At 38.3% G+C, this 230,686-nt stretch carries 204 protein-coding genes, 7 pseudogenes and 1 riboswitch (2 of these 212 only partly in view); of the genes and pseudogenes, 78 read left to right on the top strand and 133 right to left on the bottom strand.

What is annotated here, in order from left to right:
- The 4 genes from carB to ODZ84_RS22330 all read right to left on the bottom strand — a co-directional run.
- On the bottom strand, nt 1-3,071 hold the 5' portion of the coding sequence (gene carB, locus ODZ84_RS22345; protein ID WP_266174725.1) for a carbamoyl-phosphate synthase large subunit. It extends 109 nt beyond the left edge of the window; 3,071 of the gene's 3,180 nt are visible here — the first part of the coding sequence; the start codon lies at nt 3,069-3,071; its stop codon lies off the left edge, out of view.
- A gap of 141 nt (nt 3,072-3,212) precedes the next feature.
- Complete coding sequence (locus tag ODZ84_RS23530) at nt 3,213-3,362, bottom strand: four helix bundle protein (RefSeq protein WP_266174724.1); 150 nt, start codon at nt 3,360-3,362, stop codon at nt 3,213-3,215.
- A gap of 41 nt (nt 3,363-3,403) precedes the next feature.
- On the bottom strand, nt 3,404-4,489 hold the full coding sequence (locus ODZ84_RS22335; RefSeq protein ID WP_266174722.1) for a carbamoyl phosphate synthase small subunit: 1,086 nt from the start codon (nt 4,487-4,489) through the stop codon (nt 3,404-3,406).
- 98 nt (nt 4,490-4,587) lie between these two features.
- Nucleotides 4,588-5,478: an aspartate carbamoyltransferase catalytic subunit gene (locus ODZ84_RS22330; protein WP_266174721.1), complete on the bottom strand. Its 891-nt coding sequence runs from the start codon at nt 5,476-5,478 to the stop codon at nt 4,588-4,590.
- A 242-nt stretch (nt 5,479-5,720) separates the two neighbouring features.
- Here ODZ84_RS22330 and ODZ84_RS22325 point away from each other — a divergent pair, with 242 nt between their 5' ends.
- A complete protein-coding gene (locus ODZ84_RS22325; RefSeq protein ID WP_266174718.1) occupies nt 5,721-6,182 on the top strand; it encodes an Lrp/AsnC family transcriptional regulator in 462 nt (153 codons plus the stop codon).
- 156 nt (nt 6,183-6,338) lie between these two features.
- Here the strand turns inward: ODZ84_RS22325 and argH are convergent, their stop codons facing one another.
- The 8 genes and pseudogenes from argH to ODZ84_RS22285 form a co-directional block, all read right to left on the bottom strand.
- The gene (argH, locus tag ODZ84_RS22320; protein ID WP_266174716.1) at nt 6,339-7,643 is read right to left on the bottom strand and encodes an argininosuccinate lyase; all 1,305 of its coding nucleotides are present in this window, start codon (nt 7,641-7,643) and stop codon (nt 6,339-6,341) included.
- 288 nt (nt 7,644-7,931) lie between these two features.
- A complete protein-coding gene (locus ODZ84_RS22315; RefSeq protein WP_266174715.1) occupies nt 7,932-9,020 on the bottom strand; it encodes a M20 family metallo-hydrolase in 1,089 nt (362 codons plus the stop codon).
- Nucleotides 8,995-9,788: pseudogene (argB, locus tag ODZ84_RS23525) on the bottom strand (acetylglutamate kinase). Before argB ends, ODZ84_RS22315 begins: the two are co-directional and overlap by 26 nt.
- 97 nt (nt 9,789-9,885) lie before the next feature.
- Complete coding sequence (locus ODZ84_RS22305; RefSeq protein ID WP_266174714.1) at nt 9,886-10,860, bottom strand: N-acetylornithine carbamoyltransferase; 975 nt, start codon at nt 10,858-10,860, stop codon at nt 9,886-9,888.
- A 398-nt stretch (nt 10,861-11,258) separates the two neighbouring features.
- Nucleotides 11,259-12,398, bottom strand: coding sequence for an aspartate aminotransferase family protein (locus ODZ84_RS22300; RefSeq protein WP_266174713.1), 1,140 nt, complete (start codon nt 12,396-12,398; stop codon nt 11,259-11,261).
- Nucleotides 12,399-12,716: 318 nt separating this feature from the next.
- A complete protein-coding gene (argC, locus tag ODZ84_RS22295; protein WP_266174712.1) occupies nt 12,717-13,703 on the bottom strand; it encodes an N-acetyl-gamma-glutamyl-phosphate reductase in 987 nt (328 codons plus the stop codon).
- Between the two features lie 167 nt (nt 13,704-13,870).
- A complete protein-coding gene (gene argG / locus ODZ84_RS22290; RefSeq protein WP_266174711.1) occupies nt 13,871-15,064 on the bottom strand; it encodes an argininosuccinate synthase in 1,194 nt (397 codons plus the stop codon).
- The gene (locus ODZ84_RS22285; protein ID WP_266174710.1) at nt 15,036-15,635 is read right to left on the bottom strand and encodes a GNAT family N-acetyltransferase; all 600 of its coding nucleotides are present in this window, start codon (nt 15,633-15,635) and stop codon (nt 15,036-15,038) included. Before ODZ84_RS22285 ends, argG begins: the two co-directional genes overlap by 29 nt.
- Nucleotides 15,636-15,795: 160 nt before the next feature.
- Here ODZ84_RS22285 and ODZ84_RS22280 point away from each other — a divergent pair, with 160 nt between their 5' ends.
- From ODZ84_RS22280 to nhaA, 13 genes and pseudogenes are all read left to right on the top strand, one after another.
- The gene (locus ODZ84_RS22280) at nt 15,796-16,212 is read left to right on the top strand and encodes an IS1/IS1595 family N-terminal zinc-binding domain-containing protein (protein ID WP_266174707.1); all 417 of its coding nucleotides are present in this window, start codon (nt 15,796-15,798) and stop codon (nt 16,210-16,212) included.
- Nucleotides 16,213-16,466: 254 nt separating this feature from the next.
- Entirely contained in the window at nt 16,467-17,846 is a 1,380-nt protein-coding gene (locus ODZ84_RS22275; protein ID WP_266174706.1) for a porin, read from the top strand.
- Nucleotides 17,847-18,060: 214 nt separating this feature from the next.
- Nucleotides 18,061-19,641, top strand: a complete 1,581-nt coding sequence (locus tag ODZ84_RS22270; protein WP_266174705.1) for an MFS transporter — start codon at nt 18,061-18,063, stop codon at nt 19,639-19,641.
- Nucleotides 19,642-19,684: 43 nt separating this feature from the next.
- Complete coding sequence (locus ODZ84_RS22265; protein ID WP_266174703.1) at nt 19,685-19,912, top strand: DUF6814 family protein; 228 nt, start codon at nt 19,685-19,687, stop codon at nt 19,910-19,912.
- 59 nt (nt 19,913-19,971) lie between these two features.
- Complete coding sequence (locus tag ODZ84_RS22260; protein ID WP_266174701.1) at nt 19,972-20,166, top strand: hypothetical protein; 195 nt, start codon at nt 19,972-19,974, stop codon at nt 20,164-20,166.
- Nucleotides 20,159-22,867 carry an ATP-binding protein gene (locus ODZ84_RS22255; RefSeq protein ID WP_266174699.1) on the top strand — a complete coding sequence of 903 codons (2,709 nt, stop codon included), beginning with the start codon at nt 20,159-20,161 and terminating at the stop codon, nt 22,865-22,867. Before ODZ84_RS22260 ends, ODZ84_RS22255 begins: the two co-directional genes overlap by 8 nt.
- A gap of 168 nt (nt 22,868-23,035) precedes the next feature.
- Nucleotides 23,036-23,467, top strand: coding sequence for an IS200/IS605 family transposase (gene tnpA, locus ODZ84_RS22250; protein WP_266174698.1), 432 nt, complete (start codon nt 23,036-23,038; stop codon nt 23,465-23,467).
- 152 nt (nt 23,468-23,619) lie between these two features.
- Nucleotides 23,620-23,982: a response regulator transcription factor gene (locus tag ODZ84_RS22245; RefSeq protein WP_266174697.1), complete on the top strand. Its 363-nt coding sequence runs from the start codon at nt 23,620-23,622 to the stop codon at nt 23,980-23,982.
- A gap of 225 nt (nt 23,983-24,207) precedes the next feature.
- The gene (locus ODZ84_RS22240; RefSeq protein WP_266174696.1) at nt 24,208-26,094 is read left to right on the top strand and encodes an AMP-binding protein; all 1,887 of its coding nucleotides are present in this window, start codon (nt 24,208-24,210) and stop codon (nt 26,092-26,094) included.
- A gap of 57 nt (nt 26,095-26,151) precedes the next feature.
- Nucleotides 26,152-28,062 (top strand): annotated as a pseudogene (gene acs, locus ODZ84_RS22235) (acetate--CoA ligase); the annotation flags it as partial.
- 241 nt (nt 28,063-28,303) lie between these two features.
- Nucleotides 28,304-28,672 (top strand): hypothetical protein, encoded by a 369-nt coding sequence (locus tag ODZ84_RS22230; protein ID WP_266174694.1) that lies wholly within the window; start codon nt 28,304-28,306, stop codon nt 28,670-28,672.
- A 109-nt stretch (nt 28,673-28,781) separates the two neighbouring features.
- Nucleotides 28,782-30,992, top strand: coding sequence for a RelA/SpoT family protein (locus ODZ84_RS22225; RefSeq protein ID WP_266174693.1), 2,211 nt, complete (start codon nt 28,782-28,784; stop codon nt 30,990-30,992).
- A 74-nt stretch (nt 30,993-31,066) separates the two neighbouring features.
- A complete protein-coding gene (gene nhaA, locus ODZ84_RS22220) occupies nt 31,067-32,239 on the top strand; it encodes a Na+/H+ antiporter NhaA (RefSeq protein ID WP_266174692.1) in 1,173 nt (390 codons plus the stop codon).
- Here nhaA and ODZ84_RS22215 read toward each other — a convergent pair.
- Together ODZ84_RS22215 and ODZ84_RS22210 are read right to left on the bottom strand one after the other, a co-directional pair.
- Nucleotides 32,236-32,610, bottom strand: a complete 375-nt coding sequence (locus ODZ84_RS22215) for a hypothetical protein (protein WP_266174690.1) — start codon at nt 32,608-32,610, stop codon at nt 32,236-32,238. The genes nhaA and ODZ84_RS22215 overlap by 4 nt on opposite strands.
- Entirely contained in the window at nt 32,594-33,604 is a 1,011-nt protein-coding gene (locus tag ODZ84_RS22210; RefSeq protein ID WP_266174688.1) for a YihY/virulence factor BrkB family protein, read from the bottom strand. The genes ODZ84_RS22215 and ODZ84_RS22210 overlap by 17 nt, the downstream gene beginning before the upstream one ends.
- A 31-nt stretch (nt 33,605-33,635) precedes the next feature.
- Here ODZ84_RS22210 and ODZ84_RS22205 point away from each other — a divergent pair, with 31 nt between their 5' ends.
- Entirely contained in the window at nt 33,636-34,109 is a 474-nt protein-coding gene (locus tag ODZ84_RS22205) for a 23S rRNA (pseudouridine(1915)-N(3))-methyltransferase RlmH (protein ID WP_266174687.1), read from the top strand.
- A 59-nt stretch (nt 34,110-34,168) separates the two neighbouring features.
- Here ODZ84_RS22205 and ODZ84_RS22200 read toward each other — a convergent pair whose 3' ends face one another.
- From ODZ84_RS22200 to ODZ84_RS22185, 4 genes are all read right to left on the bottom strand, one after another.
- Entirely contained in the window at nt 34,169-34,624 is a 456-nt protein-coding gene (locus tag ODZ84_RS22200; RefSeq protein ID WP_266174686.1) for a tRNA (cytidine(34)-2'-O)-methyltransferase, read from the bottom strand.
- Nucleotides 34,625-34,802: 178 nt separating this feature from the next.
- Nucleotides 34,803-35,618: a tetratricopeptide repeat protein gene (locus ODZ84_RS22195; RefSeq protein ID WP_266174684.1), complete on the bottom strand. Its 816-nt coding sequence runs from the start codon at nt 35,616-35,618 to the stop codon at nt 34,803-34,805.
- Nucleotides 35,615-36,181 carry a phosphatase PAP2 family protein gene (locus ODZ84_RS22190; protein WP_266174682.1) on the bottom strand — a complete coding sequence of 189 codons (567 nt, stop codon included), beginning with the start codon at nt 36,179-36,181 and terminating at the stop codon, nt 35,615-35,617. Before ODZ84_RS22190 ends, ODZ84_RS22195 begins: the two co-directional genes overlap by 4 nt.
- Nucleotides 36,182-36,184: 3 nt before the next feature.
- A complete protein-coding gene (locus ODZ84_RS22185) occupies nt 36,185-36,520 on the bottom strand; it encodes a Sec-independent protein translocase subunit TatA/TatB (RefSeq protein ID WP_266174680.1) in 336 nt (111 codons plus the stop codon).
- A gap of 209 nt (nt 36,521-36,729) precedes the next feature.
- Between ODZ84_RS22185 and ODZ84_RS22180 the strand changes: the two genes are divergently transcribed.
- Nucleotides 36,730-37,674, top strand: coding sequence for a hypothetical protein (locus ODZ84_RS22180; protein WP_266174678.1), 945 nt, complete (start codon nt 36,730-36,732; stop codon nt 37,672-37,674).
- A gap of 65 nt (nt 37,675-37,739) precedes the next feature.
- Here ODZ84_RS22180 and ODZ84_RS22175 read toward each other — a convergent pair whose 3' ends face one another.
- Both ODZ84_RS22175 and secD read right to left on the bottom strand, forming a co-directional pair.
- Complete coding sequence (locus ODZ84_RS22175) at nt 37,740-38,963, bottom strand: TCR/Tet family MFS transporter (protein ID WP_266174676.1); 1,224 nt, start codon at nt 38,961-38,963, stop codon at nt 37,740-37,742.
- Nucleotides 38,964-39,140: 177 nt separating this feature from the next.
- Nucleotides 39,141-42,053 carry a protein translocase subunit SecD gene (secD, locus tag ODZ84_RS22170; protein WP_266174675.1) on the bottom strand — a complete coding sequence of 971 codons (2,913 nt, stop codon included), beginning with the start codon at nt 42,051-42,053 and terminating at the stop codon, nt 39,141-39,143.
- Between the two features lie 216 nt (nt 42,054-42,269).
- On the opposite strand from secD, the gene ODZ84_RS22165 reads away from it, so the two are divergent.
- Nucleotides 42,270-43,643 carry a PQQ-dependent sugar dehydrogenase gene (locus tag ODZ84_RS22165; RefSeq protein ID WP_266174673.1) on the top strand — a complete coding sequence of 458 codons (1,374 nt, stop codon included), beginning with the start codon at nt 42,270-42,272 and terminating at the stop codon, nt 43,641-43,643.
- 148 nt (nt 43,644-43,791) lie between these two features.
- Here ODZ84_RS22165 and hemN read toward each other — a convergent pair whose 3' ends face one another.
- The 4 genes from hemN to ODZ84_RS22145 all read right to left on the bottom strand — a co-directional run bounded on the left by hemN (nt 43,792) and on the right by ODZ84_RS22145 (nt 49,451).
- Nucleotides 43,792-45,150 (bottom strand): oxygen-independent coproporphyrinogen III oxidase, encoded by a 1,359-nt coding sequence (hemN, locus tag ODZ84_RS22160; protein ID WP_266174672.1) that lies wholly within the window; start codon nt 45,148-45,150, stop codon nt 43,792-43,794.
- Between the two features lie 108 nt (nt 45,151-45,258).
- Nucleotides 45,259-46,155: a sialate O-acetylesterase gene (locus tag ODZ84_RS22155; protein WP_266174670.1), complete on the bottom strand. Its 897-nt coding sequence runs from the start codon at nt 46,153-46,155 to the stop codon at nt 45,259-45,261.
- A gap of 656 nt (nt 46,156-46,811) precedes the next feature.
- The gene (locus tag ODZ84_RS22150; RefSeq protein ID WP_266174669.1) at nt 46,812-47,861 is read right to left on the bottom strand and encodes a WD40/YVTN/BNR-like repeat-containing protein; all 1,050 of its coding nucleotides are present in this window, start codon (nt 47,859-47,861) and stop codon (nt 46,812-46,814) included.
- 60 nt (nt 47,862-47,921) lie between these two features.
- Nucleotides 47,922-49,451 carry an APC family permease gene (locus ODZ84_RS22145; RefSeq protein WP_266174668.1) on the bottom strand — a complete coding sequence of 510 codons (1,530 nt, stop codon included), beginning with the start codon at nt 49,449-49,451 and terminating at the stop codon, nt 47,922-47,924.
- 165 nt (nt 49,452-49,616) lie between these two features.
- Between ODZ84_RS22145 and pnuC the strand changes: the two genes are divergently transcribed.
- The 5 genes from pnuC to ODZ84_RS22120 all read left to right on the top strand — a co-directional run bounded on the left by pnuC (nt 49,617) and on the right by ODZ84_RS22120 (nt 55,612).
- On the top strand, nt 49,617-50,294 hold the full coding sequence (pnuC, locus tag ODZ84_RS22140; protein ID WP_266174666.1) for a nicotinamide riboside transporter PnuC: 678 nt from the start codon (nt 49,617-49,619) through the stop codon (nt 50,292-50,294).
- The gene (locus ODZ84_RS22135; protein ID WP_266174664.1) at nt 50,291-50,944 is read left to right on the top strand and encodes a hypothetical protein; all 654 of its coding nucleotides are present in this window, start codon (nt 50,291-50,293) and stop codon (nt 50,942-50,944) included. The genes pnuC and ODZ84_RS22135 overlap by 4 nt, the downstream gene beginning before the upstream one ends.
- A 96-nt stretch (nt 50,945-51,040) precedes the next feature.
- On the top strand, nt 51,041-51,808 hold the full coding sequence (gene dapF / locus ODZ84_RS22130; RefSeq protein ID WP_266174663.1) for a diaminopimelate epimerase: 768 nt from the start codon (nt 51,041-51,043) through the stop codon (nt 51,806-51,808).
- Nucleotides 51,809-51,838: 30 nt separating this feature from the next.
- Nucleotides 51,839-52,864 (top strand): endolytic transglycosylase MltG, encoded by a 1,026-nt coding sequence (gene mltG, locus ODZ84_RS22125; RefSeq protein WP_266174661.1) that lies wholly within the window; start codon nt 51,839-51,841, stop codon nt 52,862-52,864.
- 171 nt (nt 52,865-53,035) lie between these two features.
- On the top strand, nt 53,036-55,612 hold the full coding sequence (locus ODZ84_RS22120) for a TonB-dependent receptor domain-containing protein (RefSeq protein WP_266174659.1): 2,577 nt from the start codon (nt 53,036-53,038) through the stop codon (nt 55,610-55,612).
- A 41-nt stretch (nt 55,613-55,653) separates the two neighbouring features.
- Here the strand turns inward: ODZ84_RS22120 and ODZ84_RS22115 are convergent, their stop codons facing one another.
- The 4 genes from ODZ84_RS22115 to ODZ84_RS22100 all read right to left on the bottom strand — a co-directional run bounded on the left by ODZ84_RS22115 (nt 55,654) and on the right by ODZ84_RS22100 (nt 59,013).
- Complete coding sequence (locus ODZ84_RS22115; RefSeq protein ID WP_266174657.1) at nt 55,654-56,106, bottom strand: adenylyltransferase/cytidyltransferase family protein; 453 nt, start codon at nt 56,104-56,106, stop codon at nt 55,654-55,656.
- Between the two features lie 105 nt (nt 56,107-56,211).
- The gene (gene galE / locus ODZ84_RS22110; protein ID WP_266174655.1) at nt 56,212-57,234 is read right to left on the bottom strand and encodes a UDP-glucose 4-epimerase GalE; all 1,023 of its coding nucleotides are present in this window, start codon (nt 57,232-57,234) and stop codon (nt 56,212-56,214) included.
- 27 nt (nt 57,235-57,261) lie between these two features.
- Nucleotides 57,262-57,504, bottom strand: a complete 243-nt coding sequence (locus ODZ84_RS22105; RefSeq protein ID WP_266174652.1) for a hypothetical protein — start codon at nt 57,502-57,504, stop codon at nt 57,262-57,264.
- 384 nt (nt 57,505-57,888) lie between these two features.
- Nucleotides 57,889-59,013 (bottom strand): DegT/DnrJ/EryC1/StrS family aminotransferase, encoded by a 1,125-nt coding sequence (locus ODZ84_RS22100; protein WP_266174650.1) that lies wholly within the window; start codon nt 59,011-59,013, stop codon nt 57,889-57,891.
- An 85-nt stretch (nt 59,014-59,098) separates the two neighbouring features.
- Here ODZ84_RS22100 and ODZ84_RS22095 point away from each other — a divergent pair, with 85 nt between their 5' ends.
- A complete protein-coding gene (locus ODZ84_RS22095) occupies nt 59,099-60,703 on the top strand; it encodes a S8/S53 family peptidase (protein ID WP_266174648.1) in 1,605 nt (534 codons plus the stop codon).
- Nucleotides 60,704-60,738: 35 nt separating this feature from the next.
- Here the strand turns inward: ODZ84_RS22095 and ODZ84_RS22090 are convergent, their stop codons facing one another.
- Both ODZ84_RS22090 and ODZ84_RS22085 read right to left on the bottom strand, forming a co-directional pair.
- Nucleotides 60,739-61,518, bottom strand: coding sequence for a hypothetical protein (locus ODZ84_RS22090; RefSeq protein ID WP_266174646.1), 780 nt, complete (start codon nt 61,516-61,518; stop codon nt 60,739-60,741).
- A 269-nt stretch (nt 61,519-61,787) separates the two neighbouring features.
- Nucleotides 61,788-64,321: pseudogene (locus tag ODZ84_RS22085) on the bottom strand (phosphoenolpyruvate carboxylase).
- Nucleotides 64,322-65,057: 736 nt separating this feature from the next.
- On the opposite strand from ODZ84_RS22085, the gene ODZ84_RS22080 reads away from it, so the two are divergent.
- The 6 genes from ODZ84_RS22080 to ODZ84_RS22055 all read left to right on the top strand — a co-directional run bounded on the left by ODZ84_RS22080 (nt 65,058) and on the right by ODZ84_RS22055 (nt 69,788).
- On the top strand, nt 65,058-65,723 hold the full coding sequence (locus tag ODZ84_RS22080; protein ID WP_266174645.1) for a hypothetical protein: 666 nt from the start codon (nt 65,058-65,060) through the stop codon (nt 65,721-65,723).
- A gap of 47 nt (nt 65,724-65,770) precedes the next feature.
- Nucleotides 65,771-66,175, top strand: coding sequence for a hypothetical protein (locus ODZ84_RS22075; RefSeq protein ID WP_266174644.1), 405 nt, complete (start codon nt 65,771-65,773; stop codon nt 66,173-66,175).
- 33 nt (nt 66,176-66,208) lie between these two features.
- Complete coding sequence (locus ODZ84_RS22070; RefSeq protein WP_266174643.1) at nt 66,209-66,784, top strand: hypothetical protein; 576 nt, start codon at nt 66,209-66,211, stop codon at nt 66,782-66,784.
- Between the two features lie 470 nt (nt 66,785-67,254).
- Complete coding sequence (locus tag ODZ84_RS22065; RefSeq protein ID WP_266174641.1) at nt 67,255-68,418, top strand: iron-containing alcohol dehydrogenase; 1,164 nt, start codon at nt 67,255-67,257, stop codon at nt 68,416-68,418.
- 199 nt (nt 68,419-68,617) lie between these two features.
- Nucleotides 68,618-69,079: a lipocalin family protein gene (locus ODZ84_RS22060; RefSeq protein WP_266174639.1), complete on the top strand. Its 462-nt coding sequence runs from the start codon at nt 68,618-68,620 to the stop codon at nt 69,077-69,079.
- 55 nt (nt 69,080-69,134) lie between these two features.
- The gene (locus ODZ84_RS22055; protein WP_266174637.1) at nt 69,135-69,788 is read left to right on the top strand and encodes a GDSL-type esterase/lipase family protein; all 654 of its coding nucleotides are present in this window, start codon (nt 69,135-69,137) and stop codon (nt 69,786-69,788) included.
- A 56-nt stretch (nt 69,789-69,844) separates the two neighbouring features.
- Here the strand turns inward: ODZ84_RS22055 and ODZ84_RS22050 are convergent, their stop codons facing one another.
- The 4 genes from ODZ84_RS22050 to ODZ84_RS22035 form a co-directional block, all read right to left on the bottom strand.
- Nucleotides 69,845-71,197, bottom strand: coding sequence for a DEAD/DEAH box helicase (locus ODZ84_RS22050; RefSeq protein ID WP_266174635.1), 1,353 nt, complete (start codon nt 71,195-71,197; stop codon nt 69,845-69,847).
- Nucleotides 71,198-72,210: 1,013 nt separating this feature from the next.
- Nucleotides 72,211-72,714 carry a hypothetical protein gene (locus ODZ84_RS22045; protein ID WP_266174634.1) on the bottom strand — a complete coding sequence of 168 codons (504 nt, stop codon included), beginning with the start codon at nt 72,712-72,714 and terminating at the stop codon, nt 72,211-72,213.
- 113 nt (nt 72,715-72,827) lie between these two features.
- Entirely contained in the window at nt 72,828-73,394 is a 567-nt protein-coding gene (locus tag ODZ84_RS22040) for a protein kinase family protein (protein ID WP_266174633.1), read from the bottom strand.
- The gene (locus tag ODZ84_RS22035) at nt 73,342-74,478 is read right to left on the bottom strand and encodes an ABC1 kinase family protein (protein WP_266174631.1); all 1,137 of its coding nucleotides are present in this window, start codon (nt 74,476-74,478) and stop codon (nt 73,342-73,344) included. Before ODZ84_RS22035 ends, ODZ84_RS22040 begins: the two co-directional genes overlap by 53 nt.
- 220 nt (nt 74,479-74,698) lie before the next feature.
- Between ODZ84_RS22035 and ODZ84_RS22030 the strand changes: the two genes are divergently transcribed.
- The gene (locus tag ODZ84_RS22030; RefSeq protein WP_266174630.1) at nt 74,699-74,854 is read left to right on the top strand and encodes a bacteriocin-like protein; all 156 of its coding nucleotides are present in this window, start codon (nt 74,699-74,701) and stop codon (nt 74,852-74,854) included.
- 44 nt (nt 74,855-74,898) lie between these two features.
- On the opposite strand, the gene ODZ84_RS22025 is transcribed toward ODZ84_RS22030, so the two are convergent.
- The 23 genes and pseudogenes from ODZ84_RS22025 to ODZ84_RS21915 form a co-directional block, all read right to left on the bottom strand.
- A complete protein-coding gene (locus ODZ84_RS22025) occupies nt 74,899-76,401 on the bottom strand; it encodes a carbon-nitrogen hydrolase family protein (protein ID WP_266174629.1) in 1,503 nt (500 codons plus the stop codon).
- A gap of 465 nt (nt 76,402-76,866) precedes the next feature.
- A complete protein-coding gene (gene guaA / locus ODZ84_RS22020) occupies nt 76,867-78,396 on the bottom strand; it encodes a glutamine-hydrolyzing GMP synthase (protein WP_266174628.1) in 1,530 nt (509 codons plus the stop codon).
- Nucleotides 78,397-78,550: 154 nt separating this feature from the next.
- A complete protein-coding gene (gene purD / locus ODZ84_RS22015; protein ID WP_266174627.1) occupies nt 78,551-79,789 on the bottom strand; it encodes a phosphoribosylamine--glycine ligase in 1,239 nt (412 codons plus the stop codon).
- 117 nt (nt 79,790-79,906) lie between these two features.
- A complete protein-coding gene (purH, locus tag ODZ84_RS22010) occupies nt 79,907-81,424 on the bottom strand; it encodes a bifunctional phosphoribosylaminoimidazolecarboxamide formyltransferase/IMP cyclohydrolase (protein WP_266174625.1) in 1,518 nt (505 codons plus the stop codon).
- A gap of 213 nt (nt 81,425-81,637) precedes the next feature.
- Entirely contained in the window at nt 81,638-82,201 is a 564-nt protein-coding gene (gene purN / locus ODZ84_RS22005) for a phosphoribosylglycinamide formyltransferase (protein WP_266174624.1), read from the bottom strand.
- A gap of 96 nt (nt 82,202-82,297) precedes the next feature.
- Nucleotides 82,298-83,290, bottom strand: coding sequence for a phosphoribosylformylglycinamidine cyclo-ligase (gene purM / locus ODZ84_RS22000; protein WP_266174622.1), 993 nt, complete (start codon nt 83,288-83,290; stop codon nt 82,298-82,300).
- Nucleotides 83,291-83,555: 265 nt separating this feature from the next.
- Nucleotides 83,556-84,107: an NADPH-dependent FMN reductase gene (locus ODZ84_RS21995; protein WP_266174618.1), complete on the bottom strand. Its 552-nt coding sequence runs from the start codon at nt 84,105-84,107 to the stop codon at nt 83,556-83,558.
- A 280-nt stretch (nt 84,108-84,387) separates the two neighbouring features.
- Nucleotides 84,388-85,117: pseudogene (locus ODZ84_RS21990) on the bottom strand (pirin family protein).
- Nucleotides 85,118-85,254: 137 nt separating this feature from the next.
- Nucleotides 85,255-85,722 carry a hypothetical protein gene (locus ODZ84_RS21985; RefSeq protein ID WP_266174616.1) on the bottom strand — a complete coding sequence of 156 codons (468 nt, stop codon included), beginning with the start codon at nt 85,720-85,722 and terminating at the stop codon, nt 85,255-85,257.
- A gap of 265 nt (nt 85,723-85,987) precedes the next feature.
- Nucleotides 85,988-87,340, bottom strand: a complete 1,353-nt coding sequence (locus ODZ84_RS21980; RefSeq protein WP_266174615.1) for an MFS transporter — start codon at nt 87,338-87,340, stop codon at nt 85,988-85,990.
- A gap of 67 nt (nt 87,341-87,407) precedes the next feature.
- The gene (locus ODZ84_RS21975; RefSeq protein WP_266174614.1) at nt 87,408-87,920 is read right to left on the bottom strand and encodes a nuclear transport factor 2 family protein; all 513 of its coding nucleotides are present in this window, start codon (nt 87,918-87,920) and stop codon (nt 87,408-87,410) included.
- A 118-nt stretch (nt 87,921-88,038) separates the two neighbouring features.
- Nucleotides 88,039-89,895 carry a glycoside hydrolase family 13 protein gene (locus ODZ84_RS21970; RefSeq protein ID WP_266174613.1) on the bottom strand — a complete coding sequence of 619 codons (1,857 nt, stop codon included), beginning with the start codon at nt 89,893-89,895 and terminating at the stop codon, nt 88,039-88,041.
- A gap of 123 nt (nt 89,896-90,018) precedes the next feature.
- Nucleotides 90,019-91,062, bottom strand: coding sequence for a succinylglutamate desuccinylase/aspartoacylase family protein (locus ODZ84_RS21965; protein ID WP_266174612.1), 1,044 nt, complete (start codon nt 91,060-91,062; stop codon nt 90,019-90,021).
- 40 nt (nt 91,063-91,102) lie between these two features.
- A pseudogene (locus tag ODZ84_RS21960) lies at nt 91,103-92,086 on the bottom strand (bile acid:sodium symporter family protein).
- Between the two features lie 95 nt (nt 92,087-92,181).
- Nucleotides 92,182-93,339: a pepsin/retropepsin-like aspartic protease family protein gene (locus ODZ84_RS21955; RefSeq protein WP_266174611.1), complete on the bottom strand. Its 1,158-nt coding sequence runs from the start codon at nt 93,337-93,339 to the stop codon at nt 92,182-92,184.
- A gap of 15 nt (nt 93,340-93,354) precedes the next feature.
- A complete protein-coding gene (locus ODZ84_RS21950; protein ID WP_266174610.1) occupies nt 93,355-94,230 on the bottom strand; it encodes a hypothetical protein in 876 nt (291 codons plus the stop codon).
- 5 nt (nt 94,231-94,235) lie between these two features.
- Nucleotides 94,236-95,066 carry a hypothetical protein gene (locus ODZ84_RS21945; RefSeq protein ID WP_266174607.1) on the bottom strand — a complete coding sequence of 277 codons (831 nt, stop codon included), beginning with the start codon at nt 95,064-95,066 and terminating at the stop codon, nt 94,236-94,238.
- Nucleotides 95,063-96,304, bottom strand: a complete 1,242-nt coding sequence (locus ODZ84_RS21940) for a radical SAM protein (protein ID WP_266174605.1) — start codon at nt 96,302-96,304, stop codon at nt 95,063-95,065. Before ODZ84_RS21940 ends, ODZ84_RS21945 begins: the two co-directional genes overlap by 4 nt.
- 69 nt (nt 96,305-96,373) lie before the next feature.
- Entirely contained in the window at nt 96,374-96,628 is a 255-nt protein-coding gene (locus ODZ84_RS21935; protein WP_266174603.1) for a hypothetical protein, read from the bottom strand.
- Nucleotides 96,629-96,716: 88 nt separating this feature from the next.
- The gene (locus ODZ84_RS21930; RefSeq protein WP_266174602.1) at nt 96,717-98,879 is read right to left on the bottom strand and encodes a glycoside hydrolase family 97 protein; all 2,163 of its coding nucleotides are present in this window, start codon (nt 98,877-98,879) and stop codon (nt 96,717-96,719) included.
- Between the two features lie 103 nt (nt 98,880-98,982).
- Entirely contained in the window at nt 98,983-100,059 is a 1,077-nt protein-coding gene (locus ODZ84_RS21925; RefSeq protein ID WP_266174600.1) for a SusF/SusE family outer membrane protein, read from the bottom strand.
- 20 nt (nt 100,060-100,079) lie between these two features.
- Complete coding sequence (locus ODZ84_RS21920; RefSeq protein WP_266174599.1) at nt 100,080-101,678, bottom strand: RagB/SusD family nutrient uptake outer membrane protein; 1,599 nt, start codon at nt 101,676-101,678, stop codon at nt 100,080-100,082.
- 6 nt (nt 101,679-101,684) lie between these two features.
- Nucleotides 101,685-104,432: a SusC/RagA family TonB-linked outer membrane protein gene (locus ODZ84_RS21915; RefSeq protein ID WP_266174596.1), complete on the bottom strand. Its 2,748-nt coding sequence runs from the start codon at nt 104,430-104,432 to the stop codon at nt 101,685-101,687.
- Between the two features lie 333 nt (nt 104,433-104,765).
- Between ODZ84_RS21915 and metG the strand changes: the two genes are divergently transcribed.
- Nucleotides 104,766-106,799 carry a methionine--tRNA ligase gene (gene metG, locus ODZ84_RS21910; RefSeq protein WP_266174595.1) on the top strand — a complete coding sequence of 678 codons (2,034 nt, stop codon included), beginning with the start codon at nt 104,766-104,768 and terminating at the stop codon, nt 106,797-106,799.
- A 192-nt stretch (nt 106,800-106,991) separates the two neighbouring features.
- Here the strand turns inward: metG and ODZ84_RS21905 are convergent, their stop codons facing one another.
- Complete coding sequence (locus tag ODZ84_RS21905) at nt 106,992-107,696, bottom strand: class I SAM-dependent methyltransferase (protein WP_266174593.1); 705 nt, start codon at nt 107,694-107,696, stop codon at nt 106,992-106,994.
- A gap of 283 nt (nt 107,697-107,979) precedes the next feature.
- On the opposite strand from ODZ84_RS21905, the gene ODZ84_RS21900 reads away from it, so the two are divergent.
- The gene (locus tag ODZ84_RS21900) at nt 107,980-109,122 is read left to right on the top strand and encodes a vWA domain-containing protein (RefSeq protein ID WP_266174592.1); all 1,143 of its coding nucleotides are present in this window, start codon (nt 107,980-107,982) and stop codon (nt 109,120-109,122) included.
- 159 nt (nt 109,123-109,281) lie between these two features.
- Nucleotides 109,282-110,736, top strand: a complete 1,455-nt coding sequence (locus ODZ84_RS21895; protein WP_266177428.1) for a sigma 54-interacting transcriptional regulator — start codon at nt 109,282-109,284, stop codon at nt 110,734-110,736.
- A 120-nt stretch (nt 110,737-110,856) separates the two neighbouring features.
- On the opposite strand, the gene ODZ84_RS21890 is transcribed toward ODZ84_RS21895, so the two are convergent.
- From ODZ84_RS21890 to ODZ84_RS21870, 5 genes are all read right to left on the bottom strand, one after another.
- Complete coding sequence (locus ODZ84_RS21890) at nt 110,857-113,070, bottom strand: TonB-dependent receptor (protein WP_266174591.1); 2,214 nt, start codon at nt 113,068-113,070, stop codon at nt 110,857-110,859.
- A 186-nt stretch (nt 113,071-113,256) separates the two neighbouring features.
- Entirely contained in the window at nt 113,257-114,849 is a 1,593-nt protein-coding gene (locus ODZ84_RS21885) for an efflux MFS transporter permease (RefSeq protein ID WP_266174589.1), read from the bottom strand.
- A gap of 118 nt (nt 114,850-114,967) precedes the next feature.
- Nucleotides 114,968-116,092: an HlyD family secretion protein gene (locus tag ODZ84_RS21880; protein ID WP_266174588.1), complete on the bottom strand. Its 1,125-nt coding sequence runs from the start codon at nt 116,090-116,092 to the stop codon at nt 114,968-114,970.
- A gap of 23 nt (nt 116,093-116,115) precedes the next feature.
- A complete protein-coding gene (locus tag ODZ84_RS21875) occupies nt 116,116-117,426 on the bottom strand; it encodes a TolC family protein (protein ID WP_266174587.1) in 1,311 nt (436 codons plus the stop codon).
- Between the two features lie 89 nt (nt 117,427-117,515).
- Nucleotides 117,516-118,361 carry a helix-turn-helix domain-containing protein gene (locus ODZ84_RS21870; RefSeq protein WP_266174585.1) on the bottom strand — a complete coding sequence of 282 codons (846 nt, stop codon included), beginning with the start codon at nt 118,359-118,361 and terminating at the stop codon, nt 117,516-117,518.
- 69 nt (nt 118,362-118,430) lie between these two features.
- Between ODZ84_RS21870 and ODZ84_RS21865 the strand changes: the two genes are divergently transcribed.
- Nucleotides 118,431-118,904: an Mpo1 family 2-hydroxy fatty acid dioxygenase gene (locus ODZ84_RS21865; protein WP_266174584.1), complete on the top strand. Its 474-nt coding sequence runs from the start codon at nt 118,431-118,433 to the stop codon at nt 118,902-118,904.
- Nucleotides 118,905-118,979: 75 nt separating this feature from the next.
- Here the strand turns inward: ODZ84_RS21865 and ODZ84_RS21860 are convergent, their stop codons facing one another.
- Nucleotides 118,980-120,047 (bottom strand): DUF2891 domain-containing protein, encoded by a 1,068-nt coding sequence (locus ODZ84_RS21860; RefSeq protein ID WP_266174582.1) that lies wholly within the window; start codon nt 120,045-120,047, stop codon nt 118,980-118,982.
- 158 nt (nt 120,048-120,205) lie between these two features.
- Between ODZ84_RS21860 and ODZ84_RS21855 the strand changes: the two genes are divergently transcribed.
- Nucleotides 120,206-121,063, top strand: a complete 858-nt coding sequence (locus ODZ84_RS21855) for a DUF4349 domain-containing protein (RefSeq protein ID WP_266174581.1) — start codon at nt 120,206-120,208, stop codon at nt 121,061-121,063.
- A 62-nt stretch (nt 121,064-121,125) separates the two neighbouring features.
- The gene (locus tag ODZ84_RS23520; protein WP_266174579.1) at nt 121,126-121,332 is read left to right on the top strand and encodes a GxxExxY protein; all 207 of its coding nucleotides are present in this window, start codon (nt 121,126-121,128) and stop codon (nt 121,330-121,332) included.
- On the opposite strand, the gene ODZ84_RS21845 is transcribed toward ODZ84_RS23520, so the two are convergent.
- Nucleotides 121,321-122,019, bottom strand: coding sequence for an SAM-dependent methyltransferase (locus tag ODZ84_RS21845; RefSeq protein ID WP_266174577.1), 699 nt, complete (start codon nt 122,017-122,019; stop codon nt 121,321-121,323). The two genes, ODZ84_RS23520 and ODZ84_RS21845, sit on opposite strands and share 12 nt — an antisense overlap.
- 206 nt (nt 122,020-122,225) lie before the next feature.
- Nucleotides 122,226-123,680, bottom strand: coding sequence for a chromosomal replication initiator protein DnaA (dnaA, locus tag ODZ84_RS21840; RefSeq protein WP_266174576.1), 1,455 nt, complete (start codon nt 123,678-123,680; stop codon nt 122,226-122,228).
- A 137-nt stretch (nt 123,681-123,817) separates the two neighbouring features.
- On the opposite strand from dnaA, the gene ODZ84_RS21835 reads away from it, so the two are divergent.
- From ODZ84_RS21835 to ODZ84_RS21815, 5 genes are all read left to right on the top strand, one after another.
- On the top strand, nt 123,818-124,228 hold the full coding sequence (locus ODZ84_RS21835; protein ID WP_266174575.1) for an acyl-CoA thioesterase: 411 nt from the start codon (nt 123,818-123,820) through the stop codon (nt 124,226-124,228).
- Nucleotides 124,229-124,349: 121 nt separating this feature from the next.
- Nucleotides 124,350-125,198 carry a prephenate dehydratase gene (pheA, locus tag ODZ84_RS21830; protein WP_266174573.1) on the top strand — a complete coding sequence of 283 codons (849 nt, stop codon included), beginning with the start codon at nt 124,350-124,352 and terminating at the stop codon, nt 125,196-125,198.
- A 421-nt stretch (nt 125,199-125,619) separates the two neighbouring features.
- Nucleotides 125,620-126,339, top strand: coding sequence for a hypothetical protein (locus tag ODZ84_RS21825; protein WP_266174570.1), 720 nt, complete (start codon nt 125,620-125,622; stop codon nt 126,337-126,339).
- 105 nt (nt 126,340-126,444) lie between these two features.
- Nucleotides 126,445-128,667: a DUF2339 domain-containing protein gene (locus tag ODZ84_RS21820; protein ID WP_266174569.1), complete on the top strand. Its 2,223-nt coding sequence runs from the start codon at nt 126,445-126,447 to the stop codon at nt 128,665-128,667.
- 118 nt (nt 128,668-128,785) lie between these two features.
- Nucleotides 128,786-129,223: a hypothetical protein gene (locus tag ODZ84_RS21815; protein WP_266174568.1), complete on the top strand. Its 438-nt coding sequence runs from the start codon at nt 128,786-128,788 to the stop codon at nt 129,221-129,223.
- Between the two features lie 45 nt (nt 129,224-129,268).
- Here the strand turns inward: ODZ84_RS21815 and ODZ84_RS21810 are convergent, their stop codons facing one another.
- Nucleotides 129,269-130,549: a replication-associated recombination protein A gene (locus ODZ84_RS21810; protein ID WP_266174566.1), complete on the bottom strand. Its 1,281-nt coding sequence runs from the start codon at nt 130,547-130,549 to the stop codon at nt 129,269-129,271.
- A gap of 123 nt (nt 130,550-130,672) precedes the next feature.
- Here ODZ84_RS21810 and yidD point away from each other — a divergent pair, with 123 nt between their 5' ends.
- Together yidD and lgt are read left to right on the top strand one after the other, a co-directional pair.
- The gene (yidD, locus tag ODZ84_RS21805) at nt 130,673-130,927 is read left to right on the top strand and encodes a membrane protein insertion efficiency factor YidD (protein WP_266174565.1); all 255 of its coding nucleotides are present in this window, start codon (nt 130,673-130,675) and stop codon (nt 130,925-130,927) included.
- A 415-nt stretch (nt 130,928-131,342) separates the two neighbouring features.
- Nucleotides 131,343-132,209 (top strand): prolipoprotein diacylglyceryl transferase, encoded by an 867-nt coding sequence (lgt, locus tag ODZ84_RS21800; protein WP_408612448.1) that lies wholly within the window; start codon nt 131,343-131,345, stop codon nt 132,207-132,209.
- 85 nt (nt 132,210-132,294) lie between these two features.
- Here lgt and ODZ84_RS21795 read toward each other — a convergent pair whose 3' ends face one another.
- Entirely contained in the window at nt 132,295-133,809 is a 1,515-nt protein-coding gene (locus ODZ84_RS21795) for an NAD(P)H-hydrate dehydratase (RefSeq protein ID WP_266174564.1), read from the bottom strand.
- Between the two features lie 142 nt (nt 133,810-133,951).
- On the opposite strand from ODZ84_RS21795, the gene mscL reads away from it, so the two are divergent.
- Entirely contained in the window at nt 133,952-134,332 is a 381-nt protein-coding gene (mscL, locus tag ODZ84_RS21790; protein WP_266174562.1) for a large conductance mechanosensitive channel protein MscL, read from the top strand.
- A 57-nt stretch (nt 134,333-134,389) separates the two neighbouring features.
- Here mscL and ODZ84_RS21785 read toward each other — a convergent pair whose 3' ends face one another.
- Nucleotides 134,390-135,349 (bottom strand): D-2-hydroxyacid dehydrogenase, encoded by a 960-nt coding sequence (locus ODZ84_RS21785; protein ID WP_266174561.1) that lies wholly within the window; start codon nt 135,347-135,349, stop codon nt 134,390-134,392.
- A gap of 97 nt (nt 135,350-135,446) precedes the next feature.
- Complete coding sequence (locus tag ODZ84_RS21780; RefSeq protein WP_266177426.1) at nt 135,447-135,854, bottom strand: LNS2 domain-containing protein; 408 nt, start codon at nt 135,852-135,854, stop codon at nt 135,447-135,449.
- 475 nt (nt 135,855-136,329) lie between these two features.
- Here ODZ84_RS21780 and idi point away from each other — a divergent pair, with 475 nt between their 5' ends.
- The 3 genes from idi to gcvT are packed head-to-tail and all read left to right on the top strand — an operon-like array spanning nt 136,330 to nt 138,398.
- Nucleotides 136,330-136,839: an isopentenyl-diphosphate Delta-isomerase gene (idi, locus tag ODZ84_RS21775; protein WP_266174559.1), complete on the top strand. Its 510-nt coding sequence runs from the start codon at nt 136,330-136,332 to the stop codon at nt 136,837-136,839.
- A gap of 4 nt (nt 136,840-136,843) precedes the next feature.
- The gene (locus ODZ84_RS21770) at nt 136,844-137,314 is read left to right on the top strand and encodes a hypothetical protein (RefSeq protein ID WP_266174558.1); all 471 of its coding nucleotides are present in this window, start codon (nt 136,844-136,846) and stop codon (nt 137,312-137,314) included.
- 7 nt (nt 137,315-137,321) lie between these two features.
- Nucleotides 137,322-138,398, top strand: a complete 1,077-nt coding sequence (gene gcvT / locus ODZ84_RS21765) for a glycine cleavage system aminomethyltransferase GcvT (RefSeq protein ID WP_266174557.1) — start codon at nt 137,322-137,324, stop codon at nt 138,396-138,398.
- A gap of 293 nt (nt 138,399-138,691) precedes the next feature.
- Here the strand turns inward: gcvT and ODZ84_RS21760 are convergent, their stop codons facing one another.
- Entirely contained in the window at nt 138,692-139,135 is a 444-nt protein-coding gene (locus ODZ84_RS21760; RefSeq protein WP_266174554.1) for a hypothetical protein, read from the bottom strand.
- A gap of 3 nt (nt 139,136-139,138) precedes the next feature.
- Entirely contained in the window at nt 139,139-139,492 is a 354-nt protein-coding gene (locus ODZ84_RS21755) for an arsenate reductase family protein (RefSeq protein ID WP_266174553.1), read from the bottom strand.
- A gap of 123 nt (nt 139,493-139,615) precedes the next feature.
- Between ODZ84_RS21755 and ODZ84_RS21750 the strand changes: the two genes are divergently transcribed.
- From ODZ84_RS21750 to ODZ84_RS21740, 3 genes are all read left to right on the top strand, one after another.
- Nucleotides 139,616-140,083, top strand: coding sequence for an acyl-CoA thioesterase (locus tag ODZ84_RS21750; RefSeq protein ID WP_266174552.1), 468 nt, complete (start codon nt 139,616-139,618; stop codon nt 140,081-140,083).
- A complete protein-coding gene (locus tag ODZ84_RS21745; RefSeq protein WP_266174551.1) occupies nt 140,083-140,946 on the top strand; it encodes a sugar phosphate isomerase/epimerase family protein in 864 nt (287 codons plus the stop codon). Before ODZ84_RS21750 ends, ODZ84_RS21745 begins: the two co-directional genes overlap by 1 nt.
- A gap of 17 nt (nt 140,947-140,963) precedes the next feature.
- Nucleotides 140,964-141,037: riboswitch (Fluoride riboswitch) on the top strand.
- Nucleotides 141,038-141,069: 32 nt separating this feature from the next.
- Nucleotides 141,070-142,374, top strand: a complete 1,305-nt coding sequence (locus ODZ84_RS21740) for a voltage-gated chloride channel family protein (RefSeq protein WP_266174550.1) — start codon at nt 141,070-141,072, stop codon at nt 142,372-142,374.
- 126 nt (nt 142,375-142,500) lie between these two features.
- On the opposite strand, the gene ODZ84_RS21735 is transcribed toward ODZ84_RS21740, so the two are convergent.
- The 11 genes from ODZ84_RS21735 to ODZ84_RS21685 form a co-directional block, all read right to left on the bottom strand.
- Nucleotides 142,501-142,689 carry a hypothetical protein gene (locus tag ODZ84_RS21735; RefSeq protein ID WP_266174549.1) on the bottom strand — a complete coding sequence of 63 codons (189 nt, stop codon included), beginning with the start codon at nt 142,687-142,689 and terminating at the stop codon, nt 142,501-142,503.
- Nucleotides 142,690-142,856: 167 nt separating this feature from the next.
- Nucleotides 142,857-144,104, bottom strand: coding sequence for an MFS transporter (locus ODZ84_RS21730; RefSeq protein ID WP_266174548.1), 1,248 nt, complete (start codon nt 144,102-144,104; stop codon nt 142,857-142,859).
- Between the two features lie 100 nt (nt 144,105-144,204).
- Nucleotides 144,205-144,354 (bottom strand): hypothetical protein, encoded by a 150-nt coding sequence (locus ODZ84_RS21725; protein ID WP_266174546.1) that lies wholly within the window; start codon nt 144,352-144,354, stop codon nt 144,205-144,207.
- Nucleotides 144,355-144,396: 42 nt separating this feature from the next.
- Nucleotides 144,397-145,023, bottom strand: coding sequence for a GLPGLI family protein (locus ODZ84_RS21720; RefSeq protein ID WP_266174545.1), 627 nt, complete (start codon nt 145,021-145,023; stop codon nt 144,397-144,399).
- A complete protein-coding gene (gwsS, locus tag ODZ84_RS21715) occupies nt 145,007-146,041 on the bottom strand; it encodes a grasp-with-spasm system SPASM domain peptide maturase (RefSeq protein WP_266174544.1) in 1,035 nt (344 codons plus the stop codon). Before gwsS (ODZ84_RS21715) ends, ODZ84_RS21720 begins: the two co-directional genes overlap by 17 nt.
- Before the next feature lie 179 nt (nt 146,042-146,220).
- Entirely contained in the window at nt 146,221-147,180 is a 960-nt protein-coding gene (locus ODZ84_RS21710; RefSeq protein ID WP_266174543.1) for an ATP-grasp domain-containing protein, read from the bottom strand.
- Nucleotides 147,181-147,185: 5 nt separating this feature from the next.
- Nucleotides 147,186-147,650, bottom strand: coding sequence for a hypothetical protein (locus tag ODZ84_RS21705; protein ID WP_266174542.1), 465 nt, complete (start codon nt 147,648-147,650; stop codon nt 147,186-147,188).
- A gap of 587 nt (nt 147,651-148,237) precedes the next feature.
- Complete coding sequence (gene gwsS / locus ODZ84_RS21700) at nt 148,238-149,260, bottom strand: grasp-with-spasm system SPASM domain peptide maturase (RefSeq protein ID WP_266174541.1); 1,023 nt, start codon at nt 149,258-149,260, stop codon at nt 148,238-148,240.
- Nucleotides 149,261-149,463: 203 nt separating this feature from the next.
- The gene (gene gwsG, locus ODZ84_RS21695) at nt 149,464-150,429 is read right to left on the bottom strand and encodes a grasp-with-spasm system ATP-grasp peptide maturase (protein ID WP_266174540.1); all 966 of its coding nucleotides are present in this window, start codon (nt 150,427-150,429) and stop codon (nt 149,464-149,466) included.
- 8 nt (nt 150,430-150,437) lie between these two features.
- A complete protein-coding gene (locus ODZ84_RS21690; protein WP_266174539.1) occupies nt 150,438-151,016 on the bottom strand; it encodes a DUF6624 domain-containing protein in 579 nt (192 codons plus the stop codon).
- A gap of 71 nt (nt 151,017-151,087) precedes the next feature.
- Entirely contained in the window at nt 151,088-151,285 is a 198-nt protein-coding gene (locus ODZ84_RS21685; protein WP_266174538.1) for a hypothetical protein, read from the bottom strand.
- A 141-nt stretch (nt 151,286-151,426) separates the two neighbouring features.
- Here ODZ84_RS21685 and ODZ84_RS21680 point away from each other — a divergent pair, with 141 nt between their 5' ends.
- Complete coding sequence (locus tag ODZ84_RS21680) at nt 151,427-151,789, top strand: helix-turn-helix transcriptional regulator (RefSeq protein WP_266174536.1); 363 nt, start codon at nt 151,427-151,429, stop codon at nt 151,787-151,789.
- Nucleotides 151,790-151,868: 79 nt separating this feature from the next.
- Here ODZ84_RS21680 and rny read toward each other — a convergent pair whose 3' ends face one another.
- From rny to ODZ84_RS21650, 6 genes are all read right to left on the bottom strand, one after another.
- The gene (rny, locus tag ODZ84_RS21675) at nt 151,869-153,437 is read right to left on the bottom strand and encodes a ribonuclease Y (RefSeq protein WP_266174535.1); all 1,569 of its coding nucleotides are present in this window, start codon (nt 153,435-153,437) and stop codon (nt 151,869-151,871) included.
- A 228-nt stretch (nt 153,438-153,665) separates the two neighbouring features.
- On the bottom strand, nt 153,666-153,953 hold the full coding sequence (locus tag ODZ84_RS21670; RefSeq protein ID WP_266174532.1) for a cell division protein ZapA: 288 nt from the start codon (nt 153,951-153,953) through the stop codon (nt 153,666-153,668).
- A complete protein-coding gene (locus tag ODZ84_RS21665; RefSeq protein WP_266177425.1) occupies nt 153,953-154,255 on the bottom strand; it encodes a hypothetical protein in 303 nt (100 codons plus the stop codon). Before ODZ84_RS21665 ends, ODZ84_RS21670 begins: the two co-directional genes overlap by 1 nt.
- Before the next feature lie 137 nt (nt 154,256-154,392).
- Nucleotides 154,393-155,175: a type IX secretion/gliding motility protein PorT/SprT gene (gene porT / locus ODZ84_RS21660; RefSeq protein WP_266174531.1), complete on the bottom strand. Its 783-nt coding sequence runs from the start codon at nt 155,173-155,175 to the stop codon at nt 154,393-154,395.
- Between the two features lie 3 nt (nt 155,176-155,178).
- Nucleotides 155,179-155,910, bottom strand: a complete 732-nt coding sequence (gene ubiE / locus ODZ84_RS21655) for a bifunctional demethylmenaquinone methyltransferase/2-methoxy-6-polyprenyl-1,4-benzoquinol methylase UbiE (RefSeq protein WP_266174530.1) — start codon at nt 155,908-155,910, stop codon at nt 155,179-155,181.
- 3 nt (nt 155,911-155,913) lie between these two features.
- The gene (locus tag ODZ84_RS21650; RefSeq protein WP_266174528.1) at nt 155,914-156,483 is read right to left on the bottom strand and encodes a hypothetical protein; all 570 of its coding nucleotides are present in this window, start codon (nt 156,481-156,483) and stop codon (nt 155,914-155,916) included.
- A gap of 102 nt (nt 156,484-156,585) precedes the next feature.
- Here ODZ84_RS21650 and ODZ84_RS21645 point away from each other — a divergent pair, with 102 nt between their 5' ends.
- Together ODZ84_RS21645 and ODZ84_RS21640 are read left to right on the top strand one after the other, a co-directional pair.
- Entirely contained in the window at nt 156,586-157,653 is a 1,068-nt protein-coding gene (locus tag ODZ84_RS21645) for a 3-oxoacyl-ACP synthase III family protein (RefSeq protein WP_266174527.1), read from the top strand.
- Nucleotides 157,654-157,718: 65 nt separating this feature from the next.
- Nucleotides 157,719-158,924 carry a metallophosphoesterase gene (locus tag ODZ84_RS21640; protein ID WP_266174526.1) on the top strand — a complete coding sequence of 402 codons (1,206 nt, stop codon included), beginning with the start codon at nt 157,719-157,721 and terminating at the stop codon, nt 158,922-158,924.
- A 22-nt stretch (nt 158,925-158,946) separates the two neighbouring features.
- Here ODZ84_RS21640 and ODZ84_RS21635 read toward each other — a convergent pair whose 3' ends face one another.
- The 3 genes from ODZ84_RS21635 to ODZ84_RS21625 form a co-directional block, all read right to left on the bottom strand.
- Complete coding sequence (locus ODZ84_RS21635) at nt 158,947-159,189, bottom strand: hypothetical protein (protein ID WP_266174525.1); 243 nt, start codon at nt 159,187-159,189, stop codon at nt 158,947-158,949.
- A 382-nt stretch (nt 159,190-159,571) separates the two neighbouring features.
- Nucleotides 159,572-160,324, bottom strand: a complete 753-nt coding sequence (locus ODZ84_RS21630; protein WP_266174524.1) for a polysaccharide deacetylase family protein — start codon at nt 160,322-160,324, stop codon at nt 159,572-159,574.
- Between the two features lie 84 nt (nt 160,325-160,408).
- Entirely contained in the window at nt 160,409-161,374 is a 966-nt protein-coding gene (locus tag ODZ84_RS21625; protein WP_266174523.1) for an NAD-dependent epimerase/dehydratase family protein, read from the bottom strand.
- Between the two features lie 89 nt (nt 161,375-161,463).
- On the opposite strand from ODZ84_RS21625, the gene ggt reads away from it, so the two are divergent.
- Together ggt and ODZ84_RS21615 are read left to right on the top strand one after the other, a co-directional pair.
- A complete protein-coding gene (ggt, locus tag ODZ84_RS21620) occupies nt 161,464-163,149 on the top strand; it encodes a gamma-glutamyltransferase (protein WP_266174520.1) in 1,686 nt (561 codons plus the stop codon).
- 134 nt (nt 163,150-163,283) lie between these two features.
- The gene (locus tag ODZ84_RS21615; RefSeq protein ID WP_266174518.1) at nt 163,284-164,564 is read left to right on the top strand and encodes a dicarboxylate/amino acid:cation symporter; all 1,281 of its coding nucleotides are present in this window, start codon (nt 163,284-163,286) and stop codon (nt 164,562-164,564) included.
- A gap of 181 nt (nt 164,565-164,745) precedes the next feature.
- Here the strand turns inward: ODZ84_RS21615 and ODZ84_RS21610 are convergent, their stop codons facing one another.
- The 6 genes and pseudogenes from ODZ84_RS21610 to gyrB all read right to left on the bottom strand — a co-directional run bounded on the left by ODZ84_RS21610 (nt 164,746) and on the right by gyrB (nt 173,396).
- Complete coding sequence (locus ODZ84_RS21610) at nt 164,746-165,597, bottom strand: diacylglycerol/lipid kinase family protein (protein ID WP_266174517.1); 852 nt, start codon at nt 165,595-165,597, stop codon at nt 164,746-164,748.
- Nucleotides 165,598-165,689: 92 nt separating this feature from the next.
- Nucleotides 165,690-166,508 carry a DUF3298 domain-containing protein gene (locus ODZ84_RS21605; protein WP_266174516.1) on the bottom strand — a complete coding sequence of 273 codons (819 nt, stop codon included), beginning with the start codon at nt 166,506-166,508 and terminating at the stop codon, nt 165,690-165,692.
- A 76-nt stretch (nt 166,509-166,584) separates the two neighbouring features.
- Nucleotides 166,585-167,412, bottom strand: coding sequence for an RsiV family protein (locus ODZ84_RS21600; protein WP_266174515.1), 828 nt, complete (start codon nt 167,410-167,412; stop codon nt 166,585-166,587).
- Between the two features lie 81 nt (nt 167,413-167,493).
- The gene (locus ODZ84_RS21595; RefSeq protein ID WP_266174513.1) at nt 167,494-169,425 is read right to left on the bottom strand and encodes a transglutaminase-like domain-containing protein; all 1,932 of its coding nucleotides are present in this window, start codon (nt 169,423-169,425) and stop codon (nt 167,494-167,496) included.
- 2 nt (nt 169,426-169,427) lie between these two features.
- Nucleotides 169,428-171,320: a DUF3857 domain-containing protein gene (locus tag ODZ84_RS21590; RefSeq protein ID WP_266174511.1), complete on the bottom strand. Its 1,893-nt coding sequence runs from the start codon at nt 171,318-171,320 to the stop codon at nt 169,428-169,430.
- A gap of 142 nt (nt 171,321-171,462) precedes the next feature.
- Nucleotides 171,463-173,396, bottom strand: a pseudogene (gyrB, locus tag ODZ84_RS23515) (DNA topoisomerase (ATP-hydrolyzing) subunit B).
- Nucleotides 173,397-173,895: 499 nt separating this feature from the next.
- Here gyrB and ODZ84_RS21580 point away from each other — a divergent pair.
- Both ODZ84_RS21580 and ODZ84_RS21575 read left to right on the top strand, forming a co-directional pair.
- Nucleotides 173,896-175,239, top strand: coding sequence for a cytochrome ubiquinol oxidase subunit I (locus tag ODZ84_RS21580; protein ID WP_266174510.1), 1,344 nt, complete (start codon nt 173,896-173,898; stop codon nt 175,237-175,239).
- The gene (locus tag ODZ84_RS21575; RefSeq protein ID WP_266174509.1) at nt 175,236-176,240 is read left to right on the top strand and encodes a cytochrome d ubiquinol oxidase subunit II; all 1,005 of its coding nucleotides are present in this window, start codon (nt 175,236-175,238) and stop codon (nt 176,238-176,240) included. The genes ODZ84_RS21580 and ODZ84_RS21575 overlap by 4 nt, the downstream gene beginning before the upstream one ends.
- A 213-nt stretch (nt 176,241-176,453) precedes the next feature.
- Here ODZ84_RS21575 and lysS read toward each other — a convergent pair whose 3' ends face one another.
- From lysS to ODZ84_RS21555, 4 genes are all read right to left on the bottom strand, one after another.
- Nucleotides 176,454-178,151, bottom strand: a complete 1,698-nt coding sequence (gene lysS / locus ODZ84_RS21570) for a lysine--tRNA ligase (RefSeq protein WP_266174507.1) — start codon at nt 178,149-178,151, stop codon at nt 176,454-176,456.
- A 98-nt stretch (nt 178,152-178,249) separates the two neighbouring features.
- Nucleotides 178,250-179,179: a 23S rRNA (adenine(1618)-N(6))-methyltransferase RlmF gene (gene rlmF, locus ODZ84_RS21565; protein WP_266174506.1), complete on the bottom strand. Its 930-nt coding sequence runs from the start codon at nt 179,177-179,179 to the stop codon at nt 178,250-178,252.
- 2 nt (nt 179,180-179,181) lie between these two features.
- The gene (locus ODZ84_RS21560; RefSeq protein WP_266174505.1) at nt 179,182-179,550 is read right to left on the bottom strand and encodes a c-type cytochrome; all 369 of its coding nucleotides are present in this window, start codon (nt 179,548-179,550) and stop codon (nt 179,182-179,184) included.
- Complete coding sequence (locus ODZ84_RS21555; protein ID WP_266174504.1) at nt 179,550-179,765, bottom strand: hypothetical protein; 216 nt, start codon at nt 179,763-179,765, stop codon at nt 179,550-179,552. Before ODZ84_RS21555 ends, ODZ84_RS21560 begins: the two co-directional genes overlap by 1 nt.
- Before the next feature lie 427 nt (nt 179,766-180,192).
- Between ODZ84_RS21555 and ODZ84_RS21550 the strand changes: the two genes are divergently transcribed.
- From ODZ84_RS21550 to ODZ84_RS21495, 12 genes are all read left to right on the top strand, one after another.
- A complete protein-coding gene (locus ODZ84_RS21550) occupies nt 180,193-181,617 on the top strand; it encodes an anthranilate synthase component I family protein (protein ID WP_266174502.1) in 1,425 nt (474 codons plus the stop codon).
- 12 nt (nt 181,618-181,629) lie between these two features.
- Nucleotides 181,630-182,223 carry an anthranilate synthase component II gene (locus ODZ84_RS21545; RefSeq protein ID WP_266174499.1) on the top strand — a complete coding sequence of 198 codons (594 nt, stop codon included), beginning with the start codon at nt 181,630-181,632 and terminating at the stop codon, nt 182,221-182,223.
- 38 nt (nt 182,224-182,261) lie between these two features.
- Complete coding sequence (gene trpD / locus ODZ84_RS21540; protein ID WP_266174498.1) at nt 182,262-183,248, top strand: anthranilate phosphoribosyltransferase; 987 nt, start codon at nt 182,262-182,264, stop codon at nt 183,246-183,248.
- 70 nt (nt 183,249-183,318) lie between these two features.
- Complete coding sequence (gene trpC / locus ODZ84_RS21535) at nt 183,319-184,107, top strand: indole-3-glycerol phosphate synthase TrpC (RefSeq protein ID WP_266174496.1); 789 nt, start codon at nt 183,319-183,321, stop codon at nt 184,105-184,107.
- Between the two features lie 10 nt (nt 184,108-184,117).
- On the top strand, nt 184,118-184,789 hold the full coding sequence (locus ODZ84_RS21530) for a phosphoribosylanthranilate isomerase (RefSeq protein ID WP_266174494.1): 672 nt from the start codon (nt 184,118-184,120) through the stop codon (nt 184,787-184,789).
- A gap of 61 nt (nt 184,790-184,850) precedes the next feature.
- Nucleotides 184,851-185,426, top strand: coding sequence for a hypothetical protein (locus ODZ84_RS21525; protein WP_266174493.1), 576 nt, complete (start codon nt 184,851-184,853; stop codon nt 185,424-185,426).
- 54 nt (nt 185,427-185,480) lie between these two features.
- Nucleotides 185,481-186,659, top strand: coding sequence for a tryptophan synthase subunit beta (gene trpB, locus ODZ84_RS21520; protein ID WP_266174492.1), 1,179 nt, complete (start codon nt 185,481-185,483; stop codon nt 186,657-186,659).
- 144 nt (nt 186,660-186,803) lie between these two features.
- Entirely contained in the window at nt 186,804-187,538 is a 735-nt protein-coding gene (gene trpA, locus ODZ84_RS21515; protein WP_266174491.1) for a tryptophan synthase subunit alpha, read from the top strand.
- A gap of 31 nt (nt 187,539-187,569) precedes the next feature.
- Nucleotides 187,570-188,298: a lipoyl(octanoyl) transferase LipB gene (lipB, locus tag ODZ84_RS21510; protein ID WP_266174490.1), complete on the top strand. Its 729-nt coding sequence runs from the start codon at nt 187,570-187,572 to the stop codon at nt 188,296-188,298.
- Nucleotides 188,299-188,565: 267 nt separating this feature from the next.
- Nucleotides 188,566-189,198, top strand: coding sequence for a nitroreductase family protein (locus tag ODZ84_RS21505; protein WP_266174489.1), 633 nt, complete (start codon nt 188,566-188,568; stop codon nt 189,196-189,198).
- 28 nt (nt 189,199-189,226) lie between these two features.
- The gene (locus ODZ84_RS21500) at nt 189,227-189,661 is read left to right on the top strand and encodes a MarR family winged helix-turn-helix transcriptional regulator (protein ID WP_266174488.1); all 435 of its coding nucleotides are present in this window, start codon (nt 189,227-189,229) and stop codon (nt 189,659-189,661) included.
- Entirely contained in the window at nt 189,662-190,084 is a 423-nt protein-coding gene (locus ODZ84_RS21495) for an organic hydroperoxide resistance protein (protein ID WP_266174487.1), read from the top strand.
- 109 nt (nt 190,085-190,193) lie between these two features.
- Here the strand turns inward: ODZ84_RS21495 and ODZ84_RS21490 are convergent, their stop codons facing one another.
- The 9 genes from ODZ84_RS21490 to ODZ84_RS21450 all read right to left on the bottom strand — a co-directional run bounded on the left by ODZ84_RS21490 (nt 190,194) and on the right by ODZ84_RS21450 (nt 199,967).
- On the bottom strand, nt 190,194-190,823 hold the full coding sequence (locus ODZ84_RS21490) for a peptide deformylase (protein ID WP_266174486.1): 630 nt from the start codon (nt 190,821-190,823) through the stop codon (nt 190,194-190,196).
- 344 nt (nt 190,824-191,167) lie between these two features.
- Complete coding sequence (locus tag ODZ84_RS21485; protein ID WP_266174485.1) at nt 191,168-192,040, bottom strand: ChaN family lipoprotein; 873 nt, start codon at nt 192,038-192,040, stop codon at nt 191,168-191,170.
- Between the two features lie 293 nt (nt 192,041-192,333).
- The gene (locus ODZ84_RS21480) at nt 192,334-193,362 is read right to left on the bottom strand and encodes a hemin-degrading factor (RefSeq protein ID WP_266174484.1); all 1,029 of its coding nucleotides are present in this window, start codon (nt 193,360-193,362) and stop codon (nt 192,334-192,336) included.
- Between the two features lie 4 nt (nt 193,363-193,366).
- On the bottom strand, nt 193,367-194,017 hold the full coding sequence (locus ODZ84_RS21475) for a class I SAM-dependent methyltransferase (RefSeq protein ID WP_266174483.1): 651 nt from the start codon (nt 194,015-194,017) through the stop codon (nt 193,367-193,369).
- Nucleotides 194,018-194,020: 3 nt separating this feature from the next.
- A complete protein-coding gene (locus ODZ84_RS21470) occupies nt 194,021-194,791 on the bottom strand; it encodes a heme ABC transporter ATP-binding protein (RefSeq protein WP_266174482.1) in 771 nt (256 codons plus the stop codon).
- A complete protein-coding gene (locus ODZ84_RS21465; protein WP_266174481.1) occupies nt 194,788-195,831 on the bottom strand; it encodes a FecCD family ABC transporter permease in 1,044 nt (347 codons plus the stop codon). Before ODZ84_RS21465 ends, ODZ84_RS21470 begins: the two co-directional genes overlap by 4 nt.
- Nucleotides 195,815-196,693, bottom strand: coding sequence for a heme/hemin ABC transporter substrate-binding protein (locus ODZ84_RS21460; RefSeq protein ID WP_266174480.1), 879 nt, complete (start codon nt 196,691-196,693; stop codon nt 195,815-195,817). The genes ODZ84_RS21465 and ODZ84_RS21460 overlap by 17 nt, the downstream gene beginning before the upstream one ends.
- Before the next feature lie 21 nt (nt 196,694-196,714).
- On the bottom strand, nt 196,715-197,824 hold the full coding sequence (locus ODZ84_RS21455; protein WP_266174479.1) for an HmuY family protein: 1,110 nt from the start codon (nt 197,822-197,824) through the stop codon (nt 196,715-196,717).
- Nucleotides 197,825-197,834: 10 nt separating this feature from the next.
- On the bottom strand, nt 197,835-199,967 hold the full coding sequence (locus ODZ84_RS21450; RefSeq protein ID WP_266174478.1) for a TonB-dependent receptor plug domain-containing protein: 2,133 nt from the start codon (nt 199,965-199,967) through the stop codon (nt 197,835-197,837).
- 94 nt (nt 199,968-200,061) lie between these two features.
- Between ODZ84_RS21450 and ODZ84_RS21445 the strand changes: the two genes are divergently transcribed.
- Both ODZ84_RS21445 and ODZ84_RS21440 read left to right on the top strand, forming a co-directional pair.
- Nucleotides 200,062-200,877, top strand: coding sequence for a T9SS-dependent choice-of-anchor J family protein (locus ODZ84_RS21445; protein WP_266174477.1), 816 nt, complete (start codon nt 200,062-200,064; stop codon nt 200,875-200,877).
- 202 nt (nt 200,878-201,079) lie between these two features.
- The gene (locus tag ODZ84_RS21440; RefSeq protein ID WP_266174476.1) at nt 201,080-202,363 is read left to right on the top strand and encodes a T9SS type A sorting domain-containing protein; all 1,284 of its coding nucleotides are present in this window, start codon (nt 201,080-201,082) and stop codon (nt 202,361-202,363) included.
- 178 nt (nt 202,364-202,541) lie between these two features.
- Here the strand turns inward: ODZ84_RS21440 and ODZ84_RS21435 are convergent, their stop codons facing one another.
- The 6 genes from ODZ84_RS21435 to ODZ84_RS21410 all read right to left on the bottom strand — a co-directional run bounded on the left by ODZ84_RS21435 (nt 202,542) and on the right by ODZ84_RS21410 (nt 207,244).
- Nucleotides 202,542-202,832 carry a putative quinol monooxygenase gene (locus ODZ84_RS21435; RefSeq protein WP_266174475.1) on the bottom strand — a complete coding sequence of 97 codons (291 nt, stop codon included), beginning with the start codon at nt 202,830-202,832 and terminating at the stop codon, nt 202,542-202,544.
- A gap of 87 nt (nt 202,833-202,919) precedes the next feature.
- Entirely contained in the window at nt 202,920-203,804 is an 885-nt protein-coding gene (locus ODZ84_RS21430) for a sulfite exporter TauE/SafE family protein (RefSeq protein WP_266174474.1), read from the bottom strand.
- Between the two features lies 1 nt (nt 203,805).
- Entirely contained in the window at nt 203,806-205,047 is a 1,242-nt protein-coding gene (locus tag ODZ84_RS21425; protein WP_266174473.1) for a sulfate adenylyltransferase subunit 1, read from the bottom strand.
- A gap of 77 nt (nt 205,048-205,124) precedes the next feature.
- Nucleotides 205,125-206,033 carry a sulfate adenylyltransferase subunit CysD gene (cysD, locus tag ODZ84_RS21420; protein WP_266174471.1) on the bottom strand — a complete coding sequence of 303 codons (909 nt, stop codon included), beginning with the start codon at nt 206,031-206,033 and terminating at the stop codon, nt 205,125-205,127.
- Nucleotides 206,034-206,054: 21 nt separating this feature from the next.
- Nucleotides 206,055-206,747, bottom strand: a complete 693-nt coding sequence (locus ODZ84_RS21415; protein ID WP_266174469.1) for a phosphoadenylyl-sulfate reductase — start codon at nt 206,745-206,747, stop codon at nt 206,055-206,057.
- Nucleotides 206,748-206,836: 89 nt separating this feature from the next.
- Nucleotides 206,837-207,244, bottom strand: a complete 408-nt coding sequence (locus ODZ84_RS21410; RefSeq protein WP_259112583.1) for an RrF2 family transcriptional regulator — start codon at nt 207,242-207,244, stop codon at nt 206,837-206,839.
- 142 nt (nt 207,245-207,386) lie between these two features.
- Between ODZ84_RS21410 and ODZ84_RS21405 the strand changes: the two genes are divergently transcribed.
- From ODZ84_RS21405 to ODZ84_RS21380, 6 genes are all read left to right on the top strand, one after another.
- Entirely contained in the window at nt 207,387-207,815 is a 429-nt protein-coding gene (locus tag ODZ84_RS21405; protein WP_266174468.1) for a DUF4268 domain-containing protein, read from the top strand.
- Between the two features lie 150 nt (nt 207,816-207,965).
- On the top strand, nt 207,966-208,787 hold the full coding sequence (locus tag ODZ84_RS21400; protein WP_266174466.1) for a DUF2314 domain-containing protein: 822 nt from the start codon (nt 207,966-207,968) through the stop codon (nt 208,785-208,787).
- A 256-nt stretch (nt 208,788-209,043) separates the two neighbouring features.
- Nucleotides 209,044-209,883 carry an SDR family NAD(P)-dependent oxidoreductase gene (locus ODZ84_RS21395; protein WP_266174464.1) on the top strand — a complete coding sequence of 280 codons (840 nt, stop codon included), beginning with the start codon at nt 209,044-209,046 and terminating at the stop codon, nt 209,881-209,883.
- A gap of 320 nt (nt 209,884-210,203) precedes the next feature.
- The gene (locus tag ODZ84_RS21390) at nt 210,204-211,118 is read left to right on the top strand and encodes a helix-turn-helix domain-containing protein (protein WP_266174463.1); all 915 of its coding nucleotides are present in this window, start codon (nt 210,204-210,206) and stop codon (nt 211,116-211,118) included.
- Between the two features lie 127 nt (nt 211,119-211,245).
- The gene (locus ODZ84_RS21385; RefSeq protein WP_266174460.1) at nt 211,246-211,482 is read left to right on the top strand and encodes a hypothetical protein; all 237 of its coding nucleotides are present in this window, start codon (nt 211,246-211,248) and stop codon (nt 211,480-211,482) included.
- A complete protein-coding gene (locus tag ODZ84_RS21380; RefSeq protein ID WP_266174458.1) occupies nt 211,473-211,790 on the top strand; it encodes a type II toxin-antitoxin system RelE/ParE family toxin in 318 nt (105 codons plus the stop codon). Before ODZ84_RS21385 ends, ODZ84_RS21380 begins: the two co-directional genes overlap by 10 nt.
- Before the next feature lie 33 nt (nt 211,791-211,823).
- On the opposite strand, the gene gldG is transcribed toward ODZ84_RS21380, so the two are convergent.
- The 4 genes and pseudogenes from gldG to kbl form a co-directional block, all read right to left on the bottom strand.
- Nucleotides 211,824-213,494 carry a gliding motility-associated ABC transporter substrate-binding protein GldG gene (gene gldG / locus ODZ84_RS21375; protein ID WP_266174456.1) on the bottom strand — a complete coding sequence of 557 codons (1,671 nt, stop codon included), beginning with the start codon at nt 213,492-213,494 and terminating at the stop codon, nt 211,824-211,826.
- A 3-nt stretch (nt 213,495-213,497) separates the two neighbouring features.
- On the bottom strand, nt 213,498-214,226 hold the full coding sequence (locus tag ODZ84_RS21370) for an ABC transporter permease subunit (RefSeq protein WP_266174455.1): 729 nt from the start codon (nt 214,224-214,226) through the stop codon (nt 213,498-213,500).
- A gap of 79 nt (nt 214,227-214,305) precedes the next feature.
- Complete coding sequence (locus tag ODZ84_RS21365; protein WP_266174453.1) at nt 214,306-214,857, bottom strand: CopD family protein; 552 nt, start codon at nt 214,855-214,857, stop codon at nt 214,306-214,308.
- 210 nt (nt 214,858-215,067) lie between these two features.
- Nucleotides 215,068-216,263: pseudogene (kbl, locus tag ODZ84_RS21360) on the bottom strand (glycine C-acetyltransferase).
- A 160-nt stretch (nt 216,264-216,423) separates the two neighbouring features.
- Here kbl and ODZ84_RS21355 point away from each other — a divergent pair.
- The gene (locus ODZ84_RS21355) at nt 216,424-217,293 is read left to right on the top strand and encodes a cupin-like domain-containing protein (protein ID WP_266174451.1); all 870 of its coding nucleotides are present in this window, start codon (nt 216,424-216,426) and stop codon (nt 217,291-217,293) included.
- A 132-nt stretch (nt 217,294-217,425) separates the two neighbouring features.
- Here the strand turns inward: ODZ84_RS21355 and ODZ84_RS21350 are convergent, their stop codons facing one another.
- From ODZ84_RS21350 to ODZ84_RS21295, 12 genes are all read right to left on the bottom strand, one after another.
- A complete protein-coding gene (locus ODZ84_RS21350) occupies nt 217,426-219,195 on the bottom strand; it encodes a M1 family metallopeptidase (RefSeq protein WP_266174450.1) in 1,770 nt (589 codons plus the stop codon).
- A complete protein-coding gene (locus ODZ84_RS21345; RefSeq protein WP_266174449.1) occupies nt 219,113-219,352 on the bottom strand; it encodes a hypothetical protein in 240 nt (79 codons plus the stop codon). Before ODZ84_RS21345 ends, ODZ84_RS21350 begins: the two co-directional genes overlap by 83 nt.
- An 80-nt stretch (nt 219,353-219,432) precedes the next feature.
- Nucleotides 219,433-220,905, bottom strand: a complete 1,473-nt coding sequence (gene dacB / locus ODZ84_RS21340) for a D-alanyl-D-alanine carboxypeptidase/D-alanyl-D-alanine endopeptidase (protein WP_266174448.1) — start codon at nt 220,903-220,905, stop codon at nt 219,433-219,435.
- Nucleotides 220,906-221,066: 161 nt separating this feature from the next.
- Nucleotides 221,067-223,514, bottom strand: a complete 2,448-nt coding sequence (gene priA / locus ODZ84_RS21335; protein WP_266174447.1) for a replication restart helicase PriA — start codon at nt 223,512-223,514, stop codon at nt 221,067-221,069.
- A 112-nt stretch (nt 223,515-223,626) separates the two neighbouring features.
- Nucleotides 223,627-226,116: a beta-mannosidase gene (locus tag ODZ84_RS21330; RefSeq protein WP_266174445.1), complete on the bottom strand. Its 2,490-nt coding sequence runs from the start codon at nt 226,114-226,116 to the stop codon at nt 223,627-223,629.
- Between the two features lie 34 nt (nt 226,117-226,150).
- The gene (locus ODZ84_RS23510; protein WP_323670689.1) at nt 226,151-226,360 is read right to left on the bottom strand and encodes a GxxExxY protein; all 210 of its coding nucleotides are present in this window, start codon (nt 226,358-226,360) and stop codon (nt 226,151-226,153) included.
- 320 nt (nt 226,361-226,680) lie between these two features.
- Nucleotides 226,681-227,343, bottom strand: coding sequence for a copper homeostasis protein CutC (locus ODZ84_RS21320; protein WP_266174443.1), 663 nt, complete (start codon nt 227,341-227,343; stop codon nt 226,681-226,683).
- Nucleotides 227,344-227,380: 37 nt separating this feature from the next.
- Nucleotides 227,381-227,572, bottom strand: coding sequence for a copper homeostasis protein CutC (locus ODZ84_RS21315; RefSeq protein ID WP_323136808.1), 192 nt, complete (start codon nt 227,570-227,572; stop codon nt 227,381-227,383).
- A gap of 37 nt (nt 227,573-227,609) precedes the next feature.
- On the bottom strand, nt 227,610-227,801 hold the full coding sequence (locus ODZ84_RS21310; RefSeq protein ID WP_323136807.1) for a copper homeostasis protein CutC: 192 nt from the start codon (nt 227,799-227,801) through the stop codon (nt 227,610-227,612).
- A gap of 37 nt (nt 227,802-227,838) precedes the next feature.
- A complete protein-coding gene (locus tag ODZ84_RS23725; RefSeq protein WP_323136806.1) occupies nt 227,839-228,030 on the bottom strand; it encodes a copper homeostasis protein CutC in 192 nt (63 codons plus the stop codon).
- Between the two features lie 126 nt (nt 228,031-228,156).
- On the bottom strand, nt 228,157-229,155 hold the full coding sequence (locus ODZ84_RS21300; RefSeq protein ID WP_266174441.1) for an isoaspartyl peptidase/L-asparaginase family protein: 999 nt from the start codon (nt 229,153-229,155) through the stop codon (nt 228,157-228,159).
- 29 nt (nt 229,156-229,184) lie between these two features.
- On the bottom strand, nt 229,185-230,686 hold the 3' portion of the coding sequence (locus ODZ84_RS21295) for a glycoside hydrolase family 20 protein (RefSeq protein WP_266174440.1). It continues 754 nt past the right edge of the window; 1,502 of the gene's 2,256 nt are visible here — the last part of the coding sequence; the start codon falls outside the window, past its right edge; its stop codon occupies nt 229,185-229,187.

Raw genomic sequence — 230,686 nt, 5'->3', positions numbered from 1 at the left:
ATCTGGAAGCCGTCTCTTTCCGCCTGTTTTCCTTTGGTCGTCGTATTCACAACATACTGAACCTTTCCTTTCTGAATCAGGTCGATCAGGTTGACACTCTCCTCTCCTATTTTGTATCCGATTTTACAAGGAATACCTTTTTCTTCGAAGAACTTTGCTGTTCCTTCCGTAGCCCAGATCCTGAAACCAACTTCATGGAATCTTGCCGCTAAGTCAGCCGCTTCCTGCTTGTGTTTATCCGCTACCGTGAATAAAATTGATCCGTGCATCGGAACTTTTCTTCCTGCGGCAACCAATCCTTTGTATAAAGCTTTTTCTAAAGTCGTGTCTTTCCCCATTACTTCTCCTGTAGACTTCATTTCAGGGCCTAGAGAGATGTCAACTTTCGTTAATTTTGAGAAAGAGAATACAGGAACTTTTACAAAAACACCTTCTTTGTTAGGTACTAATCCGTTTTTATAGCCCAGATCGGTCAGTTTTTTACCTAAAATGGCTTTCGTAGCCAGGTTCGCCATCGGAACTTCTGTGATTTTCGATAAGAAAGGAACGGTTCTTGACGAACGTGGATTTACCTCGATCACATATACGTTTCCTTCGAAAAGAACGTACTGAATATTCATCAGACCGATAACATTCAATCCCTTAGCCAGTCTTTGGGTATAATCTACCAACGTTTCGATTTCGCTTTGTGAGATATTCTGAGGAGGATATACTGCAATGGAGTCTCCGGAGTGAACTCCCGCTCTTTCGATGTGTTCCATAATTCCCGGAATGATCACGGTTTCACCATCACAGATGGCATCAACTTCGATCTCTTTTCCGACCATATATTTATCCACTAAAATCGGCTGATCAGGACTTGCCTCTACCGCGAACTCCATATAATGGGCCAATTCCGCTTCTGTATAAACAATTTCCATGGCTCTGCCTCCCAAAACGTAACTTGGACGGACTAAAACCGGATACCCAATTTCGTTGGCAATTACAATCGCTTCCTCTTTTGAGGTAGAAGTTTTTCCTAAAGGCTGAGGAATTCCCATTTCCTGAAGGGCTTTTTCAAATTTATCCCGGTTTTCAGCTCTGTCTAAATCTTCCAGCGTTGTTCCTAAAATCTGAACGCCGTGAGAAGCCAGTTTATCCGCTAAGTTAATCGCTGTCTGACCTCCGAACTGAACGACAACCCCTTTTGGTTTTTCGAGATCGATGATGTTCATTACATCTTCTTCCGTTAACGGCTCAAAGTATAATTTATCTGAAATCGAGAAGTCTGTAGACACCGTTTCAGGATTATTGTTGATGATAATCGCTTCATAACCCATTTCTTTGATGGCCCAAACCGAGTGAACGGTCGCATAATCAAACTCTACTCCCTGTCCAATTCTGATTGGCCCGGAACCTAAAACAATGATTTTTTCTTTATCAGAAGCAACACTTTCGTTTTCTTCTTCATAGGTTCCGTAGAAATAGGGTGTTTCAGATTCGAATTCAGCAGCGCAGGTATCTACCATTTTGTACACCGGCATCACTCCGTTTTCTTTTCTGAAATCGAAGATTTCGCGTTCTGTCACGTCCCAGAGAACGGCAATATTGACATCAGCAAAACCTAATTTTTTAGCTTCCAGTAAAGTTTCTTTGTTAAACTTATTTTCAGCAATCACTTTTTCAAAATCAATTAATTTTTTGATCTTCCAGATGAAAAATTTATCGATTTTACTCCATTCCACGATTTGCTCCCAATCGTAACCTCTTCTTAAAGCGTCACCAATGATGAACAGCCTTTCGTCATCACACACTCTGATCCTTCTTTCGATTTCTTCTGCCGTAAGAGCTGCAGCTTGCTTAGTTTTTAAACCGATATGTTTAATTCCGGTTTCCAAAGAACGGATTGCCTTCTGTAAAGATTCCTCGAAATTTCTTCCGATGGCCATTACTTCACCCGTTGCTTTCATTTGCGTTGATAATCTTCTGTCCGCCGTTTCGAATTTATCAAATGGGAATCTTGGGAATTTCGTTACCACATAATCCAAGGCCGGTTCGAAACAGGCATAAGTCTTTCCTGTAACCGGATTCATGATTTCATCAAGAGTTAATCCAACCGCAATTTTCGCAGCAATTTTCGCAATCGGATATCCTGTGGCTTTTGATGCTAAAGCTGATGAACGGGAAACTCTTGGGTTCACCTCAATAATATAATATTCGAATGAGTGAGGATCCAAGGCTAACTGTACGTTACATCCGCCTTCGATTCCTAATGCTCTGATGATTTTCAGTGACGCATTTCTCAGCAACTGATATTCTCTGTCAGAAAGCGTCTGAGAAGGGGCCACAACGATTGAATCTCCTGTGTGAACGCCAACCGGATCTATATTTTCCATGTTACAAACCACAATTGCGTTGTCGTTTGCATCACGCATTACCTCATATTCAATTTCTTTGAAACCTGCAATTGATTTTTCAATAAGACACTGGGTCACAGGGCTGTATTTTAACCCCAACTCGGAAATTTCTTTCAATTCTGTTTCATTGGAAGCGATTCCACCTCCTGTTCCACCCATGGTAAAGGCAGGACGAACAATGACAGGATATCCGATTTCATCAGCAAACCTTAGTGCCCCTTCTACCGTATTAACGATGTCTGATTCCGGAACTGGTTCGTTCAGTTCTCTCATCAGTTCACGGAACAAATCTCTGTCCTCAGCTCTGTTGATCGCTGAAAGCTTCGTTCCCAACACTTCAACTTTACATTCCTCAAGAATTCCCGATTTTTCAAGCTCTACCGCCATATTCAGACCCGTCTGTCCTCCAAGAGTAGGCAAAAGCGCATCCGGACGTTCTTTTCTGATGATATGACTTACAAACTGAAGTGAAATCGGCTCGATGTATACTTTGTCCGCGATTTCCACATCCGTCATAATCGTTGCAGGGTTTGAATTAATCAAAATTACCTTGTATCCCTCTTCTTTCAAAGACAGGCAAGCCTGCGTTCCCGCGTAATCAAATTCCGCCGCCTGACCAATGATGATAGGTCCCGAACCGATTACTAAAATTGTTTTTATGTCGTTTCTTTTCATTTTTTTCTTTTTATTGTTCCATGGATTTCATCCGTGGCTATTATTGTTGAACCATTTCATGGTTCTGTTTGTCTACCTCGCCACCAAGTGGCTGAATCCTAATAACCTTAGGTAAGACCTATGGATTGGATAATTAAATCATTACGACAACCTATGAAATGGGTTGAATATTATAATCTGAGAAATCAAACCAAATTTTTCATCTTTCGGTAAATCAGCACAAATGATATAAACTTCTTTTGCAAGTTCTATAGATTTCTGCCAAAAAATTAATTTCTCAAAATGATGCATGTAATAGTCTTTTATCTGATGTCTAATGTCTGAAATCTTTCTTATTGATTCTTCTTATTCTTAAAGTCCTCCATCATGTGGATAAAATCATCGAATAGATAGTTTGCATCTTCAGGGCCGGGACTTGCTTCCGGGTGATACTGAACAGAGAAACATGGGTGAATTTTGTGCTTCAGACCTTCATTGGTTCTGTCATTCAGCGCAATATGAGTTTCAATTAAATCTGTGTCTCTTAAACTTTCCTGATCTACGGCATACCCGTGATTCTGAGAAGTGATGGCTACTTTGTTTTTCTCCAGATCCAAAACAGGGTGATTTCCTCCGCGGTGCCCGAATTTCAGCTTGAATGTTTTGGCCCCGCAGGCCAAGCCGATCAGCTGATGTCCCAGACAGATTCCGAAGATGGGCACTTTTCCCAATAATCCGCGGATCATTTCCAAAGCCATTGGATTATCTTCCGGATCACCGGGACCGTTGGACAACATGATTCCATCCGGATTCATCAACAGGATTTCTTCTGCTGTCGTATCATTCGAAACCACGATGATATCACAGTTTCTCTGAGATAATTCTCTGATAATTCCTAACTTGGAACCGAAATCTACCAACACGACTTTGAACCCTCTTCCGGGATTTGCATACGGTGTTTTTGTGGAAACCTGTTCAACCTGATTGGTTGAAAACGTTGTAGATTTCAGTTCTGCAATGATCGTCTGATCCTCAGTATCCGCGTTTACAATTTTTCCCTTCACCACTCCCGAATTACGAAGAATTCTTGTCAGTCTTCTTGTATCGATTCCTGAGATTCCTGAAAGGTTTTTCTTTTTAAATAATTCATCTAAAGTAATCTGAGTACGGAAATTTGACGGCAGATCACAAAGTTCTTTGACGATAAGACCTTTGATAGCCGGCTCAATACTCTCATAATCATCTCTATTAATCCCATAGTTTCCGATAAGCGGATAGGTCATACAAACGATCTGCCCGCAATAAGACGGGTCAGAGATCAATTCCTGATACCCTGTCATTCCGGTATTGAAAACCACTTCTCCTGCAGTTTCCAACTCTGCTCCGAAACCTTCTCCATGAAACACTTCACCGGACTCCAGTATTAATTTTTTCTTCATTTTTTTATTTAGATTTTCTTTTTATTTTCTATTTATTTGTACAATGTATTCACGTATTTATGTATTCATGAATACTTTTACATTTTACGTTTTTACAATTACTTAAAAGTATACCCTTCTTTTTCCAGGGCTTCTTTCAGAATTGCCATTCTTGCGAAAACGCCATTCTGCATTTGCTTGAAGACTCTGGAGCGTTCGCATTCTACAAGGTCTGTATCAATCTCCACTCCCCTGTTGATGGGTGCCGGATGCATGATGATAGCCTCTTTTTTCATTGCTTTCTCCCTATCTTTTGTCAGTCCGTATTTTCTATGGTAATCTGAAGCTGAAAAACTGATCTGTGCATCGTGTCTTTCATGCTGAATCCGCAATAACATTAAAACATCAACATCTTTTATCATTTCATCTACTGAAAGGTAGGTTCCGTTGATCAGAGCACCTTCATCAAACCACTGTTCCGGTCCAGAGAAGTAGACTTTTGCGCCTAATCTTCTTAAAGCTTCCGCATTGGAATTGGCTACACGGCTGTGTTTTACATCTCCCACAATTCCCACTTTCAATCCTTCGAATTTCCCGAATTCCTGATAAATCGTCATCAGATCCAGCATACATTGGGAAGGATGGTTTCCGGTACCGTCTCCCCCGTTAATGACAGGAATCTTTATATTTTTTAATTCGTCAAAATACCGGTCTTTTTTATCTCTTATTACGACAAGGTTCACCCCCAAACTTTCAATGGTTTTTACGGTGTCATACAGACTTTCTCCTTTATTTACAGAACTGTGAGAGGCATCAAAAGGAACCACCTGTAATCCCAATTTTCTTTCAGCAATATCAAAACTTGTTTTTGTTCTCGTACTGTCTTCGAAAAAAAGGTTTGAGCAAAAAACATCTCCTTCAATTCTGGCAGTTTTTCCGTTTGCAAAAGCCAGTGCTTCTGTTACTATACTGTTGATTCTTTCGGTACTTAGTTCTGTAATCGTAAACATACTATTTTAAATTTTTTACAAAAAAAAGCGAAGAAAATATCTTCGCTTACTATAAATAAATATCGTAAAGGGCGTCTACGCCCGGTAATTCTAATGATATAAATACTGTGTTATTCATTAGGTGCAAAGATACAAAAATTTCACAAAACGCCAAAACCAAAATTTCAAATAAATTAAAAAACTTTATCTGTCCTTATTTTCATTTTTAAAATACTATTTTTGTTAAAACTCAACTTTATTGTATGGATTTAAAAGACAAAATGATTCTCAGTATTATTCAGGAAGACTCTACTTATTCGGTGAAAGAAATTTCAGAAAAGATCGGCCTTACCTTTACTCCGACCTATGAACGTATCAAACAACTGGAGAAACAGGGAATAATTGAGAAATATGTAGGGCTCTTAAACCGTGAAAAACTGGGTTTGAATATTGTCGTATACTGCAACGTCCGTTTGAAAGAACAATCTCAGAAAGTATTGGAAACTTTCGAAAAAAATATCGGAAAATATGATGAAGTTCAGGAAATCATCAGTCTTTCCGGTGAATATGACTATATGTTGAAGATCATTGCCAAAGACATCAACTCTTATAACGAATTTGCGGTAAACATCATATCAAATATTCCCAATATCGGGCAATATCACAGTTCTATCGTGCTTCATGAGGTTAAAAAATCTACTAAATTTAAAATTGATTTAGGTTAACTGTTACTGTAATCTAAATCTTTCGTTCATTAAATACACTTCGACAAGCTCAGCATGACTTCTCTGATACAACTGTTTTATGAGTGATTCATTTGTGGCGTTGCCATGCTGGGTGATGTCGGAGCACTATTAATTCTAAACAATTCCTGTTTAAAATCAACCCAATAATTTATTTTTCAGTTTATTAAACTGATATTCTATCTTATCCAGACAAAGATTTCCTATGCTTCCCTGATGGGTATGATTGAGGTTATCTACTTCAAAATGAAACTCATCATTTTCAATCTCCTGCCCTACTTTTACATAAGCATCACGGAATGAACTTCCGTTCTTTACTTCTTCATTGATTTTCTCTACGCTGAAAAGATATTGATACTTTTCATTCTCCAAAATCCCGTCTTTCACCTGAATATTCGGCAAAGTATAATTTAATATCTCCAGACACTCCTTCAATGAATCGATGGCCGGGAAAAGAATTTCTTTCGTCAGCTGCATATCGCGGTGATATCCTGACGGTAGATTATTCGTCAGCAAAATAAACTCATTCGGTAACGACTGAATTCTGTTGCACCGGGCACGAACCAATTCAAAAATATCAGGGTTTTTCTTATGAGGCATAATGCTGCTTCCTGTCGTAAACTCTTTGGGAAAGCTGATAAAATCAAAGTTCTGACTTAAATACAGGCAGACATCATAGGCAAATTTCCCCAATGTTCCCGCCAGTGTAGCCATCGCCATCGCCAGCATTTTCTCCGACTTTCCACGCGTCATCTGAGCATACACTGAATTATAATTCATCGACTGAAAGCCCAGTTTATATGTTGTACTCTCCCGGTCAATCGGGAAAGATGAACCGTACCCCGCCGCCGAACCCAGAGGATTCTTATTGATGATATTCTTCACCGAGAAAAGCATTTCAACATCATCCAGCAAAGCTTCGGCATAAGCTCCAAACCACAATCCGAAAGAGGATGGCATGGCGATCTGCAAATGGGTGTATCCCGGGAGCAAAACATCTTTATGCTGTTCTGCCAAATCGATTAATATCTGAAAAAATTCATCGGTCAAGGCTGTAATTTCACGGATTTCATCGACCAGATACAGTTTAATATCCAGTAAAACCTGATCATTTCTGGAACGGGCGGTATGGATTTTTTTTCCTGTATCACCTAATTTTTCAATCAGGATCGATTCAACCTGTGAATGAATATCTTCCGCACTTTTATCAATTGTAAAAGTTCCGTTTGCGATATCTTTAAGGATTTCTTCCAAAACAGATACCATCTGCTTTGATTCTTCACCTGAAATAATTCCTACTTCTGCCAACATGATACAGTGGGCTATCGAGCCTTTAACATCATATTCTGCTAAACGCTCATCAAAGTCAAGATCTTTACCTACCGTAAACTTATTAACTAATATATTGGTGGCATTATCGTCTTTTTGCCATATTTTTTTCATAAAATTCTTTTTTTGTTTAAAATTTTCTTTTGTCTTGAAATCAAAGATTCGACGTAGTCAAACAAAAGAAACAAAAGTTCAAGACTGGAAAATTCCGCTAAAAAATATTTTTATTCTCTAAAAATCCCAAAACCCGTGCGAATTGAACGTTGGTTCATCGATTCCAAATTTGTGTCGCACTCAAACAGTGGGATTTTCTTAACGTTCATAAAATATTTTTCTTAACGCTCCATTTTTCTAGGTCGATATTTTTACGCTTTATCAACTTCCATCATCCATCTCCCTACTTCAAGCCCATAAAACTTTCTCTAAAATCTTGATGTAAATCTCAATTCCTTCCGCAATTTCTTCGATGAAAACAAATTCATCCGCCGTGTGCGAGCGCCTGCTGTCTCCGGGACCGATTTTGACAGATGTACATGGAATAATGGCCTGATCGGATGATGTGGGAGAACCGTAAGTGGTCCTTCCAATTTCCAGACCTGCCTGCACAAACGGATGGTCTGTTTCAATTTTTGAAGAATTCAGCCTGAAAGACCTGGCCGTTAAAGTTGATTTCATCTGCGATTGGATGATTTCGAACACCTCTTTGTTTGAATATTCGTCCGTCACCCTAACATCTAAGGTAAAAGCACAGGATTCCGGAACGACATTGTGCTGAACTCCGGCATGAATTCCCGAAAGTGTAACTTTAACTTCACCTAAATAGTCTGAAACTTTTGGAAATTTGAAGTTTAAAATCTGCTGCAGATCTTCCATACATTTCACAATCGAGTTATCGTCATTAGGATGAGCGGCATGAGAAGGAGTTCCTTTCATTTCTCCATCGATAACCAAAAGTCCTTTCTCCGCGATCGCCAGATTCATCTGCGTCGGTTCTCCTACAATAGCGAGCTCCACATTGGGTAGCTGCGGAAATAAAGCTTCGATCCCATCAAACCCTGAAATCTCCTCCTCAGCGGTTAAAGCAATTACGATATTATATTTTAAATCTTCCTGAGCATAAAAATGTAAAAATACCTGAGCCATCGAAACCAGGGATGCACCGGCGTCGTTACTCCCCAATCCGAACAATTTTCCGTCTTTTTCGATTGGTAAAAACGGATCCAATGTATATGCTTTGTTCGGTTTTACGGTGTCATGATGTGTATTCAGCAAAATAGAAGGTTTGAAAACATCAAAGTTTTTATTGACCGCCCAGATGTTATTTTTAAAACGCTTGGTCGGAATCTGATGATTTCTGAAAAAATTTTCAATCTCAACAGATGTATTGAATTCATCTTTGCTGAATGACGGAATTTCAATCAGTTTCTTCAGCAATTCCACTGCATTCTCCACTAATTCTTCTTTACTATAAACAGATCTCAGTTCCTGCATGATGGTTTTCGATATGGTTTTTAAGTTCGGTTTCTTTTATTAAGAATACCTTATTTACATTATTTTTAATGGCTCCAAGAGCATTTTCAAGTTTAGGCAGAATTCCTTTATGCAGCCTTCCCTCATTTTTCAATGCTGAAAACTCCTCTTCAGAAATAGTCCTGATCACCGATTCAGGATTATCTACATCTTCCAGAACGCCTTCTTTATCAAAACAGTACAACAATTCAACATCATATTTCGACGACAGCGCCTGAGCAATAACCGAGGCAATCGTATCTGCATTGGTATTGAAAAGATTTCCTTTTTTGTCGTGGGTAATGGCTGAAAATACAGGAACCAGTTCAAGCTTAATTAATTTTGAAATCAGCTTCCTGTTCACACTTTTTTTCTCAATATCTCCTACAAATCCGAAATCGATCTCGGCGTGTTCTCTTTTTTGGCTTTAATTAAATTGGCATCGGCACCGGAAAAACCTATGGCTTTGCATTTTTTCTGCTGAAGCTTGGCTACAATATTTTTATTAATTCCTCCCGCGTATACCATGGCCACAATATCCAGGGTATCTTTATCTGTGATTCTTCTTCCGTTGATCATTTTCTGTTCAACGCCTAATTTATCAGCCAGTGTGGTTGCCAGCTTCCCCCCTCCGTGAACCAGAATTTTCTTTTCCTTAATTTCAGAAAACTGCTGCAGAAATTCGTTCAGTAATTCTTCATCATCAATTAATGCTCCGCCGATTTTTATGATGTATAATTTGTCTTTCATTATAAATCTCTTTTTAGAGGGCCTTGTCAAGCTTTAAAACCTTGACAAGGCTTGCGAGTGAAAACCTAACGGGTTTTAGAAACCCGTTAGGTTTGATTTATTTAGAATTCAATTCTTCCAGAATTTCAGAAAAAACCGCCTGAGCCGAAAAAATCCGGTTTTTCGCCTGTTGGTAAATGATTGAATTTTCACCGTCCATTACTTCATCACTCAATTCTACATTTCTACGAACAGGAAGACAGTGCATCACTTTTCCCTGATTCGTATTGGCTAACTTTTCATTCGTCAGCATCCAGTTTTCTTTCACTTCAGGCATTGATGCATACTCATCAAATGAAGACCAGTTTTTTACGTAAATAAAATCTGCATCCTTCAATGCTTCATCCTGATTATGAATCACTTTTACATCCTTCGTAAATTTTTTATCCAAATCATAGCCTTCAGGATTAGCAATGACCAGTTCAACATCCATTTCCTGCATCCATTCTGCAAAAGAATTTCCTACTGCATGAGCAATCGGTTTTATGTGGGGTGCCCAGGTAAGTACCACTTTAGGCTTGCGATTTACGCTGAGTTTGTTGAAGTGCCAGTTTTCGGTAATCGTGATGCAGTCGGCCAAACTTTGTAAAGGGTGACGTGTCGCAGATTCCAATGAAATAACCGGCACTTTCGCATGTTGTTCGAACTGACTTAAAATACTTTCGTTAACATCATCCTCCTTGTCTTTCATTCCTGCAAAACAACGCACCGCAATGATGTCACAATATTGATTGAGTACTTCAATAGCATCTTTAATATGCTCGACCGTATCACCGTTCATCACGGCTCCGTCTGCGAATTCCAGATTCCAGGCTTCCTGAGCGGCATTTAAAGTTAAAACATTTAATCCTAAATTCTGTGCCGCAATCTGGCTGCTTAAGCGGGTTCTCAAGCTTGAATTCAAAAATACAAGTCCGATTGTTTTTCCTTTTCCTTTCGCGGTTTCCGAAAGAGGATTTTCTTTAATTTGTAAAGTTTTTTGTATGATTTCCTGTAAGTTTTCGACATCACTTACAGAGGTGAATTTTTTCATTTTGAATTGATTTTGAACTAAAAAGTTTTAACACATTAGTACACTTTAGAAGTTTACATGAGCGAAAATATTTAGAACACATAAGTTAAAAATCAAAGATTTTCAAAATCTTAAGTGAACTTATTCAGCTTCATATTTCAACTCTATCAAACTAATATGTTTAAAATTTTTGTGGTTGATTAAAATTGAAAGATTTTCTAAACTGTCTTAAAGTACTATTTATTATTTATCCCATACTTCTGACACATTAGCAGACTTTAGAAGTTTTACATGAGCGAAAATATTTAGAACACATGAGTTGAAAATCAAAGATTTTCAAAATCTTAGGTGAACTTCTTCAACTTTATTTTTTGACTTAAGTAAACTAAAGTGTTTAAAATTTTTTGGTTAATTAAAATTTAAAGATTTTCTAAAACAGTTTTTAAAGCACCGATAAACAGATCGGTTTCCTCTTTTTTAATATTAAGTGCCGGAAGAATCCTTAACACGGTTTTATCATTGGAGTTTCCTGTGAAAATATGATGATTGTACAACAGGCTGTTCCTTACTTCCGAGCAGTCCCTGTCTAGTTCAATCCCTATCATCAGGCCTTTCCTCCGGATGGTTTTAATATGTGGAAAATCTTTAATTTCATTTTCAATATACTCGCCCATTTTCTGAGCATTTTCGATGAGATTCTCCTCTTTCATCACATCCAGTACAGCGATCGCTGCAACACAAGCTAAATGATTTCCTCCGAAAGTTGTTCCCAACAAACCGTTGCTTGCCTGAAATTTTGGGTGAATCAAAACGCCACCAATCGGGAAACCATTCCCCATTCCTTTTGCTGTCGTAATGATGTCGGCTTCAATTCCGAATTCCTGATGTGCAAAGAAATACCCACTTCTTCCGTATCCGGACTGAACCTCATCCAAAATCAGAACGGCATTGTATTTTTCACACAATTCTTTGATTTTTGTTAAAAACTCAACGGTCGGAATCATAATTCCTCCAACCCCCTGAATTCCTTCGATGATAACAGATGAAATTTCATTTCCCTGTTTTTCAAAAACGGTTTCAAGCTGTTCGGTATCATTCCACCCGGATTTAATGAATCTTGCATCATAGTTGACCGGAGCTACAATTTTCGGATTGTCGGTTACTGAAACTGCCGCAGAGGTTCTCCCGTGAAAAGAACCTGAAAAATAGAGAACTTTGCTTTTTCCGTTATGGAAAGATGCCAGTTTTAAAGCATTTTCATTCGCTTCAGCGCCTGAATTACATAGAAATAAATGATAATCTTCCAAACCTGAAAGCTTTCCTAACTTTTCAGCCAATTCAGTCTGCAATTCGTTCTGAACAGAGTTTGAATAGAAAGATATTTTATCTAACTGATTTTTTAACTGGGTCTGATAATGCGGATGGTTGTGCCCGATAGAAATTACCGCATGACCTCCGTAAAAATCTAGATATTTTTCTCCTTTATCGTCCCAGAGAAATGATCCCTGAGCTTTGATTGGATTTATGTTGAATAATGGATATACGTTGAATAAATTCATCTTAGTTGATTGTTTTTGGTTGATAGTTGCTGGATTTTACAACTTCATCTTTATTATTTTTCTTTTGTCTTGAAATCGAAGATTCGACGTAGTCAAACAAAAGAAACAAAAGTTCAAGACTGGAAACTGCGGCTAAAATTTTAAATAATTTCCTAAAATTTCTAAACTCAGGCGGAAAACAAAAGTTCATTTCTTAAAGAATCTTTTGACCCGCCACTCAAACATGAGAAGTTTTTTAACGGAAATTCTTCAAAATTTCTTAACGCCTCCGTTTCCTAAGTCGGTTTTGATTCGAGTTTTTAAAATTGAAAACTGACATTAAAAAGCTACAGGCTTTAAGTTCAATCCTACATTTTCTTCCCAACCCATGGCAATATTCATGTTCTGAACCGCCTGTCCGGAAGCTCCTTTTAACAAATTGTCAATCGCCGAGTGAATCACCGCAACATTTCCACTCTTTTCTATATGAATCACACAGCGATTGGTATTGACAACCTGTTTTAAATCAATTGCTTTTTCGCTTACCTTTACAAAAGGCTCCTCTGCATAAAAATCCTTAAACAATTGCTCTATATCTGAAAGTTCTACAACTGTTTTCACCGTGGAACTCGTAAAAATCCCTCTCGCAAAATCCCCTCTCCATGGAACAAAATTCAGATTAATTTCATTTGAATTAAAAGAAACCAGCTGCTGTAAAATCTCATCTACATGCTGATGAGTTAAAGTTTTATAGGCTGAAATATTATCATTCCTCCAGGTAAAATGCGTTGTCGCCTGTAATGACTGACCTGCTCCTGTAGAACCTGTAATTCCCGTTGTATATACCTCATTCAACGAACCTTTTTCAGCCAACGGAAGCAAAGCCAGTTGAATCGCCGTTGCAAAACATCCAGGATTCGCAATACTTTTCGCTCCTGAAAGTTGTTTTTTATTGATTTCAGGCAAACCGTAGATAAAATTTCTATTTTTAAAATTTCCTTCCAAACGAAAATCATTTCCTAGATCAATAACTAAAGTGTCATCCTTCACCTGGTTTTGACTCAGCCAGTTATAACTTTCTTTGTGAGGAAGACATAGAAATAAAATATCCACCTCCTGTGGCTGATCCGTCAGGACCATTTCACAAACCGTCGCTAAATCCGGGTACAAATCTGAAATTTTTGTCCCCGAATTTGAACGACTATATAAAAAACTCAATGATACATGGGGATGAAACGCCAGCAGACGAACCAGTTCGCTTCCGGTATAACCGTTGGCTCCGATAATTCCTGCTGTTTTTGTTTTTTTTTGATTAATCTCAATCATTTTATTTATCCATAGGTTGAACCCTTCTCTGATGGTTTGTTGATTTGTTTTCCATAGGTTTTACCTACGGTTATTGTTATTGAACCCTTCGGGTTCTAACCATTTGTTGATTTGTTTTCCATAGATTTTACCTACGGCTAATGTTATTGAACCCTTCGGGTTCTGTGTTAAAATCCCGAGTTGATTTGATGGTATATATTTAGGGAATTGCTTACAATTTTCGTATAGCCTTTTACATCTTCGCCGGTCCATGCTCTGTTTGCTTCGCCATAGCTTCCGAATTTATCGGACATCAGGTCGTGCTGAGATTCAATTCCGTTTAGAATAAACCGATATGGATAAAGGGTTACAAAAACTTTTCCGCTGACCGTCTTTTGGGAATCATCCAGGAAAGACTCTATATTTCTCATCACTGGATCTAAGAAAAGCGCTTCATGAAGCCAGTTTCCGTACCAGTCTGACAATTGGGACTTCATCATCTGCTGATATTTTGAAAGGGTGTGTTTTTCCAGTAAATGATGCGCTTTGATGATCACGGATGCCGCCGCTGCTTCAAATCCTACTCGTCCTTTAATTCCGACAATTGTATCCCCAACATGAATATCACGACCCACCCCATAAGCTGAAGCTAGTTCTTCAATTTTCTGAATGGCAGAAACCGGATGTTCAAAATTTTCACCGTTTACAGCAACAACTTCACCGTTTCTAAACTCAATTTCCATTTCTGAAGGCTGGGTTTCCTGAATTTGTGACGGAAAAGCTTCTTCCGGAAGATAATCTCTTGATGTCAATGTTTCTTTCCCACCTACTGAAGTTCCCCAAAGTCCCTTATTGACAGAATATTGGGCTTTATGGAATTCCATTTCGTAACCATGACTTTTCAAAAACTCGATTTCTTCTTCACGGGACAAGGCCATATCCCGAATCGGCGTAATGATTTCCACGTCCGGACACATCACCTGAAAAATCAAATCAAAACGAACCTGATCATTTCCGGCCCCCGTACTTCCGTGAGCAATGGCATCAGCCCCGATTTCAATAGCGAATTTTGCAATTTCCTGTGCCTGAATGGTACGTTCCGCGCTAACAGATAAAGGATAGGTATTATTTTTCAATACGTTTCCGAAGATCAGATATTTCACGCAAGAATTGTAGTAATCCTCCTGAGCATCCACGCACCTGTATTGTTTTACCCCGAGATTGAGGGCTTTTTTCTCCAGTTCTTTTTCCTCCTTCTTAGAAAAACCACCGGTATTTACAGTGACAGCATACACCTCATATCCAAGTGTCTCACTCAGGTATTTGGCACAGTACGAGGTATCTAAACCTCCGCTAAACGCTAAGATTACTTTCTTGCTCATTTTTATATTGATTTTCGGGTTGATTGTTTTCAACACCATTTACTTTATTTTCATCGGGAACGAAAAGCATTGCCGTACAAAGACAGTTTTTACGTTCTTTTTTCATTAGAATTTCATAATTAACACAGTTTTTACATCCACTCCAAAATTCTTCATCTTGTGTCAATTCAGAATAAATCACCGGTTTATATCCTAAGTCACTGTTGATTTTCATCACGGCGAGACCAGTTGTCAGTCCAAAAACTTTCGCAGCAGGATATTTATCTCTGGATAACCGGAAAACTTTATTTTTAATTAAAGTAGCCACTCCTCTGTTTCTGAAATTCGGGGAAACAATTAATCCGGAGTTGGCCACAAATTTACCATGGGACCAGGTCTCTATATAGCAGAACCCAACCCACGCTCCATTTTCAGTAGCCACTACAGCATTGCCTTCTGAAATTTTTTTACTTAAATATTCTATGGAACGCTTGGCGATCCCCGTCCCTCTCCGCTGTGCAGAATCATACATTTCCTGTTGTATTTCACTCACATACATCAGATGTACGGATGAGGAAATTTCTATTTCCATTTATTTATCTGAATTTTTTGACAAATTTAAAACATAATATCTTTAATAGCCAAATAAAAAAGATATTTTTTTTGTTTAGAAATAATATACAGGTAAAATTATCTTTACGTTAAATTAATATTTTGCTCAATTATTATATATTTGCTAAAAAGGTATAGTTATGGAAAATGGTTGCCCAAAATGCCAGAGCAATAAAATTGTAAAAAGCGGCATCGTGAATGAAAAACAACGCTTTCTCTGCAAAAGCTGTCATTATTATTTTACCGTAAAAAAATTAGGTAAACAAATTGACGATTATTATGTTACGAAAGCCCTTCAACTCTATCTTGAAGGCTTGAGTTTCCGTGAAATAGAGCGGATCATCGGCGTTTCGCATGTAACCGTAAGTTCATGGATTAAAAAATACAATATCACGAGACCTCCTCATTCAGAGTTCCATCCCGTATATAAAATCTTAAAACAAAATGAACTGACTGAATATATTTCGAAAGAAGAAAATCTTAAAAATTCCGGATTAATTATTACTCAGTTTGCTGATAAGTATATGCTGATAAAGTGGGAGCGATTTAAAAAATAGGCTTTGGGAGTTATGAATCATGAGTTATGAGTTATGAGTTATGAGTTTCAAATTAAAATGAAAGATTGTAAATAAATATAAACTATAACATTAGATATCAATATAAATTAAAAACTGCATGTTTCGATAACTTATAATTTCCCATTAAAAACTTATAACTATATTCTTACCAGTAATATATATTAAATTTTCATAAATAGATTATTAATTACAATTTGGCTTTCACAAAAAACAACGCCAAAAATTGATAATTTATGAAGAAATTAATCACTTTTATTGGATTAGCTTTAATCAGCAATTCTTTATATTCTCAGGGATCGCCGGATTATGGGAGCGGATTAAAAATAAATATTAACCAACAGGGCGATAAATACGTCAGATTTATCTTGTGGGACCAGTTTTGGTTAAGGAATACCCAGATGAATCCCGGAAGTATGGTGGGCGGAGAACCCACAGACAACTCCTGGAGTCTGGGGAACAGGCGATTGCGGGCTTTGGCTTACGCCCAGATTTCCAAAAGGTATATGATCTTACTGCATTTCGGAATTAATAATCAGACCTTCATCAACGGCGGCGCATCAGGAACAACAGGAACCGGAGGATATGGAAACGGAAAAAAACCGCAGATGTTTTTCCATGATGCCTGGAATGAGTACGCAGTGATCATGCCTGGCGAAGCAGGAAAATTAAGCTTATCTTTGGGGGCCGGGCTGCATTACTACATGGGGCTTTCCCGCATGACGATGGCTTCCACCTTAAATTTTCTTACCGTAGATTCTCCGATCTTTTCATGGCCGCTGATCGATAATTCCGACCAGTTTGCCAGACAGTTGGGCATGTTTGCGAAAGGAAAATATGGTAAGTTCGAATATCGTTTCAGCTTAAACAAACCATTTGCAACAGATTTGGTTCCACCCAATGTTACAGATCCTTCAAAAGCTGTAGCCGTTGACAATAACGGAAATCCTAATTTCTCAAAAGCAGGGTATGTCGAATATCAGTTTTTGGATGAAGAGTCAAATTTACTGCCTTTTAAAGTAGGTTCTTATTTGGGAACGAAAAAGGTTTTCAATGTTGGTGCAGGTTTTTACCATCAGAAAGACGGAACACGAACTTCTGTCAATTCCAATATCGAAAAACACGACATCACCCTTGTTGCAGTAGATGCTTTTGCGGATATCCCTCTGGGAAATGCTAAAAACAAAATGGCAGTTTCAGCATATGCAGGTTATTATAACTATCAGTTCGGTCCCAATTATATCAGAAATATCGGCATCATGAATATTGCTTCGACAGATCCTAATTTTATCGGTAATAAAGCTATAGCAGGACCAGGAAATTTACAACCTACCATCGGAACAGGTAATATTATCTACGCGCAGGCCGGGTTACTGTTGCCAAGCCAGGCTGAAAAACCAAAGATCAGAATTCAACCATTTGCTGCGTACACTCACAAAAACTTTGAGGCTTTTGACCGGTCTTCATCACAATTTGATGTCGGAGCCAATTGGCTGCTGGATGGCCATCATGCGAAAATTACGACCCAGTACTCTACAAGACCTATATATACAAGCCCCACGGAAAAGCCTTCATCAAAGGGAGAATTCATTGTGCAGTTCCAGATTTATCTATAAAAAAATGTTGAATTTTAAACAGTTAAGATCATGGATTTAATTAGGATAAATCACTAAAACATTAAAGATGTTTTTATGTGTCCAATCTAAATTATTGACTTATCAAAGTCTTAATCTTTTTCTAAGGAAACTATTCAAGTTCTCATGCTAAAATAATTAAATATTAATTATCAGAAAACTCAAGATCAATTTTAACAACATTAAATCAAGCAATATGAGCGAAAATCATCACGATGCCTATGAAAATATGACCGAAAAGCAGAAGAACCGCACCATCTGGAGCGTTATTACCGCATCATCACTCGGTACATTGATAGAATGGTATGACTTCTACATCTTCGGAAGCCTAGCCATTGTTTTAGCAACGAAATTTTTCCCTGCAGATAATCCAACTGCAGCATTTTTATCCACGCTTGCCACTTTTGCGGCAGGATTTGTCGTAAGACCTTTCGGAGCCTTATTTTTTGGAAGACTTGGAGATATTATCGGAAGAAAATACACTTTTTTAGTTACCTTATTAATCATGGGATTCTCGACATTTCTTATAGGATGTATCCCAAGCTATGAAACCATTGGATTTATGGCACCTGTCTTAGTTTTAATTTTAAGATTATTACAGGGGCTGGCACTTGGAGGAGAATATGGAGGAGCTGCGACTTATGTTGCGGAATATGCCCAGCCACACAGAAGAGGCTACTGGACCTCATGGATTCAGACCACCGCAACAGCCGGACTTTTCATTTCATTAATTGTAATCTTAGTAACGAAAACCTCTCTTTCTGCAGAAGAATTCGACGGCTGGGGATGGAGAGTTCCTTTCTGGATTTCCATTTTAATGGTAGGGGTTTCTTACGTCATCAGGAGAAACATGAAAGAATCCCCGCTTTTTGCAAAAGCCAAAAGCGAAGGAAAGACTTCTAAAAACCCTTTAAAAGAAAGCTTCGGGAATAAGTTTAATTTTAAGTTTGTCTTACTGGCCTTATTCGGAGCTGCCATGGGACAAGGGGTAATCTGGTATACCGGACAATTCTACGCCATGAGTTTCCTTCAAAAAGTAATGAACGTAGAATCTGCACAGGTGGATTCTTTAATGGCGACAGCTTTATTTTTAGGCACTCCTTTCTTCGTCTTCTTCGGATGGCTTTCTGACAAGATCGGTCGAAAAGCAGTGATGTTGACAGGAATGCTCGTTGCTATTTTAGCATACAGACCTATTTACGACGCCATGTTTAAAAGCGTAAATCTTGAAACCAAAACAATTGCTGCCAATGGAATTACAGAAAAAAGAATGGCAAAAATCCATAAAGATGTGTTATCTGACAGCCTCGTGACCTTCCATAAAGAAATACTGTACACAGACGGAACGCTGATCAAAAAAGACAGTGTGGTTCACTGGTCACCTACAGGACCTGTCATTAAAGACGGAAAAGCCGAAGAACCAAAAGTTTCCCAGACGGTAAAACTGGCTGACAATACTAAATGGTATCTGGTATTTCTCGTGTTCATCCAGGTGATTTTCGTAACGATGGTTTACGGTCCGATTGCAGCGTTCTTAGTGGAAATGTTCCCGGTGAGAATCCGCTATACATCGATGTCGCTGCCTTATCATATCGGAAACGGTGTATTTGGAGGTCTCCTTCCGGCAGTAGCCACTTATCTGGTAACAACCGCAAAAGAAGCAGGACACGCCACCTGGTATCTCGAGGGACTCTGGTACCCGATCGGAGTTGCCGCCGTCTGTTTACTGATCGGATTATTTTATCTTAAAAACAAGAACAATAATGTTCACGATTAAGCACAGAATCACTTAAAAATTTATTAATTTTAAAACTACGAAAATGAACGGACTAAAAAAAATATTAGGAATACTATGGATTGCCATCGCGCTGGTGGTAGGGTATTTCGGAATTACAGTATTGGGAATTCCAAAAATTTCTTCAGGTAAACAGGAAGATCTCGTATTCGGAATCATCATCCTGTTTGTCCTGATGCCGATTATTTCCGGCGGAATGGCCATTTTTGGCTATTATTCGCTGACAGGAGAATATTCTGACGACAATGTTTAATAAATTAGTTTAATGATAATTGGCGGATACTGACCTGTCCGTCAATTATTTTATATATCATGAAAAAAAGACACGAACAAAAGTTAATTATTTTAAGCATCGGGCTTGTGACAGCATTCAGTATACCTGTCTCTTTGTTGTTTAACAGTGAGCAGGAGGTTTTTGGTTATCCGATAATACTGATTTATATTTTCGCCATCTGGATGGTTTCTATCATTATTTCTTTTGTCATCGTAAAAAAATATAATGAGTAGCTTCGCATTATTTACCGTGGTCTTGTTTTACCTGGCGCTTTTGTTCTTAGTTGCTCATTTAGCGGAGAAGAAAAAGAGCAAGCTCTGGATCAACAATCCTTACATCTACGCTTTGTCTCTGGCAGTATACTGTACAGCCTGGACCTACTACGGAAGCATTGGTGTTGCAGCGACAAGCGGACTCAATTATCTTCCGATCTACATAGGTCCCATCATTATTATTCCGGCATGGATTTACATTAACACAAGAATTGTCCGCATCTCAAGAATCAATAAAATAAGCAGCCTCGCAGATTTTATTTCATTAAGATACGGAAACAGCAGAAGCTTCAGCGCCATCATTACCATTGTCTGTCTTTTGTCCATTGTCCCATACATAGGCTTACAGATCAAAGCCATCTCCGAAACCTTCCACCTGGTGACAAAAACTACAATATCAAATAATATTCTGACGGACAATGCAACTTTTGTCGTTATTCTGATTGCTTTATTTTCTTCATATTACGGAACAAAATATGTAGATGCTTCGGAGAAGCGTCTTGGAATTATTTCTGCCATTGCTCTGGAAAGTTTTCTGAAACTTTTTTTTATTATCATATTAGGGATTTTTGTCATTTATTTTGTGTTTGACGGATTTTCAGATATCTATCAAAAAGCAAGTCAATTCAAAGATTTTAAAGCTAAAAATACTTTTAACGGAATCGAAGGGGCACTAAACTGGATGGTTCTGTGCCTGATTTCAGGAACGGCCATCTGCATTCTTCCGAGACAGTTTCATACGGCGATTGTAGAAAACAGACAGGAAAAGCACATCAAAACGGCCATTTGGTTTTTTCCGCTTTATTTATTGATATTTACCCTATTTATCTTTCCAATTGCATGGGGCGGCAGATTGATTTTCGACGGACAGAAAGTTAATCCTGAGTTCTACTCTATTTTAATTCCCCAGCATTTCGACAATACACTGATTACGGTTTTTGTTTTTCTGGGAGGCTTAAGCTCCTGCATTTCAATGATTATTATTTCTGCCATTACATTATCGATCATGCTCTCCAATAACCTTATTATTCCCTATGGATTATTGGGAAAATTTAAGTCTGAAAATGAAATACAGAACACAAGGAGCATCACCAATATCAGAAAATTCAGCATTTTTGCCCTGATCATCATGGCGTTTGTTTTTTATAAATATTTTATTTTAAAAACTTCATTGGATTCTGTAGGCTTAATCTCATTTGTCGTGATCGGCCAGCTGGCGCCAGCTTTTTTCGGAGCTATTTTCTGGAGAAGAGGTACATACAAAGGTGCCGTAATAGGATTATTGGCAGGATTAACGATCTGCTACTTCGGGTTAATTATTCCACAATATTATTTCTCCTACAACCAGGAATTCAAAGGGGTTTTGAGAGATCTTTATCATGCTTTTGATTTCTTTAAAATTTCTTTTTTAGGGAGGATTCCACAGATTTTCTTTTGGTCGATTTTGGTGAATACTGCCCTTTTCAGTATTATTTCTGTGAGCGTAAAGGGAAATTACCGGGAAAGAAATTTTGCCGAATTGTATGTTGATATTGATAAATACATTCAAAACCACGAAAATGCTTTCATCTGGCGTGGAACAGCATACGTATCAGACATTAAAAACATCCTTGAACGGTTTTTAGGCAAAAATAAAACCGAACAGGCCCTCAGAATCTTCAATTTAAAATACAATATCGATTCTCAGACCGAAACCGCCGATTCAAGATTCATCAAATTTTCGGAAAATCTTTTGGCCGGAAGAATCGGCACGGCCTCGGCGAAGATTTTGATTGAAGGCGTTACCAAAGAAGATAAAATTTCATTAAAAGAAGTTTTAAATATTTTAGAAGAATCTAAAGAAAATATTACCCTCAATAAAAAACTGACCGAGCAGTCTGAAGAATTACAGAAACTGTCGGATGATTTACGGAAAGCCAATGAAAGTCTGATCATCAAGGATCATCAGAAAGACGATTTTCTTGATTCCGTAGCCCATGAACTGAGAACTCCGATTACAGCGATCCGTTCAGCCGGAGAGATTCTGGCAGAAGATGATGATATTCCTTTGGACATTAAAAAAGAATTTCTAAATAATATTATTACAGAATCAGACCGATTAAGCGAAATTATTAATGACATCCTATATCTGGACAAGCTTCAGCACGGTGAAATCGCTTTGCATATTCGGCGAAACAATATTATTGAAACCTATAAAAAGGCATTAAATCCACTTCTCCACCTTATTCAGCAGAAAAATATTCATTTAAGTGAAGTGAATCTTCTTAATAATTTTTTGTTTGACTATGATGAAGTCCGGATGATTCAGCTATTTCAGAATATATTAGGGAATGCTTTAAAATTTACCGATGAACAGGGTACGATTCAGACCAAGTTATCTGAAAAAGAGAATAACCTGGTCATTAAAATCTTTAACACCGGAAAGCACATCCCAGAAGAAGACCTGGAAATGATTTTTGATAAATTTTACCAGTCGAAAAATCAGAACATTATAAAACCAACCGGAAGCGGACTGGGATTGGCAATTTCAAAAAAAATAGTTCAGGCTCAGGGCGGAACGATAAAAGCAGAAAACAGCGGATTGGGCGTAACTTTTACAATCACCTTACCAGCAAAGAATGGTATTGATAACGAAGAACCCGATAGGGTTCAATTTGAATAGCCGCAGGTGAAACCTACGGAAATAAAAACAGAAGACAGAACCCGATAGGGTTTAATTTGAATAACCGCAGGTGAAAACCTACCGAAATAAAACACAAAACAGAACCCGATAGGGTTCAATCTTAATAACCGCAGGTGAAAACCTACGAAAATAAAACACAAATGAAAAATGGGAACATATCGGCAAATATTTTATCATATTGTTTTCGCAACAAAATATCGGAAACCTACAATTAATGAAAAAAATGAATCAGAGCTTTACAAATATATTTGGGGAATATTAAAGAATAAAAACTGTAAATTATACAGAATTAACGGAATGCCGGATCACATCCATATTCTATGTGACCTGCATCCAAGCATAACTCTCAGTAATTTGGTTAAAGATATCAAAGTAGCAACAAACCTGTGGATGAAAGAATCGGGACTGTTTACTGAATTTATTGGATGGCAGGAAGGTTACGGAGCTTTTACCTGCTCAGTAAGAGACAAGGAAAAAGTCATTAATTATATTAAAAATCAAAAAGAACATCATAGAAAAGAAACGTTTGAAAATGAATTTAAAAATATTTTAGCAGAACATGCCATTAAACCAGAATAATGTTTAATTAATAATATTCAACCCTACGGGTTGATTTAATACGAATCTTTCGTATGCCATAGGTTTCACTACGGCTATCAAAATTGAACCCTTCGGGTTCTTCAGTAAAAAAGAAAAAAAATAATGAAGTTGAATCTTAAAGAAAACAGACAATGAAAAAGATAATTATTGCAGATGATGAACATAAAATATTAATGTCTCTGGAATACAGTTTTAAAAAAAACGGATATGATGTGTACATTGCCAGGGACGGAACGGAGGTTCTGGAATTTTTAAAGACTATGGTTCCGGATGTGATTCTGCTGGATATTATGATGCCGAACCTGGATGGATACAGCACCTTGGATCTCATAAAACAGAACGGAAAACTGAAAGATACGAAGGTGATTTTCCTAAGTGCTAAAAATAATCCGAGAGATATTGAGAGAGGCCTGAAAATGGGAGCTGATGCGTACGTAACAAAGCCTTATTCGATAAAAAAACTGATGCAGCAGATTGAGGAAATGCTTGAATAGATGCTGAGATAATAGAGAAACGACAAAAGACTGCAGGCATCGTCATTGCGAACGGAGTGAAGCAATCTCAAATGATAATCTGCTTAAAACAGGTTTCTTCTTGTTGAAATGTCAGGATGTATAAAATAAGGTTATAAAAATATAGTTTGTGAGATTGCTTCGTCATTTCACTCCTCGTCATGGCAACGCCGTACAATGCAATGATGTAAGACAAAAAAAATTAATATGGATACAGATATTTTATTCAAACAGAGTATAGAAGATAAAGAGCATTTCTGGAAACAGCAGGCGCAGGAAATCGACTGGTTTCAGTTTCCTGCACAGATTCTTTCAGAAGATAATAATAATTACACCGAATGGTTTTCAGACGGCAAACTTAATATGTGTTATCTGTGTATCGATAAACATATCAATGACGGCTTCGGAGAGCAGGTTGCCATTATTTATGATTCTCCGGTTACCCATCAGAAGATAAAATATACTTTCAATGAAGCGAAAGAAGAAATTTCAAAACTGGCGGGAGGCTTGGTTTCATTGGGTTTAAAAAAGGGCGATACTGCTGTTATTTATATGCCGATGATTCCTCAGACTCTTTTTTCGATGTTAGCCTGTGCCAGAATCGGAGTGATTCACAATGTAGTTTTCGGTGGTTTTGCGCCTCATGAATTGGTGGTGAGAATTGATGACTGCAAGCCGAAAGCTCTTATTACAGCGACTGCCGGAGTGGAAATAGCCAAAAGAATTCCTTACCTGCCACTGGTGGAAAAAGCGATAGAGCTTACCCAGAATAAAGTGGAACATATCATTGTCTTCAACAGAAAATTAGCAGACAATCATCATGAAATGTTTGAGGGACTCATTGATTATGAAGAACTGATTCAACAATCAGAGCCTGCAGATTGTGTTTCTGTAGAATCCACGCACCCACTTTACTTATTATACACTTCTGGAACAACAGGAAAACCTAAAGGAATCACCCGTGACACGGGCGGCTACGCCACCGCTTTAAAATTTTCAATGAACTATATATACGGTGTTAAGCCGGAAGAAACCTATTGGGCTGCTTCCGATTTCGGCTGGGCAGTAGGACACAGCTTTTCAGTATATGGACCGCTAATTAACAGAAATACTACCGTAATTTTTGAAGGAAAACCCATTCTGACGCCTGATGCAGGAACATTTTGGAGAATCATTTCTGAATATAGAGTTTCGGTGATGTTTACCGCACCCACTGCGATCCGGGCTATTAAAAAAGAAGACCCCAACGGGGAGCTGGTAAAAAAATATGATTTAAGCCATTTTAAAAAACAGTTTTTAGCAGGGGAAAGATGTGATGTCGCGACTCTCGATTGGTTTGCAGAACATATTGGCGTTCCCGCGATCGATCATTGGTGGCAGACAGAATCGGGCTGGCCGATGTTGGGCTTAATGACCTTGAATGAAGATTATAAAATTAAAAGAGCATCAGCCGGAAAACCGGTTCCGGGCTATGATATTAAAATCTTCGATGAAAACGGCTACGAACTTGATGCTCATCAGGAGGGTTATCTGGTAATAAAACTTCCACTTCCACCGGGAGCTTTACTCGGGATCTGGAACGATGATAAACGTTTTCACGACAGTTATTTATCACAATACAACGGATATTATTTTTCCGGCGACGGAGCCATAAAAGATGAAGACGGCTATATTTTCATTACAGGACGGGTTGATGATGTCATTAATGTTGCCGGCCACCGGCTTTCAACCTCGGAAATGGAAGAAATTGTTTCATCACATCCCGATGTTGCAGAATGTGCCGTGGTGGGAATTAACGATGACCTTAAAGGACAGATTCCTTTCGCTTCAGTGGTTGTGAAGAACGGTTCTGCGATTTCAGAAAAAGATCTGGAGGAGGATATTATAAAAAGCGTCCGTGAAAAAATCGGTGCCGTAGCCTGTCTTAAAAATGTAATGATGGTAAAGCGCTTACCCAAAACACGTTCGGGAAAAATTTTAAGAAAATTAATCAGAACTATATTAGACGGAAAAGAATTTCAGATTCCGTCTACGATTGACGATGAGAAAATCGTTGAAGAGATCCAGCAAAAAATCGAGGAATATAGAGCTTAAACAAGAAATTAAGTATAAATTTAAAATAAATAAAATTCAAATTTTAAAAACGAACCGGATATGAGAAATTACCTGATAGAAGATTTACCGCATTATTTTGAAGAGTATAAAAAATCTATTAAAAATCCCAAGAAGTTCTGGGACAAAATAGCCGACCAGAATTTTGTCTGGTATCAGAGATGGAGCAAGGTGGTAAAGTATGATATGAATGAAGCAAAAATCACCTGGTTTAAAAACGCAAAATTAAATATCACCAAGAACTGTCTGGACAGGCATCTTTCTGTCCGTGGAGAAAAAACGGCAATCATCTGGGAGCCCAATGATCCCAAAGAAAAAGCACAGCATATTTCTTACAGTGAATTATACACCCGTGTCAACAAAACGGCCAATGTTTTAAAAGACATGGGAATCGAAAAAGGCGACAGGGTATGTATTTATCTTCCGATGATTCCGGAACTGGCAATTACGATGCTGGCGTGTGCCAAATTAGGGGCTGTGCATTCTGTTATTTTTGCAGGGTTTTCTGCTTCTGCCGTTGCCTCAAGAGTAAATGACTGCGGAGCTAAAATGGTGATCACCTCCGACGGAAGCTACAGGGGAAGCAAAGTTTTGGACCTGAAAAGTATCGTTGATGAAGCACTGGAAAAAACACCGAGCGTTGAAAAAGTACTGGTGGTCAAAAGAACGCACAATGAAATCAAAATGAAGGAAGGGAGAGATCACTGGATGGCTGAACTGTACGAAAAAGCCTCTCCTGATTTTGTTACCATTATTATGGATGCTGAAGACCCATTATTCATCCTTTATACATCCGGATCTACAGGAAAACCTAAAGGAATGCTTCATACTTCTGCAGGTTATATGGTCTATACAGCATATACCTTCAAAAATGTATTTAATTATAAAGAAAACGATATATACTGGTGTACTGCTGATATCGGCTGGATTACAGGACACTCTTATATTCTTTACGGACCTTTGCTGAATGGAGCAACGACTGTTATTTTTGAAGGAGTTCCTACCTATCCTGAGCCGGACAGATTCTGGGAAGTAATCGAAAAGCATAAAATCACGCAATTTTATACCGCACCTACGGCCATCCGTTCCTTAGCAAAGGAAAGCACGGAATGGGTTGACAGGCATGATCTGAGCTCATTAAAAGTGATCGGCTCTGTAGGGGAGCCTATTAATGAGGAAGCCTGGCATTGGTTCAATGATCATGTCGGAAAGAAAAAATGCCCGATCGTAGATACCTGGTGGCAAACCGAAACAGGAGGAATTATGATTTCACCGCTCCCCTTCGTAACCCCTACAAAACCAACGTATGCTACCCTGCCCTTGCCCGGAATTCAGCCTGTTTTAATGGATGATAAGCGTAATGAGATTTCAGGAAATCAGGTAACCGGAAATCTTTGTATCCGCTTTCCATGGCCGGGAATCGCAAGAACGATCTGGGGTGACCATCAACGGTATAAAGAAACCTATTTCTCAGCTTTTCCCGGAAAATACTTTACCGGTGACGGCGCTCTGAGAGATGAGGTAGGTTATTACAGAATCACGGGCCGCGTAGATGATGTAGTGATCGTTTCCGGGCACAATTTAGGAACGGCCCCGATTGAAGACAGTATAAACGAGCACCCTGCAGTAGCAGAATCTGCGATTGTAGGCTACCCGCATGATATTAAGGGAAATGCCTTATACGGATTTGTAATTTTAAAGGATACCGGAGCCGGCAGAAAGCAGGAAAATCTCGTTAAAGAGATCAATCAGCTGATTTCAGATCAAATCGGACCGATTGCCAAGCTGGATAAAATTCAGTTTGTTTCCGGGCTTCCGAAAACCCGGTCAGGAAAAATTATGCGCAGAATCCTGAGGAAAATCGCGGAAGGTGATTTCAGTAATTTCGGGGATATTTCTACTTTGCTGAATCCTGAAATCGTTGAGGAAATAAAAAATGAGAGAATTTAACTTCTATGAATACCAATATCAACGGGCTTTTAGCCCGTTTTTTTGGCATTGAATCAATTAAACTAAACGAGAATCAAAATTTCAAATTAATAAAATTTAAACACTCATTTAATAGACATATTCATAAATTTCAATAATATTTGATAGATAAAACATTATAACATTAATTTTATTGAAGCTTATTCAATCTATATAAAATTTAATGATTATCTTTAAGGTGTAAACCAAAAAATTATTTCTTATGTCAAATCTACTAGCCGGAATATTAGAAAATCACAGTGATTATAAACAACTGGAGACCGATCTGGAAAATTCGGGTTTCGGAAATTCAGATTATATTGTTTATCTTAATGACGGCAGTCATAACTCCCAATACATGGCGAGTGTAGCCGTTAAAGATCATGAACAGGCTGATGATGCCCGCAGAATTTTCAACCAGAACAATGCTTTAAAAACCTTTCTTTTTGAAAATATGAGCCTGGAGCAGACTTCCTACCAGACATTAAAAGATCTGATTCATGCAAGAAACAGAGCCGATATCCACACCAGCCCAGGAGTAAAAATAAAATCATCTCATAATGGGATGGATTCCGCAGAAGTGAAATTCTAAAAGATATAAAGCTGATAACCCGAAACCCGCAAATTTTTTTTGCGGGTTTTTACTGTTTGAAATGTCTGAAAATTTTCGTATTTTCGTTTAAATATAGGTATTTGCGCAGATGAGTTACGATTTGGAACAAGAGAATAAAGAAATTTTAGCAAGGTATAAAGATCTGATATCTAATACATACAGAACTTTGGATGAGGAAAATAATAAACTCATCCGAAAAGCTTTTGATATTGCGCTGGATGCACATAAAGATCAGAGAAGGAAAACGGGAGAACCCTATATCTATCACCCTATAGCCGTTGCTAAAATTGTCGCTACAGAAATCGGGTTGGGGGCTACATCCATTGCCTGCGCCCTGTTGCATGACGTTATTGAGGATTCTGATTACAGTTATGAAGATCTTAAAAAGATTTTCGGTGAAAAAATAGCTGATATCGTGAATGGATTAACCAAAATATCCATCATGAATCATCAGAATATCTCTGTACAATCTGAAAATTACAGAAAGCTTCTGCTTACGCTGTCTGAGGATTTCAGGGTAATCCTGATCAAGATTGCAGACCGTCTTCACAACATGCGTACTTTACAGAGCATGACCCCTGATAAACAGAAGAAAATCGCATCTGAAACGGTTTATATTTATGCTCCGATGGCTCACCGTCTGGGTTTATATAATATTAAATCGGAACTGGAAGATCTTTCGCTAAAATATAATAATCCTGAGGTTTACAATGAAATCACGGAAAAGCTGGAATTAGCCAAAGAAAACAGAGAACGGTATATCGAAGAATTTAAAAACGAGGTTTCGGAGCAGCTGAAAGATGAAGGATTGTCATTCACAATTAAAGGCCGCGCGAAAGCTATTTCTTCAATTTACAGGAAAATGCTGAAACAGGGGGTAACTTTTGAAGAGGTATTTGATAACTATGCGATCAGGATTATTTATAAATCTGATGCCAAAAATGAAAAATTCCTGGCGTGGAAAATTTATTCCATTGTCACCGATGTCTACCACAGCAACCCGTCAAGAATGCGTGACTGGATTACCCAACCCCGTTCCACAGGCTACGAAAGTCTGCATTTAACGGTTCTGGGTCCTGACAAAAAATGGATTGAGGTACAGATCCGTTCCGAAAGGATGGATGAGATCGCTGAAAAGGGTGTGGCCGCGCATTACAAATATAAAGAAGGATACAAACAAAGTTCTGATGACAGGAATTTTGAAAAATGGGTAACCGAGATCCGTGAGGTTCTGGAACAGCAGCAGAATCTTTCCACCTCTGAATTACTGGATAATATCAAACTTAATTTATATTCAAAGGAAGTTTTTGTATTTACTCCGAAGGGGGAAATTAAAATTCTGCCTACCAACGCCACTGCTCTGGATTTTGCATTTTCAGTTCACTCGGATCTGGGAATGAAATGTTTAGGTGCAAAAATTAATGGGAAATTAGTTCCGATTTCTTATGTTCTCCAAAACGGAGATCAGGTAGATATTTTATCTTCCCAAAACCAGAAACCTAAATCCGACTGGCTTGAATTTGTAGTCACTTCAAAGGCAAAATCCAAGATCAAAAGCTTCCTGAATTCACAAAAAAATCAGATCGTTGAAGAAGGAAAAGAGATTTTGCAGAGAAAACTGCGCCACGCTAAGATTAATTTCAATGACGAAGAGATCAATAAACTGCAAAAATTCTTCAACTTAAAATCTTCACAGGAGCTATTTCTCAAATTCCAGACGAACGAACTGGACGCGAGCAGCCTGAGAAAGTATATTGAAAGTAAAAACGTATTCAATAACCTGCTTTCCAGATTCAGAAAATCTCCCAGTAAAAATACACATTACGAAGAACCGAAAGAGCAGAATCTTGATATGATCATCTTCGGGAAAGATGAAGAAAAGCTGAACTACACCTATGCGAAATGCTGTACGGTCATCCCGGGAGATAAAATTTTTGGGTTTATTACCATTTCAGAAGGAATAAAAGTACACAGTGACAATTGCCCGAACGCCATCAATTTACGTGCTCAGTATGATTACAGGGTTATTCCTGCCAAATGGGTGAATGCCGAAAGCTTCAAAAACAGAGTGAAAATTGAAATTGAAGGACTGGACCGCATGGGAATGATCAATGATATCACAACTGTGATCAGCGGTGCGATGGGAATGGATATGAAAAGTATGTCTATTGAATCCAATAACGGTGTTTTCACAGGAAGCATCAACCTTGAAGTTAAAAATAAAAACCAACTCGAGCAGACGTTTAAAAAACTTAAGGATATCAATGGAGTTTCACGAGTGAGACGATTACAATCCTAGATCAGAATGATCCTTTCAGATTGTATGGCAACCAAGAAAACGTTTTTAGTTTAGACCCAACTTCAATTCTTAATATGAACTTATCTGTATATTTTAAAAAATTTTTCCAAAGCAGTCAGTCTTCCGGAATCATTCTCATTTTTTGTGTATTAGTCTCTCTATTGATTGCCAATTCCTCATTATCTGAGGGGTTCCAGCGATTTTTAAATCAGGAAACCGGTACTGATCTTTTTCATCTTACTTATCCTGTAAGCATATGGATTAACGATGGGCTTATGGCTGTATTTTTTCTTTTGGTAGGACTGGAGATTAAAAGAGAAATGGTGGAAGGCGAACTTTCATCATTCAGAAATGCTTCCCTTCCTATTTTTGCGGCGATCGGCGGAATGCTTGTTCCTGCAGTTATTTTTACCGTTTTTAATCATGGCACCGGGTATGAAAACGGCTGGGGAATTCCCATGGCCACTGATATAGCATTTTCCCTGGCGATCATTTCCATGCTTGGAAAAAAAGTTCCGAATTCTATTAAAATATTTCTTGCCGCATTGGCGATCGTGGACGACCTGGGTGCTATTCTGGTGATTGCCATATTTTATACCGAACAGATCCACTGGACGTATCTTTTTCTATCACTGGGCGTTACCGGTCTATTATTTATCCTGAATTTCTTAAAAGTTACTAAGATAATTTTCTATATCATTCCGGGACTATTTCTTTGGTACTTTCTGCATCACTCAGGCATCCATGCTACTATCGCAGGAGTTTTACTGGCATTCTCAATTCCTACGAACGCTTCTCATGTAGAAATTTCAACTTTAGAAAAACTGGAACATCAGCTTCATTTTCCTGTAAGCTTCCTCATCATGCCTCTTTTTGCCTTAACCAATACCAATATCACGTTCAACAGCTCAATGATCGATGGATTAACAAGCACTTTAGGTTTGGGCATTATCGGCGGTTTAGTTTTGGGAAAATTAATCGGGATCAATCTATTCTCATTTCTAGCCATAAAATTAAAAATCAGCACCTTACCGCAAAACAGTTCATGGTTTCAGATGTTAGGGGTCGGACTTCTGGCTGGAATTGGTTTTACCATGTCGATTTTTATAGCTTTATTATCCTTTAAAGGACAAATTGAAATCCAGGATGAAGCAAAATTTGCTATCCTGATCGCTTCTTTTTTAGCAGCAGTCTTTGGCTATATCCTATTAAATATGAGCTCTAAAAATAACATTGAAGAGGATTAGTTTTTCACGACGGTCCAGTTTCCTTTCAGGGAACCCATTTTCCATGTTCCGGATTTAGTTTCTAAACTTCCGTATAATATGAATCCGGAGGGTGAAGGGCTCATGGTGGAAAGTGCACCGCTTCCGCCACCCTGCATTGATGTATAAAAGGTTTCCTGAAATGTCATAGAAGTTCTTGTTCCTTCAATTCCTCCTTTTTCGCCAACATTTAATACCAATGTTCCGGTTTGGTCTCCGGTATAACTTCCTACCCATTTTCCTTTATAGGGAGTCACATAATTGTTTTCTGCCCTGTCCCGCTCAATTTCCTCACAGGAAATAAGTGAAATTACACTGATCAGCAAGGTGAAAAATTTAATCTTTTTTAGCATGGTCATTGGATTGTATGGTTATATTTTCTTTATGAATATTTTCTGAATATCCTTTCTGTTCGTTTTTCGCTTTCTTTTGAAGCTCATCAGTGAGCAGCTTATCAATTCTCAATTTTCTCAGTGCCATATTTAGCTCATTGCCAAAAAGAAGAAGATAAACGTTTACGTTTACCCATACCATGAGAAGGATCATACTCCCAATGGAACCGTACAGAACATTATATCTGGCAATATTTTTCACATATAAAGCGAAGAAATAAGTGGTTACAACAAACAGGACGGTGGTTAAAATGGCACCCGGAACAGCTTGTCTGAACCTTGCAATTTTCACAGTTCCCAACCAGTAAAACAGCGCTAACAATATGAAATAAAATAAGGGAAAAGAAACAAAACCGATGATTTTGGAAAGGTTCTCCGTAAGCCATGAAACATCATATACCGGAGTAAATGATTTTAGGACCACCTCAGAATAATAGACTCCGAAAAGGGTTAAAAAAACAATAAAAATAAATCCGATCGTTATAAAAAATGAAAGAATGAATTCTTTTACATCTGTCATTTTTTCATCTGTATTTTCGTTAAATCCATTAATTAATGAAAATGTTCCGTTGGTAGCAAAAACCAATGCCAGGACAACCGTAAAACTGCTGATTCCTTTCATATTGGGGATTATGCTTGATTCAATATATTCTCTTACATCTTGCTGCATATGGGCAGGAAATACATTTTGCATCAGCACATCAAAAATATAGAACTGAAGCTTATCATAATGCGGCATATAGGGCAAAACCGATAACAGGAAAAGAAGAAACGGAAATAAGCTGATGGTAAAACTCCAGGATATAGCTGCTGCCTTGCGTCCGATCTTATCTTTGAATATGCCTGAAATATAGATCTGAAACATCTGCCACAGTGAAATTCCTAATAAAGGAATATGGATATCATCAAGAAATTCTCGAATTTTTAAGATAAATCTAGGAACTTTTAGGGCCATAAAGTATATTTGCGCTCAGCAAATATAAGAAATGCAGATTAATTTACTTTGTATCGGTAAAACAGACGATAAAGAAATCACTTCGCTCATCAGCTATTATCTAAAGCGCCTTCCGAAACACTGGAATTTTGAAATCATTGAGATTGCGGATGTGAAAAATGCCAAAAACCTTTCTTCTGATCTTTTGAAAAAAGAAGAAGCCAAACTGTTTATGAATCATATCGATAAGAATGATCTGGTGATTATTTTAGATGAAAAGGGCAAACAGTTTACGAGCCGTGAATTTGCACAGAAAATAGACAGCTGGATGAATGTATCCGTAAAAAAAATTCATCTGCTGATTGGGGGCGCCTATGGATTTTCAGAAGAAATTTACAGCAGAACCAACGAGAAAATGTCATTATCGAAAATGACATTTACCCACCAGATGATCAGGTTATTTATCGTCGAACAGCTGTACCGGGCCGATCAGATTCTGCAGGGAAAGCCATATCATAATGATTAATAAAAGATTTTCAGACAGTTATCAGACTACATTTTTCTGCTAACTATTAACCCGGAATATCAATGTTTTAAACCGATCTGCCTTTTTGCTTCTCCAACCACGAAAGCCACGGAATTGGCAATATTAAAGCTCCGGATCAGTCCAGACATCGGAATGGTCAGATGATTTTCAAAACGGTCCAGAACCTCTTTACTCAGGCCAGCACTCTCTTTTCCGAAAACCAGCCAGTCTTCATCCTGAAATTCTGTTTCCAGGTATGATTTTTCAGCATGGGAGCTCATGAGAAAAACCCGGGATACATCCGGAACTGCCCGTACCCATTCATCAACATCAGCATACTCCGTAACCTCAAGATGAACCCAATAATCCAAGCCGGAACGTTTGAGGTTTTTGTCATTGATAACAAATCCGAAGGGATGAACCAGATGCAGCCGGCTCTCTGTACCTACGCACAATCTCCCGATATTTCCTGTGTTGTTGGGAATTTCCGGTTCTACAAGAACAATATTTAACATGATGACGTTTTAATGGCTGCAAAAATAGTTAAAACAAATCGGGATTTGGTTAAATTCGTTTCTTTGTAACAGCAAAAAACGGACTGAAGCCCGTTTCTGTTGATATTTTGATTTTTATTGATTAGTTTAGTTTCGGGGCGGCTCCGCCGCCCCGAAACTAAACTAATCTTTTCTGAGATTATTTTTTCACCTCACATTTCTCATAATATGTAAGAAGCAGAGGCTTTTCATATCCCAGACTCACTGCTTTATCCAGACTTGCACAGGCTTCCTTTGGTTTTGCCGTTTCAAACAGGATTAATGCTTTATTGACGTATGCCTGCGAAAATTTGGGATCTATTGAAATTGCCTTGTTGACATCAGCCAGGGCTTCCTTATTTTTCTTTAATTTAAAGTACACGTCTCCCCTTCCGCTGTACAGAAGAGATTCCGGTTTTTCGGAGATCAAAGTATTGTAATCTTTTAAAGCCCCTTCAAGGTCCCCGTTATTCTTTTTAAGATTGGCCAAACCCGTACGGGCATAGATATTATCCGGTGCGAAAGTAAGAATCTGATTCAGATCTTTAGCGGCGAGATCTTTTTTCCCCAGATTTTCATACACTTTGGCTCGTGTAAGGTACATATCTGCATTTTCAGGCTCTATCTGAAGGCCCTTATTAAGATAACCCAATGCTGCCTGTTTGTTGCCTTTTTGCCCGTGAATAGAACCTAAATTAGCGTATACTGCTGCTGACATAGGATTGGATTTCAAGGCAGACTCATAGGATTTGAATGCAGCGCTCGTCTTCCCCAGCCTTCGCTGAGCGGTTCCTAAATAATTATAATATTCGGACTGAATCTGCTGGATTTTTTCACTTTGTGCTAACTGTGAGTATTGCTCTTCTGCGCATTTATAATCAGCTTTTTTAAAACATTCTTCAGCCACTTTTTTATCCTGACTGTAATAATGCAATGATGTAAAAGCTAATGCTCCCAGTAATAAATGTTTTTTCATATGGTTATATTTTGTTTGTTGATCACTTTTTTTGCGAGTGCACCAAAAACAACACCCAACAAAGATCCAACAAACGCCCCCACCAAAATATCTATCGGGAAATGCACTCCTAAATATATACGGCTGTAAGCTACTACCCCAGCCCATACAAATATAGCATAAGGAAGCCAATAAATTTTCTTTTTCAGTAAAATACTTAAATAGGATGCTAAAAAAAAGGTATTGGACGCATGTGCCGAATAAAAACCGAATTGCCCTCCGCACTTTACAATCCTCATATGGTGCTCCAGAGCAGGATCATGACACGGTCTCAGCCTTGCGACTCCATATTTGAAAACACCGGCAAGCTGATCAGAAACCGTTACTCCCAGTGCAATGAATATCAAAATAAAAGCTAATGATCTCAGCTTATAGTTTTTATATAAAAAGTAACATAAAATGATATAAAGCGGAACCCAGATCCATGTACTGGAAATCAAGATCCAGAACTGATCGAAGGCTGTATCGCCCAGATTATTAAGATATAAAAATACCTTTTTATCTTCCTGAATGATTTCCTCCATGGATTATCTGCTGACAGGGCCCTCGTAAGTATCATCTTCGGAAGGCTTTAGTTTCGGAGGTTCATTTGTAGCTACAGGATCTTTGACAATATCTTTATCGATATCGTTCATAGGATTGAAGTCTTTAGCTGCATCCTTTACTTTCTCAATCTCACGCTTGATCTCAGAAACAGGATTATCCGTCTCTTTCATGATCTCAGTTTTTATATCTTCCACCGCACCACGCATTTTTCTTACACCTGACCCTAAATCACGCGCTATCTGAGGAAGTTTATCCGGACCAAATAATACAACGATTGCAACGGCAATGAGTGCCATCTCTCCAATACTTAATTCCATTTTGTAAAATTACAAAAGATTATACATATGTGAGACAGTTATATACTATTTTAAATAAATTTTAAGAAAGTGGTTAAGGTTTAAGGTTTAGGGTTTAGGGTTTAGGGTTTAACAAAATATTTAATATTAAGAAATATTAATTCACATACAGTAGATTTAAATAATTATTTTGATTACCTTTAATGCACCAACCATTTAAATATTTAATCATGAAAAAATTATTAACTCCTTTCAGGCTGCTGGCATTGGCTACGATTTTAGCATTAAGCAGCTGCCAGAGTGAAGATCCTGAAATTTCCGGACAGGAAATAACCGAAGTAAAAACATCAGTTAATGACTTGAGAAAAGAAATCACTCCTGCAAACCAGATCATTCCAGAGATGGTACAGACCCAGATTAACGATTCAAAAGCTAATCTTGAACAATATCTGGAGAACGATCTGCAGATTGAAGGGATTTCTGTTATCGGCAAATTATCAACCGCCAGAGGATTGGAAATAACCCAGGATTTAATTTCTCAAAAAAATTCTTTTATTGCCACAGGAAACATTCTTGATCCCGCGACTGTAAAAGTCGGGAGCATCATTAACCTGAATCCGGCAGAAGAACTAAGCGCTGCTCAAACCGAACTGAAAAATCTGGTCGGCAGAGAAATCACAATTGATACTCATGTCATGGAAATTTCATGGAACCATAAAGGCGAAAAATTTTCTACATTATGCTTTTATAATGATTCCGGAATTATCTGGGATAATGTTTTGGGAGGACTGGTGATGATCAGCCAAAGAGGAAATGTGGAAGAATCACCGGCAGCACAGGCAAAAGTATCGTCCAAATGGTATAAACAATGGTGGACAGCCAACTGGCTCTGGGGTTCTAAAAGAGGCGAAATAGGATACAAAATAACCATTTACTATTCAGGTTCTTCCGTTTCAAATGTAGACGTAAGCGACTGGGGAAGCATCAGCTTAGGCAAAGCAAAAAGTGAAAGTAAGGTCACTAAAAAAACTGGCGCTTACGGACAGTGCAGATATGCGCTCGGACTATGCACTCCTACAGGTTCTTTAAGCTTTAATTCAAATAATTTTTCGATATCCTTTTCAGGGTTGGGAAGCAATATCGTAAGCAACGGAACAAAATCATTATATCCTTAGTACTATATTCTTTCAACGAAACAGGGAGCCGAAATTCGGCTCCCTGTTTTTTTATGTTTATCTGATTACTTTTTTATGCTCTTTTTCTGAAATGCATAATAAGTAAAAACCACACTGACGGCCATTAATATAAATGCTAAAAAGAACGGCGCTCCTGAGAATTTAAACGGTGCTTCATCATGGGTAAAGAAATAGAATAAATTCGTCATCATGGGAGGTCCAATGATAGAAGTAGCACTCATCAGGCTCGTTAATGCACCCTGCAGCTCCCCCTGTTCGTTGGAAGGAACACTTTTCGTAATGACCGACTGAAGCGCAGGCCCGCAGATTCCTCCCAGGCAGTAAGGGATCAGGAATGCAAACATCATCCAGCCTTCCGTTGCAAAAGCAAAAAGCAACATTCCCAATGCATAGAGTGCCAATCCGTAATAAATACTTTTCTGCTCGCCCAGCTTGGGAGTGGTCCACCGGATCAGTCCGCCCTGAACCAGTCCTACCAATAATCCGACAACGCCTAAGGAAATTCCTACCATCCGCTCGTTCCAGTTGAATTTATACATGGTAAAGAAACTCCAGTTACTCTGGACAGCATGACCGGCTATATAAATCAGAATTAACGAAACAATAAGTCCTGAAATTTCAGGATGCTTTCCCAGAAATTTAAATGATCCTATCGGGTTAGCCCTTTTCCAGTTGAATTCTCTTCTCTTATCTTTATCTAAACTTTCAGGAAGAATGAAGTATCCGTAAAGGAAATTCACAAGACATAAGCCTGCTGCTGCATAAAACGGAACCCTGGCGCCATAATGTCCTAAAACACCTCCCAGAACAGGTCCGATAATAAACCCAAGCCCGAAAGCAGCTCCTATTAAACCGAAATTTTTGGCCCGGTCTTCATCAGTGGAAATATCCGCAATATAGGCACTTGCCGTGGTAACACTTGCTCCTGTAATTCCCGCAATCACCCTTCCCAGAAACAACCACAGAATCGTCGGTGCCAAAGCCAGTAAAATATAGTCTATCGCAAAGCCAAATAATGAAATCAGGATCACGGGCCGCCTGCCATATTTATCACTTAAGTTTCCCACCACCGGAGAAAAAATAAACTGCGTAAAGGCATAGGCAAAACCCAGCCATCCACCGTATTTGGCAGCCTCACTTATATCCGCATGGATCAGTTCCTCGATCAGTTTTGGAACTACCGGAATGATAATTCCCCACCCCGTAATGTCAATTAACAGCGTAATGAATATAAAACTCATGGCCGCTTTTTTCTTCGAGTTTTCCATAATGCTGCAAAAATAATGAAATCAGGAAAAATAATGATTCTAAATTGTATTAATTAGTTGTCGGATTTAGGTTAACAGTTGATAGAGGCTTTATAATAGTTAACATAACCGTCAACAACAGGTACGAAAAAAGCCTTTCGCAGTGAAAGGCTTTTTCTTATTTATTGTAGTGTATATTTACTTTGAAGCAAGTACTTCTTTTTCAGAAGTAGTTCTACCATGTACTTCACCCTCTTTTCCTGTTTTCAGGAAGTCGTAGGCAATAGCCGACGCGATGAAGATGGATGAGTACGTACCGAACGCGATACCAATTAACATCGCAAACATAAATCCTCTTAAGTTATCTCCACCGAAAATGAAGATCGCCAGAATTACAAGGATGGTTGTAAATGAAGTGTTGAATGTTCTCCCTAATGTACTGGAGATAGAATCATCAAACAATCCTGCTAATGTTAACGATTTTTTCTCTCTTAAATATTCTCTGATTCTGTCGAAGATAATTACCGTATCATTGATTGAATATCCTAATACCGTAAGGATGGCAGCCACAAAATCCTGGTTGATCTCCATATTGAATGGCATAAACTTATGAAGCAGTGAGTAGGCTCCCAGAATGATAACCGCATCGTGGAATAATGCTGCAACAGCACCCAGAGAGAATTGCCATTTTCTGAATCTTAAAAGGATGTATAAGAAGATACCTCCTAAAGCAGCCGCTACTGCGAGAATACCGTGTGTTTTAATATCATCTGCCACGGTAGGTCCTACCTTTTCAGAAGAAATAATTCCTGCGTGACCTTTGTCTGCAGATTTAAAGTCATTAAGAGTTACATTGGATGGTAAACTTGATTTTAAACCTTCATATAATTTCTGCTCTACCGTTTGGTCAGCTTTTAAAGATTCATCTTCGATAAGGTAATCGGTAGAGATTTTTAGCTGCTTGTCATTTCCGAACGTCTTAGCTTCTACAGAAGAATTTTTTCCGTCTTCAGTTTTGAAAACTTTGATCAGGTTCTGCTCAACATCTTCGGCATTCACATCTTTATCAAATCTCACCACATAATTTCTACCTCCTGTAAAGTCGATCCCGTATTTGAATCCGTGGATAGCAATTGAAGCGATACTGATTACTGTTAATACAGCGGAAACGATGTAGGCATATTTTCTTTTTCCGATGAAATCGATCCACGTATTTCTGAATAAGTTTTTCGTTGGCGGTGTCCACACAGAAAGGTGTTTCCCTTTGTTCAGTCTTGAGAAGATCATCACTCTTGAAAGTAATACTGAAGTAAAGAACGTCATTAAGATACCGATCCCTAATGTCAAAGCAAATCCTTTGATAGGACCCGTTCCGAATAAGAACAGTACACCAGCCGTTAATAACGTCGTTAAGTGACCATCAACAATCGCGCTTAATGCATGTTTGAAACCGTCTTTGTAAGCTTCTAAAATACTTTTTCCTGCAAATAATTCTTCCTTCGTCCTTTCGTAGATGATAACGTTCGTATCCACCGCCATGGCCATGGTAAGAACAATACCTGCGATACCAGGAAGCGTTAAAGTAAAGTCTCCGGAATCCATTATTCCGAAAATATAGAATAAGTTCACAATCATTGCGATTACAGCGTATACCCCCGCACCACCATAATAGAAAATGATATAAACAATAATAATCAGGAAGGCGATCGCAAATGAAATTACCCCTGCGTTAATAGACTCCTGACCCAATGATGGTCCTACTACCGTAGCCTGAACTACTTTCGCACCTGCAGGCAATTTTCCTGCTCCTAAAACGTCAACCAGTTCTTTAGCTTCTTCCTGAGAGAAGTTACCGGAGATCTGGGTTCTACCGTTTGGAATGGCGTTAACCACATTCGGCGCTGTATAAACTCTTCCGTCTAATGTTACAGCAACTGGTCTACCAACGTTTTTCTCCGTTAATGTTTTCCATTCTTTAGCCCCTTTAGAGTCCATCTGCATGTCTACGATTACTCTGCTCAGCTCATCATAGCTGATGTTAGCCGTTTCAACAGCACCGTCTACAGGAGCTTTTTGGTTGATGTTACCTCTGATGGCATACAATACCAGACTTTCAGTGTCTGTAGCTTCGGGCTTGTACCCCCACATAAACTGAGTATATTTAAGATTGGCAGGACGTAGAGCCTGTCCTACTTTGCTGTTTAAAATCTTATTAACCGCTGCGGTATCCGTTAATTTTACACTTCCCACAGCACTTTGACTCATTGATTTTCCACCCTGCATAAGATTCATAAAATTGATGTTTTTGGCAACACCCATAGAATCTCCTTTGGCAGCGATCATCGTAGTTAATGTCTGGAAATAAGGAGCAACTTCATTGATTTGCTGTACTTCCCAGAACTGAAGTTTTGCAGAAGTCTGAAGCATCTTCTTCACCTTGTCGATATCTTTCATACCCGGCATTTCAACAGAAATTCTTGCGGTTCCCGGTACCCTCTGAACGTTAGGCTGCACGGCACCCATTTTATCGATTCTGGTTCTGATGACCTCAAAAGCAGTACCTACGGAAAGATCGATTCTTCTTTTAATAATACTTTTTACCTGATCATCAGAAGTATTATACTTAATCTCAGAAAGATTGGTATTTCCGAATAATTCAGGATCAGCCAGCTTAAGGTTGGTTCCTTTTGCTTTGTTGATGGCATCAAACTGTTCGAAGAAATTATCGATGTAAGCTTTTGTAGAGTTCTTCTGAACTTCATCTGTTTTGTTTAAAGCTTCGATTAAGACAGGGTTCGTAGAATAGTTGGTTAAATCATTTACCAGATCTCTCTGGTTGATCTCCAATAGAACGTTGATCCCCCCTTTCAGGTCAAGACCAAGTTTCATTTCTTTGTCTTTAGCTTTAGAGTAATAAAGTTTCGTGAATCCCAGATTCAGAGTATCCTTAGACAGTCTTGCGATTTCTTTCTGATACTTTTCCGGATTGTCTCCTGCGACAGCAGTTGCCTCTTTTTCAATTTTGCTTGCGTACCACGTTGGCAATAGCTCATTTAAGCAAATCAGCCCAAGTACAATAGCGACAATTGTAATAAGTCCTTTTCCTTGCATTTTGTTATAACTACGTTAAATTAAGTCGGCAAATATAATCATTTTCTTGAGTTTTATGAATTTTTAACAACAGAAATCATTTATTTTCAGAGATTTTGACAATTTTACCTCTATTTAAGATTTAGCAATTTTCCGGACATATTTTCATAATTTTTCTAAATGTGAATTGGTATGAAATTTTCATTCATTAAACAACACCCTAATTCTCAAAATATTATGAAAAAACTACTTTTTACAGCAGGTATTTTTTCTTCCTTATTCCTTAATGCCCAGAGCATTGTTTTGGAAGAATTTGCCAGCGGCTTCACGGCTCCGGTCGAGATTACTAATGCCAACGACAGCCGGTTGTTTGTCGTCCAACAGAACGGAATTATTAAAATTGTTCAGCCTAACGGAACCGTTAATGCTGCCGATTTTCTGAACATCAGTTCTAAGGTTCTTTACGGAGGAGAACGCGGACTTTTAGGACTGGCATTTCACCCGCAATACTCGACCAACGGGTATTTTTTTGTGTATTACAATGACACAGACGGGAATATTACCATCGCCCGGTACACGGTAAGTGCCGGAAATCCCGATGTCGCAGATCCGGCCTCTGAAAAGATCTTACTGAACCAGGCTAAACCTTTTGATAACCATAACGGAGGAAGCATTCATTTTGCTCCTGACGGAAATCTTTGGGCGATCACCGGTGACGGCGGAAGTGGCGGGGATCCCAATAACAATGCTCAGAATAAAAATTCTCTGTTAGGGAAAATGCTTAGAATCGATGTGAACACGACCGGCCCTTACAACATTCCTGCAGGAAATCCTTTTGCAGGGAGCACAGTTGACGGCTCGGATGAGGTTTGGTCCTACGGTCTTAGAAACGGCTGGAAGTTCTCTTTTGACACGACGGATAATACTGTTCTTATTGCCGATGTAGGACAGGGACAGATCGAAGAAATCAACCGCATTCCTGTTTCGCAGGCTGCCGTGAATTACGGATGGCGCTGTTATGAAGGAAACAACACTTACAATACCGCAGGATGTGCAAATGCATCCACCATGACTTTTCCGGTTGCTGTTTATGATCATTCCGCAGGAAGATGCTCCATTACCGGAGGCTACGTATATCGCGGAACCCAATACCCTGCACTCCAGGGAAAATATTTTTTTACAGATTACTGCGTTCCACAGATCGGAATGCTGAACACTGATAATTCTATTACCTGGACTCCGTCTTTTTCAGGAAATAATTTTTCCACTTTCGGACAGGATTACCAGAAAGAGCTGTATATCGCAGCCATTAATAACGGAAAAATTTTTAAAATAAAGACCAACACGACGCTTTCAACACAGGAAGACGGTCTTTTCAGCCAGATCGTCGTTTATCCTAATCCTGCTTCAGAAAAAGTTTTCATAGAAGGATTAAGGGACAGGAATACCATGGCTGAGATCTTTACGTCTGAGGGAAGAAAAGTTCTTGATGCTACGAAAATAGACGTTGATAACAGCCTTAATATTACAGGAATTCCTGCCGGCGTTTATTACCTGAATTTAACATCCGGAGACCTGAGATCTTACAGTCAGAAACTGATTATCAAATAAAAATACTTTATTCATCATTATAGAAAAGAGGCCGTCTCACTATTCGTGAAAACGGCCTTTTTTATGAAATTTTCCTTTATCCTTATACGAGAAGGGTTTTCGTTTAAACAATTCTCAACCCACATCGTTTAGTTATGAAACACCTTTTTTATATGGTCATTGAGAAAATCCGGGTTTCTGGTTTATTTCTCATCATCCTGAGATCAAAAACCATGGCTACATTTCTTGTAAATGCCCGTCCTTTTTCAGTAATTTTTATCTGATGATCATGAATTTCCACCAGATCATCATTTTCCATTTCTTTTAGCATAGCGAATGCATGATCCAGTTCAGGGAACGAATTCTGCGCATCAAAGACCGTTTCCAGCTGACACATCAAATTCAGAATGTGTCTTCTCACAATCAGATCCTCTTCATTAAGAATGTGGCCTTTCACCACAGGAATAAAGCCTTCTTCCACCGTTTTCTGATATTCTTCCACCGTCTTCACATTCTGGGCAAATGCATACCACGAATCTGAAATCGCAGACATTCCCAAGCCTACCATCAGTTGAGTATTGCTAGAGGTATAACCCATAAAATTTCTGTGTAGTTTTTTCTGAATCAGCGACTGGTATAGATCATCATGTTCCAAGGAAAAATGATCCATTCCCACTTCAATATATCCTAATTCTTCAAGTAATTTTTTGCCATCTTCATACAAACGGCGTTTTTCTTCTCCGCTTGGCAGGTCATTTTCATCAAATCCTCTTTGCCCTACTCCTTTTACCCAGGGAACATGTGCATAAGAATAAAAGGCGAGCCTGTCGGGTTTTAACTCTAAGGTTTTACGAATGGTATGCTCCATTGCCTCCCAGGTCTGATGCGGAAGTCCGAAAACCAAATCATGGCTTATTCCTCTGTAACCGATCTCCTTTGCCCATTCTGTCACCCGCTGTACGTTTTCAAAAGGCTGAATCCTGTTGATTGCCTTCTGAACCTTAGGATCATAATCCTGAACACCGAAGCTCACTCTTCTGAAGCCCAGATCATACAGGGTCTGAAGATGTTCTACCGTGGTATTATTCGGATGTCCTTCAAAAGAAAATTCAGGATGCTCTGCAATTTCAACGGTGTCGAAAATTCCCTGCAGTAATGTTTTTAAATTGGCCGGAGAGAAAAAAGTAGGTGTACCTCCTCCTAAATGAAGTTCCTTTAACTTCGGCTTTTCGTTAAAAAGCCTGAGATAAAGATACCACTCTTTCAGAACACTTTCCAGATACGGTATTTCTACGCTGTGCTGCTTTGTAATCCGCTTATGACATGCACAGAATGTACATAAAGCTTCGCAGAAAGGTAAGTGAATATAAATAGAAATTCCTTCTTCTGCATTGCTCTCATTAAAAGACCTGATAACACTCTCTTTCCATTTTTCGGGTGAAAAAGTACTTTCATCCCAGTACGGAACAGTGGGATAAGAAGTGTAACGAGGTCCTGGAATATTATATTTATCGATTAAAGAATTCATTAAAATTTTAAATTTTCAAAGAAATTCTAAGGTGAATTTCACCATGCAAAATTAACTATAACTTATGAATTTTAAATCATGAATTATATTAGGCTTTATCTATCCTAATTATTTTATAATGAGTCTAAATACGGCTTCAGCAAAATTGCTTCCCAAATCGAGGTACCCGGCACTGTCATAATGCCACGGATCGTTCCCGTAATTATATTTTACCGTTGATCGGACAATAGCTGCCTTCCGGTCCTCCTTCACAAATTTTTCCTGGGCAAACTGCACCAGCTCTCCCATGGGCCATACTTTTCCCTTTTCATTTTTTCCGGAATCCGATATTTTCCCGATGACAACCGGCAGGTCATCCGCAAGCATCGCTGCTCTCATCTGGTTCATCAACGTTTTAAGGTGGCTGTAATAATGAGCGGCAATCTCTTCTGAAAGACCTGCATCGCTTTCTCCCTGCATCCAGAGTATTCCGGATGGGATGATTTCATCTTTCTTACCATTGCCGTCGATATCTGATTCCGCCAAAGCATTTTTTACTGTTTTTAAAAAGTGATCATACTGATTGATTCCGTTTTTGCCATTGAAGTCTGCATCCCAGCAGCCAAAACCGGCAGCAGCAAGACTGTCGATAGAAGTCCCTTCCCTTGCATATTTAATGAGTGCAATTTTATCATTCGGAAAGCGTTCTTTTATTCTTTTAGCAAAAGACAGCTCAGGTCCGAAACGATCGGAAAGCGTATTGATTATTCCATCCGTTCTGAATCCTGTTCCATGTCCGGGTTTCAACATTTCCCATTTTCCTGTTCCTCCATTTACGTCTCCGTCCGGGACAGAATTTCCCTGAAAAATATATACATCTTTAAAATTTTTCAAATTACCCGGCAGATCCTTATTATACCCGAAACCGTTCATATTGGATTGCCCGGCTAAAATAAAAACCCGAATTTTCTGAGAATAAAATAAAGACGGAATTAATATAATGAAGAATATTTTCAAATTTTTCATGCTGAGAATTTAGTGAAAATTAATTAAAAAAAAGACAATCAGCCAAAGACCGATAATGATAAAGCTGTTTAAACTTTTCTATTATCATAAAGTAGATCCGAAAGATTTCGAATCACTTAAGTTAATTAAAGTAATATACTTTGCGCAAAAGAAGTACACGTAAGTTTTTTGACAATCTTTGATTTTCACCTGATGTGAACTTAATTCTGCGGTATTTTTTTAAACTTTCTAAAGTGTACTTAAGTGTGGGACAGTAAGTACCACACACCGCTACCGCACGAATCCACACCGCTACCGCACGAATCCACACCGCTACCGCACGAATCCTTTCGTGTGGTTGTCTGTAGTAAACCACAAAGGAAATCCAAAGCTTTTTAAACACTTAATTCTGCGGTATTTTCTTCCCGAAATAGTCTTTTAGCGAAAGTTCCCGCCACTGGCAACCGGTTTTCGGCCGTTTATAGTGGACTGAATTATTTTACCAAGTCAAACTTCGTAGAAAATCCTCTTTTCCCTCTGCTTAGATGATAAAATCCATTTCTCTCTTTTATTTTTGCTAATGAGTTCCAGATTGCCAGTGTTTTACATTGCAATCTAAAATTGCTAATTTTCTCGGTACTCTTTTTTTCCTGAATAAGTTTAAACAACTTCGATATTTAAAACTTTAGTTTCAATACGGAAATCCTGTCTTTACCTGCCAACACAACCATATTGGCATCAATCCATCTGCAGACATAAAATCCTTTTTCATCGGAAATTTTCTTCCATGTTTTTCCGAAATCTGAGGAATAGCTGATATGCTGGTCGCCCACAGAGATGATTTCTTTGCCTTTAGAATCGGGTTTGATCTTAACACAGGTGGTGTATCCTGCATTTTGTCCTGAAGCCTGGATCTGCCAGGTCTTACCACCATCCGTCGTCGTTGCTATATTGTTTACATTGGCTTCCTGCTTCGTATAATCGCCCCCTACTGCAATTCCAAACTGATCTCTGTAAAAGTCTATTGAATATATGCCCTGGGAAGACGTCCCCTGAATGAAGGGTGTCGGATAAATATCTGACTCCAGCGAGGCAAAATCAATTTTAATAATTCTTGAAACCTTACCGCCTGTAGCGATCCAGGCCTGGGTTTTATACGTAGCAATATTGGTATTGCTCGCTGCAAAAGCAGCTTCTCCTTCGCTGAATTTTATAAATCTGTTTTTATCTGTATTCTTCACACTGGTCTCATTGAAATCATAAACCTGTTTCGTTTTGGGAAAGATCATAGACAGTTTCATATTCCTGTTTTTGTCCGGATCACTTAACGCTAAGGCCATGTCTTCGTTAGCAAAAATAAAGGCATCATAAAATGCTGTTTTTAAGGTATCAGAGTAAATAGGTAAAACTTTTAAGTCTTTTTTACTGATCTTAAAAAATTCGGCAGGGCTTTCGATGTTAATGGTATAGAAAAACTCTTTATCCTGCGCCAGTGTTCTGAACTGGAGTTTTTTTTCTGAAAGCACAAGCTGCTTCTGATCTTTATAGTCCTGCAGGTTAACAAATCCGAATTTTGAATCTGTTCCGCTGTACCATACTTTGTGATCATCGATCTCCAATGCTCTGATGTTAATTTTATCATTTAAGATCGTTTCAAAACTTTCAATCTGCTGGGAAAATAAGAATAAACCCAAAACTGAACATAAAAGAGAAAATATTTTTTTCATAGGAAACAAAAATAAAAAATCCACAGAGTTTTCTGTGGATTTTCGGGCTTATATTTTTAATTATAAATCTAAATCGGGTTTTTCCAAAGGCTCCTGTTCAGCTTTGAACGTTTCACCGAAACCTCCGTTCTGAAGTTTCGAATGTTTTTTACTGTACAGGAAATAAATAATGAAACCTAAAATCAGCCAAATAAAAGAATATAGTTTAGCTTCGCGACTCAGATTAAAGATCAGATATACATTAATCGCAATACCTAAACAGGCAATCAAAGGCAAAGCCGGCACTTTAAAGTTTCTCTGGAGATTCGGCTCTTTTACTCTCAATACCCAGACTGCAACACATACCATGGTAAATGCGAACAATGTTCCGAAACTGGTCATGTGGGCAAGATCGTTAATCGGAGTCAGAGAAGCTACAACTGCAATAACAACCGATAAAATCATAAGATTTTTAGTTGGAACTCCTGTTTTAGGGTTTACTTTTGAGAAAGTGGCAGGAATCAATCCGTCTTTAGACATTCCAAGGAAAATTCTTGACTGCCCCATAATCATAACCATTAATACCGAAATTAAACCTACTGTTGCAGCAATCGTGATAATATATCCTGCCCATTGCTGCCCTGCAATATCAAAAGCATAAGCTACGGGAGCCTTGATCGCATCTGGATATTTTCCAAGCGGGTTGAAATCTGTATAATGCATCATTCCCGTTAAAACAAGAGATACCAGAATATATAAAAGGGTACAGATGATAAGTGAAGTGATAATAGCAAAAGGCACATCTTTTTTAGGATTAATCGCTTCTCCCGCCTGTGTCGAAACAGCATCAAAACCTACATAAGCAAAGAAAATGGCAGATGCTCCTGCGACCACTCCCCCAAAACCGTAAGCCGAATGAGATACGCCGTTTTCCGTAATGATGGTAGGATCCGGAATAAAGGGAGTCCAGTTGGCCGGATTGATAAAGAAAGCTCCTGCAATAATAACAAAGATAATCGCTGAAACCTTAAGCATTACAATAAAATTATTGGCTTTTGCAGCTCCTTTTGTCCCTCTGATCAGGATAGAAATCACAAAGAATACGATCAGAAATGCGGGTAAATTCATAGAGAACCCTGAGTTTCCTGCTGCCAGATAGGTTTGCGGATCTGTGGTAAGATAAGCCGGTAAATGAAGGCCGAACATCTTGAGTAATTTACTGAAATAGCCCGACCAGGAAACGGCGACCGTCATCGATCCCATGGCGTATTCCAAAATCAGACCCCAACCGATGATCCATGCAAAGATTTCTCCTACCGTTCCATAAGCATAGGCATACGCAGATCCTTCCACAGGAAGAATAGAAGCAAATTCTGCATAACACAAAGCAGCAAATACACACGCAATCCCCGCAATGACAAATGATAAAGCCAATGCAGGTCCTGCATTATAATAAGCTCCCGTTCCTGTAAGTACGAATATTCCGCCTCCGATAATTGCTCCGATCCCGATAGCGGTAAGGCTCCATTTTCCTAAAACGCGTTTCAGCTGGCTTTTTTTAATATCCGCTTCATAGGCGCTCATTGGTTTTTTAACCCAAATTTTAGACATATTTCTTTTTTATTTTAAGATTTACGAAAATATAAAAATTTTATAACTCTGAATGTTTATTGACAAACTTTCGTTAATTAATTTAAATACAAATGGTTAAAACCCTGATTTACATATTATTTAAATCATTTTAAAATCTGCAGTTTTTTGCGTATTTTTGATCGCATGAATTTATACGATCTCTTCGTAAAACCCTACGAAAGCTACACTTCACTACAAATTCTCCTGGAAGCGTGCGGTACATTCTTCGGAATTATCAGCGTTTATTTTTCAATTAAAAAAAATATCTGGGTCTACCCTACCGGAATTATTTCTACCCTGATCTATGTGTATATTCTCTTTAATTTCGGATTGTTGGGAGATTGTATGATCAATATCTACTATACGGCAATGAGTATTTATGGCTGGGTTTTATGGTATAGAAACTCAAAAGATCATATTCATGTCGAAGTTTCGTGGGCAACAAAAAAGGAATGGACCTATGGGATTCTGCTATTTATTTTAAGCCTCATTATTGTTACGGGTATCTATTATTACAAACCTTACATCGACAATCAGTTTTCAATGACCGGAACCGATCTGGGTCTGTATCATCTTGATTGGGGGAACTGGCTCGACGTGGTGACCACTTCTATATTCTTAGTGGGGATGTGGTTTATGGCTAAACAGCGCATTGAGAACTGGGTTTTCTGGATTATCGGAGATTTTATATGCATTCCGATGATGATTTATAAGGGGCTGGGTATCACTTCGGTTCAATATTTGGTATTTACAGTAATGGCGATCTTAGGATACGCTACCTGGAAAAAAAGTATTAAAGAAAAAAGTATTAAAAAGTCATGAAAAATTTATTAAAAATAGCATTCAGTATCTTAACACTGGCAAGTGTAACTTCTTGTGCAGTGTATTCCGACGGCTCGGCAGGCGGATACGGAGATCCTTATTACGACAACGGATATTATTATGCACCCCAGGGATATTACGGTGGCGGCGGATATTATGGAAACGACGGATATTATTACAGGAATGATGTCAACTACTACTATGATAGCGGTGTCCCTTATTATTACCAAAACTATAATAATTCAAGAAGAAAAGTATATGTAGAGAGAAGATCCGGATCTGCTAACGGAACTTCAACACAGAGACCTAATAACGGTTTCAGAGGTGAACCTACAGGAAACGGATATAATAATAACAACAGGAATAACAACAACGGAAGTTTCCGGAATTCAAATTCGAATAACAGCAATTCACGGGGATTCAGAAATCAACAGCAGAACAACAGCCAGCGACAAAACAATAACAGCGGCTTCAGAACTACACAGCCACAAAGTACTGACCGACCTGCCAACAGCGGTTTTAGAAATAACACGCCCCCTCCGGCTAACAATAATAACAACAGCGGTTTCAGGGATAATTCAAGCAGCAGCCAGCAAAATAATACTCAACAGAATTCCAATTCTACGAGAAGTGGCGGCGGATTTAGATAAAACCATTATAAATAAGGAAACGAGCAGTAAACACTGTTCGTTTTTTTGTTTTAAATAAGTTAATTTTGCCTGTTATTTCAGTAAAAAAGAAAAATTATGGATTTTTATAAATATCAGGGTACCGGAAACGATTTTGTCATGATCGATAACCGCTCCGGAGAATGGGACGACTTATCCATTGCCCATATTCAGAAGTTGTGTGACCGCCGTTTTGGAATTGGCGCAGACGGACTTATTAAGATCAATGCGGCAGAAGGATTCGATTTTGAAGTCGATTATTACAATTCCGACGGTTCCAAAAGTTTCTGTGGAAACGGTGCACGCTGCTCGGTGGCATTTGCATTTTTCCTTGATATTTTTGAGGGTAAATGTAAATTTATTGCTATCGACGGAGCGCATGACGCCGAAATTCATAACGGAATTGTCAAGTTAAAAATGAGCGATGTTCCGGCTATTATTAAAGACGGCGAAGATACGGTGATGAATACCGGATCTCCCCATTATGTAAAATATGTGGAAGATATCTTAAACTATAAAGTTTTCGCTGAAGGAAGCAGCATCAGGAATTCTGAAAATTACAAAAAAGAAGGAATTAACGTCAACTTTGTAGAAAAAGTTTCAGAAGATGAAATTTTCGTAAGAACCTATGAACGGGGCGTTGAAGATGAAACCTACAGCTGCGGAACGGGAGTTACTGCTGCCGCTTTAACTTTTCTGCAAAATAACAATCTAATCTCTGTAAAAGTTAAAACTTTAGGAGGTGACCTTGAAGTCCATGCAGAAAAGAATGGGGATTCTTTTCAGAATATCTGGCTGGAAGGCCCTGCAAAGCAGGTTTTCAAAGGTAAGGTTGACTTACTGTAATCAATAACTTTTTAATTTACTTAATTAATAATGAAAAAAACAATTCTCATTATTGTTCTGTTGCTTATTGCGGTTGCAGGATTTTTTGGTTTGAGATTTTATAATACCTATTACGGAAGCAACGTAGAAAAAGACGGGTATGTGTTAATCCCTCATAAAGCCAGTTTTAAGCAGATCCTGGATTCTGCTGCAAAATATACAGATAATAAAGAATCTTTTGAAAAGGTAGCGAAAGAAAAAGATCTTGAAAAATATTTTAAGGCCGGGCGTTATTATTTTCAGAAAGGAATGGGTAATTCTAACCTCGTCAATATGATCAAGGCCGGAAATCAAACGGCAAACAGCTTCAGAATCGGCGATTTTGGAGATATTTATCAGATGATAGGAAAAGTGACAAAAAAAACTGAACTGGATTCTTTGAAATTCGTTAGTGATCTTAATGCGCTTGCCAACGAGAAAGGATTGAATAATGCGGAGGAATTAAAAAAATATTTTTTCATCGATACCTACAACTTTTTCTGGACGGTAACTCCTGAAGAGTTTTTTAAAAAATTTGAAAGTCAGTATGATGATTTCTGGAATGCCGAAAGAAAATCAGAAGAACAAAAATCCGGTTTAACGAGAGATCAGATTTATGCATTGGCATCCATCGTCTATAAAGAATCAGGTGGAAAAAAAGATGAGATGCGAACGATAGCAGGACTGTATCTGAACCGCTACAGAAAAGGAATGAAACTGCAGTCTGATCCTACGGTCATTTATGCGATCAATAAACAGACTAACTTTAAAGATCAGATCAAGAGAGTTCTCTATAAACATTTATCAACGCCGTCACCCTATAATACGTACGCCAATGCAGGAATTCCTCCGGGACCGATCTGTATTGTAGACAAAAACTCGGTAGATGCTGTTCTGAATGCTGAAAGCAATAACTATATTTTCATGTGTGCCGACCCTGCGAGATTCGGTTTTCACAAGTTTACAGCAAGTGCTGAAGAGCATGCAGTGAATGCCAAAGCGTATCAGGACTGGTTAAATTCGAAAAATATTAAGTAAAAAATAAATTTAACTTTATTTTAACAAAGCAACGATTAACATTTAGAAGAGTAATACGACCTATACATTTAGAATAATAAACTAATCATTATATTTCTTCAACTCATTATTTTAACATTTTCGAAATGTTAGAAGGAATATTTTCACGATTCTACACAATAAAATAACCTTATGAACCAGACGGAAATTATCAACATTTTCACAAAAAAAGCCTTGGGACTTACTTTCGTACTTTCAGCAGCAGCATTTGCTTTTGCTCAGGAAAAAGTAAATGTTTCAGGAACCGTTGTTAATGACAGCAGCCAGACAGTCCCTTATGCTTCTGTTACCTTTACCAACAAGGAGAACAAAGCACTAAGCGATGCTGCTCTTGCAGATGAAAAAGGGCAATACAAACTCGATTTAGTCCCGGGAATCTATGACGTTACGATCGAAGCGGTGGGCTACAAAAAAAGCTTAGTCAATAAACAGATTACAGCTCCCGGAAATATTGGGGTTTTAACGATAGAGCCTGATGAAACGGCTAATCTCACGGCTCCTAAAGATCAGAAGACCCAGGAAATTCAGGGCATTGTACTTACGGCAGCTTCCACGAAACCTTATAAGGTAGAGCTTGATAAAAGAACCTACGACCCTTCTCAGGATATTGTAAGCAAGGGTGGAAATCTTCAGGATGTTCTTTCCAATGTCCCTTCCGTTTCTGTAGATACAGACGGTACCGTTTCGATGAGAGGAAGCTCCAATGTAAGATTTTTGATTAACGGTAAGCCTTCTGCTCTTCTTGGGATTGATGACGGAGCCAATGCTTTACAGAGTATTCCTGCTGACCAGATCGAAAAAATTGAGGTAATTACCAATCCTTCTTCAAAATTTGAAGCTTCAGGTACTGCTGGTATTTTAAATATTATATTAAAGAAAACTAAAAAAACCGGTTTTAACGGAAGTGTAATCGGAACTTTGGGATATCTGCCTCAAACGAACCTGAATACCAATCTTAACTGGAGAAAAGGAAATTTCACCTGGTTTCTGAACGGCGGCGGCGGATACAGAGAGTCTAAAAACACCAGCAGAAATAATGATTATTTCAATAATGCTGTATTGGCTGACGATTTGGTACAGAGAGATACCAATTCGGAGTCTAAAAGTAAGAACAACAATTATAATGCATCTGCCGGTATTATCTACGATATAACAGATAAGACATCCGTAAATGCATCTGGTACGGTAAGAACATTCGAAAATGAAAATTTTGGTAACATTGATTACGGCTATACTCCTTTAACCAATCCTTTTTATACGTCTACAAGAAAAACAACCGGAAGAAATAATAACCTTGCCTTTCAGGGTGATTTCGGTTTAGATCATAAATTTGATGATAAGGGACAAAATTTATCATTATCATTAAGTTTACAGAGAAACAGATCATATAATGACACGGATATTGAAGATACTGGGTTTTCATTAAAGAATATTGTTAATCAATACACCTTAAATAAATCATTTATTGCAAAAGCTGATTATGAATTGCCTGTTGGAGAATACTCAAAATTAGAGGCAGGTTACCGTTTAGATATTAATAATAATACGTACAGTAATGATGTTTTAGAAGGTGAATTGGTTGAGAATCCTACATTATCTTATTTAGCACCCTACACTTATGATGCTCTTTACAAAGAAACTTTCAACGCTTTTTATCTTCAGTTTAAGAGTAAAATAGGAAAACTGAATTATCAGTTGGGCTTGCGTGATGAGATTTCTACCATTGATATTAATTATCAAAATCTTGTTCCCAATGAGCCGGCGCTTAACAAGACTAAAAATTATAACAATCTCTTCCCAAGTGTTTATTTAAGCTACGAAATAGCAAAAGATAACCAGTTTTTATTAAACTATACCCGAAGAATTGACCGGCCGAGATCTTTCTTTATGATCCCTAATCCTAACTACAATGACAATCAGAATATTTTTGATGGAAATATTGATCTGAATCCATCTTATGTAGATTCTTATGAATTAGGATACAGTATTTCCAAAAAGAAATTTACGATTAATCCTACATTATATTACAGACATCAGACTGATGATACAAAAATGTTGGTGTACAACATTTTGGCGACAGACATTGATGGAGATGTTCTTGAGCCCAAACGTATAGAGTCTCATACAAAACCCATTAACCTGGGTACAGATGATCGTTTCGGTTTAGATTTAAACTTCAGTTGGGATGCAACCAGCTGGATGAAATTCTTAGGAAACGTAGACGTATTTGGCTATAATACAAAGGGAAGTATTTTATATGATACTTTTGACCGGGATAATAATCCTATACAGGATGTTGCCAATTTTGAAGGTAAGGGATTCTCAACAAGAGCAAGACTTACCTCTACATTCAAGGTCGACAAAACTTTCAGCTTCCAGCTACAAGGATTTTACAGAGGAGGGCAAAAATCAGCATATCAGGATCGAAAAGATATGTATGCCATCAATTTCGGGGCATCAAAAACAATCTGGAAAGGGAATGGCACATTGGCTTTCAATGTTCAGGATATTTTCAACACCAGAGCAATGAGATCTACAACCTATACTGCCAACAGTATCAGGGATTCTTATATGCAGTGGCAACCGAGACAGTTTACTGTTTCTTTGACCTACAGATTCAAGCAGGGGGAGAAAATAGAACAGCCTAAAAGGAAAAAGGATATTAACTCCAATGCTACAGGAGGAGATGAGCAAGGCGGACCAATGTAAGCCCTTTTAAATAAAAAAATCCCGAAATTTTCGGGATTTTTTTATTTTACTTGTTGTGCTCTGGCAGCTTTTTCCAATTCGGCTTCGTAGATTCTTTTTCTTAGATCACTGGAAGAAAACCGATGATCTCTCTTGTTATAAAAGATATCAATTCCTTTTTCCTCACAGTATTTCTTTCCTGTAAAATCTCTGTCAAGATAATCATCACCGATAATTCTTACATCAATTACAAAAGACTTCAGGATATCCAGAAGATCTTCTTCCGTGTAATAAGGAATAATCTCATCTACCGCGTTTACAGCCTTAAGCTGGATGTATCTTTCTACGATAGTCTGAGTAGGTCTGTTCTTTGTAGGACGGTCATGAGAAGGATCGATCTGTAAACCTACGATAAGATAGTCACAAACGGTTTTAGCCTCTTCCAGCATTTTAATATGACCGGCATGAAGCAGGTCAAATGAAGAAAATGTAATGCCAATTCTTTCTGTTTTCATATACGTATTTTGTTAACTATCACCAAAATTCAAAAGTATAATTTCGGTGACGATGGATAAATATTTAGTTGTTTTTTTATAATTAACTCATTCTTTTCCGTTTTTTTAAGTATTTCTGGATTCCAGATACTTCTGCCATTCCCATACGGTTCTTAAGGCTTCCTCCAATGGAGTTCCAGCCTTCCAGCTAAGTTCTTTTTCAGCTTTGTCCACATGGGCGTAGGCAATGGTAATATCACCTTCTCTTCTTTTGCAGATCTGGTAAGGAACTTCTACATTATTTGCAATTTCAAATGCCTTTACCACTTCCAGCACAGATGATCCTTTTCCAGTTCCTAAATTATAGATATCTACAAGGGTTTCTTCGGACGGATCGTTGATCAGCTTCTGTAAGGCAGCTACGTGAGCTTTCGCCAGATCGACCACATAGATATAATCACGAACTGCTGTTCCGTCTTCTGTAGGGTAATCGTCACCCCATACGCTTAACTTTTCGCGAACACCGGCTGCCGTCTGCATTACGTAAGGTACTAAATTATTAGGAATTCCAATAGGTAATTCTCCTAATTTTGCTGATGGATGTGCCCCGATAGGATTGAAATACCTCAGCAAAGAAATTTTTCTATGGTAAGCCTTTGCGAAATCAGTTAAAATCTCTTCACCCATCTGTTTGGTCTTTCCGTAAACGCTTTCCGGCATTTTTAACGGTGTATTTTCATCAATAGGCATCTGGTCTGCCTGACCGTACACCGTACAGGAAGAACTGAAAATGAAATTGGAGATTTGCCTCTCTTTGAACTCCTGTAAAATATTGATTAGTGAAAATAAATTATTCTCATAATAATCTACGGGCTTCAGCTGACTCTCTCCCACTGCTTTCGAAGCTGCAAAGTTGATACAGCCCGTAATTTCATGGGCATCAAAAACCTGTGTCAGAAGTTCTTTTCTTTTTAAATCGAAAGGATAAAAAGCAGGTTTCTTCCCTGTAATTTCCTCAATGTTTTTTAAGATAAACCGTTCCGAATTGGAAAGATCATCTACAATAACAACGTCAAAATTGTTATTTAAAAGTTCAACAACGGTGTGTGAACCAATATATCCTAGACCTCCTGTTACAAGTATTGCCATTGTTTAATTTTTATGACTTTGTCAAAATTACCAATCTTTGACAAAGTTTAAGTTTATTTCTCTTTTGTGAGCTTCAATAAAATTCTCACGGTCACCGAATAAATCGGGAATCTTATTTTGCTGCACGTGGATTTCAGAACCGGAAACGACCGCAAGATAAGATGAAAATTTATAATTCTGAAAATTTTCCGGATTTTGATGAATATAAATAATCTGATTTTTAAGATATTCTTCAGAATCAATAAAAATTCTTTTGAAAGGTAATTCCAAAAGAGGTCCGCTTCACTGATATACTTTATTATAAGGACTGGGTATAACTGCTGATCAGTTTACCCATTGCTTTGCTAAAGAAGCATGCTCCGAATGCAGGCCTTTACCATTAAAAATATCAGACGTGCTTATTTCTCATTTTGTTTCAGCACAAAATGAAAATGATTACACATCAGACAGTAGGCATACACTTCAAAATATGGGATCAGGTACAATTTAGCTTTTTTAAGAAAATAATTGCAATTTTCATCGTTAAAAAAGATAAGGTCAGAATTAATCCCCTATTGAATATATGATAAAACCGATCTGCTTGTAAATGATTTTCTCTTATTTTCATTCATTGTGTGTTGAACTTTGTCAAAGATTTTCAACTTTGACAAAGTACTATTTCATAAATTCCAGCACGGCTTCTGTAATATACTTCAGCTGCTCATCATCCAGTTCGGTATGCATCGGTAGAGAAATTACCTGGTCCAAAAGCTTATCGGTATTAACGAAGTCTGCATCATTGCTTTCCTGATAGTATGCTTTTTGTTTTCTCAGTGCTACAGGATAGTAAATCATTGCCGGAATTTCCTTCTCAGTCAGGAATTTCTGCAGGTCATTACGTTTTCCGTTCAGAATTCTCAAAGTATACTGATGAAAGACATGGGTGGAATTTTCATCTCTTTTAGGCGTGAGAATATGCTCATTTCCGGCAAAAGCTTCATCGTAGAAGTCTGCTGCTTTTCTCCTTGAATCATTATACGCATCCAGATGAGGAAGTTTTTTTCTCAGTACAGCTGCCTGAACACTGTCCAGTCTGGAATTTACCCCTACCTCATCATGATAATACCTCTCGTACATTCCGTGGTTCACGATTCCTCTTAAACGGTGAGCCAAATCGTCATTATTGGTAAAAATAGCGCCTCCGTCTCCGTAGCAGCCCAGGTTTTTAGACGGAAAGAAAGACGTCGTTCCCACAGTAGACATGGTTCCTGATTTTTTTACAGTTCCGTCCGCAAAAGTATATTCGGCACCGATCGCCTGTGCATTATCTTCGATGACAAATAAATTATGTTCTTCAGCAATTTTAAGGATCTCTTCCATATTAGCACATTGTCCGAAAATATGGACAGGAATGATTGCTTTTGTTTTTGGAGTGATGGCTTTTTTAATTGCTTCAGCAGAGATCGTGAATGTATCGTAATCTACATCTACCAGAACAGATTTCAGTTTCAATAAATGAATCACTTCCACCGTTGCAGCGAAAGTAAAATCTGCGGTGATCACTTCATCCCCTTCCTGAAGGTCCAGAGCCATCAGAGCGATCTGTAAAGCATCTGTACCGTTGCCGCACGGGATTACATGTTTCACATCTAAATAAGATTCCAATTCATTCTGGAAAGACTTTACCTCGGGGCCATTGATAAAGGCTGCCGAATCCATTACATTTAAAACTGCATTATCGACGTCATTTTTTATTTTGTAATACTGACTTTGTAAGTCAACCATTTGAATTTTTTTCATAAACAAATATTTCTGTAAAAATAAGGAATTTAATATCCTTTTAAAAATTTTATTGATTTTGTTTTATCTTTATACAAAATTACGCATGAAAAAAACGATACTATTTTGTCTGATAGCTGGTTACTCTGTCGCTTCCGCACAGACACAGCTGGTTTTTGTGTTTTTTAAAGACAAGCCCAATAAAGCTGCTTTCTATGCCAATCCCCTTTCGGAACTGAGTCAGAAGTCCCTCAACAGGCGTATCGCTTTGGGAGTTTCACTGAATGATCAGGATGCCCCAATCGAACCTTCTTATATACAGAACATCCAGAATTTAGGATTTACAGTCACCGATTATTCGAAATGGCTGAATGGTGTTGCCGTAAATGCTACCCCTGCTCAAATCACGGTGCTGCAGTCTCAGACTTTTGTACAAAACGTTGAAAGTTTCGCCAGAAATACGGCTGTAGGAACAAAGGTTGCATCCGGCAAATGGAGTCCTGTTTCTGACACCAGCAGTAAAATTCTAACCACCTTTGACTACGGATCAGGCACGGAACAAATCGACCAGATTAATCTCCGTCCGCTTCATTTAGCCGGTTACACCGGAACCGGAGTTTCCGTGGCAGTAATTGATACGGGTTTTCCTACGGTGAATACCGGATCTGCCTTTTCCAGGCTTTGGACCAACGGTCAGGTTAAGGGAGGATATGATTTTGTAACCAAAACGACTGATATTTATAATTCTTCTTTAAATGCTCACGGCACTGTTGTTCTAGGGGCAATGGGCGGTTATATCCAGGATAATTTTGTCGGTTCGGCACCGGATGCCGATTTTTATCTTTACAGAAGCGAAAATGCTGCTGCAGAAATACCGGAGGAAGAAATCTACTGGATCGAGGCCGCAGAAGAGGCCGACCGGAAAGGTGTTGATCTTATTACCAGTTCACTGGGATACAATACATTTGACGATACACGATACAATTATACCTACGCTGACATGAACGGCACGACGTCCTTCATTGCAAGAGGTGCTGAGATAGCGGTTAATAAAGGAATCTTTGTTCTCGTAGCTGCCGGAAACTCCGGACAGCTGACGTGGCATTACATTACAACTCCAGCCGATAATGCCAAAGTATTCACCATTGGTTCCGTAGATGCCGCGGGAGCCTCTTCAGGATTTTCTTCCTACGGACCGAATGCGGCCGGCATTGTAAAACCGGATGCAAGTGCGAGAGGAAGCTTATCCACTACGGTCAATAACAATTCAACGTCCGTCGTGAGTGGGACTTCTATCGCTACTCCTATTGCTGCGGGAGGCGTTGCGTGCCTGATTCAGGCTTTTAATACAATGAACAGGGATCAGATGCGGGCCCGGCTTAGGCAGACTGCTTCTCTTTCACCTGGCCACACCGATCAGATGGGATTCGGAATTTTAAACTTCGGAAGTTTTTATAATAATGTTTTAAATACTTCTGATCTGGTTAAGAAAAAAGACATTGCTATTTTTCCTAATCCGGTTAAAAACATTCTCAATATCGCCTCTGAAAGTGAAGTTTTATCACTGGAAATTTATGATCATCTGGGGCGCCTCATTACAAAATCCAGCCATCAGAAATCCGTAAAAGTTGAAGATTTTGCCAAAGGAGTGTACTATCTGAAAATCCGGACAGATGCTGAGACTTACTACGAAAAGTTTATTAAAGAATAACAGATGGAGCTATTTGATTATTCAGATGGCTCTTTTTATTTATTAAAATGCATTAGAATCCACTCCAAACATTCCTCAGGGTCCATAATGCTCCAGGAGTGGGGATGCCTGAAGCCTTCAGGTCTTATGCCTCTGTCATTAACAATCTTCAAATCTGCCTGTTTGTGTCCCTTCAATCTTAACAGGTTTATCATTGCGGTGATGCTTATACTATTGGTATCATACAGATCTCTCCCTCTGTTATTCAACTGCCACATAATTCCGGGTTCTGTATAGATCAAGAGCGGAATATTCATTAAATATTTAGCATTTCCACCATCTTTCTCGCTGTACAAGAACATGGATTCTCTGATGTAGTTTTCTCTGTTTTTATCTGGAAGCCCTATAGCATCTGTCATCTCTTTGCTAAAATTCTTTGCCTCATTCACAGCTGCTTCAGAATAATTCCTTTCAATATCTCTCTTAAATTGACCATACATTTTTTCGTAATCAAGCGGAGGATCCAATGCGAAAACTGAACTTGGTATAAAATATCTGCTTCTATCCCTTACTGCTATTTCTGCATATTTTACCGCTAACATTCCACCATAAGAAAGTCCACCAATAGCTATTTTATCTTTAGAAATATGATGTTTCTCCACTACATCTTTCGCTATCCTATCAAGAAATCTCTGTTCAGTATCCATTTTGAAATCTCCCTCTTCAAATCCTGGAAACAGAACAATCAAATTTTCACCGTAAGCCAGCTCATCAAGATAAATCTGATTCATCACTCTTTCAGGAGTTTCGCCACCACCGGGTAAAATAATGATCATTCCCACCGGTTTGCCTTCCGGCAGAATTTTATAATAAAAATTTTTAGTGTCCGGGAAAGTTATTTTTTCTGGATCCTGGGAAAAAGCTTTAATGAATAGAAAAATCAAAAAAGGAATCACAAATTTGTTCATTGCTGATCGCTTATAGTTTATAAAAAAACTACCGCTATTCGGGTAGTTTCATTGGTAACGGTAAAGTATTATTTTTTATTTTATTTTTGAAGTCTATTTTAACATTTTACACAATTATCATATTAATGATGATCTGTTTAAGCTGAGTTCCTGCTGGCATTAATATTCCCGAAAAGAGAACGGGTTACCAGCTTTTCATATGCTTCTTTATTTCCTTCTCCTTTCTGAATTTTCATTAACGCATACTGCTGAATACTCAACAGTGGCAATACGATCCTCTCACGGATTTTTACGGATTTTCTTGATAGGGATCTTCTTCCTGAAGCATTTTAAAGCCTGTAAGTTCCAGCATGATATTTTTTGAAAGACTGAACTCATCAAAAAGTATATTCCAGAACGCTCCGAATTTCGGATTGTCTTTAATGTAATAGGTCAAAGGGAAATAAGACTTATTCATACTCATCATCGAATTTAAAACCAGGGTCTTAAAGAAATCCGAACCTCTGTATAGCTCTCTTACCTCATCAAACCTTCCCTGCTCTTTCATTTGCTGCATGGCAAAGCCGAAGCCGAAAAACCCGGGAACATTCTGTTTAAGCTGTGACCAGGATCCTACAAAAGGAATTGCCCTCAGGTCTTCAAATTTCAGCTCGTTTCCACCACCTCTTTTGGACGGGCGGCTGCCGATATTGGTTTTCCCATAATATTCCAGCGTGCTCATTTCCTGTAAATAGGGAACAAACATCGGATGTGCCTTAAGATCTGAATATTTCTGATAACTGAGATCTGCCAGTTCGATGATCAGGCTTCTTTCTTTTTCCGTTAAATCTTTCTTCGAATTTTTAAAGACATCATTCTCAATTCCCGCTGTTAAAAGCTGTTCGAAATTATATTTTGCCTGTTCCTTATTTCCGAAAATACTGGTGATCGTTTGCCCCTGTATGGTCAATTCAATTTTATTATTGGCGATTGTTTTCCCCTGGGAAGCATAAAAATCATGGGTTTTGCCGCCTCCTCTCGCGGGTGGACCGCCTCGTCCGTCAAAGAATACTACTTTGATTCCATTATCCTCGGAAAGCTTTGTTAAAAGTTCTTTGGCCTTATAAATTTCCCAGTTGGCCTTCAGGTATCCGCCGTCTTTCGTTCCGTCCGAGAAACCAAGCATAATGGTCTGCTGATTTCCTCTTTTTAACAGATGCTTTTTATAGACAGGATTCTGATACAGTTCGTTCATTACATTTTCTGCGTTGGCAAGACCTTCCATTGTTTCGAAAAGCGGAACGATATCCATATTGATTTCTCCATCCTGGTACCCGCAGATTTTGAAAAATGCATATACATTCATCACATCTTTTACAGCGTCAGAATTGGAAATGATATAACGGTTCATTCCTCTGTACCCGTTCAATTCCTGAATTTCCGAGATCTGAGAAACCGTCAGTAAAGTATCTTTTACAATGTCTTCAAAATCGTCAGCATTTACTTTTTCCGAAATCTGAATCAGCTGACTGAATTTTTCTTCGTAAGTAGCTTCTGTATTCCCGGACACTTTAGCAAAAACCTCATCGATCACCTGCTGGTGAATTCTGCTGTCCTGGCGTACATCCAATGTTGCAAAGTGAGTTCCGAAGATTTTCACGCGGTCTTTGAAATTCACCAGCAAATCAAGGAATAATGAGTTGTGCTGCTCTACCAGGATTTTTTCAGCTTTTTCCAATCTCCCGATGATCTCTTCTGAGGTAATTTTTTCACTTCTGAAGATGGCTGAGTACAGTTCATTACTCAGTTTTGTCAATACATCCGAAACGCCGCGGAAGCTTAATCTTCTCCGTACAGATTTAAGGTTGTTATAGTAGGCTTTTAAAATGGCGGAACGAAGTTCTTCAGATACTCTTTTTGTAATTTCTGCTGTTACAAAAGGATTCCCGTCACGGTCACCTCCCGGCCAGAATCCCAGCTGGATGAGATCTTCATGCAGATGAAAATGATCATTCTCAAATGTGGATTTTATCTTTGTAAAAAGTTCACCAATGGTATCATAATAAACATACCTCAGGTAATATATAATGCTTAAAGCCTCATCGATAGGCGTTGGTTTTTCTTTATTAACGAACGGCGTTTTTCCCAACTGCTGCAATAACATGTCGATGTTGGTGATAGAGTCTGTCGTAATGGCATTGCGGAGGTCGTGAAGGATTCTCTGTACCGAATTCGGATAAAACTGGGTCGGGTGGGCCGTAAAAACAATTTTCACTGAAAAATCCTTCAGTTTTTCACGAATTTTTTCCAGCTTGTGATCCTGTAATGAACGTTCGTACATATGGGTCACCGTCCCGTTGTCACTTTCGGAGTGAATATTGGGGAAAGCGGCATCTTCGATACTGTCGAAGAGAACAACCTGCCGTTCAATATATTGTATGATTTTAAAAAGCAGTTCAGTTTTCTGCTCTTCGGTCTGTAAATCGGTATGGCTTTTAAAAAATTCTTCAACGATTTCTTCAGGGGTTTTCCCGGCTTCGTAACCGATCCGGCTTTCTTCACAAAGAAACGGAAGCAGCATCCCGATGTTGGTCATTTTATCATACGGAAGGCTCATAAATAATGAATTGTAGATCTGGAACTTATTTTCCACGATCTGCCTGAATTTTTCTGCGCGTTGGTCGTGTATCATGTAACAAATGTAGGGGATTTTCGTTTTAATTGTATTTCAATAAATTTAAAATTTAAATTATCTTTACAAAATAATATAATTTTCATTTGATGTATCCAACAAAATCTTTTATTGTAATCATGATAATGTATACACTATTCAGTTGCCATCAAAAAAAAGATTCAGATACTCAAAAGAAAAATGTAAAACTAAAATCTACAGAATTTATTTATGACACCATACAATTAGCAGACATAAAAAAAAATAGAGGATAAGAATAACTCTATTCAATATACTAAACCTTATCGAATCAGTTTATCAGAAGACTATTTCCCGGGTATTGAACATTATAATTTCGATCAACCCTTAATATATCGGAGGGATACAGGGAATCTGAACACTCAAGCCTCTTACTTTTCACCAAAAAAGATAGTACTGTACGATTAATAGAATACAGTTGGAGTCAAAACAGAAAACAACAACTATTTATTGATAGCCTTTATCGTTTAAATAAAAACAGAATTTCAAAAATACTAGGAAGCGGGACAGAAATATTTGAAAAGAAAGACGGTTGGTGGCAAAGAATTGAAAGATGGGATAACGATTCTGTTCATGTTTATAGTTTTATTTTTGGGATTGATGAAGGGCAAAGAACCAGAGTGATCGTTAGATATAAAAATCTCTAATTTAGGTTTTTTAGTTTTGAATTCAATTAATGCGTTACTTTATAATGTATTTACAAAAATATTAATGACATATGAAATTTGGAATTATTTTTTATTCAACTATAGGAATGTTAACTCTAATAGCAGGCGTTTATTTACTACAATATTTTATTCTTCTTTCCATTATTTTTTTTATTGGAACATTCATCAACGGAGTTTTTATTTATAAGGAATATAATATTCATAAAAATAATATTGTTGAATATGATGAAAATACACTTCCTGATGAAGTTACTATCAAATATTCGCTTTCGGGCAGGATTATTGCTATTGCGACTTATAGTATCTTCGTGATTTTAGGAATATTTTTTCTTTCTTGTATTATTATGAAGTTCAATTTCATAACGATATTTATAGTTGCATTGCTAGCAGCATTTACGATTTATTTTATTGTAAAAATTATTCTGGAAATTAAGAAAACATCTAAAATAATTATTTCGATTGATAGAAAAGGTATTCAAATAAAAAATAATCCAATGTACTTTTGGAATGAAATTCAACTTGAAAAAATTATCGTAAAACGTTTAGTAAGTCGCGAATCTAAGCATGATTATAAGCCAGAAGTTAACTATCTATATTTCTTTCATGGAGACGAAAAAGTAGAGGTCAATATTGATGATTTTGATATTACGGATTATCAGCTTGCGCAGGTTTTGAAAATATTCAGAAAACGCTACAATACTTCAGATTTGTTATAATTTTATTCAATTCATTAATAATTACTCATCTACAAGAAATTGATCCCATGAAAAAAATATTCCTGTTCCTAGTAATCACTTTTCTTTTTACCGCTTGTGGTGACGATTGCTATAATGCACCTCAGACAATCGCGTTTAAATTTGTTGATTCTAATGACGTCAATCTGATTACGAACGGAGCACTTTCAACGTATTCCGTTCAAGATGAAAACCATGTTGGCATTCAGCTTACGAAAACATCGGAAGACATGGTAATTTTAGAAAATGTAGGGACTTATAACGGAATAAAAAATTACACCTTTTATTCTGCCATTAAGATTTTTAATTTCTCCATCCATTCATCAGAATTTAAAGGGGGTTGTGACGGTTATCAGATCAATAAATTAACATTCACCGGGGTGGGTATCGACGTAACAGACGAAAACGGATATTATAAAATCGTACTGCAATAAAATCATACTTTAGTACCTTTGCAAAAAAACAGAATGAAATTATTATTCCCGGTGATCCTGTTATTATCCGGTTGGGTTTCAGGACAGGGAACCGTCCCGTCCGATTTTAAAAGAATTCCTGAAATCCTGGACAATACAGAACTGCTCTATCCTTTTATCATCCCCGATAAAAAATACGGATACTGGTCTGTATTCCGCAACAATCCGGATCCTGACGAAGCTGTCATTTATGAAAGCCAGATGCCGCCCTATCTTACAATTAATGATCCTGCTCCGGAGAGAGGGTTTTTCCAGAAATGCCTGGGAGAGAACTGTTTTTCATACATTATAGCCTGTGAAAACGACAGGTCCAAATATTTTACTGATGAACAGCAATTGAGGAGTTTCATCGGATTCGTCGACAATCTGCCGGAAGCCATTTTAGTTGCGGCAACTTATGGCTTTCAGGTAGATACCGGTAATGCATTAGGAAGTTCTTATAAAATTGATGATCAATATATCTCGATATATGTTTTAAAACCGAGGAATGATGCCCGGAAAGAATCTTTTTTTGTAAAAATCAACAGAAAAACCGGTAAATGGGAAGTAAAAAGTAACGTAAATTACTAATTTTTGACTTCAAAGCTGTTTAAACTTTTTTATTAAACCCCAAAGGATCCAAAGATTTTAAACACTTAACTGAGAAAGCCAAATAAGTAGATTTTTCCTGGCTACCGCACGAATCCTTCCTCACTACCGCACGAATCTTTCGTGTGGTTTCAATAAGTACCGCACGAAAGATTCGTGCGGTAGCATGGGAACGGATTCGTGCGGTAGCATGGGAAAGGATTCGTGCGGTAGCTGTGTGATTCGTGCGGTAGCGAGGATTTGTCTACCTGAGCGGTAATAGAATATTTGAAAAAAAACAAATTGACTTATAAAAATATAGAAACTTTTAAGTAAACTCCAAAATTCCTAATTTTCTCATACATCCGATTTCAATAGTTTTAATAAAAATCTGTCATTTGAATTTTAAAACTTCTTTAACTTACATTTCGTTGTACAATGTGTAGATTTGAAGGACAAAAAATGTAAGAACAATGCTTAATTTTGAATTCAAAAATCCAACAAAAATACTTTTCGGGAAGGGTGAAATCGCTAAAATTTCAAAGGAGATCCCTCAGGATGCCAGAGTTCTGATGATCTACGGGGGCGGAAGCATCAAGAACAACGGCGTTTATGATCAGGTAAATCAGGCCCTGAAAGATCATGAGCTGCACGAATTCGGAGGTATTCCTGCCAATCCTGAATATGAAGTGCTGGTGGATGCTATACGGATAATCAAAGAGAAAAATATTACCTATCTGCTGGCGGTAGGTGGCGGTTCTGTGATTGACGGGACTAAATTTCTTTCGGCAGCGGCAAACTATGACGGTGAGCCATGGGAAATTCTGAAAAAACCGGTACGGACTTTTGAGGGTGAAGGCATGCCTTTCGGAAGTGTATTGACGTTGCCGGCAACTGGTTCTGAAATGAATTCGGGCTACGTTATTTCCAGGAGAGAGACCAACGAAAAGCTGTCGTCAGGAGGTCCCGGACTTTTTCCTCAGTTTTCAGTGCTGGATCCTGAGGTGGTAAGATCAATTCCGCCAAGACAAATTGTAAACGGACTTACCGATGCCTATACGCATGTTCTGGAACAGTATATGACCTCTCCTTCTTCAGCGGATCTGCAGGAAAGAATTGCTGAAAGCATTTTAATCAGCTTACAGGAAACAGCTCCCAAAGTATTGGCAGATGAATTCAACTATGATGCTGCAGGAAACTTCATGTGGTGCTGTACAATGGCCTTAAACGGATTAATCCAGAAAGGCGTGATAACAGACTGGGCGGTTCATGCCATGGGACATGAACTAACAGCCTATTACGGAATAGATCACGCTAGAACGTTAGCGGTTATTGCCCCATCTCATTACCGTTATAATTTTGAGGCTAAGAAAGAGAAATTAGCTCAGTATGCAGAGAGAGTCTGGGGAATTAAAGACGGAACGACTGAAAAAAAAGCCGAAGCCGGAATTCAGAAACTGGAAGCATTTTTCCACAGTTTAGATATTAAGACCAAACTTTCAGAATATACCGATGATTACAGAGGTACTGCAGAGAAGGTGGAAAGGGCTTTTACAGAAAGAAACTGGCTGGGTCTTGGAGAATATAAAAAGCTGACTCCGCAGGATGCATATAAAATCGTGGAAATGAGTTATTGATAGAGACGAAGACTGAGGGTGGTGACGGAGATTTATCTTTGAATGATAAAATTGTAGCCATTATTGGTAAACTTCCGACATCATCTTCTGACTTTCCTCTTTAATTATTTTTTCTACAAACATTCGTTTAAAAAACCTTGATTTCATTAGAGATATTTCAAATTTATTTATATTTTAGCATATTCTTAAATTTGTGAAAATGAAAAAACAATTACTTTTATTTGCCTTTTCCGCGCTAGCGCTAACTTCTTGTGAAGATGATGATATCCAGGGATATGAAATGGATATGATGAAGGGTGAATGGAAGACCGTAAAAAAAGAAGTGATTTCCGGGAAAGACGACAAAACTCTAGTTGGTACTGAAGTTATTACCGGGTGTGATACTAAAAACATAACCTTATTCAGAACAGATTATTTCGTATCCTATACCACGTATTCAGGGGTAGGATCCGATTGTCAGCTGGCTGGTACCGTAGAAGGTAAATATACGTACGATACCGAAAATAAAAATATGGAGATCAGATTTGACAATGCTCCACCTATGAAATATGAGGTCGTTATCCTTACCGCTACAGAATTAAGAATCAAGCAGCTGAATGATAATGTAGATCAGAATGGTGATCAGATCATTGATTTCACCTATACGACCTACAAAAGATAAAAACTGACTCTCGAATTTTTCGGGAGTTTTTTATACGTATTAAAATTATTGAACAATGAAGAAGATGTTATCAGCATTATTATTGCTGACCTTTGCCCTTTTCTTTTCACAGGAAAAAAAACCGATGTACTGGCAGGACATCCAGGATTTCAAAAAAGCAGATCAGGAAAATGCTCCTCCTAAAAATGCTATTCTTTTGGTTGGAAGCTCCTCTTTCACAAAGTGGAAAGATGTAGCTGATTATTTTCCGGATAAAAAAATCATCAACAGGGGCTTTGGAGGATCGCGTTTAACCGATCTTAATTATTACGCCAAAGACCTTCTCAACTATCAGCCTAAACAGATTATTGTCTACTGTGGTGAAAATGATTTTGCCGATAATGAACAGTTAAAAGCGGATGTTGTGGTAGACCGTTTTAAAACGTTCTATAAAAAGATCCGTCAGAAATTCCCGAAGATCCCGGTAGATTATATTTCCATAAAATATTCTCCGAGCCGCGAAAAGCTCTGGCCCCAAATGAGAGAAGCAAATGAGAAAATTGCTGCTTTTATGAAAAAAGAACGTAATGCAGGATATATTGATATTACCAAAGTGATGGAAGATGCGAATGGCAACGTACGAAAAGACCTTTTTGTAGAAGATATGCTCCACATGACTCCGGAAGGTTATAAACTCTGGACTTCTGTGATGAAACCTTATATGAAATAACGACAGACAGAAAGCTTATTATAAACAGAAACTCCCTCAAATTGAGGGAGTTTCGTTTATTTCTTTTTTTTAGACTTTGAAATCGCCTTCTGCTGGGCTCTGTTGGCGCCGAATTTTTTTGGTGCTTTTCTTTTTGAAGGTCCCCCCCAGTTTTCTTTTTTATTTTTGTCTTTCTTTTCATGGAAGGCTCCTCCACCGTCATTTAATTTTACCTGGGCAGGATTTTTCATGATGATGACCTCTTCTTCTGAAGCAATCTTTTTAGGATTAATCTTCACTCCTTCAGGGAAGTCAATATATCTTAATTCCTTATCCATCAGCAACTCGATATCAAGAGCTGAAATTTCTTCTTTTTTAGTTACAAAAGTTACTGCCTTACCATCTTTATCGGCTCTACCCGTTCTACCGATCCTGTGAATGTACTGTTCCGGAATATCCGGCGTTTCAAAATTGATAACATGGGTAATATCTGAAATATCCAGACCTCTCGCCATTACATCAGTCGTAATAAGACCCCGGATTTCTTCATTTTCAAAGCGTTTCATCGCCTTTAGCCTGTAATTCTGGGACTTATTGGAGTGAATAACATCAAACTGTTCCGGGAACAGCTCATCAATTTTCGTAAATAGAAGATCTGAATTCTTTTTGTTATTGGTGAAGATCAACACTTTTGACATATCGGCATCTGTTTTCAGCAAATGTTCCAACAGGTTAATTTTAGTATTGAAATTTTCTACTTTGTAGGCCGTCTGTTCAATTTTTTCAAGTGGTGTTCCGGATTTTGCCAGTGAAATTTCTACAGGACCGGCAAAATATTGCTCCAGCATTTCATCCACAGCTTCTGTCATCGTTGCAGAAAAAAGAATATTCTGTCTTTTTTCCCTCATCATTTCGAAAATATGGGTCAGCTGAGGTCTGAAACCCAGGTTCAGCATTTCATCAAACTCATCAATGATCAGTTTCTGAACTTCTTTCAGAGAAATGGCATTGTCGATTGCAAGATCCATTACCCTTCCGGGTGTTCCCACCAAAATATCACAACCATCATTAAACAGCAACTTCTGGGTATTAATATTCTTACCTCCATAGATCCCAATCACTCTTGCGGTAATATTTTCCGTCAATTTCTCAACAATCTCGGCTACCTGAACGACCAATTCTCTTGTAGGAACTAAAATAACAACTGTAGGATTACCGTTTTTATTGTATTTCCAGGTTTTAAGAACAGGCAGAAGATAGGCCAGTGTTTTTCCGGTACCGGTCTGCGCAATGCCCATTACATCTCTTCCCGAAAGTATCGGTTTGATGCTTTTCTCCTGAATCGGAGTAGGTTCAAATAAGTTCAGATCTGCTAAAACATCAAGAATTTTAACCGGAAGGTCAAAATCTGCAAAAGTGAGTTTTTCCATTTTGCAAAGATAGGCAATTAATTTTGTAGTATAGAAGCCTGACTTTAAAGCTGAAAAATAATCGCCCCAGGTTCATATTTCTGTGTCAGATATTCGGTGAAGACATTGATATTATAAAGCTGTTTAAACTTTTCTATTATGCCAAAGTAGATCCGAAAGATTTCTAAACACTTAAGTTAATTAGAGTAATATACTTTACGGAAAAGAGTATACGAAAGTCCTGTTGAAAATCTTTGATCTGATGTGAACTTAATTCTGCGGTATTTTTTTTAAACTTTCTAAAGTGTACTTAATTTGAGACAGTAAGTACCACACACCGCTACCGTACGAATCCCTTCGTGTGGTTGTCTGTAATAAACCACAAAGGAAATCCAAGAGATTTCTAAACACTTAAGTAGATTTAAGTAATAACTTTACGCAAAAGAAGCACACGTAAGTTTTTGAAAATCTTTGATTTTCTTTTAAGGCACACTTAATTTTGCGGTGTGTTTTAAACATGTTAAAATGTATTTAAATGTGGGAGAATAACCACACACCGCTACCGCACGAATCCCTTCGTGTGGTTGTCTGTAGTAAACCCTAAAGGAAATCCAAGAGATTTCTAAACACTTATTAAGTAGATTTAAGTAATAACTTTACGCAGAAGAAGCACACGTAAGTTTTTTGAAAATCTTTGATTTTCTTCTGAGGCACAATTAATTCTGCCGTATTTTCTTCCCCATAATACTCCTTTAACGAAAGTTTCGGCCACTGGCAACCGGTTTTCAGCCGTTTTATAATGATCTGAATTATTTTTACCAAATTAAACCTCGTAGAAAATCCTCTTTTCCCTCTGCTTAAATGGTGAAATCCATTTCTCTATTTTATTTTTGCTAATGAATTCCAGATCGTTAGTCTTTTACATTGTGTCTAAAAATGCTAATTTTCTCGGAACTATTTTTTCCTGAATAAGTTTAAACAACTTCTATGTATGGTTTTAAACTTTCACACTTCAGTTTTCAGCTACAATATCATCAGTTAACCTTCACACTTTTACTCACGATTTTTATATCATCATCTTTCCATACGCTGGAGGTAATAATTACAAACCCTTTCTTATTCGGATCTTTTCTGATCGGGAATTTTTCTTCTTCCCACTGTGAGCAATGGGTGGAAATAGGCGATACTAAAGGCTTCCAGCCATTTTTTGTAAAGGTATAGACATACAGCGGATGCCAGCAGCTTGTACACCAGTCGGGATAAAAGCCGAGGTCATCTTTTCCGTCGTTATTTAAATCGGATAGGTTATATAAAGTTCCGTCCCGGGATGGTGAAATGGTGAATGGCTTTATATTTTTATCACTGAAATAAATCACGGTTTCACATGCTCCGTCACAATCGTCGTTACAGTCTTTCAGTTTTGTATAGGCATATTCTTTTTTCCCGTCGCCGTTAAAGTCTCCTGATATTCCTTCCTGCTGTTGGGCAAAAATGATAACACTGTACAATGTGAGTAATGAAGAAATGAGTATTTTCATGGTATAGGTGTCATTTAATATTGTTTTTGATCTTTGTTGCTATTCCATACAATCTTTTAACAGCAAGCTGATTGTTCACAAATTCCCTTATTTCATGTGGGATACAGATAAAATTATTTTCTGGTAATTCTTAATAAAATAACGATGATCAACAGAACTGAAAAGATGAATCCCAGTACCGCAACCAGTGAAAGTTCTCCTATCCTCGGGCCCGACTCGGAAGCAAATACGATAGCTGTTGCAATGATATTGGCCCCTAAAATCATGGTTAGGATCAGATTGATGATGCTCGATTTTATGAGCCTGTTGGTCTTTTCAATATTTTTAATTTCGCTGGCAATGGTGAATTTATTGTCGTCGAGTTTTTGTAAAACGGAACGTAATTCTTTAGGGATTTCATCCACATTGTCTGTAAAATTCATCATTTTATCCATTCCCGTTTTTAAAATATTCTTAGGACTTATCTTTTTCGCGAATATTTTTTTGGTGTACGGATGTAGACTTTTAACGACATCCAGGTCAGGATTTATGGTGCGTCCTACTCCTTCTATCAAGCCGATTCCTTTAAACAGAAGATAAAAATAATCCGGCATATACAGTCGGTTATCCTTTAAAACATCTTTCATTTTATTGATGATGGCCTGGGGATTTATTTCTTTCAGAAGAGGTACTGTGGACAAAATTGAGAATATCTTCTACATCATTTTCAAATCTTCTTTCATCAGGAATCTGGTAGCTGATCGCCATTTTTTTGAGATACCTTACAATTTTATGAGGATTTTTGGCAACGAAACTTACAATCAGATCTTCAAGGATCTCCTTATCATTGGGCGGAATTTTTCCCACGGCTCCAAAATCAATGAACACAACCTTTCCGTCTCTTTTTACCAGGATATTTCCTGCATGAGGGTCTGCATGGAAGAAACCGTAGTCTAAAATCTGGGATACGAAAAGCCTTAAACCTTCTTCCGAAACCTTGACAGGATTAATATCGTGCGCTAATAAAGAAATTTTATCCGTCACTTTGATTCCGTCGATAAATTCCATACAGAGGATATTGTTGTTGGAAAAATCTTCGTAAATTTTTGGAACGTAGGTCTCTTTATTATTTTTAAAATTTCTTGCAAACTGGAGGATATTTTCCTTCTCATTGATCAATGAAACTTCTTCCAGCAGTGACTTTTCAAACGTTGAAATGGCTTGTTTCAGATTAAGTTTGTCACCAATTTCAGAATAGGACGAAATCAGTTTTTCAAGATCTTTGATTAAAAGCAGATCATCTTCAATAACGCTCTGAACATCGGCTTTCTTAATTTTCAGTATAACTTCTGTGCCGTCAATTAAAGCTGCTTTATAAACCTGCGCAATAGAGGCTGTGGCCAGGGGTTCTTTAGGAATTTCCAGAAAATGTTCTGCTACGGAAATATTAAATTCATTCTCCAGAATTTCTTCAACATTCATTTCTACCACCTCTACTTTATCCTGAAGTTTCTGTAATTCCTGAATAAGTTCTGCCGGCAGAAGATCTTCCCTGTTGCTAAAGGTCTGTCCAAGCTTGACAAAAGTAGGTCCCAGTTCTTCCAGCACCAGCCTGATTCTTTCGTATACCGTTCCTTTTGAAATAATTTCATCGGAATTTCCGGGAATATCAACCTGCTTGTTTCCGCTGTTCATTCTCGCGAGCATATCTTTAAAACCGTATTTGCTTAATACGGAAATTAATTTTGCGGATCTTTTCAGTTTTCTCTGTTGCTTGTCAAACATATCTTGAAATGTAGTTGCAATTTAATTCAAAAATTGTTCCTTTAAAAATGCAATCTGTTATTTTTATTGATCTGCTTTATCTTGTGATGGATGAATGGCAATCATTACCTGTTTTGCCTTTATAGATGGTAATATTTCAAGTTTAAATTTGTTTATTCAATTATTTTTTTAACTTTACAGGAATCAAAATAACAAAAACTAAACTTCAAAAATTATTAAAATGAAAAATTTAAAGAAAGTATCAAGACAACAAATGCAAAGCATCGCAGGAGGTATAATTATTACCAACTGTTCTAATCAATGTTGTCCGGACGACGGAAGACCAAGATGTCCGAGGTTGATTTGTCCGGCTGTGATCTGCCCGCAGTACAAATAGTCCGATGGAAAAAAGAAGACTGCATCTTAGGTGCAGTCTTCTTTTTATTTAAGATATGTCTCATAGAGGTCGTTTCTCCGGTCTTTCATGACCTGGACAGAGCCATGATAGTGAAGATCTTTGAGGAGATTTAAATCAACGTCTACAATTAAGGTCATTTCGGTATTCGGCGTCGCTTCTCCTTTTACGGCATTGGAAGGAAACGCAAAGTCGGAAGGGGTAAATACTGCTGCCTGGCCGAACTGAATATCCATATTATTCACTCCGGGTAAATTCCCGACGCAGCCCGCAATTGCTACATAACATTCATTTTCTATCGCTCTGGCCGCTGCACAGTGACGCACTCTGATGTAGGCATTCTGGGTATCGGTAAGATAAGGGACAAATAAAATTTTCATTCCCTGATCTGCCAGGATTCTCGGGAGTTCCGGAAATTCCACATCATAGCAGATCACAAGACCGATTTTTCCGCAATCCGTATCGAAAACTTTTATTTCACTTCCTCCTTTCATTCCGTAATACTTTCTTTCATTAGGCGTGATGTGAATTTTGCGGTATTCGTCTACGCGACCGTCACGATGAAGCAGGTAGCTCACGTTATACAGATCATTATTCTCAAAAACAGGCATGCTTCCGGAAATAATATTAACGTTGTAACTGATCGCCAATTCTGAAATCCTGTTTTTTATATCTTCCGTAAGCTTAGCCAATTCTATCATACTGTCTCTCTCGGAAAGCTTATTGAACGGTGCCAGCAAAGGAGTATTGAATAATTCCGGGAACAGCACAAAGTCCGATTTGTAGTCGCCCATTACGTTTACAAAAAACTCCACCTGCTCGTAAAAGGCATCAATGTCTTTAAAATGCCTCATCTGCCACTGCACCAGCCCCAGACGGATGATGCTGTCCTGCATGGTGTTTGGTTTTTTGCTGTAGTAGACATTATTCCATTGTAAAAGAACCGCATTTTCCTTTGAAGATTCATCCTCAGGCAGATATTTTTTAAGGACTCTTATCGGTAAAAAGTTATTGGAAAGCTGAAAAGACAAAACGGGATCGTAAATTTCCTTGTCGCGGACTTTGCGGATATAATCCCTCGCTGAAAGTTCATTACTATATTTATGATAATTCGGAATTCTTCCCCCTAGAACAATAGACTTAAGATTCAGCAATTCACATAATTCTTTTCTGGCATCATATAAGCGTCTTCCTAACCTCAGTTCGCGGAACTCAGGATCTACAAAGATCTCTATTCCGTACAGGACATCCCCTGTCGACAAATGGGTATTGAATGTATAATTTCCCGTAATATCGCTATAGGTATGCTCATCTCCGAATTCATTATAATTAACAATGATAGACAGCGCCACGGCCGCCAATTTTCCGTCTACTGTGATACAAATCTGTCCTTTCGGGAATATCCGGGTAAGTTTCTCGATACTTTTCCTGGACCATATCGATTCTGACATTTGTGGATAGGCACGCTTCATCGTTACGACCAATTCTTCATAATCCTGAACGGTCAGGGGCCTCGTTTCTATTTGCATTGATGTAATTTTACTTAAATTTAGGGAAAATTTCCGACATGCAATTACTTGTAAGAAGCATGAATGCATCATTTAATGAATTTTCATAATGAATATTACCTCTACTGTCGAAAGTGCCATAGACTTAAATATAAACTGGAAATATTGTGAGTGTCATGAAATCGCAGATATTTTATCAGACAGAAATCTGTCCAATTATTTTAACGCAAAGTTTTTATAACATACCGCTGTTTTTAAGAGGCAAAGGCAAATGAAATTTGCTTCGCGAAGATGGTATACAGCTTTCTCAATCATTTTGTTAATTCTTCCGCAATCCTTATTAAATCATCATCTGACAGAGAGTAGACTTGCGTCAAGAAGATTCCGATTTTAATAAAACTTTCTGTCTATCAAATCCTACATTTAAATTGATTTCAATAAAAAATCCCGCCAAAAGGCAGGATTTATAGGTAAATTCAGGTCAAACTATTCCCACTCGATGGTTGCAGGCGGTTTGCTTGAAATATCGTAAGCAACTCTGTTGATCCCGCGTACTTCATTGATGATTCTGCTGGAAACCGTATCCAGAAACTCGTAAGGAAGTCGGCTCCAGGTTGCGGTCATGAAGTCGATGGTGTTGGCAGAACGAACGACCGCAGTATATTCATATGTTCTTTCGTCGCCCATTACGCCTACTGATTTTACAGGAAGTAAAACGACGAATGCCTGGGATACTTTTTCGTAAAGATCATTTTTATATAATTCTTCGATGAAGATATCATCTGCTTCCTGCAAAATTCTCACTTTTTCAGCGTCAACTGCTCCCAAAATCCTGATTCCCAGACCTGGGCCCGGAAAAGGATGTCTGTGAACCAGATGATGTGGAATTCCCAGTTCTTCTCCTACTTTTCTAACTTCATCCTTAAATAATTCTCTTAAAGGTTCCAGTAATTCGAAATCCATTTCTTCGGGAAGTCCGCCGACATTATGGTGCGATTTAATGACCGCTGACGGTCCGTTTACGGACTGGCTTTCGATCACATCAGGATAAATGGTTCCCTGCGCTAAGAATTTAGCCCCTTCGATTTTATGGGATTCTTCATCAAAAACATGAATAAATTCGTTTCCGATGATTTTTCTTTTGGCTTCCGGATCATCAACACCGGCTAATTTGGATAAAAATCTTTCAGAAGCATCCACCAGCTTAATGTTCATATGGAAATGTTCTCCATAATTATCCATTACTTTTTTGTCTTCATCTTTTCTTAACAATCCCGTGTCAACAAAGATACAGGTCAGCTGATCACCGATCGCTTTATGGATCAGTACGGCAGCTACGGAAGAATCTACTCCACCAGAAAGTCCGAGGATCACTTTCTGATCTCCTACTTTTTCCCTGATTTCGGCAACTGTTTTTTCAATATAATTGGTCAGTTTCCAGTTTTTCTCAGCATCGCAGATTCCGAAAACAAAATTCTCCAGCATCTTTCCTCCTTCTTCTGTATGTGAAACTTCCGGGTGAAACTGTACGCAATAGATCTTTTTATCTTCATTTGAAATAGAAGCGATTACACCTGATTTTGCATTCAATTCAAAACCGGCGGGCAATTCTCCCACTTCATCAAAATGGCTCATCCAGACGATAGAATTGTCTGTAACCCCTTTCAGTAAAGAACTTTCTTTTACAATCTCCAGGTGAGCTTTTCCATACTCTCCTTTTACTCCTTTATGCACTTTTCCGCCTAAAAGATGTGCAGTCAGCTGCATTCCGTAGCAGATTCCCAAAACCGGAATCCCCTGCTCGTATAGTTCTTTTTCTACTAAGTGGGCATTTTCTGCATTGACAGAACTTGGTCCTCCGGAAAGGATAATTCCTCTCGGCTGTTTTTCTAAAATTGTTTCTAATGGTGTATTGAAAGGCAAGATTTCAGAGTATACTCCCATCTCACGGATTCTTCTTCCGATAAGCTGATTGTACTGTGATCCGAAATCTAATATGATAATACCGTTGTTCATTTTTGAATTAATTTGTTTTTAATGACGTCAGATTTAGATATGAGACATGAGACTTTTAGTCCGGAATCTATAATCTTATTATCTGAAATCTAAATTTCAACTTGCTTACAAAAAAAGACCTGGATTGCTCCAAATCTTTTTCCGTGATTTTATTTTAAAACTTTCCGATATCTTCTCTGTAGAAGCCATAATCGAAATGTACATGACTTGCATCTTCATACACTTTTTTGCGGGCATCTTCATAGGTGGCTCCCGTAGCTACGATGTTCAGCACTCTGCCACCGTTGGAAACTACTTTATCGCCTCTTCTGACAGCTCCGGCATGAAGCAGCTGGCTGTGTTTCACTTTATCTTCACCCGTGATTTCGAAACCGGTTTCGATGTTTCTTGGATAACCTCCCGAACACATTACCAGACAAACAGCTTTTTCGTCTTTAAATTTAAGCTCGATTTCTTTACCGTCCATACAATCATTGATGACATCTAAAAGATTGTTTTCCATCAAAGCCATTAATACCTGTGTTTCAGGGTCTCCGAACCTCATATTATATTCTAAAAGGTAGGTTCCGTTTTTGGTCACCATCAATCCAAAGAAAATGATTCCTTTAAAGCTGAATCCTTCTCCTTTAAGACCTGCCACGGTAGGCTGCAGGATATTTTTGTCGAAATCGGCGTAATGCTCTTCAGTAAATTCAGGACTCGGCGCTACAGATCCCATTCCTCCCGTATTCGGTCCTGTATCACCATTTCCGGCTTTTTTATAATCTTTAGCAGCGATACAAGGAAAAATCTTCTCACCGTTTGAGAAAGCAATAATGGAAGCTTCAAAGCCCTGTAAAAATTCTTCGATAACTAAACGGATTCCGGCATCTCCATAGATCCTTCTGATCATGAAATCATGGATCGTTGCTTCAGCTTCTTCTAAGGTATCACAAATAACAACACCTTTTCCGCCAGCTAAACCGCTTGCCTTGATTACCAATGGAAACTCCTGAGTCTGAACATAGTCTTTAGCTTCATTATAGGAGTCAAATACTACCGCTTTGGCTGTTTTGATACCATAGGTCTGCATAAATTTCTTAGAGAAAGCTTTACTTCCTTCCAGGCTGGCTACTTTTTGATTCGGACCAAAAACTTTCAGATCATGCTTTTTAAATTCGTCCTTTAAACCGGCAACTAGCGGTGCTTCCGGACCTACGATCGTTAAATCTATTTTTTCCTTGATTGCAAAATCTCTAAGTTCTTTAATCTCTGATAAATGAACATTTTTCCCTATTACATCGGTAGTCGCATTTCCGTTTGCAAAAAACATTTCAGAAACTCTGGAATCGCTGTGAAGCTTTGCAGCCAAAGCAGACTCTCTTCCACCTTCACCTATGATTAATATTCTCATACTTTATTTAATTATCTAGTCTATACTTTACAAATATATAATTTTGAATGCTATAAATACAATCTCAAAATATAATTTTAGCTAATTGCCAATAACCGATGCCCAATTGCTTTACCATTAATGTAAAAAATGTCTGATTGCCGTAAACATCATCGGTATTTTGTGCTCGTTGGCTGCTTCGATGCTGTCCTGGTCTTTTACACTGCCTCCCGGCTGGATAATCGCTGTGATTCCTTCCTGAGCGCAGAAATCTACGACATCACGGAAAGGGAAAAATGCGTCCGAAGCCAATACGAGGTCTCCTGTGAATTTTTCTTTAGCTCTTTCGATCGCCTGCTGAGTCGCCCAGATTCTGTTTACCTGTCCTCCTCCGATTCCGAAGGCCTGAATCCCGTTGGAAACAACAATCGCATTGGATTTCACATATTTTACCACTCTCTGAGAGAATAACAGTGCTTTTCTCTGCTCTTCTGTAGGCTGGGTTTCAGTTACTACTTTAATATCATCAGAGAAGATGCTGTCGTTATCCTGAACTAAAATTCCGCCGTCGATCTTTACCCATGTCTGTTTATCGGAAACAGGGTTGGCAATCTTTATAATTCTTAAATTTTTCTTTTTTCTTAAAACTTCAAGAGCTTCTTCGTCAAACTCAGGAGCCATTACAATTTCAAGGAATGTTTTATTTAATTCTTCCGCCGTTGCTGCATCGATTTTGTAGTTCATAGCAACAATTCCGCCAAAGATGGATACCGGATCACATTCGAATGTTTTCTGATAGGTTTCCAGGGCTGAGGTCCCGATCGCCACGCCACAAGGGGTAGAGTGTTTTACAGCACAACAGGCCATTTCTTCTTTGAATTCGGTAACCACCTTCCAGCAAAGATCCATATCGCGAAGGTTATTGAAAGACAGCTCTTTCCCTCCTAATTGCTCGAAATCTTTCATGGCTCCGTTTTCAAAAGTAGAAACGTAGTAAGCCGCTGTCTGGTGCGGGTTTTCCCCGTATCTAAGGTCAGAAACTTTTTTATAAGAAGCATTTAGATAAGTCGGGTAATCTTCTTCCAACAGCATTCTTGAGATCGCGCCGTCATAAGCAGAAGTAAGATTAAATACTTTTCCTGCCAGCTTTTTACGGGTTTCGATATAAGTATCCCCGTTCTGTTCCATTTCGATTTTCACGGTTGTATAATCTTCTACATCCGTAATTACGGTTACAGAATCAAAGTTTTTAGCTGCAGAGCGAAGCATAGATGGACCTCCGATGTCAATAAATTCTACCTTTTCGTGAAGAGAAATGTTTTTGTTCACATTTTCAAAGAAAGGATAAAGATTGACAATCACCATATCAATGAGACCGATTCCGTGTTCCTGCACGGTTTTCATGTGCTCTTCGTTGGAACGTACGGCCAATAATCCACCATGAACTTTCGGGTGTAATGTTTTCACTCTTCCATCCAACATTTCCGGAAAATCCGTAACCTCATCGATCTGAATTGGATTTAAACCAGCGTCTTTCAAATGCTTGAATGTTCCTCCTGTAGAAATCAATTCATAGTTTTGGGCTTCCAGAAACTGTGCGAATTCAATCAATCCGCTTTTGTCAGAAACACTGATTAAAACTCTCTTTTTACTCATTTTACTTTCAATTTTTTACTTTTTACAGCTATTTCAAACTGTGCCCGGGTCTTTCACCTCCGAACTTACTTTTATTTTACTTAGATTCTTGGCAATGTATCAATGTACTAATATAACAATGTAGCAATGTAACAATGTAGCAATGTATTAATGTAACAGTTTATAATATATTCTTATCGGTAAGCTGTCGTCATGTTCACTGGTTACATTTTATTAGTTTCCTAATACCTTATTTATAGCTTCCGGAAAAATTTCATATTCTATTTTATGAACTTTTTCAGCCAGCGTTTCCGCCGTATCATTTTCAGTGACTTCGAATGATTTCTGAAGGATGGCTTCTCCTTCGTCGATTCCTGAAGTTACAAAGTGTACGGTTGCGCCGCTTTCTTTTTCTTTAGCATCGATCACGGCATGATGCACATGATGCCCCCACATTCCTTTTCCTCCATATTTTGGAAGTAAGGCAGGATGAATATTGATTATTTTTCCGTTCCAGTTTTCACAAAACTCAGGTTTGAGAATAGATAAAAATCCTGCCAATACGATCAGATCTGTATTTTCCGGAATGATTTTACCCAGTTCGCTGCTGAAGTTTTTTCCTCTCGGGATCAGAACGTTTTCTATGTTATGATTTCTTGCTCTTTCCAGTCCGTAACATTCTCTGTCGGCTACTACCAAAGATATTTGTGCATCGGGGATTTCTCCGCTGTCAACGGTATCGATGATTCTCTGGAGATTGCTGCCTGAACCGGAAACGAGTATAACTAGGTTTTTCATAAATTAATGTAACAATGTATCAGTTTAACAATGTATCAATGTAATAATCTACCAATGCGTATAACTGGTAAACTGCTACATTGCCATATTGGTACATTAAAATGATAGATTTATTTTCTCGCTTCCTTCAGTGATTTCTCCTATTTCGTAGGCATCGTCCAGAAGGTGCAGTACTTTTTCTGCATGTTCCGGATCCACCACAATGATCATTCCGACGCCCATATTAAAGGTTCCGAACATCTCTTCACGCGCTACGCCACCTCTCTTTTCCAGCTCAAGCATAATGCTTGGAATCTGGATTTTTGAAGCATCGATGGTCGCACATAGCCCGTCACCGATAATTCTCGGAATGTTTTCGTACAGTCCTCCTCCTGTAATGTGCGCAATTCCGGAAACCTCTACTTCTTCAAGTACTTTATGAATATCTTTGTAATATAGTCTGGTAGGAACTAAGAGCGTCTCATACAATGGTTTTCCTTCAAATTCTTCGTTGAAATCCGGGAATACTTTTCTTACTAATGAGAATCCGTTGGAATGAAATCCTGAGCTTGGCAATGCTATAATTTTATTCCCTGCTTTAATTTTCGAGCCATCGATAATCTGATCTTTTTCAACGATTCCCACGCAGAATCCTGCAACGTCGTAATCTCCGGGCTGGTATATCCCCGGCATTTCTGCAGTTTCGCCCCCGATTAAAGCACAATTGTTATCTTTACAGGCCTTCACCATTCCCAGAACAATTTCTGCAGCAATTTCAGAATCCAGTTTCCCACAGGCCAGATAATCCAAAAAGAACAATGGTTTTGCCCCGTGACAAAGGATATCATTCGCACACATCGCGAAACAGTCTACTCCGATAGAATCATATTTTTTAGAGTCTAAAGCTACTTTCAGCTTTGTTCCCACTCCATCGGTTCCGGAAACCAAAACAGGATTCTTGTATCCTCCGATTTCATAGAAAGCTCCAAAACTTCCCAAATGATTCAATACATTGGAATTGTGAGTTTCCCCAACCGCTTTTTTAATCTTATCTACGGTTTTGTATCCTTCTTCTTTGTCTACTCCTGCGGATTTGTAAGTGTTGCTCATAGTATTAATGTAACAGTGTGTCAGTTTAACAGTCTAACAATAAATAAATCGCTTCCTGATAAAATGGGACGTTTTATTTCTATTTTTAATTCAAATTTTGAAAACAAAAAAGCCGACAATCTCAGTGGATTATCGGCCAGTATTTTATCTCAGAATTTCAGAGCCCACAATTTTCCCTTTCTTGGAAAAATATTCTTTATGGGAGGTCTGAATTTTCATCTTCTTTCTTTTTGCAAAGATATTAATTTTAAATTAATATTCAAATCTATTTTTCCAGGATCGATTCGATGGCTGAAATTTTCTGAACTTTTTCTTTCAGTTCATTATCCTTCTCTTCGTTGGAAATCTTCTGCTCCGATTTGTCAAAATTATCGTTAAAGAACGGAAGGCTAAAGGTATCAATGATATTTCCTCCGTGTAAAGGAAATCTTTTCTCTGCTGCCTCCAAAACACCCAGTCCTCCCCGCGCTCCCGGTGCTGTAGCCATCAATAGCATCGGTACTTCGTTCCAAACGGCTCTTGGCTTTATTCTTGAAGTCCAGTCGAACACGTTTTTAAATGCTGCGGAATAGGTTCCGTTGTGCTCAGAAAGGGCAACCAAAAGCACATCTGCGCTGTCGATTTTTGATGCAAAATCCTGGGCCTGCTGCGGGATTCCGCTTTCCACTTCCCTCTGGTGTTTGTAAATCGGCATTTCAAAATCATTCATATCAACGATTTCCACTTCTGCGTTCTCGAATAAGGTCGTGGCATAGGTTACGAGCTGTCTGTTGATGGATACATCAGAATTACTTCCTGCTACTGCTAAAATTTTCATTGTTGTATTATCTGTTTAAAGTAAAGTTATTTTGTATTGTTGATGCAAAGGTCGTGAAGATTTTTATATTTTTTATACCATAAACCGAAAATCCGACGTAGTTAAATGTTCCAAAAGATTTTAAACTTTAGTTATTTCAAGTTTAATCGGAGCTTCTAAAAAGCACACTTAGGACTTTTAAAAAATCTTTGATTTTATTTTTTGATGAACTTTTAATCTGGTTTCAGATTTATTATTATACGATTCAAGTAAATTTTCTGCCTTTTGTCTTTTAATATATTTATCTTAAATAGGCTGGTAATTCCATCGGAACTTCCATTAAAAGGACTTCGGTATCTTCAGCTGCTTCTATATTAAAACTCTGGGTATCCCAGATTCCCATTCCGTCTCTTTCACTTAAGATCCGGTCCCCGATTCTGGCACTTCCTTTTAATACAAAGGCATAAACTCCGTTTCCTTTTTTTATTGAGCATATAATTTTTGCCGTTTCCTTTGGTAAAGTTGGCTAAATTAAACCAGGCATCCTGATGAATCCAGACCCCGTCGTCATTTTTATCCGGGGATAAAATCTGTTGGAATCCATTGATCTTCTGGCCTTCTTTAATACTCTTCTGGTCATATCTCGGTTCTACATTTTCTTCTTTGGGAAAAACCCATATCTGTAAGAATTTTACGGCTTCATCTTTGTTTTTGTTGTATTCACTATGCATTACTCCCGTTCCTGCGCTCATTACCTGGATTTCTCCTTTTTTGATAACGGCAGTGGTTCCCATCGAATCTTTATGTTCGAGATCGCCTTCCAAAGGGATGGAGATAATTTCCATATTTTTGTGAGGGTGTGTTCCGAATCCCATTCCCTGGGAAACGGTATCGTCATTCAATACTCTTAAAACCCCGAAATGCGTTCTTTCCTGATTCTGATAGTTGGCAAAACTGAAGGTATGATAACTGTCTAACCAACCGTGATTGGCGTGACCTCTTGTATCGGCTTTATGATATACTGTTTTCATATTGATGATTTATGGTACAAATGTACGGACTGTGGTGGTGCCAAATGTTGATGTAAGGTAAGAAAGGACGGAACTTAAGTTTTGAATTAAAACGAACCAATTTTCATAACCGTGACTTTATTTTCTTTCGCAGGTTTTTATCGTACAAGAAGCCATACCGAAGCCGCAATACCGGCATACGCTACAACGGTAATGATATCAGCGATGGGTTGTGAGAAGCGTTTTTCAGCAATTTTCTCAGCATTGATCTGATTTTTATGGAATTTCAGAATTTTTTCAGGGTGATGAACCGGGTGTGCCACCAGGCTGTCACTCTCCCACTTGTCAACGATTACTTTATAAGTCTTTCCATCAACCTGTATTTTCACATTTTTATTAGGCGCAAGTTTCTCCTGAACATTGACAGGAACAGGAACGGGCTGTGAACCCGTATTTTGGGAATTACCATTTTCTGCTTTCACCGGATTATTAGCTACGACTGCATTCTTATTGGGTCCTGATGGATTGTTGACTGCTGTATCCACAGGTTTCGGTTTTTTAACCTGATAGGTATAGCAACTTACCATGGAAAATGATATGATGATAAGATAAAGATTCTTTCGCATGAGCCAAATTTAAGAATTAAACGGAAAATTCTGCATTTTCTTTTGAAAGATCGTGTTTTTTAAAATTCATTCCTGTTTAAGACCGCCCATATTTGTTTTTATTCTGATGTTTTCTCTTTGAATTATCTTCCCTGTATTCAACTGAACCCTGTTTTCGATATGTTTGTCTGTCTTGTTTAATAAGAGTTTATCATTTGTTTAAAATAAACATTGTAAGGTATAAAAAAAACGAACCGAAGTTCGTTTTATACTATTGAAATTTATTTTAAAAATGGACCTGCCGGATTTCTTCTTCAATTTCTTTTGGTGTTTCCTCATCTGATTTAATGAAAATCAACGTTAAAACCGCTCCTAAAAGCATGCAGACTCCACCGACCACAACGTAATCGATGGCCTGTTTTCCGAAAATCCCACTCACGATAGGCCCGCCGAAAATACCGTTGATGATTTGGGGAATAACAATAAAAAAGTTGAAAATTCCCATATACACACCCATTTTCTTTTGAGGAATGACTTCGATAAGCATGGCGTAAGGCATGGCTAAAATACTGGCCCAGGCGAATCCTAATCCGATCATTGAAATCCAGAGAAAGTTTATATCTTTAATAAAATACATAGAGATCAATCCTACACCGCCAAAGGCTAAGGCCAAAGCATGAGTCTGCTTTTTTCCGATCCATTTGGCAATCGGGGTCAATAAGAATGCAAAAGGAATGGCCCAGAGATTATACATACCGAATAAATTCCCGGTTAAATCCCCGGCATCATTGAATGCTTTTGAATGGGTATCGTCCGGTGAGAGCCCGAAATGATGAGTGGCCAGCGCACTTGTTGTAAACACCCACATCGTAAACAGGGCAAACCATGAGAAAAACTGTACTGCTCCCAGTCTTTTCATCTGGGAAGGGATATTTGAAAAATCTTTAAAAATATCCGTCAGTTTTGAAGGCTGTTCCACCACTTCTTTTCCGCCCTCAAATTCTGCGAACTCCTGAGGGGAATATTCTTTCGTAGTAAATATGGTGTAAAGTATCGTCAATAACAGGAAACCTGCCCCTACATAAAACGAGTAGATCACATTATCGGCTACAAAGCCTGGCTGAGCTTCGTTTGAAATCCCCAGTTTTGTTAACCAGTCCGGTAAATACGAACCGATCACTGCGCCAATTCCTATTAAAATCGTCTGCACGGAAAACCCGATGGTGCCCTGATGTTTTGGCAGCATATCTCCCACCAGTGCCCGGAACGGTTCCATAGCCACATTGATGGAGGCATCCATCATCGCCAGGAAAATGACGGCCAGTAATAATACATTCGCTGCCATCATCTGGGTTGCCGAAGCCGCATTCGGAAGCATCACCAGACCGATGGCGCATAGAACGGCCCCAATCAAAAAGTAAGGTTTCCGCCGTCCCAGCGGGCTCCAGGTATTGTCGCCCATGTGTCCGATGATGGGTTGAACAATCAACCCTGTAACCGGAGCGACCAGCCAAAACCATGATAACTCATGCACATCGGCCCCGAAATTGGCCAGAATTCTGCTTGCATTTCCATTCTGCAGACCGAATGCCATCTGAATTCCCAAAAACCCCATACTCATATTGATAATTTGAGCCATGGACAAATCGGGTTTCTTTTTCTTCCTGAGATATCCATTCCGTATCTCCTCCCTGTCATCTCTGCCATTATTTTTTCAGTTTTAGGATTAATGCCTCTTCAATCGGGGTCTTTTCCGCCACCACCTGATCTACCACCTCATTCGGAACCGTCATAGAAAGCACGTACTGCTTTACTTTCCAGGATCCGTTGATTTTTTCAACCACTCCTGAACCACGGCAGATTTTCATCTGCGTATCCAGCAATTCATCAAACCAGGCGAGTTTTCCGTCTTTGCTGAAATAAATATTTCTTTTTAAAGACGTAAAATTCCAGGTGCTCTTTTTGTCAAAATAAGGTTTTGCCCAGGCCATAAATGCTTTTTTATCCCAGACTTCGGTGGCATCCGTTCCGATAAATGTCGATTCATCAGCAAAATAATTGAAATACGTTGTATAGTCTGCTTTTGCTGCGGCAACATTAAAGCCATCCAGCATGGTGCCGATTTCCTTTTTGTCTATGTCAGATTTTGTCTGGGCCGTGACGGCTGTAAAACTCATGACCCATAAGATGAAGGTAAAGAATATTGTTGTTTTTTTCATATTGAAATTATTTTTTCAAATAAAACCTGACAGGTTTCAGAAACCTGTCAGGTTTGAGATTATTATTTTATTTTTTTTTGAAGTAAAGGTTCCAGGTAATTTAACTTGTTCTTTCCGATTACTTCAATTCAATAACCATTGATGTTTTCGCGGGGATGGTTAAGGTATTCTGCAATGAAAATTGTTGATCCGAAATGACGTCTGTTCCTTTTGAAAATCCCTTTAAAGATTCTGCAAAATGTTTTAGATCTAAAACCTGTTCTTTCTCATTATTATTCAGAACGACCATGACACTTTCTTTTTCATTGTATCTAAAATACACAAAAACATCATTCTGCGGAACGAAATTTTTAGTTTTCCCGGTGTGGATGACCTCTTTGCCTTTTCTCCAGGTCAGCAGTTTCTGTGTAAACTGATGAAAGTCCTTCTGCTCAGGAGTCTGGCCGGATGTCTGGAAGGCATTTTTACGGTCAGATTTCCAGCCGCCCGGAAAATCTCTGCGGATATCTGCATCTCCTCCTTTATTTTTGTCGCCACGCATCCCGATTTCTGAGCCATAGTAGATCTGCGGAATTCCCCTAACGGTTGAAATCAGGGTAAGTCCCAGCTTATAAGCTTTCGGATCACCGTTAAAAATCTCGTTCCATCTTTCGGTGTCGTGATTTTCGAAGAAAACCATCACATTATTGATGTCAGGATACAGAAAATCACTGGACAGACTGTTGTAAATACGGTTCATTCCGGTATCCCAGCCCTCTTTTTCTTTCAATGCCTTCGGCATATCCCCGTACAGCATAAAATCCATGACTGACGGCAGGTTGGAATTATAATTCGCTGCTTCTCCTGTTTTTGAATCCTTCTGCCATGCCGAAATGTGTCCGGCTGTATTTAACCAGGTTTCTCCGACAATATTGAATTTCGGGTATTCATCGGTAATTGCTTTGGCCCATTTTGCCATGGCTTCTTTATCGTTGTAAGGATAGGTATCGACCCGGAACCCTCCCAATTCGGCATATTCGATCCACCAGATGGCATTCTGGGTTAAATATTTTAAAACCAACGGATTTTTTTGATTGATATCAGGCATTGTGGTATCAAACCAGCCGTCCAACGCTACTTTCCGGTCAATTTCAGAAGCATTGGGATCAAACTGAGTGGTCGTTTTATAGTTTGACCGTTTAAAACCGTTTTCACCGTCATTAAACCGGTGAATCCAGTCTTTTGTCGGCAGATCTTTGATCATCCAGTGTGAAATTCCCCAGTGATTGGTGACATAATCCATCACCAGTTTCATATTTCTCCTGTTCAATTTTTGGGAAAGCTCCCTGTATTCTTCATTGGTTCCGTATCGGGCATCTATTTTGTATAAATCGGTCTGCGCATATCCGTGATAGGAATATACTTTTTCGTTATCTTCATTTACCGGGGTAAGCCATACTGCCGTTGCCCCTAAATCCTGAATATAATCAAGATGATTGATAATTCCGCGCAAATCTCCGCCATGTCGCCCATTGGGAAGGCTCCGGTTTGCTTTTTCCGTCAGTTCCGGGCTGGAATCGTTCTTTTCATCACCATTGGCAAAACGGTCCGGCATGATAAGATACATGACATCTTTTGAGGTATATGATTCTCGGTCGGCAGAATTCTGATTTCTCTGCTTTAATTCATAGGTATAAGAACCTGTATTTTTTCTGCCCTTTTTACTGTTGATTTTAAATTTCTGAACATTGATTTCATTGGTATCCACGGTGATAAAAACATAGTTCGGATTTTCCGTTTTCTGAATATCCTTCACCCGAACCCCGTCTGAAAGTTCTATTTCGCTGTTCGCAATATCTTTCCCGTAAACCATAATCTGGAGTTCGGGATTTTTCATTCCTTTCCACCAGAAAGCGGGTTCCACTTTGTCGATAGGTTTTTGCGCAAAAGCAACGACGGCGCCTGAAAGAGCGATGATGGTGTATATTTTTTTCATTTTTACTATTTTAACTTTTGTTTTAGTGCTAAGGTCACATGACATTTGCGGATTTAAGAGGGCATGGCGAATACAATTTGCTACACGAAGCTTATATACAGCTTGGCCAAATCAATTTCTAAACTATTTTTCCGAATATCCGATACAGAACAGGGTTTCGCCTTTATTTACGGGCGGAGTTCCTATTTTATATAAAATAATTCCGTTTGTACCTGAAATGATCTCCTGCTTCTTATTTCCGAATTCATCGGTAATGACGCCTAAAATCTGATTTTTCTTTACGGTATCTCCGCTTTTTAAATTACTGTAAAAGATTCCGGTTTCAGGAACACGAACGTAATCCTGCCGGTTTAAATAAACAGGCGTTTTTTTCTTATAGCGTTTTAATTTTCCTCCCTGGTAATTTCCGGAATATTCCAGCATATGGTAAACCGCAGTTTTAATGAGTTTCACATTTTCATTTTGTACGGTTCCCAGTTTTCCGGCTTCTATACTCAATGCTGTAATTCCCTGCTGAGTTGCCTGTTTAAAAGCATATTTTGCAGGCTCGGATGAGGTTAAATGATAAGGATACGAAACCAGATAACCGATTTGCGACTGTACCGACAGCTGATAAGCAAGATGAGTACTTTCAGGGGTATCTTTCCGGTCATAATAGCATACGAAAGGCAGCAGGTCTTCATTAGCGTCACCTCCGTGAATATCTAAAAAGATCGAGGAATTGGAAATAATTTCTTTGGTAAGAGCATCGGCAATCTGATCCGTGACCGTTCCGGCAGGTGATCCCGGAAAAGCAGTATTTAAATTTTTACGATCTACTGGATTTAGGAAAGGGGTTCTTTCCCGAAAAGCTTCCATATTGGCAATGGGTACGATGATTAAAGTTCCCTTTACATTTTCCGGTTTTATTTCTTTCAACAGTTCCTGAACCGCAATAACAGGTGGATATTCGTAACCATGAATTCCTGCTACGATGCTGAAGACTGGTCCTGCTTCTTTTCCTTTGATAATGGAAACCGGAAGGTGGGTCTGTTCAGAGTTATTTTTAAGATTTATAACCGTGTCTTTTCTGAATGGCCCGTTCTGTCCTATGATCTGGATGATATTTTGTGCATTGGAGCTTACGCTCATTATCATCATCAAAAATACCAGCACTGCTCTCTTCATTTTTTTCATGGAAATAAAGATAATTAAATATATTTTAAACTCAAGAAGCTCTATGTGCAATTTTATTGGCCAGCCAGCTTACATAAAATAACTGGAAACTGTGATATATCATGACCGGAAGCAGAAACAGCACCTTCCGGTCGTCGGGGATTCCTAATACCAGTAAGAAAAGACTGCCGTGAACCAGGGATTTTTTTGATCCGCAGAAAGTGAAGGTGATGATATCTTCGGTATTAAATTTCATTTTTCCGGCAAAAAACTGCAGGATATGTTAAACGGCAAAAAACAGGAAGACCACACTCAGCGCCAGGATTAAAAATACAATGGGAGGTACGGATACGAATATTTTTTCTATGAATGCTGTTGAAAAACTTTCATACACAATTAATAATATGATCAGCCTGTCGAATTCGGCGATCACCGCAGAATACTTTGTGACCCATTTTTTAAAAACGGGGTTTAAGAGTATTCCCAGTACGATAGGTAATAAGACCTTCATCAGCAATTGCTGTACAACTTCACCATGATTTCCTGATCCTGAATCCGGTTCAAGGAAAAAGCTCATCAGGAGTGGTGTCATCACAATACCGATTAATCCTGAAATCGAGGCATTAAAAATAGCTGAAGTTACATTTCCTCTGGCAATGGACACCATCACTACGGATGATGAAACCGTGGATGGCAGACACGCGAGAAAAAATATCGAAAGCCAGACATTCTCATATTGCGAACCGTTTACCAAAGGGTAAAACAGCAGGACAAGCAGTGGAAAGAGGATAAAAGTTCCGGACTGAATCAGGAGATGTAATTTCCAGTTGGAAATATCTTTTATGACTTCTTTCAGATTCAGTTTAAGTCCGTACAGCAAGAAAATCCCGGCGATACCCCAGTCTATAAAAGCAGAAAGGTTGAAATACCGGTTGTAGGATTCATGAAACGGGACCAGTTTTGCCATCAAGACCATTACGATTAACAGAAGAAGAAAGAGATTCTGCTTGTTAAAAATTTTAGTCAACATCATCATTAAATAAGAATAAAATATTTATAAATAAAAAAATCCTTAAAGGTACGAAGGCTTTAAGGATGATAAAGTTAAGGAATATTTATTTTACCGCTTCTTTACTGCTTTTCAATATAGGCATCATTAAAGAGTTTATTGGGCTTCAGATAAATGACATTATGCTGAAAATCAAGAAAGATATTAAATCTCTTCAAAATTTCGTTGCCCAGGATATTCATTTTTTTATCTTTTACCGGTCTGCTTTCAGAAAGAACCTGGGAAGGAATGTTTTTAAGATGATATTTTCCGAGGCTCAGGGATTCCAGATTCGCTGTGATAACGGGGATTTCATTCCCCTGTCCTCCCTTCATCACTACTTTTTTTATTATTTTCATCTGATCGGCCGGAAATTGCTGCTCCTTCAGCAGAGGACCATCCAGCATTACGGTTCTCTGGTATCCTGTATCGAACAGAAACCAGTCTTTCAGCGTTTTTCTCCCCTGTTTTATGGTTGTTTCAACGAAGAACAGTTGATCAAAATAGATGATATCCAACGGCTGATATGCCTTATCTTTTTTTACAAATTCGGGAAGTTCAGAATGTACCACCATTATTCCTTTGTCATAATTCAGTTCTACTACCATTCCGTCAAACAGGTCCCAGCCAAATCTCCCATCGGTGCCATGTCCCGATAGCTCAACCTGATAGATTCTGAAGCCATCGTATTTTTTGTTTCCGATAGACAGGACATTGACTCTTCCTTTGAGCTGTTCTTTGATTTTATCTTTGAGCGTTTCCCGGGTCAGGGAAAGGTTATTGCTTCCGGTATCAAAATTAAGAACCAGAGAATCTGTTTTATTGAGCAGCGTTTTTACAAACATGGTATTCTGCTCATTGATTCCGAGACGAATGCTGTCGTGAAAAGCAGGACGTACCGTACTGAAATTTTTGGGAACGGCGCTTTCGATTCGTGTAAGGCATGAATCTTTATCTTTAAGAAGAATGATAAAATCTTTTTTCTCGCCTTGTTTCACCGTAATTCTGATGGAGTCGATATCTGTTTTTATCTTTACCGTTCTGGAGCCTTTGCTTATTTTGGTGACGGTGTATACATCTGGTTTTACAGAAGGATCGATATTCCAGTCGGTTTTCAGCCCGGTATCTTCTTCCAGAATGATGGCTTTGGATGAATTAGCTTTTACGACAGGAAGTTTTTTCTGAGCCATAATCTGAAGGTACGAAATCGTTAAGAGTAAAAAAGCTAAAGTATATTTCATGTGAAAAAAAGTAGATTAAATTAAAAACTTACCGAGATAGATCATGACGATATCCAGGGATGTACTTCCAAGCGTAGACCCGTCATGAAAACAGTTATCGGTAGGCGCAATATAAAAATGATGAGGTTTATGCTCTATTTTCAGCATAGGATAATCCGGAAACAGCTTCATAAAATACGAAGTAATGTTTTTATTATTTACGTCATTTTCTTTCAGGTCTATTTCTCTTTTAATCATATGATATGCCTGCCGCATCGAGAGATTCGTTACGAGTAAATAGCGCGACTCCTTTCCTAAATTAAATGTTATTCTGTTTCCGAATCTATGAGCGGTATGCAGGGTCATATTTTTTGAGCTGTCCTTATGAACTCCTATAAATTGAAGATCAGCGATAGATTGTCCTTCGGACAGTGTTCTTCTGTTCAGGGATACGATTTCGCTGTTGGCATAGTTGGTGGCAAGACTCATAAACCGGAACGGGGCAAGAGAAATCTGCTGCAAAAACTCATTGATATGGATATTGATCTGGTCTACGAGTTCTTTATTCTGTCTGAATTTACCAAAGACTTCTTCTTCGGAAGTTGCTGTCCCAAGATCCAGTTCAGTAAAAAGACGACGGATATTTTCAGGCAGTTCTCCTGTAAATACGGAATTGTAGTCTTTTTTGTTCTTATGATCACCCTTAATGATTTTATATTCTTGCGGATCGGGTGTACGCCAGTCGCGTTTGGGCAGATGGGCTTCGGGTTCATACTGCTGCAGAAACCTTTCACCTCTGAAAATAAATTCGTTGGGCTCCTGCTGGCTATGATGAATAACTCCTGAATTAATCTGCAGGGTTCCGCCGTTGTGATCTGAGTATATTTTAATTCCTGGTTTTAGTTTTTTCATGGGATTCAGTATTTATCAAATACTCCGACATAGACCATGGTGACGTCAAAGCCTTTATTCCCGAGCGTTGTACCGTCATGGATGAAATTGTCCGTAGGAGCAATATAGTATTGGTAAGGTTTTATTTCCAGCTTCAGCACGGGATATCCGGGATAATGATTAAAAAACTGTTCAACAATATTGTCAGACGTTATTTTCTCCGCATATTTTTTCTGCACTTCCCCATAGATCTGCCGTAGTGTTAAATTAATAAAATACAGATAGCGTGATTCCGTGCTTATATTGATTGAAATTCTGTTCCCCGACTTATAAGCAGTATGAGGAGTGAAAAAGCTGCTTTTATCAATATGCAGTCCTGTATATTTAAATTTGTTCTGACCCAAATGATGGAAGGTCGTACTCTGCATATCGGGGAGAGATCTGGCGATGCGGTGAAACTTATAATTTCTCTGTAAAGATTTCTCATCCAGAAAAACATTGGTTAATTCATTAATCTGTTTTGTGAGTGTTTCATTTTCCTGAAATTTCTTTGGGACGTCAAAAAGAGATTCACAGTCATTGAGATTTAATTTTTCAAATAGATCCTTCAACTGTTCCGGAATAGCACCCACGCCCAGTGTGTTAAATATTTTACTGCCGGCATCTGCCGTAGAAATTTTTCTGTATTCCGAATCCGTAAGACCACGCCAATCCATCGTAGGCAGATAGGCATTGCTGTAATATTCGATTTCAGAATTGGAATTGGTAACAGGACCTACTCCCGAATTAATGCTAATCTGATCTTTAATGTCCTGAATACCGCAGGGATATACTTTGATTCCTTTTTTTAAACTCATGCTAAACTGTAGGCTAATAGTTTATCTTTAATATTTTTCTGAACGGAAACCGCTCTTGTATTTTCAAGCTCTTCTACAATTTCGTGATAAGAAACCCTGGTAAGATCCATTTCTTCGCAAACCTCTTCAGGAAGACTGTTTATCAGGTCATTCTGGATATAGCTTACCAGTTTTATCATATCGTGACAGTAGATGGTAGGATTATCAAACCCATTCTCGTTCGAATACCTGTTCAGAAGAAAGCCACCTCCACATATGTCATAAATGGGACAGTTAAGGCATTTTTCGTTAACCATCTGGTGGGAATTGATGTATATATCAAACAATGGATCTTCCAGTACAGCGTCGATCTCGTGGGTATGGATGTTAATGTCATTTCTTGTAATCCCCTCATAACAGGCTCTTATAGAATCTGCCACTTCCAGATTCCCATTGGTCTCAAGGATGGCCACCCCATTCTTTTTCAGTCCGAGCACCTGATCTCCCACTTCTTCACCTGCGATAAGCTGAATTAATGTTTTGAAGAACCTCATATTCGGCCGGTCCGGATCACTTTTCCAGATGGCAAAAAGTTCGATCAGCCAATCGGCATAGGGTGTATAATCGCTGGTATTAACTTTTTCCCTGATGATACCATCCGGCAGTTTGTCGAAATGCCCATCGGGAAGCAAAAGATTAAAACTCAGAATATTGAGGTCTTTAAATTCCTGGTACAGCTCCTTCGGGCTGATATTCAGGTTGGCAACGGATAACACGCCGTGCATCCCTTTATCCAAACCGAGCTGTATGGCAGTCCGAACCTCATCGTAAGATCCCTTCCCGTTATGAAAAACACGGTATTTATCGTGATATTCTTTAGGTCCGTCTATGCTGACACCGACCCGGATGCTTAATTCATTAAACAGATGGTACCATTCTTCATCCAGACCTACACCATTGGTCTGAAGCACAAAATCAAAATAGGAATCGCTGAGTTTTTCTCTGAATATTTTTATGCTTTCCCTATAAAATTCTTTGGGATATAATAAGGGCTCACCGCCATGAAAAACAATCTGGAAGGATTTCAGGCCATATTGATCACTGTAGCGTGACAGTTTTTCTGCGAACGTTGTCATCGTATCAAGCGACATGAATTTGGGTTGTTTGAGATATGTTTTATCTCCCAGATTATACATGTAACAATACGAACAGTTGAGGTTGCATCTGCTTGCAACCTTCAGAACAAAAGAAGTAACCATATCTCTATAAATAAATAAAGTTCTTCGCTATTTTACCAGCGAAGAACTAAAGTTTTAAAAATCAGTAAATTAAGCTCTTAAAAATGTATCATGCCTGTCATAAGCAGCTGATGCACCTGAAATGGCTACGACATCACAGCTTCCTCCCGGAGGCGCTATGATTACTCCACCACCTCCTCCTGTTCCGGGAACAAGGCCTAAATTGTTGATTCCTCCGAAAATGGATTTGTAAAGATCTACATTTTCATTTTCCGAGTTCTGGATTGATTTTTTTAGAATTTCTTTTTGTTCAAGATTACTCGTGATTTTAAATTTCTTTTTCATAAAAGATGAGTTAAAGGGTTATTAATTTACTTATCTCACCAAATATAGAAAATTAAATTCACACTAAAAAACATTTTTTATTAAAAATTTAATTATTAACTTTCTTGATCGTTACAGCAAAACCACCACTTCTTACCATTTTGAAATTGATTTTCGATTTGCTTGTAATCTGCTTTTTGTAGATGTTATAGCTTTGCGGATTGTTGATATAATCTGCATCTTTACCGTCTTCATAGATGGTTGCTTCATATTTCTGACCTTTATCCAGGAATGAAAAATCTACGGTATATTCACGTTTATTTTCATCGGTAATCCCTCCAACGAACCAGGTATCTGTACCTTTTGCTTTTCTTGCCGTGATGACATAATCTCCCGGTTCTGCCGATAAAATTTTCGTATCGTCCCAATCGGCTGCTACATCCTTGATAAACTGGAAAGCATCCATATGCTTTTTATAGTTTTCCGGTAAATCGGCTGCCATCTGAAGGGGCATATACATTGTAACATAAAGTGCGAGCTGTTTTGCAAGGGTAGTTTTCACAAAACGCGTATCTCCCGGGAAGTAGTAATCCAGTTTTGTCTGGAAGATCCCCGGTGTATAGTCCATCGAACCTCCCATCCATCTGGTAAACGGAAGAATGGTCTGGTGATCGGGATTGTTTCCTCCGAACGCTTCGTATTCTGTTCCACGGGCCGCCTCTGCTGAAATATAATTCGGGTAGGTACGGCTTTCTCCTGTAGGACGAACCGATTCGTGAGAATTAATCATAATTTTGTACTCGTTCGCCTTTTCTGCGATTCTGTAGAAGTGATTGATAGTCCACTGCGAATAATGGTGCTCCCCTCTTGGGATGATGTCCCCTACATATCCTGTTTTTACAGCATCATAGCCGTATTTATTCATCAGCTGGAATGCTTTGTCTGCCCATCTTTCGTAGTTCGTTGCGGAACCGGAAGTTTCGTGGTGCATGATCAGTTTGATTCCTTTTGAATGCGCATATTCATTTAACATTTTGATATCGAAATCCGGATACGGCGTGATAAAGTCGAAAACAAATTCTTTAGAATGACCGAACCAGTCTTCCCAACCGACGTTCCAGCCTTCGATCAGTAATCCCTGAAATCCGTTCTCTGCTGCAAAATCTATATATTCCTTAACTTTGGTATTGTTGGCCGCATGTTTTCCGTTGGGTGTAAGTTTTGCAAAATCAGTCTGTCCGAGACGAACATTGGATTCCGGCTGTCCGTAAGCCCACTGGGATTTCCCGATGATCATTTCCCACCATACGCCCATATATTTCGTCGGGTGAATGTAAGAAGTATCTGTATACTTCGTAGGCTCATTAAGATTGAAAATCATTTTCGAATCCATTACCTCTTCCGCTTTGGGTGCCACAATAATAGTTCTCCAAGGCGTTACAGAAGGCGTCTGGATATAACCTTTCGCTCCCTGTCTGTCTGCTGTAAGATGGGTTTTCAGCTTAAAGTTCTGAGCATCCACCTCCAGGTGGGAAGCCGGATAATCTAAAACAGCAGCTTCTGCAACATTAATATATAATGGTTCTTTTCCTTCTTTTTTAAGCATTAAAGGGGACTGAACGGCATTCTTAATTAGGGTCTGGGAAGCGTTGGCATCTGCCGCTTTCGGCCATCTTGCAGGAATTTCCGAAACTTTTGTTTCCTGATACTGGTATTCCTGAGAATCGTAATCTGCCACCATCCACCAGGCTTTCATATCGGACGGGAAATCTATTTCAGAATCTTCTTCCCTGATCACAAAATAATTCAGATTTTTCTGCTGGGGAAACTCGTATCTGAATCCAAGCCCATCGTTAAACAATCTGAATTTTACAATAATGCTTCTGTCGGTAGTTGCCTGGTTAAGGGTTACCGCCAGTTCATTATAATGATTGATATAATTTTTCTTTTCTCCCAAAACAGGCTGCCAGGATTCATTTTTAGAATCTCTTTTTTCTGCTGTTTTAGTAAATCCGCTGTTCAGATCAAATTTAGCATCTTCCGGTTTTGCAATCTCTGAAGCAAATTTTATGGAAGTATCTTTAAATAGCCTCAGTCCCAATTTGGAATCTTCGACTACCGTTTTGCCGTTATATTTAAGGTCGTAGTAAGGAATGCCGCCTTTCAACTGGAAATCCATTTCGAATTTTCCGTCCGGCGATTTTAAAGACTGTGCATTAACACCCGCAAACATCATTGAGAGCAAAACTGCTCCAACTGTAATTTTCTTCATAATGACTATTTATAAACTTTAAAAATAAAAAAAGTGCTGTTGTTAAGCAGCACTTTGCTATGTAAATTCAGATTAAATTTATATTAACTATATATTTACTTCACTAAGGATAGTACGGAATTGCAGTATACCCGCCTGTAATATCATTAAAATATACATTGTAAGTAAAAGAAGTAGTTAAAGGAATATTTCCTCCGCTCGTTGTTGCTATTCCAAAAAACTCTTCAGCTACTCCCCAGCTTGTTGTCCATGCATGATTAGCTCTGAATTTAAACTCTCCGGAATTTAATAGTACATTTTTCTTAACCCAAATATGAGGATCAAAGGTTGACTGCTGAAGATCCACATCTGTGCTCCAATCACCTGACGCCGTTCCGATCATCGAAATTGAAGTATAAGTAGCTGTAGGTGGGGTTACTGGAGCAAATGTATAAGTTAGTGTTGTGGTATTTACTGTTAATTTATAATATCCGGCTGTAGTAACGCTGATATTGCCTGATCCACTATCCGTACTTAGAATCCCTGAAGAAGATCCTAAACCGTATTGAACGGTCCATTCTCCAGGTGTTTTTATCATTTTAAATCCACCAACAGCAAAATAGCCTGTATATGAATACACCCCGGCAGTAGCTGATTTCTGTAATGGGACAAATTTTGTATTTGTTTTAAGATTATCCCATCCGGCTGATGTTGCATCGCCAATCAGATATAAATCGGTGAAATTGTATACCGGTCCTAAAAGATAAGGCGTTACAGATAAGGTAGCAACTTCTGAATAGAATGGAGCTGCTCCGATCAGGGTTTTTAATCTTACTTCAATCTCTGCAACAACATTAGAGTTTGCACCTAAACTTAAAGCAATACTGTTAAGTTGTTTATTTGTAAACGTTATAGGGGAATTGATAGCTTCAACGTTGGAAGCACCTTCAAAATTCTTTCCTTTAATTCCAAATTGTACTTGTTGCGTAAAAACTACAGGTACGTCAAATGCTGATTTACTCCACGTAACATTAAGCGCTACATCATCCGGATTGTTTTTATCCAGAATAAGAGTGGTCTTATCCGTAGAGATTTTACCTTTTGTCGTTTCTGTAATAATGGCCTGATCTTCGTCTTTTTCGCAAGAAATAACCAGAAAACTCACAAAAGCGATGATTAATATTTTAAATAAATGTTTCATTTTAGTAGTATCTTTTTGAATTAATATCCTGGATTCTGAACTAAATTAGGATTAGCTACAATATCATTAGCAGGGATCGGAAATAAACTTCTGTAATCCTCCACCGATTTACCTTCTTTCACTCCTCCTTTCCAAGGCCACAGGTACGTACCCGAAGTAAATTTACCATAACGGATCAAGTCAGTTCTCCTTGTTGCTTCCCAAGATAATTCTCTGGCTCTTTCATCTAAAAAGAAGTCTGTATTAACGGCTGTTACTGGATTGCCACCTGCTCTTGTTCTAAGAGCATTTACATATCCAATTGCTGTCGCCAAATCTCCACCTGCTCCACCTCTTGCAACAGCTTCGCCATACATAAGGTAAATATCTGCCAAACGGTATAAAGGAATATCTGCATCAACAAAATCACCTGTAGCATCAGATCCTTGTGTGCCATCTGAAAATTTAATATTTTTATACTTAATGAAAGCATATCCGTCTGTGAATGTGCTTAAATTATTAATTTCGAGATTTTGACCAGCGGTATAAAAATTCCCTCTTTTATCATTAGGCATCCCATTAAATAGATTTACGAAAGATTTTGTAGTTCTCATACCACCCCAACCTCCGTTGATACCAAATTGAGAAGCAGGCATTGATCCACCTACTGCTGCATGTACCATGAAAGTAGAACCTCCATACGTCCTTGTATGGGTACCATCATAATTTACGGACAAAATAACTTCAGGATTATTCACATTATTATCAGCCATAAATAATGAACCGTAATTAGACTTCAAAGAGTATCCGGCTGCAATTACTTTGTTACAATAGGTAATACAATCTGTATTTCTTTCTGTTCCTGTATATACTCTTGCATTAAGATAAAGTCTGGCTAACAGTGCCCAGGCTGCAGCTTTATCAGCTCTCCCATATTCATTGGATTTGGCATCTTTTAACTCATTAGCACATGCTAATAACTCACTTTCCACAAAACTGAAGAGTTCGGCTCTTGCAATTCTTGGAGGAGGGTTATTAATAATATCAGTAGTTTCTGTTACAAAAGGAACATTACCAAATAAGTCCAACGCATGATAGTAAGACTGAGCTCTCAGAAAACGTGCTTCTGCTCGCATATATTTTGCTTCCGTGAGATTAGCGTCTGTAATTCCATTGGTAGACAATTTTTCGTCAGTGGTATTTTTAATAAACTCGTTACTCACTGCTATGACGTTAAACATTCTGTAATAAATTGCTGCTATAAAGGGATTAGAAGCATTCCAGGTCATGTTATGCATTTCCGGAAGGCCGGCATCTGCCCAGGCTATAACCGCCTCATCCGTTGTCAGTACCTGCATGCTGTACATCTGGCGAAGATAGTTTGAAAACCCTCCGTCAATACCTCCAATATCAGTTCCGCCGTCACCATTATTCTGGTCACCCTGTCCTCCAATGGCAAGACCGGCATAAATCTTAGCTAATGCAGGTTTATAATTATTAAAATCTTTATAAAGTACTGTAGAAGTTAAGCCTAAGGTAGGCTCTCTTTCCAGGTCACTTGTACAAGACCCTGCTGAAATTAAAGTTCCTAATGTAATAGATCCTATAATTAGTTTTTTATATAAATATTTGTTTTTCATGATAAATTAAAATTGAAAGTTAAAACCAACTGAATATACTTTAGGTCTTTGATAAAATCCGTTATCAATTCCTCCAAACACTTCCGGATCCACACCTTTATATTTTGATATGACAAATACATTTTGTGCCATCGCATTAACTTTTAAATTAGTTCCTTTACCCATAAATTCCCCGGCATTATAGCCTACTGTAAGATTATCCATTCTCAAAAACGATGCATCTTCTATAAACATGTCTGAGAATAATTGAGTGGTAGTAAACTGTGTGTTTAAAACACTAGAGTTAGTATTGCTTAAGAAATTGTTATTCTGAATATTGGCAATTGAACTGTTAGATGCAGAATTATTATACACATAATTCCCTAAAACAGCTCTAAGTGATGTACTGAAATCCCAGTTCTTAAATTTTACTTTGGTTGAAAAACCTAAAATAACATCCGGCGTAGGAGATTTGTAAAAATACTTATCATCTTCTGTTATTTTTCCGTCACCGTTTCTGTCAACATATGCCCCATCTAGAGGTTTTCCGTTGCTGTCGTAAATCTGCTGATAAACGTAAAATGCATTAAGTGCCTGTCCTACTGTAATAGCTTGGATGTAATTATTAATTCCCGAGATAGTTCCAGCCGGAATTTTATAAGATGAATCCACATACTGAGAAAGACTTGTTACTTTCGGGTCAAATTTAGTAGCATTAAAATTAACTTCCCAAGTTAAATTTTCTTTCTGTACAGGGATTATATTCAAGTTTGCCTCAAAACCTTTATTGGCAATGATTCCAACATTTTTAATATTGAAGTTACTTAAATCGCCTGCCCAGGTCGGAACTTTAGCAATTAGGTTTTCAGATTTTTTATCAAAATAATCTACGGATCCATTAATTCTGTTGTTTAGAATTCCGAAATCTAAACCTAAATTTTTAGTAGTTGTCGTTTCCCAAACCAAATTAGGGTTATAAACATCTGGACGTAATAAAGTATAGAAATTATTACCCAACTGATATTGAGCAGTACTGCTATTGCTATAAGAGTAAGAACCGAAAGCAGGATAGAATGTACCTGTTTCCTGTTGGCCGGTCTTACCCCAACCCGCTCTTGCTTTTAAAGAGTTGATGACCGTAATATTTTTCAGAAAACTTTCTTCGTTTATTTTCCACGCGACAGATACTGCCGGGAAATTGCCCCACAATTGGTCTTTGTCACTTCCGTTCCAAAACGTTGAAGAACCATCTCTTCTTATGGAACCATTGATCACATATCTGTCAGCTATAGTAAATATACCTCTGGCATAAAAAGATACTAGTGTTCTTCGCGTATCTCCGGGGGTAGAAAAACTGGTATCACGGGTATTAGAATACGTTGGTGCAGCAGGCGTTATAGAGCGGGTATCCTGATAAGAGTATCCTCCGATAATATCAACGTTTGTACTGATAACTTCAATTTTTTTGACGTAATTTAAATAAGACTCAAACAATTTACTTTTAATTTCCTGAGAGTACGGACGATAAGAAGTACCAATTCTAATTGCTTCGGGATTGGTAGCTGTTAAATTATATTCATTATACGTTGCCGTGGAACCGTCACTCTTAGCATAATCATAAGACCCTGTAATATTTAATCTCAAATCAGGCAAAAAATGAAATTTGTAGTCTAATTGTAGACTTGGAATAATTCTGAATACAGATGAAATATCCCTCTTACTGTTTAGTAATCCCAATGGATTTCTTGTTCCATTTACATTCAGCCCTGTGGCAGAATTAGCAGGATCCAGCCATTCATAATATCCTCCGTAATTTGAATTTCCAGAATAAACCGGCTGAGTAGGATCAAAATAGATGGAGGCCCCGATGGCTCCGTTATCAGGAAATCTGTTTTCCGAAAAAGTTCCCTTGAAATTACCATTAACAGTTAAATGATTATCAAAAAATTTAGGGGATAAATTTAGACCTAATGAAGTCCTTCTGAATTCATTAGTTCTTACGATTCCATTTTGTTCATTATATCCCATCGAGACTCTATAGGGTAAGCCTTTAATTCCACCTGAAAAAGACACGTTATTATCCGTTCCCCAAGCTTGCTGATAAATCTGGTCCTGCCAATTTGTATTTGCAGTTCCCAAATAAGTTTTCTGTAATGGAGTTCCGAAAGTATTGACAAAATTTCTAAATTGGTCAGCGTTCAGAACATCCACATTATCCATTTTAGTTGAAACTGAGAAATTGGTGTTGAAATTCACTCTAAATCTACCTGAAGTTCCTTTCTTGGTAGTAATTAAAATAACTCCATTAGAAGCTCTGTTACCGTAAATTGCTGCAGAAGAAGCATCTTTCAGGATATCAAATGTCTCAATGTCATTGGGATTGATTAATGCTAATGGATTTGTTGCACCACTCAAACTGTTAAAGTCTATCGGTACTCCGTCTATCACAATCAAAGGATCATTATTTATAAATGAAGAGCCTCCTCTTACTCTAATGGTAGAACCTGCGCCCGGCGCACCACTATTTCCCGTGATCTGCACACCTGGCGTTTTTCCTACAATTAATTGGTCAGCAGTAGATGCTCCTCCGTTAAAATCCTTTGAAGAAACGGATGAGATCGATCCCGTCAAATCAGTTTTCTTCTGCTTTCCATACCCGATCAATACCACCTCTTCAATCTTTTTCTCCTGTAGAGTGTCTGTCTGCGCATGAATCATGGTGCTGGCCAATAAGAATGCAGGCGCAATTTTTAATACCGTTGTAAAATTCTTCACAATATTATTTTTTATATAGTTTCGTTTCGTAGTAATTCTGACACAAAGCCAGTCTCGCAATTTATTAAAAAATTACAATTAACATAATTTTATTTAAAATTAAGATAATTTTATGTACATTAAACGACTATTTTAAACTAAATCATTGCTTTTCATTTATTTACAACAAAATATGCTACACATAGCATTACGGTAGTTTTAACAAAAAGTTAAACATTTGTTTAACTAAATATAATATCAATGGATTGCATATCTCCAAAATCGCTTTATATAAGGCATCCGTAAAACTTTCTGAGATTATCCGTATCTTTGTATTTCAAAACTTTATTATAAATGTCAAACAGAAAGATGATTACGGCAGCTTTGCCATATGCAAACGGACCGGTTCATATAGGGCATTTGGCAGGTGTTTATATTCCTGCGGATGTTTACGCAAGATTTCAGAGAAGATCAGGAAAAGAGGTAGCGTTTATCTGTGGTTCGGATGAGCATGGAATTCCCATTACCATAAGAGCTAAGAAAGAAGGCGTTACGCCTCAGGATATCGTTGATAAATACCATGGAATCATCAAAAAATCTTTTTCAGATTTGGGGATTTCGTTTGATGAATATTCAAGAACGACCTCAAAAAAGCATTATGAAACCAGCCAGGATTTTTTCAAAGTTCTTTATGAAAAAGGAAAATTCACGGAAGAAGTTTCAGAACAGTATTTTGACGAACAGGCCAATGAGTTTTTAGCTGACCGTTACATCGTTGGAACGTGTCCGAATTGCGGAAATGAAAATGCGTACGGAGATCAGTGTGAAAAATGTGGTTCTACCCTTTCTCCATCGGAACTGATCAATCCAAAATCTATGCTGAGCGGAAATGTTCCTATTTTAAAAGAAACAAAAAACTGGTATCTGCCACTTAATGAATATGAAGATTTCCTGAACGAATGGATTATCGAAGGACATAAAGACGACTGGAAAACTAATGTTTACGGGCAGGTTAAATCATGGTTAAACGATGGTCTGAAACCCCGTGCCATGACCCGAGACCTGAACTGGGGCGTTCCCGTGCCGCTTCCTGATGCAGAAGGAAAGGTTCTTTATGTATGGTTTGACGCACCCATCGGCTATATTTCTTTCACCAAAGAATGGGCAGAGAAAAATGGGAAAGACTGGAAAGACTACTGGCAAAGTGAAGAAAGTGACCTCGTACACTTCATTGGAAAAGATAATATTGTATTCCACTGTATTATCTTCCCTGCCATGATGAAAGCTCATGGAGACTACATCATGCCGACAAATGTTCCTGCTTTTGAATTCCTGAATCTTGAAAATGATAAAATTTCAACTTCTAGAAACTGGGCAGTCTGGGCACATGAATATGTTGAAGATTTCCCGGGCCAGCAGGATGTGCTGAGATATGCGCTCCTTTCATCTGCTCCGGAAACTAAGGATAATAATTTTACGTGGAAGGATTTCCAGACTAAAAACAACTCTGAATTGGTTGGAATTTTCGGAAACTTTATTAATAGAGTTGCCGTCCTGATTCATAAATATTATGACGGTGTTGTTCCTCAAGGCGATGTAAATGCTCCGGAACTGAAAGAAATCAATAATTCAGCAAAGGAAATTGCAGGGTTCTTAGAAAACTATGAATTCAGAAATTCTTTAACTGCTTTAATGAATTTAGCCCGTTTTGGAAACCAATACCTTCAGACAGAGGAACCTTGGAAGACGATCAAAGACAGTCCTGAAAAAGCTGCCCATTCATTATTTGTGGGAGCTCAGATCGCTGTAGCTTTAGCCCAGTTGTGTGAACCATTCCTTCCTTTCAGTTCTGAAAAACTTTTGAATATGTTTAATGTTGAAAAAGCAAGCTGGAGCGACATTGAAACAAAACCGGTTCTTATTGAAACCGGACATCAAATCAATGAATCATCTCTTCTTTTCTCAAAAATTGAAGATGATGTTATTGAGGCACAGATTCAGAAATTAGAAGATACTAAGCAAAACAATAAAAAAACAAATCCTAACGCCAATCCTATGAAAGACGAAATCACTTTTGATGATTTTACGAAAATCGACTTAAGAACAGCCACCATCACAGAAGCTGAAAAAGTAGAAAAAGCTGATAAATTACTGAAACTTACCGTTGACACAGGAGTAGATGTAAGAACCGTTGTTTCAGGGATCGCAGAAAGTTTCACTCCGGAAGAGGTCATTGGAAAACAGGTTATGATTTTATTAAATCTTGCTCCTCGAAAGATCAGAGGAATTGAATCCCAGGGAATGTTGTTGCTAACGACAAAAGCAGACGGTAAATTATCATTTGTTACGCCTGATGAGACTGTGGAAAACGGTATTGAGATCGGATAATTTTTAATGATAGATAAATAAGAAAGACGCATAAAATTTATGCGTCTTTCTCCTTTTATATTTCTTTTCTTCCACAAAATCCTTATCGTCTAATCTGACTCAATGCTTAGTTATAGAAAGTATTGATAAGATCTCGGATAAAACAGTTTGGTCAGAACTTAAGATTGCTTTGCAGCCCAGGTGGCAATTCATTTATTTTTTAGTCAGTTTTGCCAAATAAGAATCTTCATCCTGCAAAACCTTCTCAATGGCAAGACCGTTATTTTCAGCAGCATTTTTCAGCGTATTGTAATCCAGATACAGCCACTTGATCGGATCTTCCGATTCTCCTTTATAATGAACGGTATAATCCAGTTCACCATAATATCCTTCTGCCGGAATATAAACCCCTCCGTCTTCATCGCGGTCAAACATGTATAAAATATCGGTACTGTCGATCAGGATCTGTCCTTTCGGATTCAGCAGAGAAGATAACTTTCTAAGGTAGAGATCGATCACGGTAAGACTCTGAAATATACCGGTTCCGTTCATTAATAAGAGAATAGTATCGAAAGTTTCTCCTGAAAAATGAAGCATATTTTCTGAAACCGCTTTTTTGACTCCTCTGGACCTGCAAACCTCTATAGATTTTGGTGAAATATCCAGTGCTGTGACATCCAGGCCCATTTCGTTCTGAAGGTACAAGGAATGAGAACCGGCACCGGCGCCGATATCCAGAACTTTTCCCTGAGATAAGCTCAACGCTTTCTGTTCGATTTCATTCATTTCTGAAAATTCTCTGAAGAGATAGTGTACCGGAAGCTCATCCAGTTCGGAAATTGAAGTTTCAGTCTGCAGATCTTCAGGATTTTCATTATGAAAATAATCGTGGATGGCCTTGCCCATTAAGTCTTTCATGTCTTATTTTAAAGCACAAAGATAAATATTTTTAAAATACAGGATGATCTTACCGCTTTACTACATCCGGGAGTATATTGCTGGACCTATTGAGTTATTCCTAACAGATTGACTTTGTCAGCTGAACCCTCTTACCATCAGATTTATTTAGAAAGAGATGAGCACATTCTTTTTACGGTTATACTTCATTTTATATCACGTCCATTAGTTTTATCTATTTGCCGGTGCGGCTGTTTGCATAATATTTCCATAACTTGTATCGTTTAAACACTAGCATCATCTTATGACTAATAAAGAATTTAATTTTCATAAAGGCTATATATTTACCAAACACACTCCCGAAGAAATTTCGCATTTCGACCGGGTATTTGATGTTTTCAAGGATCTCCTCACGCATACTTCCGGTGATATCGAAGAAGCTTTTGACTGGCTTGATATGCTGGATAAAGAATATGATATCTTTAGCGATGAGTATACCCTTGCCGATTTCGAGGAAGATCTGAGAAAGCGGGGGTATATCAAACGGGAAGATGATTCCGAAGACGGAAATTCCGGAACCGGAGAAGGTAAGAATATATTGACCGCCAAACTGGAAGCTGCCTTAAGGGAATATGCTCTGGAACAGATTTTCGGAAAACTTAAAAAGAGCGGTGTGGGAAACCACCGCACCACAAAAACAGGTGTAGGCGATGAACGCGACGGAGAAAACAGAAATTTTCAGTATGGAGACGATCTTTCTCTCGTGAACATGACCGAAAGCTTAAAAAATGCACAGATCAACAACGGAATTGCAGACCTCCGGCTGACCGAAGATGACCTCATCGTAGAAGAAACAAAGCACAAAGCACAAATGAGCACCGTGTTGATGATCGACATCAGCCATTCTATGATTTTATACGGTGAAGACCGGATCACCCCTGCCAAAAAGGTGGCCATGGCTCTGGTTGAACTCATTAACAGAAAATATCCTAAAGATTCTATTGACATTATTGTCTTCGGAAACGAGGCATGGCCCATTAAAATCAAAGACCTCCCCTATTTACAGGTCGGTCCTTATCATACCAATACCGTTGCCGGTCTGGAACTGGCCATGGATATTCTGCGCAGAAAAAGAAACACCAACAAGCAGATTTTTATGATTACTGATGGAAAACCCAGCTGTATCCGGCTGCCTAACGGGGAATTTTACATGAACAGCGTCGGTCTGGATGAGAAGATTGTTTCCCAGTGCCTGAACAAAGCAGCACAGGCCAAAAAACTGAAGATCCCCATTACCACCTTCATGATCGCGCAAGATCCTTATCTCCGTCAGTTTGTCAAGGAATTTACTGCACAGAATAAAGGGAAAGCTTTCTTAACCGGACTTTCAGGCTTAGGACAGATGATTTTTGAAGATTATGAAAAAAACAGAATAAAAAGAATATAATTAAGGACGAAACCGGAGGCTGACAATTTTTTGTAAATAAGGCTAATGAACCACGAAGTGGTTCAACAATACCAGCCCGGGTCTTCAAACCCGGCATATGAAGCAGAACGGTCATCAGATAACCCTCCGATTTCTCCCATATCAATAATAAAATTTAAAATGAAAAACGATATTACATTTAAAGAATTAAAAAATTCAGGATATACCGATAAAACGATCAGTGAAGAGATTCAGGCTAACTTAATTGCCAGAATTAAAGCTAAACAGCCTGTATTTGAAGGATTATGGGGCTATGAAGACTCTGTAGTGCCCCAGTTAAAAAAAGCGCTTCTTGCCGGACACCACATTAACCTGCTGGGCTTGCGCGGACAGGCCAAAACCAGGATTGCAAGAAGTATGGTAAGCCTACTGGATGAATACATGCCGATTGTAAAAGGATCCGAGATTAATGACAGTCCTTTTCAGCCTATTTCAAAATATGCCCGCGATCTTATTGCCGAACTGGGGGATGAAACTCCGATCTCATGGGTTCACCGCTCCAGCCGCTTCTTCGAAAAGCTGGCAACACCGGATGTAAATGTCGCCGACCTGATCGGTGATATCGATCCGATAAAAGCAGCAACATTGAAACTGCCGTATTCCGATGAGCGTGTTCTTCATTACGGGATGATTCCCCGCGCCAACCGTTCGATATTTGTTTTAAATGAATTGCCGGATTTACAGGCCAGAATTCAGGTTTCCCTGTTCAATATTTTACAGGAAGGTGATATTCAGATTCGCGGATTTCAGCTGAGAATGCCGCTGGATATCCAGTTTGTGTTTACGGCAAACCCGGAAGATTATACGAACAGAGGAAGCATTGTAACGCCTTTAAAAGACAGAATCGGCTCTCAGATCTTTACGCATTACCCAAAAACCATTGCATTAGCAAGACAGATTACGGAACAGGAAGCTCTGATTTCAGCCGAAGATAAGGCACAGATCCTGATCCCGGGTCTGGCAAAAGACCTTCTGGAGGAAGTCGCTTTTGCAGCACGGGACAGTGAATATGTAGATGCAAAAAGCGGAGTAAGCGCCAGACTTACCATCAGTGCCATGGAAAATTTAGTGGCTGCCGCAAAATTACGTTTAATAGAATCAGGTGCTGAAAACACCACTGTTCGTCTGCTTGATTTCGGATCTATTATTCCATCCATTACAGGAAAAATAGAACTGGTATACGAAGGCGAGCAGGAAGGTGCTGATTATGTGGCACAAATCTTAATCGATAAAGCAGTTATGATGCAGTTTGAAAGCATTTTCCCGAGAATCTCCAAGCTCGAAAAAGAAAGCATCAGAACACCCTATACCGACGTAATCAAATGGTTTAACAACAATCGACTGGAACTGAACTACGCCGATACAGACGAAGAATTTTACACTAAACTGAATGCGATAGAACCTTTGAATACCATTATCGAAGAAAATGCTCCGGAATTAAGCCCGGAAGACAAAAATTTCTGTAAAGAATTAATATTATGGGCACTGACGATCAGCAAAAAACTGGATAAATCTGAAAATCAGTCGGATTTCACTTTCGATTCAGCGGATGTAAGACAGATGTTCCGTAATTAGAAATCTATAACATAAAGGTTGTTTCCAAATAAAGCAGTCTTAATATTTTAACTGGGAAACCAACATTGATAAAAAACAGACTTCTTGGCATTTAGAAGTCTGTTTTTATTTTATCTGTTATTAAAAATCAAATGTGTAAGAAAGATTATATATTCTTCCTCTACCTTTATAGCTGAACAGTTCTGGCAGTCCGTACGATGAGTACAATACCTGGGAACGCTTGCTCCAGATGGTCTGATAATCCGTATTGAATATATTCTGAATTCCTACATTAAATTTGCCCCAGCTGAACCGGTAACCTGCCATCAGGTCAGACGTATTGTATCCGTCGATCTCATTATTGATGTCGTCTCTCAGTTTAAAATTCTGGAGAGACTGGAATCTGAACGACCAGTTTTTAACATGATATCCAATATAAGTCACTAATTTTGAAGGAGAAGCATTGTAAATCTCCTGGCTGATCCATTCTCCCTTATTGTCAACCTCAGATTTGATCAGTAAACCGCTTGCTCCGAAATAAACACCGTTGTTTAAAGAATATGAAATCTCTGCTTCAATCCCCATATTTCTTAGTTTAAGATCATTCACAAGAATCTGGAAGGTAGTCCGGTCAACCGTCACCGTTTTATCAGAATTGCTTAAAAATCCGGCGATCTGACCTCTCAATCCTCCTTTATTAATACGGTATCCCACCTCAAACTGGTTGGTTTTTATTGCCTGTAGAGGCTGTTCTTTTACATTGATGCTTGAGGTAACATTCCAGTTTCCGGTTGCCGCATTCAGGCTGTAGACTCCTATTCCGTAATATTTTGAAGGATCCGCCAGGCTTACTCCCTGAGAAAAAGTTCCCCACGCCTGATGCTGCTGATTAAATTTATATAATAATCCACCATTGAATAAGGTTACATTGTAGGAACTTTCTCCTCCCGGAATAGCAGATGCTGAATTTCCATAGCCCATAGCCACCTGAGTCTGCTGCTGAGAACCCACAAAGTCATCAACTTTTACATTGAGATTCTGATAGCGGATTCCTCCATTCAGCTGCAGCTTTGGAAGGAGGTTATATCTGGCCTGTACATATCCCGCGTAACTTTCAGAATGATTGGTAGGATATCTTCCCAAGCTGTATTTTGTTTCATTCACCAGACCGCCGCTCGACATGGTTTTCGCTAAATCATAGACCGACTGGTTGCCTTCAAATTTTTCCAGGTCAACATCTACTCCGTACGTAATATTCAGCCCTTTCCACGATTTTGATAATAAAGCTTTTAAACCCGAATAATAAGTATCCTGCTGAGAGGATGACATATAAGAAGTCGTTACCGGAATTTTCACACTGCCCGGAAACGGATAAAATCCTAATTTCTCACCACGGGTGGCCAGCTGGACATACAGATCCTGACCTCCGAGAATATCATTTCCATTGTAGGTTAATGTTCCCATATAACGTTCGGTCCCGATATTTTTATCCGAAGAAAACCCGTCTCTCATTTCCAGCAGGGTCGCGTCTTTAGTCGTAAAGGCACTGAGGTTTTCCCCTAAATAAAGACTTCTGTCTCCGTTAAATTTCGAATTGTAATACTGAACAGAAGCTGTAATTTTATGCTTATGATTAAACTGGTATCCTCCTGTTGCCAAAACATCAATCGACTGATTATACTGTAAATCGGTCTGGGTAATATCGGTGATTACCTGCTCTCCATCAGCTCCGTACACCCCGCCGTTTTGCTGGTATGCCACTCCCAGTCTTCCGGAGAGTTTCTCTCCTTTGGCTGAAACCGACTGCGCTGCACGGAAATCATGGTCATCACTTCCCATAAAACCGGTACGGATCCCCAATTCCGTTTCCCCGCTTATTCCTTTTTCCGATGGCGTTTTAGTAATGATATTAATGATTCCTCCGGTAGCATTCCCTCCATAGATGGAACTTGCTCCGGAAAGCACTTCTATTCTTTCAATATTGAAAGGGTCGATGGCATCCAGCTGCCTGCTGATGGTACGGATGCTGTTCAGGGAAACGCCGTCGATCATCACCAGGGCTGAACGGCCTCTTATATTTTGCCCGTAATTAGTCCTTCCCTGTGGACCTATATCCATACCCGGAACAAGAATCGACAGCATTTCTTTAATCGGAACACCACTTTTGGCCTGCTCCTGGATTTTTTCTTTCTGCACGACCCACACCGTTCCCGGAATTTCAGAAATCTTTGTAGGTTTTCTCGAGGCAACGATCACCACATCATCAATGTTTTTTGAGCTTACCGAGTCCTGTACAGTTTGGGAAAAGGCGATTCCCGAAATTAATAAAGCGATTACTACATACTGCTTTCTCATCCTTTTAATTAAAAGTTTACTATTTCCGGCAAATTTAATTTTTATTACTTCTAAATAAAAACAACGATGCATGAAATTTTTCATATTTTAAATGTCTGTTTAATTGTATGTCACCGGACTTTCACTAAAAAGTAAAACCCCACTTTACAATAAAATGGAGTTTTACAAGTGAAAAACAAGGTATCCTTATGCAGCGGGACCAGCCGCGTCTTTTATTTCTTCTAATAATCTTTTTCTTTCGCGAAGTCTTTTTCTCGCAAGAGCTGATTTTCCGCTTAATATTTTAACAAACCTGGCATATTCGAATCGTTCTTTTCCGAAATGATGGGTAAAAATGTAGATCAATACCCCAATTCCGGCTAAAATAATATATCCGAATATTTTTTTGGTCGCGATTATAATAGCATTCAGCTGAATAGATTTCAGGTTGGAAGCAACATTTTGCGGAGAAACGGTCAGTCCGTCCATATAAACTGCCAAATCTCCGATGGCTACTACCTGAAAGCGATACTGGAACCAGGAATATACAGCGGAGAAAAGCCCGACAACCAAAAATGTTCTCCAAACCAGTATCAGTCCGATAGCAGCCAGCATGTCATCCATTTCCAGCTTATCCAGCGTATAAAACCAGACGGAGATAAAAAGCGAACCCATCCCGAAACCTTTCAGGAACATGGGTAAGTACCACAGATCATAACTGAATTCCAGCACCATTGAAAAGTACATAATGATCGCATACCCCATCATCGCCGAAAACCCGGAGAAAATATACATCTTTAGCGGAATTTCTTTTTTGAACCAGAAGATCGCCAGTCCACCTGCTAAAACCAATCCGGGAATCATCAATAAGTTCAGTCTTGCATTCGTCAGCTGATCATAACCTAAAACTCCAACTGCGAAAGTGTTCTGAAGAGAGGTTGTGCCTAAGAACATTCCCAGGCATAAAAGCATAAACAGGCCATGCTGAACATTATTTTTCGAAAATATTCTGAATGATAGATAAGGTCTTTTTAAAGTCATCTGACGGGTGACCAGCAAAGCAAAACTTATAAAGGCAGCAATACCCGCATGAATAATATTCTCTGAGTTCAGCCAGTCCTGCTGTTTTCCAAAAGAGAAAACATAGGCTGAAAACATAAAAGTAGAAATGAACAGCAGAATACTCAACCAGTCGATATAATGCAGCGGAACTTTCAGCGCAAAATATTGATTATGCATGAAAACCCAGTGTAAGAGTGCAAGCACAAAGCATAATACAGACATAATTACGTAAAAATGCTGCCAGTTGTACTGAATGGAGATCTCTGCTGCATAATAGGCTGAAACCTGGTTCAGAACCAGAACAAAAGTGTAAAACGCACCATAAAACATTCCCCTGTTCCCGATCATCGCCATTAACGGTAAAAACAATTCTATCGTTACCATCATTTTTAAAAATCCTATAATTAATGATGAAAAAACGAAAATCATGGGATCATAAGTGGTTGAATTGAGGTAGCTCAACAGTCCTAAAAGGACGAGCAGAACTGTCATTTTATCACGGACTTTAAACCGCATTTTCATTCTCAGAACAATCGGCATACACGCTCCCATCCCGATGGTCGTCGCATAATTGGCCCACATGAAATATTCTGTCATCGCTCCGGTGCCACTCACTACAAAACTTATATTTCCCGTATACACCCCACCCAGCGGCATTACTACTGCAAGAAGTAACACGATGAACAGGAGCTGTATGGGTTTCGGAACCCAGTTATGATATAATCCTTTATTGTACATTTTTTTTGAGTTTAGAGGTGAGGGGTTTAGATAGGAGACTCAGACACGAGACACGATATCAGATATCCAACACTCATATAAAGTCTTCACTAAAAGTCTGACATCTGACATCCGACATCTATCGATCCTTTATATCAATACTCACATTAACATTCATTCCTGCGCTCAACTTAGCCACATCCTCTTTTTTATTAGAAGCGGTAAACTCAATTCTGACAGGAATTCTCTGCTGAACTTTAATAAAGTTTCCGGTAGAGTTATCGGTCGGAACACTTGAATATCTTGAGCCCGTTGCTGCCGAAACCGCCGTTACCACTCCTTCAAACTGCTGCCCGCTCAAAGCATCGACGGTCATCATCATTTTTTCGCCTATTTTGATATTGGGCATCTGGCTTTCCAGAAAGTTGGCGGTCACCCATTTCTGGCCGTTCAGAACAATGGTAGCGATCTGTTGCCCCGGCTGAATGAGTTGTCCTTCGGAAATGGTTCTTCTGCCCATTACTCCATCATAAGGCGCAGTGATGACCGTATAGGATAAATTAATTTTTGCCATATCCAGTGCAGATTTTGTTCTTTTGATTTCAGCATCATTGATTCCCAATTTGCTTCTCACTTCCGTTGTAGAAAGATTCGCAGATTGCTTCTGACTGGCCAACGCCTGATACGCCGCTTTCTGAGCATCATATTCTGTTTTTACCTGGTCGTACTGCTGCCTTGTAACAGCTTCTGAAGCCAATAAGTTTTTATATCGGTTTAAGTTTTGTTCGGCATTCCACAGTCTTGCCTTTGCTCCTGCGATGTTAGATTCCATAACACTTACGTTATTTGAAACGGTATTTACGGATGAACTTGTAGCAGTTTTCTGAGCCAGGGCATTCTGATAAGCAGCCTCTGCCTGGCCTAATTGTGTTAAAATTTCACGGTCATCCAGAACCACCAGGGTATCCCCTTTTTTTACCTGCTGGTGTTCTATGAATTTTATCTCTTTGATATAAGCGGAAACCCTCGTATTGACCGGGTTAATAAATTCTTCAACCTGAGCTGCTTCCGTATAGGTTTTGTCTCCCACATGAAAATATTCGCGGACCAACCAGAACAGCCCGCAACCGATCACCAGAAACACTATTATATTTGAAATGATGGCCCGTATCTTATTCTTTTTATTTTCTTTCTTTTTCGTTGCAGCGCCTGACTGTACGGGTGCAGGAGATGTATGCTGAGTATTTTGTTCCTTGTTTTCCATTGTTTTGTTTTTCAGTTTTAAGTTTAAAGAGTTCCGGTAGATTTCAGAAGATTATAATATTGATACAGGACATTAATTTCTGCATTGGCATAGTCAAGCTCAGATTGTAATTTCTGGTTTTGGGCATCTATCATTTCTGCCTGTACAGCCAACTGGTTAAGATATTTGGCTTCAGTAATTTTATAGTTTTCTTCGGCTAACTGTTTAGCATCATTCAGAATATCAGCCTGCTGAATAGACTCCTGGTATTTAACATAAGCTGCATTCACTGCCATATCGATATTCTGCTGTGTGAGTGTCATCACCTCCCCGGCCTGATTTTTCTGAAGTTCACCAGCTTTTACTCTTTCCTTAGTTTTATATAAATTGTCAATATTGTAGCTCAGAGAGATCCCGGTCTGCCAACCTCCGGAATACATATCCAGTACCGGATTTCTCGTGGTGACAGGCCGTTGTACCGTATAACCTCCAAAACCTCCTATTGTAGGCATTTTATCGGTTTTTATAATCTCAATATTCTTGTCTGCCACATCGATGTTGGTTTTCGCAGATTTCATTAAAGGATTGCTTTCGTGGGCAAGACTGATATAGTAGTCCGGTCCGATTCCGGATTCTTTACTCTCCAGGCTTTCTACAGGAATAATCTCGGTATCAGCAGATAATCCTAAAGCAATACTTAAATTATAATTAAGAATTTTTTTATTGTTGACCAGGGTCAGAATTCCCTGATCCAGGTTTTTAATCGCCAATTCAGCACGAATTACCTCATTCCGGGTGATCATTCCCTGCTGATAAAACTTCTGAATATTTTTAAGACGTTCCTGAGCAAGTTTTTTGTTGTTCTGAAAAACTTCCTGCTGATTTAAAATTTTATAGATATCCAAATAATTAGAGATCACCAGAAATTTCACATCCTGCTTATTTTTTTCCAGATCCAGCTCCGAAAGTTGCTCACGAAGTTCGGACAGTTCAATCGACTTATTCACCAGACCTCCCTTGAAAATAAGCTGGCTGGCCTGAACACCGTATGAGCTCCCGTAATGCGGCATCGGAATACGGGCTGAATTTGAAAAATCTTTATCGATCGCTACCGCATCACCCAGATAAAACTGACTCACAGAAGCTGTGATAGCAGGTAATTTCTGAAGTCTTACAACATTTGTATTTTGTTTCGCAATGTCTATATTCTGTGCTGATACTTTCAGCTGCTGATGATTCTTTACCGCCAGTTCGGCGACGTCCGTTGCAGTCAGTTGTTTAATTTCCTGTGAAAAAAACAGCGCAGGAAATAATCCTATCACGAGTGATAGTGCTGTTTTTATATGATGTACCATTTTACCTTGTTTTACGGGTACAAAGTTAGGGCGATGAGAAACTCAAACAAATGTTTGAGAATTGGAAAAAGATGTTCAAATGTAAGATTTTAGTTTTCGAACTGACGTCGGTACTGCGTAGGACTTTCTCCTAAGTGTTTCTTAAAAAAATGTGAAAACGAATATTGATCACTAAACCCTAGAAGAGCGGAAATCTCTGAAACAGGCTTATTGGAAGAGTTTAAAAGTACTTTTGCTTCATTCATTACTATTAAAGCAATGATTTGGCTGGCAGACCTCCCCGTAATGGCCTTCACCACCGAAGAAAGATGTCTGGTTGTAATTGATTGACGTTCGGCGTAGAACTCTACTGTTTGTTCCTGAAGATGATGCGCTGCAAGATCTGTTAAAAATACAAAAACGATTTCTTCCTGTCTCGACATCTGACTCATTGAGTTGCTGTCTTCCTGAGCAATAATTCCTGCCATCTGGTAACAGAAGACCGAAAATAAATGCTCTACAATCTCTTTTTTGTAGGTCATCTCCGTTTCAGAATCCAGGATATATTTGAGGAAATTCACGCTTTTCCAGACGACATCCATTTCATCCTGCTGAAAAGGAACACCGATATTCATCTGTTGCCTGAAATACCGGTATGTAATTAATCTATTGAATTTCAAAGACAATGCAGAAATAAACTCGCGTTTATAAGAGACCATTCGTGACTGAAAATCGTCACTCACAGAAACCATTTCGTAAATCGTCTGGGGATCTGTCACCATAAACATATTCGCAGAAAGTTCCAGGTCCCGGAAATGCTGCTTCAGCTTTATTGTTCCGCTTTTAATGAATATAAATGCCGGATTATCAGGCCGGAACGGCTTATCGACAGCGATTCGCTCGAAAATATTATGTTGGGTGAAAATTTCAACCCCGAATTTTTCTAAGGCAGACATAACACAAATGTAAGCAAAGTCCTGAGCGATTGCAAAAATTTATTATTTTAGTGACTTCCAAATTATGATATGAGAAAGATAGATTTACTTCTTGCTGAATATGGTGAAAGCCACAGAAACGCAACCAACAAATTAATTCACTGGATTTGTGTGCCTTTGATCTTCTGGACGATTTTAGGCTTTATCTCTTACATTCCGACTCCGAATATGTATCTGAAGTATTTCGGCTTTCTGAGCATTGCCAGTGGTATTGCCATAATGCTGGTGACCCTTTTTTACTGCAGATTATCCTGGAGAATCGCTTTGATCATGATTTTTATAATGCTTATAATGGAGCATTTTGTCTCCTTGATTAATATTACTTTTGGAAAAAGGTCATGGATGATTTACCTTGTCGTATTTATCATTACCTGGATCCTGCAATTTGTCGGACATAAAATAGAAGGCAAAAAACCATCTTTCCTGAAAGACCTACAATTTCTGTTAATCGGACCGGTCTGGCTTTTAAGTTTTATTCTTAAAAAAATGGGAATCAGATATTAATAATTACCGATCAGGACGGAAAAGAAGGTATTTGCTTTATTACGTTTACTCTTACAGCATTCAGTTTAAGCCTTTTTAATCCTCTAAAGCGTACACGGCAAAACTTGCCAGCCAGTGGTCACCGCCATAATTTCCCTGAAAGAGAAGCGGCAGACCGTTATTTAAAAATACGGTCGCTGTTTTTTGAAATTTCTTTTTTAAAGGATGATTATTGGGAAGAGATTGGGCTATTCCCTTCATGCACCAGGCTTTTGTAAACGATAATCCAACCAGATGAACCGTTTGGTAATCAGACAAATCACTTACTACCGGGATTTTTTCAATATTTTCAAGGCTCCGCTTTTCGTAAAAATTATCCAGCCAGTTTACAAATTCCTTTTGAGGCAGAACCCTGCGCATCAGATCTGCAATTTCCAGACTTGGCGAAAAGAAATCGGAACCGTCCGGCTCAAGATATGCCGGAGTTTTCGTGTTGTTTAAGTAAAAATATTTAGCTTTTTCGATCAGTTCATTTTCAAATACTTTATCGCCCGCGGCTCTTGCCCAGTCAAGGGCAAAAACCATAGCAAATGCTGTGTTCGGATGAACTCCCGTTCTGTTGGGATAAGTCTGTTTTGGTAAAAAAATCTTCCAGGAAGCTAAAATTTTATCTGTCAGGGGTTTTAAATTCTGATGCCATCCTTTAGCCTTTGGACTGTCCCAAGTCATTAATTCTTCATCCAGCTTTAAAAGCCATGCCCAGCCGTAGGTTCTTTCAAAAGTTCCCGTTAACTGATATTTTGTGAAGTAATCGGCTTCTGTCTGCAGATTTTCTTTTTTAAACGAGTTGTCAAGAATTTTTTCAATCTCTTTTGCAATAGACAGATTCGGTTTTGTTTTCAGCAAGCGAACCAGCATCCAGTGCCCGTGTACCGAACTGTGCCAGTCGAAACACCCGTAGAAACTGGGATGCAGATCTTTCGGGGTTAATGCAACTTCACCGGCACTGTTAATAATATGTGCTGTTTTATTGGGATATTCCTGATTGATACAGTGCAGGGGCTTATCTGATAATTTAATTGCCATATCATCCGTCAGCTTCAGACTTTCCTGGGCATACCATAAAACAGGAAAACAAATAATTGCTAAGAGACTCTTTTTCATTCTTTAAAAATAGGAAATATTTCTTCTGTAGCCTTGACTACCCGCTAAAAAATATCAATTCACTTCATAATTACATTAATTATTATCAAATAGTTAAAATTAACCATTAAAAATTCAGAATAAGCATGATTTTTGATAGGATTAAGAAAAATTCATTTATGACAAAATTATGGGTACCACTGTTTTGCCTGTTCCTTATTCAGTGTAATAAATCTGACTCCTCAGGGCAACACGAAGTAAAAGCAGAATTAACCGACATGGTGCAAGAAGATAAAGTTGTACCCCCTGCTGCAATTACTGAAAAACTTTTACCCGATAACAAAACAACGCGAAGTCAGCCTTCTAAAGATGATACAATCACAAAAAAAATCATTAAAAACGGGGAGATGAGTATTCAGGTAGGAGACATAAAAAAGGCTCAGCGACAGATCAATGATATCGTTAAGAACAATAACGCCTATATCCAGACAGAAGAATTTCATAATACTGACACCAATGAAAATTTAAATTATACGATTCGTGTTCCGCATCAGAAATTCGATCAGCTGATCAATACATTTTCTGACGGCATCGGATCAGTGGCTTCAAAAAATATTTCTTCTGATGATGTCACGGAGGAATATACTGATGTTTCTATTAAGCTCACCAATAAGAAAATTTATCTTGAGAAGTACAGAGATATGCTTAAAAGCGCATCAACCACCAAAGATATTCTCGAAATCCAGGAAAACATCCGCGAGCTTGAAGATGAAATTGATGTTTCAGAAGGAAAACTGCGCTTTATTGACGACCGGGTGAATTACAGCACCCTGAATTTAGGCTTGTTTAAAGAAAAAGTAAGAAGTTCGACAACTTCCAAAATAGGCTTCGCAAGCCGCTTCGGAGACTCCCTTACTGAGGGCTGGAATAGCTTTGTGGCATTTTTCCTGGGCTTGATTTCTCTGTGGCCGTTCTTTTTACTGATTCCGGTTCTGATTTATCTCTGGAAAAAATGGAAGAGCGGTAAAGCCAGATAACCACACCAAAATGAATAATTGAGGTATATTTTTTATTTTCTTTCATTTGCAGAAAAAAATAAATGAATGAAAATGAAATTTCTTACATCATAAGAAGACTTATTTTTAATGTCTGTAATAAACTTGGTCCCGCTCTTCTGGAAAGCGTTTACCATAGAATTTTAGTTTACGAACTTAAAGAGTTGGAACGGCAGTCCATATCTATAGATTGTCCTATCTGCGAGAATAAAAAAAAATTGAAATTACTCATTCTTCTATCACTTTCCTAATACAAATACAGCCGGAATTTTATGAAGTTCCGGTTTTTGTTTCTGCCAGTCTTTTATGGTTTTTGTTTTAATGAACTCATGTTCAGGATCGTTGATATTTGCGGCAATACAAAGTTTGCTATTGGGTGATAAAAATTTAATCAAATCTTCAAAAAGTACATTATTCCTGTAAGGCGTTTCCATGAAAATCTGAGAATAACCCGTCTTCTGAACAGTACTTTCCAGCTGTAAAATCTGTTTTTTCTTTTCTCCTTTGTCAATAGGAAGATAGCCGTTAAAAGTAAATTCCTGACCGTTAAAACCGCTGGAAATTAAAGCTAAAATAATAGAAGAAGGCCCTGATACAGGAATCACTCTGATATTTTTTTCATGACACCATTTTACAATAAGATTTCCGGGATCAGCAATACAGGGAAGACCGGCTTCCGAAAGCAATCCGAAATCCTGTCCCTTCATCATCAGTTCCTGAGCTTCTTTAATGTCGGCATTTTCCGTGTATTTATCCAGTAAAAAAAGCTTCAGATCAGCCTGCTTCTTTTCAGGAGCAAAAAACTTCACTACTTTTCTGGCAGTCTTCTCATTCTCCACAAAGAAATAATCGGTCTGCATAATATACTCTTTGATTACCGGTGAAAAGTGAGTAATAGAGGTATTTTCTGAAAGGTAGGCCGGAAGTAAAAAAAGCATTTTAATTGTTATTTATTGGTTATACAATGGCAGCAAATCTTTTTATAAAAAATTGAAACTGCTGATAATCTGTCATCTTATCCCAATACAGATTGGGAATTTTGACATGGTACCATCTTTTAAATCGTTATCTTTTATTTAAACAAAACTAAAAAAAATGAAGAATAAACCTTACTCTTCATTTTCATTATAAAATTAAATTATTTTTACTGTTTAATTTTTTCCGTCAGATCCTTCACATATTTCTTAATCTCTTTATCGATTTTAGAAACATCTTTAATGGTATCACAGGCATACATTACCGTTGAGTGATCCTTACCTCCCATTTCTTCACCGATTTTAGTAAATGTAGAGTTGGTAAATTCTTTGGAGAAATACATCGCCAGCTGTCTTGGTAAAGCAATTTCTCTTTTTCTTGTCTTCGATAAAAGCTGCTCTTTTTTAATTCCGAAATAATCACAGACAACTTCCTGGATATAAGGAATATTGATGATTTTTTTCTGGTTAGCTGCAATTTTATTAATGGTGTCTTTTAATAATTCAAGACTTAAATCTCGTTTGTAGATGGTAGAATATGCAATCACGGAATTAATCACTCCTATAAGTTCTCTGACATTGGTCTTGGTTTCTGTCGCTAAGAAATCCAGCACATCATCCGGAAGCACAATCCCGTCTCTGCTTAACCGGTCTACAATAATCTGTCTTCGGGTCTGCAGATCCGGCGATTTTATTTCTGCGGAAAGTCCCCACTTAAACCGGGAAACAATCCTGTCCTGAATATCCATAATATCTGCAGGAGCCTTATCTGAAGTTAAGATAATCTGCTTCCCGTTCTGATGCAAATAATCAAAAATATGGAAGAAGCTGTCCTGGGTAGCCGATTTACCAGATAAGAACTGAATATCATCAATAATCAAAACATCTACCATCTGATAAAAATTGGCAAATTCGGTCTGCTTATGAGCTTTTGCAGCTGAAATAAACTGCTGGATAAACTTTTCAGAAGACAAATAAAGAACGACTTTATCCGGAAACTGGCTTTTCACCTCTAAACCGACAGCCTGTCCAAGATGGGTCTTACCGACTCCATAACCCCCATATAAGAACAGCGGGTTGAAAGCAGTCGCACCAGGTCTTTTGGCAATCGATCTCGCCACGGTAGCTGCAAATTTATTGCTTTCCCCTTCTACATAATTATCAAAAGAAAAATCAGCTTTTAAGTTGGAATCAATATTTACTTTTCTGATTCCCGGAACCACAAACGGGTTTACTATATTGGACGAAAAACCTTTCGGCATCGTTTCCTGCATCTTTGGCGTGGGAACGGTGTTCCCCTTCATATTCATCGTAACGGGTTTTTCTAAACCTGAAGGTTTATTTTCCATTACAGAATACCATAATTTAACTCCTTTTCCAATATTTTTCTTCAGGGCAGCAGAAAGTAAGGACAGGTAGTTATCCTCAATATATTCCTTGTAAAAATCACTCGGAACCATCAATGTAAGATTATTCTGAACCAAAGAAATTGGCTGAACTTTATCAAACAGCAGGTCGAAAGATTTTTCAAGTTTCTTTAAATCAGAATTGTCTTCAGCCGCGTTTAAATTATCTCGCATAAACTGAAGGCACTTCTGCCATATCAACATTAAATTTTCATCCATAAATTATGCCCCGATTAACTCTTGGTTAGTACTTTTTTTAGAAGGATGACAAAGGTCCAATATTTTCTCTTCAAAAAAAAATATTGCGGCTATTGATTATTTAAAAATATATTTGTATGTCTAAAATACACCTTACTATGATATACACAACACACTCATTACGAGTACGTTACGCAGAAACAGATCCTATGAAATATGTATACTACGGAAACTATGCACAATACTTTGAAGTGGCCCGAGTTGAGCTTTTCCGGAGCATAGGAATGTCCTATAATGAGATTGAAAATCAAGGAATTTGGCTGCCCGTTTCCGACTATAAAATTAAATATTTAAGGCCGGCTTTATATGACCAGAAATTAGAAATCCGAACCTACATAAAAAAAATACCCGGGGTAAAAATAGAATTCGAATATGAAATTTATAATGAAGATCACGTAAAAATTACAGAAGCTTCTACTACCCTTTTCTTTCTGGATGCCAAAACAAACAGAGTCATTAAATGTCCGGATTTTCTGATGCAGCTTATTGAGAAAAACTGGAAAGAATAGCTTTAGTTATGGGGTCTAGATTTAGAATGAAACCGTATTCAGATGATCCGAAACTTTAAGCCTTCAGCTTGGAGACCTCATGACTTTTCACTACATTTAAATTAAAATACTATAAAGTTATATGAAGATTGCATTCCTTGGGCCTCAGGCCAGCTTTACCCAGCTCGCTGCCGCCCAACTTTTTCCTGACGATGAACTTGTACCCGTGACTAATATTCTGGATTGTTTTGCTGCTGTAGAAAAAGGAGATGCCGACAAAGCAGTCGTTCCCCTTGAAAATTCTATTGAAGGCACAGTTTCTATGACCCTTGACTATTTATATAAAACGCAGAATATCAGAATTGAAGCAGAAGCAGTAATGCCTATTGCTCACCACCTGATGATCCATCCAAAACATCATGCGGAAGATATTGAAAAGATTTATTCTCATCCACAGGCTTTAGCACAAAGTTTTCATTTTCTGGACACGCACTATAAAGACGTTGAAAGACAGGAGTTTTCCTCTACGGCCGCTGCTGCCAAATACGTTTCTGAACACCCTGACCTGAAAAAAGCTGCTGTGGCCAACCAGTTTGCCGCCCATTTATACGGGTTAAAAATTATCCACCGGAATATTCAGGATTTTGAACAGAATCATACAAGGTTTATTGTTATTTCCGGAACCGGGTCTGCTTATGACAACAACCGGCTGGAATCTTTAGGAAATAAATCAGCTTTGTTAATTACCCTGCCGGAAGATCATGCAGGGGGACTTCACCAGGTCCTGTCGGTATTTGCGTGGCGAAAAATGAATCTCAGTAAGATAGAGTCCAGAACTTTAAAAACAGGCCTGGGAAATTACTTCTTTTTTATCAACGTTACCGGAAAATGGCTTCCTACCCTCTATGAAAATGCATTGGAGGAACTGAAAACAATAAATGCCAAGGTAGATTTTCTTGGAAATTACAGAGAATTTTTACTAAAAAGCTGATATATAATTTATGTACTCTATTAATACTGACTCTATTATTGATCTTTTAGATGATATTTTGTCACAATCGGGTGAGTCGAATAGATAAGATTTTATATAAAATATATTTTGCGGTAAAAATGTCCTGATAGTAAAATAAATCCTGTCACTTTTTATGACGGGATTTTTCAATTGAATAAAAATCACTAATCGGAGAGTATTTATACATTATACGGATGTAAATGCCGGAATTCATTTCCGATATTCATAACATAAACTAATTTATTGTTATTTTATTAATCAAAAAAATAAATTTGATTAAATTATTTTTATTAATTTTAGTTAATCGCTAAATTCATTCAGGCCAGAGGCATGATTTTTGTGATTATCTGTCAAACTAACTAACTGAGAAAAACCATTAACTAAATTAAATTTTTTAAACATGAAAACCAGAATTTGTAGTCTACTTTTAGCAGTGAGCGGGATAACCGCTTTGGCGCAGATTGGGATTAATACCCCCACCCCTACTGCAACCCTCGATGTGAACGGAACCTTGAAAGTAAGAGATATTCCTCAGACAACCACACTTCCCGGTTATCAGGTTATGGCATTAAATTTGGGAAATGCACAGGTTACGCGTGTGGACTCTCAGTTACTTACAGATGCTGCTGTTACTGCAGCTACCACCAATACAAGTGTGTATGCCGCCAGAAAAACAGCAGGAGTGAACTTATTGAGTCTGGGACTTTTCCCTACGGGATTCAGAGCTGTCAATTTCCTGACCAGCGAAAGAACCGTAGGAGCAGCGGGATTATTTACAGATACGGACAACAGCTATACGATTCCGTCTTCAGGGGTTTATGCCACCGGATTCACCTTCCGGTACGGATCAGGACTCCAGGCAGAGATCTTATCCAACTCTCCGGGAATCGGGATTGTAAGAACAAGAGCAGGAGTCGGAACCCTCATAGACAGCCGGACATTCAGTGGTGCCAATCTTGTTCTTTTGAGTTTGACCATTTCAGAAACAAGTCTGAATTCAGTTTATACTTTTCAGGCGGGAGATAAAGTTTCTTTCGGCCTCACCGGATCAAACGCACTTTCTGCCGCACTGCTGGGTTCCAGTGTTGCTTCATTCTACATTTACAAAATATCAAATTAATACATTAAACTGACTATAGATAATCCACTTTAGAAATAAGGTGGATTTTTATTTGGCAGCTATTTCAGACAAATCAATTATATTTGACTGTAAATAAAATCACGAATGACCTATTCAATTATTATTTTTGTTTTAATTGTTCTCATCATCTTCATCTACACCAGCCTTTATCATAAGATCAGGAGTCTGGAACATAAAATTTCAGAACTAAGCCGAAAGATAGATCAGAAAAATCAGGTTCTGCAAGAAATACAGGACAGTCCGGTAACATCCACCCGAAATATAACTGATATTCCTGAAAAAATGAAAGGCAACGATGAAGTAAACCACACCCAGGAAAACCTCCATGCTGATGAACAGAAAGACTGGCTTGCTTCCGTGTTTGATTTTTTGAAACAAAATGCATTAACGATCATTGGGATCTTTACCCTGGTACTGGGGATAGGATACTTCGTAAAATATGCCGTCGATAAAAACTGGATCGGCGAATCGGCGAGAGTGACAACAGGATTTTTCATAGGTGCTTTACTGATGGCAACGGGCCATTTTTTAAGAAAAAGCTACGGCACATTTTCATCTATTATAATGGGCGGCGGGATCAGTATCCTTTATTTTACGGTCACTATAGCCTTCAGAGAATATCATTTTTTTTCACAGAATGCAGCGTTCGGGATTACATGTCTCATTACCCTGGCTTCCATTGCCTTATCGTATTTTTATAAAAGTGAAATTTTAATTATTTTTTCTTTAGCTGGTGGTTTTCTGGCCCCGCTGATGATCAGCACCGGGCAAAGTAACTATCTTTTTCTGTTTATTTACTTAACGATATTAAATAGCGGAATGCTTGCCATTGTTTTTCTTAAAAACTGGAAAAGCGCAGGCTGGATCTGCTATATTTTTACCACAGCTTATCTGTTCTCCTGGACGCTTGAAAAAACTGAAATCCTGACGGTTTATTTTTATATAGCCACGTATATTATTTTCTACGTATTGGCATTACAGGAGTATATCAGGAAAAATATACTGGCCTCTTCCAGCATTTTAATGTTGGTACTAATCAATTTTTCAAGCGTTATCGGCATCGTTTATATTTTCAATCAGGAAAATTACCAGCCTGTCATGAGTTTTCCATTGGTTTTTGCCTGTATCAATATCTATTTGTTATACAGAGAATACCGAAAGAAAAACTTCGGAAATTCCTATTCTGTATTTACGGCAATCAGCATCAGTTTAGTGACGATCGCTATTGCACTTCAGTTCAAAACCCACCTGATCACAAGCGTTTGGGCGGTGGAAGCCACATTATTGTTATTTATCTGGAAAAAAACGGATCTTAAGATTTTCAGAATCTGTTTTTATCTGCTTTTCCCGCTCGTCATTATCGCACAAATGATGACCTGGGCAGAGTATTTCGATGCTAAAAATTTATCTGTCATTTTTAATCCAGTTTTCTTAACGAGCCTGGTCACCGTGGCAACGACATTTACAAACTTAATATTATTGAGAAAAATACCGGAAAATAACCAGCCGGAAAACAACTTTTATGAGAATATATTCAAAATATTATGTTTCGGAGTTATTTATATTTCATTTTTGCTCGAGATCATCTATCATATTTCTAAAGAATCATCTATTTTTATTACCACATACGCCTTGCTTTTCAGCATGTATTATATTCTGGCATTGATTATATTCCGTAAAAAACTGGATATCAATATTGGTCTTGAATCGGGAATTGTATACCTGTTTTTACTTCTAATTTTTTACCATGTCGCATTTTCAGGAACTGAAATTGCCGAAAATGTTATTCTTCAAAATATAAACCTTACGTTTTATTTTATTTATCTTCTTTACCTGATTCCTTTTGCTTTTGTGATCTGGAAGTTCTTCACAACGTCAGGCTTCTTCAGAACCAGGATTTCGTACTGGGCAATCGCAGCCGTACTTACCATAGTGGTAAGCAATGAGCTTTACCATCTTTATATTCTTGGAAGTACTGAAAGCATGTCTAATTTTTATGTGTACCAAAAGCATTTCCGTATATTATATCTTCCAATTATCTGGGCTGTTATGGCCAGTATATTTATTTATTCGGGGTTAAAACACAACAGACCCGAACTTAGCAAAGCCGGTTTTTCACTCATTGGGATCATGATCCTGAAACTTTATGCGTATGATGTCTGGCAGATGGACAATGTTTCGAGAATCATCGCATTTATTATTTTAGGAATCATTCTGTTGTTAAGCTCTTTTGCATTCCAGAGACTGAAAAATATTATTATCAATATGGTAGATAAAAAGAAGGAAAACAGTGGAAATAAGAGTTAATATCTTAACAAAAGACATTATTAATAGATAATATTCAAATTTTTTCAAAAATTCATTTACTTTTTATAAAATTTAACTATATTTATCGCGTTTTTAATCGTTATATATTCTATCAATTATGAAAAAAATACTCTACTCTTTTTTAATATTCTCTTCTGCAAGTTTATTGGCCCAGAAGAATCCTGCAACCAGATTTGCCGTTGCTAACGACATTGTCGGAACCGTAGACCTGTTTACCGGTAAGGAGAATATCATACAAAGCAAGCAGGTATATAAAACAGCCGCCAGCCTCCCGCAAAATCTGAAAAAATTCGGGTATATTGCTGATAACGGTTTAGTGGAATATAAGCTGAAAAAGGGATATGAAGGACAGGACAGACTGTCCCTGGCACAGATCAATGAAGGGCATGGAGTATCAAAAGATTCTCCGGTATTCGTTGACGGATATGAGTTTTCCAATCCGGATACGATGATTTATGCCGAAATTTTAAATAATGTGGAGGTGAAAGACAACAATGGTAAAAAATCAGTATTTGCCACTTCCAAACTGAAATAATTCTGAATACATATTGTCAATAAAGGATACTTCTGCGAGTATCCTTTATTCGTATTTATGATTCCATTTTTTCTTTAATTCCTCATATATTTTCTTTTCCGTAGCGTTATTTCCAGGTTCATATAATTTGAGATCCTTAATTTCTCCGGGAAGAAAATCCTGTTTTACAAAGCTTCCTTCATAAGAATGGGCATATTTATACTCTTTCCCGTAATCAAGATCTTTCATCAGTTTAGTGGGCGCATTTCTAAGATGTAACGGTACCGGGAGATTTCCTGTCTTTTTAACCAGTGCCAGTGCTTCGTTTATTGCCATATAGGCAGAATTGCTTTTGGGAGAAACGGCCAGATAGATCGCCGCTTCACTCAGGATGATCCTTGCTTCAGGATTCCCGATGACATTCACTGCCTGAAAACAATTATTGGCAACGACCAGCGCATTGGGATTGGCCAGTCCGATATCTTCTGCTGCCAGAATCAGCATTCTCCGTGCTATAAACTTGATATCTTCTCCTCCCGCGATCATTCTTGCCAGCCAGTACACCGCGCCGTTCGGATCACTTCCTCTCATCGATTTGATAAATGCGGAGATGATATCGTAATGCTGCTCTCCGTTTTTATCGTACAGCGCCATGGTTTCCTGTAAAACCTCAAGAACGTCATCGTTTGTAATTTCTTTCTTTTCTGAATTGATATACTGATTCAGCACCAGTTCCACAGAATTAATAAGCTTCCGTCCATCTCCTCCTGAATATTGAATAAAAGCTTCTTTTTCAAGAATCGAGAAATCCGTTTTTTCATCTTTATTATATCTCGCAGAGGCAATATCGATCAGTTCTTCTAATTTTTCGTAGCTTAATGCTTTCAGAATATAGACCTGGCTACGGGAAAGCAGCGCGGAAACGACCTCAAAACTTGGATTTTCTGTAGTCGCTCCGATTAAAACAATATACCCTTTTTCGACGGCATGCAGCAGAGAGTCCTGCTGGGATTTATTAAAACGGTGGATCTCATCAATAAATAAAATCGGTGATTTTCCTGAAAAAAGATTTTGTTTTTTGGCATCTTCAATAACATCACGCACATCTTTCACTCCGGAAGATACAGCAGAAAGTTTATAAAATTTCCGTCCCGATTTTTCAGATATAATCTCGGCCAGCGTTGTTTTACCGGTTCCCGGAGGTCCCCACAAAATAAGAGAATTCAGGGTGTTGTTTTCAATCATTTTCCGTATGGTCCCCTTTTCCCCGGTAAGATGCTCCTGGCCCAGAACATCTTCTAAGGTTTTAGGTCTCAGTTTTTCAGCTAATGGAATATTTTCACTCAAAATTTTTAAATTAGATTGCTAGTAATTGGTATTATTAATGGTTGCAGTGACAGCTTTAACAAGTCTGAAACTTCTAACAAATTTAAACTAATTTTCAATTTTTTACCCTATTTTTGCACTGTTTTGAAATTAACATTCAACAAAATCATCACTTTTCCTTTGGTAATTTTAATCAGATTTTACCAATGGTTTATCTCGCCCCTACTTCCCAAAAACTGCCGTTATGAGCCTACCTGTTCACACTATATGATAAAAGCACTGCAGGTTCATGGAATTTTTAAGGGGTTCTGGCTTGGAGTGAAAAGAATTTCAAGATGTCATCCATGGGGAGGAAGCGGATATGACCCTGTGCCTCCCAAGAACAAATTAAATAACTAATTAAAAAATAGCAATGAATAATATTTTTTTCAGAATCTACCTTGTCGTATTTGCATTTCTTTCCCAATGCTTTTTTGCGCAGGAATATCCGGAAGGTCTGTCGGACGGAACTTTAAAAATCGGAACCACAGCAGTACCTGTAAAGATCTATTCTACCACAGATCTCGGTGATCTGAATGAATTCTCGGAGAAAAAGACAGGAGGGAATACGCTTGTTATTCTGAATGCATCAAATCTTGAACAGGATACTTATGGTAGCAGCTCAATGATTTTAAACAAATTTAAAGCAGAAAATTATCAGTTCTTTGATAAAGACTTTAAGCTGATCGAGAATCCGGTTACCCAGGACAATATTCAGGCTTTTAAATATGCAGTAAAATCGGATAAGCCGATCAGCGGTGCTGAAAATGTAGCGCTGGAAACGCCTTTTAAAATCTGGGATCCTTCTACAGGTATTCACTTAGGGCCTGTAACACTTCATTTTTATAGCCTGATGTTTATTTTTGCTTTTGGATTCGGGTATATTTTAATGACTAAAATTTTTAAAATTGATAATGTTAATCAAAAATATTTAGAGCCTCTTTTCACCTGGACCCTGATAGGTACTATTCTCGGAGCAAGAATGGGACATGTAATCTTCTATCAGCCGGAACTGTTCAGGGAAGATTTCTGGAGTGTTTTTTTACCGATCAGTACTAAGAACGGTTTAAAATTCACAGGCTTTTCCGGATTGGCAAGTCATGGAGCCACCATTGCTTTAATTTTCACGACCCTTTACTATTCATTCAAAATCATCAGAAAAAATCCTTTCTGGGTGTATGACAGACTTGGTATCGTAGTTTCTCTCGGCGGCGCATTTGTAAGAATGGGTAACTTTTTTAACTCTGAGATCGTTGGAAAGCCGGTAGATCCCAATTCCCCGTTTGCATTGCTTTTTCCACAACAGAGCAGCGAATACGGAGTAACGGTACCACGTTATCCTACCCAGCTGTTTGAGGCTTTCGGATACATTTGTTTATTTGTCCTGCTATGGATTTTATACCGGAAAACCAATAAGAAATATCAGCAGGGATGGCTGTTTGGATTATTTTTCATCATTCTCTGGGCCATCAGATTCTTTGTGGAATTTTTAAAAATGCCTCAGGGAGAAGAATTTATCGAATTTGCCGGACTGAATACCGGACAGGTTCTTTCTATTCCATTTATGATTGCCGGAGCGGTGATTATGATTTACTCTAAAAAATTTAAAATTACGGAGGCTGAAAACGGAAAGCCGGAATAATTTAAAGCCAACAATAAAAAGCCGGGCCTGTCGATCGACAGGTCCGGCTTTTTATTTCAGCGAAATGATGATTTCATGTTGTCATTTACAAATCGATTTCAACTTTATCATTTAAAGCTTTAAATACATTCCCGATTTCATTAATAACATCCGTCGGAAGCATAGATTCTTTTGAATATTTTTCTGCTGCCCGTTCAGCGGCGGTCCCATGTAGCCATACTCCAAAAACAGCAGCCTGTTCTTCCGAATATCCCTGCGCCAGCAGTGAGGTAAGAATTCCGGTAAGAATATCCCCGCTTCCTCCTTTCGCAAGCCCCGAGTTTCCGGTGATATTGTAAAAGACATTTCCCTCCGGAGTAACCACCTGGGTGTGATGGTCTTTTAAAACAATATGAATATCGAGCTCTTCAGCTTTTCTTCTTGCAAGTTCCACTCTCTCAAAAGAGTTTTCCGAAGGCCCGAATAACCGCTCGAATTCTTTCGGATGTGGAGTAATGATTGATTTTTTCGGTATTGTTTTTAAGTTCTTTTTATCATTCGAAATAATATTCAACGCATCTGCATCCAGAACCAGCGGTCTGGTGTAATCTTTTAAAAACTGAAGTACATTTTTCTCTGTTTCAGCATGTGTTCCCAAGCCCGGACCGATTCCATATACTGACTGATCATCAGATTCAAACTGATGTACATGCTCTGTACCACTTTCTATGAACATCGCCTCAGGACAAGAAGTCTGAATAATTTCATACCCGCATTTCGGTGCTACGGTAAACGTTAAACCGGATCCGGTTTTCAGTGCTGCCAGTGTAGATAGGACAGCAGCGCCCATTTTCCCATAGCTTCCTCCTATAATACAGGCTTTACCATATGTCCCTTTATGTGAAAAATCCTCTCTCGGTTTAAAGATGGTTTTAATCATTTCCTCATCGGTGACAAAGTTTTTTGTATCGGTTTGAGCAATGTATTCTTCACTTAAATCGATATTCAGAATCTTTACCTTACCTGTATATTTTCCCGTTTCAGGATGGAGAAAACTCTTTTTCCAGAATTGAAAGCTAAGCGTATAGTCTGATTTGAGTACGGAAGAGGCTTCCGTAGAAATGATATCCGGAAAAAGCCCCGAAGGCATATCGATGGATATTTTCACATTAGGCTTTCTATTCAGAATCTCTATAAGATCTTTAAAATCACCTTCTACCTCTCCGGATAAACCTGTTCCGAACAGCGCATCGATAATGATAGTCCTTTTATCAAAACGGTAATTTTCCGCTTCGCTCAGATTTCTGATCATGATCCCTGAAAGTTCTTTAAGTTCTCTGAAATTTTCGGCGGCATCTTTCGAAAACTTTAGTTTGGGGTTAACAAATACATCGATATCAAAACCCTTGAGGTAAAGCATTCTGGCAATGGCCAGACCATCGCCGCCATTATTTCCGTTGCCACAGAATATGGCAAAATTCCTGTGATTCTTACAATTATCTGTTATCCATTTCACACATGAATGGGCTGCCCTTTCCATCAGGTGGATTGAAGAAACAGGTTCGTTCTCAATAGTATACCGGTCTCCCTGTCTGATTTGTTCTGCTGTAAAAATTTTCATACCTGTCAATCTATCGTTTTATACATTGTGTGTACATCAATTTACGAAACTATTCCTATTTTTTTTGTACCAAAGCGTTAAAAATACTAAAAGTTTTCATACTTTTATTTTTGAAAAAACATTTATTAAAAAAATATAAATTATGGGATTTTTAAAAGAATTCAAAGAGTTTGCCGTTAAAGGCAATGTGATCGATCTTGCTGTCGGTGTCATCATTGGCGGGGCATTCGGAAAAATTGTTTCCTCATTGGTAGACGATGTTGTCACGCCACTTCTGCTGAATCCGGCCATGAAAGCTGCACATGTTGAAAACATTAAAGAACTGTCCTGGAACGGAGTTACCTACGGAAACTTTCTATCAGCAGTGATAAACTTCCTGTGCATCGCATTTGTGCTCTTCCTGATGATCAAAGCCATCAACAGGGTATCCAAGCCTAAGGAAGAAGCTGCACCTGTCATTACGGAGGACCAGAAATTATTAATGGAAATCAGAGATTTACTCAGAAGCAAAAACAATATATAAGATAAACAGCACCTTAATGAGGTGCTGTTTTATTTTTATCCTTTTATTTAGTATTGACTACTGAATCTGTAAGATGCTTGAAATCTGCTCTGCCAGAGATAATCCGATTCTGTCCTGAGCTTCCAGGGTAGAAGCCCCGGTGTGAGGAGTTAAAGATATTTTAGAATGATTCAGAATTTCTTTTGAAGGAGTAGGCTCATTAATGAAAACATCAAGGCCGGCGAACTTCACTTTTCCTGAATCTAAAGCTTCAATCAGAGCAGCTTCATCGATTACTCCGCCTCTTGAGCAGTTTACAATTGCTACTCCGTCTTTCATGATGGCAAACTCATCTTTGCCGATCATATATCCATCTTTCTGAGCCGGTACGTGGAGGGTAATAAAATCCGAATGTTTCAGCACTTCCTGAAGCGGTTCTGTTTCGATTTCCACATTGATGAACTGATGATTGTAAAAAGTCACTTTTATACTTGCTTTTCCTACATTATTATCTGCAGCAATGACTCTCATTCCAAGTCCGAGAGCAATTTTTGCCACTTCCTGCCCTATTCTGCCCATTCCTACGATACCGATGGTTTTACCTTTCAGCTCTATACCTTTTGCGTATGCCTTTTTAAGATCGGCAAATTCCGTATCTCCTACCAAAGGCATTTTTCTGTTAGAGTCCTGTAAAAATCTTGCTCCTGAAAACAGGTGGGCAAAAACAAGCTCAGCAACCGATTCTGAAGAGGCAGAAGGGGTATTGATCACGTGAATTCCTTTTTCCCTTGCGTACGCTACATCAATATTATCCATTCCGACTCCGCCTCTTCCGATGATTTCTATCGACGGACAATGATCTATAATATCTTTTCTCACCTGGGTAGCACTTCGTACTAAAATAGTACGGATTTTGTGCTCATTAATATAATCTACCAGAAGTTCCTGGGGAACTTTTGTAGTAATCACCTCAAATCCTTTTTCTGTCAGTGCATCAATTCCAGACTGATCCAGACCGTCGTTTGCTAAAACTTTCATAATACGTTATAATTATATAAAAAAAATTAAAGATTAAAAGATTAATAAAATTTACGGGCTGTAAATAATTTAATCGTTTAATCTTTATTTTATCATTTTAATCTTCTTCTTTGAAAACCTCAATGGTTACCTGTTTTTCCACCAAGTCAGTGAATTTGCCTTTATATCTTGTAGCTCTTACCAGATGATTATCGATCCAGTGGTAGTTTCCGCCCCTTGGCTTTCCGCACAAAACGCTATGGTATTTGAACCCGTGTTTATCCAGCCAGTCGATGGTAATCTGTTTCAGATTTTCTGTTCTGGAGGTAAAAAAACAGATCTGGTGACCTTCATCATACCATTTATTGATGGTTTCAAGAGCGTCAGGAAATGGTTCACAGGTCACCATTCTATCGGGTTCTTCATTAGGAACATCTTCCGTTATGGTTCCGTCGATATCAATTAAGTAGTTTTTTACGCCGTCCTTCAGTACCGGACTTAAGTGTTCAATGTATTCTAGTTCCATCATGAAATTTTGAATTGCAAAGTTATGACTTTTACATTAAAAAGGCTTCTTAAACTTAGTTTATATTAAAAAATTACTCAAAAAGACGTTATTTAATAAACAACAGTTGTAGTATATCCATTACGATGCTAACTGACTGAATGTTTCCTTCACCTCAGCGGCACGCATCAGCAGACATGAGCTTCTGATATTTTATCTGCCTGAACAATCATTTTCCCCATAATAATTTCAGTCCGTTCTCTCATTCATATTATTAAATGATAGTAATAATGCTGATCCAATGTCTGGATTTTTATTTGATGACTTATTTCCAGTATGAAGTGCTGTAAACTTTATCAGATGGTGTTGATGTTCGCGACAAATCTGTGAAAATACCTATACTCATTTTTAATTTAACTTCTTCATGCCTTATCAAAAAACATGATGTTTTACAAAAAATTTCCAAAATACATTTATTACACTTACATTTGTAAGAATGGAAGAATTTGTAGTTTTAGTAGATCCTGAAGACAATGTTCTAGGTCTGATGGAAAAGCAGCAGGCCCATGTGAACGGCTTATTACACCGTGCTTTTTCCATATTTCTGTTCAATACCAAAGGAGAGATGCTGCTGCAGAAAAGAGCGGAAGGAAAATACCACTCGCCTATGAAATGGACCAACACCGTCTGCTCTCACCCCAGACAGGAGGAAAGCTATCTTCAGGGAGCCATGCGCAGATTAGAAGAGGAACTGGGCATCCAAACGGATCTTACAGAAAAATTTCATTTTATTTACAAAGCCAATGTTGGAGGCGGACTCTGGGAACATGAACTGGATCATGTTTTCACCGGAATTTTTGAAGATGAATTTCAATTCAATCATGATGAAGTGGCTGAAGTACGATACATCTCCCCTGAAGACCTGGACCGGGAAATGGCTGAAAATCCTGAAAACTTTACAGAATGGTTCAAGATCATTCTTGAAGAATATAAACACCACTTTTAGAGTCATGAAAAAAATCATTCTGGCATTTATCTTTCTATCGGGACCACTATTTCTGTCACAAAAAGCAGGGATATATGACAGTCCTAACTACTCCATTAATGTTCCTGAAAACTGGAAAGCGACCAATGACAGCGATATTGTCAATGTGTTTCCGTCCAGTGAAATCGGAGCCATTACCATATCTGAATATCATGACCTGGAGATTCCGAAAGAAGAAATAAAGAAATTCATCCTTGCTCTTTATAAGTCTCCGGATGATGAAAATAAGATAAAAAGCAGTAAAAGCAAAAAAGGATATACCGAGTATTTTTACGAATATTTCGACGAAAAAGACCGATTATTCTGGGTTACCAAAGTGTTTCAGAAAGACAAAGCGCTGTACCTGGTTTCCATCAACTGCGGTCAGAAATACTGGAACGGGAACTATATGAGCCTTTTTCAGGATACCTTTAATAGTTTTAAAATAAAGAAATAAATTAAATATGAAGAAAACAGCATTGTACGATAAACATGTTTCTTTAGGAGCCAAAATCGTACCTTTCGCAGGTTTTGAGATGCCTGTACAATATTCAGGAGTAACGGAAGAACATTTTGCCGTAAGAGAAAAAGCAGGACTGTTTGATGTTTCGCACATGGGGCAGTTTTTTGTGGAAGGTCCCGGTGCCAAAGATCTTTTACAGCTGGTAACCACCAATAATGTAGATGCTCTGGAAAACGGTAAGGCTCAGTATTCTTGTCTTCCGAATGAACACGGGGGAATTGTAGACGACCTTATTGTTTACAAAATGGAAGACGATAAATATTTTGTGGTTGTCAATGCCTCAAACATTGAAAAAGACTGGAATCACATTGTAAAATTCAATAAGTTTGATGCTACTTTAACCGATGCTTCAGACGATATGTCCCTATTAGCGGTTCAGGGTCCGAAAGCTACTGAAATTCTTCAGAAACTTACAGAAACCAATCTTTCTGAAATTCCTTATTATCATTTCACAATAGGATCTGTGGCGGGAGTTGACCAGGTTATTATTTCAAATACAGGTTATACGGGAAGCGGAGGCTTCGAGATTTATTTTAACAATGAATCGGCGGAAAATCTTTGGGATGCGATCATCGAAGCGGGTCAGCAGGAAGGAATTATTCCTTGTGGTTTGGCTGCCAGAGATACTTTGCGACTTGAAAAGGGATTCTGTCTTTACGGAAACGATATCGATGATACCACTTCTCCTATAGAAGCAGGTTTGGGATGGATCACAAAATTCGACAAAGAATTTATTTCTAAAGATACTTTTGCCAAACAGAAAGAAGAGGGCGTAACCAGAAAACTGGTTGCATTTGAACTGACTGATAAAGGTGTTCCAAGACATGATTATCCGGTTGTGGATGCTGAGGGTAATGTGATCGGAAAAGTAACTTCAGGGACTCAGTCTCCCATGAAAAAGGTCGGTTTGGGACTTGCTTACGTGGATAAACCTCACTTTAAACTGGGTTCCGAAATCTTTATTCAGGTAAGAAACAAAAATATTCCTGCAAAAGTTGTAAAGGCTCCATTTGTCTAAAAGATGAGCTTACTCTAAATAAAAAACCGCCTGATCACTGCTGATGAGGCGGTTATTTTTTGGGAGCTTATTCCGGCTATCCGCTATATCTTTTTGCCATGTCCGGTCCGGCTCCGAAAAAGGATGTCGCTTCTATCCGGGCTAAAATGACGGAGATCCTTATTTTTTGACTGACTTTTGAACGGTTATATTCTTGATTGGTTAAAAACCTGACGGGTTTCAAAAACCCGTCAGGTTTAATATTATAAGATATAAAATAGTCCCGTCATTCCTACAGCGGCTGATTTTTACCTTCACTCAGAAACATATTTTACAAGAGAAGCGCCGTTTCCTATATTCAAATGCAGTCTTTCAATTAAAAAACGGATATCTTTTAAAAAATTGTCTTTTAAATATCCTTCTTCTATACCATGGCCCCAGCTTACTTTTTGATAAAACTCAGGATTTTTCACTAATGCATTATCCAAATCAACCAGTTTCGCATACAGATGTTCTATACTTATAAAACCCTCATAATCTTCAGTATAATCCCAAAAATCCAACCACTTCAGGTCGATATTTAACACTTTTTCAACCTGCCTTAACAATCGATCTTTATCACCTGCATCCCCGTTTCCTGTCATAATCAGGTTCAGTCCGTTTCTAGGATCAAAAAAATACCGGTCTTTTAATTCCAAATACAGGGAAAGAGGTTCTTCTACATCAAAAATAAAACTGATCTCCAATCCTAATCCCATACCTTATATAACTCCGAAGAACTTCTGTAATTCTTCAATGTTTTTCTTATCATTTCCTACAAAAATCTCATTATCGGTAAGAAACACGGGGCGTTTCAAAAAGGTATAATGATCCAGCAGCAATTCTTTAAAGTCTTTTTCTTCAAGGGATTTTAGATCCAGACCTCTCAATTTGATCTGGGTAGATTTTCTACTGAACAATGCCTCGTAAGAATTTGTTTTTTTATACATCTCCTCCAGCTCTTCTGCCGTAACCGGTTCTTTTTTTATTTCACGGAGTTCCCAATCCGAAAGATCAAACTGTGTTAAAATTTTTCTGCACGTATCACACGTATTAAGATAAAATACTTTCTTCATTATTATTTAAATATTGTATTGATTCATATTCAACATTATTGACGTTTCAGGACTCAAAAGTAGGATTTAATCTAAGATTCTGAAAATTATTAATACCTTTATTCCATTAAAAATTTTGTGAAAATGGAAAATACCCCTATCACTTTTCAGTTTATTTCGGAGCCTTCAGATGTGAACTACGGAGGGAATGTACATGGAGGAAGCGTGATGAAATGGATTGATCAGGCAGGATATGCCTGTGCCACGACATGGAGTGGAAATTATTCCGTAACGGTTTATGTCGGAGGAATCCGTTTCTATGAACCTATTAAGATCGGGGAAATTGTAAAGGTGGAAGCTCAGGTGATTTATACCGGATCTTCAAGTATGCATATTTCAATCAATGTATTTTCAAGAAATCTGAAACAGCCGAATTTCGATAAAAAGACTCACTGTATTATTGTTTTCGTAGCTGTGGATGAAAATGGCAAAAAGCTTCCTGTTCCCAAATGGATCCCTGAAACTGAAGAAGATAAACAGCAGGAACAGTATGCCAAGCGCCTGATGGATCTCAGAAAACAGATTGAAGATGAAATGAAACCGTTTTTATAATGACCCGGGAAGATTTTATAAAACTGTCATTACTGGGATTTTTGGGCTTGTATTCCTGTGGAGTTTCCGCTATGAAAATAAAAAAACCATTGGCCATTCAGCTGTACACGATCCGGGAGGCGGTTTCGGAAAATCTGGAAAAAGCACTGGAGAGACTGGCTGAATCAGGCTTTTCACAATTGGAAATCTATGGGTACAACGACACTTTCTTTGGAAAAAGTAGAAATGAATTTAAAACTATTTTAAATAATGTAGGTTTAAAGGTTATCAGTTCCCATCATACGACAGGAATTCTGCATCCGGAAAAAGGGACTTTAATCACTGATTGGGAAAAATCTGTCGAGGACCTGCACTACATCGGTTCAAAATATATGGTTTGTTCCTATCTTTTCCCTGAAGAAAGAACAGCTGAAAACTATCGGAGACTGCCGGAACTGTTAAATAAGGCAGGAGAAGTGACAAGTAAAGCAGGAATACAGTTCGCTTACCACAATCATGATTTTGAATTCGAAAAATTTGATGAGCAGCTGACGGTTTATGACTTTATATTAAAAAATTCATCCTCCGATCTGGTGAAGATGGAATTGGATCTGTATTGGATTTCAAAGACAGGATTAGATCCGCTAGTCTATTTCGAAGAATATCCCGGAAGATTTCCTCTCTGGCATGTGAAAGATATGAAGGCGGGGACAAAAGAATTTACAGAAATCGGAAACGGAACAATCGATTTTAAAAGGATTTTCGAAGCCAGAGATAAAGCCGGTCTTGACTGTTGGTTTCTGGAGCAGGATGCGAGTGATAAAGATATCTTCAAAAGCATCAGCATCAGCAAAAAATATATCGTGAAGCACCCCTATTTTTAAAATAATTTTTATCTTTGCAGTACAAAGGAAATGGTGTTCTTCCTTACCCAACCGCCCCGTTTTAAACGGGACTGATGACGCCTGATTAAGAGATTATTAACCAATAACTGATCAGGAACAATCATGTCAAAAAATCAAGGAACACTACTGCAAAAAATATTTTTTTTCATTCGCTTTTTTTTCAGAAAATTTCCCGCTTTCCCTTTTATTGTAAAATGGCTTTGCATCAGTCTTGTGATCGGATTACTTACAGGAACTGCTTCTGCCGGCTTTTTACAGTCTTTACAGTGGGTAACTGATTTCAGGGAAAGTCATATCTGGCTGGTTGGTCTGCTCCCTGTTGCCGGTTTTCTGATCGGACTTTTATATCATTATTTCGGAAAAGAGGTGGAAGCCGGAAACAATATACTGATTGAAAATATTCATCAGCCTGAGAAAATTATTCCTTTCAAAATGGCACCTTTAGTATATCTCGGCACGATAGCCACACACCTTTTTGGAGGTTCTGCCGGACGGGAAGGAACTGCACTTCAAATGGCTGGAGCGATCGCCGATCAGTTTTCCGGACCTTTCAAGCTTAATGACAACGAAAGAAGAATTTTACTTATTTCCGCTATAGCTGCGGGTTTTGGTTCGGTATTCGGAACGCCTCTGGCGGGAGCTGTTTTCGCACTTGAAGTGTATCTGATCGGAAAAATCCGTTACAATGCCATCTTTCCGGCTTTTGCTTCAGCAGTATTAGCAAATTGGGTCACTGAGCTTTGGCACGTACAACATACGCACTACCTTATTGATTTTATTCCGAAACCCGGTTTTCTTCCTTTTGTATACTGTATTATAGCAGGAATTATTTTTGGAATCTGTGCAGCAGCTTTCAGCAGGATCATTCACAGAGCGGGCTCCGTTTTTACATATTACATAAAATATCCTCCTTTTCGCCCTGTTATCGGGGGAATTATCATTGCTGTACTGGTATTGATAATGGGCACGACACGCTATATCGGCCTGGGAATTCCGGCAATCTCAGAATCTTTTGAAAAACAGCTTCCTCTATATGATTTTATACTGAAAATGATATTCACGGTCATCACGCTGGCTACAGGATTTAAAGGCGGTGAAGTGACTCCCCTGTTCTTTATCGGGGCCACTCTCGGCAGTGCATTGTCTCTATTTATTCCATTACCGTTCGGTTTACTTGCGGGAATGGGATTTGTAGCCGTTTTTGCAGGGGCAACCAATACTCCTCTGGCCTGTATGGTGATGGGAATTGAATTATTCGGAGCGGAATGCGGTATTTATGTGGCCGTGGCGTGCATTGTATCTTATCTGTTTTCAGGAAATAACAGCATTTACAAGAAACAGAAAATCGGAGAAGCAAAGAATACAAGATTTAACAGCCTCAATAACCGGCGTTTTTCCGATCTGTGAGATGCTATTTTTGAGACCGGGAATATTGATTTGTATTTTCCGTGAATTACAAAAACCTTCCGGAAGATCCAGAAGGCTTTTGCGTTATTAAATGTGGAAATGTTTATTTCTGATTGAAATAATTTCTTAAACAGCCTGGTTGCAAGTATACACCTGTAGACATCCGATATACTGACCACAATATTTCGGTCCTGTCACAGATCCAGAGCAGCTGCATCCGCAAAGAGATAAATCCGGAGTACCACTGATTCCTCCTGTGATATTTCTAAGATCAGCTTTCTTTAATTTTGTCGCGTTTTTTAAAAAATTTTGCATGTGATTTTCGTTTTTGAGATTGATATAGTTTTGTTACTTTCCAAAGTTAAACAAATATTAATTATTCAACACATAATTTATTACTATTTTATAATTTTATTTATTAACGTCCTCTTAATACTTACAAAACGACCAATACGCTTAAATATTTCTTAAGTAAATCATAATTATTCTGTAAATTCAAGATCTTTGTTGTGCGTCTCAGATATCGTCAAGGTAGAATAAAATGCCAGTCCGAATACCACTGCTCCTACAATAGCAGCACTTATGATCACCGAAAAATCATTCTTAAAAAAATCAAAACCAAAAATCATTACCGGTACCAGGCCGCGGACCATATTCGGAACAGTGGTGGTAGCCGTATTTCTGATATTGGTTCCGAACTGTTCAGCAGCAAGGGTTACAAACATGGCCCAATAGCCGGTTCCCAAGCCGAGCCAGACACAGAAGAGATAATAGGTATGCTCCGTATCTGTGTTTCCGAACAGCATGAAAGCAACTCCGATAATTGTGGTAACAAGCATATAAAAAATAGCCATCTTCCGGGATTTCAGGGCATGAGAAATAAAACCGCTGAGCAGATCGCCGACAGAGATCCCGACATAGGCCCACATGATCGCTTTTCCGGGACTGATCTCTTTAATTCCCAGTTCAGGAGCAAACTGGTTGGCTAAAACGGCCAGAATTCCGATACAGTACCAGGTGGGTAATCCAATGGCAATACACTTCAGATACCGTATCAACCGATCTTTATGGGTGAAAAAAGAAAGAAAATTCCCTTTTGAAACCGACTGATTTTCTATGTTTTTATAAATTCCTGATTCTGAAACACTGATTCGTAAAAACAACAACAGAATTCCCAGAATACCTCCTATAATGTAAGAAATATTCCATCCGCCAGCAAGTTCTACCGTTAACTGGGCAACCACAGCACCCATTAAACCAAATCCGGCAACAACAGAAGTTCCAATTGCCCGTAAATTCCTTGGCAGGCTTTCAGAAACCAGGGTAATTCCTGCTCCCAGTTCTCCGGCTAGCCCTATTCCTGCAATAAACCTCAAACCGGCATACTGATATACCAGGTGTTCCTTTGGAAAATAGGGTAAAAACCCACACGCTATATTGGCCACTGAGTATACCAGAATAGAACCGAATAAAACCGAAAGTCTTCCTTTTTTGTCCCCGAAGATTCCCCAGAAAATTCCTCCCAGCAGCAACCCCACCATCTGGGCATTGAGGATAAATGTTCCATCGATATCCGGATTGAGTCCCAGTGCTTTTAAACTCGGAATTCTGACAATACCGAATAAAAGGAGATCGTAGATATCCACAAAGTAACCTAACGCAGCGATGATGACGGGAATAGAAAAGATAAGTCTCATTTTTGAGGACAGCGGCAATTCTTCTTTTTGCATTATTAAATTTTGATAAAAATAGTAAAAGCTTTCAATTTCTCGAAAGCTTTTGATGAAAACATATTAAAATTAAAAAAACTACTAAATTTTGTTAATCATATTAATCGGGAAACATTACAGCATCCGTTAATTCTATGGGATTATTATTTCTTTTTATTTCCTGTTGCTTATTCTTTGCCAGTTCATTCCAATTGATATTTTGCACTTCATTACCATTCTCATCCACAAAATTCATTTTTATTTTTCCCATTTTCGCTTCTTTGTAAGGATCAAGATAATTATTGATGTATATTTAATTAAGCTGTTCTTTATTAACTTTTACGAAGGTGTGATTTCTGAAATCAACGCCGTCATAGGGATCATAAAAGTGATTAAGAAGCTGATGCACCATGAAATCGTAATTTTCTCTGTCATCATGTATCCGGATGATAAGTCCGGGGAGCCCCTTAAAGATGAATGGACCTTCCGGGATCGGTATATCCTGGGTAAACCAGGCCGTCCATTGTCTGCCCTTATATGCTAACGTTGCCTTCTGACATTCGTAATTACCGATTTTCTTTTTTTCAGGAATAATTTTCCAGGCCAGCACAGGAGTCTTTTCGTTTACCTCATATACATCTACCAGAAGACGGTTATATTTTTTCAGATTTTCGCCATTTTTAACGACTGCATTGTTGAAACTAATGGAAAATGATTTCGGCTTTACGCCCTTAGTTCTTACAGAATCACTTTTATATAGATTTTCTGCATAAAAACGGGATATGTCATTACCATATATATCCAGAAGCATTATGTTTTTTCGTATATCCTGTCGGTTAGAATCAGGTTTAGACTTTACTTCATACAAAACCCTGATTTTCTGAGCAGATAAAGCAGTAAAAGTACTGATCCCAATGACGATACTAATTAATATTGGCAAGATCATAATATTGAATTGCTTTAGACTTTAAAGGATTTACACTCCACTCTTCCCAAATTCCATGGTATGGATCATACCCACATTTTAGAGGTTTTGAAAAGATATTTGACGGATTTTCTCTGTACATCCGGCAATCTGTACAGAAATACCTGTACTCACAGCACCTGCACACCTCAACCTGATCTTTTTTAATGTATCTCTCCTTTTCTTTGCATACCTTTGAAATCAGTTCCTGCACTGAAATTTGGTCTATGTGATCCAAAACTTTCTGAGAAGAAGGGCAGTTTTTTAAATATCCATCAAAAGAAATAAATAATTTTCCATACAGACAGTTGTTAACCGATAGACTTTTGGAAATATTCCTAATATCATTTAAAAAATATTCTTCGCCAACGACCCCACAGAATCTAGGATCTGTCAGGTTCTTTTTACAGTAGATAATAGTAAACAAGTTATCATCATCAACGACCGATCTGTTTTCCGGAGCATTATAAAAGTATATTATTTTAATTCTCGGATTCTCTTTAAGGAGATTTGATACCATTTTATTTCGAGGTGTGCCTGAATAAGGCAACATCAATTCTGCTGTTCTAATACAAGAGTGCTCCATTAGAGATACAGTCTCTTCCAACCTTGAGAATGAAAATTCCAAAAATCGGATTTGGATAAAGCTTACCATGAGATCTTCAATGAGATCGTAAACTCTATAAAGCTTAAAATATTGTTCGGAAGTAAGTTCTATGATCAGTTCATTTATTTTCGTTGGTGATCTCCATTTAAACTTTTTACGGAATTTTTTAGGGGTAATACTTTCCGTAATGATTCCGAATTTTTCAGCAATTAAAAAAGTAATGGTTTCCGAGAGATGATCTTCAACAGGAAAATAATAATCATCTACAAATGCTTCATAGACACCTGTAACATTAATTATTTTATTGAAATGAAAATCACATAGAAGAATATTTTTAGCACCTTTAACAATAAAACAATCCTGAAATAATTCGAAATATTTAGTCATTTTTGAAAGTTTTTAAATCTATAAAAGGAGTACAAATTTTATCATATATTTTTACTTTATAATTGATCGAAAAATATTTATCGGATCGTACTTTCCTAGGTTCTTTTTCTGAGATGAATTTTTTCAGAATCACCGCAAATTCATCATCCAGAATAAAATGTATCAGTGTTATATAACTTCTATGTTGCATTTTTCAATAGTTTTTTCAAAGAGAGTGCTATTTCTATTTCAAGGTAGGTATTATTAAATACAGAGTGATATGTAAACTGTCCCACCGGATTAACTTCCAAAAAAAAATATTCATTTTGTTCATTCGCTATTAAATCTATAGATGTGCAATTTAAGTCGAGTAATTTCATCAGATCGTGCAATTTTTTTTCTATATTTTCAGGTAACTGATAGACTTCAAATCTGCATTCATGTTTAGCTGCTAAAAGTCGATGATCTACTATAGAATTATCATTCATAATAACTTTTGTTGAGAAGAACTTTCCCAAAAGATAAAAAGATCTGATTTCAAATTTCCTAACTATTTTCTCCTGTAATAATGCCGGCTTAAAAAATTCCGGGATATTATCTACTTTATTATTAACTGTAGTTGTGGGCATGGTAAAAATTCGGTTACTGAATTTGAAGTTTGTTCCCCTTATCATAGGCTTTGTGATAAGTTCTTTTTTCTCATATATTAAAGTCTCAACAGCTTTCTTATTGTTAAGAATGTAGGTCGCCGGAATATAGAGTCCACAACTCTTTGCCATTTGCATCTGTACAAGCTTGTTTTCTGTTATAGAAAATGGATTAGTAAGCCAGATAACATTTCTTTTTTTCAGCTCAAATAATAAATAATCTCTTATAGCTCTGGATTCTATCAAATTGTATTCTATAAGTGAAAAATAAAGCTTATTTCTGATATCGGCCTTTTGGTCTTCTCGCAAGGCGTATGGGTACTTTCTAAACCATACCACTTTGAATGCATCAATCGGATACCCACCAATAGATATATTATTTATATTAAAATCAATTTTTAATACCTCATAAATATTATCGTTTAAAACAAAAAAAGGTACTTTATACGCCGTCAGCCAATCGGCTACCTGTTCCGTAGATAGATCTCCTGATTTTGATATTATTAAAATCATTTATGTTAATTGATACATTTAAAATGATCCAGATATAACTGTAAATTTTCCTTATGTGTTTTTTTGTATATTCTAAACGACAAAAAAGAATTTTTACAAACAATACTTTTTGTGATAAATCTCCGGGTTTCTTTCATAGAAGGAACTTTTTTATCGTGAGCCATCAGAGCGCAGTCATATACTTTTGCAGTAGAGTTCTGAAGATAAAACAGCTTGTCTTTTCCGTATCGATGTACCGGTTTTCGTAGTTTATATCTAATACTGTCAAATTGCTTCTTACTCTGAGCCATATCGAAGCCACCAAGTAAGAGCATCGTCACTTGCGCAGAATCATTGGTCAGCCTGACATAGGAATTATTTCCCAATTTTTCCAATGCCATAGAATTGTAGATGGCTAATGGACTGTAATGATGAGTTCCACAGTTCCATAACAGTAAAAGCATGAACGCACTTATAATGCATTTTCCCATTTTATTCATTCAATTCAATATATAACTGCCTCAATGCCAGAGGCAGTTACTGTAAATTATTAATACTAAGTTTTTTTAAATATCAGTAAGACTCATTAGCGGTATCATCAGTCCCAGCGCATTTTCATCTTATCCCTTCTTGTGCACATTGAAAACGATTTTAGGATCAATCAATGGGTCTCCCTCCACCGTTTGATATTTTTCCCTAATGTCATCAAACGACTGTATTTTTCTGCTTATATCTTCTTAATGATTCCTATTTATAATTAAGTTTATTTGGTTACTCCTACTCTGTCAGCTTTTCGGAATCCGCTGATTGATTTTAAATGGTGCATGCATATTAATCAGTCATTCAAAACTAAAACTAAAATTCTGAAAAATGTGAGTTATGATTTGTATTTTTTATGCATTTTTCGATGCGAGCCGGATATGCATTGGCCTGTTTTGTACAAATCTGTTGAAACTGATATTGAATTGAGCTGTTAGACATAATTAAGACCTAAATTATTTTTTGATATTTCTTTGAAAAATGTTTTAAAAAGTCTCTAGCTTTATGGGGCAGTTCATTCGTGGGAGTTTTCTTAATATCATTCTGTTTTCCAAAGATTGGTATAGGGATCAAATGGACATTCATTTACTTTCTGCCACGAGTGACCATTGAATTCAATATCAGAATTATTAAAGCAAATATACCGGAACTGACAATCTTTGCAGATCTCAATACTATCATTATTGACAAACCATTTTCTGGTAAACTCACGATCTTCTATCAATTCAGTAATACTTTTGTTTCTAAAATTACCGTAGATACTTTTATGCGCCAGAAAATTTTTGAAATTTCCTTCATTATCAATACATATCTTTCTGTTTAGAGCAACATTACACTGTTGAGCCTCCGTAAAAAACTCCATATTGATAATAAAATTTTCCATTTTTATATGATCTGTGGTTGCACTATTAATAGTTTCTGATTTAAAAATTAGCTTATGATCTATATGGTACTTGTAATTTTTATATAAATCCTGAGTCAGGATTTCATCTTTAACGCTATGAATGACAAATGTGTTAATTCTATTTTCAATATCATCAAGATATTTTAAATAATGTTCTTCATACAAAGATTCAGGCAGGAAAATTTCAACATTTCTGATTCTTGATTTTCGTGTTGCATCCAATATGCCGGATAATATATTATTAACATCGGGATGACTCATTCTTATTTGGATGCTTGAACAGGCTAATGAACTTAATTCTTTAATTGCAGAATTAAAATCATATTTACAATCTTCATGAATTTCTAAGATAGCACTGTTAACCTTAAGTGGCGAATACCATTCTAAATTAAGCTCCGGGAACATTTCAACATGATCTGTGAAAAAACCGTAACCGATATCCTTTAAATAACTAAAATACTGATCTATACCCTCGTCCAAACTATTATTATAAAAATTTTTTATTTCATCTATTGTATGAGTACGTGTTTTTCTGAGAACGTCAAATAATAGATTGGGTACATTGATATGTTCAGTATTCTGCAGATCTATAATAATACTTTCTTCACTTCCCTTTACAGGAATACAATTGGAATATAAATTAAAAAATCTATTCATTAGAGAAGAAGTATTGGCTTATAATTATAAAAAATATCATAGACCGTAGTTTGGTGAAAGTTACTGTGTGCAGAGTAATATAAATTAAAACGCTTTACTTCTTCTTTGGTATAGTACACATTTCTTATTAAATGGTAATTAACCGGAAGTATTTTGTAGCTTTCATCTTTAAAAAGAGAAACAAATTCTTTTTTTTCCATTGTTTATCGTATTAAATATTCAGCGATTTTTTTATGCAGGTGATAATTACAGGCTCCAGTTACAAATCCAAACTGGCCAACGGGATTAACTTCTAAAAAAACATATTGGTCCTTTGTTTTTACGATATCTAAAGAACCACAATTTAAATTCAGCTTTTTCATTAACGTACGGATATGATCTTCCAAATCAGCAGGCAGCCTGTACGTAACACGCCTGTTCATACTATCTCTGTCATACCTTCTGAAATCGATACTTGTCTGACTATTCTGCTGTGAAAACATAGCCATTGAAAATATTTCACCATCCAGATAAAAGCTTCTTATCTCGTATTCTTTCTCTAATTTCTCCTGAAAATGACCGATAAAAAAATACTCAGGAAGGGAATTTATAAAGTTTAATTCTATTTTTTCTGTGTAAGTTGCGTAGGTAGAATGAGTTTCATTAATATCACAGAGCAGCATATCATGCATTTTAGAGATTATTTCGCCTTGACAGTCATCATAAAAATCTGTTAGCTTGGACTTACTGTTCGTCAAAACAGATTTAGGAATATCTATCCCAATATCTTGAGCAATCCTTAACACCTGAAATTTATTGACTTCATATTTTAAAGGGCCTCCCAGGATATTCTTAGCCTTATATGTATTTTCTATGTCGTAAGCATTAATATTTTCAAGTTCTTTATTAGCAGAATACATTAATAGTGATTCTAATTTTTGATCATCTATTTTTTCTCTTAATAAATCCGGTGGAATGCTTCGGATAGGAGAAGGCCTTCTTCCGGGTCTCCGGTACCAGATCGCTTTTATGTTAATACTTTCACTTATATCAATAAAATATTCGTTCTGTATCGGTATTTGAAAACAATCGGTATTAATTCTTTTAATTTCTCCTTTATATAAAACAGAAAGCCAATCCATGACAAGGTTTGTGGTGATATCATTGTCTTCAGTATAAATAACTATCATCTTATCATCTATTTCCTGTTATTTGCTATGTTATTTGAGGAATCTATCATTTTAATATATCTTTCGATAGGAAATAAATCCATAGACTTTCTTCTGGAATTTACATGGGCAGAATCAATAAGATTTTCTATAAAAGCTGTTCCATCTTCCCTTATTGAATATTGAGTTCCGTAGATCTGTTTTCTTTTATTTAATAATTCAACTCTGTCAATAAGGTAAGCTGCCTGTCCTTTTTCAGCATTACCTTTATAAGCGGCTTCTTTCAGCAGGGGCAGATATTTTTCCATTGTTGATAATTTACAGGCATGCTGAATGGCTGTAAATAAAGCAAGATTTGCATCTTTTCCGATTTTATCTTTTCCTAACCATCCTAAGCTATCAATAATCCTTGTCACAATTTCAGTATTTTTCCTATCCAGTGGAGCTTGCTTGGCAAAATCAAAAATCGGAGTTCTGAATTTTTGATCATCTACTAATACCTGTTCTAAAGTTCTTCTGACTTCAGAATAGTTTTCTGTTTTTTTACATCCGGAAAAACAAAGAATTAAAATTAGTAATGTGTAATTGCTATTAAATTTTGTACCCATCTTATAAAATTAAAAAGGATAAAAATAATTCTATCCTCTATGCAAGTTTTTAATCATATCATCGGATAGAATTACAATGTACCATCGTAATATTTATCTGGTCTACTGGTCCTGTTGTCGTGATTGCCACTTGAAGTCAAACCCGTCTGAACATCTGTTGGAGAAGTTGGAACCAATTTTCCACCATTAATACTATCAAGTTTAGTCCTGTTAATTCTTGAATTTAGGAATTTCATCATTAACGCATCTCTGTTTTTTGAATTTTTCATAATGATCCTTTTAATTGTTTTGTGTCTTATTGACCTATCAAATATATCAAGCTCTCTTGAAATAAGATTAAGGTTTTTATGTGAATTTTATGTGAATATCCGCCATAAAATATATATTTGTGATATCAAAAAAACACAACTATGATAAAAAATAAGCTGATTAAAGCCCGTAAAGAAAAGTACACGCAGGAAAATATGGCCAAAATACTGCATATGACACAGTCTCAATACCAAAGAAGAGAAAAAGGGGAAATAAGGATTTCAGATGAAGAATGGGAACGTATTGCAAAAGCATTGGACACCACAGTTGAAGACATTAAAGAAGATGATTCTGTAGTGCATCAGATTAATAACTACGATAATCAATCCAGTAACTATTCTGCAAGTAATAATTACTTTTACAACATTCCGGAATTTATTTTTCAAAACCAACAGGAATATATCAATCTGCTAAAAAAACAAATAGAAGCATTACAAGAAGAAATTAGAAATTTAAAATCTTAAAGTTTAATTTCATCCATTTATTAAAAATAGAAAACCTTCCAATTTCTTGAAAGGTTTTAAGATATTATTACATCCGCTGTTATCTTGCAATATTTACAGCTCTTGTTTCTCTGATTACGGTTACTTTTACCTGTCCCGGATAAGTAAGTTCGTTCTGAATTTTCTCTGAAATGTCATACGATAACTGGGAAGCGACTTCGTCATTTACTCTTCCGCTTTCTACCATAACCCTTAATTCTCTTCCGGCCTGGATAGCATATGCTGAAGAAACACCTTCAAAACTTAATGCTGCAGACTCAAGATCTTTAAGTCTCTGGATATAAGATTCCAATACCTGTCTTCTGGCTCCCGGTCTGGCACCTGAAATGGCATCCGCAACCTGGATAATCGGTGACAGTAATGATGTCATTTCAACTTCGTCATGGTGAGCTCCGATCGCATTAATCACTTCAGGGTTTTCACCATATTTTTCAGCCCACTGCATTCCCAGCAAAGCGTGAGGAAGTTCAGATTCCTGCTCAGGAACTTTTCCAATATCGTGTAACAGACCTGCTCTTTTTGCCAACTTCACATTCAGTCCTAATTCAGCAGCCATGGTGGCAGCGATATTGGCGACTTCTCTGGAGTGTTGTAATAGATTCTGCCCGTATGAAGAACGGTATTTCATTCTACCTACGATTTTAATAAGTTCAGGATGTAAACCGTGAATTCCTAAATCAATGATGGTTCTTTTACCCACCTCAATGATTTCCTCCTCAATCTGTTTTCTTGTTTTTTCCACCACTTCTTCGATTCTGGCAGGGTGAATTCTACCGTCCGTAACCAATCTGTGAAGTGACAGTCTTGCGATCTCTCTTCTTACCGGATCAAAGCATGAAAGCAAAATAGCCTCAGGGGTATCATCCACGATGATTTCCACTCCTGTTACTGCTTCCAGGGCACGGATGTTTCGTCCTTCCCTACCGATAATTCTTCCTTTTACTTCATCAGATTCGATATTGAAAACAGAAACCGAGTTTTCGATGGCCTGCTCTGTTCCGATTCTCTGAATCGTCTGGATTACGATTTTTCTGGCCTCACTTTTAGCATTCAGCTGAGCTTCTTCCATAATGCTCTGAACATGTGCCTGAGCTCTTGTTTTAGCTTCTGCCCTCATGGTTTCTACCAATTCAGCTTTTGCTTCTTCAGCTGTATAATTGGAGATTTTCTCCAGGATCTCAACTTTCTTGGCAGTGGCAGTATCCAGCTCATGTTGTTTTTTCTCTAAGATCTCTGTTTTTCTTGCATAATCAGCAATCTGTTTATCAAGATCTTTTTCAAGCTTTCCGGCTTTGCTAAGTTCGTCATTCAGCTTATGCTCCTTGTCTTTAATTCTTTTTTCGACCTCCTGCATCTTCTTTTCTCTCGACTGGATATCAGCATCATGCTGAGACTTTAATTCCAGGAATTTTTCTTTGGCCTGAAGGTTTTTTTCTTTTTTTATGGATTCAGCTTGTACGGTAGCTTTTTCTATAAGGTTTTCGGCATTCTTTTTTGCATCATCTATAATAAATTTACCCTTGGTGTTCAGTGAGCTTTTAGAGAAAAGAATCCCTATTACTGCACCGATGACAAGGCAAATCACGCCGACTATAATGGCTGTTGTCATAATCTATATTGAGTTTTAATTGTCTTTACAATGTTAATAAAAAAGCCTACAACAATTCAGTGATATAGAGTAAACTCCTAATCAACACGATTTGAACTGATTTCCACGGTCTGTAATCCGGAGAACCGGCACGCCATTCAGTGGACATTTGTTCGGTAATTGTTTAGCGTTGAGTTTACCTTTAATGTGTTAGAATTATTGTAGGCAGGTTTTTCTGGGAAAAAAAATCTATTTCCCAATTTCATTCAGCGACTGATTAATCCGGATTAATCTTTCGTTGGCAGAATTTATATTTTTTTCGTAGTTCATAGACGTTACTTCAGCATTGGTTCCCAATTTAAGGGCACACATGGCCAAAGCATCCTGTTTGTCTCTCACATCGAAGTTCTGTTCAAAATCTTTAATCATATTCTCTATCTGCTTCCCCACCTTACGCAGCGTTTCTTCCTCTGCTGCCGGCACATTCAGCGGATATACTCTCCCGGCAATGTTGATGGTTATTCTTCTTACCTCCATTATAATCCACTGTTTTGAAGCTGTGCAATACAGAAATCTATTTCTTTTACCAATCGGTTGATATGGTTTTTCATTAGTCTGTTGTGTTCAGGATTTCCTGATATTGCTGAATAAAGTTTTATATTTTTTTGTTCTTCTGCTAATACCTGAGTTCTTTTTCTTTCGTCATCATATCTCTTCTTCAGTTGTTCATGTTCAATATTTAATTCTGAGAATTTTTCAGTAAGATTTTTATAATTTTTTTGTAACAGTAAAATCTTTTTCTCTAATTCTGAAAAATTGTTTTCTAAATCTTGAAGCATTTCAGGTTTGTATATTCTAACTATTAGCAAAAATAACAAAATATTAATAGTAACAAAAATAAAACGCTCTATATTTTAAAAGGAGAACGAAAAAGGAGATACAAAAGCATCTCCCGTTTATATTTAAAAAGTATTTTTTATTCAAATTTTAAAACAAAAAATACAGCTCTTGTCTGTAAGGTAGACATCGCAGCGGTCCAGTAAGGAGGCGTATTGGCATTATCGGCCACTTTTTCATTATTCATAATGAATGTTCCTCTTATCGCAGGTGTCAGTTTAAATTTGTTGAAATAAAACTGAATACCCATCTCGGCAGACCATGCAAAATTGTGTGTCGTAGATCTGAATACCTGTTGCAGATTGTCATCCGTAGAATCTGAGTTTGACTGGAGGTTTACGATATAGTTTACCCCTCCCGCAATATAAGGTCTTGAATTATACCATCGCTGCCCATGGAATTCCAGCAATACAGGAATATCTACCAGGGTAGATTTTACCTCTCTCACTTTATCTTTTTCTGTCAGTGGAATCGGGATAAAAGGATCATTCGTAAGAGATCCTGCCGCATACTGGTCGTTTGATTGGGTGTTAAAAGTCAACTGCCTCTGAGCAAATTGTAAGCCTGGTTCCATTCTTAAGTCCAGATAATCGTTCAGTCTCCATTTACCGATCAATCCGGCCCCGAAGCTGTAACTTTCTTTGGACGTAACAAGGTTTTGGTTACCTTCCATACCGTATCTCGGATCTAAAACGATACGGTAGTCTAGTTTATTCCCGTTCAAATAAAAACCCCAACTGAATGTCTGTTGATCAAACTCCTCCAACTTGTCCATCCTGTTTCGGGTTCTGAATTGCGCATCTGCAAAAAACGCAATATTTACTGAGGCTAAAACCAGTGCTTTTAATAAAAATTTATTCATAGGTTACTTTGTTGCTTTATAAATTGTGGCTATACCTAAACTTAGTTTTTTATATTCAACTTTTTTAAATCCTGTATCTAAAAGAATTTGCTTCATCTTTTCCCCGAAAGGAAAAGCATTTACAGAATCCGGAAGGTATGTATATGCCCTATTATCTTTGGAAACCAGTCTGCCGATGGCAGGCAATATATTTTTGAAATAAAACATATAAAATGGCCCCAAGAACCCCTCAACCTTTGAAAACTCCAGTATATAAACACTCTTGTTATCTTTAACTACTCTTCTTAACTCTGCTAAACCTTTTTTAAGGTTTTCAAAATTCCTTACTCCAAATGCAACGGAAACAGCATCGAATCTATTGTCCTCAAAAGGTAAATTTTCTGCATCTCCCTTTTGCATGGAAATTTTGCCGTCTAATTTAAGTTTTTTTATTTTAATAACGCCAACATTTAACATTTGTTGCGATAAATCCAAACCAATTACTTTTGCGTTGGTTCCCTTTTCAATCGTGATGGCAAGATCCCCCGTTCCGGTAGCCACATCCAGCACTTCCTGAGGGTTATCATTTTTCATCATTTTCACCAGTGTATTTCTCCATAAAACATCTATTTTCATGGATAGAACATGATTCAGAAGATCATATTTCGGTGCAATATTGTCGAACATATCCTCGACCTGACTTTTCTTCGTTGCCTCAGAATTGTAGGGAGTTACTTTGGTAATATCTTTTGTCAAAACTTAAAACTTGTAATATTCTTTATAATAATTAAGGTAATCCTGTTTTCTGAAGATCTTGGATCTTGATTCAACCTGCTGTATGTTTTTGATCATTTTATCATAATCTTCATTTACATTATAATAGAAATCATCTGTATACAGCCTGTTGAAGTGCCTGGCTCCGCCCAAATATGGTTTCCCGTCTATAATGGTTTTATCTAATGCCAAAAGTAATGAATCTTTTTTAAGATTGTATCCATAATACTGATCGTTGATATAGTAATCCTGATGGGCAATATTAATAAGCCCTCTGACTTTTTTAACTTCAAATGCCGAATCAAAAAGCATTTTTTTATTCTGGTCAAAAACTTTGATAGAATTTTTACCGGTATTCAGGTCCACCGAAACGGTCTGCCCCGCAGCGATCGTGCCTTCCGAACCATTATTAATTTTATAGTAATACGTATTGGGCGTAGGATTATCTACTACGTAATAGTTTTTTTTGGCTAAAAAAAAGAAGTAAATCCCAAAAGCGACGATAAACGCCACTACTGCAATGAGTAAGCCCTTTAAAGAAGGATTGTTTTTCATAAGACTGTAAAGTACAATTTTTGCAAATTTAATAATATTTTTAATTCTTTCTTATTAAGATTAATTATTAACTTTGCATCTTTAAAAAAATCATTTAAACGAATGCCGAATACGATCATAATTGGTTCTGGATCTTATCTTCCCAACAGGGTTATTGGTAGAGACTTTTTCCTGGGTTCAGAGTTTTATTCAGAAGACGGGATAAAGATTGAAAAACCTGCCGAAGAAACGATTGCAAAATTTGTAGAAATTACAGAGATAGAAAACAGGAGATTCATAGAAGACGACCTTTCAAATTCACAGATCGGTTACGAAGCTGCAAAGATGGCCATCGAAGATGCAAAAATAGACCAGGAAGAATTAGACTATATCATTTATGCAAGTAATTTCGGTGAGGTTACTGTAAACGGATACGCTGATTTTATGCCAACTATGGCTGCGAGAGTAAAAAACAAACTGGGAATCAGAAACAGGAAATGCGTAACGTATGATATGCTTTTCGGGTGCCCGGGTTGGGTGGAAGCGATGATCCTGGCAGATACTTTAATCAAAGCCGGGTCTGCCAAAACTATTCTCGTTATCGGAGGGGAAACCCTGAGCCGGGTAACAGACCCTTATGACAGAAACAGAATGATTTTTGCCGACGGAGCCGGAGCTGTAGTCGTGAAGGCTACCGAACAGGAAAATGTAGGAATTATCGCGCACAATACCATTTGTGATAACGGCCCTGAACTGGATTATCTTGCCAACGGACCATCCATCAACAAAGATTCTGATCAAACGCGTTTATTTGTGAGAATGCAGGGAAGAAAAATTTATGAGTATGCTCTTAAAAATGTTCCTGCTGCGATTAAAGAAACGATTGATGATGCAGGTCTCTCCATCCAGGATATTAACAAAGTACTGATTCATCAGGCCAATGCCAAAATGGATTATGCGATGATCGAAAGGCTGCATAAACTTTATCATATTAAAGAGTATGATCATGCCATCTCTCCTATGACGATCCAGATGTTCGGAAATTCATCCGTTGCTACAATTCCTACCATGTTTGATTTAATACTTAAAGGAAAAATGGAGGGTCATTCGTTTAAAGATAAAGGTAACATCGTGATGACTTCGGTAGGTGCCGGAATGAACATCAATGCTATCGTATACAGATTTCCTTAATCAAATATTAATTTAAAAATATAAAAGCACAGGGAAACTATTCTTTGTGCTTTTTTACACTCATTATGCAAAGAAATTTTTTAATTATTGCAGTCATTTTTCTGTTTTTAGAAATATACATCTATCAGGCTATAAAGACATTAACAGACAACATATGGATCAGAGCCGGCTACGGGACGGTTTCGGTGATCATATACGGTTTTTTCGCCTATGAAGTCATGCATTTTAACAGAGCGGACAAAAGCATGATGAGAGCACAGATCATGATCTCATTATTTCTGGTTTTTATACTTCCGAAGATTTTTGTTGTATTATTCCTGCTCATTGATGATATCTTCAGAACCGGAGGCTATCTGATCGGGTTGACAAGACCTGCAGAAAACTTTTTCCCGGAAAGGAGGAAATTTTTAAGCTTAGTGGGGCTGGGTCTCGGAGGTGTCCTTTCTGCTCTTTTTGTGGATGGTATTACCTTTGGAAAATACCGCCACAAGGTGAGAAGAGTGAGAATCAATTTTGCAGATCTTCCAAAAAGTTTCAAAGGCTATAAAATCGTGCAGATCTCAGATGTTCACAGCGGCAGTTTTTCAGATCCTGGCAAACTGGAACATGCAGTTAACCTGATCAATGAACAAAATCCTGACCTGGTCTTATTTACAGGAGATATGGTAAACAATATTGCAGATGAATTCAGACCATTTATTCCTCTGTTTTCAAAAATAAAAGCCAGGGACGGTAAATTTGCCGTACTGGGAAATCATGATTATGCTGATTATGTAACGTGGCCGTCATTAGATGCTAAAAAGAAAAACCTTGATACGCTGATCGATTATGAAAAACAGGCCGGTTTTGATATGCTTCGGAATGAGCACAGGGTTATAGAAAAAAACGGAGAAAAACTTTATATTTTAGGCGTGGAAAACTGGGGTCTTAAACCTTTTCCTCAATTTGGAAGATTGGATGATGCCCTGAAAGGAGTTCCTGAAGACGCAACAAAAATCTTAATGAGCCACGATCCGACCCACTTCGATTATGTGGTAAAGAAGCATCCGGGAAACATTCATTTAACGCTTTCAGGACATACTCATGGCATGCAGTTCGGACTCGATCTTAAGAATATAAAATGGTCACCCGTGCAATACAGATATCCAAAATGGGCGGATCTGTATGAAAGTGAGGGGAAAATGCTATACGTCAACAGAGGGTTTGGCGTGTTGGGGTATCCGGGGAGAGTGGGTGTACTGCCGGAAATTACGCTTTTTGAATTGGCTTAATTCTCAAAAAAATGTGGTTGATTTACAGATACTTTTCGGAAAATATTTCAATAAGTGTTTTTGAATCAATCACATTTTCATCAAATCCCGTTAAAACATTACGAACTTTAGGATATTCATCTATAAATTCAAGATCTTCGGTTTCTTTTAATCCAAAATCATTCATAGTTTCTCTAAAAAAGTTTTCATCTACCCCCCAGTATTTAATATATTTACTTTCATCAATAAATATTTCGACTAGGCTTTTATCATCATTAAAAATCAATCCGAAGCAAATAAAAGCGTCTAGAGTCAGCTCTTTTTTATATTGAGTGATAAACTCTAATATTGCTGTTTTTTCCTCGTAATTGCCATAATTAATATCAAAGTCAATATGCCCGAATAAAACAGCAGTAACATTGGGTAATGTCTCTGATAAAGCTATAATTAAATTCCAGAGATTAGAATTATCAATATTTATCTCTGAGAAAAATTTAAATCCGATTGATTTGTTTTCAGCATTATTTTCATTCAGTCTGAAAGTATATCCCTGAACAATATTCGCGGTTTTACTTTCTTCCCATCTTTTTAAGATAAGATGATTTCCGGGAATCTCGTCTCTATTTAAAAGTCTTATTGTTTTTGGTAATTCAAAGTTGGTTTCATCATTAAAAAATATAATCTTTCATACGGGAAGTAGCCATCTTCTTCTCGTTGATCCAGCTGAGGAGGGCATCTAGTTTGTCCTCCATTTTCTTACCCGAATTCAGCCTGCGGTAGAAAGGTATTCTGAACGGGTACTTCGTAAAATCTGTGAACTGCCAGGAGTTGAGGTAAATTAACACAAAATCATCATTCTTTAATGTTTCAAAAACCATATTCCTGTAGAATTTCATCGGCAGAATCTGAAATACGAGATCATTGTACGGCAGCTGACTGTATGGAGAAATGCTCTCCGGAATAATACTCATCCCGTTTTCTTCAGCAATTTCCGTGTCTCTTTTAAGTCGCTTCAAAGGAAAGAGAATATCGGCATTGTCAATATTTGAAATATAATTAAATTCAAGCAGTTTAAGATCTTCCTGGGGAAGTTTATGCTCTTTCTGGCGGATGCCCTTAATTGGCTTCTCTAATAATTCCTGAACAAATTTCTTGGAGTCTTCAGTTTCGCTAAGGTTTGAATGTTCATTATAAAAAGCAATTTCATGCCCTTTGGATGAAATTGCTTTTATAATATTCTGAAGTTTTGCAGCGATGGAGATTTCGACAAAAAAGCTTCCTTTAATATCATGAATATCTAAAATTCTTAAAATAGCTTTTGTATTATCTTCTGTAATTTTCAGTTTCTCTTCAACGGAAATCTGAAACTGATTCTTAGTATCGGCTTCAATATTTACAATGTTGAAAGTGAATAAAATCATTTAAACTAAATTTAAGATAAATTGTTTAGCTACTTAAAAACCAAATATTAATAAAATTTTTAGTTAAAGTTAACTTTAAATAAATTATTTTTTATGTAATTTCACTTTCAGATTTTTGATCATGTCTTTTGTCATTTCGGAAATCCCGAAATCGTAAGATAATCCCCAGTCTTTTTTAGCTACGGAATCATCGATAGATGCCGGCCATGAATCTGCGATCTGCTGTCTGAAATCCGGTTGATAGTCGATTTCAAATTCCGGAATTTCCTTTTTGATTTCTGCCGCCAGTTCTTTTGGGGTAAAGGACATTCCGCCCAGGTTATAGGAAGAACGTACCGTCAGACTTTCTTTCGGAGCTTCCATTAATTTCAATGTTGCGTTAATGGCATCATCCATATACAGCATCGGCATTCCTGTATTTTCAGAAATAAAACTGGTATATTTTCCTTCCTCAATGGCTTCGTAAAAGATCTCTACGGCATAGTCTGTTGTTCCGCCACCGGCAGGAGTCTTCCATGAAATCAGTCCCGGATATCTTATACTCCTTACGTCTACTCCATGCTTGTCAAAATAATATTCACACCATTTTTCACCTGCCATTTTAGAAATTCCGTAGACTGTAGTGGGATTTAAAACGACGTCCTGCTGTACATTTTCTTTTGGAATTCCTTTTCCAAATACAGCGATTGAACTCGGCCAGAAGATCTTCTGAAGAAGCCCTTCTTTTGCCATTTCACAAAAATGAAGCAGCGGTTCAAGGTTTAATTTCCATGCAAAAACAGGTTGCTTTTCTGAAGTACCCGACAATAATGAAGCCAAGTGGTACACGGTCGTGATTTCATAATCTTTAATCACCTGCCTTACCAATTGGGTATTGGTAACGTCCATTCTTTCATAATGTCCTGCAGAAGTGATTCCCTTCTGCCATCTGTCCAACCCTGAAGCGACTACATTGTCGGCTCCGTGAATTTCAACAAGTCTGTTGGTAAGTTCAGTACCTATTTGTCCCAAAGCACCTGTAATGAGTATTCTTTCCGTATAAGATTCCATGTTATCTTGATTAAATGATCAAAAGCAAAAATAAATATTTTAGACCCCATATTAAAACAAAATTGTAAATTCGAGTGTAAATTTTGCATATGAAAAAGATTATTATTCTGCTGGTTCTGTCTTCACATTCATTTTCAGCACAATACACAGATATCAATATCGTAAAAGAAGTTAAGGTAAAAAATAAGGGCGTCGTCGTTTCTGCTCATCCGCTTGCCAGTGAGGCCGGGGCTAAAATTCTTAAAATGGGTGGAAATGCCTATGATGCAGTTACCGCAACCCAATATGCGCTTGCAGTTGTATATCCTCAGGCAGGAAATATTGGCGGGGGCGGTTTTCTGGTCGGGGTAAAAAGCACCGGTGAGAAATTTACGATCGATTACCGCGAAACGGCGCCGAAAAAAGCATCCAGAGATATGTATCTGGATAAAAACGGTAAAGCCAATACAGACTTATCGCAAAACGGAAGGCTGGCAACAGGCATTCCGGGCAGCATTGCAGGATTCTTTGCTACTCAGAAATATGGCAGACTTACGATGGATCAGCTCATCCAGCCGGCCATTGATCTGGCAGAAAAGGGATTTGCTATTACCGATCTGGAAGCCAACATGCTAAATTCGCAAAAAGAAAAGTTTCAGAAGCATAATCAGTCGCCCATTGTTTTTGTAAAAGATACTCCGTGGAAAGCCGGTGATATTCTCGTTCAGAAAGAACTGGCTGAAACTTTAAAATTGATCCAGAAGCGAGGGCTAAAAGGTTTCTACGAAGGCAAAACAGCTGATCTTCTCGTCGCTGAAATGAAAAAAGGAAACGGAATCATTACTTTGGAGGATCTGAAGAACTATAAGGTTGCAGAAAGAAAAGCTCTGGAATTCGATTATAAAGGGAGCCATGTGGTTTCCATGCCATTGCCTTCCAGCGGAGGTGTCCTTCTCGCTCAAATGCTGAAGATGGCCGGCTATGAAAATCTTGAAAAGTATCAGCAGAACTCTACCCAGGCTGTTCAGATCATGGTGGAAGCAGAACGCAGAGCATATGCCGACCGGGCAGAATATATGGGTGACCCCGATTTCATTAAAGATAAAACCACTTATCTGATTTCGGATGAATATTTAAAAAACCGATGGAAAAGCTTCTCTTTCAGTAAGGCAACGCCAAGTGCAGAAGTAGGAAAAATTATTCATCAGCCTAAAGAATCGACCGAAACAACTCATATTTCAGTGCTCGACAAAGAAGGAAATGCTGCAGCAGTTACTACCACGCTTAACGGTTTATACGGAAGCAAAGTGGTCGTTTCCGGAGCCGGATTCTTTCTGAATAATGAGATGGATGATTTTTCCGTAAAACCGGGAGTTCCGAATATGTTTGGAGCCGTAGGCGGAGAAGCCAATGCCATCCAGCCTAATAAAAGAATGTTATCATCCATGACGCCTACGGTTGTTCTGAAAAACGGAAAACCTTATATGGTCGTAGGAACACCGGGTGGAACAACCATTCCGACTTCTGTTTATCAGTCGATTGTAGATATTGTTGATTTTAAACTGAATACCAACATTTCCGTTAACGCTCCGAAATTTCACCATCAGTGGCTTCCCGACACGGTAGCTTTTGAAAAGAATTTCCCGGAAGCGACTATTAAAGATTTGGAAAAGCTGGGTTATAAAGCGGAAAGATGGGATCATATCGGAAAAACAGAAATGATTACGATAGATGATAACGGAACCGTGCATGCCGTTGCAGATGGACGTGGGGATGATTCTGTAGCGGTAGAATAATGGATGTAAGTGAAGCCTATACTCTGAAATAAAGTTTTGGCGGGCCTGCGGCCCGCCAAAACTTTTATGATTTTTATCATATTTAAAAATAAATTTCCTTATTTTTCGGCTTTTAAAAAGCAAATAAACTTCTATTGAAAGCAAAAAAAATCTATCAGCAGCTTTACTTTCAGGTGATTATAGCCATCATTGCAGGTATCCTGCTGGGAAAATTCTATCCGGACCTGGGCGAAAAAATGAAACCCCTGGGAGACGGCTTTATTAAACTTGTAAAAATGATTATTGCTCCGGTGATTTTCATCACACTGACTTTGGGAATTGCCCATATGACCGATCTTAAAAAAGTAGGGCGAATTGCGGTAAAGGCAATGATTTATTTTTTCACCTTTTCAACTTTGGCATTAATTATCGGTTTAGTGGTGGGCAATATCTTACAGCCCGGGCATGGTTTGAATATTGATCCGGCTACACTTTCAGGAGACGTCTCGCAGTATCAGCAGAAAGCTCATGATTCAACATTGACGGGCTTTATCATGAATATCATCCCGGAAACCCTTTTCAGTCCACTCGTCGGTGAAAATATCCTTCAGGTGCTTCTGGTAGCCATCCTGATGGGCGTAGCTTTAGTTTTAACAAAGGAGAAAAGTCAGAAAGTAACGGCATTTTTGCAGGATCTTTCAACGCCGGTTTTCAAAATTGTGCATATGCTGATGAAGCTGGCTCCTATCGGGGCATTTGGAGCCATGGCATTTACGATTGGAAAATATGGTCTCCATTCTGTGCTGAATCTCATCTTTCTGGTCGGAACATTTTATATAACGTCAGCCTTATTTATCATTCTTGTTTTAGGTGCTGTTGCTTGGTACAACGGTTTTAATATTTTTAAACTGATGTATTATCTGAAGGAAGAACTGCTTTTGGTGCTGGGAACCAGTTCTTCAGAATCTGCCTTGCCCGGGATCATGGAAAAGCTTGAAAAGGCAGGCTGTTCAAGAGCCATTGTCGGCCTGGTAGTGCCTACGGGTTATTCATTTAACCTGGATGGCACCAATATTTATATGACCCTGGCTTCATTATTTATTGCCCAGGCCCTGAACATTCATCTTCCTCTTGAAAAGCAGCTGATGCTTCTATTATTCGCGATGTTAAGCTCAAAAGGTGCTGCCGGAGTTACAGGTGCAGGATTTGTAACTTTAGCCGCTACTTTGGCGGTAGTTCCTGAAATTCCGATTACGGGAATGACTTTGATTTTAGGAATCGACAAGTTTATGAGTGAATGCAGAGCGTTAACGAATGTAATCGGCAATTCTGTGGCTACCGTTGTGGTTGCCAACTGGGAAAAACAGCTGGATAAGACGCAGTTACAGTATTGTCTGGCGAATCCGAACGAAGTTGAAAAAAAACTGGAAGCTTAGTATCAGTTCTTTCATTTTGTAGATCGAATTAAGTTTGGAGCCTGATCCCGCTTTCCGCACTCGCTATTTCCTGTATTTCCGCGGCGAGCCTCCGGCTCGCCGCGGAAATACAGGAAATGAGCTCAGACAGATGCTGCAATCGGGGCTATTAAACCGACCGTTACCTGTCAAAAGTCTAGTTTCAGATCAGTATATTCAGGCTTGAAGGCTGTACTTTGATATGAATCGGAGATTTTATTTTGTTAAATTCACCATCCAGATGCCAGTTCTTGGTGTTTACTTTAAATTCAATTTCTGAAACCGGAAGGTAGGTGATATACTCATCATCTTTCAGTTTTTTTGTAAACATTCTGAATGCAAAGAGCGGAGAATAGGTCAGCGGAAATTTTTTAACCAGAACCATATCCACCAGCCCGTCACTTTTACTGGCATTGGGTGCAATGTATGCGTTATTGCCAAACTGCCGGGTATTCGCGATGTTGACCATTAAATATTTCCCATTGTACTGCTGATAACCCTCTGTTAAAAATTTAAGTTTAATCGGTTTGTAACTGAAAAATGTTTTTAAAGAAACTTTAATGTAGTTTTTAAATCCGCGGTTTGTCTTTTCAAACTCTTTGACAACTTTCCCATCAAATCCCGTTCCTGAGACATTGATTGACAGCCGTTCATTAACCGTAAAAGTATCAATCTTTCTGGATTTTTTAACTTTAATTTTCTCTAAAAGTTCCGTCAGGTTTTTGCCGAACTGTGTTTCACTGGAAAACCCATTTCCTGATCCGGCAGGAAAGATAGCGAGAATTTTGTCAGTGTTGATCAGGTTTCTGGCCACAGTAGAAATAGTACCATCCCCTCCGATGGCAACAAAAATATCAACTGAATCAAAATATCTTTCAATGAAATCATCAGTTCCCTGAATAGATTCTGAGACATAGTATAAAGGATTGTCAACCTTATTCGTAAGCTCATTGAGAAAGGGCAGATAATTTTTTTTTGCCGAAAAAGGATTGATGATGAAAGCTACTTTTTCCATTGTCGCAAAAATAGAAAATTGATTGCTGATTTTGAGCTTATTTAAAGATTAATTAAATTAAAAAATCATTAATGAAGAAAAGCAGGGTTTGATCAGTAACGGATTTTCATTCGTTGCTGAAAATCAGAGTTTATACTTTCCTTTAAATCATTCCATGGAACCGGGATAATAAGATCTCCAATGGTATACCGGGTAGTAATTTCATTGATATTATAATGAAAATAAAGATTTTTTTCATCAAAATAAAAATTGTTTGTCACCGGAAAATTACTGGAAGCTAAGAGATTGAATCCTCTGGGATCATATTTTGCCATCTGCTGCATCATCGTTGTATTACAGATATTCTTTCTTAAGATTTCCGACATTCTGCCAGCAGATATGTCCGTGAGATCAGACAACTGTACTTTCTTACTGTTTTTTAAATCGATCACTTTTTCTGCATAGGTATAATTGTCGGAATCTCCGTTTTCCGAGATATTTTCATAATACTGAATATGAATAAAACCGTTTTTATTTGATCGGAGATTCATTTGAGAAGTATTTTCCCATTTTCCTTTCTGTCCTTTTACAGGCGTGAGCTGCAAAGATTTTACAAGCGCATAAGCATCCTCCTTTTGATCTTTCAGGTATTTCTGTAATCCTGTCTTGGAGAAATCTTTAATATTTTTTTTGTGGGAATAAATGCTGTCGAGAATTTTTTTATCGTGCAGATCAGGAAATACGAGAAGTTTTGACGAATATCTCATGGTCACTGAATCAAAAACGGTGAGAGAGTCTTCTTCAATTACAGAATCAACACGAAAATCAAAAAAATCCTCATTCTGTACCTCCTGGTTCCCATCTTTAAATTCTTTACAACTGAATATTGAGAAAAGCAAAACAAGGATCCAGGCGTAACTTCCATTTTTCATAACACAGTGTTTCATGTCATCAGTCAAAAAACATTCCAAAGGCATATAAAAAAACATCCGTACGGATGCCTCTCCGTTATTTTATCTTCATTCTTTCCATAAATTCAGGCTTCAGCGTACCTTTCAGTTCCTCCCATGAAATGGGAATCAGTAGATCACCTGCCGCAAAAGCAGTGATTTCATAAGGACTGTAATGGAAGTACAGGTTTTTTTGATCAAAATAAAAATTACCGGTAGCCGGAATCTTGTCAACGATGAGCATATCTGAGTTATCGACAGTCCCGTTTTCATCGGTAGTTCCTCCCGGCTGCTTATTGATATTATTTTTTAGAAGTTCTTCCAGCTTATTTTTAGGCATTGAGGTAATATCATCCAGCTGTAGTTTCTTTTTATTTTTAAGATCGAAAACTCTTTCTGCGAATCCGTAGTTATCATGGGCTCCTCCTTCGTAAGAACCCCAGAAATATTCAATATGCATATAGTCATTCACATTGGAAACCATTTTCATGGAAGTATCCGAATACCATTCCTGATAATACCGGATATCAGGAAGCCAGTCCTTGGAATCTTTCTTTACACTGATAAAATAATCATTCTTTTCTTTTTCATTCAGCTTTTTAATGCCCTCTTTAGAGAAGTCCCGGACATCTTTGCTGGTATAATATATACTGTCCAGCAGTTTTTTATCTTTTATAGTGGGAAAGACCAACATTTGAGCGCTGAATTTTATTTTTAGAGAATCTGTCAGCATAACCGAGTCTTTTACAACCACAGAATCAAGCGTAAATTTCTCAGGCTGAGCAACCTCTGTTACATTGGCAGCCAGATGATCAGATTTCTTCTTATTGCATGACGAGACAGCAAATACAGAAAACAGTGCAACAACAGCAATGGTATTTTTCATAGTTTAATTTTATATCCTGAATACAAAAACCATTCAAAAAATTGAATGGTTTTGAAAATATTTAAAAATTAGTATTAATTTTTATTTTTTAATCAGACTGATCACCTGATTTTCCTGCTTTGAAGCCACGCCCCAAATCTGCTTGAAGGCAGTATAATATTCTTTCGGATAATCGGCACTGCCCACTTTCGTTGTGGAAGTTATTTCCAGTGTATTGCCTTTCTGTGCTACAGAATAGCTGTATTCGATCTCTTTGTCTTCCGTCACAATTTTCTTGTTCTTCGGCAGTTCCTCAACGACGTATCCGTCCGGAATTTCCAGAAGTATTTTCTTTACTCTGGTATAGGGTGATATGAAATCGATGGTATACCTTCTTGCTTCGGTCTGGTCAAATTCGTTGGAGTTTTTATTGAGAAACAGCATGGGGTTAATAATCATTTTCTTTCCGATCCTGTCTATTAGATTATCGGACGAGAAATTCATTGTACTTTCAAAATCTCCGTTATTCAAAACTTTTGAATCAATATTCGTAAAATCGATGGCAAAATTCTCTTTGTACTGTTTCTTATATTTATCCGTATTGTCATCATAATTTTCTTTTGCAAACATCGCAAATGCCCCGGTGTCTTTATCTGAATAGGTTCCTGAAATGCTGCCGTTATCATTAATTTTTGCGGTGGCTGTCAAATACGTGAAACTCGGTTTTGCATTAACCATTGAGAGCTGCTGCACTTTATCTTTTGACAACAGTATCCCGTACTCATTCCAGTCTCTCGGCGGAAGCTGATCCATCGACGACTGTTTTGACGTAGCATCATACAGATGATACACATCATCTACTTTTATGGCAGCAATTACAAAGTTAAGATTGGAAACATTGGGGGACGCCAGATTGATAAGCCCATTGTTCACCGTGGAAATAAGAATCGGGTCCGCTTTAATTCCAGCTTCACGAAGCATGGCTATAAGAAGCAGATTGATTTCTGCGGCATTTCCCGTTTTGGTTTCTACCAGTTTTTTGAGTCCCTGTTCTGTATAAATGCCCCTGTCCTTGTTCCATGTAAAGGTATTCTGAACATATTTAAAAACAGCATCTGCTTTCTCGATGTCACTGCCAAGACCTGAAATTCCTGCCGGCAGAATCTCTTTTGCCAGCCTTGTTTTTTTTAATTCTCCACCGAAATCTTCGTTTTGGTAAAGCCTTTCTTTAATCTGCTCCCAGGATGAAGAGTACAGCTTTAATTCCCTGAAATTGGTAGAGTTCAGCTCGGCACTGATCTTTGTCCTGTAATTCCTGTCGTTTTTTACAAATTTTTCCGTTTTAAACCCTTTGATGTTTTCATATCCGAAACGATAGGTCTTATACTGGGTCCCGTACAGGTTTCTTTCTTCCACCACTCTGTATTTTGGAGTTATAGACCCCGTATAATTGATATTATAAGCAATATTTAAAGGGTTTTCCAATACATATTCCGTATAGAGTGACGGCGTATCAGATTCGATCATAATCTCAGGGATCGCAAATAAAAAGGGAGAGATTACTTCATACTGATATTCCAGGACAGATCCGTCTTTCACGTTTGGAAAAGCCAGCTTAGTGATCGTAATATATTTACTTTCCTTACTTTTAAATTTAGAGTTTTTTTCAACCCTAGTCGAAACAGCCACGCCATTCTCAAGGTTATAAGTCAGTGCTTTTACTTTATTTAACGTTTCAACATCACTTCCGCTCTGGTATAAAGGAACTTCAAGATTCAACCAGTCTTCAGCCTTATCTTTATTATAAATTTTAACCCTGTAAAAGTATTTTTTGTGAAGCCATCCTGTAGAATGATCTACCATAAAATGCAGTGATCTGTAAAGAATTTCTGCGGGAGCATTTTCATCCAGGGTTGATTTGGTCTTGGATAAATCGGCATCATTAAATTTCGGAGGATTAAGAAATTCATGTTTCTGTGCATCGATGAGCATAAAGTTCATCGAACCCAAAACAATTAAAAATATTTTTTTCATTTTTAAATCTTAGTTATTAGAATTTTCGAATTGTCAATATTTATTGTTTTTTTTCTGAAATTGACATAGTCATTATATTTTTCTTTAGGATAAATACCTTTGTTAATGCGTATTTTTCTGCTTACTTTTATTTCTTCACCATTTTTTACGAAACTGAGTTTATAATTTCCGAATTCAGAATTAACAGTTACGTCATCCGGTATTTCATCGATCTTATAATTTTTGGGAATGATAAAGCTGATCTCAAAATCATCTTCAAAGGCCTGTCTCAACTCAAAAGGAAGTTCACGGTTTTCATCTGTTTTATAAATATTATTCGAGAAAATAGGTACCGACCTGAAAATCATGCTGTTTCCCGCATTTTTGGAATAATTCAGAGCTTTAAAATCCATTTCGAACTTTGCCATGGCCAGATCGCGGTCATTGATATAGTTTTTCATTTCAACTTTATCAAAGTTTAAAACATCTATACGATTCTTCAGCAAATCGTTTCTTTCTTTAGGAGATAAATTATTATATGACAGATTAATATCATACTGGCTCCCGGTAAACGCAAACTGTCCTGCACCTGTAATACTGTTGTCTTCGTTCAGGATAATTTTCAGAGACTGTTTTTCTTTGTTCTGTTCTGCGCTGTAGGTCGGTGTACTGATCAGTTCAATCCCGTCTTTTCTAACGGATAGCACATTTCTGTCCGTCGTGCTGTAACTTAAGTGATTATAAGCTACCTGCTGGCTTGTATTTTCCAGCCATATATTTCCTTTCTCCGTAGGCACCATTAAAATAGCATGGTTACCACCCATTGCAGGAAAATCCTTATCAAAAGAAGTATGAGAAATTCCTGAATTTATAACACAATAATAAGAAGGTATTCCTGCTTCATCCAGCAGCGTTTTCATATAATTTGTCAGACCTTTACAGTCTCCATAGCCTTTTTTATGTACCTCATCCGGCAACATCGGCATCCATCCTCCGATCCCGAGTCCCACAAAAATATATCGGGTCTTTGCCTGCATGTACTGATAGAGCTTTTTTACCTTTTCTTCCGTAGATCCCTGCAGCTGCAGTGCGGCAACTTCCGATTTTATCGATGGGGTAGATACGGAAACGGGCTGTACGAGGTTGTTATAATACCAGGTTCCAAAATCTGTCCAGGTATTCAGGGTTCCCTGCTTACCTTCAAGATTGAATTTTGTCAATGCAAAACTTACCTTAGGCAGGATTTCTTCAGGCTGTGGTAAGAGATCAGCTTCATCCACTGCCTTCACATTTTTGTAAGAATAAATCTTGTCCGTCATAGTACCGGATTCGGCGACAGATGTATAGTTGTATTTTGAAGGATATATCTTAGTCCTCAAATCGATTCCGGATTTATTGATCACTCGGAATTCAGCTTCTTCCAGCGAGGTCTTTGTACTGGAAAAAGGAACAAAATCAGGAATAAAAATGGTATTTTCATTGGTAATCTCATACGAGAAATCCACCGTGTAAGGATACTGCGTGGGCGTATAAGACAATGCCATAATCCTGCTGTTTGAATAGAATACTCCCTGGCTGTTATTGGCATAATCTCCAAAATCAGATTTCGAATATGATTTCACCTTTTTTCCTGATGCATCATAAATCGTTACCTTAACATTTGAGATACTGTTTCCTTTTTTATACGGAATGTAAAGCAGTGCCTTTTCATCACCTTCTTTATTTAAAACAGTGGTTACTTTATTGGTCAGATATTTTACTTCATCAATTTTATTGATCTGAACGGTCATAAAATCTTTTCTGACTACCGCATTGGCATTTTTTTTTAAATTTTCGGAAATTGAAGAAACCGGAAAGCTTTGAGCATAATATAAAGAAGCAAATGAAATTGCCCCGATACAAAGTATTTTCATCATTGTTATTAAAATTTAGCAAAAATAGCAAAATCTTAATAACTGTTAAAATTATTTGTGAAAATCAATAAAAAAAGATCATATCTTATTTTGTAAATAAAAAAGTCCCTTAAAAAAGGGACTTTCGTTATAATCGTGCTAATTACTATGCATCAATTTTTGCATATTTTGCGTTTTTCTCAATAAATTCTCTTCTTGGTGGAACTTCATCCCCCATCAGCATAGAGAAAACACTGTCTGCCTCAACGGCATTATCAATAGTTACCTGCTTCAGGATTCTGTGTTCAGGATTCAGGGTTGTTTCCCAAAGCTGCTCCGGATTCATCTCTCCAAGACCTTTATAACGCTGGATTTCTACGCCTTTTCCGTCCGGAGACATCTCCAGAGTAAACTCTTCACGTTCTTTTTCGTTATAGGCATACACCTTTTTATTTCCTCTTTTCAGTAAATATAAAGGCGGCTGTGCAATATAAATGTATCCGTTCTCAATGAGTTCTTTCATAAATCTGAAGAAGAATGTAAGAATCAGGGTAGAAATGTGGGAACCATCGATATCGGCATCGGTCATGATAACGATTTTATGATATCTTAATTTAGTCATATTCAACGCTTTACTGTCTTCTTCCGTTCCTACGGAAACGCCTAAAGCCGTATAAATGTTCTTAATTTCCTCGTTATCATAAACTTTATGAAGCATAGATTTCTCTACATTCAGAATTTTACCTCTTAACGGAAGAATAGCCTGAAAATGTCTGTCGCGGCCCTGTTTGGCCGTTCCACCTGCGGAATCACCCTCTACCAGGAACAGTTCTGATTCGGCCGGATCTTTGGACGAACAGTCAGATAATTTCCCGGGAAGGCCGGAACCTCCCATCGGAGATTTTCTCTGAACCATTTCACGGGCTTTTTTTGCTGCCTGTCTCGCTTTTGCCGCCAGAACAACCTTCTGAACAATAATTTTTGCTTCATTAGGATTTTCTTCCAGGAAATTGGTCAGCATTTCACCTACAATTTTATCAACAGCACCGGAAACTTCAGAGTTTCCTAATTTTGTTTTTGTCTGCCCTTCAAACTGAGGTTCCATTACTTTTACGGAAATCACGGCCGTTAATCCTTCACGGAAGTCATCTCCCGTGATGTCTACTTTTTCCTTCTGTGGAATACCCAGGTCATCAGCGTACTTCTTCAGCGTTCTCGTTAAAGCACGTCTGAAACCCGCAAGGTGGGTTCCCCCTTCATGGGTATTGATATTATTTACGTAAGAATGGAGATTTTCGTTGAAAGAAGTATTATAACGCATCGCAACTTCTACAGGAATTTCATCTCTCTCTCCTTCCATGAAAATCACGTGTTCCATAATGGATTCACGGCTTCCGTCGATATATTCTACAAATTCCTTTAACCCGCCTTCCGAATGGAAAACCTCGGTTTTGAAAGTGTCGTCTTCCAGCTTCTCTCTCTATCGGTTAGGGTAATAGTAATTCCCTTATTAAGGTACGAAAGCTCTCTTAAACGGCTTGCTAACGTATCATAGTTGTATACCAGTTCTGTAAAAATAGTATCGTCCGGCTGGAAGAACTGCTTGGTTCCTCTTTTATCACTGTGTCCTATTTCTTCTACCTCGGTCTGTGCTTTCCCTTTGGAATATACCTGCTGATAAACATTTCCGTCTCTGTAAACGGTAGTCACCATTTCGTTAGACAAAGCATTCACACACGATACCCCAACTCCGTGAAGACCTCCGGAAACTTTATAAGAATCTTTATCGAATTTACCTCCGGCCCCGATCTTGGTCATAACAACCTCAAGAGCCGATTTTTGTTCTTTTTCGTGAAAGTCAACAGGAATCCCTCTACCGTTATCGCTAACTTCGATCCCGTTTCCTTCTTTAATAGCAACGAAGATGGTGTCGCAGTAACCTGCCAAAGCTTCGTCAATAGAGTTATCTACTACTTCATAAACCAAATGGTGAAGACCTCTGACTCCTACATCACCAATGTACATTGAAGGACGCATACGTACGTGCTCCATCCCTTCCAATGCCTGAATACTACTCGCTGTATATTGTTTCTGACTCATATTAAATATTAAAAATCCTGCGATATGCAAAGACCCACAAATATCGTGATTTTTTTCGAAATATGAAAGTTAAAATATGTCAAAAAACATCGCTCTGACCATATGAAACAGACAGCAGCCAGCCTGAATTTTACATTAATAATTTTATATCAGCTTATTTTTTTATATTCAATTTTTTTGCATTTTGCCTCAGATTATCTGAATTTTTTATGCATTTTAGGAGAAAATGTGGTTCCGGTAAATACTTATTATATTTTCTTGTATTCTTATCAGAAAGAGGAGTGCATCTTTTTTCAAAGATCTCGCGGTAGGCAACCAATCCTTTTTATAAGAAAACTCTTCATTAAACACTTTACTAAAATCAAAATTATAAATGACCTGTTTTCTGAGACAGTTAAAAAATATCAAAGTTAAAACCTAAGATTTAAATCATTGCTGTTGTAAATCATACCGGACATGAATAATTTATACGTAAATTTATTACTCAAAAGTGAATAGTATGGATGATTTTTTAGCTGCCCGGGCACAAATGGCCATGTCCCTCGGGTTTCATATCATATTCTCCTGTGTGGGTATGGTGATGCCCTTTTTAATGGCATTTGCCCACTGGAAATATCTTAAAACCAACAACGAAATTTACAAAGGGCTCACGAAAGCCTGGAGCAAAGGTGTTGCGATCCTTTTTGCCGTAGGGGCCGTTTCCGGAACCATGCTTTCTTTTGAGCTGGGGCTTCTGTGGCCTGCCTTCATGAAACATGCAGGTCCTATTTTCGGAATGCCGTTTTCTTTGGAAGGAACTGCTTTTTTTATTGAAGCCATAGCCATCGGATTTTTCCTGTACGGCTGGGATAAATTTAATAAATGGTTTCACTGGTTTTGCGGATTTCTGGTGGGGTTAAGCGGACTGGCCTCAGGAATATTGGTTGTGGCAGCCAATGCATGGATGAATTCTCCGGCCGGTTTTGATTATATAAACGGACAGTACTTAAATATAGATCCTATCAAAGCAATGTTTAATGATGCCTGGTTTCCCCAGGCTCTTCATATGAGTGTAGCGGCCTTTTGTGCAACGGGATTTGCCGTAGCGGGTGTACATGCCTACTTAATTATGAGGAAAAAGAATGTGGAATTTCACACCAAAGCATTCAGGATTGCCGCAGGATTTGCTTTAATCGGAGCTTTTGGAGCGCCTTTAAGCGGTGATATTGCCGCAAAATCTGTTGCAGAGAGACAACCGATCAAACTGGCAGCCATGGAAGCGCATTTTGAAACAGAGAAAGGCGCCTCTTTTGTTATTGGAGGAATTCCAGACGTAGAAAAAGGAGAAATAAATTACGCACTCAAAATTCCGAAAGTTCTCAGTTTTTTGGTGGCCAATGATTTTAATCATGAAGTAAAAGGACTGAAAGAGTTTCCACGAGATGAATGGCCTCCTGTTCCTGTTGTGCATTATGCGTTTCAGATTATGATCTTTTTTGGAGTGGTGATGATTATGATCGGGGCCGTTTATGTCTATGCTGCTTTTTTCAGAAAAGAATGGCTGAGCAAAAACTGGCTTTTAAAAACTTTTTTAATCGCTACTCCTTTTGGATATATTGCTCTGGAAGCGGGATGGACCGTAACGGAAGTGGGACGGCAGCCCTGGATCATCTACGGGATTATGAGAACTGTTGATGCCGTAACCCCGATGCCCGGAATACAGTATTCATTTTACTTCTTCACGGCGGTATTTATTTCTTTATCACTTATTATCATTTTCTTATTGACACGGCAGATACAGATGGTTCCAAGATTGTATGACCCTACCGATCCTCAGTTTAACTCCAAAAATAAAAAATCATGATTTACGTAGTTATTGGCTTTCTCTGGCTGTCGATATGCTTATATGTGATATTGGGCGGTGCGGATTTCGGAGCCGGAATTGTAGAACTTTTTACGCAAAAAAAATCGCGTGGTAAAACTAAAGAAATCATGTATGAGTCAATCGCTCCGGTTTGGGAGGCTAATCATATGTGGCTGATCATTGCTATTGTTATTCTTTTTGTCGGTTTTCCCGAAATTTATACTACCCTGTCAACCTATCTTCATATCCCTCTGGTTTTAATGCTTGTCGGAATTATTGCGAGAGGAACTGCTTTTACGTTCAGGCATTATGATGCTGTAAAGGATGACTGGCAGGTGGTGTATACACAGATCTTTTATTTTTCAAGTTTACTGACTCCATTTTTTTTGGGTTTGATTGCTGCAGCAACGATTTCACATTCGATCGATCCGGATGCCACCGGTTTTTTAGATTTATATATTTTCAGCTGGCTGAATTGGTTTGGTGTATCAGTGGGACTGTTTACAGTGTCTATCTGTGCCTATCTGGCGTCTGTATTTGCATTACGGGAAACCACAGACCGCCTGGAACTTAACCTGATGATCAAAAAATCGAAACAAACGATGATCTTCGTTGTGATCACCGGAATTCTGGTATTTTTCACTGCTTATATTTCGGATATTCCTTTACTGATGTGGGTATTTTCAAAGCCGCTGGGAATAATGGCTACGGTCTTTGCCACCGTCTGTTTAGTTTTAATCTTAAAAGCGATGAATACCCGGAAATTACTTCCGGTGAGAGCCCTGGCCGGATTTCAGATTATTATGATTCTTGTTGCGGCAACCTATCAGCATAATCCTAATATTATTCTTTTTGCCAACGGACAGCATCTATCACTGCTGGAACATGTAGCGGCACCTAAGACAATTTCTGCGCTGGCGTGGGCTCTTATGCTGGGATCACTGTTTATCCTTCCGTTTCTGTTTTATTTAATGGCGTCGTTCAGTAAACTGAGGAAATAGATATCTAATGAAAAAAGGCCGTTCAACTGGTTGTTGAACGGCCTTTTTAATACTTCTGCGAGTTTTCTTATTTGTGAATAGTTTTAGCACATACCATTCTCAATATTTAATATTCAAATTCCGGGTAAATAGTATAGGATCGCATCTTATCACTGGATAATGATAATAGAAAAAGACTGCCTTCCGGCAGTCCTGTAATATGATTTGTTTAAGTTAAACCAGTTTCATAAAAACGTTCTCTTCAATTTTCTCTACTTTAACCAGATTATTCTTCGTTAAAGTTTTTGAAGCTTTGTCCCATTTTTTACCTGAAAGTTTAGATTGGTCTTTTACTTCAGCCAAAGCAACCTGATCTCCTGATTTCAGAATGTCAAGGATTATTTTTTCATCTTCACCCAGTTCAATCTGAGGAACCGCTTTTTCAGGCTTCATCTGCGGGAAGAATAAAACTTCCTGAATGGAGGCATTATCCGTTAAAAACATGATCAGTCGGTCCATTCCTATGCCTAAACCTGATGTCGGCGGCATTCCGTATTCAAGAGCTCTTAAGAAATCTTCATCGATAAATTGCCCTGCTTCATCATCTCCTTTTTCAGATAACTTCAGCTGATCTTCAAAACGCTCTCTCTGATCGATCGGATCATTAAGCTCGGAATAGGCATTGGCGATTTCTTTACCACATACCATTAATTCAAAACGTTCTGTAAGACCTTCCTTGCTTCTGTGTTTTTTAGTAAGCGGTGACATTTCGATGGGATAATCTGTAATGAAAGTCGGCTGAATAAAGTTTCCTTCACATTTTTCACCGAAGATCTCATCAATTAATTTCCCTTTACCCATCGTTTCATTCACCTCAATGCCGATGGATTTGGCAAAATCGAATAATTCCTGCTCTGTCTTCCCTGTGATATCAAAACCTGTAAATTTCAGGATGGCATCTGTCATGGAGATTCTTTCGTAAGGGGCTTTGAAATCAACTTCATATTCACCAAAGGTCGCTTTTGTCGTTCCGTTAACCTGAATGGCACAGAATTCCAGTAATTTTTCTGTGAAATCCATCATCCAGTTGTAATCTTTATAGGCGACATAGATTTCCATGGCTGTAAATTCAGGGTTATGCGTTCTGTCCATTCCTTCATTTCTGAAATTTTTTGAGAACTCATAAACTCCGTCAAAACCACCTACGATCAGTCTTTTCAGATATAATTCGTTCGCGATTCTTAAATACAAAGGGATATCCAGGGCATTGTGATGCGTGATAAAAGGTCTTGCAGCGGCTCCTCCCGGAATCGACTGTAAGATCGGTGTTTCCACCTCAAAATATCCTGCATCATTAAAGAAAGTCCTCATTGCATTGAACAGTTTTGTTCTCTTTACAAAAACTTCTTTTACGTGCGGGTTTACCGTTAAATCTACATAACGCTGTCTGTATCTCATTTCAGGATCATTGAAACCGTCATGTACCACACCATTATCATCTGTTTTTGCCTGAGGGAGAGGTCTTAAAGCTTTCGTTAATAGGGTGAAGTTTTTCACCAAAACGGTCTTCTCACCAACCTGAGTAGTGAAGAGTTCCCCTTCAATACCGATAATATCTCCTATATCTAAAAGGTGCTTGTATACTTCATTATATAAAGTCTTGTCTTCACCTGTACAGATCTCATCTCTGTTGAAATACACCTGGATTCTGCCTGTAGAATCCTGCAATTCAGCAAAAGAAGCTTTTCCCTGAATTCTGCGGGACATCAATCTACCAGCGATCTTCACCTGTTTACTTTCTGTGAAGTCCTGTTTTATAGATTCTGTAGTATCTGTAAGGGTATACTCATCCGCAGGGAACGCATTAATCCCCATTTCAGTAAGCTTGTTCAGCTTTTCTCTTCTAATGATTTCTTGTTCTGATAATTGCATCGTATTTATTTAAAATAACGTGCAAAATTAGTGATTTTGAACTGACGGTCAATGACTTTTTTAAGAAAAATAATTTTTCTGAAATAAATATTTGGAATTTATATCAACCAGGATTTCCTGTCTTTTTGGGGAATGAATGTCCAGGCCAGCATCCTGCTGATTTTCTGGCCCTGAGCCATATCAACAGTTTTAAATTCCAGAGCTTTTGCTTTTTGCAAAAGTTGGGTTAATTTATAGAGATTCTCTTTTTTAGAAACCAGGCAGGTAAACCAGAGAACCTGTGATGAAAAGAGAGCACTCTCATTAATCATTCCTGAAATAAAACCCAGTTCACCGCCTTCGCACCACAGTTCAGACTGTTGACCGCCAAAATTAAGCAGGGGTTTCTGAACTTTGGATTTATTAATATTTTTTGTTTTCCTGATATTGCCTTTCAGTGCAGATTGTTCAGAATCATGAAAAGGGGGATTGCACATGGTAAAGGCGAACTTATCTCCCGGCTCAATAATATTTCTGAAGATAAAATCAGAATCCGGTTGCTTTTTCAATTGTACAAAAGACTCCAGATCAGGGTTATGATCTAGAATCCTTTGCGCATTTTCTAAAGAATCCAGATTAATGTCCGAGCCCAGCATTTTCCAGCCATAAGACCTGTGAGCCAACAGAGGATACACCAGATTGGCTCCCACTCCTATATCCAGACCCTGGACGGATGATCCAACAGGAATTTCTTTCGGTTGATCTGCTAAAAGATCAGCTATATAATGAATATAATCTGCACGTCCCGGAATAGGCGGACATAGATTAGAATCCGGGATATCCCATTCCTGAATATGGTAAAAATGTTGTAATAAGGCTTTATTCAGCAGTTTTACGGCTTTCGGAATGCTGAAATTAATGGTTGTTGTTCCGTAAGCATTCTCAAAAACGTAATGTTTCAGTTCCGGCACACAAGAAACAAGCCGATCAAAATCATATGGATTGCGATGTAAATTTCTTGTGTGCAGACTGGATTTTTCGGGAGTCATTTTTATTTTTTCTGACTTAAAATGTACTCTACCATTTTCTTTGCATCTTCTTTAGATACCTGAGGATGAGCAGACATAGGGACGCTCCCCCAGACACCACTTCCGCCTTCTATGATCTTGGAAGCCAGCAGCTCAATATCCTTTTGGGAATATTTTCCTGCGATCTCCCGGTAGGAAGGTCCTATCATTCTCTCATTTACCGAATGACAGCCTGAACAGTCTAATGTTTCAATGAGCTGATCTCCTGAAAGACTGGACTGTGCAGGCTCTGAAACCGATGGAGTTTCAGTAGTGTCATTAGCCGTATTTTCTTTTTTGGAACAGGAACATATCAGCAAACCTAAGCATCCTGTCAAAAATAGTTTTTTCATTATTTCGCAGCTGCAGAATCGGTTTTAGGAGCCTGCGGAGCCGGTGTGGCATTGATAGCGGCAGAATCCGGTTTTTTAGCTGCGGAATCTACCATGGTAGGTGCATCCGGCTCAGGTAACATCGTGTTGCTGTCCTGTAAATCATGATCAGGTTTTTTTGAACAGTTCGCTACCAATAAGCCTCCGATAAATGCAATTGCTAATACTTTTTTCATTGTTTTCTAATTTGTCACAAAAATATAAAAAATAAACTTTTAAACTCATGACAAATGTTCACTTTACAATATTTTCAGAAATATTCACATACTGAAAGATCAGGCGTATAAGAATCGGGCGGGAAATTCACAAAGACTTATAAAAGAAATCAAGAATAATTCGCAGGACAAAATTATAAATTACACTTAAGTTTTTTTAATTTCGTCAAATTTGTGTTTTGTATTAAAAAAATATCTAAATTTGTCACATGTTTACAATGAGCAACAATAATTGGTGGTGGCTTTCAAACTCTTCGTCGGGTCTGAAGTTATTGTCATGTTGTTAAGTAGAGAACGACGAGATAATATAAATACTATATAAAGACTTTGACGGATGCCGTTGAAGTCTTTTTTTATGTACATCACCATTAAAAAAAATAAACAACAAATGTTTAACAAGAAAATAAAAATAAAAACCGTTTCAAAAAAAACGTTGGGAGATCTTCACACGCCGATGAGCATCTACCTGCAGCTCCGGGATAAATTCAGAGACACCATTCTTCTTGAAAGTTCAGATGCTAAGAATATTGATAATAACTTTTCCTTTATTGCCATCAATGCCGTGGCAGGAATTGAAATTAAAAATTTAAATGAGTTTGAAATAAAACTCCCTAATTCGGAACCGGTTAAGCAATTTATTATTGAACACAAAATCTCCGATATATTTGATGATTTCTCCGGCATTTTTGAATGTGAGAAAACAGAGGACTTTGCAGAACAGACTGCCCAGAGCCTTTTCGGATATACCAGCTTTGAAGCCGTCCAGTTTTTTGAAAACATCTCATTCAAAGCACAGAGCCCGGAAGTGGAGATTCCGCTTTTGCGATACAGATTATACCAGTATGTGATTGCCATTAACCATTATAACGATGAAATGCACATCATTGAAAATCAGATCGAAGGACTGAAATCTGAACTCTATTTGCTGGAAAGCCTTATAAAAAACCAGAATTCAGTGATCTACCCGTTTGAAAAAACAGGTGAGGAAACTTCAAATATAACAGATGAAGAGTATATCGAGCTGGTGAAAACAGCTCAGAAACACTGTATGCGCGGCGACGTTTTTCAACTGGTGCTGAGCAGACGGTTTGAACAAAAATTCCGGGGAGATGAGTTTAATGTGTATCGTGCTCTAAGAAATATCAATCCGTCCCCATACCTGTTTTTCTTTGACTATGGAAATTACAAATTATTCGGCTCCAGTCCTGAGAGTCAGCTCATCATAAAAGATAACAAGGCTGTTATTCATCCGATTGCGGGAACATTTAAAAGAACAGGCCATTTCGAAACCGATCTGCAGTCTATTGAGGAACTGAAGAATGATCCTAAAGAAAACGCTGAACATACGATGCTGGTAGACCTGGCCAGAAATGATCTGGGAAAGCGGGGAAAGAATGTGACTGTTACAAAACTAAAGGAGATACAGCTTTTCTCCCATGTCATCCATATGGTAAGTGAAGTCACTGCCGATCTTCAAGAAAACACCAGTCCTTTTGAAATGATGGCCGCCACATTTCCGCAGGGGACCTTAAGTGGTGCTCCCAAGCACAAAGCATTACAGCTGATCAATACCTATGAAAAAGATTCCCGCGGCTATTATGGCGGATGCATCGGAATCATCGGCTTAAACGGAAACTGCAACCAGGCCATTATGATCAGAACGTTTTTAAGTAAAAATAACACCCTGTATTACCAGGCAGGTGCCGGTCTGGTGGCAAAGTCCAATCCTGAAAATGAACTGCAGGAAGTCAATAACAAGCTGAATGCGCTGAAGAAAGCGGTAGAGAAAGCAGATAAACTGGTTGCTAACTAATAAAAATATAAAATGAAAAATACGATAAAACCATCAACCAAAGTTCTCGTTTTTGACAATTACGACAGCTTTACTTATAATTTGGTTCAGATGATCGAAAGAATTCTTAACGTCAGCGTTGATGTGGTGAGAAATGATGAAATCACTCTGGAAGAAATCGGGAAATATGACAAGATCATCCTTTCACCGGGTCCGGGAATTCCCGAAGAAGCAGGAATTTTAATAGATCTGATCAGGGAATATGCTCCTACGAAAAGTATTTTGGGGGTTTGCCTCGGTCAACAGGCCATTGCAGAGGCTTTTGGAGGAAGTTTAATCAATCTCTCTGAAATTTTTCACGGCGTAGCAACTTCTACAGATCTTATAAAAGATGACACCAAGCTTTTCAGAAACCTTTCGAGCGGAATGGAAGTGGGAAGATATCACAGCTGGGCAGTAAATCCTGAAAATTTCCCGGAGGAACTCGAGATCACTGCCGTTGATAAAGACGGAATGATTATGGCGCTGCAGCATAAAACCTATGATGTACACGGCGTACAGTTTCACCCCGAAAGCATCCTGACTCCCGACGGAGAAATTATCATTAAAAATTTTCTGCTCAATTGAAAACATCCGACCTTATCTCACCCGTAAAGACTTCCCAAATGAAAGAAATACTTCAGTACCTCTTTAATCATCATACGCTTTCAAAATCTGAAGCGAAAGCCATCATGATTGAAATTGCCCAGAATAAATTCAATGCTATGGAAATAACAGCTTTTATCAGCGTTTTCCTGATGCGGAATATCACCTTAAAGGAACTGGAAGGTTTCAGAGAGGCTCTTCTGCAGATGGCAGTTCCGGTGAATATAGACTCCGGTGATGCTATAGATATCGTAGGTACCGGAGGCGACGGTAAAAATACGATTAACATCTCTACCTTAACAAGTTTCATTGTAGCCGGAGCGGGGCAAAAGGTTACCAAACATGGAAATTACGGGGCATCCACGGCTGCCGGCTCATCAAATATTCTTGAAGAGCTGGGTTATGAGTTTAAAAATGATTCAGAAAAATTAAATGCTGATCTTGAAAAAGCAAATATCTGCTTCCTCCATGCGCCTTATTTTCATCCTGCCCTTCAATCTGTTGGTCTGTTGCGAAAAGCTCTGGGATTAAGAACGTTCTTCAATCTTTTGGGTCCGCTGGTGAATCCCGCGAAACCCCGTGTTTCAGTGATTGGCGTTTACAACCTGGACATTGCACGCATTTACCAGTATCTTCTTCAGAGAGACGATCAAGAGTTTATTATCGTTCACGGTCTGGACGGCTATGACGAGATCAGCTTAACCCATGATACTAAGGTCATCACGAAAACCGGAGAACAGATCTATTCCTCTGAAGATTTAGGTTTCGACCGGGTTTCTCCGGAAAGTATAAAAGCGGGAGCAACCATGCAGGAGTCTGCAAAAATTTTCAGAAACATTCTGGAAGGAAAAGGAACAAAACAACAGAATTCCGTGGTTCTGGCCAACGCTTCTGTAGCATTGTATAACACCCATAAGTTTGGCAGTTATGATGACTGTCTTCTGCTGGCACAGGAAAGCCTCGAAAGCGGAAAAGCATTAAAAAGCCTGGACCTTCTCCTGGAGTAAGTGGTACGTTACACGAATATCCTGCACTACTTCACAAAGCATGAGAAACCAATAAAACACACGTAGAATAATGACAATTTTAGATCTGATTATACAGAGAAAAAGGGAGGAAATTACCATTTCAAAATCAAAAGTTTCCGTTCAGAAATTAAGGGATTCCGATTTTTTTGACAGAGCAGGTCTTTCCCTGAAAGATTCCGTTAAGAACGGGACCGGAATCATTGCAGAGTTCAAAAGAAAATCCCCTTCAAAAGGAGTGATCAACGATCAGATGCAGCCCTTAGAAGTGGTTTCAGTCTATGAAAATTTCGGAGCAAGCGGGGTCTCCATCCTTACGGATCATGATTTTTTCGGCGGAGGTCCTGAAGATCTCTCAGGAGTAAGAAATCATATCAGTATTCCTGTTTTGAGAAAAGATTTTATGATTGATGAGTACCAGCTGTATGAAGCTAAAAGCATAGGAGCTGATGTAATTCTTTTAATTGCAGCGTGTCTTTCTCCGCAGCAGGTGACCGAATTCACAGGTCTGTCACACGAATTAGGCCTTGAAGTGTTACTGGAAATTCACACAGAAGAAGAATTGCAACATATCAATTCGGAAATTGACCTGGTGGGAATCAATAACAGAAACCTCAAAGATTTCAGGGTTGATCTGCAGCATTCGGTCCGTTTAAAAAATCAGCTTCCGGAGCATATGCTGTCGGTCGCCGAAAGCGGTATTTACAGCATTGAAGATTTTAACTATTTAAAGGAAAAAGGATTTGACGGTTTCCTGATGGGAGAATATTTTATGAAAAATAAAAACCCGGCAGAAGCTTTTAAAGAATTCATGTCAAATATTTCAATATCAAAGCAATAGATCTGTAACCATGAGTAACAAAACATCAACTCATAAGCAACTGCTTAAAGTCTGCGGATTAACAGTCTTAGATCAGATTCAGGAACTCATCCTGATGAAAGTCGATCTTTTAGGATTTATTTTTTATGAAAAATCACCGCGGTATGTACTGAATCATTTAAGTTTTGAAGAGATTTCAAGGATTGACCATCAGGGAAAAGTCGGTGTTTTTGTCAATGAAACCGTCGGATTCATCATAGAAACAGCAAAAAAAGCCGTTCTGAATTACATACAGCTTCATGGTGATGAAAATGAGGACTTTATTGCTGAATTGAGAGAAAAACTAAGTCCCAAAACCGGAATTATAAAAGTAATCCGGATCGGAAAGCAAAAACCAGAAACGGAAATGATGATGACAAAAAACATCGATTATCTGCTTTTTGATACAGATTCAAAAGCTTTTGGCGGAACAGGACAGCGGTTTGACTGGAACATGCTGAACAGTGCTGAAATTCCTCTGCCCTACTTTTTAAGCGGTGGAATTTCGGAAGAAAATGTTTCCGATATGGATAAACTAACTCAAAAACCTCTGGGATTAGACATCAATTCTAAATTTGAAAGTTCTCCCGGAAATAAAAATATAAACCAGATAAGAAAATTTAAAGAAATTATCAGAATAAGATACTCACAGGAACAGATCTGATGTACCTGTTTCTTCCGGACTGCCACGAAAACACATTAGTAAAAACATAAAAACAAACACTTTGAAAAAATATTATTCTAAAAAAATTAAACTTTTAAAATTAAAACGGAGCCTGAAACTGATCAGAAAATCAGTCCGTAAAGCTTTTTTTCCGGTAAAATTTGATCATGAAAACGTTGATCATCTACATACGTTTATCTCTAAGAACGGCCGTGACCTAAAATATGCATCTATCGATGGCTTATTAATGGAATTTATAAAAATCATAAAAAAATTCACGGAAAAAGATATACAGTATTTCTTTGACACCATCCATTTATGGAACAGTTATTACCTTGTGATTATTGCCGATAAACTATTGGATACGAATGTCAGAGCCCATGTAAAATATGATTTCGGAATCCTGTACTGTAAAATTTTCTGTCTGTACGAAAAGTTTGACTCCTATTATCTGATTGATAATCTTGAAATCGCCGTCAATATGTATCATTCCAAACCGGATGTTCTCCTGTTAGAAGAACTCACAGGAAAAATACAATTTCTTTTTCAGAACAGACAGATCACCGGGCAGCAGCTTCAGCACAGCTTATTATTTATAGAACAGTGTAAGAATAGATCAGAAGATGAAAATAACTAATGAAAATACGGCATTGCACGTTCCCTCAGAATATTGATTTAAAACAGAACTAATATGAATTATAAAAATCCCGATGAACACGGATACTATGGAGAATTTGGAGGAGCTTTTATTCCTGAAATGCTTTATCCGAACGTAGAAGAATTGCAAAAAAACTACCTTGAGATTATCGAATCTGAAGATTTTCAGCAGGAATATCAGGAGCTGCTGAAAAATTATGTTGGCCGGGCCACGCCCCTTTATTTTTCAAAAAACCTGAGCGAAAAATACGGTGCCCGGATCTATCTCAAAAGAGAAGACCTGAACCATACCGGTGCTCATAAAATCAATAATGCCCTGGGACAGGTTCTGCTGGCGAAACGGTTGGGAAAAAACAGAATCATTGCAGAAACCGGAGCCGGCCAGCACGGGGTTGCCACCGCCACCGCATGTGCCCTTCTTGGGATGAAATGCATTGTGTATATGGGTGAAATTGATATTCAGCGCCAGGCTCCCAACGTGGCAAGAATGAAAATGCTCGGCGCAGAAGTCATCGCCGCAACATCAGGCTCCAGGACGTTGAAAGATGCTGTAAATGAAGCTTTAAAAGACTGGATCAACCATCCCGTGACCACGCACTATGTCATCGGCAGCGTGGTTGGCCCGCATCCTTTCCCTGATTTGGTGACCCGGTTTCAGAGTGTCATTTCAAAGGAAATAAAAAAACAGCTTCATGAGCAGACCGGAAGAGCCAATCCCGATTATGTAATTGCCTGCGTAGGTGGCGGAAGCAATGCGGCCGGTACTTTTTATCACTTTGTAGATGAAAAAGACGTTAAAATCATTGCGGCGGAAGCCGGAGGTTTCGGAATCGATTCCGGAAAATCCGCAGCCACTACCTTCCTGGGAACGCTGGGTGTCCTTCATGGCAGTAAAAGCCTGGTGATGCAGACAGGAGACGGGCAGGTGATCGAGCCCCATTCTATTTCAGCAGGACTGGATTATCCGGGAATCGGACCTTTCCACGCCCATTTATTCAGGGAAAAGCGTGCAGAATTTTTCAGCATCAATGATGATGAAGCCCTGAAAGCTGCTTTTGAACTGACAAAATCTGAAGGGATTATTCCCGCACTGGAAAGCGCTCATGCCCTGGCTGTTCTGGACAAAAAGAAATTTAACAAAAATGATGTTGTCGTCATCTGTTTAAGCGGCCGCGGAGATAAAGATATGGAGACGTATTTAAAAAACCTGTAGGGCCAGGGCGATAAATTCCGTCTTCCACTCCCGCTTTTTTACTGCGCTTTGCTCCGTAAAAAGAGCTCCGTTCAAGCCGGATCGCATACCGGTCACCAAAAGAAAACGATGATCATTCAAAGAACTAAAACAATCCAATTCAAAATGAAAAAACTGAATATATATTTCACCGCAGGAATTCCTCAAGCCGAAGACACCGGTGATATCATAAAACTCATACAGGATTCAGGAGCCGATATGATGGAAATCGGAATGCCTTATTCTGATCCTGTTGCTGACGGGCCGGTTATTTCGCAGGCTCACGAAAGGGCTTTAAAAAACGGCATGACCATCGAAAAACTTCTTTCACAGATTAAGGCCATTAAAAATGAACTCAGAATTCCTGTTATTTTAATGGGATACATTAATCCTGTTCTGAGCTTCGGATTCGAAAATTTCTGTCGCGAATGTTCCGAAAGCGGCGTTTCGGGATTGATTATTCCTGATTTGCCACCCATTGAGTTTGAAAAAACCTATCAGAAGATTTTAGAAAAGTACCATCTTAATTTTACTTTTCTGGTGACTCCCGAGACTTCCGATGAAAGAATCGTGTACCTCGATTCTTTAAGCTCCGGGTTTTTGTATGCCGTAAGCTCATCATCAACCACCGGAAACAAAAATGTTGTTTTAAAAAACGAAGACTACCTTTCAAGATTGGCTGCGCTTCCACTCAGGAATCCGGTGATGATCGGTTTTGGAATCCAGTCAAAAGAAGATTTTGAAAATGTCACGGAAAAAGCGGCCGGGGGCATCATCGGGACGGCATTTGTGAATATTTTACTGAACCATAGAGATTGGAAGACAAAAGCCATAGATTTTGTCCATTCCATAAAAGCATAAAAATCACTAAATTTGTGTGTCAAAAAACGGTATGAATACACATCAGAATAAAGTAGTAGAATTTGAAGATTTAGGCGTAAAAGAATATCAGCCCTCATGGGATTATCAGGAAAAACTGATGAAAGATATTATTGATACCAAAATAAAAAACCGCGATTTACCTGAAGAACAACATCATAGAACGTCCAATCACTTCCTTTTGGTGGAGCATCCGCATGTGTACACTTTAGGAAAAAGCGGGCATGAAGAAAATATGCTGGCGGGCATCGATAAGCTTAAGGAGATAGAAGCTACTTTTGTAAAAGTAAACAGGGGTGGTGACATTACCTATCACGGATACGGACAGATCGTAGGATACCCTATCCTGGATCTTGAAAATTTCTTTACGGATATTCATAAATATATGCGAAATCTGGAAGAAGTGATCATCAGAACGATCGCAGAATACGGATTAAATGGAGAACGTTCTCCCGGAGAAACAGGTGTCTGGCTCGATGTAGGGAAACCCTATGCCCGGAAAATCTGTGCAATGGGGGTAAAAGCTTCCCGTTGGGTGACGTTACACGGTTTTGCGCTGAATGTAAATACCGATATGCGCTATTTTGAATATATTGTTCCGTGTGGAATTAAAGATAAACAGGTGACTTCATTAAAAAGAGAACTGGAGAGAGACCTGACTCCTGAGGAAATGGAGGATATTAAGGCTAAAATCAGGAAACATTTTGCGGATGTTTTTGAAGCGGAACTCGTGAGTAAATAAGTAAGTATTGTAGCAGATTTCGTCGTAAATCGGAAAGCGATTAACTGAAAAAAAGAAATAAACCTGTCATTTGTTATGGCAGGTTCTTTTATTAATTAACATATAATATTTTATACCAAACTTATTATTACATTGAAAATCAGTCTAATATTGAGATTTATAATAATTTTAACAAAATTAAATTGCACACAATTAAATTTGGCAATAAATTTGCATCATACTCATCATCATTAGTAATAAATTGTTAAACATTAAAATAAAAACAGAATGTCGTTAATAGAAAATTTAAACTGGAGACACGCCGTAAAAGCTTATGACCCCACAAAAAAAGTTTCGGAACAGGATTTAAATAAAATTCTTGAAGCAGCCAGACTTGCTCCTACCTCATCAGGACTTCAGCCTTTCCGCGTTATTGTAGTGGAAAACCAGGAACTGAAAGAAAAAATGGTTCAGGGTGCATTAAATCCTGAAGTAATGAGAGATTGTTCTCACGTATTGGTTTTTGCAGCGTGGGACCGCTATTCTGACGAAAAAATAGATAAGGTATACGATTATACAACAGACGAAAGGGACTTACCAAGAGGCCGCTTCGGAAGCTATACCGATAAAATCAAGGAAATGTATGATGCCCAGACGCCGGAACAGCATTTTGCACACACTGCAAGACAGACCTATATTGCATTAGGACTTGCGCTGGCACAGGCTGCAGAACTGAAAATCGACAGTACCCCTGCCGAAGGTTTCAGCAATGAAGTGGTGGATGAAATTCTCGGTTTAAAGGAATTAGGTTTAAAAAGTGTAAGTTTGCTGTATCTAGGCTACAGAGATCAGGACAACGACTGGATGGCTTCCATGAAAAAGGTCCGCATTCCGATGGAGGAATTCGTCATTAAAAAATAAAATTTCATCAACTTTCATTTTCAATCTTATGGAAAAATTTAAATCTTTAAAACTGGAAAATCAGATTTGTTTTCCTCTTTATGTGATTGCAAAGGAAATCACGGGGCTTTACCGTCCGTTCCTTGATGAACTGGACATTACGTACCCCCAATATCTTGTGTTGATGGTCCTTTGGGAAAATGACGGTCTTGCCGTGAACCATATCGGGGAAAAGTTATATTTGGACAGTGGTACGCTGACCCCTCTTTTAAAGAGACTGGAAGCTAAAGGATTTATCCAGCGGAAAAGAAAAAAAGAAGATGAAAGAGTCGTTGAGGTATTCATCACAGAATCCGGGAAAGCGCTTCAGCAGAAAGCTTGTGAAATTCCTGAGAAGATTCACCGCAAAGTAGATGTCACTCCGGAAGACTGGATCGGACTGAAAGAAAGTGTACAAAAAATATTAAGTAAAATAGAAAAATAAATGAAAACATTATATACAACCCAGGTAACTGCACAGGGAGGCAGAAACGGTAAAGTAAAAAGTGAAAACGGAGTTCTTGATCTGGAAGTAAGAATGCCTAAAGCCCTTGGTGGGGCCAATGATGATTTTGCAAATCCTGAAATGCTTTTCGCGGCAGGATATTCAGCCTGTTTCGACAGTGCATTAAACCGGGTGATCAGCCTATCGAAAAAAGAAACCGGGGAAACTACCGTGACAGCAAAGGTAGGTATCGGCCAGATCGACAACGGAGGGTTTGGACTGGCTGTGGAACTGGACGTTAATATTCCCGGAGTATCCATAGAAGAGGCACAGGCGCTGACGGAAAAAGCACATGAAGTCTGCCCGTATTCCAATGCAACAAGAAATAATATTGAAGTGAAGCTGTCTGTGACCAATAACTAAGACTCAGTTTTTCTGTAAAATACCCAATCTGCTTCATCCCGAAGCAGATTTTTTTTTGTAAAATCAAACAGAATTGCCGTCTTTTAAGAAATTTTATTTTAGATATTCATCACCTCGTCATCGAATCACTTTTCTTAAAAGCATCTACTTTCTGATAAGAGTCTTTTTTTTCTTTTTCTTTTTTATCGGAGATTAAGATCCCGAAAAGGTGGTCGATTTCGTGCTGGAAAATAACTGCTGTAAATCCTTCGACGATCTCAGAATATTGCTGACCTTTTAAATCCACATATTCCAGCTGAATGACTTTGCTTCTGTAAAACTGGTCCCTGAATTCCGGAATCGACAGATCTCCCTCAGGGCCAAGATTCTGTAGTTCCGATCTCCAGACGATTACCGGATTAATAAAATATTCCAAAGGTTCCCCCGGTTTGTCAAAACGCTGAACCCAGATGATTTTCCTGTTGATACCGACCTGAGGAGCAGCTATACCAACTCCACCATCGGTGGACAGGAGGGATTCTTTCATTCTTTTGACTAAAACTGCCGTGTTTCTGTCTAACGGATCAATGTCTGTGGAAAGATTCAGTAAGGTTTTATGCTGGTTTTGATCGGTCGTCTGATAAATCGGTAGTGCGGTGTTGATGTCACCCTGACTGATGATGGCAATTTCATTGGGAGTCAGCTTTTGAGCATTGATTACCCCTATGAAAAGTATAAAAAGAAGGTATAATTTTTTCATTTCCTGACGGATGTTTTTACAAATATAATTAATGTCAATAGTTTTCGGTTAAAACCATTGGTTTTTTTATAATAAAGCTGTTAAACTTTTCTATTATCACCGCTACCGCACGAATCCCTTCGTGTGGTTGTCTGTACTAGACCACAAAGGAAATCCAGGAGATTTCTAAACACTTAAGCTAATTAAAGTATATACTTTAAGCAAAAGAAGTACACTAAAGTCTTCTTAAAAATCTTTTGATTTTCTTCTGATGTACACTTAATTCTGCGGCATCTTCTTCCTCGAAAAAGTCCTTAACCGACAGTTCCCGCCACTGGCAACCGGTTTTCACTGCGGCATTTTATCTAATATGTTTTCGTCATATCGGCCGGGATAATCAGATTGAAATCCGTTGGGATATAGTCTTTTTCCGGAAAGTTCAGTTCAGGATTTTCGGATTCAGAAACAGAAATTACAGCCATTTTCAGGTTTGGACTTTTCTGTTTTACATACCAGTAAATTCCTCCGAACTCTTTGGTGTGATAGTTTCCGTTGTAATGGATGAACGTTTTTCCGGGCTGGATGTTTTTCAGAATAGATTCTGCCATTGTCGCGTCTTTTATGGCCTGGGCAGAAATAAAATTCATCACTTTTGTTCCGTCTGCATGATCGCCCATCATGGCTTTCATTTCAGGATATCCCGGTGTGTCCAGGGTGACTTTTATCGGCAGCCGGGCCATGTATCTCTTATCTTTTTCGGTTAAATTGTTCAAAGATTCAAAACCTTCTTTTGCAGTCCGGGAAGCATATCTTCTGGGAACATTGGTAGCGATAAAATTCAGCTTTTGTATTTTGGCAAAATCCACCAGCGGCTGATAGTCGGTTGCATAATTGTTCCATAAGCGCGCTGAATCTTTCAGGGTTTTAGCATCAAATTTTCCATTCAGATATTGATTTAACTGGGGCTGGTTATCTCTTTCAAACATTTCAGCACCCAGAATGATCTGACCGTTTTTCTGAAGATGCAGGGCTTCTGTAATTTTCAGCTGAAGCCAGTGGTTGATCGAGCTGTTATGATTTTCACCAAAGAAAACCACGTCATAATCTGCCAGTTTTCTGACCAATTTATCTGTGTCTATTTCTTTTCCTTTTTGGTCATAAAATTGGTAGGCTTTGAAGTTTTGGGCATTTAATGGGCAGAAGCTTATAAGCAATAGGACTATGAAAATATTTTTCATTTTTTTATAGTTTTTATTTAACGTAAAGGTCGGAAATTTACTCCATTAAAATATTCAGCACGGTCTGAGGAAATTCGGTAAAGCTTTGAGAACCTCAGCCGGAAACGATCTTTTAAATTCCTGATGTGTTGTAATATTTCAGAAGATATCCTCGATTGTCCTACCGAGCCTGCCGAAGCATTTTTAATAAAAAAATTTGATATCTGATTTTTCGATGATGTAAATTTCAGGATTGATAAAAAAAGCCGCCTTGAAAAATACAAAACGGCCTTTTCTGAAAATCATCTAATTATTTATTTTTCTAAATCTGAAACAAGATCTTTCCACTCCTGCAGTTCAGGAATTCCCGGCTTTCTTTTTCCAAAGAACTGAACGATGAAATCCCCTTCTTTATTAAATACTTCAATGGCTGTAACTTCACCGTCCTCAGTTGGTTTTTTTACGATCCACGCTTCAGCGATTTTCGTTACGTCAAGGTGCAGATTGAAGTCAGGATCCATTACATTAAACCATTGCTGATGCCACATTGTCTTTTTCACATTTCCGGTATGAATCTGGATAATCCCTCTGTTTCCGACGAAAATCATGATGGGAAGTTGTTTCTCAGAAGCATCTTCCAAAACATTTACGACTTTTGAACTGTCGATTTTCTTTGCAAAACCTTCCGGCGCAAGTCTTAAGGCCTGAGTTCTTGAAACCCCAAATTTTCTGGTCATCATGAAGAAATCGTGCGTGTCTTTTAATTCGGTCCAGGATTTTTGGAAACCTTCAACATCAATATCAGCATCAGCTTTTTCTTCTGCTTTCGGAGCGATATTTTCTAATTGCAACGCAGAATTTTGATCATCCGCTTTGAATTTCTCAACAATACCATCGAAAGCAGCCTCATTGCTGTCTTTTGTCAGGTAAATCTTATGTAAGGCCAGGCCGTCTTTTCCGAAGAACTGAAGGCTTTTTTTATCTCCTTCCACTACCCCGAAAGCAAATTTCCAGTGATTAAGGAAAATTCTCAGATCGATGTCTTCCCCTACAAAAAGCTGTGCGTGGGGGCTGCTGAAGTCTCCGTTCAGGTAGGTTCCTTTTCTTTCATGAACGCATTCTTCATTGCGCGTAAGAGCCATCACTTTTCCCAATTGCTCAGCTTCTGTCAGAATATCTTTAAATTCAGGTTTTAGGAGGGTTACCCCTTCACCAATGCTTGTTGCTAATAATTCAGCCTCACTTACAGCAAGTTGTGCCGCTGCATTTCTAATTCTTAAATGCGGATTTTCAGCTTTCAGAGCTTCCCATTTCTCTTTCAGATCATTCACTAATGTGCTCATTGTTTTATTTTTTTATGGTTAAAACTGTATAATTTCTTGTTATGGTGTCTTTTCCTGTTTTACTTTTTACTTCCTCTTCCTTTTCGGAAATTTTCATTCTTTTAAAATGACTTTTAGAGACCGTTTCTTCCATTTCATCAGAATTGTACAATGTAAAATCGAATTGGGTAAACGGTAATTTTTCCATGAAATCTCTTTGCCCGAATGTGAGCACAAAAGTTCCGTTATCTTTCAATACCCTGTAAACTTCATTCAGATATTCAACCGGCTGCTGCCAGAAATAAACGGTATTTACAGTGAATATTTTATCAAACGTCTTATCTCTGAAAGGTAATTTTGTTCCTTCATACAAAACAAAAGCTGCCTGATCTTTAAATTTTTCATTTAATCTTTTCGCTTCATGATGCATGGTTTCCGAAATATCAATACCGGTATAGTGTAGATTCTGAGCTTTGTTCAGAATACTTTTTACATGCCCGGCGTTGCCGTGACCTATTTCTAAAATATGCTCATCATCTTCTATTAGCAGTGTTTTAATGCTTTCCAGCGTCATCCCGATATTGGTGGCATGCATCATCTCGCCAATTTCAAGTCCTTTTTCGCCCTGAGGATTAGCCAGATGTTGAGCGAGTATTTTCAGTTCATTTTTTTCCATATTTTATCCAAAAATGATCATAGGGTTATTCGTGATCGGGTGATCGCAGATGGTGCAAGGAAAATTATAGGCTTCACTGATATTTTCGGCTGTGAAAACCTCTTCCGGTGTTCCATAGGCGGCTACCCTTCCTGATTTCATCAATAGTATTTTATCTGCAAACTGAGCCGCGAGATTGAGATCATGCAGGACCACCAGTGCTGAGTTTGTATTCTCAGTAAATTTCTTAATGATTTCAAGTGCTTTATACTGATGTTTGACATCCAGATTATTCAACGGTTCATCCAGAAAAACCAGTTTCCGGGTGATATCATTCTCCAGCTGTACCATGACTCTAGAAAGGTGTACCCGCTGTTTTTCGCCTCCCGACAAAGTGTTGTATTCCCTGTCTTTAAGGTGTAAAACTTCCGTCTCCTGCATCCTGTGGTTAACAGCATCAAAATCTTCTTCTCGTGGCTGGGCGTCAAAATACGGATACCGCCCCATCATCACTACATCTTTAACTTCAAGCGTGATATCATTGCTGTTGTGTTGGGAGAACTTAGCCTTATGTTTTGACAGTTCCCTTATATCCCATTCTTTCAGATCTTTATCCTTAAATTCTATTTTCTGTTTTGATTTCACCTCATTGGCCAGGACACTCAGCAGGCTGGATTTTCCGGCGCCGTTAGGACCTACAATTGCTAAAAATTCACCATATTCCAAAGAGACATCCACGGTGTCGAGAATATGGAATTCTTTATGTTTATAGCTGATCCCGCGGGCCTTTATCATGACAGTGATTTTTTGAATTTAACTAAAATGGCAATAAAGATCGGCCCTCCCATCAAGGCGGTCAGAATCCCGATTGGCAATTCCGAAGGTTCCACAATGCTTCTGCTGAAGGTATCGGCCAGCAGCAGCAGAATGCTTCCGAAAACGGCTGACAGCGGCAGGATAAAAACATAATTCGATTTAAACAGAAACCTTAAAATGTACGGTACAATAAGACCTACAAAACCAATGGTTCCTGAAAATGCCACGCAGCTTCCCACCATTAGTGCCGTGATGATAATAATCTGTTTCTTCAGCCTTTCTACATTAATTCCTAAATGCTGAGCATCTTTTTCACCCAGCATCATGGCATTCAAAGCTTTTCCTTTGGGCAGTAAAATGAAGTAAGAAATAATTAAAACAATAGCCAAGATGATATTCTTCGTCCATGTTGCAGCCGCTAAACTTCCTAAATTCCAGAAAGTAAGGTCTCTCAGCTGGTCGTCTTTTGAAATGTAAATCAGAAAACCGGTAATTGAAAAACCGATGGCCGTAATGGCTACTCCGCTTAATAACATCATGACCACATTTGTCTTTCCACCACTTGTCGAGATCCTGTACACCAGCATCATCGATAAAAGAGAGCCAATGAATGCCGAGATCCCTACCAGTGAAAATTGTACGGCTTCAGGAAGGTATTGTTTAAAATGCCCTCCTAAAACAATGGCAATAGCAGCAAGTAATGTAGCGCCCGAAGTTAACCCTATTAAATCACCTGTTGCCAGAGGATTTTTGAACAATCCCTGCAATCCGGTTCCCGAGACGGCAAGCATGCTTCCGATAAGAATGGCCATGATAATCCTGGCTGCTCTTACGTCCCAGACCACATATTTATCACTTAATGACAAACCTTTATCTCCCTGTATTACTTTTCCTAAAACGTCAAACGCAGATTTCCCCCCGAAGTCATACACCCCGGTGTTAAGAGACCATACTGCTATGATGACAAGCAGTATGGCACTTATGGTAATATAACCGTATAATTTACTTTGTGTTTTCAATTAAAAGTTTGTTTAATCCTACAGCAGCTTCTCCTAATCGTGGCCCAAAACTTGAAACCAGGCCTCCGTCCATGGCGATAATCTTTTTGTTTTTACCCGCATTGGTCTGCGCTACACCAGGCATTTTTAAAGCACCTTCGTTTCCGCCTGCACCTTCCAATCCGCTTGAGAAGAAGAACAGTACATCCGGATTTGCTTTTACCACCGCTTCAGGAGTCAATGGCTTGAAATCTTCGAAATCCACAACCGCATTCTGACCGCCCGCAAGACCAATCAATGCGTCCATGGGTGTATTTTTCCCGGAGACCATCAGCATGTTTCCTCTTGCATAGATGAACAGTACTTTTGGTTTTTTAGCGATAGGCTGCACTTGTTTTAAATCGGCATCTATTTTATCATTCAGTTTCTGATAATCGGCACTTCCTATGGCTTTTGCCACATCGGCAATTAACTTTTTGGTTCCGTCAACGGTAAATTCCTGCCTGAAAACCTCTGCCTGGATTCCTGAAGACTTGATTTTCCCCATTAATTCAGGATTAATATCTTTATCGGAAGCTAAAATTAAACTCGGCTTTACCGCCATGATGGGCTCGATCGTCATCGATCTCATATGACCCAAATCTTTGGCAGTAGCTTTTAAAGATTCAGGATATGTACTGGTAACGTCTGTTCCTACGATTTCCTTTTCGTGACCTAACGCAGCTACGATTTCCGTAATTCCACCGTTTAGCGTTACAATTTTATGGGTAGATTTTGGTGTTTCTGAAGTGGTTTCTGCAGCATTTCCCTGCTTTGTGCCTGTTTCTTTTTTACATGAATATACTGCCACAAGCACTGATGCTGCCAAAATGAATTTTTTCATATACTATTTATTTGATTTATTTTACAAAGGATTATATTCGAATTGAGGAAAACCTCTGATCCCGTCTTTATCGGTAATTCTGGAGAACTTCAGTTTGAAATAATTTCCTTCAGGATCTTTTATAACATAAAAACGGTCTCCGAAGACTTCAAGACCATTGACGCCTACAGGATTTCTCCAGTTAGAGCCAATAGAACGCTGATCATTATAAATAAATTTAGAAGCATCCACATCCGATTTCTTAAAATCTTTATACGTCTGTGCTGCAACATTTGCCGCTACTTTCACTTCATAGGAGGCAGCTCCGCCTACAATATTGGTCGTTACAAAATCACCGTAAACATAGGATCCTGCTCCGGTAATCGTATTCGTAAATACGGTAAAACCGATATCCCAGTTTTTTTTCTCCGGCTGGATCAGTGCTTCTTTATGATTCACCAGACTTACAAAATTAAAGTTGTATGCGGCATTTTTTGCAATGGTTAATTCTTTATGAGAAGTTGCATTTACTTCTGCATATTTTATTTTATATCCGTCTCCGGATCGTACTACCTGCACTTTCATCCATCCCCGGCTGTCGCCTCCGGTAGCAATAGATCCTACGGGAACGGAACCTGTATACAGATCTTTTCCCATATTCACCAGGTAAACGGCATTTTCAGAATCTACCGGGCTGATATCTGCTATCGCAGTAGTTGCTGTAGGAAAGTTTCCGTTAACGTCATCGATATAGGCGATGTTGGCAGGATTAAAATTAGCGACCTGCACCTGGTTTTTCAGTGCGGTTACATCCGCCTCTTTCACCAGGTCTATATTGGTAACATTGGGAATTTTTCCTGCTGCCATCATCACGGAAGAGTTAATAATCACTTTGAATGAACTTCCCGAATAAAATCCCATATCCCAGTCTGTTCTTTTGGTAAAGGTCTGCCTGGGCTGTTCTTTTCCTCCTGCAATGGTAATATCACTGAGATCAAACCATACCTGGTTAGGCTGTGTGGGCCCGCCTACATTGGCATCCACAATAATACCGTCAGAAGGTAAAACTGCTACAGGATCTTCATTGTCATTTATACAGGATTGGGTTACCACTGATGTTCCTATCAAGAAATAAAATAATATTTTTTTCATTGTCATACGTTTAAAAATTATAGTTCACTCTGGCGAAATAGCTTCTGCCATAAAACAGGTTCTGATCTCCGGAAGCAGCATTATGCCCGCCGCCCGGAAGGGCTGTATTTCTGATCGTCGAAACATCAAAAATATTTTTAACCCCCACGCTTACCTCAAAATGATCGTTAAAGAAGGGCTGGGTAACGGTAAAATTCATCATATTGAAAGGCTGAACTTCACCTAACACAAACTGTCCCGGATCCGTACTCGGACTTGCGGACGGAATATGAGTATATTGATTTCTTTTTCCGGTATATTTATAATACAGTGCAAAAAGCGTTTTCGTAGTATTCAATGTATAGTTCGCTCCCAGATTAGCTTCAAGATAGAAATTATAATCATCGGACGAAGTAATCTGCCCTGTATTCAATGCCTGGGAAATTCCCATCACCGAAACACCGGTATTAAGAGCAAAGTTATTTTTCCTCACGTTTAGTCCTCCGCCAAATAAAATAGATTTATAATCATCTACATTTAAAAAAGTGTATTTCAGGGGTTGCTGGTTTACAATGACACTCTCAATTCGGTCATTGACATCTAAATACATTCCCGAGAGGCTCAGGTTAAAATTCCATGCTCCTGAAGAAATGGTATTATAATCCCAGAATAATCCTGCCGAGTAGCCGGTTTCCGGTTTCAGATTTTCATTTCCCCGGATATCATGGTTGTTGTCTACCACAAAAGTGTATAATTCATCATAGGTCGGAAATCGGTTCGCAGAGCCGAATACGGCCCGCAGATCTGACTTCGCGGAGGTATTGAATTTCGCTGTTACCGAATAGTTATATTGAGAGTCAAACCTGTCACTCAATGCTAATCTTACTCCGGGACGTAAGGATAACCATTTATTGACATTCCATTCCGCAGAAAGGAAATTGGCATAATTGAATATGGTTCTTTCGATACTTTTCCCGTTATTATTGGACTCAAATGTTACGGCATTGGCATAACCGGCCGTTCGGTCTAATTCGTACCCTAACTGGAAATTGATTTTTTCACTATCCAGAAAATTACTGAACATTCCTCTTGAATAAAGGACTTTGGACTCGTAGAAAGTAAGTTCGGGATCTCTTGACATGATCTGCCTGTTCGGAACGTCATAGTCATAATCCTGATATTTTCTTTCCTGGGTCTGGTAAGAGAAATCCCCGGTATAATTAATTCTTCCGAGCTGGGTCTGAATATTAAACTGGTGGAGCCACCTGTTGGTAAAATAATCCCGGTCTTTTGCTATGAAAGTTTTATCTCCCGAGCTGTAATCAGGGGTGATGATCTGGTTATAGCTGTTAATCTCTTCATTAAGATAGTTTACTTTATAAAATAAAGATGTTTTTCCTTTGGCATACCGTATGGCAGCATTGGTGATAAGCAGATCTTTGGGAAGCCATTCGTAGCCCCTGTTCCCGTCATTCCCTTCGCTGAAATATTTATACCCGTTATATTTTCCTGTGAAACCCTGGAAGTCGTTATGGTTGATATCAGCAGTGACCGTCCAGTGATCATTGATTCTGTATCCTAGATTAAGGGACTGGACATGTCTGCCGTTTCCCTTCTTAAACCAGTCATAGTTTTTACCTACGGTTTCTTCCTGCAAAGAAATTTGGGCATTGAATTTTTTTGCATAGTTTTTTTTGGTGATAATATTGATAACCCCTGCCACCGCATTATTTCCATACTCTACACCCATAGATCCTTTTACGATCTCAATTCTTTCGATATTGTTAACGTTGATTTTGGTAAGGTCCACCAGATTTCCCATTCCCTGGTCACTGACAACGGGGATATTATCGATCAGAATCTTTGTATATTGACCGCTAAGTCCCAGAATATTGGCATTGGAATCTCCGGTCCCTGAATTGGGCTGAACTAAAATATTTAGATTTTGGTTAAGAACTTCTGCTGCATTGGTGACCGCCATGTTTTTAATTTCCTGTGCATCGATAACCTCTACTCTATAAATAGATTTATTAATGGATTGCTGGCGGTACTGCCCTATAACAACAACTTCTTCTATTTTATTTTGATTAAGAGAATCTTTTTCCTGTGCATTCATCCAGAAGAATACGGATAATGATAGAATGGAAAGCACTTTCTTCTTCATAGACACAAAATTTTCCGCAAATATAGAACTTTATTTAGAACAATTAAAAATAATTACTTATTTTTGTAGAATAATTCTAAATAAAAATAACGTCATGAATGTAAAACTACTTTTAGGAACTTTAATGTTAACGGCTGTTACAGCTAATGCACAAGTAGCAACGATTAATGAAAACTTCGACAACTTTACGGCAGGAAACACTACTTTTCCTCAGAACGGATGGTCTGCGGTGGTAGCTTCCCCTACCAACTCATTTCCGCCGGTTCCCCCAAGAATGATTGTGGCCGCAGATTCAAATTCTAACAACAAATACATTCAGTCCTATGCCGGGAATAACCCATCCAGCCCGTCTTATCTGGTGACTCCGCAGATTGCTGCTCCGGCCGGAGATAAAACCCTGTCATTTGCTGCTACCGCAGTGGATCCTTATACCAGTCCGGCAACCATTCAGGTAGGAGTAGCATCAAACCCTGCAGATATGTCGACTTTCGTGGCAGTAGGAAGTCCTGTTACAATTACAGGTCCGGGAACCGTTCAGAATATCAGCGTTCCCATTCCGGCATCTACCGGTTCGTATCTTGTTTTTAAATTTACACCGACTATCGCGCACACGGCTATTCAGATTGACAACGTTGTATACGATACAACCTCTGTTTTAGGAATTTCCGATGCCGCTAAGTCTAAAGAAGAAATTAAATTCGCTGTTAATTCCGATGACACTGCATTACAGTTTATCACGAAAAAAGATCCCAGAAATATTCAGATTTATTCTGCTGTAGGACAACAGGTAGCTGAAGGCAAATTGAGTGATCGTAAATTTGACATCAGTACCTTACATGCTGGTGTTTATTTTATTCTGATTGAAACTGCTGAAGGTACTGCCGTAAAATCAAAATTTATTAAAAAATAAAATTTATCAGACTGCAATTTGCATTTTCAAAAGCTGGCTAATCTATTGATTAATCAGCTTTTTTTATGCGCCTGACGATTGGTCCGTTACAAGATTTAAATGACACGCGACAAATATCATGTTTTTATTTAGAATGATTAAAAATAATTATTATACTTTTGTAGAACAATTCTAAATAACAATATAAATATCAGAAGATATTATGAAAACAAAATTATTCTTTGCTTCGCTATTTGCACTAGGTGTACATCAGAAGGCGCTTGCTCAGACAGATGCCAACGGATATAGTACGGTGAACCTGACTATGGGACCTGCTTACCAGAACCGCGTGTTTTTTGACCTGAGCTCAAACAGTATTGTTTCCCAGCCTGCCAATACCTGGGATGTTGCATTCTACAGAAATTCTGCCATGAACTTCGGAACCAGAATTAATGATGCGCAGAATATTGAAGTATATCAGGCGTCTGCCACACCTTCAGACTGGGACAGCATTACAACCAATAATGTTTCTTCCTACGGAGCGGCTTTGTACAATCCGGATATTACCACTTCTCTTCAGCAGGGTGCTTTCGAACAGGGAACCGCAACGTACGGATGGGGAGAGTATAACGGCGGAACGCATCACATAGAAGGAAAAGTAATCTTTGTTTTAAAATATCTGACCTCAGGACAATATGTCAAATTCATGATCGATGATTATTTCGGAGGATACACCTTTAAATATGCCCTCTGGGATACTGCAACTTCTGCCTGGGGAGCTACACAGACCAAAACGATCGCTAACGGAGCTGATGATGCCTACTTCAATTATTTTTCATTTACGACCGGTGATAAAGTGGCTAACCTTGAGCCCGCAAAAGCGAGCTGGGATTTAATGTTTACAAGATACTGGACTTTTTACGGCAATATCATGATGTACAGAATGGCCGGCGTGATTCAGAATTCAAATATTACCGTAGCAAGAGTGCAGCCTGAAACACAGGCAACAGCCACTTCAACGCTGCCGGCGGCAACCAGTTTCTCAAGTAATATTACAACCATCGGACATTCCTGGAAGCCTACGAGCGGCGCTCCTATCTCCGATGTGGTGTATTATGTAAAACAAGGCTCGGATTACTACAGAATGTACTTCATTTCAAATGAAGGTACTTCTACGGGAAATATGTATTTTAAATATAAAAATATTACCTCATCACTGGGCATTACCGATATTGCCGGGAAAAAAGCGTCTTTCGGGATCTACCCGAATCCTGCAACAGCTGACAAACAGGTAACTGTTTTATTCGACGTTAAAGAAAAAACAGGAAACAGAGGAAGTGTTGAAGTATACGATCTGTCCGGTAAAAAAGTATATTCTGCAGAACTGACCAATCAGGCAGGATTCTATAAACAGGATCTGAATTTATCTCAGCTTTCTTCAGGAAATTATCTGGTAAAAATCAATTTCGGAGGAAGCTCCGAAACCAAAAAATTAATTATTAAATAACAAAATTGCATCAGCAATATTGCAAATGATGAACCTCTAAATTTTAATACTTTCTATTTTTTCTAATGAAAGGCTGTTCAGATTGCTGAACAGCCTTTCAATTTTCATGAAACCGGAAGACGGAAGTTATTTCAAGCGATAAGCTCCTTTTTTCCGACATCAGGTCTCGGTGTGAAATCTACAATGTTTTATATCCTTTATAGACCTGGGTAGAACTTTCCAGCATTTTGGAAACATCTCTTCTGAAATTCAGCAGATGATCCTGTCCGTTGTGCCGGTTCAGATGTTCTTCACTTTCCCATAATTCCGTCATAAAGAAAGTCCCTTTATTATCTTTATCTTCAATCAGATCGTATTGCAGACAGCCTTCTTCCTTCCGGGTCTCTCTTACCAGAGTCTGAAAAAGTTCCACCGCTTCCATTAAATAGTTTTCATTAAACTTAAAAAGCGCAACTACATATAATTTCATATATTTTTTTTAATGGTGCAAATGTAGAATATTTTCAAAATCAAAAGTATTTTACCGATGTTATTTTTTCACATTTAAGAAGCTATACTAGAACACAGATTTATAGATGGTTATTGAGCTCATGACAATCACTAAAATCCCAATCACGACAAACATGCTTTTCACCGGAAGCTTTGCAGTAAGCATCGCTGAAAAAGGTGCAGTAACAATCCCTCCGATCAATAAACCCAAGATAATATTCCAGTGCTGGATTCCCAGTGTAAAAATAAAAGTGATGGCTGCCGTAAGGGTTAAAATAAATTTAGCTACTGTAGAGCTTCCTACCGCAAACCTTGGGGTAAAAGAGTTTTTAATCAGTGTTCCTGTGACCAGCGGTCCCCAACCTCCTCCTGCAAAGGCATCGATAAAACCGCCAATGACACCGAGTCTTGTTAAATTTGTTTTTCTTTTCAGTTTTTTATCCTGTTTTTTCTTAAAAGCATTCGATAAAATCTGAATTCCCAGGTACAGGGTGTAAAAAGAAATAATGGTCTTCGTAATTTTAGAATAATATTCACCAAGATAGGTAAGCGAAACTGCGCCGAGGACGGCTCCGATAATGGCAGGAATGGCTAGCTTTTTCACTAAGCCTTTGCTTACGTTTTTCAGTTTTATATGACTGATGCTTCCTGCTGCCGTTGTAAAACTTTCTGCCGAATGGATGCTGGCACTTACCGCATGCGGAGGAATCCCCAGAAATAAAAGAGTCGTTGTACAGATCACCCCATAGCCCATTCCCATGGATCCGGCCACCATTTCTGCCAAAAACCCAACCAGCATCATCCAGTAAAAAATATAATGATCTTTTGCTAAAGTAGTCAGTAATTCATCGAGGTACCCCAATTCATACATCGAAAGAACCACGATCAGCACTACTGCTAACGTGATAAAAAGTACATTGAGCCTGAGCTGGACCTTCCTTGAAATTACCATATTATAAGATCATTACGGCACCTACCGTAGAATTACTCGTTTCGTCGATCAAAACAGCATTCCCCGTTGCATTACTCTCTTCAAAACTGTCAAATACCAGTGGTGAAGCTGTTTTCAGCCGGACTTTTACCACTTCGTTCAGCTTAATACTTTCAGAAACAGGTGTTTTTTCCAAGGTATTAACATCAATTTTATAGTCAATTTCTTTAACAATCGCTTTTACAATTCTGCTTTTATGCTGAATAAAATACTTATTGCCTTCGCTTAATTCTTTTTTATCGAGCCAGCAGATCACCGCTTCTATTTCATTATCGACTTTAGGAAGACTTTCGGTTTTCACTAAAAAATCACCCCGGCTGATATCAATATCATCTTCAATGTGAATGACTGCAGGCTGATTGGCAAAAACAAAGTCCGTTTCCTTTCCTCCTGTCTCTATTTTTGAAATCCGGGTCTGAATATTCTGAGGAAGCACCGTAATCTCATCTCCTTTTTTATAAACCCCGGAGATCACCTCCCCTGCATATCCTCTGTAATCATGAAGATCATCGGTTTGCGGGCGAATGACGTACTGTACCTGAAATCGGGGGCTTTCAAAGTTCTTATCTGCAGAAATCTCTACATTTTCAAGAAACTCTAGAAGTGGCGTACCATCATACCAATTCATTCTATCAGATTTTTCAACGATATTATCCCCGTGAAATGCTGAAATCGGGAAATAACTTACATTTTCCAGCCCTAATTTTTCAGCAACCAACTCATACTGCGCTTTAATATCATTATATACCTCTTCGGAATAATCTACGAGATCCATCTTATTAATTGCCACCACCACATTTTTCATTTTCAGTAAAGATGCGATGATGGAATGTCTTCTTGTCTGTTCAATGACGCCCTGTCTTGCATCAATCAGGATCACCATCAGCTGTGAGTTGGAAGCGCCCGTAATCATATTCCGGGTATACTGAATATGCCCCGGTGCGTCTGCAATAATAAACTTTCTTTTGAGGGTGGAAAAATACCGGTAGGCAACGTCAATTGTTATTCCCTGCTCTCTTTCCGCTCTCAGACCGTCTGTCAGGATCGCGAGGTCAACACCGTTTTCGTTTTTATTTTTAGACTGCTTTTCCAGCGCTTCAAGCTGGTCGATCAATATATTTTTGCTGTCATACAGAAGCCTCCCGATCAGGGTACTTTTCCCGTCGTCTACACTTCCTGCGGTGATAAATCTTAGTATGTCCACGTTTATTTAGTTATAAGTTATGAATGATGAGTTATGAGCTTTAAATAGCTGATCGCCTGTTGCTTTTTAAGGTGATCCTAGAAATATCCTCCTTTTTTCCGGTCTTCCATCGCGGCTTCCGTGACCTTATCATCAATCCGGGTTTCGCCGCGTTCGGAAATTCTGGAAGCCGTAATTTCATTGATCACCTCCTCCAATGTTTCTGCTGAGCTTTCAACGGCTGCGGTACAGGTCATGTCGCCAACTGTTCTGTAGCGCACTCTTTTATTCATCACAGCATCATGTTCGTCGATCTGAATAAAGTCCGACACCGCAATCAGCTGTCCGTCATATTCTATAACCTCCCGGTCATGGGCAAAGTAAATCGGAGGAAGCTGAATATTTTCTTTTTTAATATAGTTCCACACATCGAGTTCCGTCCAGTTGGAAATTGGGAAAATCCTTACATTTTCCCCCTTATTGATTCTTCCGTTGTAGATATTCCACAGTTCCGGACGCTGCAATTTCGGGTCCCACTGTCCAAACTCATCACGTACAGAAAAAAACCGTTCTTTTGCTCTTGCTTTTTCTTCATCTCTCCTCGCTCCTCCGATACAGGCATCAAACTGAAACTCTTCAATAGTATCCAGCAAAGTGTGGGTCTGCAGCCAGTTTCTGGAGGCAAATTTGCCTTTGGGCTCGGTTAATTTTTTAGCTTTTATGGTATCTTCAACTTTTCTTACGATAAGTTCTGCGCCGATATTTTCCGCCAGATCATCCCTGAATTGTAAGGCTTCGGGAAAATTGTGTCCCGTATCAATATGAACCAGCGGAAACGGAATCTTCATGGGAGCAAAAGCTTTTTTTGCCAGGTGCACCAGCGTGATAGAATCTTTACCACCACTGAAAAGCAATGCCGGTTTCTCAAACTGAGCCGCTAATTCTCTCATGATATAGATACTTTCTGCTTCCAACTGCTCGAGATAGTCTAATGTATAGGTATTCATTTTACTGCTTAAAATTTTAAATTAATGGGTATGCAGACCGCATTCTTTTTGTGAACTCTCCCACCACCATCGTCCTGCCCGTGGATTTTCACCATCAGAAATGGCCCTCGTGCAGGGCTGGCATCCGACACTGATAAATCCTTTTCTGTGCAGCGACAGTTCCTGTACCTGATGCTGTTCCAGATAATCTAAAACATTCTGGTAGCTCCAGTGTATCAATGGATTGTATTTGTACAGATTCCGGGATTCATCCCATTCGATGACAGGCATATTTTCCCGGTTTTCCGACTGGTCGGCCCGCAGTCCTGTGATCCAGACTGTGGCACCGTTCAACGCACGGTTCAGGGGTTTTACTTTCCGGATAAAACAGCACTCTTTCCGGTTCTCAACAGAATGGTAAAAGGCATTAATCCCCTTTTCATTCACATATTTTTCCACATCTGAAGATTCCGGGGCGTACACCTCTATTTTGGTTTTATACCTTGAATTGTTCTGAGAAAGCAATTCGTAATGTTCATAGAAAAGCCTGCCCGTATCCAGTGTAAAGACTTTGACCGGAAGCTGGTTTCTGAAAATCATATCGGTAATCACCTGGTCTTCCTGGCCAAGCGATGTTGAAAAAACAGCTCCTTCCGGAAACTTCGCCGAGATCAGTTTCAATCCGCCCTCTGCTGAAAGCTGTTTCAGTATTTCTGCATCTTCTTTTGAAATCATATTTTATTCATTTGAAGTACTGCAAATATCAGATAAAATAACTATCCTACCAAACGAGTAGACTAATTATTCAAAAAAAAGGGACCTGATCAATCGATCAAATCCATTAAAGTTTTTTCTTCCAGAATTTTAAGTGACGCATCGCGGACTTCAATCAGAACATCGTGTAAGCTGCAGTGATCTTCGTTGCAGTCGTCACATTTTTCATAAAAGTTAAGACTTACGCAGGGTAAGAGTGCAATCGGCCCGTTCACCAGGCGGATAATTTTAGCAAGTTTTACGTTTTCAGGATTTTCTTTAAAAAAATATCCCCCTCCTTTTCCTTTTTTACTATCAAGGATATCCGCTTTTTTGAGTTCGAGTAAAATATTTTCCAGAAACTTTAAAGGAATTTTCTTGTGTTCCGCAATTTCGGAAATTAGAATAGGACCTCCATTTCTTTTTTCTACAAGATATGAAAGGGCCTTAAACGCATATTGAGATTTTTTAGACAGCATTACAGCAAAAATAAGAAAATAGTTTGAAATGCGTAAATATTAGATTCATAGGCCGAAAGACCGGACTGGAAGCTGTATAGACCGCACTACCGGCTTTCTGCTCCGGATTCTGACTTCCAAACAAAATACCTATTTTTGCTTTATGTTCAGTAAACAAGAAGCACAGCAGTTAAAAAAGGAGTTTTGGACGGCTTTTGGAAAGTCTTTTCCGAGAAAATGGTTATTGTATGATACGAAAGTGAAAGATTTTTCATTCAAGTTTCATGCAGACAATAAAAAGGCGGAAGTTTCCTTAGATATCGAAATGAAAGATGAGGTTTTCCGGAATGCTTATTATGAGAAGATCTGGTCTCTGGAAGATATTCTGAAAGACTTTACAGGAGACTTCCACAAGGACGAATATTTTACTCTGGAAAACGGAAAAGTAATCGCCAGGATTTGGGTTGAAAAACATGGGGTGTCCATCTTTAATAAAAATACATGGTCGGAAATATTTGAATTCTTTGTTGAGAAGATGGATGGCTTTGAAAGGTTTTATTATGAATATGAAGATTTTATAAAAGACATCTGATCAACTGAGTATGTTTTTCACAAAATTAAACTTATGTTTAAATATTTTTTGTATTTTAGGTCTATCAAAATATTAACATCTTTGTATTCATCATGCTTTCAGTAAAATACTCATTGATATTTTGAATACTTAAATCACAAAAATTATTTCATGGAAGACAACACCTTCATCTTCACAGACGGAACAGATCCCAAAATGATTGAAGCTTACAGAAAAGCTCGGGAAACCTTTAAATATTTCTGGAGAGAGGTCTCCTGGGAATACCGAAGAATCATTCCGGCACTGAACCTTGCCTGTGTAAAGGCCTCCTTTTCTGAAAAAGACCCCGAAACCGGCAATGACATTGTAGAACACATGTGGATCAATGACATAGATTTTGACGGAGATACGGTTAAAGGATACCTCATGAATGAACCCAATAACCTTACCAGTATCAAGGCGGATGATTATTTTGAAATTCCTCTTAATGAAATCAGCGACTGGCTTTTTGCGATCACTCCAAGCGTAAAAAAACAGAAAGGTATCTCTTCATTATTTTCTTCTCCGAAAGAGCCTGTTCCCAAGGCCTACGGAGGATTTACCATTCATAAGATGCGCGCCGATATGGCTACTGATGCAGAAAGGAAAGAACATGATTCTTATTGGGGACTGGATTTTGGAGATTTTAATCATATTGAGGTCGTTCACGAGCAAGAAGAAAAACCAGAAAATCTTATAGAACATCCGATGAGCAGAAATATGCGGGAAGATTTCATTACGTTTTTAAAAGATTATCCTGATGAGCTTACTCATGTCGATGATCATGGCTATACGTTACTTCATAAAGAAACGATTGCCGGCAACCAAAGTTCCGTAGAAGTTATTCTGAAGGCGGGAGCTGATAAAAACCAAAAGACCAATAACGGAAAAACAGCTTTGGACTTTGCCAGGCAGCTCAATTGGGAGCATCTGATTCCTGTTCTGGAAAATTAATCATACTGAGAAACTTTCGGTTTCATTTTAAATGCCATCAGCATTTAAAATCCAGATATCTATTATTAAACCTTTAAGGTTTGTTGCTTCATCCCAAACTAAAAGAACAACATTCAAACTGTAGAGAAACCTCCTGGTTTTTCTTTTTATTTACATATTCACGATTCAGTTACATCATTCGTTGATTGGGCTACTTTTATAATTACCTGACTTCTCATCTTTGTACCATCATTTAACAACAATAAAACATTTAAAAATGGAAACAACAAAAGTATGGTTTGTAACAGGAGCCTCAAAAGGTCTGGGATTAGCCTTAATCAAAAAATTACTGGAGAAGAACTATCGCGTGGCTGCTACCACCAGAAACGTACAAGCGCTAATCTCCGAAATCGGAGAGGCATCGGAGATCTTTTTGCCGCTTGAAGTAAGTTTAACGGATGATGAAAATGTAAAATCAGCCATTGCCAAAACAGTCGGCCATTTCGGACAGCTGGATGTGGTGGTCAATAATGCGGGCTACGGACAAATTGGAACCCTGGAAGAGCTTTCAGATAAAGAAGCCCGGGCCAATTTTGATATCAATGTTTTCGGAACGCTGAACGTAATCCGAAATGCGATGCCTTATCTCCGTGAGCAAAGATCAGGACATATTTTCAATATTTCTTCGATCGGCGGTTATGCAGGTAATTTTCCGGGTTGGGGAATTTACTGTTCCACAAAATTTGCTGTGGCAGGATTAACGGAAGCCCTGGCAGAGGAAATTAAAGATTTCGGAGTGAAAGCTACCGTGGTGTATCCCGGATATTTCAGAACGGATTTCTTATCTAAAGAATCTGCGAGAACACCGGAAAATTCTATTCCTGAATATGAAGCGGCAAGGAATTCTGAGCAGGCTCACCTCGATGAGATTAACGGGAACCAACCCAACGATCCCGGCAAAGGAGCAGAAGCCCTGATCGCCATGAGCGAAGAGCAGAATCCACCGGTACATTTCCTATTGGGAAGCGGAACAGATGAATTCCTGAACAATAAAATTAAGACAATCACAGGAGATGCTGAAAAATGGAGTGATCTGACGTTTTCTACAGTGATTTAATTTCACCACCGAAAAATTCTTCGACTTCTTCGCGCTCATGATGACAGAAACCAATACGACCCGTTATAATTACACGCAAAGTTTACAATGTGTCATCCTGAGCCTGTCGAAGGATTTTTTATTTTTTATATTCAACTTTATTAAAAAGAATTTCTAATCATCACCAATCCTTCGGCTGCTTCTTGCTCAGGATGACAGAAACTGATACGAAACGTTATAATATCCCGAAATTTATATCGTGTCAGGCTAAGACTATTGGAGCTGTCCCCTTATAATTAAATACATTGTACTTTTTACAAAAAAAATTTAACTTAGTCCTTATGAAAAAGACATTTCGTTTTAATTCCCTTTCTGAATTTCATGCTTTCTGTAATCTCCCGAATCCTGAACATCCTTTGATCAGCCTTATTGATTACAGCAAGGTCAACTATCCTACAAACGACACCGAGCTGAAATGGGTCCAGAATTTCTACTCAATAGGTTTGAAAAGGAATGTGAATGCGAAATTCAACTACGGACAGCAGGAATATGATTTTGATTCCGGGGTGTTATGTTTTGTTTCTCCGCTCCAGTTTTTAAGTCTTGAGATGAAACCCGATGTTGAAGTAGAGCCTACGGGATATTTATTGCTGATCCATCCGGATTTTCTTTGGGGAACTTCTTTAATTAAGAAAATAAAATCGTACGATTTTTTTAGCTACCAGATTAATGAGGCTCTTTTTCTTTCGGATAAGGAAGAGCAGATTATCGTTGATTTATTTAAAAATATCGAAAAAGAATATCAGACCAACATCGATAAATTTACACAGGAACTGATTGTTGCTCAGCTGGACCTCTTCCTTATTTATGCCGAACGGTTTTATGAGCGCCAGTTTCTAACTAGAAAAAAGTCCAGCCATGAATTGCTGGTAAAATTCGAGGAAGTTCTTTCCCGATATTTTGAAAAAGGTTATCTCATCGAAAATGGAATTCCTTCTGTGAAAACCATCGCCGGACAAATGAATATTTCTCCCAATTATTTAAGCAGTCTGCTCCGCATTCACACCCAACAGAATACCCAACAGCATATCCAGAATAAAATTATTGACACCGCAAAAGAACGTTTGAGTACAACAAGTCTTTCTATAAGTGAAATCGCGTATGAACTGGGCTTTGAGCATCCGCAGTCTTTCAGCAAGTTGTTTAAGCAGAAAACGACTCAGTCGCCGGGGGAATTCAGGAAGTTGTTTAACTGAAACACAGGGAGACTTTAAGGTTCCCGTTTTTTGTTTTAACTTTAGCCATAACATGTTTTTTAATTTGTTATCTCTTTGGGAAACAATTAGAAATTAATTTGTAATTTTGATTTAAAATACATCGGTCGTGGATATTCAAACAAGAAAATTAAACCTTATCACCTATCTTGCTCAACTGCAGGATGAGCGTTTTTTTGATAAAATTGAAGAGTATATTTTATCTAAGCTGGAGAAAGAAGATCATACTAAACCATTGTCAGTTGAAGAACTCAATAAACGAATTGATCAATCCTTAAATGATTCAAAAAATAACAGAGTTACTGATTCTAATAATTTACTCTCTGAAATAGAACAATGGCAATAAAGATATTTTGGACAGATTTTGCAAAAGACCAGTTAAAAAATATTTTTGACTATTATAAATTAAAAGCAAGTCACAGAATTGCAAAAAATTTAGTTATTGGAATTGTTGAAAAAACACATACACTTAATTTTCAGAAAGAAATAGGACAAAAAGAAGAATTGCTTTTTTCAAGAAATGAAAATTTCAGATATCTGATTTATAAAAATTATAAAATCATTTATTGGTTCAATGAAGCAAAAGAACGAATTGAAATTAGTGATGTTTTCGATACGAGACAAAATCCCATTAAAATTCACGAAAGACAATAAAAAAGAGAAGTCAAAACTTCTCTTTTTTTTCTGTTATCCAAATTTCTTCTTTCTTAACCAGAAGAACAAACCGCCCAAAATACCGATAATCGCTAAAGGAAACAGCAAATTAAACCATTGCCAGTTATTTTTCTCTTCCGTAATTCTCTGTCGGTCGAGAAGACGTTCTTCAATATTTCTGTTTCGAAGTTCCATCAGGTTGCTGTCATCCAGGAGATAGTCGAGAGCATTTCTTAGAAACTGCTCGTTTCCGAATTGTTCGTTGGTCAGCATATCTACCCCTAAAGGTAAAGGTTCGCCTTTGATTACTTTATTTCTTCCTACATCTCCGTCTGCGATGACGATCATTTTATTTTCAGGGCTTGTGCCTTTAAAACCCGGGTATGATTTTCTTTCAATTCTTGACGCATAGGCAGAATTAAACTTTCCTTCCAAAGCAACGGCATAGATTTTCGGTGTGCTTGGTTTTTCCATCTGGCCAAGACTGTCGACACTCGCGATTTCCTTAAGATCAACATAGTTCGGAACCTGCTTCAGCAATGTTCTTTCACTCGATTCAAAGAGAACCCTGGTCTTTATGTTTTTTCTCCCGCCTAAGGTATCGATGGAAGTCGGGAATTCAAATTTAACAGGATTGATATTTTTTGTAATCGGATCATTTTTTTCAGCAATGCCTAAAGGGAAATAAGGCCACGGAAGGCTTGTATATTGCGGGTTACCGCCCACTTCCCCGGTCACCAGTCTCAATAAAGCAAATTTTTTCACATCTTTCACCAGTGCAGGATTGATTCTGATGCCGTAGTTAAAGAAAAAGTCAGTCATATTAATGTCTACCGGGAAAGGCATCACTTTTTTAGATCTGGTCAGTGTATCCATTTCAGCATTTACAGCATCGATCATCCAGAGTGTTTTTCCTCCACCCATAATGTATTGATCAAGAATTACTTTTTCATTATCTGTAAAAGCTTTTCTCGGTTTTGCAATGACCAACGCATTCATCTGCTTTAATAACGGCACATCTGCTATACTCAGTTCAGTCTGATTTTTAGGAATAATAGGACCTGCATCATAGTTTTCTGTAGCCAGATGCATAAATCCCTGGAATTCTTCCGGACTCAGCTCATCATGATTTACCAGAATTCCGATTTTCTTTCTTTGATCAACCGCAATATTTTTGATGTTGGAAACCAGGTTATATTCTAAATTTTCAATAGATTTCGTTAACTGCTGATCTGCGTCGATTCCGGTCTGCTGAACAACCAATGGAATGGATACTCCTCTATCGCGGTATTTCACCACCGCATATGGAAACAAATAAATCTGCGAAACTTTTCCGTCTTTCACATCCGGAAGAACGGAAGGCTGCATTCCCATGGCCATCAGCGTATCCTGGGATATTTTACTTTTGATGGGATCGATGAATTTGAAATCGATTTTCGGATTGATTTTTCTGAATTCTTCCAGCATAAATTTCGTTTCGCTCTGCAGCTGCTTAAAACTTGCAGGAAAATCTCCATCCAGATAAACATCTACGGTTACCGGTTTTTTAATGGATTCCAAAACCTTCACCGTATTATCGGAAAGTGTGTATCTTTTTTCTTTTGTTAAGTCTAATCTGATGCCAGAAACAGCAAGAATAACGACCAACGGTAAAATAACAAACAGTAAAATTCCGAATGGCGATTTTATGGATATCTTCTTCATATTCTACTTCTTTTTATTGATAAAATGGTTGGACAAAACTAAGGCAACTCCGATGATTAAAACAAAATAGGCAACATCTCTGAAGTCGATCAGTCCTCTCGTAAAACCTAAGAAATGCTGGTAAAAACCAAGATTCTGCAAAATGAAATCAGCACCACCCAATAATTTATAGCTTGCCAGCTGTTCGATCCCGAAATACATGATGAAACACATAAAAACCCCCAGCAGGTAAGCCATAATCTGGTTTTGAGAAAGTGAAGAAGCCAAAATTCCTACTCCTGCGAACGATGCAATTAAAATAATTAATCCGAAATAGCTTCCGAAGGTCATTCCAAGATCAATATTTCCTTCCGGAACGCCCAAAACATAAACGGTATAAAGATAAATTAATGAGGGAATAAGACACAAAACTCCGACCACCCAGACGGATAAAAATTTACCCAGAACCAGGTCCGAGATTTTTAAGGGTTGGGAAAACAACCAGTTTAATGTTCCTGTTTGCTGTTCTTCCGCAAAAGTTTTCATAGAAAGAGCAGGAATGATGAACATCAGCAGCCAGGGCACCAAAACAAAATAGCTCTGTAAAGAAGCCAGCCCGATGTCAAAAATATTGGAATCATTTTCGAAAAAAAATAAAAACAGTGTTGCGATCAGACTGAAGGCTGCGATGATGATCCACGCGCTCCAATTCCCAAAATAGCTCCAGAGTTCTTTTTTTAAAATTGCAATCATAGTTTTTTAAATTTGCAGTAAGCAATATGCTGTAAGCGGCAGGCCAAGCTTAATGCTGACAGCCTTCAGCCTAAAGCTTTTATTTATTTTTCTTATTCTTATTAACCAGTTTTACGGTCATCATGATCAGAAATACAAGAACGAAAAATCCGGTAATTAATTGCCACCAGTATTCAATGACCTGAGTTTTTAAAATGACCGTGAAGACGACCAGAAACAAGATAAAGGTAGCGATTTCGTTGGCCTGTCTCAGCTTGATATTGGCGGTTTCCAGGGTATTGCCGTTGAGTTCTTTTAACTGTAAAACTTTTTTCCAGCACCAGTAATGATATACCGCCAACCCGATCAGGAATGTTAATTTTAGGTGAAACCAGGGCATTTTCATTAATCCTGTATTTAAGAAAATCATGACTAGGCCACAAACGGCCATGATGATCCCGGCAGGAACGGTAATGATATTCCAGAGCCTGCGGGCCATGAATGTATACTGTTCTCTTAAAATTTTCTTTTTGTCCTCCGCGAATTCGTCGGTGTCTTTATAGTAAACAAAAATTCTCACGAGATAAAAGACCCCCGCAAAATAGCTTACCATGAATATAATGTGCAGTGCTTTTATGATTGTATAAAGCATTCAGAAAAAATTATTGACAAAGATAAGTTTTTATATATTCTTTAAAAATAAAAATTCTTTGTAAAGAATATATCAATGTATAGAAAAAAATGCTTCGACAGGCTCAGCGAGACTACATTACTAATATACCGTTATCCGTAAACAACAGTTCGTATTAGAATTGCCATGCTGAATCTGTAGAAGCATCTGTATTTATAATGAGCTGAAAAATTAAGAAATAACGCCTAATTCTTTTCCTACTTTTTCAAAAGCAACGATCGCTTTGTCCAGATGTTCTCTTGTATGCGCTGCAGAAAGCTGAACTCTGATTCTTGCTTTCCCTTTCGGTACAACAGGATAGAAGAATCCGATAACATAGATGCCTTCATCCATTAATTTCTCGGCCATTTTCTGAGCGAGAGGTGCATCATAAAGCATTACCGGAACAATGGCCGCATCCCCATCAGGAATATCAAAACCTTTAGCTTTCATTTCGGCTCTGAAGTATTCAGCATTTTCCATTACCTGATCCCGAAGAGAAGTATCCCCGGAAATCATATCCAGCACTTTCAGAGCTGCCCCTACAATTCCGGGAGCCAGAGAATTAGAAAATAAATAAGGTCTTGAGCGTTGTCTCAGCATATCGATGATCTCTTTCTTACCGGAAGTAAATCCTCCCAATGCTCCTCCCAATGCTTTTCCGAGAGTAGAAGTAATAATGTCTACCCTACCCATCACTTCATTCGCTTCATGTGTTCCGCGACCTGTTTTTCCGATGAAACCTGTAGCATGGGAATCGTCGACCATTACCAAAGCGTCATATTTATCAGCCAGGTCACAAACCCCTTTCAGGTCTGCAACAATACCGTCCATTGAGAAAACACCGTCTGTTACAATAATTTTAAAACGGTGGTTTTTTCTGAAGCAGCAATTAACTGAGCTTCCAAATCTTCCATATTATTATTTTTGTATCGGTATCTTGCTGCTTTACACAGACGGACCCCATCGATGATCGAAGCGTGGTTCAGCTCATCGGATATAATCGCATCCTCTTCTGTAAATAAAGGTTCAAAAACCCCTCCGTTCGCATCGAAACAGGCGGCGTAAAGAATGGTATCCTCTAATCCTAAAAAGTCAGCAATTTTTTGTTCCAGCTGCTTGTGAATATCCTGTGTTCCGCAGATAAAACGTACTGAAGACATTCCGTATCCGTGAGATGCGATCATATCCTGGGAAGCTTTCATTACTTCAGGTTGGTTTGATAATCCCAGATAATTATTGGCACAGAAGTTCAAAAGCTTTTTTCCGTTTGCTTCTATTTCTGCACTCTGCTGAGAAGTGATGATTCTTTCTCTTTTATAAAGTCCGTCGTTATCGATATTGTGTAGTTCGTTCTGTAAATTTTCAAGATACTTTTTAGAGATCATTGTAGATAAATTTTTGATGTGCTAATTTAGTAAAATCGCCGTAAAGTATCCTCTTTTCTGATTTTTATTCTGGTATTTTCGGATATTAGCTAAATTTTTCAACAATTAGTCTATAATCCAAGTAGACTAATCACTATATTTGTTTCTTTAAATCACAAGAATGATCTTATCACCGGTACAGAAAATCAAAAATATATCATCACAAGAATTTCTCAGGACTTATCTGAAACCTGCAAAACCTATTATCTTAGAAGATTTTGCAGATCCTGAAAGCCCGGCCTTCAAAAAATGGAATTATGATTATTTTAAGGTAATTGCAGGAGAACAAAAAGTCAATATTTACGGAAGTGAAATTGAGTCGCTGGACAGAGTGGCCAGCAAGCCCATCGGTCAGAGCACCTTTGCAGATTACCTGGATTTAATCACCTCATCCCCTACCGAACACCGCCTGTTTTTATTTAATTTATTAAGTATTAAACCTGAACTCAAAAATGATATCCATTACCGGGATGTTACCGATGGAAAAATATTGAAATGGCTCCCCTTCATGTTTTTCGGAGGCGAAGGTTCTATAACGCGAAATCATGTAGATATAGACATGTCCCATGTTTTTATCACGCAATTCCAGGGGATTAAAAGAATCTGGCTTTTCCCCTGGGAACAGTCTGATTTACTGTACAAACTTCCTTACAATTTTCACAGTATTACCAATGTTAAAGAACCTGATTATGATGCCTTTCCGGGACTGAAATATGTGAAGGGGTATGAAGCCGTTATCAAACCCGGGGAAACGCTTTATATCCCATCCGGCTGGTGGCATTATATCCAATATGAAACCGAGGGCTACTCTGTGTCTGTAAGAGCATTACCCTCAAGCTGGCTTGAAAAATGGAGAGGTTTTAAAAATCTTGTGCTGATCAGGCATTTTGATAATATGATGAGAAATGTGTTTAAAGAAAGATGGTTCCGCTTTAAGGTAGGAAAAGCCGTAAGAAAGGCCAACCGCGCTATTAAGAGACAAAAACTTTAAGATCTAATTATGAGTAGAGTCATCAAACCGACTACTATGAAATTATTTTATTCCAACTCTTTGCTGAATTTTCACTCTCTAATTCTACGGTACCCATAAAAAACGGACAACCTAAAAGTTGCCCGTTCTCATTTATTTTTTTAAAAATTTAATTTTTTTGTCTTTAATACTGAAAATATACGTTCCCGGGATAAGTTCTGAAATATCAATCGGTTTTCCGGGCTTATAGGTTTCTTTTCTCACTAATTTACCGTCGCTAAAATGAATGGTAAATTCTGCTGTTCTGCCGATTCCTTTCAGATACAGCTCATTTTTGGCAGGATTAGGATATAAAGCAAATTCTTCAGCGTGGAATTCTGTGGAAGACAGCGTGTTGTCCTGGGTAACCGTTGAGTTTTTTTCCAGCAGCTGATATTCATAGTTAAATTCAACATTTGCTACTGTAAAAGGCACTGTTTCTGTGAAATACTGGTTATTTGTGGTATTGTTTAACGCAAAATAAGCTACCTGACCACCGGTTCCGTTCACTTTTACCGGTAAAGGCATTTCAAAAAAGCTTACATTGGGGCTGCTCTGGGTCTGAGAAGCTTTAAAGGTAATCTGGTTTCCCACCTGCCGCCATCTTATGTCATAAGTAGGATAGCCTTCGCCATACACCCAGTCATTAAAAAATTCAGTAAAATCTTTGCCTGTAGACTGCAGTAATGAAGCGTTCAGATCGGCTGTTCTGGCATAATTATAGGCTAAACCGGGCCTTGAGTGATAATCTTTGATGGCCTGGTAAAAGGCCGTTTCACCCAAAATCCACTTCATCATTCTGACGATATATCCACCTTTCGAGTACGATAACCTGCCGCTGAAAATGGCTCCGACATTTCCTAACTGAGCATCTGCCACATAAGTGCTTCCTCCTGGCGCACTGGTGATATAATTTTTTTCGGACAGTAAATAATTCAGGAATTCAGTGTTGGTCATTAATAGTTTTTCATTAGCCAGATGTTGCCCGAATGTGGCAAACCCCTCATTCAGCCAGATATCATTCCATGCGCCGCAGGTTACCTTGTCACCAAACCACTGATGCGCAAGTTCATGGGCAATTACGGTCTTACTCCAGCCACTCATGGATGACATCGTCTGATGTTCCATGCAGACCCCGTTATACTGAAACTCCATGTGACCATATTTTTCATTTCGGAAAGGATACGGACCGAAATAGGTCTCAAATGTATTCATGATCTGCTTGGTCCAGTCGATATCTGCCATGACTGAAGCATTATTAACGGTTGTAGGATACACATAATTCACAAAAGGAAAAGGAGGATTTCCCATTGTATCATTAAGTTTTACAAAATTCGTAACCGAAAGCGCAATTAAATATGCTGTGGTAGGATACATTGTTCTCCAGAACGTCAGCTTCTGTCCGTTAGGCAGTGCTGTTTCCGACATCAGTTTTCCATTGGCAGCTACGCTATACTGTGCAGGGGTGGTAATTTTAAAATCAAACCTGTCGATTTTATCGTTCAGGCTTTGTTTGGTGGGAAACCAGTCCTGTGCACCATACGGTTCATTAAGGGTGGAAAGAATAGCTGTTCCGTTCTGAGATCCGGTAGAAAATGCATTATTATCCAGTGCCGGTGCTCCGGAGTAATGGATCGTCAAAGAATCAAGAACGTTTGCCGGAAGAGCAGACTGAAAATCGATCTTGAGTTCTTTTGTCGGAAGCTGCTGAAAAACCATTGAAGCTCCGTGGTACTCGACCTGGGAAACCGTTAAGGTGTTGGCAAGATCAAAATAAATGCTGCTCATGCCCTGATTAGGCTTAAAATGAGAAGTTACCGATCCTGAAATATGGTAGACTGCCGGGTCGAGGCTCACCTCCATTCTTCTGATACTGCAGGTCATAGTTCTGGGTATTCGGATTAATATTATAGGTGATCATCTTTTTGGCAAAAGATTTCATTTCCTTTGTAATGAGTCCTTTTTTTTCAATATTCTGGTCCTGACTGTGGAATTGATGTATAAAAAGGGTACTTAAAATTAAAATATAATTTTTTTTCATGATGAGTATTTATAATCAAAGATAAAAAAAACCTTCTAATCATTGATTAAAAGGTTTTTATAATATTGAAATAAAAATTTTTAAAGGTCTAATGCCGGCTCAAGAATCTTTTCCATTCTTTTTTTTACCATATCTACCGATCCTGCATAGTTATTGACCATTAAGGAAAATACTAAAGTTCTTCCTGTATTTGTTTTCAGATATCCCGCCAGTGTTTTTACTTTATTCAACGTTCCTGTTTTAGCAAAAACCTGTCCGTTTCCTGTTCCAATGAACATTCTTTTCAGTGTTCCGGACTGTCCTCCAACAGGTAATGAAGTAAAATATGATTTGTAATATTTTTCATCCATCAGGGAGGTCAAAAATTTTACCTGAGAGATCGGTGTTACATTATTAGCTCTTGATAATCCGCTGCCATCGATATAATTTAATCCCAACATATCAAAACCTTCGTTCTTCAGGTGCTCAGTCACCACTTTTCTTCCCGACTCTGAAGTCTGATCACCCAGAGTCTGGAAACCTACTGTTTTCAGTAACGCTTCTGCCAGGGAATTGTCACTGTGCTGGTTGGTATAAAATATGATATCACCCAGAGTCGGAGATTTATATGCTGAAAGCAATTTTCTGTTTTCCGGGCTTGCGTCTGTCATTTTAGGGGTTACTTTTCCGGTAACCGATATTCCGCTTTTTATCAGAGTTGTTCTGAAAGAATTGGCTAGAAAAGCAGGCGCGTCCGGTAGTTTTGTCGTCAGCGTTCCGGGACCGTCATATTTTTCGGCATACACCATCTGGTTCATATAAGGAGAAACATAGAAAAATTTCTTATCTCCTGAGAAATTGTTTCCTTTCTTTACAATCAGCTTTTCGTTCGCCGGATTAATCTCACGGGTGGTCCCTGCCGGTAAATAGTAATTATTATTCTCCAACCAAACAACATTTTCCGGAAGCCTTGAAATATTACCTTTGAAAAGCGCTGTCTGAATGATAATATCACCATTTACCTTTTTGATTCCCTCACGGGAAATTCCGCTTACGAAATCTGAAATGATATCTCTGTAAGAAGCTGCTCCTGCTTTATTGGTTCCCAAAGAGGGATCTCCGCTTCCTACGATATATAGGTTACCATTCAGTATTCCGTTCTCGTCTATACTACCTGAGTATTCCAGCTGAGTCATCCAACGATAATTTTCACCCAGCAGGCTTAATGCCGTTTCTGTGGTTAATAATTTGGTGGTAGAAGCCGGAACCAAAGGTGTGTTTTCGTTATACGAAGAAATGACCTTCTTCGTTTTAGGGTCATACACGACAAACCCCCAGGTTGCATTTTTCAGTACCGGGTCGCTCATCATCGTGTTTACATTGATATCTACAAGTTCTTTCGCAGACAGAACCGTCTTCTCGGCCATTGAAGTAATGGGAGAAGGTAAGTTTAAAGAATTTCTTTGATTGTCATACGCCTGAGAATATAAAACTGTAGATACGGTAGACTGTGCAAGGAATAATCCTGAAGCCAATACCGCTGCGCTGGAAATATATTTTCTGAAATTTACCATCTAATTTTTTCATTTTCTTATACTTTGGATAAGTTAAAAATCAATGGGTTAAATTGAAAGTTAAATATCCAAACATATAATCAACGGTCAAAAGTAGAAAATATTGCTATAAGTAGGTCCAATGCACTCTTATAAAAGGCTATAAAGTTTGTTAAAAATTGTTAAAAGTCCACAAAAACGTCCTTTTTAACGCTCTGGTAAGCAGTAATTTCTTCAAATTCTTTTAGACTTATCAACACCTGCTTCTTATATTCCTCATACTTTTTACCGCGCGGAAGCTTCAGCATAATCTGAAACTGGTACAAATTATTCAGTCTTGCGATCTGCGATTTTTCCGGACCCAAGACACAGTCTTCAGGAAGATATTTCCTTAAAACCGAGCCCAGAAACTGGGATGCACGGTTTACTTTATCTTCCTTTCTGTGCTTGAGCTCGATCATTATCAGTTTCGTAAAGGGCGGATAATGAAACTTCTGGCGCTCCGTTAAAATATATTTATAAATTTTAGCCGGATTATTCATTTTAATCAACTGAAACACCGAGTGATCGGGATTAAAGGTCTGAATTAATATTTTCCCTTTTCCGGAAACCCTTCCTGCTCTCCCGGAAACCTGGGTGATGAGTTGATATGCTCTTTCCTCAGCTCTGAAATCCTGAACATACAATAAGGAATCTGCTTTAGGAATGGTAACCAGTTCAATATGGTCAAAATCCAGACCTTTGGAAATCATCTGGGTTCCTACTACAATATCCGTTTCACCATCTTCGATTTTTTCGTACAGTTTCTCATAGGCAAATTTCTTACGCATAGAATCTACATCCATCCTGTCTACTTCATGATCCGGAAACAATCTGGAAACTTCCTCATGGATCTGTTCTACGCCTACTCCTCTTTCGTTCAGGTTTTCAGAATAACATTTCGGACAGGTCTTTGGTTTTGAGGCTCTCTGGCCACAGTAATGACATTTCATTTCATTAGCGGCTTTATGGTAGGTCATTACCACATCACAGTTGGAACAGTAATTCACATAACCGCAGGTTTCACATTCGATCACATTGGCATAGCCCCTGCGGTTGTGCAGTACAATAACCTGTTTCTTTTCTTCCAGGGTTTTCCTGATGTCATCGATCAGCTGTGAGGAGAAATTTCCCGTAACTTTTTTGGAATCCTGAGCTTCTTTAAAATTAATCAGTTCATATTCAGGGAGATTAACATTTCCAAAACGCTCTTCAAGAAAAATATATTTCATTTTATCTTTCCGGGCGCTGTAATAACTTTCCACAGATGGTGTTGCTGATCCTAAAACAGCTCTTGCATTATAAAAACCTGCCAGGACCAAAGCAGCATCTTTAGCGTTAAAATAAGGCGAAACTTCTCTTGGTCTGTACGCGGAATCATGCTCTTCATCCACAATTATCAATCCTAAATTCTGAAAAGGCAGAAAGAGAGAATTCCGGGTTCCGATAAGAATTTTAATATCATTCTGACTGATTCTCCGCCAAACCTCTACACGCTCAAAATCGGTGAGTTTCTGATGATAAAATCCCAGCTGGCGGCCATACTTCTTTTCGAGTCTCTGAGTGATCTGTTTCGTTAATGAAATTTCAGGCAGCAGAAAAAGAACATTTTTACCTTCCTGGATACATTCTTCGATTTTATCTAAATACAAATGGGTCTTTCCTGATGATGTCACCCCGTGAAGAAGGACATTTTTCCCTTCGTCGAAGGCCTCATCGATTTCGATTTTTGCTGTTTTCTGAGCTTCGGAAAGCTCTTCAATCTCTTCTATTTCCCCTTCGTAGCTTTCGATCCTGTCTTTCTGCATATAATATTCTTCCACCAGATCTTTATCCGATAAGGATTTAAAATGCGAGCTTCCGAAATATCCGTCCTCAAACAGTTCAGACTTTTTAATGTGTTGGTCCGGATGTTCCGTTTGTTTTTCTAAAATATGAAGGAAAAGATCTTTCTGTTTTCGGGACCTATTTAATTTCAGCAGAATTTCTGTAAGATTCTGAGTATTTAAAACACCCTCTTTGATCTTAACATAAGCCACTTCTTTTGCTTTATATTTTTCAGCAATTTTTTCATCGATTTCGATATACTGCAGATCTATCAGCGAGTTTATCGTTTTGATGATGTCTTTTTTAGCAATAAAAGACTCAATATCACTTAAATTGATGAGCTGCCGTACTTCGAGAGCCTGCACCAGATACATTTCGTTGACATCCAGGTTTTCGAAATTAATGGTAACATTGGGTTTTAACTTTAAGTAGGTCTCACTTTCAAGTTTTAAAGAAGAAGGAAATGCAAAACGGTAAATTTCACCCAAACCACACAAATAATAATCTGAAAGCCACTTCCAGAACTGAAGCTGCTCATGCGGAACAATCGGCTTGTCATCCAGAATGCTGATTACCTCTTTTACAACAAAATTTTCGGGAGCGTTGTCATGCTGCTCAAAAACAATTCCGGTATAAATCTTTTTCCCTCCAAACGGAACCAAAACACGCATTCCGGGCTGAATTTCAGATAATAATTCTTCAGGAACTTTATACGTAAAAGAACCTTTTAAATTAAGCGGTAAAATTATTTGAGCGTACTGCAAAGGAGATTTTTAAAAGTGTAAAATTAAATTTTTCTTCAGAGAACTGCAAAATTTTGTTGAGGTTATCGCGAGTAATAATCCCGTGGATTAATGTATCCGCATGATCACCCCTTTACTCATTCATCGCATCCCAAAGGTTCATTACTTCAACTTTATCTAAGGGTTTTGATAGGGTAATTTTTTTTGAGGTGTTAGGAAGCAGGTCAAAGAAATTATCACTGAAATGGGTATTTCCGATGAGGTAAACATCTTTTGCCAGGACATCTGTAGAAACTTCAATTTCTGTTGATGAGATCTTTCTGATTTTAAGATCAGGTTTTGTCAGCTTTAAATCTTTTGGCTTTACAAAAAAATGCGTGCTCTGGGCAATGATCTTCTGATATTGATCTTTAACAGTGATCTTCAGAAAAATCTCATTTCTATCTGAATTTCCAATGATTTCTTCAAGTGAGAATGAATCAAATCTGACACTGCTGTTCTCATGAACGGTTTTATGATCTGCGGTTCCTGCTGAACCTAATTTTTCTCCATTTAAACCGATGATGTCAAAATCTAAATAGACGTCATTTATTTTTTTCAAATCATCATTTACCAAGTAAAAGTTTAAAAGCCCGTCTTTCTCTTCTGCCAAAACTACCTGGTTTGCAAAACTCCTTTTCAACTGGTAATGCAAGGCTTTCCAGTTACCCAGATAATCCACTGAAGACCAGGAAACCACAGGCCAGCAGTCATTCAGCTGCCAATATAAAGTCCCCATATTGTAAGGTTTTGCGCGGCGGTGCGCTTGAATGGCGATCTGCATTCCACGCGCCTGCAGCAACTGGGAAATATAATTGTATTTCACAAAATCTTGGGGAATTTTGTAATCCCTTTCCATGTAATTATCGATGATTTCCCAACCCCGGGCGTGCTTTTCGTGAGCTTTTACCGTGGCGTTCCGTAAATTGAGTTGCGGTGTTCCCGAAAACATAGATTTCGTAGTTTCCAGCGTCGGCATTCCCTGAAATCCGTATTCGGACATGAAACGCCCTACTTTTTCATTATATATTTCAAACGGCTGCTCTCCCCACCAGACTCCCCAATAATGAGAATCTCCTTCGGTAAGACTTTCAGTATGCCCCCAACCGATCGATGGTGAACTGGGCCAGTAAATGGTCCTGTCTCCGGTCGCGTACTTTTTTATAGCATCCGGGATAACTTCATGAAAGACTTTTTTGTAGTCCTTCCAGACCTGTAAAGAATCTTTTTCTGAATATTTGAACTGCTTTTGGTATCCCCAGTTGACAATGGCTTCATCGACTTCATTATTTCCGCACCACAGAGCAAGGCAAGGATGGTTCTGGAGACGGGTGACCTGATCTTTTACTTCTTCTTCTATGTTATTAAGAAAATGCTCATCGGCAGGATAAAAACTTCCCGCAAACATAAAATCCTGCCATACTAAAATTCCGTTTTCATCACAGGCTTTATAAAATTCATCATCTTCATAAATTCCGCCGCCCCAGATCCGGATCATATTCATATGGGCATCTTTTGAATCTTTGATCAGTTTATGGTATTTTTCTTTCGTAATTCTCGGCGAAAAGCTGTCTGCAGGAATCCAGTTGGTTCCCCTCACATACATCGGATTTCCATTAATTTTAAAATAAAACGATTTTCCTTTTGCATCTTTTTCATGAACGAGCTCAACGGTTCTCAATCCTATTCTTTCATCTTTCTCACTTATCATTTTCGAATCTTTCTCCAGGGAAATCTTCAGGGTATATAAGTTTGGCTCGCCCCATCCATTGGGCTGCCACAGTTTTGGATTTTTAATCTGATAAGGAAGTGAAATTTTATTTATCCCTGATTTTAAAGATACATTCCGGGAGCTACCATTAATCAAAACCGAATATTTCCCATCTCTGTCCGCAAGAATTTCTGCATGAACCAATAAATCTGCTGTTTGCCGGGTAATGATTTTCTGTTCAATTTTAAGATTTTCCAGCTTTGCCTGATTCCAGAATTTCAATTGTACTTCTTTCCATATTCCCGATGTTACTAATCTCGGGCCCCAGTCCCATCCGAACTGATATTGTGCTTTTCTTACAAAACTTCTCGGGGACTCCGGCATTGTAAACGGAACTTTTCCGGCCAGTACTTTTCCCATGTTTATGGCAGATCTGAACCTGACTTGTATGATATTTTCACCGATATGTAGGTTTTTCTTCACCGGAATGGTCCATGTTCTGAACATATTATCGGTCGACTGCAACAGGATACCATTTACATAAATTTCAGAAAAAGTATCCAGTCCGTGAAAGACCAGATCGATATTCTGATTTTTAAACTCTGTGGCTGAGATTGTAAATGAGGTCTGATAATCCCAGTCTTCGTTTTCGACCCACTGCACTTTTTTCTCATTTTCATCTTTGTAGGGATCCGGAATGATCTTGTTATTCATCAGATCCAGATGAACGGTTCCGGGCACAGTTGCCGGAAGCCATCTGTTTTCTTTTGAATTTTTGAATTGCCATTTTTCAACGGATAATTTTCGCTCTGAAAACTGAGCCATCAGGATTGTCTGAATAGAGAAGAAAATAAGAATCAGAGTTTTGTTCATTATAGTTTATTTACAATTCGATGTATTCGGTGTTTTATAAGTGAGGTATTAAAATTAATATGAAGTTCAGCTTCAGATTGGTTAGTTTTAAATAGGTTAATAGCTGTGAATAAAAGACCGGATGTAATTCTAAGGTAGATTTTATCTCTACGATCACTTTATTTTCGACCACTAAATCCAGTTTATATGCATTTTTAATGGTTTTATCTTTATATTTAAGGGGTAATGAAATTTGTTGCCGAATATCAAGATAAAGATTCTTAAGTTCATAGGCCAGAGCTATTTCATACCGCTTTCCAATAAGCCTACTCCTAAATTCCGGTGTACTTCTAAAGCTGCTCCTATAATTTTATAGGATGAATCATTTTCTGTCATTTGTGTTATTTTCATTATTAGCTTGAGTATTATTAAAGCTTTGTGTTTAGATTATTTATTTCTCAAATTTACAATTTACTGTTACATATATCTGTTTCTTTTTTTTATTGCAAAGTTTTTTTGTCTGATGTTAGATTATAAGAAGCAAAGGGGAATCAATTGAAATTGATTGACGAAGCGGACACAGTATTATTTATTTTTCAAAGCCGCAATTTCATTGGGATTTGAAAAATTGCCGTTATCCGTAATGGCGGATGAATGAAAGTATTCTGCTTTGGTATAATCCCTGAGTTCTTCAATATTGGCAGAGCGCAGCCCTCCGCCGACAAGGATTTCAATTCTTCCTCCGGATAGCTCAACCAGCTTTTTAAGGTTTTCTTTACCCTCCGAAACATTTGGTTTCTGACCTGAGGTGAGGATGGTTTTAAAACCACACTGAATCACTTTTTCCAAAGACTTTTCTAAATCTCTTGCCCTGTCGAAGGCACGGTGAAACGTACAGGGATAAGGTTTTGCCAACTCCACAAGCTCTGTGTTCTGTTTGATATTCACCTCATCATTTTCATTTAAAATCCCAAAAACAAAACCGTCTACCTGTAAGGTTTTCAGGTTAGCCATTGCAGATTTCATCTGTTCGAATTCTTCGTCAGAGTAGGTAAAATCACCACCGCGAGGACGGATCATTACGAAGATCGGGATATTTATTTTTTCTCTAAGCTGTTTTGTAGTTTCAAAGTCTGGCGTAGTTCCGCCTTCGCTTAACCCGTCACAGAGTTCTATTCTGTCGGCCCCGTTTTCAGAAGCGATGATGGCGGACTCAGGATTGAAGCAGGCTATTTCTATTTTTGACATATTGATTTATAGGTTGTGGCTGAAGCCGATTGAATGTTTATATTTTTGAAAAAGGGCTGAAGCCCGTTCCTATTGATGACTCTATGATGAGGCTGAGTTTTGCAGTTTCAAAGTCTGGCGTAGTTCCGCCTTCGCTTAACCCGTCACAGAGTTCTATTCTGTCGGCCCCGTTTTCAGAAGCGATGACGGCGGACTCAGGATTGAAGCAGGCTATTTCTATTTTTGACATATTGATTTATAGGTTGTGGCTGAAGCCGATTGAATGTTTATATTTTTGAAAACAGGCTGAAGCCCGTTCCTATTGATGACTCTATGATGAGGCTGAGTTTTGCAGTTTCAAAGTCTGGCGTAGTTCCGCCTTCGCTTAACCCGTCACAGAGTTCTATTCTGTCGGCCCCGTTTTCAGAAGCGATGATGGCGGACTCAGGATTGAAGCAGGCTATTTCTATTTTTGACATATTGATTTATAGGTTTTGGCTGAAGCCAATTGAACGTTTATATTTTTGAAAAAGGGCTAAGGCCCGTTCCTATTGATGACTCTATGATGAGGCTGAGTTTTGTAGTTTCCAAATCCGGGGTTGTTCCGCCTTCGCTTAACCCGTCACAGAGTTCTATTCTGTCGGCCCCGTTTTCAGAAGCGATGATGGCGGACTCAGGATTGAAGCAGGCTATTTCTATTTTTGACATATTGATTTATAGGTTTTGGCTGAAGCCAATTGAACGTTCATATTTTTAAAAACGGGCTGAAGCCCGTTCCTATTGATGATCCAAACGGATTCGTCAGGATTTAACACATCGGATAAAAATCCAGAATTATCTTAACGCAAATTCAGGTTTTTCCAGACGGTTTCCTTTCTGATCATACACCGCGAAATTAAATCCGTCCTGAATGCAGTACGAACCATATTCCCCCTTTTTATTGATCGCGATAAAGCCAACCTGAATATCTTTCAGGTTTTTATTTCTTTTCCTGGTAATCTGCACGATTCTTTCCACTGCTTCTTTACATGCCTGTTGTGGCTTTCTTCCCTGTCGCATTAGTTCGACGACCAGATGGGTTCCCACGGTTCTGATGACTTCTTCACCATGACCTGTTGCGGTAGCTGCGCCGACTTCGTTATCGACAAACAAACCGGCTCCGATGATCGGAGAATCCCCCACCCGGCCATGCATTTTAAAAGCCATTCCGCTGGTAGTACATGCTCCGGAAAGATTTCCCTGGGCATCCAGAGCAATCATTCCGATGGTATCATGGTTTTCGATATTGACAATCGGTTGATATTTACTGTCTTTCAGCCATTCTTTCCATTCTTTTTCAGATTCCGGCGTAAGGATATTTTCTTTTTTAAAGCCTTGGGAAACGGCGAACTGTAAAGCTCCGTCGCCAACCAGCATCACATGTGGCGTTTTCTCCATGACGGCTCTGGCCACAGAAATCGGGTTTTTAATATTCTCAAGAGCGGCAACAGATCCGATATTATAATTTTCATCCATAATACAGGCGTCTAACGTTACTCTTCCATCCCTGTCAGGACGTCCGCCGTAGCCCACACTTCTTTCTTCCGGGTCATTTTCCACCAGACGTACGCCTTTTTCTACAGCGTCTAAAGCCCTTCCTCCTTTTCCGAGAACAGTCCAGGCTTCTTCATTAGCTTTCAGACCAAAATTCCATGTTGACAGTACAATGGGTTTGTTGACTATTTTTGTGTCATTCTGAGGTAAGCCGTTAGCCATCATCAGATCCAGCGGGTTCAATAATAATGCGGATGATGCTAAAGCGGTATTTTTAAGAAATTTTCTGCGTGATGACATGTGTTGTAAGTTTAAGTTTTGATTAAAAGTTAATTTGCTCCGATTTCATCCACAAAAAGCCACGCTTTCGAGCCGGCCCCCGGATTTCCTGCCGGGATAATGCCTGCATTTTCGATCCTGACTTTTATATACTTTGAATTTTGATTTCCTACATGGAGCTTAATTTTTCCTTCTGCTTTTTTTATTTCCTCTGTTCCGATTTCTTTGACCAATTTAAAATTTTTGTGGTCGTCGGAAACAAAAATATGTGCAGATTTTGCCAAATGAATCCAGCTCCCTTTATTTTCCAGCGTATTAAAATAGATCTCATTAAACTGGGTTGTCTGTCCTAAATCGATTGTCGCTACCACATCTTTACCCTGAAACCCCAGCCATGTCTTTCCCAATTGTTTTCCATTTCCTATAATTCCGTCAACTAATGTAAATGCTCCCCCGAAAGAATAATTCTCACTCGGCTGATGTTCTAATATAATTTTTTTTCCTGTAGTTTTTGAAATCGTAAATTCCTGAGAAGAGATAGCACTTTTTAGTTCATCTCCCTCAAAATAGGCTGATTTTACCGTTGTAGATTTTGAAACCGGAATTACTTTCTGGTACCTTTTGGAATTTGCTGTGGGAACGGTTCCGTCTAAGGTATAACGGATTCCCGTTGGATTCTGCGAGGTAGATAATTCATAAGAAATCCCGTTATTTAGTGACATTACCTTTCCGGTCACATTGTAAATACTTTTTGCATAATTTATCCCCATTTCATCCAATATTTTGAAGTGGCTGATCACACGGCCTTCAAATTTTTTATAATGAGTAGGATCTGCGGTTCCCCAGGCTACTTCGGAAAGGGCCATTAATCTTGGAAAAATCATATACTCGACCTGTTTAAAATCCAGAATGTATTCTGTCCATAAATTTGCCTGAACACCCATAATATATTTTGATTGATCCTTATTTAATTCTTCAGGAATGGGATGATAAGAATATACTTTATCCAAAGGGGTAAATCCGCCGAAAGCATTGGGTTCAGTCTGAGGATCTCCCTGATAGTGGTCAAAATAACAGTAAGCCCCCGGCGTCATTACGGCAAAATGACCTGATTTGGCAGCCTCTATGCCGCCTTTAATTCCCGTCCAGCTCATGACAGCAGCATTAGGCGCTAAGCCGCCCTCTAAAATTTCGTCCCAGCCTATTATCTTTCTTCCTTTGCTGTTTACATATTTTTCAATTCGATGAATGAAATAGCTTTGCAATCCGTGTTCGTCCTTTAAATTATTTTTTTTAATCAGTTCCTGACAATGAGCACATTCTTTCCATCGTGTTTTCGGACACTCATCTCCCCCGATATGAATATATTGAGAAGGAAACAAACCAATAACCTCATCCAGAACATCTTGCAAAAATCTGAACGTCTCTTCTTTCGGACAAAAAACATCATCAAAAACGCCCCATTTCGTTGCAGGCTCAAAAGGACCTGCGGTGCAGGCAAGATCAGGATAAGCTGCTAATGCGGCCAGCGCATGCCCCGGCATTTCTATTT

It is taken from the genome of Chryseobacterium fluminis, assembly GCF_026314945.1.
Lineage (GTDB): Bacteria > Bacteroidota > Bacteroidia > Flavobacteriales > Weeksellaceae > Chryseobacterium > Chryseobacterium fluminis.
Note: the sequence above shows the minus strand (reverse complement) of the source record. Positions and strands in the feature narration are given on the sequence as shown.

Bases quoted from the DNA above. Each gene is read 5' to 3' on its own strand.
- ODZ84_RS23530 (WP_266174724.1), bottom strand. From the start codon at position 3,362: ATGCATCATTTTGAGAAATTAATTTTTTGGCAGAAATCTATAGAACTT.
- ODZ84_RS22335 (WP_266174722.1), bottom strand. From the start codon at position 4,489: ATGAAGAAAAAATTAATACTGGAGTCCGGTGAAGTGTTTCATGGAGAA.
- ODZ84_RS22330 (WP_266174721.1), bottom strand. From the start codon at position 5,478: ATGTTTACGATTACAGAACTAAGTACCGAAAGAATCAACAGTATAGTA.
- ODZ84_RS22325 (WP_266174718.1), top strand. From the start codon at position 5,721: ATGGATTTAAAAGACAAAATGATTCTCAGTATTATTCAGGAAGACTCT.
- argH (WP_266174716.1), bottom strand. From the start codon at position 7,643: ATGAAAAAAATATGGCAAAAAGACGATAATGCCACCAATATATTAGTT.
- ODZ84_RS22315 (WP_266174715.1), bottom strand. From the start codon at position 9,020: ATGCAGGAACTGAGATCTGTTTATAGTAAAGAAGAATTAGTGGAGAAT.
- ODZ84_RS22305 (WP_266174714.1), bottom strand. From the start codon at position 10,860: ATGAAAAAATTCACCTCTGTAAGTGATGTCGAAAACTTACAGGAAATC.
- ODZ84_RS22300 (WP_266174713.1), bottom strand. From the start codon at position 12,398: ATGAATTTATTCAACGTATATCCATTATTCAACATAAATCCAATCAAA.
- argC (WP_266174712.1), bottom strand. From the start codon at position 13,703: ATGATTGAGATTAATCAAAAAAAAACAAAAACAGCAGGAATTATCGGA.
- argG (WP_266174711.1), bottom strand. From the start codon at position 15,064: ATGAGCAAGAAAGTAATCTTAGCGTTTAGCGGAGGTTTAGATACCTCG.
- ODZ84_RS22285 (WP_266174710.1), bottom strand. From the start codon at position 15,635: ATGGAAATAGAAATTTCCTCATCCGTACATCTGATGTATGTGAGTGAA.
- ODZ84_RS22280 (WP_266174707.1), top strand. From the start codon at position 15,796: ATGGAAAATGGTTGCCCAAAATGCCAGAGCAATAAAATTGTAAAAAGC.
- ODZ84_RS22275 (WP_266174706.1), top strand. From the start codon at position 16,467: ATGAAGAAATTAATCACTTTTATTGGATTAGCTTTAATCAGCAATTCT.
- ODZ84_RS22270 (WP_266174705.1), top strand. From the start codon at position 18,061: ATGAGCGAAAATCATCACGATGCCTATGAAAATATGACCGAAAAGCAG.
- ODZ84_RS22265 (WP_266174703.1), top strand. From the start codon at position 19,685: ATGAACGGACTAAAAAAAATATTAGGAATACTATGGATTGCCATCGCG.
- ODZ84_RS22260 (WP_266174701.1), top strand. From the start codon at position 19,972: ATGAAAAAAAGACACGAACAAAAGTTAATTATTTTAAGCATCGGGCTT.
- ODZ84_RS22255 (WP_266174699.1), top strand. From the start codon at position 20,159: ATGAGTAGCTTCGCATTATTTACCGTGGTCTTGTTTTACCTGGCGCTT.
- tnpA (WP_266174698.1), top strand. From the start codon at position 23,036: ATGGGAACATATCGGCAAATATTTTATCATATTGTTTTCGCAACAAAA.
- ODZ84_RS22245 (WP_266174697.1), top strand. From the start codon at position 23,620: ATGAAAAAGATAATTATTGCAGATGATGAACATAAAATATTAATGTCT.
- ODZ84_RS22240 (WP_266174696.1), top strand. From the start codon at position 24,208: ATGGATACAGATATTTTATTCAAACAGAGTATAGAAGATAAAGAGCAT.
- ODZ84_RS22230 (WP_266174694.1), top strand. From the start codon at position 28,304: ATGTCAAATCTACTAGCCGGAATATTAGAAAATCACAGTGATTATAAA.
- ODZ84_RS22225 (WP_266174693.1), top strand. From the start codon at position 28,782: ATGAGTTACGATTTGGAACAAGAGAATAAAGAAATTTTAGCAAGGTAT.
- nhaA (WP_266174692.1), top strand. From the start codon at position 31,067: ATGAACTTATCTGTATATTTTAAAAAATTTTTCCAAAGCAGTCAGTCT.
- ODZ84_RS22215 (WP_266174690.1), bottom strand. From the start codon at position 32,610: ATGCTAAAAAAGATTAAATTTTTCACCTTGCTGATCAGTGTAATTTCA.
- ODZ84_RS22210 (WP_266174688.1), bottom strand. From the start codon at position 33,604: ATGGCCCTAAAAGTTCCTAGATTTATCTTAAAAATTCGAGAATTTCTT.
- ODZ84_RS22205 (WP_266174687.1), top strand. From the start codon at position 33,636: ATGCAGATTAATTTACTTTGTATCGGTAAAACAGACGATAAAGAAATC.
- ODZ84_RS22200 (WP_266174686.1), bottom strand. From the start codon at position 34,624: ATGTTAAATATTGTTCTTGTAGAACCGGAAATTCCCAACAACACAGGA.
- ODZ84_RS22195 (WP_266174684.1), bottom strand. From the start codon at position 35,618: ATGAAAAAACATTTATTACTGGGAGCATTAGCTTTTACATCATTGCAT.
- ODZ84_RS22190 (WP_266174682.1), bottom strand. From the start codon at position 36,181: ATGGAGGAAATCATTCAGGAAGATAAAAAGGTATTTTTATATCTTAAT.
- ODZ84_RS22185 (WP_266174680.1), bottom strand. From the start codon at position 36,520: ATGGAATTAAGTATTGGAGAGATGGCACTCATTGCCGTTGCAATCGTT.
- ODZ84_RS22180 (WP_266174678.1), top strand. From the start codon at position 36,730: ATGAAAAAATTATTAACTCCTTTCAGGCTGCTGGCATTGGCTACGATT.
- ODZ84_RS22175 (WP_266174676.1), bottom strand. From the start codon at position 38,963: ATGGAAAACTCGAAGAAAAAAGCGGCCATGAGTTTTATATTCATTACG.
- secD (WP_266174675.1), bottom strand. From the start codon at position 42,053: ATGCAAGGAAAAGGACTTATTACAATTGTCGCTATTGTACTTGGGCTG.
- ODZ84_RS22165 (WP_266174673.1), top strand. From the start codon at position 42,270: ATGAAAAAACTACTTTTTACAGCAGGTATTTTTTCTTCCTTATTCCTT.
- hemN (WP_266174672.1), bottom strand. From the start codon at position 45,150: ATGAATTCTTTAATCGATAAATATAATATTCCAGGACCTCGTTACACT.
- ODZ84_RS22155 (WP_266174670.1), bottom strand. From the start codon at position 46,155: ATGAAAAATTTGAAAATATTCTTCATTATATTAATTCCGTCTTTATTT.
- ODZ84_RS22150 (WP_266174669.1), bottom strand. From the start codon at position 47,861: ATGAAAAAAATATTTTCTCTTTTATGTTCAGTTTTGGGTTTATTCTTA.
- ODZ84_RS22145 (WP_266174668.1), bottom strand. From the start codon at position 49,451: ATGTCTAAAATTTGGGTTAAAAAACCAATGAGCGCCTATGAAGCGGAT.
- pnuC (WP_266174666.1), top strand. From the start codon at position 49,617: ATGAATTTATACGATCTCTTCGTAAAACCCTACGAAAGCTACACTTCA.
- ODZ84_RS22135 (WP_266174664.1), top strand. From the start codon at position 50,291: ATGAAAAATTTATTAAAAATAGCATTCAGTATCTTAACACTGGCAAGT.
- dapF (WP_266174663.1), top strand. From the start codon at position 51,041: ATGGATTTTTATAAATATCAGGGTACCGGAAACGATTTTGTCATGATC.
- mltG (WP_266174661.1), top strand. From the start codon at position 51,839: ATGAAAAAAACAATTCTCATTATTGTTCTGTTGCTTATTGCGGTTGCA.
- ODZ84_RS22120 (WP_266174659.1), top strand. From the start codon at position 53,036: ATGAACCAGACGGAAATTATCAACATTTTCACAAAAAAAGCCTTGGGA.
- ODZ84_RS22115 (WP_266174657.1), bottom strand. From the start codon at position 56,106: ATGAAAACAGAAAGAATTGGCATTACATTTTCTTCATTTGACCTGCTT.
- galE (WP_266174655.1), bottom strand. From the start codon at position 57,234: ATGGCAATACTTGTAACAGGAGGTCTAGGATATATTGGTTCACACACC.
- ODZ84_RS22100 (WP_266174650.1), bottom strand. From the start codon at position 59,013: ATGAAAAAAATTCAAATGGTTGACTTACAAAGTCAGTATTACAAAATA.
- ODZ84_RS22095 (WP_266174648.1), top strand. From the start codon at position 59,099: ATGAAAAAAACGATACTATTTTGTCTGATAGCTGGTTACTCTGTCGCT.
- ODZ84_RS22090 (WP_266174646.1), bottom strand. From the start codon at position 61,518: ATGATCATTATTTTACCCGGTGGTGGCGAAACTCCTGAAAGAGTGATG.
- ODZ84_RS22080 (WP_266174645.1), top strand. From the start codon at position 65,058: ATGAAATTTGGAATTATTTTTTATTCAACTATAGGAATGTTAACTCTA.
- ODZ84_RS22075 (WP_266174644.1), top strand. From the start codon at position 65,771: ATGAAAAAAATATTCCTGTTCCTAGTAATCACTTTTCTTTTTACCGCT.
- ODZ84_RS22070 (WP_266174643.1), top strand. From the start codon at position 66,209: ATGAAATTATTATTCCCGGTGATCCTGTTATTATCCGGTTGGGTTTCA.
- ODZ84_RS22065 (WP_266174641.1), top strand. From the start codon at position 67,255: ATGCTTAATTTTGAATTCAAAAATCCAACAAAAATACTTTTCGGGAAG.
- ODZ84_RS22060 (WP_266174639.1), top strand. From the start codon at position 68,618: ATGAAAAAACAATTACTTTTATTTGCCTTTTCCGCGCTAGCGCTAACT.
- ODZ84_RS22055 (WP_266174637.1), top strand. From the start codon at position 69,135: ATGAAGAAGATGTTATCAGCATTATTATTGCTGACCTTTGCCCTTTTC.
- ODZ84_RS22050 (WP_266174635.1), bottom strand. From the start codon at position 71,197: ATGGAAAAACTCACTTTTGCAGATTTTGACCTTCCGGTTAAAATTCTT.
- ODZ84_RS22045 (WP_266174634.1), bottom strand. From the start codon at position 72,714: ATGAAAATACTCATTTCTTCATTACTCACATTGTACAGTGTTATCATT.
- ODZ84_RS22035 (WP_266174631.1), bottom strand. From the start codon at position 74,478: ATGTTTGACAAGCAACAGAGAAAACTGAAAAGATCCGCAAAATTAATT.
- ODZ84_RS22030 (WP_266174630.1), top strand. From the start codon at position 74,699: ATGAAAAATTTAAAGAAAGTATCAAGACAACAAATGCAAAGCATCGCA.
- ODZ84_RS22025 (WP_266174629.1), bottom strand. From the start codon at position 76,401: ATGCAAATAGAAACGAGGCCCCTGACCGTTCAGGATTATGAAGAATTG.
- guaA (WP_266174628.1), bottom strand. From the start codon at position 78,396: ATGAACAACGGTATTATCATATTAGATTTCGGATCACAGTACAATCAG.
- purD (WP_266174627.1), bottom strand. From the start codon at position 79,789: ATGAGAATATTAATCATAGGTGAAGGTGGAAGAGAGTCTGCTTTGGCT.
- purH (WP_266174625.1), bottom strand. From the start codon at position 81,424: ATGAGTAAAAAGAGAGTTTTAATCAGTGTTTCTGACAAAAGCGGATTG.
- purN (WP_266174624.1), bottom strand. From the start codon at position 82,201: ATGAAAAACCTAGTTATACTCGTTTCCGGTTCAGGCAGCAATCTCCAG.
- purM (WP_266174622.1), bottom strand. From the start codon at position 83,290: ATGAGCAACACTTACAAATCCGCAGGAGTAGACAAAGAAGAAGGATAC.
- ODZ84_RS21995 (WP_266174618.1), bottom strand. From the start codon at position 84,107: ATGAAAATTTTAGCAGTAGCAGGAAGTAATTCTGATGTATCCATCAAC.
- ODZ84_RS21985 (WP_266174616.1), bottom strand. From the start codon at position 85,722: ATGCGAAAGAATCTTTATCTTATCATCATATCATTTTCCATGGTAAGT.
- ODZ84_RS21980 (WP_266174615.1), bottom strand. From the start codon at position 87,340: ATGGCTCAAATTATCAATATGAGTATGGGGTTTTTGGGAATTCAGATG.
- ODZ84_RS21975 (WP_266174614.1), bottom strand. From the start codon at position 87,920: ATGAAAAAAACAACAATATTCTTTACCTTCATCTTATGGGTCATGAGT.
- ODZ84_RS21970 (WP_266174613.1), bottom strand. From the start codon at position 89,895: ATGAAAAAAATATACACCATCATCGCTCTTTCAGGCGCCGTCGTTGCT.
- ODZ84_RS21965 (WP_266174612.1), bottom strand. From the start codon at position 91,062: ATGAAGAGAGCAGTGCTGGTATTTTTGATGATGATAATGAGCGTAAGC.
- ODZ84_RS21955 (WP_266174611.1), bottom strand. From the start codon at position 93,339: ATGAAATATACTTTAGCTTTTTTACTCTTAACGATTTCGTACCTTCAG.
- ODZ84_RS21950 (WP_266174610.1), bottom strand. From the start codon at position 94,230: ATGAAAAAACTAAAACCAGGAATTAAAATATACTCAGATCACAACGGC.
- ODZ84_RS21945 (WP_266174607.1), bottom strand. From the start codon at position 95,066: ATGAGTTTAAAAAAAGGAATCAAAGTATATCCCTGCGGTATTCAGGAC.
- ODZ84_RS21940 (WP_266174605.1), bottom strand. From the start codon at position 96,304: ATGGTTACTTCTTTTGTTCTGAAGGTTGCAAGCAGATGCAACCTCAAC.
- ODZ84_RS21935 (WP_266174603.1), bottom strand. From the start codon at position 96,628: ATGAAAAAGAAATTTAAAATCACGAGTAATCTTGAACAAAAAGAAATT.
- ODZ84_RS21930 (WP_266174602.1), bottom strand. From the start codon at position 98,879: ATGAAGAAAATTACAGTTGGAGCAGTTTTGCTCTCAATGATGTTTGCG.
- ODZ84_RS21925 (WP_266174600.1), bottom strand. From the start codon at position 100,059: ATGAAACATTTATTTAAAATATTAATCATCGCTTTTGTGAGTTTTCTG.
- ODZ84_RS21920 (WP_266174599.1), bottom strand. From the start codon at position 101,678: ATGAAAAACAAATATTTATATAAAAAACTAATTATAGGATCTATTACA.
- metG (WP_266174595.1), top strand. From the start codon at position 104,766: ATGTCAAACAGAAAGATGATTACGGCAGCTTTGCCATATGCAAACGGA.
- ODZ84_RS21905 (WP_266174593.1), bottom strand. From the start codon at position 107,696: ATGAAAGACTTAATGGGCAAGGCCATCCACGATTATTTTCATAATGAA.
- ODZ84_RS21900 (WP_266174592.1), top strand. From the start codon at position 107,980: ATGACTAATAAAGAATTTAATTTTCATAAAGGCTATATATTTACCAAA.
- ODZ84_RS21895 (WP_266177428.1), top strand. From the start codon at position 109,282: ATGAAAAACGATATTACATTTAAAGAATTAAAAAATTCAGGATATACC.
- ODZ84_RS21890 (WP_266174591.1), bottom strand. From the start codon at position 113,070: ATGAGAAAGCAGTATGTAGTAATCGCTTTATTAATTTCGGGAATCGCC.
- ODZ84_RS21885 (WP_266174589.1), bottom strand. From the start codon at position 114,849: ATGTACAATAAAGGATTATATCATAACTGGGTTCCGAAACCCATACAG.
- ODZ84_RS21880 (WP_266174588.1), bottom strand. From the start codon at position 116,092: ATGGAAAACAAGGAACAAAATACTCAGCATACATCTCCTGCACCCGTA.
- ODZ84_RS21875 (WP_266174587.1), bottom strand. From the start codon at position 117,426: ATGGTACATCATATAAAAACAGCACTATCACTCGTGATAGGATTATTT.
- ODZ84_RS21870 (WP_266174585.1), bottom strand. From the start codon at position 118,361: ATGTCTGCCTTAGAAAAATTCGGGGTTGAAATTTTCACCCAACATAAT.
- ODZ84_RS21865 (WP_266174584.1), top strand. From the start codon at position 118,431: ATGAGAAAGATAGATTTACTTCTTGCTGAATATGGTGAAAGCCACAGA.
- ODZ84_RS21860 (WP_266174582.1), bottom strand. From the start codon at position 120,047: ATGAAAAAGAGTCTCTTAGCAATTATTTGTTTTCCTGTTTTATGGTAT.
- ODZ84_RS21855 (WP_266174581.1), top strand. From the start codon at position 120,206: ATGACAAAATTATGGGTACCACTGTTTTGCCTGTTCCTTATTCAGTGT.
- ODZ84_RS23520 (WP_266174579.1), top strand. From the start codon at position 121,126: ATGAATGAAAATGAAATTTCTTACATCATAAGAAGACTTATTTTTAAT.
- ODZ84_RS21845 (WP_266174577.1), bottom strand. From the start codon at position 122,019: ATGCTTTTTTTACTTCCGGCCTACCTTTCAGAAAATACCTCTATTACT.
- dnaA (WP_266174576.1), bottom strand. From the start codon at position 123,680: ATGGATGAAAATTTAATGTTGATATGGCAGAAGTGCCTTCAGTTTATG.
- ODZ84_RS21835 (WP_266174575.1), top strand. From the start codon at position 123,818: ATGATATACACAACACACTCATTACGAGTACGTTACGCAGAAACAGAT.
- pheA (WP_266174573.1), top strand. From the start codon at position 124,350: ATGAAGATTGCATTCCTTGGGCCTCAGGCCAGCTTTACCCAGCTCGCT.
- ODZ84_RS21825 (WP_266174570.1), top strand. From the start codon at position 125,620: ATGAAAACCAGAATTTGTAGTCTACTTTTAGCAGTGAGCGGGATAACC.
- ODZ84_RS21820 (WP_266174569.1), top strand. From the start codon at position 126,445: ATGACCTATTCAATTATTATTTTTGTTTTAATTGTTCTCATCATCTTC.
- ODZ84_RS21815 (WP_266174568.1), top strand. From the start codon at position 128,786: ATGAAAAAAATACTCTACTCTTTTTTAATATTCTCTTCTGCAAGTTTA.
- ODZ84_RS21795 (WP_266174564.1), bottom strand. From the start codon at position 133,809: ATGAAAATTTTTACAGCAGAACAAATCAGACAGGGAGACCGGTATACT.
- mscL (WP_266174562.1), top strand. From the start codon at position 133,952: ATGGGATTTTTAAAAGAATTCAAAGAGTTTGCCGTTAAAGGCAATGTG.
- ODZ84_RS21785 (WP_266174561.1), bottom strand. From the start codon at position 135,349: ATGAAAGTTTTAGCAAACGACGGTCTGGATCAGTCTGGAATTGATGCA.
- ODZ84_RS21780 (WP_266177426.1), bottom strand. From the start codon at position 135,854: ATGGAACTAGAATACATTGAACACTTAAGTCCGGTACTGAAGGACGGC.
- idi (WP_266174559.1), top strand. From the start codon at position 136,330: ATGGAAGAATTTGTAGTTTTAGTAGATCCTGAAGACAATGTTCTAGGT.
- ODZ84_RS21770 (WP_266174558.1), top strand. From the start codon at position 136,844: ATGAAAAAAATCATTCTGGCATTTATCTTTCTATCGGGACCACTATTT.
- gcvT (WP_266174557.1), top strand. From the start codon at position 137,322: ATGAAGAAAACAGCATTGTACGATAAACATGTTTCTTTAGGAGCCAAA.
- ODZ84_RS21760 (WP_266174554.1), bottom strand. From the start codon at position 139,135: ATGGGATTAGGATTGGAGATCAGTTTTATTTTTGATGTAGAAGAACCT.
- ODZ84_RS21755 (WP_266174553.1), bottom strand. From the start codon at position 139,492: ATGAAGAAAGTATTTTATCTTAATACGTGTGATACGTGCAGAAAAATT.
- ODZ84_RS21750 (WP_266174552.1), top strand. From the start codon at position 139,616: ATGGAAAATACCCCTATCACTTTTCAGTTTATTTCGGAGCCTTCAGAT.
- ODZ84_RS21745 (WP_266174551.1), top strand. From the start codon at position 140,083: ATGACCCGGGAAGATTTTATAAAACTGTCATTACTGGGATTTTTGGGC.
- ODZ84_RS21740 (WP_266174550.1), top strand. From the start codon at position 141,070: ATGTCAAAAAATCAAGGAACACTACTGCAAAAAATATTTTTTTTCATT.
- ODZ84_RS21735 (WP_266174549.1), bottom strand. From the start codon at position 142,689: ATGCAAAATTTTTTAAAAAACGCGACAAAATTAAAGAAAGCTGATCTT.
- ODZ84_RS21730 (WP_266174548.1), bottom strand. From the start codon at position 144,104: ATGCAAAAAGAAGAATTGCCGCTGTCCTCAAAAATGAGACTTATCTTT.
- ODZ84_RS21725 (WP_266174546.1), bottom strand. From the start codon at position 144,354: ATGGGAAAAATAAAAATGAATTTTGTGGATGAGAATGGTAATGAAGTG.
- gwsS (WP_266174544.1), bottom strand. From the start codon at position 146,041: ATGACTAAATATTTCGAATTATTTCAGGATTGTTTTATTGTTAAAGGT.
- ODZ84_RS21710 (WP_266174543.1), bottom strand. From the start codon at position 147,180: ATGATTTTAATAATATCAAAATCAGGAGATCTATCTACGGAACAGGTA.
- ODZ84_RS21705 (WP_266174542.1), bottom strand. From the start codon at position 147,650: ATGGGAAAATGCATTATAAGTGCGTTCATGCTTTTACTGTTATGGAAC.
- gwsS (WP_266174541.1), bottom strand. From the start codon at position 149,260: ATGAATAGATTTTTTAATTTATATTCCAATTGTATTCCTGTAAAGGGA.
- gwsG (WP_266174540.1), bottom strand. From the start codon at position 150,429: ATGATAGTTATTTATACTGAAGACAATGATATCACCACAAACCTTGTC.
- ODZ84_RS21690 (WP_266174539.1), bottom strand. From the start codon at position 151,016: ATGGGTACAAAATTTAATAGCAATTACACATTACTAATTTTAATTCTT.
- ODZ84_RS21685 (WP_266174538.1), bottom strand. From the start codon at position 151,285: ATGAAAAATTCAAAAAACAGAGATGCGTTAATGATGAAATTCCTAAAT.
- ODZ84_RS21680 (WP_266174536.1), top strand. From the start codon at position 151,427: ATGATAAAAAATAAGCTGATTAAAGCCCGTAAAGAAAAGTACACGCAG.
- rny (WP_266174535.1), bottom strand. From the start codon at position 153,437: ATGACAACAGCCATTATAGTCGGCGTGATTTGCCTTGTCATCGGTGCA.
- ODZ84_RS21670 (WP_266174532.1), bottom strand. From the start codon at position 153,953: ATGGAGGTAAGAAGAATAACCATCAACATTGCCGGGAGAGTATATCCG.
- ODZ84_RS21665 (WP_266177425.1), bottom strand. From the start codon at position 154,255: ATGCTTCAAGATTTAGAAAACAATTTTTCAGAATTAGAGAAAAAGATT.
- porT (WP_266174531.1), bottom strand. From the start codon at position 155,175: ATGAATAAATTTTTATTAAAAGCACTGGTTTTAGCCTCAGTAAATATT.
- ODZ84_RS21650 (WP_266174528.1), bottom strand. From the start codon at position 156,483: ATGAAAAACAATCCTTCTTTAAAGGGCTTACTCATTGCAGTAGTGGCG.
- ODZ84_RS21645 (WP_266174527.1), top strand. From the start codon at position 156,586: ATGCCGAATACGATCATAATTGGTTCTGGATCTTATCTTCCCAACAGG.
- ODZ84_RS21640 (WP_266174526.1), top strand. From the start codon at position 157,719: ATGCAAAGAAATTTTTTAATTATTGCAGTCATTTTTCTGTTTTTAGAA.
- ODZ84_RS21630 (WP_266174524.1), bottom strand. From the start codon at position 160,324: ATGATTTTATTCACTTTCAACATTGTAAATATTGAAGCCGATACTAAG.
- ODZ84_RS21625 (WP_266174523.1), bottom strand. From the start codon at position 161,374: ATGGAATCTTATACGGAAAGAATACTCATTACAGGTGCTTTGGGACAA.
- ggt (WP_266174520.1), top strand. From the start codon at position 161,464: ATGAAAAAGATTATTATTCTGCTGGTTCTGTCTTCACATTCATTTTCA.
- ODZ84_RS21610 (WP_266174517.1), bottom strand. From the start codon at position 165,597: ATGGAAAAAGTAGCTTTCATCATCAATCCTTTTTCGGCAAAAAAAAAT.
- ODZ84_RS21605 (WP_266174516.1), bottom strand. From the start codon at position 166,508: ATGAAAAATGGAAGTTACGCCTGGATCCTTGTTTTGCTTTTCTCAATA.
- ODZ84_RS21600 (WP_266174515.1), bottom strand. From the start codon at position 167,412: ATGAAAAATACCATTGCTGTTGTTGCACTGTTTTCTGTATTTGCTGTC.
- ODZ84_RS21595 (WP_266174513.1), bottom strand. From the start codon at position 169,425: ATGAAAAAAATATTTTTAATTGTTTTGGGTTCGATGAACTTTATGCTC.
- ODZ84_RS21590 (WP_266174511.1), bottom strand. From the start codon at position 171,320: ATGATGAAAATACTTTGTATCGGGGCAATTTCATTTGCTTCTTTATAT.
- ODZ84_RS21580 (WP_266174510.1), top strand. From the start codon at position 173,896: ATGGATGATTTTTTAGCTGCCCGGGCACAAATGGCCATGTCCCTCGGG.
- ODZ84_RS21575 (WP_266174509.1), top strand. From the start codon at position 175,236: ATGATTTACGTAGTTATTGGCTTTCTCTGGCTGTCGATATGCTTATAT.
- lysS (WP_266174507.1), bottom strand. From the start codon at position 178,151: ATGCAATTATCAGAACAAGAAATCATTAGAAGAGAAAAGCTGAACAAG.
- rlmF (WP_266174506.1), bottom strand. From the start codon at position 179,179: ATGACTCCCGAAAAATCCAGTCTGCACACAAGAAATTTACATCGCAAT.
- ODZ84_RS21560 (WP_266174505.1), bottom strand. From the start codon at position 179,550: ATGAAAAAACTATTTTTGACAGGATGCTTAGGTTTGCTGATATGTTCC.
- ODZ84_RS21555 (WP_266174504.1), bottom strand. From the start codon at position 179,765: ATGAAAAAAGTATTAGCAATTGCATTTATCGGAGGCTTATTGGTAGCG.
- ODZ84_RS21550 (WP_266174502.1), top strand. From the start codon at position 180,193: ATGTTTAACAAGAAAATAAAAATAAAAACCGTTTCAAAAAAAACGTTG.
- ODZ84_RS21545 (WP_266174499.1), top strand. From the start codon at position 181,630: ATGAAAAATACGATAAAACCATCAACCAAAGTTCTCGTTTTTGACAAT.
- trpD (WP_266174498.1), top strand. From the start codon at position 182,262: ATGAAAGAAATACTTCAGTACCTCTTTAATCATCATACGCTTTCAAAA.
- trpC (WP_266174496.1), top strand. From the start codon at position 183,319: ATGACAATTTTAGATCTGATTATACAGAGAAAAAGGGAGGAAATTACC.
- ODZ84_RS21530 (WP_266174494.1), top strand. From the start codon at position 184,118: ATGAGTAACAAAACATCAACTCATAAGCAACTGCTTAAAGTCTGCGGA.
- trpB (WP_266174492.1), top strand. From the start codon at position 185,481: ATGAATTATAAAAATCCCGATGAACACGGATACTATGGAGAATTTGGA.
- trpA (WP_266174491.1), top strand. From the start codon at position 186,804: ATGAAAAAACTGAATATATATTTCACCGCAGGAATTCCTCAAGCCGAA.
- lipB (WP_266174490.1), top strand. From the start codon at position 187,570: ATGAATACACATCAGAATAAAGTAGTAGAATTTGAAGATTTAGGCGTA.
- ODZ84_RS21505 (WP_266174489.1), top strand. From the start codon at position 188,566: ATGTCGTTAATAGAAAATTTAAACTGGAGACACGCCGTAAAAGCTTAT.
- ODZ84_RS21500 (WP_266174488.1), top strand. From the start codon at position 189,227: ATGGAAAAATTTAAATCTTTAAAACTGGAAAATCAGATTTGTTTTCCT.
- ODZ84_RS21495 (WP_266174487.1), top strand. From the start codon at position 189,662: ATGAAAACATTATATACAACCCAGGTAACTGCACAGGGAGGCAGAAAC.
- ODZ84_RS21490 (WP_266174486.1), bottom strand. From the start codon at position 190,823: ATGAAAAAATTATACCTTCTTTTTATACTTTTCATAGGGGTAATCAAT.
- ODZ84_RS21485 (WP_266174485.1), bottom strand. From the start codon at position 192,040: ATGAAAAATATTTTCATAGTCCTATTGCTTATAAGCTTCTGCCCATTA.
- ODZ84_RS21480 (WP_266174484.1), bottom strand. From the start codon at position 193,362: ATGAGCACATTAGTGAATGATCTGAAAGAGAAATGGGAAGCTCTGAAA.
- ODZ84_RS21475 (WP_266174483.1), bottom strand. From the start codon at position 194,017: ATGGAAAAAAATGAACTGAAAATACTCGCTCAACATCTGGCTAATCCT.
- ODZ84_RS21470 (WP_266174482.1), bottom strand. From the start codon at position 194,791: ATGATAAAGGCCCGCGGGATCAGCTATAAACATAAAGAATTCCATATT.
- ODZ84_RS21460 (WP_266174480.1), bottom strand. From the start codon at position 196,693: ATGAAAAAATTCATTTTGGCAGCATCAGTGCTTGTGGCAGTATATTCA.
- ODZ84_RS21455 (WP_266174479.1), bottom strand. From the start codon at position 197,824: ATGAAAAAAATATTATTTTATTTCTTGATAGGAACATCAGTGGTAACC.
- ODZ84_RS21450 (WP_266174478.1), bottom strand. From the start codon at position 199,967: ATGAAGAAGAAAGTGCTTTCCATTCTATCATTATCCGTATTCTTCTGG.
- ODZ84_RS21445 (WP_266174477.1), top strand. From the start codon at position 200,062: ATGAATGTAAAACTACTTTTAGGAACTTTAATGTTAACGGCTGTTACA.
- ODZ84_RS21440 (WP_266174476.1), top strand. From the start codon at position 201,080: ATGAAAACAAAATTATTCTTTGCTTCGCTATTTGCACTAGGTGTACAT.
- ODZ84_RS21435 (WP_266174475.1), bottom strand. From the start codon at position 202,832: ATGAAATTATATGTAGTTGCGCTTTTTAAGTTTAATGAAAACTATTTA.
- ODZ84_RS21430 (WP_266174474.1), bottom strand. From the start codon at position 203,804: ATGGTAATTTCAAGGAAGGTCCAGCTCAGGCTCAATGTACTTTTTATC.
- cysD (WP_266174471.1), bottom strand. From the start codon at position 206,033: ATGAATACCTATACATTAGACTATCTCGAGCAGTTGGAAGCAGAAAGT.
- ODZ84_RS21415 (WP_266174469.1), bottom strand. From the start codon at position 206,747: ATGATTTCAAAAGAAGATGCAGAAATACTGAAACAGCTTTCAGCAGAG.
- ODZ84_RS21410 (WP_259112583.1), bottom strand. From the start codon at position 207,244: ATGCTGTCTAAAAAATCTCAATATGCGTTTAAGGCCCTTTCATATCTT.
- ODZ84_RS21405 (WP_266174468.1), top strand. From the start codon at position 207,387: ATGTTCAGTAAACAAGAAGCACAGCAGTTAAAAAAGGAGTTTTGGACG.
- ODZ84_RS21400 (WP_266174466.1), top strand. From the start codon at position 207,966: ATGGAAGACAACACCTTCATCTTCACAGACGGAACAGATCCCAAAATG.
- ODZ84_RS21395 (WP_266174464.1), top strand. From the start codon at position 209,044: ATGGAAACAACAAAAGTATGGTTTGTAACAGGAGCCTCAAAAGGTCTG.
- ODZ84_RS21390 (WP_266174463.1), top strand. From the start codon at position 210,204: ATGAAAAAGACATTTCGTTTTAATTCCCTTTCTGAATTTCATGCTTTC.
- ODZ84_RS21380 (WP_266174458.1), top strand. From the start codon at position 211,473: ATGGCAATAAAGATATTTTGGACAGATTTTGCAAAAGACCAGTTAAAA.
- gldG (WP_266174456.1), bottom strand. From the start codon at position 213,494: ATGAAGAAGATATCCATAAAATCGCCATTCGGAATTTTACTGTTTGTT.
- ODZ84_RS21370 (WP_266174455.1), bottom strand. From the start codon at position 214,226: ATGATTGCAATTTTAAAAAAAGAACTCTGGAGCTATTTTGGGAATTGG.
- ODZ84_RS21365 (WP_266174453.1), bottom strand. From the start codon at position 214,857: ATGCTTTATACAATCATAAAAGCACTGCACATTATATTCATGGTAAGC.
- ODZ84_RS21355 (WP_266174451.1), top strand. From the start codon at position 216,424: ATGATCTTATCACCGGTACAGAAAATCAAAAATATATCATCACAAGAA.
- ODZ84_RS21350 (WP_266174450.1), bottom strand. From the start codon at position 219,195: ATGACCTGCAGTATCAGAAGAATGGAGGTGAGCCTCGACCCGGCAGTC.
- ODZ84_RS21345 (WP_266174449.1), bottom strand. From the start codon at position 219,352: ATGAAAAAAAATTATATTTTAATTTTAAGTACCCTTTTTATACATCAA.
- dacB (WP_266174448.1), bottom strand. From the start codon at position 220,905: ATGGTAAATTTCAGAAAATATATTTCCAGCGCAGCGGTATTGGCTTCA.
- ODZ84_RS21330 (WP_266174445.1), bottom strand. From the start codon at position 226,116: ATGAACAAAACTCTGATTCTTATTTTCTTCTCTATTCAGACAATCCTG.
- ODZ84_RS21320 (WP_266174443.1), bottom strand. From the start codon at position 227,343: ATGTCAAAAATAGAAATAGCCTGCTTCAATCCTGAGTCCGCCATCATC.
- ODZ84_RS21315 (WP_323136808.1), bottom strand. From the start codon at position 227,572: ATGTCAAAAATAGAAATAGCCTGCTTCAATCCTGAGTCCGCCGTCATC.
- ODZ84_RS21310 (WP_323136807.1), bottom strand. From the start codon at position 227,801: ATGTCAAAAATAGAAATAGCCTGCTTCAATCCTGAGTCCGCCATCATC.
- ODZ84_RS23725 (WP_323136806.1), bottom strand. From the start codon at position 228,030: ATGTCAAAAATAGAAATAGCCTGCTTCAATCCTGAGTCCGCCATCATC.
- ODZ84_RS21300 (WP_266174441.1), bottom strand. From the start codon at position 229,155: ATGTCATCACGCAGAAAATTTCTTAAAAATACCGCTTTAGCATCATCC.